Origin of the sequence: Geomonas agri, assembly GCF_020179605.1 — a bacterium.
Classification (GTDB): Bacteria; Desulfobacterota; Desulfuromonadia; order Geobacterales; family Geobacteraceae; genus Geomonas; species Geomonas agri.
Window position 1 is genome coordinate 747,563 of the sequence record NZ_JAINZO010000001.1, and the last position, 230,686, is coordinate 978,248.

General features: G+C 58.8%; 183 protein-coding genes, 1 tRNA gene, 2 pseudogenes and 4 riboswitches (2 of these 190 cut by a window edge). Of the genes and pseudogenes, 115 read left to right on the forward strand and 71 right to left on the reverse strand.

What is annotated here, in order from left to right:
• Nucleotides 1-1,784, forward strand: the 3' portion of a protein-coding gene (locus tag K7R21_RS03320; protein ID WP_224981873.1) for a DUF3426 domain-containing protein. Its footprint begins 247 nt before the window's first position; the window shows 1,784 of its 2,031 coding nt (coding positions 248-2,031); its start codon lies beyond the left edge, outside the window; its stop codon occupies nt 1,782-1,784.
• 202 nt (nt 1,785-1,986) lie between these two features.
• Here K7R21_RS03320 and K7R21_RS03325 read toward each other — a convergent pair whose 3' ends face one another.
• On the reverse strand, nt 1,987-3,252 hold the full coding sequence (locus tag K7R21_RS03325; RefSeq protein ID WP_224981874.1) for an N-acetylmuramoyl-L-alanine amidase: 1,266 nt from the start codon (nt 3,250-3,252) through the stop codon (nt 1,987-1,989).
• Nucleotides 3,253-3,278: 26 nt separating this feature from the next.
• Nucleotides 3,279-5,888, reverse strand: a complete 2,610-nt coding sequence (gene mutS, locus K7R21_RS03330; protein WP_224981875.1) for a DNA mismatch repair protein MutS — start codon at nt 5,886-5,888, stop codon at nt 3,279-3,281.
• Nucleotides 5,889-6,211: 323 nt separating this feature from the next.
• Here mutS and K7R21_RS03335 point away from each other — a divergent pair, with 323 nt between their 5' ends.
• The 3 genes from K7R21_RS03335 to K7R21_RS03345 are packed head-to-tail and all read left to right on the forward strand — an operon-like array spanning nt 6,212 to nt 10,051.
• On the forward strand, nt 6,212-7,498 hold the full coding sequence (locus tag K7R21_RS03335) for a nucleotide sugar dehydrogenase (protein WP_224981876.1): 1,287 nt from the start codon (nt 6,212-6,214) through the stop codon (nt 7,496-7,498).
• A gap of 16 nt (nt 7,499-7,514) precedes the next feature.
• Nucleotides 7,515-8,852, forward strand: coding sequence for a putative sensor domain DACNV-containing protein (locus tag K7R21_RS03340; RefSeq protein ID WP_224981877.1), 1,338 nt, complete (start codon nt 7,515-7,517; stop codon nt 8,850-8,852).
• 29 nt (nt 8,853-8,881) lie between these two features.
• A complete protein-coding gene (locus K7R21_RS03345; protein ID WP_224981878.1) occupies nt 8,882-10,051 on the forward strand; it encodes a glycosyltransferase family 4 protein in 1,170 nt (389 codons plus the stop codon).
• A 77-nt stretch (nt 10,052-10,128) separates the two neighbouring features.
• Here K7R21_RS03345 and dinB read toward each other — a convergent pair whose 3' ends face one another.
• From dinB to lexA, 3 genes are read right to left on the reverse strand one after another with little or no spacing between them, the layout of a single operon-like run.
• Nucleotides 10,129-11,358, reverse strand: coding sequence for a DNA polymerase IV (gene dinB, locus K7R21_RS03350; RefSeq protein ID WP_224981879.1), 1,230 nt, complete (start codon nt 11,356-11,358; stop codon nt 10,129-10,131).
• Between the two features lie 3 nt (nt 11,359-11,361).
• Nucleotides 11,362-11,607 carry a hypothetical protein gene (locus K7R21_RS03355; protein WP_224981880.1) on the reverse strand — a complete coding sequence of 82 codons (246 nt, stop codon included), beginning with the start codon at nt 11,605-11,607 and terminating at the stop codon, nt 11,362-11,364.
• Between the two features lie 4 nt (nt 11,608-11,611).
• Nucleotides 11,612-12,217, reverse strand: coding sequence for a transcriptional repressor LexA (gene lexA, locus K7R21_RS03360; protein ID WP_224981881.1), 606 nt, complete (start codon nt 12,215-12,217; stop codon nt 11,612-11,614).
• A gap of 311 nt (nt 12,218-12,528) precedes the next feature.
• Here lexA and K7R21_RS03365 point away from each other — a divergent pair, with 311 nt between their 5' ends.
• Nucleotides 12,529-13,758 (forward strand): porin, encoded by a 1,230-nt coding sequence (locus K7R21_RS03365; RefSeq protein WP_224981882.1) that lies wholly within the window; start codon nt 12,529-12,531, stop codon nt 13,756-13,758.
• Nucleotides 13,759-13,809: 51 nt separating this feature from the next.
• Here K7R21_RS03365 and K7R21_RS20915 read toward each other — a convergent pair whose 3' ends face one another.
• Entirely contained in the window at nt 13,810-13,902 is a 93-nt protein-coding gene (locus K7R21_RS20915; protein WP_404813620.1) for a hypothetical protein, read from the reverse strand.
• Between the two features lie 259 nt (nt 13,903-14,161).
• Between K7R21_RS20915 and K7R21_RS03375 the strand changes: the two genes are divergently transcribed.
• The 4 genes from K7R21_RS03375 (at nt 14,162) to K7R21_RS03390 (ending at nt 17,912) form a co-directional block, all read left to right on the forward strand.
• Nucleotides 14,162-16,192: a M1 family metallopeptidase gene (locus tag K7R21_RS03375; RefSeq protein WP_224981883.1), complete on the forward strand. Its 2,031-nt coding sequence runs from the start codon at nt 14,162-14,164 to the stop codon at nt 16,190-16,192.
• Between the two features lie 265 nt (nt 16,193-16,457).
• On the forward strand, nt 16,458-17,276 hold the full coding sequence (locus K7R21_RS03380; RefSeq protein WP_224981884.1) for a flagellin N-terminal helical domain-containing protein: 819 nt from the start codon (nt 16,458-16,460) through the stop codon (nt 17,274-17,276).
• A gap of 59 nt (nt 17,277-17,335) precedes the next feature.
• Nucleotides 17,336-17,569 carry a hypothetical protein gene (locus K7R21_RS03385; protein ID WP_224981885.1) on the forward strand — a complete coding sequence of 78 codons (234 nt, stop codon included), beginning with the start codon at nt 17,336-17,338 and terminating at the stop codon, nt 17,567-17,569.
• Nucleotides 17,570-17,705: 136 nt separating this feature from the next.
• Entirely contained in the window at nt 17,706-17,912 is a 207-nt protein-coding gene (locus K7R21_RS03390; protein WP_224981886.1) for a GSU3473 family protein, read from the forward strand.
• A gap of 170 nt (nt 17,913-18,082) precedes the next feature.
• Here the strand turns inward: K7R21_RS03390 and K7R21_RS03395 are convergent, their stop codons facing one another.
• From K7R21_RS03395 to K7R21_RS03410, 4 genes are all read right to left on the reverse strand, one after another.
• Nucleotides 18,083-18,208: a PEP-CTERM sorting domain-containing protein gene (locus K7R21_RS03395; RefSeq protein ID WP_224981887.1), complete on the reverse strand. Its 126-nt coding sequence runs from the start codon at nt 18,206-18,208 to the stop codon at nt 18,083-18,085.
• 264 nt (nt 18,209-18,472) lie between these two features.
• The gene (locus tag K7R21_RS03400) at nt 18,473-18,745 is read right to left on the reverse strand and encodes a hypothetical protein (RefSeq protein WP_224981888.1); all 273 of its coding nucleotides are present in this window, start codon (nt 18,743-18,745) and stop codon (nt 18,473-18,475) included.
• A 98-nt stretch (nt 18,746-18,843) separates the two neighbouring features.
• On the reverse strand, nt 18,844-19,374 hold the full coding sequence (locus K7R21_RS03405; RefSeq protein ID WP_224981889.1) for a PEP-CTERM sorting domain-containing protein: 531 nt from the start codon (nt 19,372-19,374) through the stop codon (nt 18,844-18,846).
• Nucleotides 19,375-19,862: 488 nt separating this feature from the next.
• Nucleotides 19,863-20,576 carry a CAAX prenyl protease-related protein gene (locus tag K7R21_RS03410; protein ID WP_224981890.1) on the reverse strand — a complete coding sequence of 238 codons (714 nt, stop codon included), beginning with the start codon at nt 20,574-20,576 and terminating at the stop codon, nt 19,863-19,865.
• Nucleotides 20,577-20,912: 336 nt separating this feature from the next.
• Between K7R21_RS03410 and K7R21_RS03415 the strand changes: the two genes are divergently transcribed.
• The 27 genes from K7R21_RS03415 to K7R21_RS03545 all read left to right on the forward strand — a co-directional run bounded on the left by K7R21_RS03415 (nt 20,913) and on the right by K7R21_RS03545 (nt 52,692).
• Nucleotides 20,913-21,995: a GNAT family N-acetyltransferase gene (locus K7R21_RS03415; RefSeq protein ID WP_224981891.1), complete on the forward strand. Its 1,083-nt coding sequence runs from the start codon at nt 20,913-20,915 to the stop codon at nt 21,993-21,995.
• 24 nt (nt 21,996-22,019) lie between these two features.
• Nucleotides 22,020-22,541, forward strand: coding sequence for a hypothetical protein (locus tag K7R21_RS03420; protein ID WP_224981892.1), 522 nt, complete (start codon nt 22,020-22,022; stop codon nt 22,539-22,541).
• A 3-nt stretch (nt 22,542-22,544) separates the two neighbouring features.
• A complete protein-coding gene (locus K7R21_RS03425) occupies nt 22,545-23,741 on the forward strand; it encodes a GNAT family N-acetyltransferase (RefSeq protein WP_224981893.1) in 1,197 nt (398 codons plus the stop codon).
• A 35-nt stretch (nt 23,742-23,776) separates the two neighbouring features.
• Nucleotides 23,777-24,898, forward strand: a complete 1,122-nt coding sequence (locus tag K7R21_RS03430) for a polysaccharide deacetylase family protein (RefSeq protein ID WP_224981894.1) — start codon at nt 23,777-23,779, stop codon at nt 24,896-24,898.
• Nucleotides 24,899-25,337: 439 nt separating this feature from the next.
• On the forward strand, nt 25,338-27,980 hold the full coding sequence (prsT, locus tag K7R21_RS03435) for an XrtA/PEP-CTERM system TPR-repeat protein PrsT (RefSeq protein ID WP_224981895.1): 2,643 nt from the start codon (nt 25,338-25,340) through the stop codon (nt 27,978-27,980).
• Between the two features lie 42 nt (nt 27,981-28,022).
• Nucleotides 28,023-29,402, forward strand: a complete 1,380-nt coding sequence (locus K7R21_RS03440; protein ID WP_224981896.1) for a TIGR03013 family XrtA/PEP-CTERM system glycosyltransferase — start codon at nt 28,023-28,025, stop codon at nt 29,400-29,402.
• A gap of 39 nt (nt 29,403-29,441) precedes the next feature.
• On the forward strand, nt 29,442-30,245 hold the full coding sequence (locus K7R21_RS03445; RefSeq protein WP_224981897.1) for a polysaccharide biosynthesis/export family protein: 804 nt from the start codon (nt 29,442-29,444) through the stop codon (nt 30,243-30,245).
• A 17-nt stretch (nt 30,246-30,262) separates the two neighbouring features.
• Nucleotides 30,263-31,753: an XrtA system polysaccharide chain length determinant gene (locus K7R21_RS03450; protein ID WP_224981898.1), complete on the forward strand. Its 1,491-nt coding sequence runs from the start codon at nt 30,263-30,265 to the stop codon at nt 31,751-31,753.
• Between the two features lie 36 nt (nt 31,754-31,789).
• Nucleotides 31,790-32,620 carry an XrtA-associated tyrosine autokinase gene (locus K7R21_RS03455; RefSeq protein ID WP_224981899.1) on the forward strand — a complete coding sequence of 277 codons (831 nt, stop codon included), beginning with the start codon at nt 31,790-31,792 and terminating at the stop codon, nt 32,618-32,620.
• A gap of 17 nt (nt 32,621-32,637) precedes the next feature.
• Complete coding sequence (locus K7R21_RS03460; protein WP_224981900.1) at nt 32,638-33,801, forward strand: XrtA/PEP-CTERM system-associated ATPase; 1,164 nt, start codon at nt 32,638-32,640, stop codon at nt 33,799-33,801.
• Complete coding sequence (locus tag K7R21_RS03465; RefSeq protein ID WP_224981901.1) at nt 33,798-35,039, forward strand: TIGR03016 family PEP-CTERM system-associated outer membrane protein; 1,242 nt, start codon at nt 33,798-33,800, stop codon at nt 35,037-35,039. The genes K7R21_RS03460 and K7R21_RS03465 overlap by 4 nt, the downstream gene beginning before the upstream one ends.
• 2 nt (nt 35,040-35,041) lie before the next feature.
• Nucleotides 35,042-35,932 carry an XrtA system polysaccharide deacetylase gene (locus tag K7R21_RS03470; RefSeq protein WP_224983401.1) on the forward strand — a complete coding sequence of 297 codons (891 nt, stop codon included), beginning with the start codon at nt 35,042-35,044 and terminating at the stop codon, nt 35,930-35,932.
• A complete protein-coding gene (locus tag K7R21_RS03475) occupies nt 35,929-36,963 on the forward strand; it encodes a FemAB family XrtA/PEP-CTERM system-associated protein (protein ID WP_224981902.1) in 1,035 nt (344 codons plus the stop codon). The genes K7R21_RS03470 and K7R21_RS03475 overlap by 4 nt, the downstream gene beginning before the upstream one ends.
• Before the next feature lie 35 nt (nt 36,964-36,998).
• The gene (locus K7R21_RS03480; RefSeq protein WP_224981903.1) at nt 36,999-38,054 is read left to right on the forward strand and encodes a glycosyltransferase family protein; all 1,056 of its coding nucleotides are present in this window, start codon (nt 36,999-37,001) and stop codon (nt 38,052-38,054) included.
• A gap of 30 nt (nt 38,055-38,084) precedes the next feature.
• On the forward strand, nt 38,085-39,290 hold the full coding sequence (locus K7R21_RS03485; protein WP_224981904.1) for a DegT/DnrJ/EryC1/StrS family aminotransferase: 1,206 nt from the start codon (nt 38,085-38,087) through the stop codon (nt 39,288-39,290).
• Between the two features lie 22 nt (nt 39,291-39,312).
• Nucleotides 39,313-40,143, forward strand: coding sequence for an exosortase A (gene xrtA / locus K7R21_RS03490; protein ID WP_224983402.1), 831 nt, complete (start codon nt 39,313-39,315; stop codon nt 40,141-40,143).
• Nucleotides 40,140-40,790 (forward strand): exosortase C-terminal domain/associated protein EpsI, encoded by a 651-nt coding sequence (locus K7R21_RS03495; protein ID WP_224981905.1) that lies wholly within the window; start codon nt 40,140-40,142, stop codon nt 40,788-40,790. Before xrtA ends, K7R21_RS03495 begins: the two co-directional genes overlap by 4 nt.
• A gap of 10 nt (nt 40,791-40,800) precedes the next feature.
• Nucleotides 40,801-42,597, forward strand: coding sequence for an ABC transporter ATP-binding protein (locus K7R21_RS03500; protein WP_224981906.1), 1,797 nt, complete (start codon nt 40,801-40,803; stop codon nt 42,595-42,597).
• Between the two features lie 253 nt (nt 42,598-42,850).
• Nucleotides 42,851-44,071, forward strand: a complete 1,221-nt coding sequence (locus K7R21_RS03505) for a glycosyltransferase family 4 protein (RefSeq protein ID WP_224981907.1) — start codon at nt 42,851-42,853, stop codon at nt 44,069-44,071.
• A gap of 8 nt (nt 44,072-44,079) precedes the next feature.
• Nucleotides 44,080-45,270 (forward strand): glycosyltransferase family 4 protein, encoded by a 1,191-nt coding sequence (locus K7R21_RS03510; protein WP_224983403.1) that lies wholly within the window; start codon nt 44,080-44,082, stop codon nt 45,268-45,270.
• Nucleotides 45,271-45,274: 4 nt separating this feature from the next.
• Complete coding sequence (locus K7R21_RS03515) at nt 45,275-46,468, forward strand: carboxylate--amine ligase (protein ID WP_224981908.1); 1,194 nt, start codon at nt 45,275-45,277, stop codon at nt 46,466-46,468.
• 38 nt (nt 46,469-46,506) lie between these two features.
• Nucleotides 46,507-47,673 (forward strand): glycosyltransferase, encoded by a 1,167-nt coding sequence (locus K7R21_RS03520; protein ID WP_224981909.1) that lies wholly within the window; start codon nt 46,507-46,509, stop codon nt 47,671-47,673.
• Nucleotides 47,618-48,985: an O-antigen ligase family protein gene (locus K7R21_RS03525; protein WP_224981910.1), complete on the forward strand. Its 1,368-nt coding sequence runs from the start codon at nt 47,618-47,620 to the stop codon at nt 48,983-48,985. The genes K7R21_RS03520 and K7R21_RS03525 overlap by 56 nt, the downstream gene beginning before the upstream one ends.
• On the forward strand, nt 48,982-49,527 hold the full coding sequence (locus K7R21_RS03530) for an arsenate reductase/protein-tyrosine-phosphatase family protein (RefSeq protein ID WP_224981911.1): 546 nt from the start codon (nt 48,982-48,984) through the stop codon (nt 49,525-49,527). The genes K7R21_RS03525 and K7R21_RS03530 overlap by 4 nt, the downstream gene beginning before the upstream one ends.
• Before the next feature lie 14 nt (nt 49,528-49,541).
• Entirely contained in the window at nt 49,542-50,522 is a 981-nt protein-coding gene (locus K7R21_RS03535) for a glycosyltransferase family protein (RefSeq protein ID WP_224981912.1), read from the forward strand.
• Between the two features lie 3 nt (nt 50,523-50,525).
• Nucleotides 50,526-51,578 (forward strand): polysaccharide deacetylase family protein, encoded by a 1,053-nt coding sequence (locus K7R21_RS03540; RefSeq protein ID WP_224981913.1) that lies wholly within the window; start codon nt 50,526-50,528, stop codon nt 51,576-51,578.
• Entirely contained in the window at nt 51,565-52,692 is a 1,128-nt protein-coding gene (locus K7R21_RS03545; RefSeq protein WP_224981914.1) for a glycosyltransferase family 4 protein, read from the forward strand. The genes K7R21_RS03540 and K7R21_RS03545 overlap by 14 nt, the downstream gene beginning before the upstream one ends.
• Before the next feature lie 57 nt (nt 52,693-52,749).
• On the opposite strand, the gene K7R21_RS03550 is transcribed toward K7R21_RS03545, so the two are convergent.
• Nucleotides 52,750-54,303 (reverse strand): right-handed parallel beta-helix repeat-containing protein, encoded by a 1,554-nt coding sequence (locus tag K7R21_RS03550; RefSeq protein ID WP_224981915.1) that lies wholly within the window; start codon nt 54,301-54,303, stop codon nt 52,750-52,752.
• A riboswitch (cyclic di-GMP riboswitch) is annotated at nt 54,296-54,370 on the reverse strand. It overlaps the preceding gene by 8 nt.
• Before the next feature lie 91 nt (nt 54,371-54,461).
• A complete protein-coding gene (locus K7R21_RS03555) occupies nt 54,462-57,071 on the reverse strand; it encodes an Ig-like domain-containing protein (RefSeq protein ID WP_224981916.1) in 2,610 nt (869 codons plus the stop codon).
• A 375-nt stretch (nt 57,072-57,446) separates the two neighbouring features.
• Between K7R21_RS03555 and K7R21_RS03560 the strand changes: the two genes are divergently transcribed.
• From K7R21_RS03560 to K7R21_RS20655, 6 genes are all read left to right on the forward strand, one after another.
• Nucleotides 57,447-58,499, forward strand: a complete 1,053-nt coding sequence (locus tag K7R21_RS03560) for a glycosyltransferase family 4 protein (protein ID WP_224981917.1) — start codon at nt 57,447-57,449, stop codon at nt 58,497-58,499.
• 4 nt (nt 58,500-58,503) lie between these two features.
• The gene (locus K7R21_RS03565) at nt 58,504-59,634 is read left to right on the forward strand and encodes a glycosyltransferase family 2 protein (RefSeq protein WP_224981918.1); all 1,131 of its coding nucleotides are present in this window, start codon (nt 58,504-58,506) and stop codon (nt 59,632-59,634) included.
• Nucleotides 59,635-59,640: 6 nt separating this feature from the next.
• Nucleotides 59,641-60,240 (forward strand): YdcF family protein, encoded by a 600-nt coding sequence (locus tag K7R21_RS03570; protein ID WP_224981919.1) that lies wholly within the window; start codon nt 59,641-59,643, stop codon nt 60,238-60,240.
• 162 nt (nt 60,241-60,402) lie between these two features.
• Nucleotides 60,403-60,479: riboswitch (cyclic di-GMP riboswitch) on the forward strand.
• A 76-nt stretch (nt 60,480-60,555) separates the two neighbouring features.
• A complete protein-coding gene (locus tag K7R21_RS03575; RefSeq protein ID WP_224981920.1) occupies nt 60,556-61,692 on the forward strand; it encodes an Ig-like domain-containing protein in 1,137 nt (378 codons plus the stop codon).
• 122 nt (nt 61,693-61,814) lie between these two features.
• Nucleotides 61,815-61,891, forward strand: a riboswitch (cyclic di-GMP riboswitch).
• Nucleotides 61,892-61,979: 88 nt separating this feature from the next.
• Complete coding sequence (locus K7R21_RS03580; protein ID WP_224981921.1) at nt 61,980-63,116, forward strand: Ig-like domain-containing protein; 1,137 nt, start codon at nt 61,980-61,982, stop codon at nt 63,114-63,116.
• A 59-nt stretch (nt 63,117-63,175) separates the two neighbouring features.
• Nucleotides 63,176-63,880: an Ig-like domain-containing protein gene (locus tag K7R21_RS20655; protein WP_263630513.1), complete on the forward strand. Its 705-nt coding sequence runs from the start codon at nt 63,176-63,178 to the stop codon at nt 63,878-63,880.
• A gap of 147 nt (nt 63,881-64,027) precedes the next feature.
• Here K7R21_RS20655 and K7R21_RS03590 read toward each other — a convergent pair whose 3' ends face one another.
• Entirely contained in the window at nt 64,028-64,753 is a 726-nt protein-coding gene (locus tag K7R21_RS03590) for a Crp/Fnr family transcriptional regulator (RefSeq protein ID WP_224981922.1), read from the reverse strand.
• 265 nt (nt 64,754-65,018) lie between these two features.
• Between K7R21_RS03590 and prsK the strand changes: the two genes are divergently transcribed.
• Both prsK and prsR read left to right on the forward strand, forming a co-directional pair.
• Nucleotides 65,019-67,088 (forward strand): XrtA/PEP-CTERM system histidine kinase PrsK, encoded by a 2,070-nt coding sequence (gene prsK, locus K7R21_RS03595; protein ID WP_224981923.1) that lies wholly within the window; start codon nt 65,019-65,021, stop codon nt 67,086-67,088.
• 9 nt (nt 67,089-67,097) lie between these two features.
• The gene (prsR, locus tag K7R21_RS03600) at nt 67,098-68,456 is read left to right on the forward strand and encodes a PEP-CTERM-box response regulator transcription factor (protein WP_224981924.1); all 1,359 of its coding nucleotides are present in this window, start codon (nt 67,098-67,100) and stop codon (nt 68,454-68,456) included.
• 21 nt (nt 68,457-68,477) lie between these two features.
• Here the strand turns inward: prsR and K7R21_RS03605 are convergent, their stop codons facing one another.
• The 11 genes from K7R21_RS03605 to K7R21_RS03655 form a co-directional block, all read right to left on the reverse strand.
• On the reverse strand, nt 68,478-70,010 hold the full coding sequence (locus K7R21_RS03605) for a class I adenylate-forming enzyme family protein (protein ID WP_224981925.1): 1,533 nt from the start codon (nt 70,008-70,010) through the stop codon (nt 68,478-68,480).
• A gap of 18 nt (nt 70,011-70,028) precedes the next feature.
• On the reverse strand, nt 70,029-70,277 hold the full coding sequence (locus tag K7R21_RS03610) for an acyl carrier protein (protein WP_224981926.1): 249 nt from the start codon (nt 70,275-70,277) through the stop codon (nt 70,029-70,031).
• Nucleotides 70,274-71,293, reverse strand: a complete 1,020-nt coding sequence (gene nadE / locus K7R21_RS03615) for an NAD(+) synthase (RefSeq protein ID WP_224981927.1) — start codon at nt 71,291-71,293, stop codon at nt 70,274-70,276. Before nadE ends, K7R21_RS03610 begins: the two co-directional genes overlap by 4 nt.
• Nucleotides 71,290-73,263, reverse strand: coding sequence for an asparagine synthase (glutamine-hydrolyzing) (gene asnB / locus K7R21_RS03620; protein WP_224981928.1), 1,974 nt, complete (start codon nt 73,261-73,263; stop codon nt 71,290-71,292). The genes nadE and asnB overlap by 4 nt, the downstream gene beginning before the upstream one ends.
• A 62-nt stretch (nt 73,264-73,325) precedes the next feature.
• Complete coding sequence (locus K7R21_RS03625; protein WP_224981929.1) at nt 73,326-73,976, reverse strand: GNAT family N-acetyltransferase; 651 nt, start codon at nt 73,974-73,976, stop codon at nt 73,326-73,328.
• A 626-nt stretch (nt 73,977-74,602) separates the two neighbouring features.
• A complete protein-coding gene (locus K7R21_RS03630) occupies nt 74,603-76,714 on the reverse strand; it encodes an HlyD family efflux transporter periplasmic adaptor subunit (RefSeq protein WP_224981930.1) in 2,112 nt (703 codons plus the stop codon).
• Nucleotides 76,708-78,036 (reverse strand): efflux RND transporter periplasmic adaptor subunit, encoded by a 1,329-nt coding sequence (locus K7R21_RS03635; protein ID WP_224981931.1) that lies wholly within the window; start codon nt 78,034-78,036, stop codon nt 76,708-76,710. Before K7R21_RS03635 ends, K7R21_RS03630 begins: the two co-directional genes overlap by 7 nt.
• Nucleotides 78,033-78,806, reverse strand: coding sequence for an efflux RND transporter periplasmic adaptor subunit (locus K7R21_RS03640; protein WP_224981932.1), 774 nt, complete (start codon nt 78,804-78,806; stop codon nt 78,033-78,035). The genes K7R21_RS03635 and K7R21_RS03640 overlap by 4 nt, the downstream gene beginning before the upstream one ends.
• Nucleotides 78,807-78,825: 19 nt before the next feature.
• The gene (locus K7R21_RS03645) at nt 78,826-80,397 is read right to left on the reverse strand and encodes a TolC family protein (protein WP_224981933.1); all 1,572 of its coding nucleotides are present in this window, start codon (nt 80,395-80,397) and stop codon (nt 78,826-78,828) included.
• A 40-nt stretch (nt 80,398-80,437) separates the two neighbouring features.
• A complete protein-coding gene (locus K7R21_RS03650) occupies nt 80,438-91,660 on the reverse strand; it encodes an Ig-like domain-containing protein (RefSeq protein ID WP_224981934.1) in 11,223 nt (3,740 codons plus the stop codon).
• A 333-nt stretch (nt 91,661-91,993) separates the two neighbouring features.
• A complete protein-coding gene (locus tag K7R21_RS03655) occupies nt 91,994-94,162 on the reverse strand; it encodes a hybrid sensor histidine kinase/response regulator (protein ID WP_224981935.1) in 2,169 nt (722 codons plus the stop codon).
• 785 nt (nt 94,163-94,947) lie between these two features.
• Between K7R21_RS03655 and K7R21_RS03660 the strand changes: the two genes are divergently transcribed.
• Nucleotides 94,948-95,190 carry a hypothetical protein gene (locus K7R21_RS03660; RefSeq protein ID WP_224981936.1) on the forward strand — a complete coding sequence of 81 codons (243 nt, stop codon included), beginning with the start codon at nt 94,948-94,950 and terminating at the stop codon, nt 95,188-95,190.
• A 618-nt stretch (nt 95,191-95,808) separates the two neighbouring features.
• On the opposite strand, the gene K7R21_RS03665 is transcribed toward K7R21_RS03660, so the two are convergent.
• Nucleotides 95,809-97,536 carry a choice-of-anchor D domain-containing protein gene (locus tag K7R21_RS03665; protein WP_224981937.1) on the reverse strand — a complete coding sequence of 576 codons (1,728 nt, stop codon included), beginning with the start codon at nt 97,534-97,536 and terminating at the stop codon, nt 95,809-95,811.
• A 612-nt stretch (nt 97,537-98,148) separates the two neighbouring features.
• Here K7R21_RS03665 and K7R21_RS03670 point away from each other — a divergent pair.
• A complete protein-coding gene (locus tag K7R21_RS03670; protein WP_224981938.1) occupies nt 98,149-99,417 on the forward strand; it encodes a M20 family metallopeptidase in 1,269 nt (422 codons plus the stop codon).
• Nucleotides 99,418-99,481: 64 nt separating this feature from the next.
• Nucleotides 99,482-100,150, forward strand: a complete 669-nt coding sequence (locus tag K7R21_RS03675) for a trimeric intracellular cation channel family protein (RefSeq protein WP_224981939.1) — start codon at nt 99,482-99,484, stop codon at nt 100,148-100,150.
• Between the two features lie 81 nt (nt 100,151-100,231).
• Here the strand turns inward: K7R21_RS03675 and K7R21_RS03680 are convergent, their stop codons facing one another.
• A complete protein-coding gene (locus tag K7R21_RS03680) occupies nt 100,232-100,906 on the reverse strand; it encodes a hypothetical protein (protein ID WP_224981940.1) in 675 nt (224 codons plus the stop codon).
• A gap of 146 nt (nt 100,907-101,052) precedes the next feature.
• Complete coding sequence (locus K7R21_RS03685) at nt 101,053-101,706, reverse strand: phospholipid scramblase-related protein (protein ID WP_224981941.1); 654 nt, start codon at nt 101,704-101,706, stop codon at nt 101,053-101,055.
• Between the two features lie 671 nt (nt 101,707-102,377).
• On the opposite strand from K7R21_RS03685, the gene K7R21_RS03690 reads away from it, so the two are divergent.
• The 3 genes from K7R21_RS03690 (at nt 102,378) to K7R21_RS03700 (ending at nt 105,712) form a co-directional block, all read left to right on the forward strand.
• Nucleotides 102,378-104,201, forward strand: coding sequence for a site-specific integrase (locus K7R21_RS03690; protein ID WP_224981942.1), 1,824 nt, complete (start codon nt 102,378-102,380; stop codon nt 104,199-104,201).
• 316 nt (nt 104,202-104,517) lie between these two features.
• A complete protein-coding gene (locus K7R21_RS20920; protein ID WP_224983404.1) occupies nt 104,518-104,679 on the forward strand; it encodes a helix-turn-helix transcriptional regulator in 162 nt (53 codons plus the stop codon).
• Nucleotides 104,680-104,827: 148 nt separating this feature from the next.
• Nucleotides 104,828-105,712 (forward strand): ParB/RepB/Spo0J family partition protein, encoded by an 885-nt coding sequence (locus K7R21_RS03700; RefSeq protein WP_224981943.1) that lies wholly within the window; start codon nt 104,828-104,830, stop codon nt 105,710-105,712.
• A gap of 100 nt (nt 105,713-105,812) precedes the next feature.
• Here K7R21_RS03700 and K7R21_RS03705 read toward each other — a convergent pair whose 3' ends face one another.
• The 3 genes from K7R21_RS03705 to K7R21_RS03715 form a co-directional block, all read right to left on the reverse strand.
• The gene (locus K7R21_RS03705; RefSeq protein ID WP_224981944.1) at nt 105,813-106,043 is read right to left on the reverse strand and encodes a helix-turn-helix domain-containing protein; all 231 of its coding nucleotides are present in this window, start codon (nt 106,041-106,043) and stop codon (nt 105,813-105,815) included.
• Nucleotides 106,044-106,498: 455 nt separating this feature from the next.
• Complete coding sequence (locus K7R21_RS03710; RefSeq protein WP_224981945.1) at nt 106,499-107,254, reverse strand: TVP38/TMEM64 family protein; 756 nt, start codon at nt 107,252-107,254, stop codon at nt 106,499-106,501.
• Nucleotides 107,251-107,463: a hypothetical protein gene (locus tag K7R21_RS03715; protein ID WP_224981946.1), complete on the reverse strand. Its 213-nt coding sequence runs from the start codon at nt 107,461-107,463 to the stop codon at nt 107,251-107,253. Before K7R21_RS03715 ends, K7R21_RS03710 begins: the two co-directional genes overlap by 4 nt.
• 95 nt (nt 107,464-107,558) lie before the next feature.
• Between K7R21_RS03715 and K7R21_RS03720 the strand changes: the two genes are divergently transcribed.
• The 4 genes and pseudogenes from K7R21_RS03720 (at nt 107,559) to K7R21_RS03735 (ending at nt 115,345) form a co-directional block, all read left to right on the forward strand.
• A complete protein-coding gene (locus K7R21_RS03720; protein WP_224981947.1) occupies nt 107,559-108,110 on the forward strand; it encodes a TolC family protein in 552 nt (183 codons plus the stop codon).
• 1,162 nt (nt 108,111-109,272) lie between these two features.
• Nucleotides 109,273-109,920 (forward strand): response regulator transcription factor, encoded by a 648-nt coding sequence (locus tag K7R21_RS03725; RefSeq protein WP_224981948.1) that lies wholly within the window; start codon nt 109,273-109,275, stop codon nt 109,918-109,920.
• Between the two features lie 126 nt (nt 109,921-110,046).
• Nucleotides 110,047-110,145: riboswitch (cyclic di-GMP riboswitch) on the forward strand.
• Between the two features lie 328 nt (nt 110,146-110,473).
• A pseudogene (locus K7R21_RS20925) lies at nt 110,474-111,394 on the forward strand (S8 family serine peptidase); the annotation flags it as partial.
• Between the two features lie 642 nt (nt 111,395-112,036).
• Nucleotides 112,037-115,345, forward strand: coding sequence for a beta strand repeat-containing protein (locus K7R21_RS03735; RefSeq protein ID WP_224983405.1), 3,309 nt, complete (start codon nt 112,037-112,039; stop codon nt 115,343-115,345).
• 802 nt (nt 115,346-116,147) lie between these two features.
• On the opposite strand, the gene K7R21_RS03740 is transcribed toward K7R21_RS03735, so the two are convergent.
• Nucleotides 116,148-116,609: a hypothetical protein gene (locus K7R21_RS03740; RefSeq protein WP_224981949.1), complete on the reverse strand. Its 462-nt coding sequence runs from the start codon at nt 116,607-116,609 to the stop codon at nt 116,148-116,150.
• A gap of 481 nt (nt 116,610-117,090) precedes the next feature.
• On the opposite strand from K7R21_RS03740, the pseudogene K7R21_RS03745 reads away from it, so the two are divergent.
• From K7R21_RS03745 to K7R21_RS03770, 6 genes and pseudogenes are all read left to right on the forward strand, one after another.
• A pseudogene (locus K7R21_RS03745) lies at nt 117,091-117,634 on the forward strand (MucR family transcriptional regulator).
• A 41-nt stretch (nt 117,635-117,675) separates the two neighbouring features.
• Nucleotides 117,676-118,128, forward strand: coding sequence for a putative molybdenum carrier protein (locus tag K7R21_RS03750; protein ID WP_224981950.1), 453 nt, complete (start codon nt 117,676-117,678; stop codon nt 118,126-118,128).
• 93 nt (nt 118,129-118,221) lie between these two features.
• Nucleotides 118,222-118,575, forward strand: coding sequence for a ComEA family DNA-binding protein (locus K7R21_RS03755; protein ID WP_224981951.1), 354 nt, complete (start codon nt 118,222-118,224; stop codon nt 118,573-118,575).
• Nucleotides 118,576-118,683: 108 nt separating this feature from the next.
• A complete protein-coding gene (locus tag K7R21_RS03760; protein WP_224981952.1) occupies nt 118,684-118,977 on the forward strand; it encodes a hypothetical protein in 294 nt (97 codons plus the stop codon).
• Between the two features lie 140 nt (nt 118,978-119,117).
• Nucleotides 119,118-119,438: a hypothetical protein gene (locus K7R21_RS03765; protein WP_224981953.1), complete on the forward strand. Its 321-nt coding sequence runs from the start codon at nt 119,118-119,120 to the stop codon at nt 119,436-119,438.
• Between the two features lie 559 nt (nt 119,439-119,997).
• On the forward strand, nt 119,998-120,228 hold the full coding sequence (locus tag K7R21_RS03770) for a hypothetical protein (protein ID WP_224981954.1): 231 nt from the start codon (nt 119,998-120,000) through the stop codon (nt 120,226-120,228).
• Between the two features lie 172 nt (nt 120,229-120,400).
• Here K7R21_RS03770 and K7R21_RS03775 read toward each other — a convergent pair whose 3' ends face one another.
• The 7 genes from K7R21_RS03775 to K7R21_RS03805 form a co-directional block, all read right to left on the reverse strand.
• Entirely contained in the window at nt 120,401-120,769 is a 369-nt protein-coding gene (locus K7R21_RS03775; RefSeq protein WP_224981955.1) for a response regulator, read from the reverse strand.
• Nucleotides 120,770-120,948: 179 nt separating this feature from the next.
• Nucleotides 120,949-121,320 carry an organomercurial lyase gene (gene merB, locus K7R21_RS20930; protein WP_404813621.1) on the reverse strand — a complete coding sequence of 124 codons (372 nt, stop codon included), beginning with the start codon at nt 121,318-121,320 and terminating at the stop codon, nt 120,949-120,951.
• A gap of 143 nt (nt 121,321-121,463) precedes the next feature.
• The gene (locus K7R21_RS03785; RefSeq protein ID WP_224981956.1) at nt 121,464-121,709 is read right to left on the reverse strand and encodes a hypothetical protein; all 246 of its coding nucleotides are present in this window, start codon (nt 121,707-121,709) and stop codon (nt 121,464-121,466) included.
• A gap of 54 nt (nt 121,710-121,763) precedes the next feature.
• A complete protein-coding gene (locus tag K7R21_RS03790) occupies nt 121,764-122,450 on the reverse strand; it encodes an OmpA family protein (RefSeq protein ID WP_224981957.1) in 687 nt (228 codons plus the stop codon).
• 86 nt (nt 122,451-122,536) lie between these two features.
• Nucleotides 122,537-122,941, reverse strand: coding sequence for a large-conductance mechanosensitive channel protein MscL (mscL, locus tag K7R21_RS03795; RefSeq protein WP_224981958.1), 405 nt, complete (start codon nt 122,939-122,941; stop codon nt 122,537-122,539).
• 145 nt (nt 122,942-123,086) lie between these two features.
• The gene (gene aqpZ, locus K7R21_RS03800) at nt 123,087-123,779 is read right to left on the reverse strand and encodes an aquaporin Z (RefSeq protein ID WP_224981959.1); all 693 of its coding nucleotides are present in this window, start codon (nt 123,777-123,779) and stop codon (nt 123,087-123,089) included.
• A gap of 113 nt (nt 123,780-123,892) precedes the next feature.
• A complete protein-coding gene (locus tag K7R21_RS03805; RefSeq protein ID WP_224981960.1) occupies nt 123,893-125,197 on the reverse strand; it encodes an OmpA family protein in 1,305 nt (434 codons plus the stop codon).
• 473 nt (nt 125,198-125,670) lie between these two features.
• On the opposite strand from K7R21_RS03805, the gene K7R21_RS03810 reads away from it, so the two are divergent.
• The 3 genes from K7R21_RS03810 to K7R21_RS03820 all read left to right on the forward strand — a co-directional run bounded on the left by K7R21_RS03810 (nt 125,671) and on the right by K7R21_RS03820 (nt 128,820).
• A complete protein-coding gene (locus K7R21_RS03810) occupies nt 125,671-127,599 on the forward strand; it encodes a hybrid sensor histidine kinase/response regulator (protein ID WP_224981961.1) in 1,929 nt (642 codons plus the stop codon).
• A 316-nt stretch (nt 127,600-127,915) separates the two neighbouring features.
• Nucleotides 127,916-128,428 carry a nucleotidyltransferase domain-containing protein gene (locus K7R21_RS03815; RefSeq protein ID WP_224981962.1) on the forward strand — a complete coding sequence of 171 codons (513 nt, stop codon included), beginning with the start codon at nt 127,916-127,918 and terminating at the stop codon, nt 128,426-128,428.
• The gene (locus K7R21_RS03820) at nt 128,425-128,820 is read left to right on the forward strand and encodes a HepT-like ribonuclease domain-containing protein (protein ID WP_224981963.1); all 396 of its coding nucleotides are present in this window, start codon (nt 128,425-128,427) and stop codon (nt 128,818-128,820) included. Before K7R21_RS03815 ends, K7R21_RS03820 begins: the two co-directional genes overlap by 4 nt.
• Before the next feature lie 51 nt (nt 128,821-128,871).
• Here K7R21_RS03820 and K7R21_RS03825 read toward each other — a convergent pair whose 3' ends face one another.
• From K7R21_RS03825 to K7R21_RS03845, 5 genes are all read right to left on the reverse strand, one after another.
• Nucleotides 128,872-129,417 (reverse strand): thermonuclease family protein, encoded by a 546-nt coding sequence (locus K7R21_RS03825; RefSeq protein WP_224981964.1) that lies wholly within the window; start codon nt 129,415-129,417, stop codon nt 128,872-128,874.
• A 48-nt stretch (nt 129,418-129,465) separates the two neighbouring features.
• Nucleotides 129,466-130,245, reverse strand: coding sequence for a DODA-type extradiol aromatic ring-opening family dioxygenase (locus K7R21_RS03830; RefSeq protein ID WP_224981965.1), 780 nt, complete (start codon nt 130,243-130,245; stop codon nt 129,466-129,468).
• A 27-nt stretch (nt 130,246-130,272) separates the two neighbouring features.
• The gene (locus tag K7R21_RS03835; protein ID WP_224981966.1) at nt 130,273-130,875 is read right to left on the reverse strand and encodes a nitroreductase family protein; all 603 of its coding nucleotides are present in this window, start codon (nt 130,873-130,875) and stop codon (nt 130,273-130,275) included.
• 188 nt (nt 130,876-131,063) lie between these two features.
• On the reverse strand, nt 131,064-131,738 hold the full coding sequence (locus K7R21_RS03840; RefSeq protein ID WP_224981967.1) for an SOS response-associated peptidase: 675 nt from the start codon (nt 131,736-131,738) through the stop codon (nt 131,064-131,066).
• A 427-nt stretch (nt 131,739-132,165) separates the two neighbouring features.
• Complete coding sequence (locus K7R21_RS03845; protein WP_224981968.1) at nt 132,166-133,839, reverse strand: methyl-accepting chemotaxis protein; 1,674 nt, start codon at nt 133,837-133,839, stop codon at nt 132,166-132,168.
• Nucleotides 133,840-135,130: 1,291 nt separating this feature from the next.
• Here K7R21_RS03845 and K7R21_RS03850 point away from each other — a divergent pair.
• A complete protein-coding gene (locus K7R21_RS03850) occupies nt 135,131-135,385 on the forward strand; it encodes a PilZ domain-containing protein (protein ID WP_224983407.1) in 255 nt (84 codons plus the stop codon).
• A 143-nt stretch (nt 135,386-135,528) separates the two neighbouring features.
• Here the strand turns inward: K7R21_RS03850 and K7R21_RS03855 are convergent, their stop codons facing one another.
• Nucleotides 135,529-135,888, reverse strand: a complete 360-nt coding sequence (locus K7R21_RS03855) for a sigma 54-interacting transcriptional regulator (protein ID WP_263630601.1) — start codon at nt 135,886-135,888, stop codon at nt 135,529-135,531.
• A 27-nt stretch (nt 135,889-135,915) separates the two neighbouring features.
• Nucleotides 135,916-136,077: a hypothetical protein gene (locus K7R21_RS03860; protein ID WP_224981969.1), complete on the reverse strand. Its 162-nt coding sequence runs from the start codon at nt 136,075-136,077 to the stop codon at nt 135,916-135,918.
• 81 nt (nt 136,078-136,158) lie between these two features.
• Here K7R21_RS03860 and K7R21_RS03865 point away from each other — a divergent pair, with 81 nt between their 5' ends.
• From K7R21_RS03865 to K7R21_RS03890, 6 genes are all read left to right on the forward strand, one after another.
• The gene (locus K7R21_RS03865; RefSeq protein ID WP_224981970.1) at nt 136,159-136,542 is read left to right on the forward strand and encodes a hypothetical protein; all 384 of its coding nucleotides are present in this window, start codon (nt 136,159-136,161) and stop codon (nt 136,540-136,542) included.
• Nucleotides 136,543-136,560: 18 nt separating this feature from the next.
• The gene (gene kdpA, locus K7R21_RS03870; RefSeq protein WP_224981971.1) at nt 136,561-138,345 is read left to right on the forward strand and encodes a potassium-transporting ATPase subunit KdpA; all 1,785 of its coding nucleotides are present in this window, start codon (nt 136,561-136,563) and stop codon (nt 138,343-138,345) included.
• Nucleotide 138,346: 1 nt separating this feature from the next.
• Nucleotides 138,347-140,416, forward strand: coding sequence for a potassium-transporting ATPase subunit KdpB (kdpB, locus tag K7R21_RS03875; protein ID WP_224981972.1), 2,070 nt, complete (start codon nt 138,347-138,349; stop codon nt 140,414-140,416).
• 43 nt (nt 140,417-140,459) lie between these two features.
• Nucleotides 140,460-141,032: a potassium-transporting ATPase subunit KdpC gene (gene kdpC, locus K7R21_RS03880; protein WP_224981973.1), complete on the forward strand. Its 573-nt coding sequence runs from the start codon at nt 140,460-140,462 to the stop codon at nt 141,030-141,032.
• A 2-nt stretch (nt 141,033-141,034) separates the two neighbouring features.
• The gene (locus K7R21_RS03885; RefSeq protein ID WP_224981974.1) at nt 141,035-143,722 is read left to right on the forward strand and encodes a sensor histidine kinase; all 2,688 of its coding nucleotides are present in this window, start codon (nt 141,035-141,037) and stop codon (nt 143,720-143,722) included.
• A gap of 79 nt (nt 143,723-143,801) precedes the next feature.
• Nucleotides 143,802-144,053, forward strand: a complete 252-nt coding sequence (locus tag K7R21_RS03890; RefSeq protein WP_224981975.1) for a response regulator — start codon at nt 143,802-143,804, stop codon at nt 144,051-144,053.
• Between the two features lie 28 nt (nt 144,054-144,081).
• On the opposite strand, the gene K7R21_RS03895 is transcribed toward K7R21_RS03890, so the two are convergent.
• From K7R21_RS03895 to K7R21_RS03905, 3 genes are all read right to left on the reverse strand, one after another.
• Entirely contained in the window at nt 144,082-146,697 is a 2,616-nt protein-coding gene (locus K7R21_RS03895; protein WP_224981976.1) for a cation-translocating P-type ATPase, read from the reverse strand.
• Between the two features lie 105 nt (nt 146,698-146,802).
• Nucleotides 146,803-147,084 (reverse strand): TFIIB-type zinc ribbon-containing protein, encoded by a 282-nt coding sequence (locus K7R21_RS03900; protein WP_224981977.1) that lies wholly within the window; start codon nt 147,082-147,084, stop codon nt 146,803-146,805.
• The gene (locus K7R21_RS03905; RefSeq protein ID WP_224981978.1) at nt 147,081-147,323 is read right to left on the reverse strand and encodes a PGPGW domain-containing protein; all 243 of its coding nucleotides are present in this window, start codon (nt 147,321-147,323) and stop codon (nt 147,081-147,083) included. The genes K7R21_RS03900 and K7R21_RS03905 overlap by 4 nt, the downstream gene beginning before the upstream one ends.
• 605 nt (nt 147,324-147,928) lie before the next feature.
• Here K7R21_RS03905 and K7R21_RS03910 point away from each other — a divergent pair.
• A complete protein-coding gene (locus K7R21_RS03910; RefSeq protein ID WP_224981979.1) occupies nt 147,929-150,805 on the forward strand; it encodes a PAS domain S-box protein in 2,877 nt (958 codons plus the stop codon).
• Between the two features lie 268 nt (nt 150,806-151,073).
• Here K7R21_RS03910 and K7R21_RS03915 read toward each other — a convergent pair whose 3' ends face one another.
• Nucleotides 151,074-151,346 (reverse strand): hypothetical protein, encoded by a 273-nt coding sequence (locus K7R21_RS03915; RefSeq protein ID WP_224981980.1) that lies wholly within the window; start codon nt 151,344-151,346, stop codon nt 151,074-151,076.
• 444 nt (nt 151,347-151,790) lie between these two features.
• Nucleotides 151,791-154,283 carry a LytS/YhcK type 5TM receptor domain-containing protein gene (locus K7R21_RS03920; protein ID WP_224981981.1) on the reverse strand — a complete coding sequence of 831 codons (2,493 nt, stop codon included), beginning with the start codon at nt 154,281-154,283 and terminating at the stop codon, nt 151,791-151,793.
• A 1,267-nt stretch (nt 154,284-155,550) separates the two neighbouring features.
• Between K7R21_RS03920 and K7R21_RS03925 the strand changes: the two genes are divergently transcribed.
• Both K7R21_RS03925 and K7R21_RS03930 read left to right on the forward strand, forming a co-directional pair.
• Nucleotides 155,551-155,826 (forward strand): STAS domain-containing protein, encoded by a 276-nt coding sequence (locus tag K7R21_RS03925; RefSeq protein WP_224981982.1) that lies wholly within the window; start codon nt 155,551-155,553, stop codon nt 155,824-155,826.
• A 538-nt stretch (nt 155,827-156,364) separates the two neighbouring features.
• On the forward strand, nt 156,365-157,204 hold the full coding sequence (locus K7R21_RS03930; RefSeq protein ID WP_224981983.1) for a GGDEF domain-containing protein: 840 nt from the start codon (nt 156,365-156,367) through the stop codon (nt 157,202-157,204).
• 339 nt (nt 157,205-157,543) lie between these two features.
• Here K7R21_RS03930 and K7R21_RS03935 read toward each other — a convergent pair whose 3' ends face one another.
• Nucleotides 157,544-160,468 (reverse strand): PAS domain S-box protein, encoded by a 2,925-nt coding sequence (locus K7R21_RS03935; protein WP_224981984.1) that lies wholly within the window; start codon nt 160,466-160,468, stop codon nt 157,544-157,546.
• A gap of 634 nt (nt 160,469-161,102) precedes the next feature.
• Between K7R21_RS03935 and K7R21_RS03940 the strand changes: the two genes are divergently transcribed.
• From K7R21_RS03940 to mobF, 3 genes are read left to right on the forward strand one after another with little or no spacing between them, the layout of a single operon-like run.
• Nucleotides 161,103-161,630 (forward strand): S26 family signal peptidase, encoded by a 528-nt coding sequence (locus K7R21_RS03940; RefSeq protein ID WP_224981985.1) that lies wholly within the window; start codon nt 161,103-161,105, stop codon nt 161,628-161,630.
• Nucleotides 161,631-161,642: 12 nt separating this feature from the next.
• The gene (locus tag K7R21_RS03945) at nt 161,643-162,260 is read left to right on the forward strand and encodes a lytic transglycosylase domain-containing protein (protein WP_224981986.1); all 618 of its coding nucleotides are present in this window, start codon (nt 161,643-161,645) and stop codon (nt 162,258-162,260) included.
• Nucleotides 162,261-162,262: 2 nt separating this feature from the next.
• Nucleotides 162,263-162,862, forward strand: a complete 600-nt coding sequence (gene mobF / locus K7R21_RS03950; protein ID WP_224981987.1) for a MobF family relaxase — start codon at nt 162,263-162,265, stop codon at nt 162,860-162,862.
• 186 nt (nt 162,863-163,048) lie between these two features.
• On the opposite strand, the gene K7R21_RS03955 is transcribed toward mobF, so the two are convergent.
• The 6 genes from K7R21_RS03955 to K7R21_RS03980 all read right to left on the reverse strand — a co-directional run bounded on the left by K7R21_RS03955 (nt 163,049) and on the right by K7R21_RS03980 (nt 167,583).
• Nucleotides 163,049-164,008: a hypothetical protein gene (locus K7R21_RS03955; RefSeq protein ID WP_224981988.1), complete on the reverse strand. Its 960-nt coding sequence runs from the start codon at nt 164,006-164,008 to the stop codon at nt 163,049-163,051.
• A gap of 124 nt (nt 164,009-164,132) precedes the next feature.
• Nucleotides 164,133-164,873, reverse strand: a complete 741-nt coding sequence (locus K7R21_RS03960; protein ID WP_224981989.1) for a hypothetical protein — start codon at nt 164,871-164,873, stop codon at nt 164,133-164,135.
• Between the two features lie 99 nt (nt 164,874-164,972).
• Complete coding sequence (locus tag K7R21_RS03965; protein WP_224981990.1) at nt 164,973-165,266, reverse strand: hypothetical protein; 294 nt, start codon at nt 165,264-165,266, stop codon at nt 164,973-164,975.
• 960 nt (nt 165,267-166,226) lie between these two features.
• Nucleotides 166,227-166,301: transfer RNA gene (locus tag K7R21_RS03970), tRNA-Cys, on the reverse strand.
• A gap of 61 nt (nt 166,302-166,362) precedes the next feature.
• Nucleotides 166,363-166,953 (reverse strand): CDP-diacylglycerol--glycerol-3-phosphate 3-phosphatidyltransferase, encoded by a 591-nt coding sequence (gene pgsA, locus K7R21_RS03975; RefSeq protein WP_224981991.1) that lies wholly within the window; start codon nt 166,951-166,953, stop codon nt 166,363-166,365.
• Between the two features lie 15 nt (nt 166,954-166,968).
• Nucleotides 166,969-167,583, reverse strand: coding sequence for a lytic transglycosylase domain-containing protein (locus K7R21_RS03980; protein ID WP_224981992.1), 615 nt, complete (start codon nt 167,581-167,583; stop codon nt 166,969-166,971).
• Between the two features lie 343 nt (nt 167,584-167,926).
• Between K7R21_RS03980 and nadB the strand changes: the two genes are divergently transcribed.
• From nadB to K7R21_RS04015, 7 genes are all read left to right on the forward strand, one after another.
• On the forward strand, nt 167,927-169,522 hold the full coding sequence (gene nadB / locus K7R21_RS03985; protein WP_224981993.1) for an L-aspartate oxidase: 1,596 nt from the start codon (nt 167,927-167,929) through the stop codon (nt 169,520-169,522).
• A 10-nt stretch (nt 169,523-169,532) separates the two neighbouring features.
• Nucleotides 169,533-169,808, forward strand: a complete 276-nt coding sequence (locus tag K7R21_RS03990) for a chorismate mutase (RefSeq protein ID WP_224981994.1) — start codon at nt 169,533-169,535, stop codon at nt 169,806-169,808.
• A gap of 15 nt (nt 169,809-169,823) precedes the next feature.
• A complete protein-coding gene (locus tag K7R21_RS03995; RefSeq protein WP_224981995.1) occupies nt 169,824-170,033 on the forward strand; it encodes a hypothetical protein in 210 nt (69 codons plus the stop codon).
• Nucleotides 170,033-172,717, forward strand: coding sequence for a [protein-PII] uridylyltransferase (gene glnD / locus K7R21_RS04000; RefSeq protein ID WP_224981996.1), 2,685 nt, complete (start codon nt 170,033-170,035; stop codon nt 172,715-172,717). The genes K7R21_RS03995 and glnD overlap by 1 nt, the downstream gene beginning before the upstream one ends.
• Nucleotides 172,717-173,595: a site-specific tyrosine recombinase XerD gene (gene xerD, locus K7R21_RS04005; RefSeq protein WP_224981997.1), complete on the forward strand. Its 879-nt coding sequence runs from the start codon at nt 172,717-172,719 to the stop codon at nt 173,593-173,595. The genes glnD and xerD overlap by 1 nt, the downstream gene beginning before the upstream one ends.
• 147 nt (nt 173,596-173,742) lie before the next feature.
• Nucleotides 173,743-174,942, forward strand: coding sequence for a cofactor-independent phosphoglycerate mutase (locus tag K7R21_RS04010; RefSeq protein ID WP_224981998.1), 1,200 nt, complete (start codon nt 173,743-173,745; stop codon nt 174,940-174,942).
• A gap of 266 nt (nt 174,943-175,208) precedes the next feature.
• Nucleotides 175,209-176,513 carry an aminotransferase class I/II-fold pyridoxal phosphate-dependent enzyme gene (locus K7R21_RS04015; protein WP_224981999.1) on the forward strand — a complete coding sequence of 435 codons (1,305 nt, stop codon included), beginning with the start codon at nt 175,209-175,211 and terminating at the stop codon, nt 176,511-176,513.
• Nucleotides 176,514-176,787: 274 nt separating this feature from the next.
• Here the strand turns inward: K7R21_RS04015 and lepB are convergent, their stop codons facing one another.
• Both lepB and lepA read right to left on the reverse strand, forming a co-directional pair.
• Nucleotides 176,788-177,459: a signal peptidase I gene (gene lepB, locus K7R21_RS04020; RefSeq protein ID WP_224982000.1), complete on the reverse strand. Its 672-nt coding sequence runs from the start codon at nt 177,457-177,459 to the stop codon at nt 176,788-176,790.
• Nucleotides 177,460-177,512: 53 nt separating this feature from the next.
• Entirely contained in the window at nt 177,513-179,312 is a 1,800-nt protein-coding gene (gene lepA / locus K7R21_RS04025; RefSeq protein ID WP_216798643.1) for a translation elongation factor 4, read from the reverse strand.
• A 371-nt stretch (nt 179,313-179,683) separates the two neighbouring features.
• On the opposite strand from lepA, the gene K7R21_RS04030 reads away from it, so the two are divergent.
• The 8 genes from K7R21_RS04030 to K7R21_RS04065 all read left to right on the forward strand — a co-directional run bounded on the left by K7R21_RS04030 (nt 179,684) and on the right by K7R21_RS04065 (nt 192,835).
• A complete protein-coding gene (locus tag K7R21_RS04030) occupies nt 179,684-181,498 on the forward strand; it encodes a two-component system sensor histidine kinase NtrB (protein ID WP_224982001.1) in 1,815 nt (604 codons plus the stop codon).
• Nucleotides 181,491-181,862 carry a response regulator gene (locus tag K7R21_RS04035; RefSeq protein ID WP_224982002.1) on the forward strand — a complete coding sequence of 124 codons (372 nt, stop codon included), beginning with the start codon at nt 181,491-181,493 and terminating at the stop codon, nt 181,860-181,862. The genes K7R21_RS04030 and K7R21_RS04035 overlap by 8 nt, the downstream gene beginning before the upstream one ends.
• 23 nt (nt 181,863-181,885) lie before the next feature.
• On the forward strand, nt 181,886-182,644 hold the full coding sequence (locus K7R21_RS04040; protein ID WP_224982003.1) for a substrate-binding periplasmic protein: 759 nt from the start codon (nt 181,886-181,888) through the stop codon (nt 182,642-182,644).
• Nucleotides 182,645-182,664: 20 nt separating this feature from the next.
• Nucleotides 182,665-184,086 (forward strand): sigma-54-dependent transcriptional regulator, encoded by a 1,422-nt coding sequence (locus K7R21_RS04045; protein ID WP_224982004.1) that lies wholly within the window; start codon nt 182,665-182,667, stop codon nt 184,084-184,086.
• Nucleotides 184,087-184,335: 249 nt separating this feature from the next.
• On the forward strand, nt 184,336-186,390 hold the full coding sequence (locus tag K7R21_RS04050; protein WP_224982005.1) for a methyl-accepting chemotaxis protein: 2,055 nt from the start codon (nt 184,336-184,338) through the stop codon (nt 186,388-186,390).
• A 35-nt stretch (nt 186,391-186,425) separates the two neighbouring features.
• Nucleotides 186,426-188,927 (forward strand): PAS domain S-box protein, encoded by a 2,502-nt coding sequence (locus tag K7R21_RS04055; protein ID WP_224982006.1) that lies wholly within the window; start codon nt 186,426-186,428, stop codon nt 188,925-188,927.
• A 3-nt stretch (nt 188,928-188,930) separates the two neighbouring features.
• A complete protein-coding gene (locus tag K7R21_RS04060; protein ID WP_224982007.1) occupies nt 188,931-191,396 on the forward strand; it encodes an EAL domain-containing protein in 2,466 nt (821 codons plus the stop codon).
• A gap of 146 nt (nt 191,397-191,542) precedes the next feature.
• Nucleotides 191,543-192,835, forward strand: coding sequence for an L-cysteine desulfidase family protein (locus K7R21_RS04065; protein ID WP_224982008.1), 1,293 nt, complete (start codon nt 191,543-191,545; stop codon nt 192,833-192,835).
• Nucleotides 192,836-193,064: 229 nt separating this feature from the next.
• Here the strand turns inward: K7R21_RS04065 and K7R21_RS04070 are convergent, their stop codons facing one another.
• A complete protein-coding gene (locus tag K7R21_RS04070) occupies nt 193,065-194,708 on the reverse strand; it encodes a methyl-accepting chemotaxis protein (protein ID WP_224982009.1) in 1,644 nt (547 codons plus the stop codon).
• A gap of 214 nt (nt 194,709-194,922) precedes the next feature.
• On the opposite strand from K7R21_RS04070, the gene K7R21_RS04075 reads away from it, so the two are divergent.
• Both K7R21_RS04075 and rocF read left to right on the forward strand, forming a co-directional pair.
• Nucleotides 194,923-196,032: an ornithine cyclodeaminase family domain gene (locus K7R21_RS04075; RefSeq protein WP_224982010.1), complete on the forward strand. Its 1,110-nt coding sequence runs from the start codon at nt 194,923-194,925 to the stop codon at nt 196,030-196,032.
• Between the two features lie 17 nt (nt 196,033-196,049).
• Nucleotides 196,050-196,940: an arginase gene (rocF, locus tag K7R21_RS04080; protein WP_224982011.1), complete on the forward strand. Its 891-nt coding sequence runs from the start codon at nt 196,050-196,052 to the stop codon at nt 196,938-196,940.
• A 243-nt stretch (nt 196,941-197,183) separates the two neighbouring features.
• Here rocF and K7R21_RS04085 read toward each other — a convergent pair whose 3' ends face one another.
• From K7R21_RS04085 to rsmD, 6 genes are all read right to left on the reverse strand, one after another.
• Nucleotides 197,184-197,726, reverse strand: coding sequence for a beta-class carbonic anhydrase (locus K7R21_RS04085; RefSeq protein ID WP_224982012.1), 543 nt, complete (start codon nt 197,724-197,726; stop codon nt 197,184-197,186).
• A gap of 112 nt (nt 197,727-197,838) precedes the next feature.
• Nucleotides 197,839-200,088, reverse strand: coding sequence for an NADP-dependent malic enzyme (locus tag K7R21_RS04090; RefSeq protein WP_224982013.1), 2,250 nt, complete (start codon nt 200,086-200,088; stop codon nt 197,839-197,841).
• A 64-nt stretch (nt 200,089-200,152) separates the two neighbouring features.
• Nucleotides 200,153-200,716, reverse strand: a complete 564-nt coding sequence (locus K7R21_RS04095) for a helix-turn-helix domain-containing protein (protein ID WP_224982014.1) — start codon at nt 200,714-200,716, stop codon at nt 200,153-200,155.
• A gap of 468 nt (nt 200,717-201,184) precedes the next feature.
• A complete protein-coding gene (locus K7R21_RS04100; protein ID WP_224982015.1) occupies nt 201,185-201,376 on the reverse strand; it encodes a DUF1858 domain-containing protein in 192 nt (63 codons plus the stop codon).
• Nucleotides 201,377-201,477: 101 nt separating this feature from the next.
• Complete coding sequence (coaD, locus tag K7R21_RS04105) at nt 201,478-201,969, reverse strand: pantetheine-phosphate adenylyltransferase (protein ID WP_224982016.1); 492 nt, start codon at nt 201,967-201,969, stop codon at nt 201,478-201,480.
• On the reverse strand, nt 201,960-202,541 hold the full coding sequence (gene rsmD, locus K7R21_RS04110) for a 16S rRNA (guanine(966)-N(2))-methyltransferase RsmD (RefSeq protein WP_224982017.1): 582 nt from the start codon (nt 202,539-202,541) through the stop codon (nt 201,960-201,962). Before rsmD ends, coaD begins: the two co-directional genes overlap by 10 nt.
• A 227-nt stretch (nt 202,542-202,768) precedes the next feature.
• Here rsmD and K7R21_RS04115 point away from each other — a divergent pair, with 227 nt between their 5' ends.
• Together K7R21_RS04115 and K7R21_RS04120 are read left to right on the forward strand one after the other, a co-directional pair.
• Nucleotides 202,769-203,917, forward strand: a complete 1,149-nt coding sequence (locus tag K7R21_RS04115; protein ID WP_224982018.1) for a deoxyguanosinetriphosphate triphosphohydrolase — start codon at nt 202,769-202,771, stop codon at nt 203,915-203,917.
• A gap of 118 nt (nt 203,918-204,035) precedes the next feature.
• Nucleotides 204,036-204,443: a bacteriohemerythrin gene (locus K7R21_RS04120; RefSeq protein ID WP_224982019.1), complete on the forward strand. Its 408-nt coding sequence runs from the start codon at nt 204,036-204,038 to the stop codon at nt 204,441-204,443.
• 214 nt (nt 204,444-204,657) lie between these two features.
• On the opposite strand, the gene yhbY is transcribed toward K7R21_RS04120, so the two are convergent.
• Nucleotides 204,658-204,954: a ribosome assembly RNA-binding protein YhbY gene (yhbY, locus tag K7R21_RS04125; RefSeq protein WP_224982020.1), complete on the reverse strand. Its 297-nt coding sequence runs from the start codon at nt 204,952-204,954 to the stop codon at nt 204,658-204,660.
• Nucleotides 204,955-205,445: 491 nt separating this feature from the next.
• Between yhbY and pyrR the strand changes: the two genes are divergently transcribed.
• The 9 genes from pyrR to recG all read left to right on the forward strand — a co-directional run bounded on the left by pyrR (nt 205,446) and on the right by recG (nt 217,354).
• Nucleotides 205,446-205,979 carry a bifunctional pyr operon transcriptional regulator/uracil phosphoribosyltransferase PyrR gene (pyrR, locus tag K7R21_RS04130; RefSeq protein WP_216499051.1) on the forward strand — a complete coding sequence of 178 codons (534 nt, stop codon included), beginning with the start codon at nt 205,446-205,448 and terminating at the stop codon, nt 205,977-205,979.
• Nucleotides 205,980-206,187: 208 nt separating this feature from the next.
• Complete coding sequence (locus K7R21_RS04135) at nt 206,188-207,120, forward strand: aspartate carbamoyltransferase catalytic subunit (RefSeq protein WP_224982021.1); 933 nt, start codon at nt 206,188-206,190, stop codon at nt 207,118-207,120.
• A gap of 68 nt (nt 207,121-207,188) precedes the next feature.
• A complete protein-coding gene (locus tag K7R21_RS04140) occupies nt 207,189-208,463 on the forward strand; it encodes a dihydroorotase (protein WP_224982022.1) in 1,275 nt (424 codons plus the stop codon).
• Between the two features lie 203 nt (nt 208,464-208,666).
• Entirely contained in the window at nt 208,667-209,791 is a 1,125-nt protein-coding gene (gene carA / locus K7R21_RS04145) for a glutamine-hydrolyzing carbamoyl-phosphate synthase small subunit (protein ID WP_224982023.1), read from the forward strand.
• 126 nt (nt 209,792-209,917) lie between these two features.
• The gene (locus K7R21_RS04150; RefSeq protein WP_224982024.1) at nt 209,918-210,835 is read left to right on the forward strand and encodes a radical SAM protein; all 918 of its coding nucleotides are present in this window, start codon (nt 209,918-209,920) and stop codon (nt 210,833-210,835) included.
• A gap of 71 nt (nt 210,836-210,906) precedes the next feature.
• Nucleotides 210,907-214,152 carry a carbamoyl-phosphate synthase large subunit gene (carB, locus tag K7R21_RS04155; RefSeq protein ID WP_224982025.1) on the forward strand — a complete coding sequence of 1,082 codons (3,246 nt, stop codon included), beginning with the start codon at nt 210,907-210,909 and terminating at the stop codon, nt 214,150-214,152.
• A 106-nt stretch (nt 214,153-214,258) separates the two neighbouring features.
• A complete protein-coding gene (gene greA, locus K7R21_RS04160; RefSeq protein ID WP_216499045.1) occupies nt 214,259-214,735 on the forward strand; it encodes a transcription elongation factor GreA in 477 nt (158 codons plus the stop codon).
• Nucleotides 214,736-214,801: 66 nt separating this feature from the next.
• Nucleotides 214,802-214,999 (forward strand): DUF1858 domain-containing protein, encoded by a 198-nt coding sequence (locus K7R21_RS04165; RefSeq protein ID WP_183346418.1) that lies wholly within the window; start codon nt 214,802-214,804, stop codon nt 214,997-214,999.
• A gap of 48 nt (nt 215,000-215,047) precedes the next feature.
• Nucleotides 215,048-217,354 (forward strand): ATP-dependent DNA helicase RecG, encoded by a 2,307-nt coding sequence (recG, locus tag K7R21_RS04170; RefSeq protein WP_224982026.1) that lies wholly within the window; start codon nt 215,048-215,050, stop codon nt 217,352-217,354.
• A 33-nt stretch (nt 217,355-217,387) separates the two neighbouring features.
• Here the strand turns inward: recG and K7R21_RS04175 are convergent, their stop codons facing one another.
• Both K7R21_RS04175 and yefM read right to left on the reverse strand, forming a co-directional pair.
• A complete protein-coding gene (locus tag K7R21_RS04175; RefSeq protein WP_224982027.1) occupies nt 217,388-217,642 on the reverse strand; it encodes a Txe/YoeB family addiction module toxin in 255 nt (84 codons plus the stop codon).
• On the reverse strand, nt 217,639-217,890 hold the full coding sequence (gene yefM / locus K7R21_RS04180) for a YoeB-YefM toxin-antitoxin system antitoxin YefM (RefSeq protein WP_224982028.1): 252 nt from the start codon (nt 217,888-217,890) through the stop codon (nt 217,639-217,641). Before yefM ends, K7R21_RS04175 begins: the two co-directional genes overlap by 4 nt.
• A gap of 162 nt (nt 217,891-218,052) precedes the next feature.
• Here yefM and K7R21_RS04185 point away from each other — a divergent pair, with 162 nt between their 5' ends.
• Together K7R21_RS04185 and K7R21_RS04190 are read left to right on the forward strand one after the other, a co-directional pair.
• The gene (locus K7R21_RS04185; RefSeq protein ID WP_224982029.1) at nt 218,053-218,799 is read left to right on the forward strand and encodes an ABC transporter ATP-binding protein; all 747 of its coding nucleotides are present in this window, start codon (nt 218,053-218,055) and stop codon (nt 218,797-218,799) included.
• Nucleotides 218,799-219,584, forward strand: a complete 786-nt coding sequence (locus K7R21_RS04190) for an ABC transporter permease (protein WP_224982030.1) — start codon at nt 218,799-218,801, stop codon at nt 219,582-219,584. Before K7R21_RS04185 ends, K7R21_RS04190 begins: the two co-directional genes overlap by 1 nt.
• 265 nt (nt 219,585-219,849) lie before the next feature.
• On the opposite strand, the gene K7R21_RS04195 is transcribed toward K7R21_RS04190, so the two are convergent.
• Together K7R21_RS04195 and K7R21_RS04200 are read right to left on the reverse strand one after the other, a co-directional pair.
• Nucleotides 219,850-220,902, reverse strand: coding sequence for a threonine aldolase family protein (locus K7R21_RS04195; RefSeq protein WP_224982031.1), 1,053 nt, complete (start codon nt 220,900-220,902; stop codon nt 219,850-219,852).
• A 107-nt stretch (nt 220,903-221,009) separates the two neighbouring features.
• Nucleotides 221,010-221,948, reverse strand: a complete 939-nt coding sequence (locus tag K7R21_RS04200; RefSeq protein ID WP_224983409.1) for a DMT family transporter — start codon at nt 221,946-221,948, stop codon at nt 221,010-221,012.
• Nucleotides 221,949-222,102: 154 nt separating this feature from the next.
• Here K7R21_RS04200 and K7R21_RS04205 point away from each other — a divergent pair, with 154 nt between their 5' ends.
• From K7R21_RS04205 to K7R21_RS04245, 9 genes are all read left to right on the forward strand, one after another.
• On the forward strand, nt 222,103-222,846 hold the full coding sequence (locus K7R21_RS04205) for a basic amino acid ABC transporter substrate-binding protein (protein WP_224982032.1): 744 nt from the start codon (nt 222,103-222,105) through the stop codon (nt 222,844-222,846).
• A gap of 144 nt (nt 222,847-222,990) precedes the next feature.
• Nucleotides 222,991-223,776, forward strand: coding sequence for an amino acid ABC transporter permease (locus K7R21_RS04210; RefSeq protein ID WP_224982033.1), 786 nt, complete (start codon nt 222,991-222,993; stop codon nt 223,774-223,776).
• On the forward strand, nt 223,763-224,509 hold the full coding sequence (locus tag K7R21_RS04215; protein ID WP_318248321.1) for an amino acid ABC transporter ATP-binding protein: 747 nt from the start codon (nt 223,763-223,765) through the stop codon (nt 224,507-224,509). Before K7R21_RS04210 ends, K7R21_RS04215 begins: the two co-directional genes overlap by 14 nt.
• 153 nt (nt 224,510-224,662) lie before the next feature.
• Nucleotides 224,663-225,970, forward strand: a complete 1,308-nt coding sequence (locus K7R21_RS04220) for a porin (protein ID WP_224982034.1) — start codon at nt 224,663-224,665, stop codon at nt 225,968-225,970.
• 145 nt (nt 225,971-226,115) lie between these two features.
• Nucleotides 226,116-227,309, forward strand: a complete 1,194-nt coding sequence (locus K7R21_RS04225; RefSeq protein WP_224982035.1) for an ABC transporter substrate-binding protein — start codon at nt 226,116-226,118, stop codon at nt 227,307-227,309.
• A gap of 498 nt (nt 227,310-227,807) precedes the next feature.
• The gene (htpX, locus tag K7R21_RS04230; RefSeq protein WP_224982036.1) at nt 227,808-228,665 is read left to right on the forward strand and encodes a zinc metalloprotease HtpX; all 858 of its coding nucleotides are present in this window, start codon (nt 227,808-227,810) and stop codon (nt 228,663-228,665) included.
• Between the two features lie 150 nt (nt 228,666-228,815).
• Nucleotides 228,816-229,568 carry a TerC family protein gene (locus K7R21_RS04235; protein ID WP_224982037.1) on the forward strand — a complete coding sequence of 251 codons (753 nt, stop codon included), beginning with the start codon at nt 228,816-228,818 and terminating at the stop codon, nt 229,566-229,568.
• Nucleotides 229,569-229,732: 164 nt separating this feature from the next.
• Nucleotides 229,733-229,990, forward strand: coding sequence for a hypothetical protein (locus K7R21_RS04240; protein ID WP_224982038.1), 258 nt, complete (start codon nt 229,733-229,735; stop codon nt 229,988-229,990).
• A gap of 114 nt (nt 229,991-230,104) precedes the next feature.
• Nucleotides 230,105-230,686, forward strand: partial view of a TolC family protein gene (locus K7R21_RS04245; RefSeq protein WP_224982039.1) — the 5' end (the start) only. 714 nt of this gene lie beyond the right edge of the window; the window shows 582 of its 1,296 coding nt (coding positions 1-582); its start codon is at nt 230,105-230,107; the stop codon falls past the right edge of the window.

The following is a 230,686-nucleotide window of genomic DNA, read 5'->3' on the forward strand; positions in this document are numbered from 1 at the left end:
AAGCGTCCCAGCCGGAGCAGGACGACCTTGCCGGTTTCAGCTTCGAGCCCGAAGCAGCAGCACCCGTGACCGCTGCCACCCCGACAGCCACCGAAGCTGCCGGCGCAGGGGATATTGATTTCGGTGACATTAACGTTGAGACCGGTATGCCCGCCGGGAAGGAGGCTCCGGCCGCCCCTGCGGACAGCGGGTTTGACGAGTTCGAGTTCAGCGAGGAGCCGGTGGCAAGCGCCCCGAAGGCTCCGGCCGCGGCAGGGGCTGATTTCGATTTCGGGGAATTTTCCTTCGACGAGTCCCCTGCGGCCAAAGAGGAACCGGCGCCGGCAGCCGCAGAGCCCGCACTGGATTTCGGCGAACTCTCCTTCGATGAGCCTGCCCCGGCAGCCAATAAGGAGGAGGCCGCTCCGGCAGCAACGGATACGCTAGAGTTCGGCGAATTTTCTTTCGAGGAAACCGCGTCTGCGCCCAAGCAGGAGGCAACTGCCTCCGCCGAGCCTGCGGCTGACGCCTTCGACTTCGGCGAGTTCTCCTTTGAGGAGAACTCTGCCGGGTCCGAGCCTTCTCCCCCGGAAGCGCCTGCCGCCGCAGTGGATTACGGCGAGTTGTCTTTTGACGAGGCACCTGCAGCCGCCAAGGAGGAAGTCGCACCTGCCGCGGAATCATCGGAGTTCGGGGACTTCTCCTTCGATGAGCCGGCTGCTGCTCCTGCGGAAGAGCCTGCCACTGCGGCTGGCGCAGATTCTTTTGACTTCGGCGATTTCTCGTTCGAGGAACCGGCGCTTTCCGCCCAGGAAGAGCCTGCCGGACCGGAGGCGGGGACCTTCTCCTTCGAAGACACCCTGGCAGAAGCGCCCAGCGAGGGTGCTGTGGAAAGCTCGGCTGTTGACAATGCAGCTGCTCAAGGGGAGGAAGCTGCCCCGGCCAAGGACGAAGATTTCAGCTTCGGTGATTTCTCCTTTTCCGACACGCCCAAGGCCGAACCCGAGAGCGAACGTTCTGTTCCTGTGGCAGTTGCCGCTGCGGGATTGGCAGGCGCTGTGGCTGCAGCCGCTGCCACAGGCGACAAAGAGGTAGCAGCCGTGTCTGGCGCAACCGCCGAAGCGAAGCCGGCCGCCAAGTCCTCTCTCGACTTTAGTTTTGGTGATAAGTCATTTGCTGCTGCCGTTCCGGAAGAAGGGTTCGAAGAGGAACTGCCGCCGCTGTCTATCTCCTCCAGGCGCAAGGGTCGTTCCGTGCTTACCATCGCCATTGTCGCCATCTGCGTGGTCGTGGTACTGGCCCTGAGCGGCGCCGGGCTGTATCTGCTGCAAAAAGGCCCCGAGGCGATGAAGAAGCTGGACCAGTACGGCATAGGTTTTGTCGCCAAGTGGTTCGGTATGGAGGTCCCGGAGGAGGGGCGCATCACGATCAAGAACGCCCTGGCTTCCTTCCACCAGAACAAGGAGGCCGGTGAACTCTTCGTGGTTAACGGCGAGGTGGTCAATTCTTACCGCAAGGCGCGCGCCTCGATCCAGATCAAGGTGAGCATCTTCGACAAGGCAGGCAAGGTGCTGCTGCAAAAGACCGCCTACTGCGGTAATCGCCTTTCGTCCGAGCAGTTGGGCACGCTCCCCATGGCCAAGATCGAGTCCATCATGAACAACCAGTTTGGTGACTCGCTCTCCAATCTCGGCGTCAAGCCGGACCAGTCCATCGGCTTCGTGGTGGCCATCGCCAACGTGCCCAAGGAGGCTGCCGATTTCGGCGTCGAGGTGGTCGGTTCCACGGTGGCCTCTGGGCAGTAGGGAAAACAATCTACCAGCGATAATAAAAAAGGCCGGCATTTGCCGGCCTTTTTGCATTTTGCTATATCCCCCAGATCTCGTCTGCACAAGGTTCATACGGGATATCTGGGGTCGCTACCTGCTGTCACGAAGCCGCAACACAAGAACTAGCGTCCTCCTTTGTGAAGGGAGACAGAGTGGATTTGCTGTCGGTACTAGGTGCTCACGCCTTATTGATGCTAGTGATGTACCCCTTGATCCCGGCTAGGATGCCGTCCGCTGTGAGAGCCTGGTAGTGCGGATCCTTGAGCTTTTGCTCGTCCCTTTCATTGCTTAAAAACGCGGTCTCCACCAGGATGCTGGGCATGGTGGCGCCTACCAGGACGTAGAAGGGACCCTGTTTTACCCCCAGGTTCTTCACGGTCGGGTAGCCGGTCTGCGCCTTCTTGTAAAGCGCCTTTTGCACCTCGTCGGCCAGGTGGGCCGAGTCGTTCAGCTTGTAGTTGGCCATCAGGTCGAACAGAATGGCCTGCAGGGTGCTGACTTTTTCCAGCGAAGTCCCGTTCTCCTTGGCGGCCAACTGTGCCACTTTCTCGGTCTTGGCAAGGTTCAGGTAGTAGGTCTCGATGCCGTTGGCGTTGCGGTTCAGCGAGGCGTTGGCGTGGATGGAGACGAAGAGGTCGGCTCCCACCTTGTTGGCGATGGCGGTGCGCTCCTGCAACTCGATGAAGACGTCGGTGGAACGGGTCATGACGACGTCGACGCCCAATTCCTCCCTTACCTTCTGCGCCAGGTCCAGGCCGATCTGGAGCACGATGTCTTTCTCCCTGGTCCCCGACGGGCTCACCGCGCCGGGGTCGTGACCGCCGTGCCCCGGGTCGATCACGATCCTGCGGATCCGTCCCGGCTTGAATTTCGCCTGTTTCCCTTTCTCCACTGCTTTGGGCTTCTCGGGCGGATTGACCCTTTCCACGCTCTTGGGCTCGGCAGGGGCGCTCTCGATCACCTCTTTGGAGGCGGAGATTTCCTGCCTGCGATCGCCCTTTACGTCCACGATGACGCGGTACGGCTCGGAAAAGGTGAAGACCTTGTATTCCTTGATGCTGTCCAGGTCGAGCACCACCCGCACCGTGGAGGCCGCGAACTGGGCGATGCGCACGCTCTTCAACAGGCCGTCACCGATGGTGAGATCCTTGACGCCAGGGTTGAGATGGGTCCCCTGCAGGTCGAGGTAGAGCCGGTTGGGGAGTTTGTGGTGCTCGAAGCGCACCTCCTGGTCCAGCGTGATGGAAACCCTGGTGTAATACGGGGTGGACCAGTGCTTCAAATCGGTGACCGGGACCAGGGGCGCGCCGGGGGCGGCTTGAGCGGAGCCATTCCAAAGCGGCGCGAGCAGCAACGAGCCCTGCGCCGCTACGGTCCGGCAGGCGAGCCAGCGGCAGTAGGGTGCGGCAAGCCCCAGGTATTTAACGAATTCCCTGCGCTTCATGCGCCTAGACCTCTCGACTGTGCCATTCAGATCATCCTCTTCAGTTCGTCCACCAGGTTCAGCGCCTCCAGCGGCGTCAACAGCGCCACTTCAACGCCTTTCAACCTCTCCCTGATCTGGTCGTCGCCCCCGCCGAAGAGCGAAAGCTGGGGGGAGGGGGGAGGGTTTTTCTTGCCTCGCGCAAGTCGCGGTACGCCACCCTCGCCGTACTCGCCCTTCTCAAGGTTGGTAAGGATTTCCTTGGCGCGGTCGATTACCGCCTGCGGGAGCCCGGCCAGTCGCGCCACCTGGATGCCGTAGGAGTGCGAGGCGCCACCGGGAACGATTTTCCTCAGGAAGATGATGCGCTCGTTCCACTCGCGGACCGCGATGTTGAAGTTCTTGATGCCGGGGCGGGTGACGGCGAGCTCGGTGAGTTCGTGGTAGTGCGTGGCGAACAGCGTCTTGGCCGCGTGCGCCTTGTTGTCGTGCAGGAACTCGGCGACGGCCCAGGCTATGGAGACGCCGTCGAAGGTCGAGGTGCCGCGCCCGATCTCGTCCAGGATGACCAGGCTCTTGGCCGTGGCCCCCCTCAGGATTGCGGCGCTCTCCATCATCTCGACCATAAAAGTGGAGTGGCCGCGGGCCAGGTTGTCCGACGCGCCGACGCGGGTGAAGATGCGGTCCACCAGCGGGATGCGGGCCTTCTCGGCCGGCACGAAGCTCCCCATCTGCGCCATGAGGGTTATCAGGGCTACCTGGCGCATGAAGGTCGACTTACCGGCCATGTTGGGGCCGGTGATGATAATGAGTTGGTTCTCGCCGTTATCGAGCAGCGTGTCGTTGGGGACGAAGCGCTCCGAGGAGTACATGTCCTCGATGACCGGGTGCCTTCCCTCGGTGATGGAGAGCTCGCTCCCCTCGTGCACCTCGGGGCGGCAGTACCCCTTGTCATGGGCGAGTTCGGCCAGGGAGGCTAGGACGTCCAGGCAGGCGAGCCGGTCGGCGCTCCGTGCGATACGCTCGCCCTGTGCCGCTGCCGCCTCGCGCACTTCCTGGAACAGGTTGAACTCGAGGTCCTTGATGCGGTCCTCGGCCCCGAGCACCTTCTCCTCGTATTCCTTCAGTTCCGGTGTGATGTAGCGCTCGGCGTTGGCCAGGGTCTGCCGCCTGATGTAGTCCTCGGGGATGGCGGAGACGTTGGCCTTGGTGACCTCGATGTAGTAGCCGAACACCTTGTTGTAGCGGATCTTGAGGGAGGAGATCCCGGTGCGCCCCTTTTCCTGGGCTTCCAGACGCGCGATGAATCCCTTTCCCTCGCGGCTGATGGCGCGCAGGTCGTCCAACTCCGCATTGTAGCCGTCGGCGATGATGCCGCCGTCGCGCAGCACGAAGGGGGGATCCTCCACGATGGCGCGGGTAATCAGGTCACAGATCTCGGAGAGGGGATCGATGCCGTTATTCAACTCCTGCAGCAGGGGCGCGGCCAACGTCCCTACCTGCTCCTTGATGGCGGGGAGCCGGGACAGCGACGACTTGAGCGCCGCCAGGTCCTTGGCCGACGCTGAGGCGAGGCTGATGCGCCCGTTCAGGCGCTCCAGATCGTAGACTCCGGAGAGAAGCGTCTTCAGTTCGGCGCGCACGCCGGGGAACTCGATCAGCTCCTGCAGCGCGTCCTGGCGTCCGCGGATCTTCTCCTGGTCCATGAGCGGGTAGTTGATCCACTGCTTGAGTTTTCTCCCCCCCATCGCGGTGACGGTACGGTCCATGAGCCCAAGGAGTGACCCCTTGCGCTTGCCGTCGGCGATGGTCTGGGTCAGCTCCAGGTTGCGCCGGGTCGACTCGTCCAGGAGCAGGTGCTGGTTTTGGTTGTAAGGGGTGATCCCGGTGACGTGCGGGGCGTTCCCCTTCTGGGTATCCACCAGGTAGTGCAGCACGGCACCCGCGGCAAGAAGCGCGACCGGGAGGGTATGGCAGCCAAGCGTCTCGGCGGTGGCCCCCTTGAACTGGTTGCCGATCAGGCGGTTGCAGTAATCGCTGTCGTAGACCCACTCCTCGAAGTAGGTGACGCTGCGGTCCGTCGCAGCCGGTGCCATCTCCTTGGCGCGTTGCGGTTCCCGGAAGGAGGAGGGAAGGATGATCTCGCGCGGCGCAATGCAGGCAACTTCAGCGAGCGCTGCCTGCAGCCCGGAAAGCTCGGTGACCCGGAACTCGCCGGTGGAGAGGTCCAGGTAGGAGAGCCCGTAGCAGTCGCCGTCGCTGCAAAGGGCCAAGAGGTAATTATTTTCCTTGGGAGAAAGTGAGGCGTCCTCGATCACGAGCCCCGGGGTGATCACCTTGACCACCTCGCGCTTCACGATCCCCTTGGCGAGCTTGGGGTCCTCCGCCTGTTCGCAGATGGCCACCTTCTCGCCCGCCTCAACCAACTTGGCAATGTAGGGAGCGCAGGAGTGGTAGGGGACTCCGCACAGGGGAACCTCCGAGCCATCCGCGTTTTTGTTGCGCGAAGTAAGGGTTATACCGAGGATGCGGGAAGCTTTTACCGCATCGTCAAGGAACATTTCGTAGAAGTCGCCGCATCTAAAGAAGAGGATGGCGTCGGGGTGTTCTGCCTTAATCTCGAGGAACTGCCGCATCATGGGCGTCATTTCAGACATTTGGAAAACCTTTTCGGGGGAAGAGAAACGCCGGCATCTTAACAAAATAGCGGGTCCATGTAAAGCTTCCGCGCCCTTGACCGGGGCGGAAGCGGTCAACGATGAGGGTAGCCGGGAAGTTTGTGGCCTTGACGCTAAAAAAAAGGTTTTTTTTACACTTCCTCTCTGGAGCTTTGCAGTAAATATCTTAAAAATGTCCAATGTTTTTTTCGGAGTGGCGCCTGCCCTGCGGCCGCGGATTATGGCCGCAGACTAAGGCATACGGTGACTCATGGTGAGAGCGGGCCGGCACCACCAGTGGTGCCGGCAAAGGGAGGTGCAGCATGGGGCATGGACGCAAGATTGCGGTGGTGGGCCTGGGGTACGTCGGGCTGCCCGTAGCGGTGGCCTTCGGCAAGGTGCGCAGCACCATCGGCTTTGACATCAGCACGAGAAGGATTGATGAGTTGCGAGCGGGGTGCGACCGGACCGGTGAGGTGGCTTCGGAGGAGCTGGTGAGCGCGGATATCTGTTACACCAACAGGATTGAGGACCTGCGCGAGGCCGACTTCCACGTGGTGGCCGTTCCTACGCCGGTTGACCCGGCCAACCAGCCTGACCTCACCCTGTTGTGCAGCGCATCGGAGACCGTAGGGAAGGCGCTCAAAAAGGGGGACATTGTGGTCTACGAGTCGACGGTGTACCCCGGCGTCACCGAGGAGATTTGCCTACCGATTCTGGAGCGGGTCTCGGGGATGAAGAGCCCGGACGACTTCACCGTGGGGTACAGCCCGGAGCGGATCAATCCCGGCGACAAGGAGCACACCTTTACCAGCATCCTGAAGGTGGTGTCGGGCCAGGACCCCCGCACCCTTGACGTGATCGCGTCGGTCTACTCGGAAGTGGTGGTCCCGGGGGTGCACCGCGCCCCCTCCATCAAGGTCGCGGAGGCGGCCAAGGTGATCGAGAACACCCAGCGCGACCTGAACATCGCCCTCATGAACGAGCTGGCCCTGATCTTCGACCGACTCGGCATCGACACCAGCGAGGTGCTCTCTGCCGCGGGGAGCAAGTGGAACTTCCTCAACTTCAAGCCGGGGCTCGTCGGCGGGCATTGCATCGGCGTCGACCCCTATTACCTGACCTATCAAGCGGAGAAGATCGGCTACATCCCCCAGGTGATCCTGGCAGGCCGGCGCATCAACGACGGTATGGGGAAATTTGTTGCCCAGCGCGCGGTCAAGGAGATCATCAGGGCCGGGCACCACGTGCTCGGCTCCTACGTCACGGTGCTCGGCCTCACCTTCAAGGAGAACTGCCCGGACCTCAGGAACTCCAAGGTGGTGGACATCCTGAACGAACTGGGGGACTACGGTCTGAAGGTACAGGTATGCGACCCGATGGCGGATCCCCAGGAGGCGAGGAGCGCCTACGGGGTATCGCTCAAGGATCCGGACCGTCTGCAACCGGCGGTCGCGGTGGTGGTTGCGGTGGCCCACGACGACTACCGGCAGTGGAGCCCGGCCAAGTTCGCGAGCCTCATGGTCGAGAACCCGGTCCTGATCGACGTCAAGGGTATCTACGACCCGCACCAGATGGCGAGCGCCGGAATCCGGGTGTGGTGCCTGTAACGATGCGGGGGAGGAGATGAGAGAGGGACACAGCTACCCAAGAGAACTGGTCGCCTTCATCTACGCCCGGTGGCGGGACGAGGCGTTTCTGGAGCGGGTCTGCCCAGAGCGGGAAGCGGGGAGCCTGCAGCTTCCCGAGCGCGCGGTGCTGGAGCAGGTGATCTCCACCTGCTACCAGGCGAGCCTCTTGCGCGAAGAGGAGCGCCCGGTCATGTTCCGGCTCATCATCCGGGACTCCTACCTCTTCGCCGCCCAGGAGGGCCCCCCGACCGGGATGCACCGCCTCATCTTCTCCAGGACGCGTCCCTTCAACGAATACGAGCTGCACCGCCTGGCGCCTGCCGCCGACTTCTACCGCACACTGATCGGCATCTTCATCGATCCCGCTCTCGGGGCCCAGATCTGGGGGCTACTCCACTCAGGAACCCGCTGGATGCATGCCGTCTACGGCGGCCGCAAGACCTCTCCCCCCATGCCGCCGAGCCTGGTGGTCTACGTCACCGGTCCGGGGCAGATCTCGGTCTGCATCGGGGACGAGATCATCGCCTCGCTGAACGGGGGGCAGATCAACTGCCCGACCCTGGACGTCTTTAACTCCGACTGGATGAGGAAGAGCCTTTCCCCCTTGAACGACGAGACCTTCGCCCTGCACCGCAAGGCGCGGCAGCGCGCGGAGCGCCCCTGGGCCGACCTCGACCCCGAATTCGGCAGCAAGATCGGACAGCAGGCAATCCGTCGCATAATCAGCGTGATCAGAAACTCCAACCACGGCGGGCTGTTGGTCTACCTGCCGGCCGAGATGGCTGACGAGATCATGGAGCAGAACCCCTACCTGACCCTGAAGTACCAGTTCCTGGAATTCGATTCGCGGCAGCGCTTCCTTTCGCTCACCTTGCGCATCATGAACACCCTGGCTGAGATCAACGGGAGCGCGGCTGCAGAAGGGAAAATGGTGGGGTGGCACGAGTACGTCAACAGCAAAAATGAGAACATCGCGCTGCTCGATGAGGCCATCTTCGACGTCGCCCACTTCATTGCGGCGCTCTCCGCCGTGGACGGCGCAGTGGTGATTACCAAGCGGCAGGAACTGCTCGGCTTCGGCGGGGTCATCTCCGGAGACCTGGATAGCGTGGGGATGGTGGCGCATGCCCTGGATACGGAGGGCGGGCAGTGCGAGTCGGTGCTGAGCGAGGGGGTGGGGACGAGGCACAGGGCGGCGTACCGCCTCTGCCAGCGGCTACACCAGGCCATAGCCATCGTCATCTCGCAGGACGAAAGCGTCCAGATCGTGCGTTGGCATAACGGCTCGGTCACCTACTGGGACCAGGTTCCGACCGGCGTTCCGGGATTCTAGCACGAAACGGCAGAGCGGGAGAATCAGTCATGGCAAACGACATCAACGTAGTCTTCTTGGGAAAATTCGGGTACCCCTCCGGGATGGCATCGACCAAACGGATCCAGCATTTCCTGGACTACTTGAACGGGCTGTCGACGACGACCAGGGTGCTGCAACTACGATCGACGGGCGAGAACGCGGGAACGGAGCAAGCGGGGAACTACCTCGGCACGGAGTACCGGCGCATCGGCGCCGATCTAAAGCTGGACCGTTTCCTGGTCTCGGGACTGTTCCGCTACCTTAGGGATGGGGTAGGGGCACTGAAGCGGTGGCGTATCTCGGGGGGAAGGAACGTACTGTACAGTTACGGCGGCGTCACCTTGGAAAGCGTAGCCTTCATACTGGCCGCCAAGCGCCTGGGGTACTTGGTCATCTTCGACATCGTCGAGGACAACACCTTCATTGACGACAAGTTGAGCCTGCCGGGTAAGATCAGGTGGCTGGCGGGGGAGCTATTGGACCGGTTTTTTCTTGGGCTTGCCGACGGCGTCGTGGTGATCTCCAACTACCTAAGAGCGCTCTACGGCAAGAAGGTGAATGCTTCGGTGCCCCTGGTGCTGATCCCGATCTCGGCCCGGTGCGGTACGAAGGTCCGCCCGGACAGGGAGCCAGGGCCGACGAGGATCGTCTACGCGGGGTCCTTTGCCAAGAAGGACGGCATCGAGCAGTTGCTGGATGCTTTTGAGAAGGTGCAGCAAAAGAAGGGGAACTGCACCCTGATGCTGTGCGGCACCGGGGCGAGCGTCAAGCTTTACCAGCCGCGCATCGCATCCAATCCCGCCATACAGTACATCGGCTACCTGGATGACAGCGCCTTCTACCGCTTCCTATCTGGGGCCGACGTCCTCTGCGTGACCAGAACCGGCTCGACCTACGCCAACGCCGGCTTCCCCTTCAAACTGGGCGAGTACCTGGCCACCGGCAACCCGGTCATCGTCTCGGACGTGGGGGACGTACGCCGCTACCTCAGCCACATGGAGGATGCGATCATCGTCGAGCCGGGCGACGTCTCCGCCATTGCCGGCGCACTCGAATACTGCCTCGACCATCCGGAAACGGCCGCCAGGATCGGCCAGAGCGGGGCGGACAAGTGCAGGCGCTACTTCGACCCTACAGCGAACGGCAACCTGCTCATGCAACTGATCCGGAGGCTGTGATCCGTCGCAGGGGGGCGGTGTTGCCTGGCCGCGGCTCCCTTCCTTCTTTACCTGCTTGCCCCGCGCGTGGGACGCGTTCAGTCCGCGTTCACGTTGCGCACCCCCTCCGGCTTCCAGGCCGGTGAGATGACCTTGGCGCCGCACTCCTTGCCGAGCAGGGTGCCGTAGGTGACCGAAAAGTCCCCGAACCTGTTGTTGAGGCAGTCCATGGCGCTCGCTACGAGCGCCTTTTTCCGTTCGTTCTCGAACAGGGGGAGCTGTTCCGCCTGGTGGGTCAGGTTGGTGATGCGCACCCCCAAAAGGCGCACCGGCTGGGCCAGTTCCAGCTGGTCCAGCAACTGCACGGCGTCGCGGTAAATCTCGTCGCTGTTGTTAGTGGGGGCGGCGCGGCTCATCTGGCGGGAGAAGGTGGTGAAATCAGGGTAGCGGATAGTAAGGGTGACTGTCTTGCCGGTGACGCGGTACTTCCTGGCGCGCCTGCCTACCATTTCGGAGAGCTGCAGCAGTACCGCCAGAATCTCGGATCGCTGGCAAAGATCGGCGTCGAGCGTGGTGCTGTGACCAACGCTCTTCACCTCCTCGGCCTCCTCCTCGGGGACCACCGGGGCGTCATCCACCCCGAGCCCCATGTAGTGCAGCCGCTCACCGGTGACGCCGAATTTCTTCCTGAGGATGTCGACCGGGAACCGCGCCAGCTCACCGCAGGTCCTGATGCCGAACGCTGCCAGTTGCTGCTGGGTCTTGGCGCCGATGCCACACAGCTGCTGGATCGGCAGCCTTTCCATGACCCGGGCCACCTGGTCCGGCGCGATCACGGTGAGCCCGTCGGGCTTTTGCATGTCAGAGGCGAGTTTGGCCAGGAGCTTGTTGGGAGCGATGCCCACCGAGCAAGTGAGGCCGAAGCGCTCCCTGATGCGCTCCTTGATCATCCGGGAGATCTCCTCAGCGGAGCCGAACAGGCTCAAGCTCCCCGTCACGTCGAGGAAGGCTTCGTCGATGGAGAAGACCTCCACCAGCGGGGTGTACTCGCGCATGATGGCGATGATCTGCTTGGAGGTGTAGCTGTACTTCTTGTTGTTGCCCACCACGAAGATCAGCTCCGGGCACTTCTGGCGCGCCTCCCAACTGTTCATCCCGGTCCTGACTCCGAAGGCGCGCGCCTCGTAGGAACAGGTGGTGATGATGGTGCGCTTGGCCGCACCGATCACCGCTACCGGTTTCCCCTGCAGGGCGGGGTTCGACTGTTGCTCGACCGACGCGAAAAAGGCATTCATGTCGATGTGCAGGATGATCCTGTTCTCGGCCAAGTGCTACTGCTCCTCGACCCCCATGAGGGTCCAGTTCTGGTCGGAGGTGTCGTACATCAGTTCATAGAGGTTACTGTCGTCGCAGACCGCGAAGTGCAAGCGGGTGGCTCCCCCCAGTGCGTCCTTCCAGCAGTAGGCAAGGCGGGTGACGCAGCACTTTTTCCTGCCCCACTCGAACCAGACCGGGCGGATCCCGGAGCCAGGGGCGAAGATGGCGGCTACCCTGACGCTGTCGCTCAGGCGCTGCATGAAATTACTCCATCTGCCGGTAGATGCCAACTACTTTCCCCACGATGGAGACCTCGCCGTCACTCTCGTGTACCAAGATGGGATCATAGTTGGGGTTTTCAGGTTGCAGCCGGATTCTGTTCGCCTCGCGGTAAAAGCGCTTGAGAGTCGCCTCGCCGGCCACCATGGCGACCACAATGTCCTTGTTGTTGGCGTCGGGCTGCGGGCGCACCAAGGCAAGATCTCCCTCCTTGATGTGGGCGTTGATCATGGAGTCCCCCTTAACGCGAAGGAAGAATGTGCCACCCTTGTCTAATTGGGAGCGGTCGATGGTGAAGTGCCCCTCGATGTCCTCGATGGCCGGGTGCAGCGCCCCGGCCCGCACTGTCCCCACGATGGGGAGACTTGCTCCCTGCCCCTGCCGGTTCAGCGTGATTCCTCGCGTGCTCCCCTCCTGACGGCGCAGGTACCCCTTCTTCTCAAGTGCCTCCAGATGCTTCAGTACCCCCAGTGTGCCGCTCACCCCGAGCTTTGCGCCGATCTCGCGCAAGGTGGGGGGGTAGCCGTAGGCCTCTACGTGCCGGGAAATAATCTCCAGCACCTCCTGTTGTCGTGGCGTCAGTTGCTCCATCTCAAGAACCTCCTGGTTACCTGATGGCAACCTTACCATCTGGTAACCATAGGCTGTCAACTGCAAAATGGCTTGTTGTGTGGCTCCTTGAGTATTAGTAATTTCCAATTATAGTGGAGCGTTGTTCCTGGATAGGCAGCGCCAGCACAACTCAAACGGAGGCAGCCATGGCCAGCGGAATAGGGCAGGCAAAGGGGGAAACGAGTTTGGGGCAGGGGGAGAATGCCGGAGCAGGGGCGGGAGGGGGTAGCGGTCGGAGCGGTCCGGGCGGCGCAACGATACAGGTGCGTCATCGATGGTGGAGGCTCCTATTGGGTCTTCTTGCGGCGTGGCTACTCGTGCAGCGGCCCCCGTTCTGCATAGCCGCGGAGGAGCCGGAATACCATACCCCCCTGGCCGGCGAGGCAAAACAGGTCACCTTCATGGGACAGCAGGCGAGCATACCGGCCGTTGACCGCACCAGGATGACCTCCATCACCGTGGGGGGCTCGCTGCTAGCACCGGCACAGGGGCAGAGTCCGGCCATTCCAGTGGCCGCCCTGTACCACCGGCGCATCACCGACCGCAGCTACCGGCGGGCTATGGTGGCGGTTTTCGTTAACGAGCTCGACTATCTGCGCGACGTCGGGGGATGGGACCTGGTGGCCCAGTTCGACAACGACACGCTCCCGGTGGCGGGACGGGAACTCCGTGACGACAAGGAGATCCGCGGCACCGCGCTCTACCACGGGGTGCTGCTTGGCTCGTTCGGCGTTGGCTGGCGCAAGCCGGTCTACCCCTTCCAAGTCGACAATGACCTCAGAGTGCAACTGGTGGGACGAGGAGGGTACTTTTACGCCCACCGGGAAAGTGACACCGCACCCGGTCTCTGGATCCCTCCCAACACGTCGCTCCTTGGCGCCCGGTTGCGTTGCCGCTACGACGGGCTGCGCCGCAACCTACTGGAACTGCCGCACCACGGGCTAGCTGCCGGGTTCGACATCGACCACCTGCACCGGGACAGGTGGCAAGGGGAGGGAGGACCGGGCGACCGGGGCAATCGCGATTACACCCAGGTGGAGGGGCACCTGGTCGGAGCGGCCGGGGTGCCGGGGCTCTCTGAGCGCAACAGGCTCCTGTTCAGCCTCTACGGCGGCATGACAGCGCAGGGTAGGGGGGATCGCTTCAACGCCTTCCGCTTGGACGGCGCACCTTTCCCGAGCGAGCAGTACGACCTTGCCTGGCCGCACTACAGCGGCGTGATCTACGACCGGGTGCTGGCGCGCGGCTATGTGACGGCCAGCGCCGGCTACCGTCGCGAACTTGCTTTTTTCCTCTACCTGAGCACGCTCGGCTCCTACATCTGGGCGGATCGCGCCACTGCGGTGGGGAACGACCGGGTCGCCTTCGACCGGATGCAGGGCGCCGCCGTCACGGTCGCCGTAGACAGCGCTTTTGTCTGGAATTCCTCGCTCTACCTTGCCTGGAGTTGGGAATCAGGGGCGATGCGCAACGGTCGTTCAGGTAACGGCGTCACGTTGATCTGGAACAAGCTTTTCTAAGGGATGACTTGCAATCAAGGGGAAATGGCCGTAATGTGGCACCGCTTTCTCTCACGAGGGGAGGCTGTCCAGGTGAACCTTGGTCACCAGGTCCTTGTTGACATTCAGGCCGACCACGGGAATCCGGTTCTCGCGCGCGGACATGAAGATGTCGCGGTACAGGCGCCAGTCGTAGGACCCCAGCTCCTGGCGAAAATGGGCTGGAAAGCACGTAGTTCGGTTGCGCGTCGTGCACCTCCCTGGTTAGGACCAGGTCTGCCGTCCCGGTTTTGGCGAGCACCTGCTGCAGCGTGACGTACTGACCGAGGCAAACATCACAACTTTGATCGCTTCTTGCCTTGCGGGCAGGAGCAACATAGCGCCGATGCGGCGTCGGTAGGAGGTGCCTGTGCGGGTGGTTTCGGTGCGGTTATTCCTTTTTTTCATGTTGCTTGTCACGGCGTCACCTTGCCGCGCCGCGGCGCCGGTGTCTCAGGTGGTGGTGAGCCAGGAACTGGCGGTTACCCTCGATCCTCCCCGCCATGAAATCTCCGGCGAAAGCCGCATTGTCTTCGCTCCCGGCAGTAGCAGCGTCCGGCTCCGGCTCGCGAGCCAGGCGCGGGTCGAGCGGGTGCGTTGCGGCGGCCGCGACCTTCCCTATACCTTCCGCTCCGGGGCCATCGACCTGGAGCTCCCGCTGGGGGAGAGCAGCGTGGTGGTGTCCTACCGGGCCAGCTTCAACGACCAAGTGTCCCGGCACCCCGCTGCGGGCGAGGATCCAAGCTACGGCGTCAACGCCGCCATCGGCAGCGAGGGGACCTTCCTCGGGGGGGGAGCCGATTGGTACCCAGTGCCGGAGCAGGTTCCCGCCAGCCGCAAGGTCACCATCTCGGCGCCGGCTGGCATGGAAGCCATCACCTTCGGGGCACGACTGGCCAGGGAAACTTCCGGGGGCGTCACCCGGTCGGTGTGGCAGGAGACCAGGCCGGTGGGGGCGGTGTCCCTGTGCGCCGGCCCGTACCTGGTGCAGGAGCGCAAGGCGGCTGGTATCACGCTCTACAGCTACTTCTACCGGGACAACGCCGAACTTGCGCCGCGCTACCTGGAGGCGGCTGCGAAATATCTCACCCTGTACCAGGAACTGTTCGGCCCCTATCCGTTCGAGAAGTTCGCGGTGGTGGAGAACTTCTTCCCGACCGGCTACGGGTTCCCGTCCTTCACCCTGCTTGGCGGCTCGGTGATCAGGCTTCCCTTCATCGTCGACACCAGTCTTCCGCACGAGATCGCCCATTCCTGGTGGGGCAACGGAATTGACGTGGAACTCGCAGAGGGAAACTGGTGCGAGGGGCTGGTTACCTACCTGGCCGACTACCTTTTGAAGGAACGTCGCTCGCAGTCTGAGGCGGCCGAATACCGCAAGCAGCTCCTCATCGATTACGCCTCCCTGGTCACCCCGGACAACGATTTCCCGCTCACCGCCTTCGTGAGCCGCAACGATCCCGCGTCCCGGGCCATCGGCTACGGCAAGGCCGCCATGGTGTTCCACATGATCCGGTCCCGGATCGGCGACAAGGCCTTCTTCGGGGCGTTGCGCGAGCTGGCGCGGCAGCGCATGTACCGCTCCGCCTCCTGGAGCGACCTGCTGCGCGTCTTCACGGAGGCCTCCGGCAGGGACCTGCCCCAGATCAGGCCGCTTATCGAGCGCCCCGGGGGCGCGCGGCTCGCCCTGAAGGGCACGCGGAGTCGACAGGAGGGGGCGGGATGGCAGGTGACGGGGACGCTGGCACAGACCCCGCCGTACTTCGCGCAGGAGGTCCCCTTGCGGTTGGAGAGCACCGCGGGGGCGCTCGCCCGGCTGGTGCCGGTGCCAGCCAAGGGAGCCACCTCCTTCGATCTTGCCGCGCCGGGACAGCCGCAGCGCCTGCTGCTCGACCCTGATGCGGAGGTCTTTCGTGTGCTCTCCCCCGGCGAGATACCGGCCACGGTCAACAGCATCAAGGGGTCCGGCAACCTAGTCGGGGTGACCACCAGGAACTGCCGGACCGACCTGGTGGGTTTCCGGACTTTTCTCGCCTCCCTCTCCCAAGGGAAGGCGGCAGTTGTCGACGAGGCGGAGTTGAAGCCCGCGCAGGTGGCGGGGCACGATCTTATCTTTTGCGGCCGGCCCCGCGACCTAGCGCTGCTGCCGACCGGTGCCGAGGCGGTCACCCCTGCCGGAGCCGGGGAGGAGGACGCGCTCACCCTCACGGTGCTACAGCGTATGGCGCCCGGGAAAGGCGTCGTCGCCCTCTTCGAACCGGGGTCACCTGCGGCTGCGGTCCAGTACGGTCCCAAGGTAACCCACTACGGCAAGTACGGCTTCCTCCTCTTCTCCGGTGGCGCCAACCGCCGCAAGGCGACTGCTCCCCCCGCCGACGGCGAGGCGGTGGTCCGCTTTCCCCAGCAGGCCCCCTAGTGCATTGCCGGCGCACTCCCGCGTAGGGAGGCGCCGGCACCCCGCATCCCTCTGCATCCCCGTTACCTGATTCTCCTCGAATAAAGTTTATATTTTTGAATTAAAAACTTCTTAAGTTATATTTCCCGACGTCGATAAGCATACTATTCGTGCGTGCGGAGGGGGCGCCGAACTGGCCACTCTGCGACCTTTTTCCGTGCGAGGCAGCGCAACGGTTGGAAAACCACCGGCAGAACGCCGGGTCGCCCAGAAAAGGAGTAACGCCATGACAGTAAGTGACATCTCTTTGACCGCCGGCATGAGGACCAACCTTTTGTACCTGCAGAACACCAGCCAGCTGTTGAACCGCACCCAACAGAGGCTGTCGTCGGGCAAGCAGGTCAACAGCGCCCTGGACAACCCGACCAACTATTTCGCGGCCCAAAATGCCAACCAGCGCGCCAGCGACCTCTCCGACCGCAAGGACGGCATGTCGGAAGCGGTCCAGACGGTCAAGGCGACCAACGCCGGGATCAGCGCCATCACCGGTCTGATCAACGCCGCCAAGGGCGTGGCCCAGTCCGCCCTCTCCACCAGCGATACCACCGTGCAGTCGAAGCTGGCCAACCAGTACAACACCATCCGCAGCCAGATCGACAACATCTCCTCCGACTCGGGGTACCGTGGCCTGGACCTGTTGAGCAGCATCAACACCTTGACCGTCAACTTCAACGAGGATGCCAGCTCGACCCTGGACGTGGTCGGTTTCCTGGCTAGCTCCGACGGCCTGAGCCTCACCGCGGCCAGCGGCAGCTGGCAGACTGTCTCTGATATCACCACCGACACGGCGAAGATGGATACCGCCATCTCGACCCTCAGGGTCAATACCCAGGCCCTGGCCGCCAACCTGAACATCATCACCACGCGCCAAAGCTTTACCGACGACATGATTAACACCCTGCAGACCGGCGCCGACAACCTGACCCTCGCCGACATGAACGAGGAAGGGGCCAACATGCTCATGCTGCAAACCCGCCAGTCCCTGGGCACCACCTCGCTGAGCCTCTCGTCAGCCGCGGCGCAGTCCATCCTTAAGCTGTTCTAGTCTCTTCAGGCGGGATGGCATCAAGCCATCCCGCACCCCAAGGGGGATAAGGAGCGGGTATGAAAAAAACACAGCTTACGCCGGTGTGCCGCCTGCTCGCGGATCGCGCGCCTGCCACGATTGAACGCGATTGGTCCTCTCAAGCAGTAGCGGCAGGGGGAGACAGTGACGCTCCGATTGACATCAGGGAGGAAGGGGCTAACATGATGCGCTTGGTGCAGGCCCAGCAGGATACGCAGACACCGTTGGCCGGCTCCTCAAGACAGGCCCGAGTGGTTTTGGGACAGTTCTAGGCGACAGCGCGGTACCACCAGGAGCATTCGCGTCGTCCATGCTGAGGGGGGTCTGAAAATTGCAGTCGCTTTAGTTTGAGAAGTCATAACAAGAAACTGGCTGAGGTAACTGAAGCCGCAGCACGAGGGGGCGGTTATGCTGGTTCAAGTGCATTGGACAAACAAGCGGTACGACTACGTGAAGGACTACATGCTGGACAGTTTGATCGAGGCCGGTGTCGTGGCGCGATTTCTGCGCTCCTCTGGTTGGGTAACCATCGGTGTCGATCCGATCCGTTCCGCAAAGAACAAGAAAAATTACGGCGGTCCGGAAAGACGGCACATGGGAAGTGCCGCAGCATGAGGTGCTGGCTGTCGGATTGCTTTACAGGGGGGCGCCGGCCTTTGTCGGGATGCTTGACAAGGTAACGGAAGAGGGGGCGCTAAGGCCCCCTTTTTATTTGAAGGGGAAAATCCAAAAAAGGCGATGCCCATGCGGGCATCGCCTTTTGTCGTTCCTTCTCGTTAACGAGTTTAGTTCCTGCGGCGTTTGCCGTAGATGGCCAGGCCAAGGAAACCGGCACCAAGAAGCACCATGGTGCCAGGCTCGGGGACCGGCGGGTTGTCGATGGAGGCGAGCCATACGCTGTTTCCCGGCACCGGCGGATCAGCTATGTTTCTCAGGTGCGAGCTGAAGAATTAACCTTCGATGTTTGCCACGACGAAATCCTGGGTGGTCAGGGTGCTGCTTCCCAGGTTGTAGTAGAAGGTGAGAGGGGTGTTGTCGATCGTCCTCCCCTGGTAGCTAGCGTCTTTGTTGAAGATGCCGAACGTGGAGACGTTGCCGCGCTGCCCGCGGACCAGGAGGTGCTGTGGCCATGCCGGTGAAATCGAAGCTGCTCAGGTTCAACGTGGTCTCGTCGGTCACTTTGAAGTAGAAGCTCCCCCAGGTAAGGGTCGGGGTGCCGCCGATGTTATTGCCGGTGCGGTTAAGAAGCGGTCGTTGGCGTCCACGACGAATTTGATCTTGCTGGCTTCGGTATCGTCGACCGTGACGGTGCCGTAGTTGCCGACGGTCGCGTCTTGGTTCCAGACGTTGAAGGTCTTGACGATGCTGCTGGCGTAGGCACTCCCGGCCATGGATCCCAGCAGGGCCAGCGCGGCTGCCGCGGTGAACTTTCCGAATCTCCTTTTCATGTCGGGACTGTAAAGGAATCCGACAGGATTGGGGAAGAAGGGCCCCAAAAAAAGAGGGTGCCGGAAGGCACCCTCTTTGGCCCTTGATTTATCAGAGCTTAGGCGTTTCTGCGCCGCTTGCCCCAGATTGCGAGACCGAGGAACCCGGTGCCCAGGAGGATCATGGTGCCAGGCTCGGGAACTGGCGGGGTGTGGGTGAGCCCTGCCTCGGTGAACGGGGTGGTGAAGGAGTGTATTCCTGGGTCTGGACCATTGCCAACATACGCCTGTCCGTAGGCCACCACGAAGGTCCCGTTTGCCAAGGGATCGGAGAAGGTGACGTCGATGGTTTCTCCGCCAGAGATGCCGGTACCGTTCAGGCTGTAGACGAAGATGGCGAAGAAACTCGCATCGATGCCGTTCACCGCCAGATCCGCGTCATGCCAGTTACCGAAGTTGTTCGAGGCGTTGCCAGACGGAACGAGCCCCATCCAACTGTAGAGGTCCACTTTCTCGGTATTGAACTTTCCGGCAAATCCGGTGGAGGTGTTCCAGGTCCCGCCGTAGAAATCGGTTCCCCCGAGGGCGCCCGTGCCGGTGGAGAGGGTTATGGAGGAGGGCGGGGCTGTTGGGATTGCATCCTTATCCACGTAGGGGACCCCTATGATCATGAGCAGCGGGTCGTTAAGGGGGGGTTGACCATCGCCGTTTTCCTGAATGCCGAGATGGGTATTGGAAATCGGCCTAACTTCAGGGTCTGTGTTTCCATAATAGAGGTAGGTTCCAGTGTTGGGTGGATCCCCGATGTGCATCACCGCAGGGTCAAGCGGGTCCGGAACCAAAGTAGCGAAAGCTGCTGAAGTGCCGAACATCATAAATAAACCAAAGATTACGAGAATACTCTTTTTCATGACAGCCTCCTATTCAGTTTATCTCAAACTTGGTCACGTGCCCATCCAGTAGCAAGTTGCGAGCCCAGTTTGCAAGGAGCTGATATCATTATCTTTATTTTTCAGATGGTTACCAGGTGTAAAGGCGGTCGACAAGGCTTGTGGTAAGGCGGCGAACGAATCGTCGTAAAATCAGTTATTTGCGGTTGGCGCTTTCAATGGGAGCTGTAATGGATCTCGACAGCCCCTTACCAGAGGTGCCAGTTTCCGGTGGCAAGGACGTAGCAGACCAGGGCGAGGTTGGTGACGGCGTGGGCGAGGACGCAGAGGGTGATGCTGCGGGTCCGGTAGCAGACGAAGTTATAGATTGCGCCTGCTGCCATACCGGCCCAGAAAAGGTGGTGCTCCAGCCCGAAAAGAACGGTGGTGAGCAGGAAAGAAGGCCAGGTGAAGGTGCCGATCCGCACCGAGCGGAAAGCGGGGTGGACAAGGTAACGCAGCAAAAAGGAACGCCAGAACAGTTCCTCCATGAGGGGCACTACGAGCACCGCTCCTGCCATGCGCACCCCGGTAATCGCGAGACGCACCGGTCCGGCGGGTAGAAGATGCGGCATGAAGCCGGCGGGTGCCGCGGAGAACGGAACGGCGTAGTCGATGGAGATCCAGAGGACGAAGGTGACCACTCCGACCAGGACAACCGTGACGTTTCTCGTGAGGTTACACAGTTCTTCGAGGTGCAGTTCGCGGTACTTCTTCCGGTAGGCCCACAGGAGGACTGCCACGGTCAACGCCTTGATCGGGTACAGGTAGAGATGGGCGGTTGGGGGGAGCTTGAGCCACCCGGCCCTTTCGGCGATCTGGAGAAGTTCCTGGAGCCCCACAAACGCCATGAAAACGGCGAAGGGGAGGACGCGGCAGACAGCTTCCCTGTACAGTCGTGCCTGGATTGCCGTTTTGGACATCGGTTCCCTGCTTCATGTGGGATGACTCAAACATGGGCAAAATTGTAGCAGCGATTGCATAAAAAGGAAATGTCACGGATAAGCAGGCGCACACTATCTATTGACAATAAAAATATTTAATTTAAAGCTTTGACGGTAGTTGTTAAGCAACAGTAACACTGGCGTTTTTGCCTCTCTCATTGCTTCGATTTGCATGAGGCATTTAGTTAGCTTGATCTCAGTAAACTTGGTTGTAGACTTAACATCCAACAAACCAGACCTGCTCTCAGAGAAAAGAACGGCTCCCTGTTTGAGCAGTATCCTCTTCGAGACTTTGGCCCGGCACTGTGAGGGGAAATGAGCAACCTGTCCGTCACCGTCATCGACTCCCCCGCCAAGCTTCAAGGGCTGGCTCTATCGTGGAACGAACTGCTCGAGGCTTCGGTTTCGGACAGCCCCTTTCTGCGCTGGGAGTGGCTGGCAACCTGGGTTGAGTGCTGCCTTGGCAAAAAGCGCAGCCTCTTCGTCCTCTCTTTCGAGGAGAAGGGAAGGGTGGCAGGCATCGCCCCCTTTTTCCTGGAGATGAGCGGTGGGGTGCTGCCAAGGCGCACCATCCGCTTTCTGGGGACACCCGAAGGGGGGAGCGATTACCTTGACGTCTTCTGCCGCAGGGGGCGCGAGACGGAGGTCGCCGACGCCCTGTACCACTACCTTGTGGGGGAGGGACGCGGCCGCTGGGACGTGCTGCACCTGCAGGATATCCCCGCCGAGTCTGTGTTCCTGCTGCGCTTTCTGAACCGGGTCGACGAAGTGGGCAAGTACTATGAAATCACCCCCGGTGCCTTCTGCCCCGTGCTCGACCTGGCGAGCGACCGGGAGGGGTGGCCCCTTGCTGCCACGCCAGGGTGCAAGAAGAAGTTTCACAAAGAGCTCGCCATTCTGGAGCGGGAAGGCGCGGTTAGCCACCGGGTGGAAGAAGAGGCCGACGCGGCCTCCCTTGAGCGTTTCTTCGCTTTTTACCGACAGGCGACCGGGAGAACCAGTGAGGTGTTGCATCGCCTGCTTGCGGGGTATCTGGAGCGCTGCGAGAAGGGGGGGGGGGTGAGCATAGACGCACTTGCCGTAGGCGGGCGCGACATCGCCAGCCTGCTCCATTTTCGCTGCCACGGCTCGCTCTTTCTCTACCTCGTGGCGGTGGACAAGGACTTTAACCCTAGGATCAGCGTGGGGCACCTCCTTTTGGGGCACTGCATCGTGAGCGCCCGGGAAGCGGGGTACCGGCGCTGCGATTTTCTGAAGGGGGACGAAGGTTACAAATTCTTCTGGGCGACGGGCGGCCGCCGCACACTGCAGTTAAGGCTCTGGCGCAAAAGTCCCCTCGCCCTGTCGGCGGGGTGTTGGAGGATGGCCCGCCACGCGGGGAAGCTGCTTCTCAGGTAGCAGGCGCGTGGGAAGGAGGAGGTCATGGAAAGGGGCAGGACATGTCAGCTGCAGGTGGTGTACCGCTCGGGCGGCCCTCTCACCGTCTTCGACAGGGCCAGGACCTTCGCGCTGCGCTTGAACAGCGCCCTCAAGCGGCGCCTGATCAGCCGCTTCAGCAGCATGGAGGAGGTGAGCGCAGCCGGCGCCTGCGCCATCAACAGGGGCGCTAACCTGCTCTTCTCGCCGCCCGGTTCCTGCCTGCAGCCGGGCGACCTGGTCGAGGTCCTCACCATGGAGGAGATCCGGCGGACCCTGAACGCCAACAACTGCTGCGGCAGGCTGCAGTTCATGCCCGGAATGGAGCGTTTTGCGGGGCAGCGCTACACCGTCCTAAAGCCGGTGAGGACCATGTTCGACGAGCGCGCCTGGAAGATGGTGCGGGTGAAAGACACGGTCGTTCTGCGGGACGTGATCTGCGACGGCACCGGGCTCTACGACAAGGAAGGGTGCGACCGCTGCTGTTTCTACTTCTGGAAAACCGACTGGCTGCGCAGGGTGCGCTAAGCCATGGGCCACGACTCGACACCCCTCACGGTGGAACTTGCCGGCGGATGGGAGGCGACCGCATACCGGGAGTGGTCTTTTCCCCGGGAGTTGCCGGGGAGCTGGGACGCCCTCGCCAAGGCCTACGGCGATCTCGGGGTCTTTCTCAGCTTCGAGAATTTCTCCTGCTGGTGGCGCTCCTTCGGCGCCGCCGCGCGCCCCTTGGTGACGGTACTCTCCAAGGGGGGGAAACCGATGGGGATCTTCCCGTGCCAGTTGGTGCAGGAGGGAACGCAGCAAAGGAGCATCCGATCTCTCACCAACAACGAGACCCACTGTTATGATTTTCTCGTGGCCGGGGAGGAGCGTCCAGCGGCGTTGTCCGGTTTTCTCCTCGCTGCGGCGCGCCTCTTCCCGGCAGAGAGCATCACCATCGAAAAGATGCCTGCCCAGGGGCCCAACACCGGCCCTTTGCTGGAACTTTTGGCCCGAAGGGGGGGGCGCTTCCATCAGAGCTTTCACCCCACGGCACCCTGGCTTGAGGTCCCCCAAAGCGAGGAGGAACTGCTGGGGCGCCTTTCGGGAAGGGTGCAGAAATCGCTGCGGCAAAGCCGCAAGCGTGGGGCGAGGGAAGGCAGGATCTGGCTGCAGGCCGTGACCGGGAACGACTCCCTCGAAGCCACCCTCTCCGAGGTGTTCGAGGTAGAGTACCGCGGCTGGAAAGGGGAGGCGGGGACGGCCATCAAGTGCCGGCACGACGCGGAGAGCTACTACCGGGGAGTGGCGCGCTGGGCGCTCGAAAGCGGCGCGCTGGTCCTGTTCCTGCTGAGGCTCGACCAGTGCGTCACCGCCGCCTGTTTCTGCCTAGTCCGGGGCAACACGCTATTCATCCTGAAGACGGGCTACGATGAAAAGTACCGGCACCTCACCCCGGGGCTGCTCCTTCTCGCCGAAGTGCTCACCTGGTGCCGGGAGACCGGAGGGTATTCGGTCTGCGACCTGTGCGGCGGCTGCGAACCCTGGAAGATGGAGTGGACCGGCCGCACCGGGGCCAGCGGGATGATCACCATCTACCCCGCCTCTTTTTCCGGCACCCTCGAATACTTCAGGAACTGCGGGTGGAAACTCTTCCTGAAAAAGTTCCGGCTGGTGCAGTACGGCCTTGACCTCCTCCGGCGTGACAGCGCGCCTTCCGCCCGGTCGCCGCAGGTTTTTCCCTAGTCCTCGACGCTGCGTCCCATAAGCGGAGGTGGGCCATGTTGCTCGTCATCACCATCGATACGGAAGAGGACAACTGGGGTGGATACACGGACCGGTGCTACTCGCTGGAGAACCTGAAGCAGATCCACAAACTCCAGACCCTTTTCGACCGCTACGGCATGCGGCCGACCTACCTCATCAACTACCCGGTCGCCACGGACCCGCTGGCCATCGAGCTCTTCTCCGACTTGCTCTCGCGCGGCAAGTGCGAGGTCGGCATGCACTGTCACCCCTGGAACACCCCTCCCTTCGAGGAGCAGCTCTGCTCGATCAACAGCATGCTGTGCAACCTCCCCGAGGAGTTGCAGTTCCGCAAGCTGGAAGCGCTCAAAAACGCGATCTGCGACAACCTTGGGATCATGCCCGCCTCCTTCCGCGCCGGTCGCTGGGCCTTCAGTAGCGCCACGGCACGCTCCATCCAGAGGCTCGGGGTCAAGATAGATACCTCGGTCACCTCCTATACCAGCTGGACCGATTACCACGGGGTCGACTACAGCAGGGTCCCGCCCCGCCCCTACCGCTTTTCCGCAGAGAACATCTTCGAGAGCGACGACGCAGGCGAGTTGCTGCAGTTCCCTGCCACGGTGGGCTTTCTGCAGCCTGGTTTCGACATCTGCTGCCGCGCCGATGAACTGCTCAAGAGAGCGCCGCTCAGGAAGATGAGGCTTTGCGGCATCCTCGACCGGCTGAGGCTTTTGAACAAGGTGGCGCTCTCCCCGGAAACTGCCACCGGCCCTTGCATGGTCATGCTCGCCAGGCGCTTGCGCGCGTTGAAAATCGGCTACCTGAACCTGTTCTTCCATTCGACCACGCTGGTGCCGGGGCTCTCCCCCTTCAACAGGAGCGCAGGCGATACGGAGCGCTTCTTTGCAAGCCTGGAAACATTCCTGCAGTATGCCAGGGAGACGGCGATCGAGTTCTGCACCCTCAGTGAGGTCCGCCTGGGCGATTTCTGCCCCTGCGGCAGGGAGCTCAATGAGTGCCGGGGCATTTCCCCGCTGCTGCCGGAGGGGAACAGGCCCGGGAGCTTGGACGGCGCCCCCCGGGCGGCCCGGGCACGGGGGGGGGGAAGGCTGCCGCCTGTCCCGCGGGAGAGGCCCCGCCACCGGGAGGGGTGAAGGAGCGCTCCGCGGCGCTGCCGGTGCAAGAGGCAATCCGCGGGCGGTGGGCCGCTCCCGGTGGGAGCGGGGTTGCCTCTTTCCCTCACGGCTGCCCTCAGCGCGGTTGGGTAAAAGCCTGCTTTGGGTGGTCCCCAAGCCATGCGGCCACTCCAGTGTGGATGCCGTGCTGTGTTGGCGGTAATTTATTTGTATTAACAAATCATTCCTTTCTCAAAAAATGTTTCCCCCAAGCTTTCAGGCCGATCCCCCATTTCATGTATCTGCACAAATGAGTGTCACACGGTAACTTTTTTCTCTGTACGAATCCTGCCCCCTTGCATAGTGACTGAATTATTTCACTTGCGCTTGCACCATTAAGTGTTAAATTTTTCGACATAATTAATGAATCAACAGATCACTGAATCACCGTACCTACTGCCTGAGTGGAGGTCTTACTGTGAGATTACTCCCCCTGCTTCTGATCGTGCTTTTGACCTGTGCTGCCTGCGGCAGCAAAACCAAAGAGACCCTTTATGACGAGGGGATGAAGCAGCTGGAAGCCAATCCCGGTGCCGCGGTAGTCTACTTCAAGAACGCGCTCGAGAAGGACGCCAACTTCTTCGAGGCGCGCTTCCAGCTCGGCAGGGCCTACGCGGCGCTGGGGAAAACGGAGCAGGCGGAGAAGGAATTCACCAAGGTGCTCACCCAGAACCCTTCCCGGGACGAGGCGGTACTCGAGCTTGCCAGGCTCGCGAGCAGGACCGGCAAGGGGGAGCGCGCCACCGAGCTAGCCCGTCAGTACCTCTCCCGGCACCCCGACAGCTCCGAGGGGCTCGAGGTGGCAGGCGAGGCGTGTGCCGTGAGCAAAAATTACGACGGGGCACTCTCCTACCTGACCCGGGCCCTCAGCGCCGATCCCCGGCGCGGGTCGGCCAGGCTCGCCCTCGCCGCGGCACATTTCTCCATGGGGCGACGCGAGGAGGCGGGCAAGGAGCTGAACCGGCTTTTATCCGCCGAGCCCGGCAACATCAAGGCCCTCTACCTGCAGGCGAACCTGGAGCTCTCCGCCGGGCACAGGGACCCTGCCCTCGCGGTCTACGAGAGGATCGTCAAACAGGACCCGAACCAGATCCCTGCCCGCTTCAGGCTGGGAGGGCTGTGGCTTGAGCGGGGCGAGGCCGGCAAAGCGGACAGCGCCGCTGACCAGCTGATCAAGGATTTCCCCACGCGGGGGGACGGCTACCTCCTGAAGGGTATGGTCGGCTACTACAGGAAGAACTACGCCGACGCCATCACGCAGCTCCAGCAGTCCATAAAGCTTGCCCCCACCCTCGAGGCCTACCACTTCCTGGGCCTTTGCTACTACAGCAAGGGAGAGCTCGAGACGGCGCTCTCCCAGTTCCGCGTCATCCTGGACCGCATGCCAGACTCAAGCCGCGCCCGGCTCATGGCCGCCCAGATCCTGCTCGTGCAAAAGCGTACCGACGACGCGATCGCCGAGGTGAAGAAGGTCCTCTCTACCGACGACGGCAACGCCACGGCGCACAACCTTTTGGGTAGCGCCTACGTGCTCCAAGGGGAGTTCGCGGAAGGGATGCGGGAGCTGGACCGGGCTACCAGGCTCGACCCCCGGCAGGCGAGTGCGCATCTAAGGAAGGGGGCGCTCTATTTCAGCAGGGGTAAGGAGGCCGAAGGGGAGAGCGAGCTTTTGAGCGCGGTGAAGGCTGCGCCCGACGCCCTCACCGGCAGGCTTATCCTTGCCTCCCACTACAGGGGGCAGGGAAAGAACGAGAAGGCCGTTGCGCTGCTCAAGGCGGGGCTAACCGGCGGCAGGGGGGACGCCCCCCTGTACAACGCGCTGGCCGCGCTGCAGCTTTCCGCCGGGAAAAAGGGGGAGGCTGTCGCGAGCCTCGAGGCGGCGAAGAAAGCGGACCCGCTCCTGCCGGCAAGCTACCACAACCTCGCCACCTGCTACGCGGCTTCCGCAGAGTACCCGAAGGCGCTTGCCGAGCTCGCGGCGCTGCAGGCGAGGGTCCCCGGCAACCTCCAGGCGCTGCTCGGGCTCGCGTCGCTGAACGAGATCTCCGGCAAGGAGGCCGAGGCGCTTGCCTGGTACCAGAAGGCGTCCGAGACCGGCAAGATGGAGGGGTACCTCGCCCTGGCAGCCTACTACCAGAAGAAGAAAACCCCGGAGAAGGCGCTTGCCACGCTGGATGAGGCGATCAGGCGCGAACCGCGCTCCCCGGTGCCACTGGAGGCGAAGGGGCGCCTGCTCCTGGCGCAGGGTCAAGCACAGCAGGCGCTCAGGGTGTTCGACGACCTCTTTGCCCTCGACGAGGACCGTGGGGGCTTTCTAAGGGTTGCCGCCTACCTCGCCATGAAGCAGGGGGGGAAGGCCGTGGAGCAGGCCAGGGGGGTCATCGCGCGCCACCCCACATCGGTGCGGGGGTATCTCCTGCTGGCCAACGTCTACCAGGGAAGCGGCGACACAGCCGCGGCCCTCGCCCAGGCCTCGCGGGCCGTGCAGGTCGATCCCAAGAGCGTGGAGGCACGCATCCTCCTGGGCGAGCTTTACCGGGCGAAAAAGGATTACCCGGCGGCGCTCGCCTCCCTCCAGGGGGCGCTCAAGGTGCAGCCCGACTCCGCATCGGCACAGTTTGCCCTGGCGGCGCTTCTGGAGGGAACCGGCAAAAAGCGCGAGGCGGCAGCAAGGTACCGCGACATCGTCGACGTAAACCCCAGGTACGTCCCGGCGCTCAACAACCTGGCCTACCTGAGCGCCGACGGTTACGGCAGCAAGGAGGAGGCCCTGCGCTACGCCATCAGCGCCTACCGGCTGGAACCAGGCAACCCGAGCGTCACCGACACGGTGGGGTACGCCCTGTACCGTAACGGCCGCAGCCAGGACGCGGTGAAGGTCCTGGAGCGGGCGGTTGCCCTGCTCCCGAAGGACCCCACGGTGCGCTACCACCTGGGGCTCGCCTACCACCAGGCCGGAGACCGGGGACGCTCCCAGAAGGCGCTGCAGGACTCCCTCTCCCTGGGGGAATGCCCGGACAGCGCGGCAGCGAGGACCCTTTTGGCCCAGTTGAAGCGGTAGCGGCCGCCGGGGGCAACCGGCGCCGAGCGACTTGGGGAAGCCATGGATCTGCGAGTTGCTTTTTACATCTGCACCGATGCGGTGCTGGCCCTGGCCTCGCTGATCCTTGCCGCCGGGGTCCGCTTCGGGGAGTTCAGGCTGCACGAGGAGGAGATGGCTGCCGGGGTGAAGGCTGCCGTACTCTTCGTGGTGGTCGCGCTCTTCTCCTCCTACCTGATGGAGGTCTACACCCTCCCGAGGGACAGCCGCAAGCGCGACATCTTCGTGACCTGCGTCCAGGGAGGGTGCGCCGCCTTCTTCTTCCTCTCCGTGGTGTACTACCTCGCCCCGGAGCTGATGCTCGGGCGGGGGGTGCTCTTTTTCGCGCTCGGTTTTTTCGTGCTGCTGCAGTTTTCCTGGTACGCCCTTTCGGGTATCGGCGCCCGGAGGGTCCCCTTCTCCAAGCGGGTCCTCATCCTTGGCACCGGCGACCTCGCCTGCCAGCTCGGGGAGCTGCTCACCTCGCAGGCGGCCCCCTTCACCCTGGCCGGCTACCTCGAGTGCGAGGGGGGGGAACGGCCGCTCCAGACGGTGCACCAGCAGGAACTCTTCAGCTCCCGGATCGTTCCTATGCACGGGGACCTGCTGCAGACCGCGCGCGAGCACAAGGCCTCGGCCATCGTGGTGGCGCTCAGCGAGAGGCGGGGGGTGCTGCCGCTGCAGGAGATGATGCGCTGCAAGCTGAACGGGGTCGAGGTGCTGGACGCCCCGGCCTTCTACGAGATGGTCCAGGGAAAGCTCCTCCTGGAGGAGATGACCCCCTCCTTCATCATCTTCTCGAGCGGCTTTCACAGGACCGCCTTCGCCAAGGTGTACAAGCCGGCGATGGACATCGTGCTGTCGCTTGCCGGGCTCTGCCTGACGGCGCCCCTCTTCCCGTTCATCGCCCTGGCCATCAAGCTCGACTCGCCGGGGCCGCTGCTGTTCAAGCAGGTAAGGGTGGGGAGGGGGGAAGAGCCCTTCATCCTTTACAAGTTCCGCTCCATGCGCGCGGATGCCGAGCGGGAGGGAGCGGTGTGGGCGGCAAAAAACGACGCGCGCATCACCCGGGTGGGAACGTTCTTGAGGAACTCCCGGATCGACGAGCTCCCCCAGCTCTACAACGTGCTCAAGGGGGACATGAGCTTCATCGGCCCCCGCCCGGAGCGCCCCGAGTTCGTGGAGAACCTGAAGCTGAGCATCTACTACTACTCGAAGCGCCACACCATAAAGCCCGGGCTGACCGGCTGGGCCCAAGTGCGCTACCCCTACGGCGCCACGGTGCAGGACGCCATAGAGAAGCTGCGTTACGACCTTTACTACATCAAGCACCTCTCCTTCCTCCTGGACATGGAGATCCTCTTCGAGACGGTGAAGGTGGTCCTGTTCGGGCGGGGCAGGTAGGTTGACAAGGCGGCCGTCGTGCCGCATCGGGAGGAAACCATGAGGCTTTCTGCTTTGTTGCTGGCGCTACTTCTACTGCTCGCCCCCCTGGGCGTCCGTGCGGGGGATTACGTGATCGGGGAGGGGGACAGCCTGGACATCTCGGTCTGGGGAGTGAAGGAACTCAATTTCCCGGTCAAGGTCCGCCCCGACGGAAAGATCACCGTCCCCGGGTTGGGGGAGGTGGTGGCGAGCGGGGCCACTCCGAGCCAGCTGCAGACCCTTTTGGGGGGGCGCCTGAAGGAGCTGGTAAAAAACCCCATCGTCACCGTGACGGTGCGCGAGATCACCAACTCCAAGGTCTACGTCTTCGGTTCCGGCGTTAAGGCCGCGGTCTACGACCTGTCGCGGCGCACCACCGTTTTGCAGCTTCTGTGCACCCTGCCCGAGGTGAAGACGGCGGACCTGAGAAACGCCTACCTGTTGCGCGACGGCAAGAAGGTGAAGACCGACCTGCACCGCCTCTTCATCCAGGGGGACACGGCCCAGGACCTCCTCCTTGAGTCCAACGACGCGCTCTTCATACCGCTGCTGCAGGACCGGAGCATCTACGTCATGGGGGCGGTCAACGCACCCAAGGCGATCGAGTACCGGGAGGGTATGAAGGTGATGGAGGCGATCCTTGAGGCGGGAGGATTCACGAGGTTTGCGGACCAAAACGACGTGGTCGTGCGGAGAAAGGAGGGGGACAAGGCACAGGCCCTGGAAGTGAAGGCGAAGAGGCTCTTCAAGGACGGGGATCTGTCCCAGAACATCGAGCTGAAGGCCGGCGATTACGTGATGGTAAAGGAAGCCTTCTTCTAGCGGACAGGAGGTAAACCGTGCAGGAATCGGAATACAAAAAGTACCTGCAGCTCATCGCGAGGCGCAAGGAGTTTTTCGTGGTGGGCGCCCTCGTCATCATGACCGTGGTCTTCCTGGTGAGCTACCTCTTGCCCAGGAAGTACGAGTCCTCGAGCACCGTCTTCATCGAGAAGAACGTGATCAGCGACCTGGTGAAGGGGCTCACCGTGACCCCCTCGATGGACGACACCATCAACGTGCTGACCTACGCTATTACGAGCCGCACCCTGCTTACCAGGGTTGTCGACAGCCTGGACATGAACCTTGGCAAAAAGGGAAACGAGGAACTCATAAAGGACCTGCAGAAGAACCTGACCGTCAAGGTGAAGGAGAAGAATAACCTCTTCACCATCGCCTTCGTGCACAACGACCCGCGCATCGCGCGCGACCTGGTGAACACGCTGGTGAGGTTCTACATCGAGGAGAACACCTCGTTCAAGCGGGGGGAGTCCTACGACGCCACCAAGTTCCTCTCCGAGCAGATCCAGGCCTTCAACCAGAAACTGCAGAAGGCCGAGGGTGAGGTAAACGCCTACAAGCGGGCCAGCGGGGGGGTGATCGCCATCGACGAGGGGAAGCTCTTCGAGGAGATCAACGTGGCCCAGCAAAAGCTCTACGATCTGGAGCTCAGGCGGCGCCAGCTCGAGGGGATGCGGCAGGTGACCAGGACGGCCAACGATCCCATGCAGGCAAGGCTCGTCGCCCTGCAGAAGAAACTGGACGACCTGCGGGTGCAGTACACGGACAGTTACCCGGACGTGATCACGGTAAAGGGTGACATCGAGTCGGTGAAGGAGCAGATGAGGACGCGCCGCGCCAGCGAAGCCCAGCCTCTGGACCCGCAGGAGATCGCGAGGATTGACTCCGAGATCTCCGCCCTCAGGGTGACCGAGGACGGGCTCAGGCGCCACATCGCCAGCAACCGGGAGCTGCTGCAGAGGATCCCGGAGGCCAAGGCGGGGCTCGCCAAGCTCGAGGTTGAGCGGGAAAACCAGAAGAAGATCTACGACGAGCTCTATTCCCGGCACGGACAGTCCGAAGTCTCCAAGCAGATGGAGGTGCAGGACAAGTCGACTACTTTCCGCGTCGTTGACCCGGCCGTGCTCCCTACCCACCCCTCGAGCCCGAACCGCCTGGCCATCATGCTGCTCGGCATCGTGGGCGGCGCGGTGGGGAGCCTTTTCCTGCTGGTCCTCCTTGACCAGATCGACACCTCGGCAAAGGACGTGGAGTTTGCCAAGTCCCTGGGCGTCCCGCTCCTTGCGGTGGTACCCCGCATGCAGGTCCCCGAGGAGGTGGCCAGGGCCCGCCGCAAGAGCAAGGGGATCTTCGCCCTCGCCGCGGTCTACTTCCTGCTCCTGCTGGTCTTCCCGGCCATGGAGCTCATGGGGCTTCCCTACATGGACAAGGCCCTGGACCGGGTGAGCGCCGCGGTGTTCAGCCAGGGGAGCAAGGGGCTTGTGCACTGACGTGACCTACTAAGGCTTGAATAAAGCGGGGGTACTATGAGCAGAATCGAGATGGCAATGGAGAAGGCGGCGCGTCTGAGAGAGGAGGGGGGAGGGCAGCCTGGGCAGGAGCCCCCTCCGGCCGAGAGCGCGGGGACGGCTCCGCCGGTGGTACCGCCGGCACAGGCGCTCACTCCGCAGAACCCCTTTCTCGTCACCATCCACGAGCCGCACAGCCAGGCCGCGGAGGAGTACCGGAAGCTCAAAAGCGTGCTGGTGAAGCTCACCGACGGCACCCCCTTCAAAAACGCCCTCATGGTGACGAGCGCGGTCCCCGGGGAGGGGAAGTCCCTTACCGCGCTGAACCTCGCGGTGAGCCTCGCCCAGGGGCTCGACCACACGGTGCTCCTTGTGGACGCGGACCTGCGCCGCCCCTCCTTGCACCGCTACCTCGAGATCAAGCAAGGCAAAGGGCTTGCCGACATCCTCAAGGGGGAGGCGGCCATCGCGGAGACTATCGTCCAGACGGGCATCGGCAAGCTCGCGGTGATCCGCAGCGGTACCCCGGTGGAGAACCCGGTGGAGCTCTTCTCCTCGCAGAAGATGCGGGCCCTGGTGGACGAGCTCAAGAAGCGCTACCCGGACCGCTACCTGATCTTCGACACCCCGCCGGTGCTCCCCTTCGCTGAGAGCCGCGCGCTCTCCTCGATCGTGGACGGGGTCGTCTTCGTGGTGATGGAGCGCTTCGCCACCCAAGCCCAGATCAAGGAGGCCTTCGACCACCTGAAGGGGGGGGTGCTCGGCGTGGTCTACAACGCGGCGCAATCGGCACTTGAGGACGAGAGCTACGGCTACTCGAAGTATTACCAGGCGCAGCCTCAGCCCTAGTCGGGGGACGCAGAGACATGTACGAAGAGTTCTTCAGATTCAAGAGAAAGCCGTTCGAGCTGGTGCCGGACCCGGATTTCATCTACCTTTCCCGCTCGCACAAAAAGGCGATCACCTACCTCGACTATGGCATCCGGGAGCGGGCCGGCTTCCTCCTTTTGACCGGAGACGTGGGAAGCGGCAAGACCACGCTGATCCGCGACCTGATCGGGAAGAAATACGAGCGGGCCGTGCTCGCCAAGGTGTTCAACACGCGGGTCTCCGTCGAGCAGCTCTTGTGCATGATCAACGACGACTTCGGCCTGGAGGTGGCCGGAAAGGACAAGATCGCCCTGATCCGCGACCTGAACGACTTCCTGCTGGAACAGTACGCCGCGGGGAACTACCCGATCCTGATCATCGACGAGGCCCAGAACCTCGAGGCGGGCCTCCTGGAAGAGGTGCGCCTCCTCTCCAACCTGGAGAGCTCGCACAACAAGCTCCTGCAGATCATCCTGGTGGGGCAGCCCGAACTGCGCGACACCATGGCAAGCTCCGCCCTCATGCAGCTGCGCCAGAGGATCAGCGTGAGCTGCCATCTGCACGCCCTCTCCAGGGAGGAGACCGCGGCCTACATCGCCCACCGCATGGAGGTGGCAGGCAACCGCGAGGCGGCCAGCTTCGCCGGTGAGGCGCTCGAGCTCATCTATCGCTTCAGCCGCGGCATCCCCCGCCTGGTGAACATCATCTGCGACTTCCTGATGCTCGCGGCCTTTGCCGACGAGACTCGAGTCATCACCGCCGAGATGACCCGCGAGGTGGCGCAGGACCTCGATTTCGAGAGGACCTACTGGGGGGACGGTCCCCCGCACGCCTCTCCTGGGGAGGGTGGGAGGGCGCCTGGTCGAGAGGGGGGGGACGCGCTCGAGCGCATCGAGCGGCGCCTCGACGCCCTCGACGATGAGCTCTCCGTGCGGCTTCCCGGCGCCCTCAAGGGGGTCGAGGAGACCGTGCAGGCGATGCAGGCGGAGTTTTCCGGCCGGATCGGAAGGAACGACCGGCAGGTTGCCGAGCTCGGGGAGAAGGTCGAGACGGTTTCCTGCGCCATAGAGAGCCTGGTGCTTTCCGGGCCGAACCATCCCGCCGCGGCCAATTTCGCGCGGCGCCTGATGGACGGCATCGGCATGGGGGGGAAGAAATGAAAGGTACCTTCGTGAAGGGCTTCCTTGCCGCTGCGGTGCTCCCCTTTCTCGTCCCGGTCCCGGCCCGCAGCGCCGAGTTCCGCCTCACCCCCTCCCTCGTGGTCGGGGAGGAGTACAACGATAACCTGTTCCAGAGCGCGACCCGGCCGGTTACCGAATACGTGACGCGGCTCCAGCCGAACCTTGCACTGAACGCAAGCGGGGGAGGGTTCAAGACCGACCTCGCCTATGGGCTCGACTACCGCTACTTCGCCAGGAACAGCCGCGCCGACCAGTTCGACCACCGCGCCTCCATGACGGGGAGCTTCTCGTTTCTGGACGATTTCCTGCACCTGGACCTCAGTGACACCTACAGCCGCGTCTCCGCCAACGTGGCCCGCGACGTGACCGCCGAAAGCCTCGTGGCGAGCCAGACCCTGCAGAACAACGCCCTCGTCTCCCCCTACCTCACCTGGCACCTCCCCGGCAGCTCGACGCTCCTCACCGGCTACCGCTACCGTGACGTCCGCTACTGGGGGGGGAGCGGGGTGGACAAGACCGAGCACGACGGCTACACCACCTGGAGCCGCGAACTGAGCCAGGGACTCGTACTGAGCGCCCAGTACAGTTACGCGAGGATCAAGTCCGCCGTGAACAGCCTCGACCGGCACGAGGCGTACCTGGGGCTGCGCTACGACCGGGCCGCTGGGAGCTTCGTCTACGGCAACCTGGGTTACGATTGGCAGCGCTTCGACAACGGCAGAAGTACCGCAGATCCCTTCTGGGACATCGGCGCAAGCCGCGACTTCGGCTTTCTGGTCGCCGCCCTGGGCACCAAGGTGCAGTACGCCGAGGATCCGGAAACCATCTCCACAAGGAACGTGAACCACTACGCCACCTTGAGCCGTAACTTCACCCGCGGCCTTGCGAGCTTCACTGCCTCGTACTCGAAGTACGACAAGCAGGCGCTGCCCGGGCGCGACGTGCAGAAGAAGGCCTTTTTCGGGCTTAACGGGCGCTACGACCTGCGCCCGGACCTGGGGTTAACCCTGAACCTCTCCGGGGACCACCTGACCCGCTCCCTGGGGGGCGACTTTCCCTATCACCTTTACGGCAACGTCGGGCTCGACTACACCCTGAGCCCCCACGTGGTGCTCGCGGCCAACTACAGCTACATAAGCTACCGAAACGACCTGGCGAGCGCGGCGGGCGGGACCAACGTGAACCGCGCCATCGTGGAGATGAGGCTCACCAGGTGAGTATGCTGAACGCCCTCACGGTGGACGTGGAGGACTACTTCCAGGTTTCCGCCTTCGAGCGCTACGTGGACCGTGACAGGTGGGACGACTATCCCCTGAGGGTGGAGGCGAACACGGATCGGGTGCTCGACCTCTTCGACACCTTCGGCGTCAGGGGTACCTTCTTCGTCCTCGGCTGGGTGGCCAGGCGCCGACCGGCGCTGGTGCGCGAGATCCGGGACCGGGGGCACGAGATCGCCTGCCACGGCTACGGGCACCAACTGGTCTACCGCCTGGGGAAGGAGAAGTTCCGCGAGGACGTGCGGGAGGCGAAGGCCCTTTTGGAGGACGTTACCGGCCACCGGGTGTTCGGCTACCGGGCCCCCAGCTATTCGATCACGAGGCAGTCGCTCTGGGCCCTGGACGTCCTCGTCGAGGAGGGGTTCGAGTTCGACTCGAGCGTCTTCCCGGTCTACCACGACATCTACGGCCTCCCCGGCGCGCCGCGCTTTCCGCACCTCATCACGCGCTCCGGCGGGGTGATCAGGGAGTTCCCGCTCAGCACCTACCCGCTCAGCCTGGCGGGGCGGCAGTTCCTGCTGCCGGTGGCGGGCGGGGGGTACCTGAGGCTCTTCCCCGCCTCCTTCCTCGGGCGCTGCATCAGGGAGATCAACGGCAGGGAAGGGGAGCCCGCGGTGCTCTACTTTCACCCCTGGGAGACCGACCCGGGGCAGCCCCACATCCAGGCCGGGCTCAGGTCACGCTTTCGGCACTACCTGAACCTGGAGAAGACCGAGGGAAAGCTGAGGGAGCTGCTCTCAGGCATCCGCTTCGGCACCATGAGTGAGGTCTTCGCGGCGCTTAACGGGGAGGGGAAGGGGCTTCCCGCCGCCCCCGACGGGGTGTACTCGTGAGCGGGCTCTTTATCGAGCGGTACGAGGGGGACGGGCAGGAGTGGGACAGCTACGTCGCCTCCCACCCTGGCGCGACCAGCTACCACCGCTACTTCTGGAGGAGGGTGGTGGAGGAGAGCTTCGGGCACCGGGGCTTTTACCTCTTGGCCCGCTCCGGGCGCCGCAGCGTGGGGGTGCTCCCGCTCATCCACATGAAAAGCAGGCTCTTTGGCAACTTCCTGGTCTCGGTTCCCTTCTTTAACTACGGCGGGGTGCTCTCAAGCGGCGCCGCCGCGACTGAGGCCCTTTTGAAGGAGGGGGAGAGGGTCATGGCCGCCTGTGGCGCGTCCCATCTGGAGCTTCGCCACCTGGGCGAGCCCCTCCCCGGGCTTGCCACCCGCAGCCATAAGGTTACCATGATTCTTGAGCTCGCTGCCGACCCCGAGGGGCAGTGGGGGCGCTTCAATCCGAAGCTGCGCAACCAGGTACGGAAAGCGCAGAAAAGCGGCCTCGAGGTGGCCGCCGGGGGGAAGGAACTCCTGGACGGCTTCTACCGTGTCTTCTGCCGCAACATGCGTGATTTGGGGACCCCGGTTTATGGCAGGGAGTTCTTCGAAAATGTCCTCGACGCGTCGGGAGCCGGGGCGCGGGTCGTCTCCGTCCTTTTTGAGGGCGAGGCCGTCGCCTCCGGCATCATGACCCGTTTCCGGGACCGCGTCGAGGTCCCTTGGGCCTCCTCGAACCGCGACTTCAGGGAGCGCTGCCCGAACAACATGCTCTACTGGGAGGCGATCAGGCTCGCCATCCGTGAAGGGGCGCGTCGCTTCGACTTCGGGCGCTCCACCCCGGGTGAGGGGACCTACAACTTCAAGAAGCAGTGGGGCGCCGAGCCGGTACCCCTTTACTGGCAGTACCTTTTGCGGCAGGGGACAAGCCTTCCCGAGCTGAACCCGTCCAACCCGAAGTACCGCATGGCGGTGAAGGGGTGGCAAAAGCTCCCGGTGGCGCTCACCCGACTTGTGGGACCTGCCATCGTCAGGAACATACCGTAAAGAACTTCCGCTAGAGAATGGCAAGAGGGGGCAATATGCGCGTTCTGTATTTAGTTTTAAACCCAAAAGCAGATGAGATGTTCAATAAAATATCTGCAGGAGAGTTACCATCAGATCGAATGTACGGTATCCCTGAGTTAAAAAAACTAGGGTACGATGTTAATTTCAAATGTATCCGTCCTCAAGGCTTCTTTAGAGACACAATAAAACTATTTAATAATTATTTATCTTTAAATTTAACAGATATTAAATCGATTAGAAATATTGTTAACTGTGATGTTGTTGTAGTTAATGGACCTTTTTGCAGCATGGTAACTCTTTGGTGCTTACTTATCAATAAAAAATTAGTTTACCTTGACTCAATAATGAGAATTCCTAAAAATATTTTACGGAGAATTATTTATAAGTTTAATATCTTATTCTCGTCTGGTGTTGTTGTTTACTCTAATCATCAAATTCAAAAATGTGCGTCTGACTTGAGGATACCTTCAAATAAATTTGAACTTATCCCCTTTACGATAGATGTAGCATTTTACAAAAAAATCACCGAGAAGGAGTCTGTCGGTACCCCCTTTGTCCTAGCTGTTGGGAGAGACTTGGGAAGGGATTATCGCACACTTATAAAGGCTATGGATGGCCTTGGTGTCAAGTTGAAGCTGGTCACCTTGCCTTACCTTCTCCACAATATTGATGTAGAAAAAGATTGGATAGAAGTACTAAAAGATATTTCTTATGAAGATCTCTGCCAATTGTACAAGAATTCACTTTTTGTGGTTATTCCATTGAAAAAATGGGGTACTGACTATTCTTCTGGAATAAGGGGATTGTTGGAAGCAGTGGCTCTGGGAAAAAAAGTAATAGCAACTCGATCTATACCTCTTATAGAGTATATTGATGATGTTGATTTGGTGACATATGTGGAATCAGAAAATGAATCCGGCTTAAGATGTAATATAATAAATTTTCTAAATAATAAAAATGAGTTGATGCACAGTAATACTGGAGTTGCAGTTGTTGAGAAAAAGTATGATGTAAATGTGTTTGCCACAGCTTTTGCTCGCTACCTACAACGTTTGTGCGATGGTACTTAATCGATGCCCAGATGATAGGGATTTCAGCCAATGCGTATTAAACGAATTTTGCCTCCTGCTGCAGTACCAATAAAAATACGTGAAATATTAATTGCAATAGTCCGAGTACTATTTGGCAAAAAAACTATAGAGAGTTTTGAATCTGAACTGAAAGAATATTATCAAGTGAGACACGTTTTCCTTCTGTCTTCTGGAAAAGCTGCTTTGACTGTCATTCTGTTAGCTTTGCGAGAGTTGATGCCGGAGCGTGATGAAGTACTGATCCCTGCATACACGTGTTACTCCGTGCCAGCTGCAGTTCAGAAAGCAGGGTTGAAGATCCGGGTATGTGACATTGACCCGCTTACTTTTGATTTCGACTGGACTCGGGTTGAAGAAGCTTTTGAGAGCCAGCGGCTTCTCTGTGCGGTTTCCATTCACCTTTTTGGGCTGCCTGCTGATGTCGAACGCCTTAAGAAAAAGGCCGCGCAGTGCGGAGTTGTCATCATCGAGGATGCTGCCCAAGCGATGGGGGGGGAGGTCGGCGGGAAGAAAATCGGCACCCTTGGCGACGTCGCCCTTTTTAGCCTTGGGCGCGGCAAGGCCCTCTCCACCGTTTCCGGTGGGATCATCCTGACAGGAAACGGGCGCCTGGGTGACGCGGTGGCGCGGGTGGTCCGGGAGTTGCCGCGCGAAGGGTGGACCGATTTTCTGGCGACCTTCTGCTACGCGCTCGCGCTCTCCCTGCTGGTTCGCCCCTGTCTCTTCTGGCTGCCCAGGGCGCTTCCCTTTCTGAGGCTGGGGGAGACCGTGTTCGACCCCGGCTTCGCGATTAAGCGGCTGGGCCCTTTCCAGGCGGGGCTCGCCCAGGGATGGCAGGAGAAGCTCGTTTGGCTGCGCGGGGCGCGCCTTAAACATGCCGCATACCTGGAGGGGGCGGGGGTGCCGGCGCCGGCAGCGCTCAAGGGGGCGCTGCCCAACCTGATCAGGTTCCCGGTGCTCGTCGATGGGGCAAGGAGGCAACGCTTGATCGAGAAAAGCGAGGAGAAGGGGCTGGGGGTGGCGTCGGTCTACCCCGAGGCGGTGATCGGGATTTCCGAACTTAAGGGGGCGCTTGCGGGAGGTCCGGCCCCCAAGGCCGAGCAGGTGGCGCAAAGCCTCGTCTCGTTCCCCGTGCACCCCTACGTGACGGAGCAGGACCTTGAGCGCCTCGCGGAGCTGTTCCGGTCATCGGGTGCAGACGGGGGCGGCAGGTGAGACTTACCGGGAGAAGGTGGTGATGGCACTAGTGCGCAACGACAAGATCAAGCTGGCTCTTTTGCTCGGCCTGTGGTTCCTCGTCTTCTATCCCATCGTGCCCGAGATGGTCAAGGACTGGTCCGACCATTCCGACAACAACCACGGTTTCCTGGTGCCGCTCATCGCCATCTACCTCATCTGGCAGAAAAAGGCCGAGCTTTCACCCGCAGAAATCGACTCCTCGAGGTGGGGTGCCGTGGTCCTCGTGGCCGGCCTGGCCTTATTCCTGCTGAGCTTTGCGGGCGGCGTCGCCTTCCCGGCGCGGGTCGCCATGGTGATCTCGCTTTTCGGCCTTCTCTGGTACTGCACTGGGAGCGCGTGGATCAGGCTTCTGGCCTTTCCCGTGCTGTTCCTGCTCTTCATGATCCCGGTGCCGATCTCCGTGATTGGCCTTGTTTCCATGCCTTTGCAGCTCATGGCCACTAAGCTGTCCGCGAAGATCATCGAGTACTGCTCCATCCCGGTGTACCGGGAGGGGAACATGCTCTACTTCGTCGGCACCCAGCTTGAGGTTGCCGAGGCTTGCAGCGGGGTGCGCTCCATCATGTCCCTCACCATGCTGGGGGCCATCTTCGCCTACATGTCGCAGGCGTCGTGGGGGCGGCGCGTCGTCCTTGTGCTGGCCGCGGTACCCATCGCCATGACCGCCAACATCATCAGGATCACTGGTACCGGCATCCTGGCCAACTTCTTCGGTGACCGGGTTGCCCGCGGCTTTCTGCACGAGTTCTCCGGGATCATGGTCTTCGTCTTCGGCCTTGCCGTTCTCGGGGGGCTTTATTCGCTTTTGAACAGGAAAAAGGTGGCATGATGCGCAACGCCAGCTTCATAACCGCACTGGTCCTGCTGGTTCTGACCGGAGCCGTCAGCAGCCTGCTGGCCTACCGTTCCGTTCCGATCGTGGTTGCCACCAACCTGGAGAAGCTCCCCATGGAGATCGACGGCTACCATGCCATCGAGGACACCTTCCCCGAGTCGGTCTACAAGGAGCTGAACGCGGACAAGCACCTCTACCGTCACTACTGGGACGCCGATGGCAGCGTCATCGACCTCTATATCGGCTACTACGGGACAGCCAAAGGGGGGCGGACCGGGCACAACCCCTACGCCTGCCTGCCCGGCGCGGGCATCGCGATCGTGGAGGCGAAGGACGCCTTCCTGCCGGCGAAGGGAGGAGCCGGGCGTGTGAAGGTCAATTACATTCTCGCGCGCAACGAGTACAACATCATGATGCTGCACTGGTACCAGACCGCTGGCAGTAAGGTGATGTCCTCTGGCCTTAAGCAGAACGTCGAGCGCTTTGTTGGCAGGGTGATCAACAACCGGAACGACGGGGCCTTTGTCAGGGTGAGTTCGACGGTTTCTGACAAGGATTTCCCGGGGGGGAAGCAGAAACTTGAGAGGTTTGCCGCTAAGGTTCTCGATCTCTTACCTCAGTACTGGCCGATAGAACGCTAAGGAGCCGTTCATGTTTAACATAGCAGCAAAGATACACGCCCTCTTGACCAAGGAGGAGCGCAGGAGATTTATCTTTCTGGTCCTCTTCATGATCGTAATGGGACTGATCGACGTCGCCGGAATAGCCTCGATCATGCCGTTCATGGCCGTGGTGGCCAACCCTAAGGTGATTGAGACCAACGTCTACCTTTCCTGGGCCTATCATGGCTTCGGTTTCACCTCGACTACCCGATTTCTCATCAGTCTCGGCTTCGTGGTCTTCTTCACCCTCTTGGCCAGCAACGCAATGAAGGCTTTCGTGCTGTACTTCGAACTGAACTTCGTTCACCTACGTCTGTACAGTCTTTCCCGCCGACTGCTCGAAAGTTACCTCAATCAGCCGTATGTGTATTTCCTTGGGCAGAATACAGCAGTGCTGAGCAAGAACATACTGCAGGAGGTCTCCAAGTTCTGCCATGAGGTCCTGAGGCCCTGTACCCAGATCTTCTCAAGGGCGGTGGCAGCAACCTTCATCATCTGCCTTTTGCTTGCGGTCGATCCGGTGCTGGCCCTCACCATCGTCTCCGTACTGGGGGGCGCCTACTCGGTCATCTACGTGATCATCCAGCGAAAGCTTGCCCGGATAGGGGCAGAGCGGTTCAGGGCGAATGAGGAGCGTTCTAAAATCGCCAGTGAGGCTTTTGGCGGCATCAAGGATGTCAAGATGCTTCACTGCGACGGGTTTTTTCTGGACCGCTTCTCCCTGCAAGCCCTTAAGGCTGAGACGAAGATGGTGGGCTACGGTTTGATGTCGCAGCTTCCCAGCTACATCATGGAGGTAACGGCTTTCGGCGGCATTCTCATCATTGTCTTATATTTCCTCTTTGTCAGGGACTTCGAAAGCACCTTGCCAGTGATAGCGCTCTATGCCTTCGCCGGTGTGCGGCTTATGCCGGCTCTGCAGGGGATTTTTTCAGCGCTTACTATCCTGCGCTTCAACCTGCCGATCGTGGACAGTCTGCATCGGGACCTAACAGCCACGCCTGTAGTTCCGATCGGCCCAAAGGGGGCCATTTCCGCCATGAAGTTTGAAAAGGCGATAACCTTGTCCTCTATAGTTTTCAGCTATCCCGGTGCTGGGATGCCCGTGATAAAAGGACTCGACCTAACCATAGAAAAGAATGCTTCCATTGGTCTCGTCGGGGGGACTGGTTCGGGCAAGACAACGCTGGTGGATGTTATCCTCGGTCTGCTCCTCCCTGCATCTGGTTCCCTCTTGGTCGATGGGGTGGCCGTAACTCCTGACAACGTTGAAAAATGGCACAGGAACTTAGGTTACGTTCCGCAGCACATCTACCTCTGTGACGACACTGTTGCAGCAAACATCGCTTTTGGCGTGCCACCCGATAAGATTGCCGTAGATGCGGTACAGCGAGCGGCTATGATCGCCAACTTGCACGACTTCGTCGTCAACGAACTCCCGCTAGGATACGAAACCGTGGTTGGTGAGAGGGGGGTTCGTCTGAGTGGAGGTCAGCGGCAGCGTATCGGGATAGCCCGTGCCCTCTATCAGGACCCCGAGGTCCTGATCATGGACGAAGCCACTAGTGCACTTGATGGCGCCACTGAAAACGCTGTTATGCAGGGGCTGCACAATCTTCTGGGAAAGAAGACCATAGTGACCATAGCCCATCGATTCACGACTTTGAAAGAGTGTGATGTGATCTACGTCATTGACAAAGGCCGGATCGTTGAGCAGGGAACATACGCGCAACTGTCTTCTTTCTCTCAGAGGTTTCAGGCTATGGCTAGGTCAGTTAAAAACTAATTAGAGCATTGTGGGGTAGTTAAGAAATGTCCTAACATGCGCATCTTGTATTCCCAAGTGGTTTAGATTTATAGAGTGATAATTTTACTTATGTATGCCGTGGAAATTTAGTGCAAACAAAGGATTACATTATCATAGTTATAGATATTTTGTAGACAAATTAAATTATCTATGAGCTGCTTGAAGTAAACAGTTGACATTGTTTCAAGTAATTATTTTACTCGACAAATTTTGATATCAAAGGTTCAAAGTAATGTTAATTTATATTTTTGCTGAACATTATCCGAATCCATATAAACCTCAATTTGACACTGAGTTTGCATTTTTATTGCGGCAGGGGCACGATATTAAGATATTTGTGACTGGCTCTTATATGAGCACAATACACCCACGAGTTCGGGAATATAAATTAGATGAGAAAATTTTGTTATTTCCTACTACGTTGAAGACCCTTCCAAAGTTTTCGAAACTCCTTGTTAAGGTTGTTTTGACTGCACCGAAAAGAAGTTTAAAGCGGGCTATATCTGTTTGGAAACCAAAGGATTCTGTGAAGTCCAATATGCTCAGGACAGCTCGAGCCATGCTTCTCCCTGGGCGCCATCCCCAGTTATGCTACATTCATAACATAGTAACGGCTGAATATGTTGATTTCCTGCGTAACGTTTATCCTGATGCCCGTCATGCAATGTACTTTCATGGTGGAGAGGTTGGTGGGGTGCGACGCGTAACCCGTGACGTAGAACTTTTCGGAGCCATGGACGTTGTCTTTACTAACACCCACTTCAGTATGGGGCAAGCCGTAGATCGGGGATGCCCTCCTGAGCGGGTTGTCCCGCTTCCGGTCGGCTTTGACATTTCGGATTATCCGGCACAAAGAGATAAGAAGTATCGACCGGAAGGAATTCTGCGGTTGATTTCTATCGGCCGCCTGAGCCACGAAAAAGGGATCATCTTTGCCCTAGAGGGAGTGGCCCTTCTTATCAACGAGGGACAAAAAAACATCAGGTATACCATCGTGGGGCGGGGACTTGAGGAGAGGATGCTCAAGGAGTACGTGAAAGCAAACTCCCTGGAAGATTACGTTACTTTCTCAGGAGAAAAGGACAAGGCCGGTGTTGTGAACCTGTTGAGTGAATCGGATGTGTTGCTTCTCCCCAGTGTGATGACGGATACTTGGGCAGAGACACAAGCTGCAGTTGTACAAGAGGCGATGTTCATGGAAGTAATCGTTGTGGGTACTAGAGCAGGAGGCGTCCCGGAATCCACTGCAGATGTCATGAAAGAATTCTCGGTGCCCGTGGGTAATGCTGATGCAATAGCCTCTGCCATAAAAATTATACTTGCGCTTCCAGAAGAGAAGATCCGTAGCATCTGCAAAGAGGCACGCGAATTTGCTGTCAAGAAGTTCGATATTAATCATATCGGCGTTATTTTTCTTGAGAAGTCAATGTCAAAACAGCGAACAGTGGAGTAGTAGGCTTGATGAATCCGATTCCTAAATCAAACATACTGCTTGTCGCCAATTACAAATCAGATGTCGGCTTTGCTTGGTGGCTGATGGAGAATTTCTGGGCCCAGATTGCTGATTCCTTTTCTGATGTAGCTTCTACGATACTCCTCTATCCTGAGATCGACATTGTTCCTGATGTAATAAAAAATGCTCCAATTAAATTGATGCAACATGATTTTTCCGACCGCAGTTTCAGTTCGATACGGTCTTTGGTGCGAATTATAAAGGACAATTCCATTGATTTTGTATATTTGACAGATAAGAAATATCTCGATTGGGTATATCTTTTGCTGCGGATATATGGAGTACATGTAATTGTTAATCATGACCATCTTCCTGGCGAACGAACAAAGGTTGGCTTGGTAAAGAAGTTGGCTAAAAAAGCCATTCACGTTTTAGGTTTATTTTCTTGTGATTGGTATATAGGTGTTTCCCGATTCGTCATGAATAGAATGATGGAAACTGCCTGCGTTCCCGCCAGTAAATGTACCTACATTCATAACGGTATAAGGTTATTTGATGATTCTAAAACATCTTATGCTTATGAGTGTTTCGGAATTGACAAAAGGGCTAAAATAATAGTTTCCACCGGTAGGGCTACCTACTACAAAGGCATCGATTTTCTGATCAAGTGTGCAAAACGGCTTAAAGAAGAACCTGGGACGGAGGAATTTTTTTTCCTCCATATCGGGGATGGACCGGATCTCGAGAAATTCAAACTGCTTGCGCTGGAGATGGAGGTTGCCGATCGTTTCCTCTTCGCCGGTTTTCGCACCGATATAACAAAGATATTGCCCTCGTGCGAAATAGGGATTCAGGCTTCCCTGGGAGAGGCTTTTTCTCTGTCAATCCTTGAGTACATGTGCGCAGGACTTGTCACGATCGTCCCGGATAACTGCGGCAACTCTGAAGCGGTGAAGGATGGCGAGAACGGTTTTCTTTTTGTACCAGGGGACATTGACTCAGCTGTCGAGAAGATTTTCAGAGCAATCACTGATAATGAGCTTGCAACAGCCTTAAAGAAGGCGGCAAGGGCAACTGTTGAGCGTCATTTCAATCTCGAGATTTGCAACAAATCTCTGATCGCGAATCTCCGGCGAGTGTGGGGTGCGCATTTACCATCATTACCGGAAGGCAGTGGCGTAGATGTAGAACGGACCTAAACAGATGAATGTCCTAGTTACTGATGGAGAAAACAGATCATCTCTTGCCGTCACCCGCTCCCTTGGCAGGGCTGGTTGTGCTGTTTTCGTGTCCGCCGCCCGACACAACACTATTTCTTCTTGTTCGAGGTTCTGTCGCAAAGCGTTCTGTGTCCCTGATCCCATATCAGCACCAGCTGAGTACGTTAAAGCCATCCTCCAATTGGTTAAAACAGAATACATAGACGTGCTCATTCCCATGACTGAGCAGTCTATTTACTGTCTGAACGATCATAGACGCGCGTTCCCTGAGAAGATGACATTAGCCTGCACTTCATCGGATCAAATGAAGTTGATCTCCAACAAGAAGAATCTCTTTGAACTAGCCTCGTCATTACAAGTTCCGATACCTGAAACCATTCATGTGGATTCTGCGGAAAGTTTCTTTGAGCAGGAACCTCATATCGAACAGTTCCCGGTGGTAGTGAAGCCAGCATACTCAAAACTGTACAGCGATAACAAGATCATTTCCTCAGGCGTCATGTATGCTTCTAATTTTCCTGAATTGAGGCAGTTGTATAAGACAAAGGAGATTCTGCATCATCCATCCTTAATTCAGGAAATGATTCCGGGGGAGGGAACCGGGCTTTTCACACTCTTTGATTCAGACCGACACTTAGCCCTTTTTTCGCACCGACGTCTTTTGGAAAAACCTCCATCCGGTGGCGTGAGCGTTCTCAGCGAGAGCGTAAAGTTGGATGAGAACATGGTGTTATATGCTCAAAAGCTATTGGGAGCCGTTGGCTGGAGGGGCGTTGCCATGGTCGAATTCAAAAGGGATAGTCGGGATGGCATTCCGAAACTTATGGAGATAAATGGCCGGTTCTGGGGATCACTTCAACTGGCGGTATCCTGCGGTGTCGACTTCCCGGCTCTTTGTTTGGACTACTATCTTGGGAAGAAGCCTCTGGAAACGGTGGCCCATTACGCTATCGGTCGCAAGTTGCGATGGTTCTTGGGGATGCTGGATCACGTGCTTATTCGTATTAAGAGGCACGATAGCATTGTTAATATACCTCCAGGAACTCTAGCCTTGAACGAAGTCATTGCCCAATTGCTGTTTGTGGGAGAAAATACCTATTCTGATGTATTTGACAAAAGAGACCTCGGGCCATTTTTTAATGAGCTGAAGTGCTATTTCGCCGACTTTGCCCGCTGACTTTCTGGATGACTAAAGAGATATACAATGGGAATTAGATGATTAACGTTCTTCACTTGACCAACTCCCTGAATTATGGTGGCCTCGAGCGCGTTGTAATCGATATTTGTCGGCACCTCGACAAGTCTCAGTTCAGGCCTATGGTAGCCTGTATCAGGTGGAAGGGGCCGCAAGCGGAACTACTTGCCGATCAGGGCATTCCCGTGGTGGTGTTGAAAAATAGATCTTCTTTCATGCCAAAGCACTCTACTTTCCTTGAATTAAAAAAAGTAATCAAGGAAAACCACATTGATATCATTCATAGTCATAATACTGGGCCGCTTCTTGACGCCATAGCGGCACGGTTTGTCTCTATTTCTTTTCCAAAAATCGTGCACACAGATCACAATAGAGTGAAATGGCCCGATAAATCCAAATATATGTTTTTTGAGCGCATCGCCTCGAGAGTCGTTTCCTCGTTTGTTGCTGTTTCCGAGGATGCCAAAAACAATCTTGTCTTTTTTGAGAAAATTCCTGCAGACGTTATAAAGGTTGTAGACAACGGTATTTCTGTCGAGGCCTTCCAGCAGTTTATTGGAACTGCTGATGTCACGAAGCGTGAACTCGACCTTCAAAGATTTAAGTATGTAATAGGGGGGTGTGCGGTACTTAGAAAGCAAAAAGGCATCACCTACCTGCTTCAGGCGATGCCCGAGATCATAAAGGAGGTACCAAGTGTTTGCTGCGTAATCGGTGGGCATGGCACCGAGCGTGAGGCTCTTGAGGCTCTGGTTTCAGAACTAGGAATAGAGGAACATGTTCGTTTCATAGGTCCTCGTGACGACGTTGAGAAGATTTTGCCGATCTATGATGTTTTTGTCCTGCCCTCTGAATCAGAAGGTCTCCCTCTTTCACTTTTGGAGGCAATGGCGGCAAAGAGATGTATCGTGGCAACCTCTGTAGGTGCTGTTCCTAAGGCCCTTGAAGATGGCAGATGTGGGATTCTCGTGCCACCTAAAGATTCTGAAGCAATATCTGCCGCTGTTGTTCATTTGCTGAAGTCGCCCGAAGACAGAAATAGGTTTTCCTTCAAAGCGTTTCGATGCGTCAATGAGAACTACAGCGCCTCAGCAATGGCAATGGCTTATGCAGAAATTTATAAGCGGTCACTTGGAGCAAACCTCTACGGCGGCTTTCCGTGCGGGAGAGGAAAAGTCGAAAGGTAAAGCTATGGAGTCAACTTATACTGACAGTGTGGGTTCTTTGGCACGTGCTGTATGGCAGGCATTCAGGCAAGAATCTATAGCTTTCTGGTTGTTGTGCATCTATCTTATTTTCGAGTACAACAAACCGCAGTCCATCTACCCGTTTCTTGCCTTCCTTCCCTGGGGCAAGGTACTGCTGGGGGCTTGCTTTTTTTTCAGTTTTACCGACCGTAAAGCCCTTGCTCCACACATCTCAGCGGTATTACCCATGGCCGCATTTTCTGTGGCAGTATTTTTATCCACCATGACAGCATATTCAAGAGCTATTTCTATTGATCACTGGGTGGACTTTTTCAGCTGGGTTTTTGTAGTTTTGCTCATTTCACGTTTGGTGACCACCAAGACCAGAATGATTTTGTTCATGATCGTCTACTTCCTCGTGAACCTCAAGATGGCCCAGCACGGCTTTTTTTCCTGGATGCTTCGTGGGTTCAGCTTTACAGGGTGGGGCGTCAGCGGTTCACCCGGGTGGTTCCAGAACTCGGGTGAATTCAGCATGGAGATGGCTGTTTTTATACCATTAGTCTTGTCATACATCGCGGCCTTTCGCGAGACGTGGTCGCGCCAGTTCAGGGTTCTTTTTTACTGCATCCTTGTGATGGCAGTCAGCTCAATCATGGCTTGCAACTCCCGAGGAGGCATTGTCGGTCTGGTTGCTGTTGGCTTGTGGGGTGGGATATACTCCAGGCAGCGAGTGAAAGCCATTATCTGCCTCGCTGTTGCTGGCTATATGATCTACACATTTCTGCCACCGCAATTCAAGGCACGCTTTGAAACAGCGGGTGAAGATAAGACTTCGGTTCTCAGGCTAACTTACTGGAGCTATGGTTTGCAAGCTGTTCGGGAGCACCCATTGACTGGTGTTGGATTCAAAAACTGGGTGGTCTGGGCGACTGCCAATCGTCCAGAGATAATCGGGCTTAGCGCCTCTGATAAACAGGCAGAGGTCATTCACAATACCTACCTTGAGGCTGCGACTGAGTTAGGGGGGGGCGGTGCAGCGGTGTATCTCTTGATTCAGTTGCAGATATTTCTAATGAACCGGTACGCCGCTCGAAAGGCTGCCATTGCCGGGCAGCGTTTTCTGGAGGTGACGGCAGTCGGTTTTACAGGGAGTTTGTTTGCCTACATGGTCTGTAGTTATTTTATGTCTGTTCTGTACTACCCCTACATTTGGATTCTTCTTGCGCTGACTGTTTGTCTGTCCCGAATATGTGATGCCTCGTCATTGCCTGAGGCGGTCAAACCTGACGTAGAGGTGGTTAAGTGTTGAAAAAGGTAATATCTAGATCAAGAAGCATAGTAAAAAAGCTGGCAGCCAGGATCCACCTCGCGTCAGCAAGAGTTGATACTCTAAAAAATATCGATGGGAGCCGTGTTGGCAGGCTCGTTTTCGTCTGTTTCGGCAATGTTTGCAGAAGCCCATACGCAGAGGTTGCTGCTCAGACTCAGGGAATTTCTGCAACCAGTTGCGGGGTCGCTGTCAGACGCAGCGCTCCTGCAGAATTGACGGCTGTTGAAGCGGCTTTGCTCAGAGGAATAGATCTCACAAAGCACAGATCTCGTAGTATCTATCAAGTGGAGCTTAACCCCTCCGACTGCTTGGTGGTGATGGCCCCTTCACAGCTTACTGTGGCTCTGGCTGTAGCTGCTGAAAATGGCTGTCAAGTGACTCTCATAGGCCTTTGGTGCGATCCTGCTATTGCTGAAATTGCAGATCCCTATGGAAGACCTTTGGAGGAATTCAGGCAATGCTTTGACGACATAGATAGAGCGTTGGCTGGCTTTTTGCGCGTGATCGGAAAACATATCTAATAATGAGGCAAAAATTGTCAAGACTTTGGATCACATGGGAGAGACAAAGGAGAAACCTTGAACTGTGCAGGGCACTGTCCTGTAAGTACAATGAGTTTAATTATGACAATCGAAACGGCTTCCTTCGATATTTTCTGTGCCTGTATCAGACAATATTGTTAATAAATAAAGAAAAACCTAAAGTTGTCTTCGGTCAAAATCCGTCCGTTTTACTCGCTCTTGTTCTGGTAATGTTAAAAAACATCTTTGGCTATTTCCTTGTAATAGATGCCCACAATGCAGGAATCTATCCTTTTGAAGGCAAGTACTCCTGCGTTAACAGCGTAATGAAGCGATTTCATTCTCTAGCTGATCTTGTCCTGGTAACAAACGATAAACTCAAAGGTGAATTAGAAAAAGCCGGGGGGAAGGTGTTCGTCCTTCCTGACAAAGTACCCATGATAGCGTCAGGCAAGAAGAAACATCTTGATGGCAAAATAAACGTACTATTCGTATGCAAGTTCCGCGATGATGAACCGTATCTCGAAGCATTTGAAGCTATGAGAGGGGTCCCGGGAGATTTTATACTCTATGTTACAGGAAAATATAATCGCGTCCCGGCAGAGGTGGTAGCTGCATTGCCACAGAATGTAAGGCTTATTGGGTTTGTGCCAGAACAGGAGTATGAAGCTATGCTGTGTTCGGTAGATGCTGTTATGGATCTGACAACTCGCGACAATTGCCTTCTTTGTGGCGCTTATGAGGCTGTGGGAGCAGAAAAACCAATGGTCCTCTCACGGAAAAAAGCTCTGCAAGAGTATTTTACCAAAGGTGTCATTTACGTAGATAACACCGCTGAGGCCATCAGGGATGGCTTGAAAACACTTAACGGTGATTATCCTGTTCTTGCCGTGGAGATCATATCATTGAAAAAAGAGTTAGAAACCAGCTGGATTACAACTTTACAACAACTTGAACGCAGCATACGCGAACTGCAGGTCGCCGAGGAGGTGTGATTGTTGTCCAGAGCAAAAAAGTCTCTTGCTGCCAGCATTGACAAACTCATCAATCTGGATGGAGTTATTAAAACTCGTCGCGACAGATACATTTTTTGCTATCACAGAGTTGTGACTGCAGAACAGGCCAGACAGGAAGGTATCCATCCTTCCCTGTGGATTTCACCGGAACGTTTTTCATCCCATATTGAATGGATGAAAAATATCGGTGAGATAACGGACTATCATCGTATTCTTGAAGACAACCAGACTAAGAAGCCTCTATTCGCCCTAACTTTTGATGATGGCTGGAAAGATAATTATACAAATGCATTTCCTATCATAAAAAAACAGGATGTCCCGGCTCTTATTTTTATTGCGACTGACGCCGTTGAAACAGGCAGTATTTTTTGGACAGAAGATATTGCTATAAAATCGAAACGCCAATTAATTGCTTTGGGGTTGGCCAAAGCCAGGAGTAGTCTCATTGCCTGTTTTTCAGAAGCAAAAAAGTGGCGAATCGCAAATGAGCAGTCATTTTTAGCTGCTACTCAGATGTGGATCGAGAAACTTAAGACAGTCGCCACGCACGAGAGAGACAATTTTATTGCCTCCTATTACTCTTTGCTGGGAGTAGAATCATCTCCCTTGCAAGGGTATATCCTGAACTGGTCAGAGATTGAAGATATGTCTTCGTTTAATATATCATTTGGGTCGCATACTCATAAGCATGTAATTCTCGAAAATGCACAACCGAACCAGATAGAAGAAGAATTAAAGCTTTCAAAAAAGGTGCTAGCCGAACGGCTTCAGTTTGATATTGATGCGTTCTGCTATCCAAATGGACGCTACAGCGGGAAAGAAGGTGAACTCTTGGCAGACTCTGGTTTCGAATATGGCTTTTGCCTTGATAACCAACCATTGTCATGTCGCAGAAACAATCACTACATACCAAGATTCCTCGTGAGTGAACAAAAAGTAAATGATGCTGCCTGTTTGAAGCTCTCCTTGCTGCAAGTGCCACTTTTTAAATCCAGACCTCACAGGTCAAGCGTGGAGCGCCATGAAGATAGATAAGATCATAGGTGTCGTAGACGAAAGCCCTTATGATGCACGGACATGGTCCGGTTCAAGCAGATATTTTTTCAATGCACTGGAAAACACCGGGGTTCTCGGGATGGCGGTAGCAGCTCAACCTGCTAAAGTAATCCGAAGGATCTTTCAAATACTTAGTTTTCAGTTTGGAATGCGGGAGTGGAAATTCAAGTATCACCTTAACACGCACTATTACCACCAAATGACGGCAACTGCAAAGAAAGCTCTTGATCAGATTGATCCTTCTTCTTACAATGTAATACTCCAAATTGGAGCATGGTATGATCTTACTGGTTACAAAGACAAAAAAGTAGTTTCATATCATGACGGTAACCTGGCCACACTCTTAGCAAGTCCATATGGCTATCCCAAAATAAATGAAACTGTTATCAATAAAAGCCTACAATGGGAGCAAAAACTTTATAATAAACTTGATCTCCTTTTCCCAATGAGCCGTTGGTTGGCTGATTCATTTATTCGTGATTTTGGTGTTGACCACCGAAAGATCTTCCCTGTCGGAGCCGGAGTTAATCTACCCCAGGTTCAGGAAATCAAGCAAAAAAATTATGATGAACCACGAATCCTGTTTGTCGGGAAAGATTTCAAACGTAAAGGCGGGGAAGATCTTCTCAAGGCATTTGAAATTGTCAGAGGGGAAATACCTAATGCAGAACTCACAGTTGTTGGTCCAGAGTTGGCTTCACCTCCCAAGGGTGTAAGGTGCATTGGATTTGTTTCAAAAACGACCTCTGAAGGTATGGAGGTGCTACTTCAGGAGTATCGGCGTGCCTCAATATTTGTTCTACCTTCTCTTTATGAGCCGTTTGGAATTGCCTTCGCGGAAGCTATGGCGCATAAGCTACCCTGCATTGGAACAAAAATTTGTGCCATGCCGGAGATAATAGAGGACGGGGAAATGGGGTATGTAGTTTCGCCTGGGGATTCAGTTGCGTTAGCCGACAAAATGATTACCCTCTTGAAGGAGCCGACTTTGTGCAGCGCCTTTGGCGAAGCAGGTTATGGCAGATACACGGAAAAATTTACATGGTCTGCTGTGACTTCACAAATCTGTGAAATTATCTCTTCGCAGTTATGACTTGTTTTACTGAGCTCCGGGGGCGCATAGGCTCCCGGAGCTTTTTTACCAATGCTTTTACTTGGTTATGTTGGTTGGTCTAACCCCTGAAGGAGGAATGACCGCTATACTGCCTGTCGCATTGTAACCTATCTGTTCATTACCTGTTTCGTAGGCTCCGGCTCGTGTTGAATATTTGCTAGATCCGAAGTTTTCGAAATACGAAGCACGCTTAAAGTCTCCAGGTTTGCTTCCTGTAGCATTCACGAAATTAGGTGATCCATTAATTGAAGCGGAATCCATTGAAGAGTAAGCCTGCCATGCAGATAGATTTGAGGCGGTAGTTGTGCTTGGAGATCCCCAAATTGCTGTATTATAGTAAACATTAAAGTTGGAACCAAGTAATTGATTTAGTGAGTAAACCCTAATAAAGGCTTGACCTGTGTTGCTATGATAAAATAGATTGTTGTATAATTCGAAAAAACTTCCAGTGATACTGCTGCTAGGTTGATTTACATCAGTTGCGCAATTTACAAAAGTGTTATTGTAAAATACATTATCAATTGCAGGTGCTCCAATTACATTGATGCCAATCGATAAATTTTGGAAAATGTTGTGGTGTATGTACTGATATGATGTTTGTTGTGCTTGGTTGAAACCTCTGACTCCGACAGTTGCTATAGGAGATATATTCGAAGGAGCAAAAAAGTTATATTTCACTTCTGTTGTTCTTCCTGTCTGCCCAGAACCATCCTTATCTTCGAAATAAGTTCCGTATCCATCGTAAAATGTGTTTTGTTCGAGAACAGCTGTAAAAGCATACCCTATGACTAGCGAACCGTCGTTGCTTTCAACTCTGCGGCAATTGTAATGGATGAGGTTGTTCTTTAGCAAGGCATTGTATACATAATTAAATCTTACAGTATTGCCCTGATCTGATGTAATTGTTCCTGAACCTCCACCTCCACCTAAGTCGCTATTTTGGATGGTGACGTCATGCCCACCGAGTATATAGACCTGCCCGTATGCCCTTACCCCGTCAATCACGACGTAGTTTGCATCGTATGTCATTATGGATGGGTTCGGGTAATACCCCCATGAGCCGGTTCCTGTTGAGTCTGACGGGTTACTATTGTATGTGGCGCCCCTTTGAGCTGTTCCGATTGTAACCTTTAATTCTTCACTGGGGTAGGCTTTAATGATGGTGGGCGAAGTCGCTGACCCTGATTTAGTGGAGGGGATATGCAGCGATCCTGACAGTTTGCTGCCACTATCGCGAAAGTATTTTCCCTCACGAATGTAGTTAGTTGCACTAGGGGTCAGATTCGTCACAAATGATGCGAGAGTGAGATAAACCGTGTCACTGCCACTGCCGCAAGAGCGCGTAGAGGGCGAGTAGCTGCGAGATCCATCGGTACAGCCCGTAGTGCTGCCATCTAGATAGGTCGCGCCGCTACACAAAGCGTAATTGCCTACGCCGTAGAGCAGCAAAAAAGCCAGTATTATGAATGCCCTTTTTCGGTAATTTCTATTCTGATACATGATTACCTCCGCGTGAGGGCTATCAGCGTCCGATTCTTTTTCGAAATAGAAAAAGCCGGGGCCGCAACCTTTTTCCTGGTCTTTCGGCATCCCGGCTGTCTCGGTGAGACCCTAGGCTTTCCGTCCCATCCTCACGGATGGTTTGGTTTTATCGATTACCTGATTTTGTTGTCAATACTGCGTCAAAACATGCCCAGGAAATGTGACTCCAAATACAGGAATCACATTTTTCTCCGCTCGCAAAGAGTTTACTTTTTGCGGTTTTTCACTGTCACATTCACGTTGGATGCCTGCTTTTGATTGCCCGCTGCATCGTAGGCTATCGCCGAGATGGCATAGGTGCTGTTCGACATTTTTGTCGTGTCCCACGCGTAACTGTAGGGCGCTCGGGTGAGGCTCGTAATGAACCTCCCCCCGATGTAGATCTCTACCTTCGTGACACCGACGTTGTCGCTGGCGCTCGCGCTGATCGTCACCGTTCCGCTCACAGTCGAGTTGTTGCCAGGGGAGGTTATGGCGACCGTCGGGGCTGTCGTATCCGGCACCACGTTCGATACGTTGACAGAACTGCTCTGGGAAACCCCCACGTTGCCGGACCCGTCGTATGCCTTCGCTGTCAAGGTGTAGCTCCCGTTGGCCACCTTCGTGGTATCCCAGCTGTAGGCATAGGGGGATGCTGTGCTGGTGGAGACGAGGACGCCGTTTCGGTAGAACTCCACCTTGCTAACTGAGACGTTGTCCGAGGCGCTGGCGGTCACCGAAACCGTCCCGCTCACGGTGGAGCCACTGCTGGGGGAGGTGACGGCCACGGTCGGGGCGGTCACGTCGTTGAAGACTTTGACGGTCGCGCTCGCCGACGTCCCCACGTTGCCCGCCGCGTCGTAGGCCTTGGCGGACAGGGTGTAGCTGCCGTTTACCAGGGTCCTCGTGTCCAGGCTGTAGCTGTAGGGGGAGGCGGTGCTCGTCGCAAACAGCACGCCGTTTCTGTAGAACTCGACCTTGCTGACCCCCACGTTGTCAGAGGCGCTCGCGCTCACCGTGATGGTGCCGCTTACGGTGCTCCCGTCCAGAGGAGAGGCCATGGCAACGGTCGGCGCGATGGTGTCGGCTACGGCGTTGGAAACGGTGACCACCGAGCCCTGTGCTTGGGTGACGTTCCCCGCGGCGTCGTAGGCCTTGGCGGTCAGCGTGTAGCTGCCGTTCGCCACGGTTTTGGTGTCCCAGTTGTAGCTATAGGGCGCGGTGGCGACGGTCGTCTGCAGCACGTTGTTCCTGTAGAACTCGACTTTGCTCACCCCCACGTTGTCGCTCGCGTTCGCCGTTACCGTGACGGTGCCGTTCACCGTGGAGCCGGAAAGCGGGGAGGCCATGCTGACGCTCGGGGCGATGAGGTCGTTCGACACGTTGACGGTGAGGATCTGCGACTGCCCCAGGTTGCCGGCAGCATCGTAGGCCTTCGCCGTCAGGGTGTAAACCCCGTTGGCGACGCTCTTGCTGTCCCAGGTATAGGCGTAGGGGGACATGTTGGTGGCGGAGAGAAGGGCGTTGTTCAGGTAGAACTCGACCCTGCTTACCCCTACGTTGTCGGTGGCGCTGGCTGCGATGTTCACCGACCCGCTCACGGTCATGTTGTTCCCCGGGGAGGTGAGCGAGACGCTAGGCGCGGTCAAATCATTGGCCACGTTCACCGTGACGCTCTGGGATTGTCCGATGTTCCCCGCGGCGTCGTACGCCTTGGTCATCAGGGTGTAGCTCCCGGGGGTAAGGGCACTGGTGTCCCAGGAGTAGACGTAGGGAGAGGAGGGGATGGTCGCCTGCAGGGCCCCGTTCACGTAGAACTCCACCTTGGTCACCCCGACGTTGTCGGCGGCGTCGGCCGTGACCGACACGGTCCCCGCCACCGTCGCCGAGCTGGAAGGGTAGGTGATGGCGGTCGTGGGGGCCTGCATCTCGGCGACGGTCACCACGTTCGAGTAGGCGCTCTCCTCGCCGGCCGAGTTGTAGGCGGTGACGGCGAAGCTGTAGGAGTGGGAGGGGTCCAGGTTGGCGATTGTTGCGGCGGTGAGGCTCTGCACGTCCACCGGCGCCGGCCCCTGAAAGGGCTGCGTCGTGGAGTCGGGCTGGTAGTGGACCTTGTAGCCCACCACGGTAGTGTCGGGGGAGGGGTCCCACTGCAGGGAAACGGAGGAGGCGGAGGCCGCGCTGCTCATGCCCATGGCCATGATGGCGGCAACGACGGCGTTGACACACATCTTCTGCAGGCGTACCGCGTGGTTTACCTCGCTTCTGCGCACGTACCCCTCGGCGACGAGGACGTCGCCAAGTTTCCTTCCCGTCTGGCCCTGCTTGGCAAGGGCCCGCTCCAACTGCTCGCGCGTGATGTGGCCGGTGGCAACGAGCAATTCGCCCAGTCTAAGGGGCGTGCCGGACGGGGCTCCCTGGTTCTGTTGCCAGTCGAGAAGGCCCTTAAGCTGAGGCTCGGTCAGTATGCCAAGCCGCGTGAAAACTTGGCCCAGGCGCTCTCCGCTTCTCTTTTGCTCGGCGATCGCCTCGTCGAGCTGCGCCCCGGTTATCTTCCCCGACTGCACCAAAAGTGCGCCGAGAAGCTGCCGGTCGCCGGCCGCCAATTTGGCCGCGTCTTCAATGTGGCTTAAGTGCTGCTGGATGAGCAGCGGCGCTGCGACGTCCTCTGGCTTCAGGACACCCATCCTGACCAGGACACCGCCCAGCAGTTCATGGGTTGTCTTTTGCTCAGCCAGGGCTCGGTTGAGGGTGTGCTTCGAGACGAATTTGCCGTCGAGCAGTATCTGGCCAAGCGCGCGTCTGGAAATCCGTTGGAGAAGGTTAGGGCTCTGCATGATCAGCTCCTTTCTGCAGGCAGACCTTCCGGTCTCGCTTTGCAGTGGCGTACGTCAGACATACGCCTAAGAGTGCTGCAACATCGCCATGTTCAGTCGGTGGGGGCGGGTGCCTTTTCGGGCTGGATAGTCGCGGGCTACCTGATAGTTTAAATGCTTTCTGCACGCATGGCAATGTCATCATGATTCGTTTTTTTTCTCTATTTGTCAACCGTTTAGCTGGATGACGGGCCTTTACGCACGTGCTGTGCCTATTTTGCCTAAACCCTCTGCGTGGTTGATTCAGATTGCATAAGCTCCAATGTCACTTATATTTTTGACATGATAAAGGTCTGTCACATAATCTCAGGCGACCTCTGGGCCGGGGCGGAGGTCATGGCATGCCACCTGCTCTCCACACTTGCCGGCGACCCGGAGCTTCAGCTTTGCGTGCTCCTGCTCAACGAGGGGAGGCTTGCCTCGGAATTGAGGGAGGTGGTGGGGTGCAGCGTGACCGTCCTGGACGAGGGAGGCCGCGGGTTCGTCACCCTGCTCCGTCTGGTGCGCGGTCACCTGGAGCAGACACGCCCCGACCTGATCCACTCGCACCGCTACAAGGAGAACCTGCTTGCCTTCCTGGCAAGCGCCGGGCTCCAGGCCCGTCTGGTTGCCACGCAGCACGGGCTTCCCGAGCCCTGCGGGAGCGAAAGCCTCGTGCGTTCCCTCAAGGCAAGTGCCAACTTCTTCCTGATGCGCCGCTTCTTCAGGACGGTTGCCGTCTCCGATGATATCCGCTCTCAGCTGATGACACGGTTCGGCTTTCGTGGTGACCGGGTTTCGGTGGTGCATAACGGTGTACCCGTCCCCCCCTGTGCGGGGCCGTCAAAAAAACGCGCTGCACCCTTCAGCATCGGCTCGTCCGGCCGGCTCTTTCACGTCAAGGACTACCCTCTCATGGTGGAGGTGGCGAACCTCGTCTGCCGGGAGCGCGATGTGACGTTCCGGCTCGCGGGGGAGGGACCTTGCCGGCAGGAGGTCCTCGCAGCAGTTAAACGGCACGGGCTGGAGGAGCGCTTCACCCTCACCGGGCATCTGGACCGAATGGAGCCTTTTTACCGGGGGCTCGATCTGTACCTCAACACGTCGCTGCACGAAGGTATCCCCATGACCATCCTCGAGGCGATGGCCTGCGGCGTCCCCGTCGTTGCCCCGGCCGTGGGGGGGGTCGGCGAGATCATTGCCGACGGCGTCGAGGGGTGCCTGGTGCAGGGCAGGGATCCCGCCTCCTTCGCCCGCCGCTGCATCGAGCTCATTGACGACGCGCCGTTGCGCGCAGCCCTGTCCCGCGCGGCGCACCAAAAGGCCCTCTCGATGTTTTCCGTAGAGAAGATGGCGCAGGACTACCAGCGGGTCTACCGGGATCTCCTGGCGGGCCCGGTAACGGAGTAAAGCTATGCCCTTTCTCCTTTTCACCTGCATCTTCCTGACCTTTTACGCCTATTTCGGTTACCCTCTTTCCTTGTTCCTGCTCTCGCTGTTTCGTTGTCGCGAGGTGCAAAAGTCGATGATCACCCCGGCCATTACCTTCATCATCACCGCCTTCAACGAGGAGAAGCGCATCAGGGAGAAGCTTGCCAACACGCTGGCGCTGGATTATCCCCCCGAACTGCTGCAGGTAGTAGTGGCCTCCGACGGCTCCACGGACCGCACCAACGAAATTGTGCGCGAGTATGCGGCACGGGGGGTCCTGCTCCTCGAGGTAACAGCGCGCGGCGGCAAGGAGAACGCCCAGAAGGAGGCGGTCGCCATTGCGCAGGGTGAAATCCTCGTCTTTTCGGACGTGGCGACCATGATCGAAGCGGGGAGTCTGCACCGGATGATGGCCAACTTTGCCGATCCTTCGATCGGGTGCGTGAGCAGCGTGGACCGGGTGATCGGGCGCGACGGGAAACCATGTGGCGAAGGGGCCTATGTGCGCTACGAGATGTGGCTTAGGGATCTTGAGGGCAGGGTGAACTCGCTGGTAGGGCTGAGCGGTTCTTTCTTTGCCGCACGAAAGGAGGTCTGCCGCGATTTCTCTCCGGACATGCAGAGCGACTTCAGGACCCTTTTGAACAGCATGCGGCTCGGGTGGCGCGGGGTGGGGGACCCGGAGGTGGTCGGTCTGTACCAGGACGTGGGGGACAGTGGCCGCGAATTCGACCGCAAGGTGAGGACGGTGCTCAGGGGGCTCACCGTCTTTTTTAAGAATCTGGAATTCTTGAATCCTTTCCGGTATGGCCTGTTCTCCTACCAGTTCTTCTGCCACAAGCTGCTACGCTGGCTGGTCCCCCTGTTTTTGGCCGGCGCCTTCCTTGCCAACGCAGCCTTGGCGTCCTCTTCCCTGTGCTACCTTTCTTTGTTCCTATTGCAGAGCGCCTTTTACCTCGTTGCCGGAGGAGGGTGGCGAAACCCTGCGCTGGGCCGGCGCACCCCCTTCAAGATCCCGCTCTACTTCATCACGGTCAATGTCGCCATAGCCGTCGCCTGGCTGCGCTACCTGCGCGGCAACCGCATGGTGATGTGGACCCCGTCCGAGAGGTAAGGCGAGATGCGCTCGAAAAATGCGGCCCTCCTCTTTTGTCTTCTCGCCCTGGTGCTGCTCCCCTCGTTTCCCGGGGTACGGGCAATCCTCGCGCACCCTCTGACCGTTACCGACCCCCAGGCACGCGGCGATGCCTGTTACGTGCTGGCGGGCGGGGAGACGGTCTGGGAGCGGCTGAACGCGGCAGCGGACCTGGTGCATCTCGGGAGAGTGCCGCGCATCTACCTGATGGACGATCCATCGCGGGACCAGTACAGCGCCCGTGCGGGGCGCTCCTTGACCAGGAGGGAGTGGTACCTCGACTACCTTGCCTGGCGGGGAGTGCCGGCGGAACGCGTCAGCTTCATCCCCAGAGCGCCTGGGTTCTTCGGTACGCGTGCCGAGGCGGGAGCATTGGCTGCCCATTTGCCCGTTGGGGTGCACCACGTGGTGATCGTGAGTTCCGCTCCGCACATGAGGCGGGCGCTGCTTGCCTTCCGGCGCGCCCTTCCCGCGCAGGTGGAGGTGGTCCCCTACGCGGCAACGGGACTCGCCGCGAGCGGTGAACTCTACCATCCCCTCTGGATCGAGTACCTCAAGCTTCTGGTTTATGGCGTGGTATCGTGACGGGAAAAGGCGGCACCGGGTCCCGCTTGAGCGGAAACCGCGGGGAGGAGCAGTGCCAGAGTGCGCGGCGGAGATGATGAACGGGCATGAATCTCCTAAAGTGTGATCCAAATCACTTTTTGGCGTCCCGCGATCTGTTAGAAAGGAGGCAAAATCAGAGGTACACGATAATACTAAACCATCCGCGAGGGTGGGACGGAAAGCCTACAGGGTCTCTCTGAGACAGCCGGGTCGCCGAAATGCCTGCACTACAGGTCGGTGCCCCGGTTTTTTTGCGTCTGCAATCCGGGTTTCCGCCTCTCGTGGAGGTCGCATTTGAAAATCAAGCATGTCCTGGTTGGTGCGTCGTTGCTGCTATCCTTTCCCTGCGCTGCCTTCCCTTCCACTGTGAGCCTCCAGTGGGACCCCTCCACCGACCCTGATCTTGCCGGCTACCGGGTCTATTATCAGGCCAACTCCTCAGCCCAGCCGTTTGCCGGCAGCGGAGCCGCCGAGGGCGCGGCTCCCGTCAATGTCTCCACCGGCACCACCGCTTCCATCAGCGGGCTAGACCCCGGCAGCTCCTACTATTTTGCGGTTACTGCCTACAACTCAAGCGGCGCCGAGAGCGTCTATTCCAACGTCGTCCAGGTTAAGGAGATGGTCCCCCCGGTCGTGGGGATCACCACCCCTTCCGCAAGCGCTACCCTGAGCGGCACGGTTTCCGTCGGGGTCAATGCCACCGACAACGTCGGGGTCTCCACGGTCGAGCTGTACGTGAACGGCGGGCTGGTGGGAAGCAGCAATGCCACCCCCTGTTCGTTTAACTGGCAGACCGCCTCCCTGGCCCCCGGCCAGTACACATTGACTGCCAAGGCGTACGATGCCGCGGGCAACGTCGGTTCTACCGAGGAGGTGGTCTACGTCACCGGGGATGCCGTGGCTCCCGGCGTCACCATAACGTCCCCGGCCAACAGCAATAATGTGAGCGGCACGGTTACCGTTAGCGCCAGCGCCACCGACAACGTCGGCGTGACCGGCTTTGCCCTGTACGACAATGCGACCCTCATCTTCGCCGCAAACCAGAGCCCCATCAGCTACAACTGGAACACGGTTGCCGCCGGCAACGGGAGCCACACCCTCGTCGCCATAGCATCCGACGCCGCAGGCAACGCGGGGTCTGCCAGCGTGACAGTGAACGTCGCCAACGACATCACCGCCCCGGTCGTCACTATCGTTTCGCCTTCATCACCCTATCTCAAAAACGCAAGCCTGAAGATCGCGGCTTCCGCTCAGGACAACGTGGCCGTTGTCCGGATGGAAGCCTACCTGGATGGTGCCCTCATCCTGGGAACCAACTCCGGATCCATCAGCGCTACGGCGAAGGTGGGCGTCGGGACTCACTCGGTGACCGTCATCGCATACGATGCCGCGGGAAACAAGGGGACCAGTGCGGTAAGCGTGTCCCGGTAGCCGGGGCCCGCACCAAAGGGGGAAGTTGCCGTACCTGCGCCGTTAAAAGAAAACAGTTGATTTTGTCTTATAAATCAAATACTATCCCCACCCGATGGTGGGAACAGCCATCACGAACAGGTACACGATAATACTAAACCACCCGCGAGGGTGGGACGGAAAGCCTATAGGGTCTCCCTGAGACAGCCGGGTCGCCGAAATGCCAAGAACTGGTGCTGCGGTCCCGGCTTTTCTATTTCCATCCCCCACAAAAGCCCAAGGCCCACGCCGATCCTTGGGGGTCAACGATGGAAGTGTTTGGAAGGACTGGATTGTTCTCCACGTCGGTACTGTTTTTGTTGTTGCTGTTGTCTACTCCTTGCACCTGCCTCGCCACCAGCGTCACGCTCGCCTGGGATCCCAGCCCGGACGCCGATCTCGCGGGATACCGCATCTACTACCAAGCCAACAGCAGTGCTGTACCGTTCCAAGGAACGGGAGCCCTCCAGGGAAGCGCTCCCGTCGACGGCGGCAACGTCACCGTGGCGAGTATCAGCGGCCTCGATCCTGCCAACTCCTACTACTTTGCGGTGACTGCCTATAACTCGAGCGGACAGGAGAGCGTTTACTCCAACGTTGTCCAGATCCCTGAAACACTGCCCCCCCTGGTCAGCATTACCTCGCCCGCTGACAACACCTCCGTAGCCAGCACCCTCGCCATCAGCGCGGCCGCAACCGACAACGTCGGTGTCGCCAAGGTTCAGTTCCTGGTCAACGACACACCGGTCTACGAGACCAGCGCCGCTCCCTATACCTATATTTGGAACGCGGCTTCTCTCCCTCCGGGGAGCTACGCCATCGCCGCCAGGGCCGTGGACCTCTCCGGCAATGCGGCGCTCTCAGCGCCTGTGCACGTTTCCGTGGCGGGCGACGTCACCTCGCCCACCGTTTCCCTGGCGGTGCCGCCCTCGGATGCCAAGGTAGCCGGAACCATCAACGTTTCGGCAAGCGCCAGCGACAACGTCGGCGTCACCAGGCTCGAACTCTCCATCGACGGCACCCTGCTGTTGAGCAGTAACCTGAGCCCGGTGAGCTATATCTGGAACACCGTCAACGTAGCCAACGGCAGCCACCTCGTCAGCGCGAGGGGCTACGATGCCGCCGGAAACAGCAGCGTCGCCTCGGCCACCGTCGTCGTCGACAATGGCACCAGCCAGACCGCCTCCACATCCCCTTCGACCACAACCTCAACCGGTGCGGTGCCGCTCACGCTGGCAGACGCGCAACTGGCACTGCAGATCGCCTCCGGTCAGCAGGCACCAACCGCCGAGCAGTTGCAGCGCCTGGACCTGGCGCCTTACCTAAATGGCCAGTCGGTGCCTAACGGCAAGGTTGACACCGGCGATGTAGTCGTCATCCTCGCCAAGTTGACCGGCAATCTGTAACGAGCCGACACCTCGCGGTCCCGGTGCCAGGCCGCAAGGGTCGTGCTGTAGGAGGAGCCATGTGGAGATTGAAAGGAGTGTTGTTGGGCTGGATCATGCTGCTGACTGCCGCCTGCGGAGGCGGAGGAGGGGGGACGCCGGCCGGCTCTCCCGATGTCACTGCCCCGAGCGTCGCCCTCACCGCTCCGGCAAACGGCACCACCATAGCCGGGGTGACTGCCGTCACGGCAGACGCCAGCGACGATGTCGGGGTGACCAAGGTCGAGTTCTACCTGAACGGCGTCCTGCAGGGAAGCGATAGCTCGGCACCCTACAGCTACAGCTGGGATCCGTCGACCCTGGCCAGGGGGAGCTACACCTGGACGGCGAAGGCGTACGATGCTGCCGGCAACCAGCGCCAATCCGCCGCCGTCACGGTGACCGTCCCGGTCTACGCCACCATGACCACGGTGGTGAACGGCACCGGTGCAGTCGGTACCGTATCTCTTGCGGGGATACCCGTCGCCGCCCCGTACGGAGTGAACTTCGTAGTCACCATGCCCGCCGGTGCCACCCTGTCCGCGGTCAGCACCTCCGGTCCCTATGCCGGCAGCGGCCTGGCCACCGTCTCCGGTGCCAACAGCCTCATCCTCGCCAGCAGCCCGGTGGCGTCAGGTGAGATCATGACCGTCACCTTTGCCAACGTACCGTCCGGAGCCCGATCCGCCGATTTCGGCATCACGGTGTCAGCCGTCTATGACGGAAACGGCAATTTGATCCAATAGGAAACGGATAATGCCCCCCTTGCAGAGTTCATTCAGAGCATGTCGGGGGAGCGTGAGTCTAGACTACCAGCAGTACACCTGGCGTGGAATCCCCCCTTTGCAAAAGGGGGGGATAGGGGGGGATTTGGTTTTGCTGCGAGGAGTTTTTTAGTGTCTTTTGCTGGTGCTCCGCGTATCGAAGAAGTTCTTGTTGAGTAGGATCGCCTTGCTGTCCAGGATGCTGATCACGTCCGACCTTTCCAGGCTGCGCAGCACGCGGCTCATGGTTTCGCGGGTCACCGAGGCATAGCTGGCCATCTGCTGGTGGGTCATCTTCACGTCGATGATGACACCGCGGTCGTCCCGGACCCCGTACAGTTCTCCCAGTCGATCCAGCAGGGACAGCACGCGGTCCTGGGCATTCTCGGCGTTGAAGCTCAGGATCTTGATCATCTCCCATGATTCGCGCAGCCGGCTGCACAAGAGCTCGATGATCTTCTTGCGGATGGCGTCGTTGCTCATCAGGTGCTGCTGGAAATCGTCCTTGTGCAACAGTCCGATCACGGAGTCCTCGTGGGCGATGATGGTGGCCGGGGAGGTCTTGTTGTCCAAAAGCGACATCTCGCCGAAGAAATCGTTCTTCTTGTGGATGGTGATGATCTGCTCTTTTCCCTCGTCGTTCATCTTCACTACCCGCACCTTGCCTGAATAGATCAGGTACATGTAGTTGGAGGTGTCCTCCTCGTAAAGCACTATCTGTTCTTTCTCGTAGTTCTTCTTTCTGAACAACTTCTCGACCTGGTCCACCTCGTCAGGTGTCAGGGACGAGAAGAAGGGAATGCTGCTGATGATGTTCGATTCGTGCTTATGTCTTTGCGACGTAGGGCAAGTCATCACAATGCCTCCGGCTCTATTTTACCTCAGCCATTCGATGGTTTAACACAAACAATTAGCACTTGTCAATTTATGCCTTAGGCTGTATAGGTATAGCAGGCACTGGCCTGTTTCTATGCCTGTGCAGCCGGAGGTTTGCAGTCACCGTCAGGTGCTTTGTGTGCACCAGATACATCGGCGCGGGCTTTGACTTGAATTTTTTATCCGGACTACTGCCGGTATGCGTGTTGGACGTTCTTATGGTTCTTGTGCCTAAGAGGTAACGATGGCGCTTATGGTGTTGTCCGTCTTCCTGCTACTGGTTTCCGTGCTGCGCATCGTACTGCTGGAGAGACGCAGCGGCACGTACAGCTGTCTTGCCCCGCCGTTTCTTGCCATCGCCGTCTTGCAGCTCTTCGATTTCTTTGCCCTGAGCGGCCTCTGGCCCGAAATAGACTGGAAACGAAGCGCCTTGTTCGTCGAGGCGCTTTTGCCCGCACTCTGGCTCCTCTTGAGCGTCACCTATGCACGGGAACTCCCGGAAACAGGGCTGCCGCTCAGAAGCCGCCTGCTGGTCCTGGGGAGTCTTTTCCTGGTACTGGTCCCCCTCCTGCTGCCGGCCGCCTCTTTCTACTATGCGCCTGACTTCCCTGCCGAGCCGGTGCTTTTCCTGGCAGACGCCGGTTACCGTTTCTATGTCGCTGTCCTTGTCCTCTTGGTGGCGGCTCTTATCAACTTCGAGTCTACTCTGGTAAATGCTTCAGCCGACGCCCTGTGGCGCGTGAAACTCGATATCGTCGCGCTGGGCTCCATGCTCGCCGTGCTCGCCTTTTACTACTCGAGCGCCCTCTTGTACCGCTCCCTCAACATGGAGCTTGTTCCGCTGCGTTCCCTGCTTTTTATCATTGCCTCGCTTATGATGCTCTATACCCGGTCGCACTGGCGTGGCGGTGCGCGGGTAAAGGTTTCCCAGGCGGTACTGCTGAAGTCGGCGGTAGTGGCGGTGGTCTCCGCCTATCTGATTGTGCTGGGGGTGTTGGGGGAGGGGATGCGGTACTTCGGGGCGCTGTTTCCCCGCGCGCTTACCCTGTCTCTGGGATTCATCGCGGGGATACTGTTGCTGCTGCTGATTCTCTCGGACCGGGCCAAGCGGGAATTAAAGGTCTTCCTGCACAAGCACTTCTACCAGAGCAAGTACGACTACCGGGCACAGTGGCTGGGGCTTACGGAAAGGCTTTCCACGTTTGAAGACGGGGACGACCTGGTAAAGAGGGTGCTCCTCGCTTACTGCGAGATCTTCGGGGTGCGGGGCGCGGCACTGTACCAGCACCAGCAGGGATGCGGCTGGTACTGCGTTGCGTCGACCCTTGAGCTTGAGCCGCTGCACGAGACCATCGAGGATGACAGCCCGATCCTTTCGTCGCTGCGGGAGCGGCGGTGGGTCTTTTGCAGCAGTGACGAGAACCGGGGGCTCACCGCCAAGGATTGGCAGTTTCTCGAACGCTATGGTGTTTCCTTCGTGGTGCCCCTGTTCGAGGCTGAAACCCTGTCCGGGTTCATCGTGCTGGGGGAGCAGGTGGTGCCCGACGAGCAGTACCGATATGAAGATTTCGACTTGATGAAGACTATCGCGCGGCAGGTGTCGGTAGCCATGCAGCACCAGCGCCTGTCCGAGCAGCTGACCCAGGCCAAGGCGATGCAGGCCGTGGGGGGGCTCGCCACCTTCGTCGTGCACGACCTGAAAAACCTCGCGGCCACCATCTCGCTTGTGCTGGAAAACGCGCGGGAGCACATCGAAAACCCGGAGTTTCAGCAGGACATGCTGAACAGCCTGGATAATACCACCAGGAAGATGCACCACCTGATCGGACGCCTACGCAACCTCGGGGAGAGCGAGCTTTTGCAGAAACGCCCCGTGGACCTGCTTGCGCTCACCGAAAATTGCGCCGGGATGGTGGGAAGGACGATTTCGGTGCAGGGGAGCCAGCAGGTCGTCCTGGGGGACAAGGAGGAGTTGCAGAAGGTCCTTTTGAACCTGCTCCTGAATGCGGTTGAGGCGTCGGGGCCCGAGGGCCCCGTTGCCGCCGAGGTGGGCTGCAACGGCACCCCCTTTGTCAGGGTGACCGACCAGGGGTGCGGCATGTCGCCCCGCTTCATAAGAAACGATCTCTTCGTGCCGTTTCACAGCTCGAAGAAAACCGGTCTGGGGATCGGACTGTACCAGTCGCGTCAGATCGTCGCGGCTCATGGCGGCAGGATAGAGGTGTCCAGCGTGGAGGGAGAGGGTACGGTTTTCACCGTCCACCTGCCGCACGCCGCGGAGGAGGCTGCCAGCGTTGGCACCGGTGCCGCTTAGGAGGATCAGGTGAGAAAGCTTTTGATTGTCGACGACAACGAGGATATCAGGCAGCAGCTGAAATGGGGGTTGAACCAGGAGTACCAGGTTCTTCTGGCTGGCGACGCCAGGGAGGCGCTGTCCCTTTTCAGAAACGAGCGTCCCGCCGTGGTGGTGCTCGACCTGGGGCTGCCTCCCTATCCAGATAGCTCCGTCGAGGGGTTCCGCTGCCTTGACGAGATGCTGGGGGTGAACCCGGTGACCAAGGTGATCATGCTTACCGGCAACAACGAACGGGAAAACGCGCTGAAGGCGATGCGAATGGGCGCTTTCGATTTCTACGCCAAACCCCCGGTGCTGGCCGAGTTGAAGGTGATGATCGGGCGTGCCTTCCACATAGCCAACATAGAGGAGCAAAACAGCACCCTTGCTGCGGGTGGCGAGGTGGATGATCAGTGGGGCATGGTTGGCAAATGCGCCGAGATGCAGGCGGTCTACACCACGATCAGGAAGGTCGCCACCTCCAATGCGCCGATCCTGATCGTAGGGGAGAGCGGGACCGGCAAGGAACTTGTGGCGGCGGCCATCCACGAGGCCAGCCAGCGCCGCAAGGGGCCGCTGGTGGCCATCAACTGCGGCGCCATACCGGAGAACCTTCTGGAGAGCGAACTCTTCGGGCACGAGAAGGGGGCCTTCACCGGCGCCCATACCGCGGTGCGCGGCAAGCTGCAGTATGCCCACAAGGGGACCCTTTTCCTCGACGAGATCGGCGAGCTCCCCGTGAACCTGCAGGTGAAGCTGCTGCGCTTTCTGCAGGAAGGGACCATCCAGCGGGTCGGGGGGAGGGAGGAGATTCCCATCGATGCGCGCACCACCTGCGCCACCAACATAGACATCCAGAAGGCGATCGAGGAGGGGCGCTTCCGCGAGGACCTCTACTATCGCATCGGCGTCGTCACCATCAAGCTCCCCCCTTTGAGGGAGCGCGGCGAAGATGTGCTCCTTCTGGCCGAGACCTTCCTGCGGCTTTACTGCAAGGAGAACAAGAAGAAGGTGCGCCTGTCGCCGGCGGCGGTCGCCTTCCTGAAAAGACACGACTGGCCAGGCAACGTGCGTGAATTGAGGAACCGGATCCAGCGGGCCGTTATCATGTGCGACGGCTCCAGCATCGGCCCCCTCGACCTTGGGTGCGATGTAGAGCCTCCGCCGGTGCCGGTCGCCAGCAATGACGTCTTGTCCCTCAGGGAAGCACGCGAGCGGATGGAACGGGAGATGATTCTGAACGCCATCGAGCGGCAGTCCGGCAACATCCTGAAGGCCGCAGAGGAGCTGGGCGTCAGCCGCCCCACGCTGTACGACCTGATGAAAAAGCTCTCCATCCACCAGTAGTCCCGGCGCGGCACGCTGGGGTCACCCGGCCCCCTCCTCCCGCAGCCTGGCAAAGGCCACCTTGCCGTTTTCGAGCTTGGGCAGCACCCGCACCAGCCTGAGCTCTCCCGGCATCTTGAACTTGGGAAGCCACTTCTGGCATCTCCCCAGTACCTCCTTCCCGGTGGTGCCCCCGTTTATGGGAACCCCTACCGCCACCAGCCGGTGCCCCGCGAGAGGGTCCTCGACACCGAAAACCGCCGCTTCGACCAATAGACCGGTCGCCATCAGGGCGTCCTCGACCTCCTGGGGGGCGATTCGGTGCCCCCCGACTTTAAGCTGTCGGTCACCCCGCCCTACGAGGTAGAAGTACCCGTCGCGGTCCCGGTACCCCATGTCTCCCGTCCGGTAGCCGTGTTCACCCAGAACCCTCCTGGTCCCTTCCGGGTCCCTCCAGTACCCAGTCATGATGTTATCGCCTGCCGCCACCAGTTCCCCTGTCTCTCCTTCGGAAAGCTCCCTTCCCGAAGCGTCCACTACCTTCATGGTGACTCCCGGGATGGGAATTCCTATGGAATCGATCTTTTCCCTGAGGCGTTCAGGCTCGACGTAGGAAAGCCGGGCGGAAGCCTCCGTGGCCCCGTACATGACGTAGAGCTTTGTGTGCGGCGGCAGGGCACGCAACAGCTCTTCCTTTACCTGGCGCGCCATGTGCCCCCCCGCCTGGGAGCAGTAGCGCAGGGCAGGGAGCCTGTCCCGGTATGCCTTGAGGGGAGAGCGGTGCAAAAGGTAGGCGTAGGTCGAGGGGACCCCGGAGAAGCCGGTTACTTCTTCCTCCTCCATCTGTGTGAGGACCGTCGCGGGATAGGCGAAGGTGTTGTTGATGACGAGGCTCGCGCCAACGGCAATGTGGGTGTTCAAAAGAGATTTCCCCATGACGTAGAAGAAAGGGAGCACCACCATCTGCCGGTCCGCTTCCGTCAGCCCGAGAAAGGCGACTATGGAGCAGGTGTTGGCCACCACGTTCGCGTGCGACAGCATGACACCTTTGGGTGGCCCGGAGGAGCCGGAGGTGAAGATGATGCTCGCGAGGGAGCCGGGGGCGAGGGAGAGCGGCGGGGGGGACGCCCCTGAACGGAGGAGTTCTTCAAAAGGCACGGCCGCCACGGGAAGCTGGAGCCGCTGAAAGGAGGGGGCTGTGAGAAGCACCGCGGCAAGCGGGCAGGGAGGGGCTTCCCCCAGGGCTTTCGCCCCCCTTGCCGAGGCGATGACCACTTGGGGCGTGGTGCGCTCCATGATGCGCCGCAGCGTGTCCGACCTGGTCTCCGGGCTCATCGGGACGGCGACCAGCCCCGCCTTGAGGATGGCGTAGTACGAGATGACGTACTCCTCGCTGTTTTCAACGAGCAGGAGCACCCGCCCTCCCGCTGTTGTCCCGCAGTGCGCCAGCCAGTTGGCCAGGGAGTTGGCGCTTTGCTCAAGTTGCGCATAGCTGACCCTTCTCTCCCCCAGGATGAGCGCCACCTTATCGGGCAAGCGTGCGGCAGAGCGTTCGAGAAACTGGTGGATGAGCATCTGGCATCTCCTCCCCGGTCATCCCTGTCGCTTCCGGGCCAAAAAGCCCACCAGGCGATGCACGGAGTCCAGGTTTTCCGGGACGAGTTCCTCGTCCTCCACCCTGATGCCGAAGCAGTTTTCCAGGAAGGACACCAGTTCGAGGATACCGGTCGAGTCGACGATGCCCGATTCGAGGAAGGAGGTGGTATCCTCGAGGTCCCTGTCGTCGCCGAAAAGGAAGTTGTCCACGATATAGGACCTGATCTGTTCGCGCTCCTCGCTCATATGCTGAACCTCTCTGATGGCACCCCCGGGCGGGCGGGGACCTCGGGGATCTCCACGACGGTCAGGCCTGCCAGGTGCAGGTACCTGGTCGTCGATCGCTTGATGTCTATGTCCTGGTAGACCTTGCGTACCTGGTCCGGCGTTAGCCCGCACGCGGCCGCGGCGTCCTCCGGTGACACCCCCCGGTTCTTGGCGCATAGGCAGAGGTCCATGGTCCGGTACGGCAAGGAGAAATAAAACTCTTCCTGCCCCTGGGGAAGCGAGTAGGTGTCGGTGGTCGGTGCCCGCGAGCGGATCTCCTCGGGGATGCCCAGGTACTCGGCCATCTGGAATACCTGACTCTTGTAAAGGTGGGCGATCGGCTTGAGGTCCGCCGCGCCGTCGCCAAGCTTGACGAAGAAGCCCTGGTCGTACTCGAGCCGGTTCGGGGTTCCGGCCACCGCGTAGTTGAGACGGTCGGCGTGGTAATACTCGAGCATCTTGCGGGTTCTCTGTTTGCAATTGGTGGCGGCCACTATCTCGAGGTAGGGGCCAAGAGGCAGGCGTTCTTTCAGGATGGTGCCGTCCGGGGCCCGGGCAACGATGTAGTGGAGGCGAAATCCCTTGCTGTCGAAGACCCCCGAAATGACGATTTTCGACCGCCACCCTTCCCCGTACCCGGGAATTACCTTCCTTAGCGCGGCGTCGTAGGCGGCATAGCAGCCGGCTGCTTCGAGGACCGGTGAGATGTCGATCCTCTGCGACCCGATGCCCAGGTGCCGGATCAGGGCAGCGCTTAGCTGCGGGGTTTCCTGCGCGGAATGGAGCTCCGGCATCTCCAGGCCATAGACCCGGTCCCTCCCTATGGCTCTGACCGCCAGCGCCGCGGTGACGCTGCTGTCGATCCCTCCGGAAAGGGCGACCAGAAGCCCCCTGCGCTTTAGGGTGTCCCGCAGGATTGTTCGTATCCCCGCCGTGATCCTCTGGGCCTCGCACTCGCAGTCGATGTCAAGCGCCGATGCGCTGAAACGGCTCATGTTCCCTCCTGGACGACCCGCTTGCCGAGCAGCAGTCGCTGCTGCGGCAGGCGGAATTTTTCGATGAACTGTTGGTGCAGGATTTGGGTGGTGAGTATGCCGACGATGGCCATATGGTGCACCTCGCTTGCTACCTGCCGGTCGGGTTCCCGGTACTTGGCCAGCAGGTTGCGGGTCTTCGCAACGTCAAAGTAGCCGGCGGCGGCCAGCCCTTTTTCGGACAGGAACTCCTCGCTGCAGTCGTCCTGTCCTGAAAGGAAAAGCTCCCGGATCGGGGCGCGGTAGGGGAGCTTAGGCCGCTGCACGATCTCCTTTGGCAGGCTGGATCCGAAGGCCTTCTTGAGGATGTACTTTTCGTGCAGCCCCCTGATCTTCCAGCGGGGCGGCAGCTTCATGCCCAGATCGATGATGCGGTAATCGAGAAAAGGGAGCCGCAACTCGACGGAGTTTGCCATGGCGACCCGGTCCCCCTGTGAACTGAGGAGGTAGCTGGAGAGGAAAAGCTCTATTTCCAGCAACTGGGAGCGTGCCAGGAGGTCGCGCGAAGCAAACCCCGCCGGAAGGAGGTGGGCAAGATCCTCCTCGGGGCACCACTGTGTCAGTTGCCGTGCCAGGGGTGCGGAAAAGAACATCGTGCTCCTCTGCGTATCGTTCCACCGGATCCGGTGGGAGAAGAACGGATCATCCGGGTCGGTGGGGGTGACTGCAAAGAACTTCTGCAGCATCATCCGGTACCGGGCCGGCTCCCTGAAAATGTAGGGGTGCAGCCTCTCCAGCAGGCGCGGCCTCCAGGCGGACCCGGGGGCCTTGCTCCAGAAGCTGCGTATCTTTGCCTCCTTGAAGATGTCATACCCGCCAAAAATCTCGTCCGCCCCCTCGCCGGTGACCACCACTTTGAAGCCGCTGTCGCGCACAAGCTTTGCCAGGAGGAACATCGGTACCGGAGCGGTGCGCAGAAGCGGCTTTTCGGCGTGCCAGACCACCTCGGAGAGCGAGTCCCTGATCTGCTCATTTGTGACGCGGATCTCGCTGTGTCTGGTCCCCAGCTGACGCGCCATGGTGCGCTGGTAGGGGGTTTCGTCGAAAGCAGCCTCGGAAAACCCTATGGAGAAGGTACGCAGCTCGTTTTTGCATCCCCCCGCGATGGTCGAGGCTATGATGGAGGAGTCCAGGCCGCCGCTCAGGTAGGCCGCCACCGGGACGTCGGCGCGCAGCCTGATCTTGATGGCATCGGCAAGAAGCGCCCTGGTTTCTTCCACCGCGTCATCAATGGAGCCCGCGAAACGCTCTTCGGGGGGGTAGTAGGGGAGCTGCCAGTAGGGCGCCTGCGCGACGATGCGCCCCCCCTTGACGACCTGGAAGTGGGCTGGAGGAAGTTCGTATATTTCCCCAAAGGGGGTAAAGGGGGGCAGGGTGCTCCAGTAGGTGAAAACCTGCCGGAGGGCGTGCGGAGAGATGCTGCGGGGAATGCTGGGGTCGGCAAAGAGTGCCTTGACCTCGGAGGCGAAGCTGTATTTTCCCCCCTGGTGGTAGTAGTACAGGGGGCGGATGCCCACCCGGTCCCTGGCAAGGAAGAGCTCCCGTTTGCGCGTATCCCAGAGGGCGAAAGCAAACTGGCCGTTTAGCAGTGGCAGGAATTCCCTGCCGTGCTCCTCGTACAGGTGCACCAGGATCTCTGTATCGGTGTGGGTGGCAAAGCGATGTCCCTGCCGTTCCAGTACTCCCTTCAGTTCCGGGTAATTGAAGATCTCGCCGTTGTAAACGACCCATATAGTGCCGTCCTCGTTGCCGATTGGCTGCGTGCCGTCGACAAGGCCGACGATGCTGAGCCGGCAATGGCCAAGGGCTACGCAGCGGTCGAGGTAGACCCCAGCTTCGTCCGGTCCGCGGTGCCTGATGGAGGACAGCATGTCAGTAACAAGCCGCTCCGGTCCGTTCCCCGTGTGGAAAAAACCCGCAATGCCGCACATATGACCTTCTCGTTCGACAGTGATGAGCACCAAGAGCCGGTATGACGCCGGATGCCTGCCGGTTATCCGGCTTGAAACGGGAACATCACGTCACGACGTTGCGCGGGACTGCAGGCAAGGAAGTGGTCAGAGGTAAAGCACCTGATCCAGAGAACGTTGCGCCGGATGGCATATCCGTAGCGAAGGTGCGTCTTGAGGGAAGCTGTGTTGGCATAGTCTACCATGGTGATGATTCTTTTACGCCCCAGCATCTTTGCCCGCTCAAACAGTCGTTTTTGAAAAAGCACCCATATCCCGCGCAATCTGTATGCCTGATGGATGAAGCAGTCATAGCTGTAGATCGAATCTTCCGGGATGTCTAGCCGGTAGTTGTAGCGCTGCTCCATGTGACTGTGCTTGTCAGAAAACCAGATGTAACCTACCACTTCCCGGTCATTCAGGGCGATAAGGCAGGATTCCCCCTTGTCAAAACGGTCCAGAAACAGCTCCTGTTTGTTTTCCAAAAGGCACATTCCCGGGACGTCGGCAGGGGTACCCGCGCGGACCGTGCCGTACTCCCGCAGGGGCTTTGAGGGATTTTCTGAAAGATCGAGTACTAAAAAACTCGAAATACGTAGCGGTTGCCCTGGGACCTTATCAAGCACATCCTTCAGGATAAGCAAAGGAGGTTGTTTGAACAGGTTTCTGAGTTTTTGCAACCATGCCGAAATCACAAGGGCTCCGTCTCATGCTGGCAATGCGAAGGGTTTTAGTTACAGATAAATTCCAGATTGTGACAGGCAGCAACATTGTGATAGTGCGCATTTCTTAATATAGCATCAAACAGTGACAAGTCACCCGTGTGAAGCGGAGGGACGGAATTTCAATCAGGGGGAAGGAAGATACACCAAAGAAGGAAAGCGGGAGATGGTGATAACCGCTGAAACGAAAGGACCGGCATAGGTGCCGGTCCTTTTGGGCGTGCTGACCGAAACTTTGTTATAGGCCAGGAGGAGCAGGGGGTGGGGTCCAGGCAGCAGGCGGTCGGTGGAGACGGTTGCCGAGGGGACTGATCTCGCACGTGGGACAGCTTACCGTGCCGCTGCCGAAACAGACGCTGCAATCCGATTCCCAGATATCCAGTACCGGCACGTAGTACCGGTTCCCGGTGCCGCCGCATTCGGGGCAGGTGACCATCTTCTTGCCTTTGCAGTCGCTGCAAGTTCCCATAATTACAACTCCTTTCGCGCTCGCGCGCGTTCTGGCTCATTGAGCAGGAGTTGTGCAGTATAGAATAAGATTTGTTGTTGTCAATTAAAATGAATAAATATTAGCACGTCGCCGCACTGCGCGGCAGTGGTCACAGGTTGCTCTCCCGCACCAGTAACGCTGCTGCGTTGCGCATGATTTCCCCGATCACGCTCTGCTTCTGTGCCTCGATGTGCACCACGCCGCGCAGCGGAACCAGCGGGACCGTCCGGGGCGCGCAGTTGTCCAGGCGCACCCTGAACACCGGCGCCAGGGGGATCTGGACCCCGCGGGCGTCGGGGCGTGTTGCGAGCGGCCCGCCTGAAGCTGAGGCCAGCATGGGGTCGGCTACTTCCGTGATGTTAACCTGGTCGATATCGGCCACCGTGCAACTCACGGAGCCGAACTCGCTGGCATCGGGGAGGAAACGGGCGCGGGCGCCCGGCTGCAGCCGCTTCAGGTCGCGCTCACCCACGTAGCTGTCGATACGGTTCCGGGTCGTGTCCGCGACGAGGAAGAGCGGTTCCCTGGCCGCCAGCCACACCCCCGGCCCGGCTTCGTCGTTGCGTGCCACGATGGTCCCGTCAAAAGGAGCCTGCAGTGTCAGGCGGTTGCGCTCGCTCACGAGCCCCGCCTGCTCGGTCCGGTCCTCCTCGTAGCGGCGCAGGGGGACCATCCCCTGGCTCAAGAGCTTGGGATCGAAACTCTGCCGTGCCGCCTGCCATGCCGAAACCGCGGCCGAAGTGCCGGCCCGCTTGATCTGCGCCTCGAGCTCCGGCACCTGGAGCCGCGTCAGGAGTTCTCCCCGGCGCACCGAGGTTGTCGCGTCATCGATGTCTTGCAGCACCATCCCCGCGCGTGGGGCAGCTACCTGCTGCTCGCGTGCCGCCATCAGGATGCCGGGTGCGGCGACGTCACCTTGCCAGGGCACCACCAGGAGGGCGATCGCCCCCGCGACCAGCAGCAGGGTCGTCAAAAGCGACACGTTAAAGCTGATGCGATCTCTCATTTTCCACCAGTCGGCTGCCTCGCGGTAGCAGGGGAGTAGTACAAACCATCCGATCTCGATCCCGAACAGGAAGATCCCCAGGGCCTTGAAGAAATAGTGGTACACCAAAAGGGCGATGCCGATGAAGACAGAGAACCGGTACGCCCAGACGGCGTAGGCGAATGCGACCAGGAAGTATCTCCTGCCACGCGAGGCCGGTTCCGGAGGCGGATCCTTGAGACCGAACATCCTTTCACGCAGCCACCAGCGTCCGAACGCGAAAGAGCGCGTGTGCAGGTTCGGGATGCCCAGGAGGTCCGACAGGAAGAAATAGCCGTCGAAGCGCATGAAGGGGCTTGCGTTCAGGGCGAGCGTCATGAACAAGGTGGTGGTCGCCAACATGAAGGCGGCGCCGCGCCACGGCCCGTCAGGAAGGAGCAGCCAGGCCCAGAGCGCGGCCAGGGCCAGGAGAAATTCCGCCAACACCCCGGCTGCTCCCACCGCGAGCCGCTGCCGGCGCGAGGTGAGCTTCCACACCTCGTTGGTGTCGGTAAACAGCATGGGGGTCATCACCACGAAGGCGATCCCCATGGCCGGGATGCGGCAGCCGAAGCGGTGCGCGGTGAAGGCGTGGCCGAACTCGTGGAACACCTTGGCCAGCGGGATGATGCACCACAGCGCGAAGAGCGCCTCGCCGCCACGATAGGACGTGAAGGCGTGGACGAAGAGATCCCACTGGCGTGACGTGAAGTACAGGCCCAAAGCCGCCGCCACGAGGACGACGAGCAGGAAGGCCCTGGTGTAGATCCACCCGATGAGAGGAGCGGTGGCGTCTAGGAAACGCTGCGGTCTGAACAGGGGTACCCGGAAGAAGAGGTAGTTGTGCAAAAGCCAGGTGGCACCCCGGACCTTTCGGGCCTGTGCCGCCGCGACTAGGTAATCGGTCCCGGCTGCTGAAGGAAGATCGAGCAGGAAATTGCGCTGCAGGAAGGTCAGCACCTCGGCGAGATCCGACTCGGTCGCCTCCAGGGTGGTCTCCCGGTTCACGGACTCGAGCAGCACCGCGACCGAGCCCAGGTGCCAGCGGGACAGCATCTCGAAAGCGGGCCAGGCGAGCAGGTAGTAGCGGTTGTTGGCCGGATCGTGGAGCGTCCATCCGGGCGAGCCGTCCCGGGCAACCGGTGCGGCAAGGAGGTCGAGCTCCTGGCGCAGAGGGGGAAGGGACAGGTTTACCATCCCAGCCTCTGGCGCAGCGCGGTGATGGGTCTGCGGAAGATGAGATGCCCCAGGGATACCTCGTCGCCGTAGATGCGCACCGTCCCGGTGAGGCCAAGCCGCGGCGGCACGGTGCCGGTAGCGAAGTCGGCCTTCAGGCGGTAGGCTGCGTACCCGGCCGGGTTCAACTCCGGCTTGAACGAGGCGTAGCGCAGGGTACCGTCGACGGGGTGCTGCGGGTCTGTCCCGAGGTAGAGCTTCACTTTGGAGCCGAGCTTCAGATCCATCGCGTCCGCGACCGGGAGGTGGATGAGCATCTCCGCGCGCGCAGGATCGGCGATTACCAGCACCCGTTCACCCACCGAAACATTTTTCCCCACCCAATCGTTCTGGTCCGCAAACACGGCGACACCGGACTTCGGCGCCCGCACCACGAGGCGGTGGAACATCTGCCGCGAATAGGAAAGCTCTGCCTCTTTCTCCTGCATCTTGCCCCGCCGCGGCTCCATCTCGCCGCGGCTCTTGTCGTCGGAGAGCGCCATCTGCACGGACTGGCGGTATTCCTCGCTTGCCACTTCGTACGCCTTGGAGGCCACCCCCATCTTGGCGCGCAGGGCGGAACTGTCGAACTCGAACAGGAGGTCCCCCTGGCGTACCGGCTGGTTCGGGTGCAGGTAGAAACGGTCGATGACACCTTCCAGCGGGGAGCGGACCACGAAAGCGTCCTTCGGCGTCACCTCGGCAGGGGCGAGGACCGAAAGCCGGACCGGGTAGAACAGTGCGGCGACGGCGAGGGCCATCGGGACCAGCTTCAGGACAGTTCCGGAGGTGCCACCCATCAGCATGCCGCGCCTTTTTCGGCAGGAAAGGGCCCACAATGCGTGTGCGTAGATGGCGGCGATTTCGTCGAGCAGGGTGAGTTCCCCCTCGCTCCACTCATCGTCGCGGGCAAGAAGCAGGAGGCCGATCAGGGAGCCGTCCCTGCCGCGCAGCGGGATGATGGCCGCGTGCTCCGGAAGCCAGTCTCCCCAGCGCTCACCCAGCGTTGCCGGTAGTTCGGCGGCAGATGCGGCGCGGCTCTTCTGCTCTTTGCGCCAGTTGGCAAAGACACGGTTCAGCCACTGCACGTAGGGTGCGCTCGGGTCGATCTCCGGCAGCCCCGAGACCGCGCCGACCCCTTTTCCCTGCAGCCACAGGGCCCCCTGCCGGTAGTTGACGATCTGCTTGGTTTCGTTGACGGCGATGAAGCTGACTTCCTGCGCAGTGGCGGCCTGGCGAGCCCGCCTCCCGATCTGCAACAGCAGCCCCATCCCGAGCAGTCGTTCGTCCTGCCCCCCCGTCATTTCTGCCCCTTGGCGAAGCTCGCGGTCCCACTCATGCCGGAGACCAGTTCCTCGTGGTTCCCCACGATCTCACCCATGACCGGGACTGTCTGGCTCAGGGGATCGATGCGGGCCCCGACCCGGACCACCCGCGCCTCGTAGTTTCTGCCCAGTTCATCGATGTGCACCAAGAAACGTCCCTTGGGGCGCAGCCAGGAAAGCCAGCGGGACGGCACGATCATGCGCACCTCGAGCCGGCTCGTATCGAGGAGGTCCATGATGGGCTTGCCGGGGGAGACATACTGGAAGCGGTCGGCCTGGAGCTTCGCCACCCGCCCGGAGAAAGGTGCCTTCATGATGCACTTGGAGACGGTGACCTCCATGGCGGCCACCTCGGCATCGGTTTCCTTGACCTTGGCGCGGGCCTGGTCCACCTCGAGGCTGCTGATCGAATTGAGTTGGGCCAAGCGCTCGCTGACTTTCAAGGTCTCGCGGGCCGCCTCGGCCGTTGCCTGCGTCTTGCGCAGCTGCGCCTGCAGCAGCGAGCAGTCGAACTCGACCAGAAGGTCCCCCTGACGGAAGGAGTCCCCCTCCTTGAAGGGGAGCTTGAGCACGTTGGCGGCGATTTCGGAAGAAAGCGTGGTTTGCTGCGCCGGTGCGAGCTGGATCCGGACCGGCCCTTCGGCGCTGGCGGTGCCGGCAAGGCAAACGCTGCCAGCGAGCGCGCCGGAGACAAGGGATGCCAGGACCTTCGCCCGGCACAACAGGATGAGGCGATGAGTGGAAGTCATGTCGGTTCCTTTTATCATCCTAGCGGAGTCCCTGGGGCAGGGGCGATCCCGTCGGTATTGCCGGTGTTGCCGGTGTTGCCGGCTGGCACACGGCGCGCTGGTAAAACCTCTCCGGAGCCGGGCACTTGGTTTCCAACTGGGTCCTGATCGACTGGGTGAGCTGTGGCAACTCGTGCGAAGCCACCGCCTGCGGCAGCGGGTCCTGGCCGAGGCTCGCATTGACCTGTCCGTAGGCGTTTTGTACCGCGGCGTAGTTCTGGTAATTGCGGTACTCGGCCATCAGGGTGGAGGTCGCCGAACGGATCTCGTTGATCTTGCTCTGCGAACCGCTCGCCGTTGCGTTCCTGGTCTGCTCGTAGATCTTCTTCTCCACGTCGCGAAGCTCGCCGGCGAGTTCAAACTGGTGCACCTGGGTCTGGTAGTTCTGGTAGGCAATATGGACCTGGGTCAGGATCGCCATGCTCAGCGCCATGCGTTGCGCCTTGATCAGTTCAGCCTGTCCCTTGGCCAGCTTGTACTGGCTCGGCCCCCCCAGCAGGGTCATGAGGTTCCAGGTCAGGCGCGCCCCGCCGTCCACCCAGCTGTTGTTGACCAAGAGTCCGTTGGAGTCGTAGTAGCCGCCGACGTTCAGCTCGAGGCCTGGGAGCATCCTGAGGATCGACTTGCGCACGTCGTCGGCGCTGATGCGCTCATTGTAATCCGCCTCGATCAGCTCAGGACGCTGCAGGAGTGCCTTTTCCTCCATTGCGGCCAGCGTGTCGCACAGCCCCGGCACTTCCATGCCGGGGGGGACGACCAGGGTGAAGGACTGCCCCGGGGGAAGGTTCATCAGTGCTGCCAGGCGCGGTTTGGCCTGCTGCAACTCGTCACGGAAGGTCTCCAACTGCTTCAGTATCTCGAGCAGCGTTTTGCGGTAATTGAGCGTCTCCAGCGGCGGCCGCAGTTTTTCCCCTTCGACGCATTCGATGTCGTTCAGAGCCTTGCGCACCTGGGCCAGCAGCGGCTCGAAGCGCCCCTCCATCTGCTGGGCTCCCAGCGCCTGCCAGTACGCCTGGCGTACCTGCTGGATGATGGTGTGCACCACCTTGCGGCGCCGCTCGTTCATGATGTGGATCCGGTCGGACTGCTGCTTGGCCTGCAGGTAGCTGACCCCGAAGTCGAGGATGTTCCAGCTCAAGGTGAGGTCCGAGGTGAAATGGTCCCGCGGCGAGGAGTAGGAGGGGACCAGGGACTGCTCATGGGTACTGTAGTTGATACTGGACGAGGCGTTGTAGCTGTCGCGCTGCGAGTAGCCCGCCGAAGCGACGAGGCGTGGCAGCATGTCGTAGGACATGACGTCCGCCTGCCTGAGAGCGAGGGCGTCCTCCATGATCTTGATACGGTGGTCCAGGTTGTACTTGAGAGATCGTGCCATGGCCTCTTCGAGCGTGATCGGCGCCTGTACCGCTTCCTGTCCCTGGAACATCGCCGAGCGGTCGGCTGCGACGCGGGACATGAGCTCGCTGGTGGTCAGCGGAGTGGTGTGCACGGCGCAACCGGTGCTCAAGAGGAATGAGAACATGATCAGCGCGTTTACCGGTGTTTTTTTCATGCTGGCTCCTGGCTTCATGGTTGAGACTGTTGGTCTGGCGTTAGGCTGCGCGGCCTTTCCTGTCCGGGGTTTTGTCGAAGATCTTCACGAGATCGAGGCTTCTCTGTCGGCTCGTTTCTCCCGCTATCTTCTCCGCGAGTGAACTGCGTCCCTTCATGGCGCGTTGTGGCGGCAGTTCCATTCCTTGGTCCTTCTGGGCGTGCGGTGCACCAGTTCGCTCCTGTGGCGGTTTTTCAGCTGGTGCTGCATCGTCCGTTGTCGGGGCATCGGGAGCCTGGTGGGAGCCTGCCGGGGCGACGGTCAATTTGAAAACGGCGGACGCCGCGTTCCCCTTGCTGTCGGTGGCTATGACCTTCACCTCGATGGCGCCTTCCGAGTTTTCCGGGGGATGGTTCGCGGTGAACCGGCCGGTTGCCGGGTCGAAACTGAGCCAGTCTGGCAGCGCCTGCCCGTCGGAGAGGGTCGCTTCCACCTTCACGTCCGCGCCCGGTTCTGAGTGCCTGAAGACACCGGTGGGGAGGTTGAAGGTGGTGACGTCGTTGATCTGGATCTCCTTGGGTGCGGGAGGATTCACCACGTAGAGCGCGGAGTCCCCCGGTGCTGGTTGGGTGGTTTCCGTCCCGAACATGACCAGCGGGTTACTTGCGGCAGACGGGGTTCCCGCCGGGGCCTGCGAGCCAAGAGGCTTGTCAAGGTTCCCCGCTGCAGAGTCCGGGGTGCCGGTATGGCTATCGGTGGAGGATGTCCTCCCCGTTCCCGTTCCCGTTCCCGTTGCGGTGCCGGTCACGTTGAGCTGGAATTGGACCGCCGCCGTGTTGCCGCTCGTGTCGTGGGCGGTGACCTTGATGTCCACGGCACCGGAGGTCCCCTCCGGGGGGTAGGCAGTAAAACGCCCGGTGCTGTCGTCGAACTTGATCCAGTCCGGCAGCGGCTTGCCATCGGCCAGCGTTGCTTCCAGGGTGACCTTGTCGCTCTTACCGCTCTGCACGAAGACGCCACTGGGCAGACTGAAGGCGGCTGTTTCCTGGGGCGATACTTCGTGGGACGACGGCGTCTGTCCTGCAAAGAGGCCTTCCTGCCCACCGGCCGCATCGGAGCGGGTATAGCTGACCACGCCGCTTTGTCCCGTCTCTGCTGGGGCGGGGGCGGGCTCGAAGATAGCAGGGGCCGAATCAGCGCCGGTCTGCGGTGAAGTCGTGTGCGAGTCCGTACCGGTGATGAGATCGGTCTGGGGCGCCGGTGAACTGGGCGGCGTTGACGGCGTAGGCGGGGGCAACGGTGCCGTTCCCGTATCGGTCGTGGTATTGGGCGTCGACGTATCTATCTTCACCGTGAAGACGCTCGGGGTCGCGTTGCTGTTGCCTGCCGCATCGGTCGCTACCGCGGTAAAGGTGTGGGCCCCGTCGGGAAGGGATGTCCCTGGCGTCATGGTCCAATGCCCGTTGCTGTCCGCGATGGCTGACCCGATGACCGTGGTTCCCTCGTAAATGGTGACGGTGCTGCCAGGCTCCGAGGTACCGACGAGGGTTGGTGTCGCGTCCTTTATCGTGCCGTTGTCGGCAACGGGCGGAAGGGCAGGGTTGGCGTCATCGATAGCTGCCTGTATGGCCGGTGCCGGTGCGGTGGTGTCTATGTGGACGGTGTAGCCGCCAGCGCTGGATGTGGTGTTGCCCGCGGCATCCGTGCTGGTAGCGGTGAAGGTGTGCGTGCTGCCGTCCGCCAGGGGCGTGCTGGTAAAGGCCCAGTGGCCGGCATCGTCTGCTACCACCGTCCCGACCAGTTGGCCGCCGTCGAATACCTTCACGGTGCTGCCGGCCTCGGCGTTGCCGGACACGGTAGGGGTGGTGTCATTGGTGTAGCCGTCATTGGGTACCGTTCCGGCCTGCGGCGCGACATCGTCGGTTACCGTGGTGATGACAGGGACAGTGGGGGGCGTGACGTCGAGGCTGTACCCCTTGGATGCAGTTGCAGTTGTTGAACCGCCGGCTGTGTTGGTCGTTGTCACGCTGGCGTTGATGGTCAAATCCGCATCTGCGGCAAGCTTGCTCCCCGGGATGTTGATGCTGAAGGTCCGGGATGCGTCGACAGTGCCGGTGTAGTTGGTGCCGTCGACGGTGATGGTGACGGTATCACCCGTCTGCACGTCACCACCCACGGTGCCGGTAATGGCCACGGTTCCTGCTGCTTCTGAGATGTTGAGGACGTTTTCCGAGGTGACAGCATTTACCGTTACAGACGCTGTCGGTGCCGCGACATCCTTGGTGTATGCCTTGGTGCTGGTCGACGTGGTGGTGTTCCCAGCTGCATCGGTGGTCGTCACGCTGGCATCGATGGTGAGGTCCGCATCGGCGGCGAGCTTAGTGCCGGGCACGTTGATGCTGAAGGTTCGGGATGCGTCGACAGTGCCGGTGTAGTTGGTACCGTCGACGGTGATGGTGACCGTATCGCCAGTCTGCACGTCACCGCCCACGGTGCCGGTAATGGCCACGGTTCCCGCTGCTTCAGAGATGTTGAGGACGTTGTCCGAGGTGACGGCATTGACCGTTACAGAGGCGGTCGGCGCCGCGACGTCCTTGGTGTATGCCTTGGTGCTGGTCGCCGTAGTGGCGTTTCCGGCCGCATCGGTGGTGGTCACGCTGGCATCAACGCTGAGATCCGCATCCGCTGCGAGCTTACTCCCCGCAACGTTGATGCTGAAGGTCTTGGACCCATCGACGGTGCCGGTGTACGCGGTCCCGTCCACGGTGATGGTGACGGTATCGCCGATCTGCACGTCCCCGCCCACACTGCCGGTGATTGCAACAGTCCCACCTGCTTCAGCGATATTGAGTACGTTATCCGAGGTGATGGCGTTGACCGTTACTGACGCAGCCGGTGCCGCGAGATCCTTGGTGTATGCCTTGGCGCTGGTCGCCGTAGTGGCGTTTCCGGCCGCATCGGTGGTGGTCACGCTGGCATCGACGCTGAGATCCGCATCCGCTGCGAGCTTGCTCCCCGGAACGTTGATGCTAAACGTCCTGGACCCATCGACGGTGCCGGTGTACGCGGTACCGTCTACCGTAATGGTCACGGTATCGCCAGTCTGCACGCCCCCGCCCACATTGCCGGTAATGGCAACAGTTCCTGCTGCTTCCGAGATATTGAGAACGTTATCCGATGTGATGGCGTTGACCGTTATTGAGGCGGCCGGTGCCGCGAGATCCTTGGTGTATGCCTTGGCGCTGGTCGCCGTAGTGGAGTTTCCGGCAGCATCGGTAGTGGTCACGCTGGCATCGACGCTGAGGTCCGCATCCGCTGCGAGCTTGCTCCCCGGAACGTTGATGCTGAAGTTCTTGGACGCATCGACGGTGCCGGTGTACGCGGTCCCGTCCACCGTGATGGTGACGGTATCGCCGGTCTGCACGTCCCCGCCCACACTGCCGGTAATCGCTACAGTTCCACCTGCTTCCGCAATATTAAGTACGTTATCCGAGGTCACGGCGTTGACCGTTACTGACGCGGCCGGTGCCGCGAGATCCTTGGTGTATGCCTTGGCGCTGGTCGCGGTGGTGGAGTTTCCGGCCGCATCGGTGGTGGTCACGCTGGCGTCGACGGTGAGGTCGGCATCGGCCGCGAGCTTGCTCCCCGGCACATTGATGCTGAAGGTCTTGGATGCGTCGACAGAGCCGGTGTACGCGGTGCCGTCTACCGTGATGGTGACGGTATCGCCAGTCTGCACGTCCCCGCCCACACTGCCGGTAATCGCTACAGTTCCACCTGCTTCCGCAATATTAAGTATGTTATCCGCAGTCACGGCGTTGACCGTTACTGACGCGGCCGGTGCCGCGAGATCCGTCGTATATGCCTTGGTGCTGGTCGCGGTGGTTGAGTTTCCGGCCGCATCGGTGGTGGTCACGCTGGCGTCGACGGTGAGGTCGGCGTCGGCCGTGAGCTTGCTTCCAGGCATGTTGATGCTGAAGGTGTTGGAAGCGTCGACGGTACCGGTGTACGCGGTCCCGTCGACGGTGATGGTGACGGTATCGCCGGTCTGCACGTCCCCGCCCACACTACCGGTAATCGCTACGGTCCCACCTGCTTCCGAGATGTTGAGGACGTTATCCGAGGTGACGGCGTTGAGCGAGATGGTGGCAGACGGTGCCTTGGTGTCGACGGCGAGGTCCTTGGTCGCTTCGACGGTGCTTGCGTTGCTGGAAAGATCGCTGAAGGTTCCCGCAGCTACGCTGACGCGCATCGCCGCATCTTCCGTGTTGGCAGCCGGAGTGTAGGTGGCCGTGTAATGTGTCGCATCCACCTTGTTGAAGTCGGACAGGGAGCCGCTTTCTACACTGATGTCGCCCACGGTAAAGGTCGCACCGACATCTTCGCTGAAAGTGAAGGTCAGGGTGGTTGTTTCGCCCACCTTCAAACTGTTCTGTCCTGCAGTAATGGTGACCGTCGGCGGGGTTGCGTCTCCCGGTGCCGGGGTGCTGTTGGTCACCGCCGCGTCGACGAGATTTGCCGCCGCGTTGCCCGCCACGTCCTGGATCCTGTCGGTCGCTGCGGTGTAGGAAACGGTCACCGTGTCGCCGTTGTCCACCGTACTTCCCAGGGTGAGCGTGACGGTCTTCGCGGTGGTGTCGACAGCGACGTTGGTGACGCTGACGGCGCCGCCGTTTTTCTCTACGGTAAAGTCGTCTGTTGCCGGAGTTGTCGAGGCAAAGCCTGATCCTGTCTCAGCGTAGTTGAGCACAAGAGTAGTGCCGTAGGCGGTCGCGCCGGAAAGGGCGGGGGCGGTGGTGTCGACCTTGACCGCGAGCGCGGAGGAGGGGAGGGAGGCGTTGCCGGCCGCGTCGGTGACCGTTGCGGAGAAGCTCTTGTTCCCCTGGGTAAGAGAAGACGAGGTGATGTCGACGTATCCGGCCGTGATGTCGGCGCCGGCCAGGGTAGCAGTCCCGACCACGGAGGACCCTTCATACAAGGTGACCACGTCGCCGGCAAGCGGCGCGCTGGCTCCTGCTCCGTTCAACGTGACGCGGATGGCCGGGGTGGTGGCGGAGGTAATGTCATCCGAGTTGCTGATGCCGCTGTCCGAGGATGCCAGCAGGTCGATGCCGGGCGCCGCCGGAGGTGTTATGTCGCCAACGAAAACGCTGGAGCGGGCCGCGGTGGCCGTGTTGCCGGCGGCATCGGTGGCCGAGATGTCGAAGGTCCTCGTCCCCGAGGTCGGGCTGCCGGCGCTGTTCTGGTATTGCAGATCCCGGACGACGGCTTGGGATTCGGCCGCGGTTAACGGCTCGTAGTTGGCCTTTTGGATCGTGAACATTCCCGATGCGTAGAAGATGTTGACTGAAACCCCGCCCACGGTCACCGCAGTTCTGGAACCGTCGCTGCCGGTTGCCGCCAGCGTGGTGGAGCCGAAGGTCAACTTCTCGCTGTTGCCGTCAAGCAGGCCGCCGACCGTGATCGTGATCCTGGTGAGTTGGTCGGACGCCTCGGTGACGGTCGCCGGGTCACTGTTGCTGTCGAGGCTGACGGCGGAGCCCGCGGTCATGGCAATGCTGTTGATCGTTCCCGCGTCGGCCGGAGCGAGGTCGATCACAGGCGCGGTGGCATCCTGAACGGTCAGTTCTTTGGTGGTCCCATCGCTGGTCTTGTTCCCTGCCGTGTCGGTGATGGTCGCCGTGACCTCGTACTTGCCATCGAAGCCGGATACGTCGGCATTCTTGGGAGCAAGGGCATCGCTGGACGGGATGGTGAGGCTCCAGGTATGGCCCGTGTTGTCGTAGCTCAGGTTGCCGTCGCCGGTGCGGTAGGTGACGCCGTTCACCGTGACGGAAAGGCTCTCTCCTGCACCAACCGTCGCGGTCCCGGTAATGGTGGGGGTGGTGTCGCTCGTGGACTGGCTGTTCACAGTGACCGGTCCGGCCGGCGCGGTGCTGTCCACCACGATGCTCTGGGCGACGGTCGTGCCGCTCACCGCCTGCAGCGTATAGGTGCCGTCGGCGAGCGTGGTGCCGCTGTAGTCATAGGTCCACACGCCGGAGCTGTTGGCGGTTACGGTGACTCCTGAGAAGGTGTGGCTCGGCCCGGAGAGGCTCAGGGTCACCGTGGCGCCGGCCGACGCCGAACCGGTGAACTTCAGCGTGTTGTCGCTGGTGACGAAATCGCCGAGCACGGCCGAGTCGGTGCTGATCGAGTCGATGGAGACGGTACCGGACTTGTCGTGCTGGACCGAGGCGTTGGCCAGGTAGCTGTTGCCCGCGTCGTCGTAGTACCTGGCCGTGACGGAAATGGTGCCGTTCAACAGCGGCGAGAGGTTCAGGGCGCTCATGCTCCAGGCGTTGCCGGTGACGGTAACGGTATCCATGATGGTGGAGGTGCCGTCGGTGATGGTGACGACGAGCGTACTGCCGTCGGCTATCCCGGTTGTGGTCCCTTTCACCACCACGGCATTGTCCTCACTGCTGCTCAAGGTGCCGTTGCTGTTGCCCTGCCAGTCGAGCGGTCCGGTAATGGCCACGGTCGGAGCACTGGCGTCGATGGTGAGGTTCTGGGATGCCGTAGTCGAATTTCCCGCGGCGTCGCTACCCGTGGCGCGCACCCCGACCGTGCAGGAAAGAGGCGTGGAGGCGACGATGGACCAGGTCCCCCCGGTCTGCACCGTCGTCGCGTAGCTCTGCTGATCGCTCCAGTCCCCGTCGTTGTTGGGGTCGATGGTTACCGTGATGCTGGTTCCCGCCGGGAGGTCGGTAGTCCCGGTGATGGTCGGCGTGCTGTTCGGCGTCCGGGTCCCTGAGCTGAAGCCGATTGCGGGCGCAGTTACGTCTACGGTCAGGGGCTGGGTGGCGATGGCCGTGCTGCCGTTCAGGTTGGTTCCGCTGGCGGTAACGCCCACCGTGCCAGCAAAGCCTCCGTCCGGGAACGTGCCGCTGTATGGCAGCGCGGTGCCGGTGTCGATGGCCCAGGTCCCTCCCGTAACTACTGCGTAGTACGTGACGCTGTTGGAGGTGCCCGGGTTGTTATCGGGATCGACGGAGAGGGTGATTACCGAGCCGTCCGGGAGGTTGGTGGTGCCGCTGATCACCGGAGTAGGATCGTTGGTCAGTGTCGCTGAACCGATGGCAACGCTGGGCGGCGCCGGTTCGTATCCCTGGGATCCGGTGGCGGCGAGTGAACCTTTACCCGAAATGGATCCCGTGGCGGCCTGTGCGTTGACGCTCACCGTGACGGAACCGGTCACCGCCAGGGTCGGAGTAACCACGAGGGTGTAGGTTTTGCCGTTTACCGCGGTAAACGTCCCTTTAGAGCCGTTGCTTGCCGTGATGTCGGTCGTGTCGAAACCGGTCACGCTCTCGCTGAAGGTGAAGGTGAAGGTAACGGGATCGGTCCCTCCCAGTGTGCCGGCAACGTTGTCGGTGATGGTCAGCGAGGGCTGGCTCAACACCAGCGTCGGGTGCGACACGGCGGTGACCGCCGAACTGGTCGCGGTGTCGGTCACCTGGGCGGTGACGTTGAGGACGCCGTTGTTCAGGCTCTTGATGTCGGCGTTGGTGAAGTGCGCGGTCCAGGTGCCCGAGGTGTTGGTGACGTTGGCGGTGAGGGCGGTGACACTGTGCCCGGCACCGTCGTCGATGGTAATGGTGAAGGATCCTGCCGCCGCGGTGGTGAGGCTCGTGGTGCCGGAGATGGTCAACCCGCCGCTCACCTCGTCCGGTGCCGAGGTGATGATGTTGTCGCCGGCGATGGTGCCGATGGTGATGGTGGCGGTCGAGGCTGTCTGTCCCTGTTTCACCTGCTGCGCGGACTTGATCGCCTGCTGCACGATGTTCCCCGCGCTATCCGTGTAGGTGGCGGTCGGCTTCACCTTGATGTCTATGGTTCCGCTGTTGCCTCCGCCGATCAAGCTGGTGCCATTGGGTGTGGTCACGGTCCAGTTGCCGGAGGCGTCGGTGGCCACCGTGGTGGAGGACCAGACCAGCGTCGATGTTCCGGCCGTATATACCTCTACGGTGAGGTTGGTGTTGTAGCACTCGCTGGTCCCGCTTATCACAGCCCCGGTCTTGTTGATAACCGACTGGGTCTGGATGGTGATGAGCGGCGGGGTCTTGTCGTGGGTCACCGCGGTGCTGGTCGCCTCGGCCGAAGTGCCGGAAACTGTTGCCTTGACAGTCAGAGTTCCGTCCGAGAGCGAGGAGAGGTTGAGGCCGGTTGCGCTCCACGTGGTGCCGGTGACCGTCGGGGTGGCATAGATGGTGTTGCCGTAGATGTCGGCGATGGTGAGGCTCACGCTGGAGCCTCCCTGCAACGTGCCGGTTATGGTGACGTTGTCGTCCTCGAGTGCGTTGAGTTTGGAGTCGCCGAGGATCCGGTTGGCGGTGGTGTTGCCTGCGGCGACGGCGGTCTCGATGGAGGATATCGCCACGGCCGGGTTCTGCTGCACCAGGGTCAGGGTCTGGTTGGTGACCGCGGAGTTCCCAGCGGTGCTCGCCGTCACTTTAACCCCTACCTGCCCGGTGTAGGCGCTCGGTTCGCTCCCCGACACCGGAGCGGCGGGGCCGGTATCGACCGACCAGGTTCCGCCCGAGACGGTGGCGTTGTAGGTGATCGCGTCGCTCCAGTTGCCGTCGTTGTTGGGATCGATGGTGACGGTGACCGAGGTGGCGTTGGTGGTGCCGGAGATGAGCGGCAGGGTCGTGGTTTGGGTGCTCGCGGAGGTAATGGCAACGTTGGGCGCACTGGTGTTGATCACCAACTCGCCGGTGGTGGGATCGCTCACGCTCACCCCGCTGCGGGTCACCGTCGCCGTCACCGCGTAGGTTCCGGAGGTAAGGGCGTTGGGGACCAGCGACCAGGTGTTGCCGCTCACGGTCAGCGCCGGGGAGGTGGCCGTGGTGTAGGTGGTGCCGTTCACTGTCACCGACAGGACATCCCCGCTGAGGTTGGTCCAGGTGCCGGTGATGGTCGGGGTGGTGGCGTTGGTGGTGAGCGGGGTGACGGTTGGTGCATTAAGTGCGGTGGTCGTGGTGACGTTGCCCGCGGCGTCGGTTCCGGAAGCCGAGATCTTGGCGTAAGGGAGTACCCCGGCCGCAGAGAGCGATCCGGTTACCGGGAGCACCGCCCCGGTGTCGACGCTCCACGCCCCGGCAGCTCCCACGATGGCGAGGTAGGTGACGCTGTCGCTGGTCGCTGCGTTGTTGTCGGGATCGATGGTGATCCGGATCGTCGAGCCCGCTGGTAGATCCGAGGTTCCCGATATGACGGGAGTTGAGTCGGTGGCCGAGGCCCCCTGGCTGACGGTGATCACCGGCGCCACCTTGTCGTGCAGCACCGTTGCCGTTGCCGCGGTGGATCCGGTGAGCCTGCTGCCGGTGCCGTCGCCGCTGCTCCAGAGCTCGGCGGTGACATTGAGGGTGCCGTCGTTAAGGCCGGAGAGATCGCGCCCGGACAGCGACCATGCCCCGCTGCTTACCTGTGTGTAGCCGATGCTGCTGGTGGTCCCGTCGCTCACCGTGACCCTGACCCAGGTGCTGTTGGCGACCGAGGCGGAGGTGGTGCCCGCAATGGTCACGCTTGCGTCTTCCGGGGAGCCGCTTGGGTAGTGAGACAGGTTACCGTCCCCGATGGGGGAGGTGATGCTGACCGAGAGGGCGGCGCTCACCGGCTGGCTGGCCGACATCGGGGCGGTGTAGGCTCCGAGGGACGAGAAGCTGGCGTTCTTGTCGTAGCTGGAGCCGACCCCGTTCAGGTCGCCGTTGATGGGGCCGGGCTGTGTCTGGGTGAAGTTGACGTACTGGACCACGGTGTCCTTGGTGAAACCCTGGATGCCGGTGGTGCCGCGCGGGCCAATGACGCCGTTTCTATCCACCGGGGAAGGCATGGCGAGTACCGTGGCCAGGTCGGCAACCGGGATGCGCCAGCTGACGAAGACGTCGGTCTTGCCGTCGTTGCCCAGGTCGGCGTCGCCGTTCCAGTTCGGGTCGGTGGCTGCAGAAACCGCCACCACGGAGTAGTTGCTGGAGGTAAAGGCGTACACGCCGTTGTTCGCCAGCCACCCCGTGGGTAACGGCGACGTGGAGGTGGTGCTGGGGGACGTGTTCAGACCCGTGCCCGGATCGAGGAGTTTCACCGCCTGGGCGTTGTTACGGCCATCGACCGACATGAAGAGATCGATCCGGCCGTCCAGGTTGGCGTCGATGCCGACGATGGCGACCCCGCCGAAGTTGGTGGAACTGGTCGGGTTGTCGATGCGCATGCGGTAGACGAGGGTGTCGTCGGAGGTGGTGGCTGTGCCGTTGTCGTCATAGGCCGCGTAGAGCGAGCCGTGGGTGGCGTCACCGACGATGTCGGTATCGGCGGCACCCGCCTGGCTGTCGCCGACCGGGTCCTTGTTGACGCCGTACATGACCGGCACCCAGGCCGAGGAACCTCCCAGCGAAACGAAAGAGAGCCGGTCCTGGTAAGCGGCGGCGCCTTCCTTGGTCAACAGGGTAGAGGCCTCGATGGGGCCGGTGGCTGACTCGAGTACCCAGTCGGCGCCGAGGACAGTTGCGCCGGTGGCGTTGGTGGAGGCGGCGACGTCTGCCCCGGTCACCTTTGCTAATCCCTGGACCAAGGCCTGCCCCTGGGGCCCCTGGGCGACGTTGCAGCCGTAGATCAGGATGTCGCCCCCCTTGTCGAGGTGAGAGCCCCAGGATGCCAGGTCGGCCGCATGAGCGGACAGGCTGTCGGTGGTAAGTTCGGTCGAGCCGAGCGTGATGTCGCCGGAACTGCCGTGGCCCACGATGTGGATGGCCGAGACGTTGCCGGTCTTTTGCAGGGTGTCGCTGATCTGCCGGATGCCGTCCTTGTTCGGGTCGAGGAGGACCACCTGGACACCCGGGCGGATTCCTGCAATGAGCGTTGCGGCGTCAGGTGTGGTTGGATCGACGAAGGCGATTTCTATCCCCTTGGTGGCGGGCACGGCTGTGCTGCCATCGGAGGCGACCGGCTTGACCAGGAGCGAGGCGAAGTGGGAGGTGTCGAGGTCCGCGACGGCGGTCTTGGCGGCGGGGAGTGTCGCGGCTGTATCGGCATGGTGATCGTCGGCGATGACCGCGACGGTTGGCGCTGCCGCGGCGTCGAACATGAAGCGCTGCTCCAGGGCAAGCAGGAGGTTACCGTTTCTCGACGCACCGTGCCTTTGCGTCAGCGTGGGGCCGCGGCTCCCTTTGCCCGCCACGTTCTCCGCAACAACCTGCCACGCTTCCTTTACTCTACTCCAGACAAGGCGATAGCACTTGTTCATCATCCTGCTCCTTGATCGTGACGACTGAAAAGCTACAACCTGCGAGGATACTGTCACAGATAGCCCCGCAGACAGAGAGAAGACGAAGGTGAAAGGAGCAGATAGCGGGCACTCTTCGTCTTGTGTCAGATACTTTTCGTCTGACTTTAGCTGCAGCATTAGCAATAAGTGAGCCTATGCAACCACGAGCATATATGGAGTCAGTAGTGGCTGGATTTATTACGACTTGTGAGTGGAGGGAGTTTGAAAAGTTTGGAGTGACAAGTCAAAATGTTGACTTGTGCGGGACGCAGTGTCCGTAGTCGGGACACCTCCTGCCATCATCGCCGCAACTTACTGCTCATCGCAACAGGTAGCCTGTTCCGTTGTCCGTACGTCGGACGTGACGGGAGCGTCAGGGCTGGGCGAAGAAACAGCTATCCTTCCGACTACCTTCAGCAGCTCCGCCGCCACATAGGGTTTAGGCAGGTAACCGGAAAAACCATGCTGTTGCCATTCCGACAAGGTCAGGTCGTTGGTATATCCGCTGGAGACGATGATCCGCGCCTGGTTGTCGATGCCGAGCAGCTGCTGTGCCGCTTCCTTCCCGCCGATCCCGCCCCGGATGGTCATGTCCAGGATGACTGCTGCATACGGGGTTCCTTTCAGGGCTGCGGCCTGGTACCGGGCGACGGCATCTTCCCCGTTGGTGCACGTATCCACCAGGTATCCGTATTCGCGTAGTACCTTTTGGATGTAATCGAGGATCATTTCCTCGTCGTCCATCACCAGGATACAGGCCCCGGAGGGGGTGACCGGAGCCTCTTCCTCCGCGGGGAGTTCGCTGGCAGTTTCGCTACAAGCTCGGAGCGTGATGGTGAAGGTTGTTCCGGCTCCCAGGCTCGAAGCAACCGAAATGTTTCCTCCGTGCCGGGTGATGATGGAGTGGGTGGAGGCAAGCCCGAGCCCGGTGCCCCCCTGCTTGGTGGTGAAGTAGGGGTCGAAGATGTACTTCAGGTCGTCTTCGGCAATCCCCGTCCCTTCATCGGTAAAGCTGATCGCCAGGTACTCTCCTGCAGGCAGATTGAGGTTGTTCGTAGCAGAAAGGGTAATGTTTGCCGCTGCAACAGTGAGCCTCCCGCCGTTAGGCATGGCCTGTGCCGCATTGATGATGATGTTGTTGAATACCTGGCTGAGTTGTCCCTCGTCAGCCTCGGTGAGGAGCAGGTTGGCAGCTATGTCGAGATCTGTAATCACCGGGGAGCCCCGGAGGGAAAGGGAGAGTGATTCTTCAAGCAAGCGCGCCACCTGGACCGGTTTTTTGATGGGTTCTCCCTTTTTGGCGAAGGTCAGCAACTGTTTGGATAGCTCGGCTGCCCGCTGGCACGCCTTTTCTGCCTGGTTCAGGCAACCTGAGGCCTGCTCGGCCGGGTCCAGGAGCAGTTGCGCCATGGTAACGTTGCCCACGATCGAGGTGAGTATGTTGTTGAAGTCGTGGGCGATACCCCCTGCCAGGAGCCCAAGCGATTCCAGCTTCTGTATCTTCAGCATCTGGTCGTGGATCTGCTCCCGTTCGGTGATGTCGGTCATTATTTCAACCGTCCGTTCAAGGATGGACTGCGTCCTTATGATGACATGGCGGACCCGGCCATCCTTGCAGGTGATCTTGGTTTCGTAGGGAGACAGTGTCGTTCCCTGCTCCTGCGCGAGCGCGAGCTGCTGGTTTCTTTCCTTGAGATAACTGTTCCGGTATCCGGGGTCAGGGTAGGCCCGCTCCAACCAGTGCGTCAGAGTGGGGATTTCTGTCAGTTCGTAGCCGAAAGTTTCCAGGAAGCAGTTGTTCTGGTACTTGATCGTGCCGTCCTCGTCGAACCAGCGCACCGCTGCCGGCATCGTGTCCATCAGGGTTCGCAGGGTTCTTTCCCCCTCTTTAATGGATGCTTCAGCTCGTTTGCGCTCCTCCAGTTCCCGTTCCAGGGTACTGATCACCGTCCAGAACACGAGAGCGCATGTGGTGGCGCTGAATATGGAACCGGTGATGAGGTCGATGAGCCGGTCGTTGGGGGTGTGAAAGGGGACGATCAGCCAGGGAGTGGTGTGCTCGATCAGTAGTAGGGTGCAACTGTCCGCCAACAGCAAAACGAAAAGGAGGTGTCTTTTCGCCTCCCTAAAAAAGATCAATGGATAGAGAACTGCGGCGGAGAAGTAATAGCCGATACTCCCCTGGGAGCCGGCGTTGAGGAACCAGGCGATGTTAAGCACCACGAGCGTTAACAGGTAGAACGTCGTGACTCTGTGTGTACCCTGGCGGGATTGAAAGAAACAAAAGAGCGACAGGAGCCCGTAGGCAAGGATGGTGGCATTCAAATACGGAGAAAGGTGTTGAATGATGTTGGTCGGGAAAATAACGAAAATGCAGAGCAGGGCCATGGTGAGGGTAATCAGTCGGAAGAGTGATACCTCGACCGGCACGTCCTGCCCTTTGGTGACATAGACCCAGATTTTTTTGAGCAACTCGTCCACTAAATCCCTCCCGCCGATTCGCTCTTAGACGAGCCGACATACAGTCGGATCACCATGCCAGCACTTTTAATTGCATTTACTCTGACATAAATAGGTGTCCAGTCAATCCATTTTGTGACTAGTTACCTGTAAAGGAATCTCATTTATGTAATAGAGACTTCCCACGTGTCATCTCGGAAACTCGTATAGTGTAATGCATCCAGTATATGCCACTTTTGTCGATTGTTGATAGCTAAACTCTTCTAGTTAGTCACTGCTACAACACGTAGGCGGTCGTCTTTTTCTGAGAAGTTCGGGAAATGTGGACAGTTGACCACCATTGCTGCGCGTAGTCTAGAGTCCCTCTTTGCGAAGGTTCCTCTAAAAGTTTGGTAGAGTGTGGCGTGCTGGTCACCAGCGGTTCACATGGCCCAACGTCCCCCCTTTGCGAAGTGGGACAGCGGGGATTTGCCTTTAGGTATTTCCCGATTTTTTCTTGCTGGAGAACCTTGCATTGCCAGCGCAACCCAGTAAGCTTGAGAAAATAAATATTAGCGATAATTAATCTTTACAACTGCTCGATGTTGCGAAGAAAGGAGGTCCACGTGACAACAGGTTCGTCTCCAAGATTAATGCGCAATTACCGGAATCTTCCAGCAAGCAGGTTCCATGAGTTCAACCAGAGGGCAAAAACATGTCTGTCCGACAAAACCAGATACCCTGACTCGCTGTGGGGCAACAATCTACCGATAGTCCAAGCCTACCTCACGGTATCGGACAAGCATCACGGGGTATACCACGAGTCGATGCTGGGCAGCAGACTGGTGATCGTTGAGCGCGAGGGACTCCAGGCTCAACTTGTCATGTACCTGGACCAGATCGCCGCTCTCCTGGAGATGCTGGCAGTGTGCAATCCGGGAATCCTTGTCGCCTGCGGATTCGACTTGGCCAAGGAAAGAAGAGGCCGCTCCAGGGCCAAGGCAACTGCCGCAACTCGCGCCGCAATGGGAGCCGAGTCGGCCGATGGAGACAGCGCCACGGAAGCATGATGCAGGCACCATCGTGGGGGATGCCCGCAGCATCCCCCATCTTCCCCCAGCTCGTTATCGCCCCCCAAAACCTTCCCAATGTTCCCGGTAAAACCTGGTCCACCTGCCCCTGAAATTCACCATCCTCCAACCTCTCGCCCCCCTTCTTCTGATCAACGGGTCATCAATCGCGATTCATGAGTCATCAAACGAGATCCACGAGTCATCACCTGCGATTAACGAGTCATCAACCGTGATAAACAAGTTATCGAACGCAATATATGAGTCATCAATCCTAATAAACAAGTTATCTAACGCGATAGATGAGTCATCAATCGTAATAAAAGAGTTATCTACCGCGATAGATGAGTCATCAATCTTGATAAACGAGTTATCGAACGCGATAGATGAATCATAAATCGTGATAAACGAATCATCAATCGTGATAAACGACTTATCAATCGCGATAGACGAGTCATCAGTCGCGATCAACGAGTCATCACCTGCGATTGACGAGTCATCATCTGCCATCAACGAGTCATCACACACGGTAGACGAGTTGTCGGGATAAGGAGGGGCGGGGATGGGGGGGCAGGGGCGCACAACGCCCCTGCCTCTTGAAGCGTGGTAAGCGCAGCATTATGGGATGATGACGGTAGCGGTATTGTTCGACTCGCTAATTTCCGTTATGGCGTTGGCAGGGTCTATGACGCCAATCAGGTAATGGTTGCCGGGGTTTGTCGTTCCCGTAGCGTAGCGGATTGAAATAGCCTTGTTCGCGCCGGCCACGATGCTGTTGATCCTGTACGTCCCGATCAGCGTGTCATCGTTGGAAAGTGTATCGTTCATGGAGAGATACACCTTCACCGTTATATTGCTGGCGCTTGCGGTCCCTGAATTGAAGGTAGTTAGCGTGCCGGAGACCGTGTAACTGCCGCGTTTTTGAGTCTTGGCCACCTTGGACCACGCTCCGTAAAGATCCGGGAGCAGGTTCGCTCCGCTGCCGCTGATGGAGACGTTGACTGTTCCATTAGGATCATCAGAGGGGATGGTCAAGATAGCGGATAGTGGTCCAACGGCGGTCGGGGTGAACGTTACCTGGACCGTGCAGTTCGCGGCAGGCGATACGGTTACCCCTGAACAGTTGTCGGTTGCAATCTTGAAGTCGGCGGCTCCCGAAAGCGATACTGTCCCCACGGTAAGGGGCCCCGTCCCGGTATTGGAAACAGTGAACGTCTGGGCAGTCGTAGTGTTCAGGTTCCGGGTGAAAAAATCGTACGAACTGGGCGAGACGGATATGTTCGGGGTGCCCGTCGTGGAGGCAAGATTCACGATACTCACCCCCCAAAGGGCCATGCCCGAGTAGCTTCCCCCCCACGTCATGCTGTGGGAGCTGTTATCCCAGGTGTCGTGGAGGTGTACCGTGTTTGGGTCCTCGTAGCCCACCCCGACGATGGAATGTCCTTTCAAGTTGAGCAGCACCGGGCGTCCGGCGTCGATCTCTGCCTTGTACTGGGCAAACGAGAATCCTCCTGCGTGCGCGTTGTCGGTCATTTGTGTGTAGCAGTCGGTGACCGTGTATCCCCGAGCCTCGTAAAAGAGTTTCCTTCCATAGGTGCCGTCCAGGTCTGCCTCGTGGTAGACCTCCATGGCGGCGCAGGTAAGCGGTGTTGCCGAGTTGATATAGTAGAACGAGGTGGAACCGTCGACGTTGTTGTAGGCGGACTGGCTGGTCTTCATGTAGTCACCGACCGAGTCCCCCCAGGAGTGTTCTGTCCAGCTCGAAACATAAGGATCACTCCGGTTGCTCAGGTATGAGATCCAGTAATCGTCGATGGAGCCCCGGGTGGTTCTGCCGTCGACCCCCATGTGGGACGCGATGAGCGGGTTGTTGGGATACTCGTCACCGATAGCGTCGGTCCATCGCCCCCAGCCGGGATCTTCTGCTAGTGGGATGACGCCGCTCCCGGTCGGGCCCGTGTACATGTTCGGGTATCCGGTACGGTCGTAGTACCCGGCGATCATTGAGCCGGAAACGGCTGAACAGCCGAAGACCCACCGGAAGGCCGGCACCGCCGCCAGCGAGTTCGTCCCCGCAGCCGGCATGGGTGCTGGTAGGGAACTCGCTGCGCGAACGTAATAGCCTGGGGGAGGTTTCGGAGGGCCGTTTATGTCGGCCCGATGCAGCACGCTGTCGTCGCTGTAGAGGGTGGCCTGAGTGCTGAAGTAGGGATTGATCCGTTTCAAGGGGCCTTGCGCTACGGGGACCTTGTCCGCGGGAGGCTGGGCGTAGACGGACAGAGGGGAGAGGGTGGCAAGGAGCGAGATCACTACCAAAGAGCAGAAGGCTGTTAACGGTCTTCTCATAGACGTTCCCTCCATTCGCGTTTATGGCAGTTGTGTGTGGTAGCCGGCGCTGTGCCGGCAGCAGGTCCTCTCTGGAGTCTAACAGCAATCTCAAAGGAAACAGGGGCGTTAGTAGATAACGTCGGGAGCTAAACGAAATGTCACATCGAGCAGTACAGCCGGAGGAGGCAGGAAGACAAAAGTAAAGCCCCCTACCAACCTTCGATAGGGGGCTTCTACTACACAAACCAAGGAGATTTCTTTCTAGCACAAGTTTATTCTAATGTAAATAAAAATTAACTGAGCTGTTGCCTTTTAACCACAGCTTCTTAAAGGCGAGATGTTCTCTGTGTGGTGATAGTGATACCCAGTAGCGGCCGTTATGGCATGTTCGTTTGATGCACTGGGGCTATTGATTTTGGCAACGGATCTGGGACTATCTGATTTTTCAAGGATTGTTGTGCAAAACATTTGTGGTTTACTTTACAAACCTGCGCTGCCGACAGAGACCGGCGACCGATTGCATGTGCAAGCGGCGAGGGTTCCAGGCGAGGACAAGAAGGGTGCCCGTGCCATGCGAGACGGCCGCCGGCATGACAAGGTAGCCACACCAGTGTTGCGAGGAAAACAGGTATGAACACAAAGACAGCAAGTCCCTCTGATCGTGTCCTGAACAATCTCGGCCAACTGATCCCCGACCTGGAAGCACTCTACAAGGAAGTGCATGCCCATCCCGAGTTGTCGATGCAAGAAACGCGAACGGCTGCGCTGGCGGCGGACTGGCTTGTCAGTGCAGGTTACGAGGTGACGACCGGTGTCGGCAAAACGGGAGTGGTAGGCCTGCTCCGCAACGGGGAAGGGCCGACGGTGATGCTGCGTGCCGACATGGATGCACTACCTATTAAAGAGGGAACCGATCTTTCCTACGCGAGCCAGGAGACCACGGCAGATACAGAAGGAAAAGTCGTGCCGGTCGGACACATGTGTGGCCATGATATGCATGTTGCCTGGCTCGCCGGCGCCGCCTCCTTGTTCGCCCAGGAACGCAATGCCTGGCAAGGGACGTTGATGGTGGTCTTCCAGCCTGGCGAGGAGACGGCGCAGGGAGCCCAGGCTATGATCGACGATGGCCTCCTCGCCCGTTTTCCCCGACCCGTTGTGGTGCTTGGGCAGCACGTCATGCTTGGAGCGGCCGGTGATGTCGCCGGAAGTGCCGGTCCCATAACCTCGGCGGCTGACAGCCTTCAAATCAAGCTGTTCGGCCGCGGTGCCCACGGATCGATGCCGCAAGCCAGCGTTGATCCCGTGGTCATGGCCGCGAGCATCGTCCTGCGGCTTCAGACTATCGTTTCTCGTGAGGTGGCCGCGACCGAGGCCGCGGTCGTCACGATCGGCGTCGTGCAAGCCGGCACGAAGGAGAACGTCATACCTGACGATGCGATCATAAAGCTGAACGTTCGGACATTCGATGCCGGTGTGCGCGAGCGAGTGCTGGCTGCCATCGAACGTATTGTCAACGCCGAAGCGGCAGCTTCAGGTGCCCCTCGGAGTCCGGAGATCACGCCCCTGGACCAGTATCCGCTCAATGTGAACGACGAGGCGGCAAGCCAACGGATCGCCGAAGCCTTCCGCACTCATTTCTCCCCGGAGCGCGTGCACCACACCGGGCCGGCGCCGGCAAGCGAGGACTTCGGCTGTTTCGGCACGGCCTGGCGCGTGCCGTCGGTCTTCTGGTTTGTCGGTGGCACCGACAGGGAAAACTATGCAAAGGCGAAAGAGGCCGGAACGCTGAATAAACTGCCGGTCAACCATAGTCCTCAATTCGCGCCTGTGCTCCATCCAACCTTGGAAACCGGTGTCGAGGCCATGGTCGTTGCGGCGCTGGCGTGGCTGGCGTCATAGGAGGTAGGGAAGCCGGACGACGGTGTGGTGGGGAGTAGCGGGGGGTGAGATGAGAGAGGGCGGGATGGCAACACTTCTCCTGGTGCTTGATCTCACGGGTACGTTTGTTTTCGCGCTGAGCGGAGCGACGGCTGGGATAAAACGCCGCCTCGACCTGTTCGGGGTCCTGGTCCTGTCGTTTGCGGCAGGCAATGCCGGAGGCATAGCCCGCGACTTGTTGATCGATGCTACGCCACCGGCAGCGATCAGCAACTGGTACTACCTGGCGGTGTCGCTGCTTGCAGGAATAGTGACCTTTTGGCGTCCTTCCGTCATCGACCGTTTGCGCAACCCGGTACTCCTGTTCGACGCCGCGGGACTGGGGCTCTTCGCTGTTGCCGGCACGCAGAAAGCTCTCGTATTCGGTCTCAACCCGGCCATGGCAGCGGTGCTCGGCATGCTGACCGGGATCGGGGGCGGCATGAGCCGCGACGTGCTCCTGACCGAGGTTCCCACCGTATTGCGTTCCGATATTTATGCAGTGGCGGCTCTGGCTGGTGCCGTCGTGGTTGTGATTGGCTCTGCGTTTCGGTTGCCTGCGCCGGCGGTGACGATTGCGGGTGCGGTTCTCTGTTTCGGGCTACGGCTCATGGCTATCCGCTGGGGCTGGCATCTACCGATCGCCAGCGAACCCAAGCAACCGGAACCGCCTGGGTCGAAGAAAAAGAAGGGTGACGACGCAACCAAGCGCTGAGGTGTAGATTCTTGGTAGACGCTTGCCATGCTGCGCACGACGGCGAGAGTGCCTGGCACCGACAACACTTAACTCAACACGTTATGCGCCGCCTACGCAACTGGGGTAGGGGGCAGGCTCGCCGGGTATGATGGGGCACAGCTTGATCGGCGTAAGCCTCTTGAGACGGTCCGCCCATACTGCATCGTCGAGCTTGAGGGGAGTCTGCGATGCAGCGCCTCTTTCTGCCCATTGAATGGTGTAGTAGTCGCTCTCGCCTTTGATGGCTATGAAGAGCATGGTTTCGCTATACAAATCGCCAGTTGGGTTTGCGACTCCACAACCGACAACAGCAGCGAATGCATCGAACTTGTCGATCTTGAATGCCCCTAATCCAGCTCCGGTGAATGAGGTAGGGCAGGCCTGCTTGAATCCGCCAGCAATGCGGTTAGCAAGCAGCTGCGGGGTAGCCTTAGGGTTGGAGGCAAGCCCCTTCGCTCCTGTAATGGTGATCATCTGCGACCACTTCTTCGTGGTTTCCCCGATCAGGACCGATTCTCGAATGTATTGAGTGCCGTTGGTATTCTCAAAAACCGGTGTGAAACCCTTAGGAGAAGAGAACATCACGAGTTGGCCGAAAACCGGGGAGATAGTCTTCACCGAATATCCCTGATCTCTCAGTGCCTCGACCTCATTCATCTTTGGCGCATGGTCATCTGCCGCGGCAAGGTGACAGGTAGCGAGCAATGAAAGCAATAGCAGTAAAACTTTGACCATGATTTCCTCTTTAAGAAATTAATTGTGATCAGAAGAGGGGACGTATCAATGTGACCTTTGGCGTCTCCAAATATCAAAATCTCAGCAACGTCCCCCGGATTTCGCGGATTTCTTGCGCACGATATCGGCCATTCAAATCTAAAATCTCAAGAACGTCCCCCTGGTACTGACAAGAAGTCGGTTATATCCACTCCCTGATTATTTTCGAAGTACAAAAGATCGATCATGATAGCAGCATTGAGCAACACAACTCGGTCCTCGCCGTTTAGATTGCGATCCATGAACTCTAGCAAAAAAGTATCCGAATCAAGGAAGACTTCAGTCATAGCTCCGCCCCACTTTTTTGTAATGCGTGCTATTTCGACCCCATTTCTCATAAATGGAAAGGTCCAAACCTTAAAAATGCTTGAACGCATTTCACATATATTTTTCCCCTTGCTATTTATCAAACGAAATGCTTTGTCAAATATGCTAAGTTCACGTTCTAAATGTCCAATTTCTCTTCCAAGAGCATCCCGAATCTCAAGGCGTTGAAAAAAAATACGAAATGGATGCGATGCCACAAATTTAAGAACGCGATCAACTCCATAGATGTTGATATCAAAACTGCGCCAATGCCCGACTATCTGGCGTAATAGCGTTCCCATCAAACCTTTTTGCTGTTCAGCAGCAAAACCAATTTGTGCTCCATGCACGGTTAATATTTCGTATTTATTACGGGATTCAAAAGACAGTAACTCTATCAGTTCTTTTCGTTGCTTAATGACAACTGATTGTTCTTGCAAAAGTAAGTCAAGCATATAGCCTCAGATATTTCGTATTTGATGTTGTGATAGACTGGAATCCTGAGGGGCAGGTTTAGTCTTTCGCCTAACGCGGTGAACCCGTCCTGTGGTTGGTCGAGACCTTCCGGCCATTCTCCTTTATCCAGTCCCTGGTCAGCTGAAGCACTTTAAATTAAGATATCCTTTGTATCAAGCTAATTTTGCTGGCAACGGGCGGAATGCCGGGGGCAAGTGCGGGGGACGTTGTGTGGGAGGAAGGCGTTGATCCTGGGAGACTGCCGCGTCATGTGTATGACTACAAACCGGCAGCGAAGCTGCGAGAATAATTGCAGAGGGAGGGTGATGCCGCGGTGGGTGTAGCAGAGTGGTGCTATCGGCTAACTGCGCCAGATACTACTGCATGAAGAGAAAGGGCCTACAGTATTCACTGTAGGCCCTTTCTATTTGGAGGCGGCAATCGGATTTGAACCGATGAATGAAGGATTTGCAGTCTGATTTTTGTGTGTTTCAGTTTGTGTCAATATGTTTCATGTTGCGCAGGTAACAATTTATTTTTATTGACCTTTTTGTCGACATTCGATAATTGTTGTTCGTGCCTGTTTAGTGCCGTTTCATACGTTGTAGCACGGTGTGAGGCCACGGATCGGCCACGGATTTTACATCTCACGACAAAGAGGGAAGATAACATGTCCGACTTTAATGGAAGGTTTAGTGACTTTTTCTTAAAAAGCTTGAAATCCCAGATCGCGAAGGAACCGCCTGCTAGCGAGTATGACCTCAGGGAGCGGGACGGTTTTGGCATACGTGTCCGTCGTTCGGGCATGATCATTTTTTTCTATATGTACACAGTGGACCGCAAGCGTAAGTTCATGCGTCTTGGAACCTACCCCCCGGGGGAGGCCTCTCCACAAGGGATATCATTGTCCACTGCTAGGCAGATGCACGCCGAAGCCTTTGCCAAGGTCATGGCAGGTTTCGACCCGTTGAAAAATTCGAACCCCGAGGGGGGGCAGAAAGGTGCCACTGACATCGTAACTGTTGCGCAGTTGAAGGCAAGTTACATCGAACACATCACGATTAATCTTGTTCCAAGGAGTGTGAAGCACCAGGATAGCACCCTCGAAAAACACCTGATTCCGGTACTCGGTTCACGGCCTCTTGATAATATTCGGCGCGCTGATGCAATTTCGCTTGTGGAGTCGATTGCAAAGTCGTCACGCGGTGCCGCTAATAACTGTATTAAAGCAGCCAGAGCCATGTTCGAGTTCGGAGTTCTAAGGGAGTATCTCCCGATCAACCCCTTTATCAAAGTCTCGCGGGCCGTTCCACAGGCACGACCACGGTCTAGGAAGCGCAATCTGTCCGTTGATGAAATTCGAGCTTTGTGGAACTATCTTACACTTGGCTACGGTTCTTCAGAGGTTAAGCGCATTTTGAAACTCACTCTTCTGCTAGGCCAACGTCCTGGGGAAGTGGCAGCAATGAGGTTTGAACACATTGATGGCGATTGGTGGATAATTCCTAAGGAGGAGACGAAAATCGGTAAAAATCCGAATATAAGGGAGGATTTGAAGTTTGACCAGAGCGTCTACCTTACCCCCTTGGCTAAAGAACTCATCGGAGAAGGCAAATCCGGTTTTGTTTTTGCCGCCAGAAAGGGGCGGCCGCTCACTGAAGGGGCGCTTTCAGGATATGTTCGTAAGGAAGTAGTTGGTGATGGCGGGACACTAAAAAAAGTCATGTTTATGGGCTTACCTCCCTGGGTCCCGCATGATTTGCGGCGCACCATGTCAACGAGAGTCGTTGATGACCTAGGCACAATTCACGAGCATGTCAACGCGATTCTTGGCCATCTGATTCCGGGAATCCTGGGGATATATGTTCGAAGCCGTTATGATGGTAAAAAGCAAGAGGTTGCGCTGGCGTGGGAAAAGAGATTGCTGGAGATTGTCGGTACTCCTGCAGCATCGCCAGTTTTAGTCCAAAATGTTGAACTGAGGCGGGTTCTGACAGACGAGGAAATTAGGACCGTCTGGAAGGGGCTGTCCTCACTCAATTCCGTCCACTCACCCAGAGCCCTTAAACTTATTCTCCTTAGCGGCCAATCTGTTGGCGCATGTGCTGGATTCTCAAGAGCCAACACTATTTGTGATACTACCGGAACATGGTGGCAGGTAGGAAATAATAGGATATATCTGACAGATTTTGCCTTGCAACTTGTCGGGAACAAACCTGGATATGCGTTTGCTCCCAGAAAGAACGGTCACATTAACATTGCTACTTTGTCCTACCACATCCTGAGCAATAAATGCTTTGGCATATCGAAATGGACTCCTGAAGACCTTTGTTCCACTGCGGCTTCAAAAATACGAGAATTAGGTGCACCGGTTGGTGTTGTTTCAGCCTTTCTTGAAAACTCGCCGGCCAATCCATGGGAGCTAAGGTATTGGTTGACATGCTGGGAGAAAGTGCTTCTCGGCATCATAGGGGCCTCGACAACGACAGCGTAGAAACGAGCAAAGATTTGGCTTGGAAACGCACCATCCGGACCTGCCACACGTAGCAGTTTTTCACTCCTTGAGCCTGGTCTCGATACGCCAGTTGTCCTTTCCAGTCTCGCTGGTTTCGCAGTGGTGAGCAACCCTGCCCAGCAGTGCGATCGTCATCTGAAGGTACCACGGGCGCTCGGAGGGATCCTCTTTCGTACTCTACTCTCCTTATTCAACCGCCACAGCATTTCTTGAATAACGCGATTTTGTCTTACCGTGTAGGCATCTCCCTTTAAATAACGCAGGAAAGGGAGGCAAAGTGGCTATTGATCGTGTGATGTCGGGCAAAGAGGTGTGCGCTGTATTGGGTTGCGGTAGGACAACCCTGTATAGGTTAAGGAAGAAAGGGGATATAGCGCCTAGAATACTGGGCGGCAGACTAGGATATCTCGAATCCGAGGTGAAAAAATTTCTGAAAAATCTGCCCCTAGCACCATAGCCCCGAAAACACTTTTGCCTCTGTGTCCCGAGTCCTACCTGGACGGTTCAGTTGATGTTGTGCCCCGCGGATAGCATCTGCTAATTGTATGGACATAAGGTAAGGAAAGTTACACTGAAATGGGCGTTTTTTCAAAAAGGTGCCGTCTATGGCTAAGGAGAGAGAGAATATGCATGCAGATGCACTTTGGACAGGCCTGGAAAAAGACAGGATACCTGCGCCGGGCATTGTTGGGGTAGGTAACGAAATTATCGATGTCGAAGTGGCTATGATTAAGCCACACCCAAACCAACCACGATTGGCTTGTGATGATGGCATCGATGCTCTAGCATCAGATATACGCCACCGCGGACTCCTGCATCCTATCATTGTCACCAATAACGGAAGAAATTACGCGCTTGTTTGCGGGCAAAGAAGACTGCTGGCAATGAAAAAAGCGGGATTTTCAACTATACGCGCTATGGTACTGTCAAATCCCACTGAAATTCTCGAAACAGCATTAGTAGAGAATACCTTGAGAAAAGATCTCGAGGCGTTTGATCTGGCGGAGGCGTTCCACGTCTTGCTCCATGGAAAAATGCTCTGTCTTAAAGACATCGCTAGGCTAGTTGGGAAATCAGTATCCTCGGTGTCTGAAATAGCCAACCTGATGCGAATTCCTGAGCAACTCCGACGCAATGAAAAGCTACGGAGAAAGCCGCTGCGTTTTCAGATAAAATTGAGTAAATATGGCTGTCCGGACGATATATGCGCTGCATTTGAAGCGTATGAAAAAACTGGCAATTTACCGCCTATGAAAGAGAAATCAAGAGAATCAGCATTGAGGCAGTTATCAAAAGAAATCACAAAAGTTACGATGCAACTCGCTGAAGTTGACTTTTTGGATCTTGATCTTGGCAGTGCTTTGCACAACCAACTTATAAAAGACGTGACCGCGTTACTGGCAACCGTACATGAGCGTAGGTGGTTTAGAATTGATTTGATACGGTTCAAACCTTACCAAGTAATTGAGGCAGTTTACGACGATAGATAGGGATGAAGGTGACGCCTGATCACCTGCGACTACATCACTTTCCACACACTGTACTGAGCTGAGGGCACTTTGCTTCGACGCGTCGAAACAACCGCGTAGATTACTTCTCTGGTTCCTGTATATGCTCCATTATGTTTTCGACGCGGCATCCGAAATATTCGCAAAGGCGATCAATGTTTATCGTCGTCGTGTTATACCCCCGTTGGCCACCTATCCGTGAAAGGGTAGTTCTCTGAATATTGGTAGCCCGCGCGATTTCTTCTAGCGTTATCCGCCTGTTTTCCTTGAATTCTTTCTCGATTATCAACTCTCGTAGTCTGAATCTGATCATCTGCGCTCACCTCCCAGTGCATAGAATACACGTAGACTCATAAAATGTCACGTAATACCCATTATTGCACGAGAATGTGCTTGACATGCACATTAGTGCGTGGTATGTTTGCTTTGTTGTCGATTTTAAACGGTAAGGGGGGCGTGAATGAAGAGTTTTTTTAGTTACTCTCAGCTGATTTTTACTATGGAGTTCCTGATGTCATATTGCCTTAATATCCTGCCAACACTCAACCTTCACCGAGTTGGAGTTGTCACTAGCCTTATTCTTTTTTTTGCTCATTCATTCGTCTCTATTCGTCATAACGTGTCCCAAAGATGAGAGTCGTTGCTTCTATTACAACTGGTTTCCAGGGGAGAGAGCTAGCTGGGCTAGTGGCATGTGATAGGTCTCGCAAGACGGACAGCGCTGTGACAAGTTATTGTGCTGGTTAACGAATAAAAAATTACTTTTTCTTAAAAACCACAAGCAACCACAAGCAACCACAAGCAACCACAAGGAACCACAAGCAACCACAAGAAACCACAAGAAACCACAAGAAAACCACAAGAAAACCACAAGAAAACCACAAGAAAACCACAAGAAAACCACAAGTAAACCACAAGTAAAATGCCCTCTAAGAGTGATGGTGAGATATTTCCCTTTAGAAGTTGCGGCAGTGAGCTTGAGAATACGATAACGGCTATGCACCCGGGCAGCATGAAGATGAAGCTGGCAGTCACGTAGTGCCAGAACGGTATCCTCGTCAGGCCGAAGGCGTAGTTCAGCAGGTTGAACGGGAAGAGGGGGACCAGTCGGGTGATGGCGACGATCTTCCCTCCCTGCTCACCCACCTTATGGTCGAGGTCCTGCCATATCTCCCCACTGAGTTTCCCCACCACCCAGTCCCGTGCCAGGTACCTTGCCACTAGGAAGGAGGCGGAGGCGCCCAAGGTGGCGCCGGTGATGGCATAGACCACTCCCCACACAGGTCCGAACAGCAAGCCGGCGGCAATGGCCATGGGAAGGCCGGGCAATAAGAGCACCGACGTGATCCCGTAGAGCAGCACGAAGATGACGGGGGCCAGTATCTCGTGCCCCTGGAGTACTTCCTTCAGGGCGGTGGGGTCGCAGAGGCTGCTTCCGCCCGCTAACCGGAACAGTACCGCCGCCGTGACTATCAAAAACAATATCGTGGCGGTCTTCATCCGCTTATTCGTCTCGGTAGTCATCTCTTTTCCTCCTCGTTCCCGCAGCACGGTGAATGCCCGCACTTGCGCAACCTGCGTTTCAGCGCCAGCTGGTTCAGGTAGGTGAAGGGAGCCCTGGATACCTTGGCTGTGCCGGCCATCGCTGCCTCCGGTGTCAGCCAGAGGTCGAGGACATGTACGGTGGCGGCCTTGCCCTGATACGTTTCCGCACATGCCGCGCAGTAGGTCACGATCGGTCTTCCCGCCGCTTCCGCCGCTCGTGACGCGGCCGCGCCGGCAAGCGCAAGCTCAAGGAGGACATCGCATCGGCCGAGGCTAAGGCTGGTTGCGTCGATACTTCACCGACAAGTCCCTCGGCATCATCGACAAGAACATCAAGATCCTGGACGACTTCATCACCCTTGCCCAGACTAAGTACTCGGTCGGGCAGGGGGCACAGCAGGATATCTACAAGGCACTTTTGGAGCGCTCCAAGATGCTGGACATGAAGATCTCCCTGGAGCAGCAGCGCAGAAGCCTCGAGGTGAGCCTCAACTCGCTGCTGAACCGCACCCAGAGTACCAAGGTCGGTGCCGTCCCCGATTTCAAACTGGCACCCTTTGCCTACACCCCGGAACAACTGGTGGATATGGCCGAGGAGAACCGGCCGCAACTCAAAGCGGTCAAGGCCCAGATCGAGAAGGGGAGGGCGGGTCACCTGCTGGCGCAGAAGGAATCTTACCCCGACTTCAACGTCTCCTTCGAATACATGCAGCGACAGAAGGCCATGGGGAGCGACGGTTCCGACATGTACCCGCTGGGCGTCACCTTCAACCTTCCCATTCAGAAGGAGCGGCGTGCCGCGATGCGGGCCGAGTCCTCCTCGGAGATAACATGAGCACCGTGGGCGCCTTCGTCTTGTCCCTGATGATGAAGGGACCGTGATCAAAAGCGTCCCCGAGGCCACCCGCTCGCCTTCACCAAGACCTTCTCCATGATGAGGTCGGCCTTCATCGCAATCACGCTGGTGCCGGTGCTGATGTACTTCCTGATGCGCGGCAAGTTGGGAGGGTGGCTCGCTTGATGGCGATCCCCAGGGGGGTGGATGTGATAGTTAAGGTCTAGTCAAATTCGGAATATGTGGTCAAGCTTTTAGAAAATAAATATCTGTATCGGATTTCTCTCTAGATTCAACCCGCCCGCGCATTCCATGGGAGAGGTTTGTATCTGGAGCTTCACTGGCAAGATGGTAGTGGTTGCCCATCAGCCCCCTGTACTGAAGGTGGTGCGTATGCACTGTTGCTGAGAGATGTGGGTACTAAAATGCCCATATTAAGTGTAATTTACTTATTGCTATTTCATAAACCGCCTGTATACTGTGTCACGCTTCAAGCCGATCCAGGTCTTTCTGCCTCTTTGAGTAGTAGTTCAACTGTCTGATCGGTAACGAAAGATGGTGTGCAGCTTCCGTGAATTCGGTTGGGAAGAATGAAAAGATTCCTAACCTGTTGGCTCTAACATAAACTCCCTCTTTTACAGGTGCCGAACTTCCTCTTCGGAGTCATAGTTTGAGACCTGCAAGTTGTCCATTTTTGCTTGTCAGTTGCTTCAGGCGCTTTGCTTCGGGCACATCCACAACTACCTACCTCTCTACTTCCAGCCCCAACAAGTGCAAGGTTGCGTCCAAGCTTGTTAAATTCTGATATTTTATATTCAGCGAAGGTATAAATGCAAACTTCAAATAATATCATATATTTGCCTCTTTGCACTCTTACATCTAAATTAGGAATTCAGGGGTGGGTGAAGCTGTTTATTGGCATCTTGCTAGCTGTGTTCTTAACAGTTGTGGATCGGCTTCGAATTTTAACCCGGTATCGACGTCCAATGGTGACCCCCCCCCTATGAAATATTGAGCCTTTACAGGTTGAGGGGGGGCTCAAGATGCCGATGGTGGGTTAACGTTGAATGCCGATTGACAGCATAGGAAGTGCTTAGTGATTTCTTCATCCAGAATGGTTGATAGAATAATTTAATAATTTGTAGCTTAGGTTTGGGTTGCTATGAACATAATTGTTGTGGAAGACACGAAGATAGTGCGATTAAGGCTTGTGGCGCTTCTGGAAGGGTTGGAGGGCGTCGATGTCGTTGCTGCCGTGGAGTGCGCCGAGGAGGCTCTGGAGTTTATGGCGGACAGTTGCATTGACCTGGTGATCCTCGACCTTTGCCTCCCGGGTCTCTCGGACGATCAGGCCGTTCAGGCCATAAAAAGGGCCAACCCTGATGTGGAAATATTGATCTACACGGTTTCCGAAAACGACGAAAAAGTCTTCCCAGCCCTGAAAGCCGGAGCAACCGGCTACTTGCTGAAAAGCGACCAAGAGTCGGAGATTACTGCTGCCATCGAAGAGATTATGGCTGGCGGTTCTCCCATGACTCCGTCCATCGCCAGAAAGGTAGTCCGCGAATTCCAGCGCGCGCTTAACCACGAAGCATTGAAAGAAACAACCGCCACCCTGTCAAGGCGTGAAATCCAGATTCTGGAACTCTTATACCGGGGACACGACACCATGGAGGTTGCTAACAGCTTGTGCATCAGCCGTCACACCGTGAAGGCACATATCAAGAAGATCTATGCGAAGCTCTACGTAAACTCACGTTCACAAGCCGTCTACGAAGCCTTAAACAAAAAATTGATCAAGCCTGAGTAGCTATGAAAATACCCCTTTTGGGTTATTGCATTTGATAATCATTGCTGTATAAACAAACAACATTAAAATTACTTGCACAACGCGAGGGGACCTGCCAAGCCAAAATAGCTGAAACATAAAGTCTAACTCCGATAATGGCAAAACCGGAGTAATCCGGTGACGCAAAGCTGCGGATCCATGCCGTATATATCTAAAACTACGGTCCTGGATAGTCGAGCCGACCGAAGAGCATGCGGAGTCAGGTACTTTGGGATGGCATGACTGTCCAGTGAATAAGCGCCCATCTCCGCGGTCGAGATGGGCGCTTATTTTTTTGAGGTGCATCATGAAGGAGGGATTTATGAGAAAGTTTTATGTATTGGCGTGTTTCACACTGTTGGTGACTGTTCTACTGATAGGCTGCATTGTATCGTCCGGTTTGGCCGCCGGCCAAAACGGTACCACAACCCTCGTTGTCAAGCTACTCAGCGGCCTATCCTTGCAGCAGCAGGCGGCGGTAGTGGCCCGGGGTGGCGGGACGGAGACTTCGTCGGTCCCGGCACTGCGCCTCCATATGATCACAGTTACCGACTCCAGTCTTGCCTCTGTCCAGCAAGCCTATCAGTCGGATCCTCAGGTGGAACGGGTCGAGGTAGATCAGGCACGCAAGGCCGAGGCGGCCCCCTCTGACACCAACTACGGTGTCCAGTGGAGCCTTCCCAAGATCGGTTGGAACAGCGTCTTTGGAACGGTGACGCCTACTGGTTCTGCCACAGTGGCGCTCCTCGACACCGGCGTCGATGGGACGCATCCCGACCTCGCCCCCGTTGTTGTTCCCGGCACCTCGATCCTGGACGGTTCCCGCGGCCTCACTGATCTGAACGGCCACGGCACCTTTTTGGCAGGCATCTTGGCAGCAGTGACCGACAACGGCATAGGGGTCGCCGGTGTAGCGTACCATGGGGTGAAGATCATGCCGGTCTCTGTTCTCGGTGCCGACGGCACCGGGCAGGACAGCAACATCATCGCCGGCATCGTCTGGGCCGCCGACCATGGTGCCGACGTCATCCTGATGGGGTTTAGCAACCCAAACTTCAGCCAGAACCTGCAGGACGCCATTGACTACGCCTGGGAGAAGGGTGCGGTCCTAGTGGCCGCCACCGGCAACGACAGCGCATCCACACCTACCTTTCCTGCTGGCGATCGGGGCGTCATTGGCGTTTCCGCCACGGATGAATTCGACCTCCTTTATGCCGGCAGTAACTATGGACTCGACACCTTCCTGGCCGCCCCCGGCACCAACATCTATACTACCAGTCTCAACAACACTTACACCTACATCACCGGCACCTCAGCCTCATCTGCGATCGTGGCCGGCGTTGCGGCGTTCATGAAGGCTAACGATACGAAGCTCACCAACGGAGTGATAGTCAACAGGCTAGCAAAATCGGCCGACGCCATAGGCCCGGCCGGCGATCCTAACAACGAGACGTCGTTCGGCAACGGGCGAGTCAACATGGCCAGTGCGGCTGCGGATACCTCGACGGACACCATACAACCGGCCGGCACAGCTCCGATGGGGAGCGGTGGGCCATATGTGGGACCTTATACAGCAGGGGCTAACTGCAGTACAATACAGTTCGATACTGGTTCTTTCACGTCCTTAGTTGGCCAGATCTCGGCTATTATAAAGATAAGTACTGGTCTAGCAAAATGCAATGCGAAGGGGAGCGCAACTATTACTCTTACGTCTGACAGTCCTGATGCAATATTTTATAGCGACAACAATGGAAACACCGCTATTACAACCGTAGACCTTAGTAGTTGGAGTAACAATAGTACTCACTCAGCAAGCTTTTATTATAAAGATATGCGCGCTGGTTCACCAAGCATAACTATTACACAGAGTGGACCTAATCCCCAGTATGCCTCAATAAGCCAAAAAGAAACCATCAAGGCAACACCGACGATCACCTTTGGCACAGCTCCTAGCCCCACGTACCTGGGCGGGAACTTTACCGTCAGTGCCACGACGACCAATACCGACAGCAATGCGCTGATCTATAGTGTCTCTAGCGGCCCTTGCACATTGGTGAGTGGCGCCATATTCAGTCCCACTGGGGCCGGTACCTGTGTCGTGCAAGCCTCTGGCGCCGAGACCAGCAATTTTAGTGCAGCATCGAATACGCAGAGCGTTACGATCGGGCAGGCAACGCCGACGATCACCTGGTCGAATCCGGCGGACATCTCCTACGGCACGGCGCTCGGGGCGACGCAGCTCAACGCCACGGCTACCCCGGCTGGCGGGTCGTTCTCCTTCACGCCGGCAAAGGGAGTGGCGCTTGGCGCCGGCACCGGCCAGACGCTGTCGGTGACCTACACGCCGGCCGACCCGAACTACGCACCGGCGACCAAGACGGTTACCATCAATGTGAGCAAGGCGACCCCATATATTACTGCCTGGCCGATAGCCTCGGCGATCATTGTTGGCCAGCCCCTTGCCTACTCCACGTTAAGTGGTGGGGCTGCCAATGTTGTGGGCAAATTTGACTGGACCACGCCGACCACGCAACTCACTAGTATTGGTACCGCCAACCAGAGCGTGACCTTCACGCCGACCGACACGAACAATTTTAATTCTGTTAACGGGTCTGCAAGTGTTACCGTAAGATCTTACGAAATATCAGCCAGCGTTTCCGGCGGGAACGGCACCATCACTCCGGCTTCAAAGGGCGTTATGCCAGGAGACAGCCAGACCCTGACCATCGCCCCCGCCGCCGGGTACCTGCCGCTGTCCTTGTTCGACACCAGCAGTGATGTTACCGGCAGCCTCGTAGCCCAGGCTAACGGCACTTATACTTACACCCTGACTAACGTCACTGCCGACCATAGCATTAGCGTAAGCTTCGGGGCCGTTATGTCAGTAACCGCCAAGGTGGCCGGCTCTAACGGCACCATCGCCCCGACCCAGGCCAACGTGCCTGCCAGCGGCAGCAGCACCATCATCCTCCGCCCTGCAACAGGGTATATGATCGACACCATCGTCGACAGCGCAGATTCCGGCACTTTGACGGACAATGGCGACGGCTCATTCACCTATACCCTTACGAACATCACCAGTAACCGAGCCGTCAAGGTAAAATTTAAGGCCGACCTGAGCCAGAGCGGCCAGTCTCTGACCACCGCAGAGGTAATGCCTGCATCCAATGTTGGCGTCACGATCGGCAACGACGCCAGCTTCGTCTTCGACACCATAACGAACGCCGGTAATGTCACGGTAAATGCCATCACTCCTGTGTCTCTGCCGGCCAACTTCTCGATCGGTTATCAACCAATCAGCAGCGCACTGTACGAAATCACCACCCCGCCCTTTACGGGCAACGCCACGGTCTGCCTGACCTACAACATCAATGACCTTACCATCCCGGCTAACGAGAGTCAGCTGCAACTCTTCCATTACAATACGGGCACGTCCACCTGGGAGAACCTCCACGCCATCGTCGACACCACCGCCAAGACGATCTGCGGCGTCACCACCAGCTTCTCGCCCTTTGTCGTGGCTGAAATCACCACCACAGGCCCCTCGACTGCCAGCTACACGGTAACCCCATTCGTGGCCGGCGGCAAGGGAGGGAGCATCACCCCCAACACGCCGCAGACCGTCACTGGCGGGGGCAGCATCAGCTTCCAATTCAATCCTGATCCCGGCTACAAGCTCGCCTTCATCACGGTCGGAGCCGTCACGGTCAGCCCAACGGCCACCAGCTACACCTTCGACAATATCAGCGCCGACGTGAACGTGACCGCCACCTTCGTCCCGGACTACCACGCGATCACCGCCATCGTCACCACCGTTCCCGGCACTAGCACCGGCGGCAAGGTGGGAACCACCTCAACCCTCGTCCTGGACGGTAACGACTACTTCCTCAACGTATGGCCGGCCCATGGCTATACTGTCACAGCGAACCTTGACGGAGCCGATGTCACGGCCCAGGTCATCGCCAACGGCGGCTACCAGTTCACCGGCGTCACCGCCGACCACAACCTCGCGGTCACCTTCACCGCCAACCCGACGTACACCATTACCACGTCGGCAGGGACAGGCGGCAGCATCAGCCCGTCCGGACCCGTGCAACTCCTGGGCAGCACGAGCCAGACCTTCAGCATCACGCCTGCCGCAGGGTATGCCATCCAGAACGTCACGGTCGGGGGCAATTCTATAGGTACGGCCTCTAACTACACGTTTGCCAACGTACAGGCAGACGGCAGCATCAGCGCCACCTTCACCGACCACTTCACCGTCACCACGAGCGCCACTAACGGCAGCATCACCCCTGGTGGGACTGTGGGAGTTGGCGGTTCATTCCCCATCAACCTCGCTACCAGCCGGCAATACAAGCTCAACCGCCTGCTGGTAAACGGCAACGACGTCACCACCAACGTCACTAACGGCAACTACACCATCAGCAACATCATGGCTGATCAGACTGTCCAGGCCAGCTTCACCCCGGTCTACTGGACCCTCAGCGCCAGTGCGGGCCCAGGCGGCAGCGTCGGCACCACCTCCACCTTGGTGATGGACGGCGGCAGCTACCTGGTCAGCGTCACCTCAAAGCCGGGATATATGGTGACAGGGGCGCTTCTTGACGGCACAACCGACGTCACGGCCCAAGTCAAGAACAACGCCGGCTATCAGTTCACCGACGTCACCGCCGACCACACCCTGACCGTGACCTTCGCCGCTATCCCCGCATATGCCGTAACCGCTGCTGTCACCGGTGGCAATGGCACCATCACCCCGGCCGGCACCACCGACGTGGTCAGCGGCAGCAACCAGACGTACAGCTTCACCCCGAACGCCGGCTATGCCATTGGCACGGTCTCGGTCGACGGAACTCCCGTGGGGGCTCCCGGCTTCTACACCTTCACGAACGTAACCGGACCCCACACAATCAGCGTTACCTTCGCGAACGCCGTTACCCTGACCACCAGCGCCTCCAACGGCTCTATCAGCGTCAATGGAACCCTGAGCACCGGCACTGTCTCGGTGGGTACCGGCACTTCCCCGGTCCTCACCGTCACGCCGAACGCCCACTACAAGCTCTACCGGCTGATGGTGGGAAGCTCCAACGTCACCACCAAGGTGGTGAGCGACAGCTACACCATCAATAACATAGCAGCCAACACCTCGGTAAGCGCCAGCTTCACGCCGATCTATTGGACCCTCACCGGATCGGCAGGCGCCAACGGCAAGATTGGTGTCAGTTCCACCCAGGTAATGGACGGCAACAACTACTTCGTTTCCATCACCCCGAACAGCGGCTACAAGATTGCCTCGGTCACCGACAACGGCACCGACGTGACCAGCCAACTCTCAGGTGGCGGCTTCACGGTGACGAACATGACCATGAGCCACGCCATCAGCGCCACGTTTGTGACGAAATAGGCTGGAAGGTTCTTGTTGCCCATCAAATGCGATTGCCCGGCAGGGATCCCTGCCGGGCAAAGTTTTTTAGTGAGTGAAGCCTACATGAGGCCCGAATGTTTACCACCAATCAGATATTAGCAGGCTGTTGAAATACTAAGTACTTAAAATAGCCATTATGTGGTAACCCGCACCGAGTAACACAGTGCAATGATCGAGTGTTCCAAGCCGAAGCGATGAACCTTTGACCAAACTTTGACCAAAGCCTTAGTAGATGGTGTTATCGGTTGAACGTTTGCAAACGAAAATCGGCCGAAAGGTTTAGGCTAAATTGTCAAAATTATGAATTTGAATTGGCTTTTCAGGGATTCGGGCCTGAGTGGGCGGGGTGGATTCGAATCCCGTTCCAAGCTCTGGGGAAATCAATGGCTTAGCCAGTTAAGGCTAATTCCTTTCTCGTTGTTGGGCGCGTTTTGTATCCGTTTTTGCTCCGCTTCCGTACGCTGTCACCTGGAAGCCCCCACTGTGTGAACTGGGCCTGCCATCTCCCCGCTCGTACCAGCCTTAGGATCTGGCACCGCAAGGTATAGGGGTTCAAGGCCCTTTTCCTTTATTAAAATGCCCTTTGCATCCTTTTTTGCATTCTTTTGGCGACACCCCATGCCACCTCCCCTCCCACATCAGATCCTGTTTTACGTGCTGCCCCTGTAAGGCGCACCAAAACACCGCATCACGGCCCTCACGCCCTTGAAACGCGAAAGGCTCCGACCGGCGCATGACGCGCCAACCGGAGCCTTGGTGATCCCACTCGGTTCAGCTTTTTTTATTTAGCTGCAGGCACCGTAGCGTTTTTGATTGCATCCACATCAGCCTTGGCCTTTTCCTTAGCGGCCTTTGCGTCAGCTTTCGCCTTGGTTTTTGCCTCTTTTGCTTCCTTAGCCTTAGCTTCCTTGGTTTCCTTGGCCTTTGCCGCCGCATCAGCCTTTGCTTTCGCCTTGGCCTCTTTGGCCTCCTTAGCCTTGGCAGCCGCATCAGCCTTCGCTTTTGCCTTAGCCTCCTTTGCTTCCTTGGCTTTGGCAGCGGCATCGGCCTTTGCCTGCGCCTTGGCTGCTTTTGCGTCATTAACTTTTGCCGCAGCAGCATCCGCACTTTTTTGTACGTCGCCTGCTGCGGTGGTTACCGCGGCGGGGACATAAGTCGGGGTGGCAGCATCAGCAGCAAACACAATTGCGGCAAAGGAGATGGCAGCCAGGCCGGCAACCAATGCGGACAGAACTTTCTTCATGTGTAATACCTCCGGATATTTTTGGATGACATCACAATGCCGGGCCAGAACGTATCTTATTTCAGAGAGTGGGATCAGTCTTGGCGCGTTAAAGATACTTAGGGAAGTTTGCCGGTGGCGCGCACATCGTGATGTCATTGAGGTATACCCATTTCACTCACAAGTCAATATAAGGTGAGTCGTTTTTAAGGCACATGCGTGGAATTTCTCCACATTCCATGGCGCTAAGCATCGAAAAAGACCTGAGTTAACGCGGCCTTTCTGGATATGGAGGGGCACCGGTCACAATAACCCCAGGATACGTGACTGTCTACAGAGACTAAAGCCGACTCTCGTTAAAGGTACTGAGTCCTGTACTGACTGATGCAATGGTTTTGGTAGTTGATGAAAGAAGATATTAAACTTTAAGTTGTGTGGTTAATTTGTTTGACGTATGTAGATGTTACCTGAACTGCTTCCATACAAACACCAGGAGGAAAACATGGTCACTCTTGTAGAAATCGCTGCCCAACTGGTATCCGCTCACGCATCCAGCACCCCGATGACCTCTGATGACCTCTGATGAACTTCTGGCCGAAATCGCCAAGGTCCATGCTGCCCTGAAGAAACTGGACGCAGGAGAAACCATAGCGCCGGAAGGGGAGGCTAAGCCGTCAGTCACGGTCAAGGACGCCTTCAAGAAAAACGAGGTAGTCTGCCTCATCTGTGGCAAAGGCGGCTTCGAGGCCTTGGCCCGCCACCTGACTACCGCGGATGACATGAAGCCAGCAGCCTACATGAAGCCAGCAACCTACAAGAAGCAGTTCGGCATCCCCTCGAAACAATCCCTCGCCTCCAAAAGCTACTCCGAGGCGCGCCGCAAGATGGCCAACGACCGGGGCCTTGCCGACAACTTGGCCAAAGCACGAGACGTGAGGATGGCCAACATTGAGGCTCAGAAAGCCCCGGCCAAGGCCGCAAAGACCGCGCCGAATGCCAAGGCCCCTGCCAAAGCCACCAGAAAGCGGGCCGCAGCCAGTAAGTAACCGGTTCGGACTGTAGCTGGTAGCCCCAAGGGTAAGAAACGATGATCAGTAAAATCATCTCCGGTGGCCAGACCGGAGTAGATCGCGCAGGGCTGGACGCGGCCCTGGAGGTAGGCATCGAAATCGGAGGCAGCTGCCCTAAAGGGCGCCTTGCCGAGGACGGCGTTGTGCCGGTCTGTTATCCGCTGATCGAACTCACGCGGGGCGGCTATCCGGCGCGTACTGAGCAGAACGTCATCGACTCCGACGGAACCCTTGTTCTCAACCTCGGCCGCGTGTCAGGGGGCACCCGCGCCACCGTCGACTTCGCGAATAAGCACGGCAAGCCTTGCCTGGTAGTGCAGATGGACCGGCAACCTGAAGTCGCCGCGGCCGCTGTCTGGATCACCGAGCACGGTATCAGCACGCTGAATGTTGCCGGGCCACGCGAGAGCAAGCACCCTGGCGTCTACCTGGCGGCGCTCACTTTTCTGCGGCAGCTTTGGTCTCCATGACAGTCTCTGAAGCGTGTTTTGCCTGCGTTATGCCTTGCACCCGACAATTTTTTCTGTATGATACTGCTCCATAAACCCTAAAGGAGGTCGTATATGAAAAAAGTCGTCACACTGGTTGCCGCAGCTTTTCTTTCGCTCTCTGTCTCCCTCACCGGCTTCGCCGCCGACAAGGCCCCGGCGGCAAAGCCCGCTAAAGCAGCCGAAGCGGCCAAACCCGCACCGGCAGAGAAGGCCGCCGCTGCCGCCCCCAAGGACGCCTTGGTTGACATCAACACCGCCTCCGAAGCCGACCTGAAAGCGCTTCCCGGTATTGGCGACGCCTACTCCAAGAAGATCATAGCCGGCCGTCCCTACGCCAAGAAAGACCAGCTTCTCAGCAAGAAGATCCTCCCCAAGGCGACCTACGACAAGGTCAAGGACAAGATCATCGCCAAGCAGGTGAAGTAATAAAAAATGCCCCGGCCAAAACCGGGGCATTTCCTTTTGGTTCCGCGCTGCTAGTGCGGGTGGTGCTGGTGATAAATTTACCCCTCCATTTTGAATGGGGACATAGCTATGGACGATCGGTATTTTGTGGTTAAGGCAGCGGCTTGTAGATTCAAAGAGCTTAATTTGCCACATACTTGGGACCTCAGGTTAGAAGTAAAATTTGTTTGTTTGCAGGGCGCCCTCCTTCGAAAGATGCCTGAGCCGAGCTCAAATGACTCAACCATGTATGACCATTTGACACTGCTTGTGGAGAATATGGCAACAGCAGAAGAGCCACGAATTTGGTACATCAAACTGTCCGAGCACCTGGACGAGATGATTGCTGCTGTTAAGGACAAAGACGGAGACACCGTAGTCTAGCAATAGTTGGGGCTGCAACTCAGGTGCAGCCCTTTTTTTGTGGCTCGTTAGATGGATTGTGGTTAATTGGTAACTTTATCAGACGTTTACAAAGGAAGGTTAGAGAGCTACGCTTTTCCTCTCAATGAGAGAGGAACCTTATGGATGAGCGTTATTGGATAACGAAGGACTGCATAGAGGCAGTAGGGCGGTCTCTGCTGTCTGAAACGAAAAAGGCTAAGCTTGAACTCAAGCTTCTTCAGCTTAGGAGAGAGCTGGCGAGGTGCAAGCGGCAGTTGGGCAATCAGGAAGGCTGCGAACCATATAGGAAACTTTTCTTTTTGGTGAGAGAGCTAGCAACAGCTAGTGATCTTGAAGAGGTGTATGTAGAAATATGGCAGCATGCCTACGCTCTACTTGTCGAAGTCGAGAAAGAGCAGGCAGACGGTGGTGATGAAGTAACCACAAGATACAATCACTGACTTCGCTTAAGGGCGGGTGAGAATCCCTGTCCGGCATGTATGGAGTCAAGGGCCCCAACGCAATGCCCAATGCGAGTGCCGCTGCAGTTTTGTCTGAACCCCCAACAAGCCTCGCATACGTTGCCATGCCTGGAGTTTTCGCCCTCAAAAACAATCGTCAGGGCCCCGCTAACTGATCGACCTTGTCTGGCAACGATCATTTCCCCGGTCGTGGACCTAAAGCCTATCCCTCCGCGAGGCGCTGCACTTTCAAAAGCTTCCTCAAAAGTGTTTGATGTTTTGAATCGCTGCCCTCGACCTCCATCTGGATGTGCCATTCCCTCCCCCGTATGAGACGTTCGTTCAATTTCGACATAGAGTACTGGAAGAAACAGTGGCTGGCAACATGTGGGAGTTTTAGTTGGATTGGCGACAAATTAGAACCGTTTACATTACCGTGAAGTGGGGGTAATTTGCCTTTGCCCGGAGCACTCGGGGCATCAAGCATGCTGGTGAGGGGCAAGTGGCCAATAGGTACCTTATAATCAAAAAATGCGAGAGGATGATAGAAGGTGCGCCATTGCCTCACCTGAGACGGCTGGAACTCGAAGCCAAGCTCCTGGAACTAAGGGTGGCACTGTTAGAATCGGGCCGGTTGACCGTTGGCCACGACGAGGCTTCTCCTTTCGCCTGCCTTGCGCTGCTCATGCATGGACTTATCATGGATGCCAAGTCCTTGCCCATTTACGAAGAAACACTCCGGCACTGTGACAAGCTCTTGTCCCTGGTTCAAAACGAACTGGATGGATAACCGAAGGCGAGCAGTACACCCCATGACGAGGACAAACAGGTCTGCTCAGAGTGCGAGGAGGGGTAGTCTGATTCGAGCGGCCGGAAGATGCGCTGCCGAGATTCTGCGACGGAGAGGATGGGGGGCAAGGTTCAGGACTTTTGACGACGCATCGAGAGGACGACCAAGGAGCCTAAATTTTGTTGTCCAACAGCTTTCTGATCATTTCGAGTAGTTGCGGCGGGGCGAAAGGTTTCAGGATGATGTGAACGTGAGGTGGTAAGGAGTCTGGGAAGCCGGACATATAGATGACCTTGAGAGCAGGGTCGATCCTCTTCATCTCTTTGACGCTACTTACACCGTCCATGCCAGGCATGACGATGTCTGTGACCACTAGGTCAACGCCCTCAGGATTTTGCTTGAATTTGTCGAGGGCTTCCTGGCCGTTGGCTGCCGTGGTCACCTTATAGCCGTTACTTACGAGGAGGTGACGAATTAGGTCCCTTATTTGCGGTTCGTCCTCAGCAAGTAGGATCGTTTCGCCTGTTTTTGAACAACTCATACGAGCCTCGCTGTAAGTTGCTAAGCCTAATCAACCCGTAGCGGGTATAGCAGTAAAGCTGACAAAAAGCTAGTGACAACTGACCTCCCCGAGGGTGACGCACTCGCGACTTCACCTTCCAAGTCGGCAATGGGTCCCCCTGCCGCCACAGCGGCCCATCTCTCCCTCTGCTGGGGGACTCATACCATCTCGTGTTGCAGTGGTTGCTGCATTACTGCATATCCGAGCTGCCATGCTTCCTTCAGCCGTATGATGGTTGTTTCGGGGTGCCGTGACAGCCAGGAAGCGGCAGCTTCCGCGGAGGTTATGAAGTGCACGCCGCTGCAAAAAACTGTTGCGGACGGAGGGCCGCTCCAAGTACTGCCGGTAAGCCCAGGCAAACCCATCTCCCGCACCATCTCCTGGTTGCTATCCCGCCCGGCAAACTGCACCACCGCCCCCGCGCGTCGGTACCGGTCGATGTCCCGTCCGAACGAAATAACGGGGTTTTTACTCTCAATAGGTGGGGCACACCAATTCCGATGATGGGTTAAAATTGCAATCCGATTCATACACTAGTCCTACGCCATTTTTACTCGCAGATTCTGTTGTAAATCCTTTTGTTTAGGAACTTAAGGTCGTTCCAATTGTAAAAAAAGCCGCTCCAGTAACGGAGCGGCTTTCTCGGAGTTGAAAATGTACGCGGTCAGCTTCGTTATTTGCCGTGCCCTTTATGTTTTTTATGCTTTTTGTGGCCCTTATGCTTGCCATTATCGTGGTGCCCAGAAACAACTCTTTCCTTCACAATGACACGCTCTTTCTCAACGACTCTCACTGGCTGAGGTTGAGGGCTACCTACCTGTACTTGCACGTCTGGAGTACTGACACCAACATTGACACCAGCAAACGCAAAGCTTGAGCTTATTGCAACAAGAGCAAGGCTGCCAATTATTTTTCCCATAAATATATCTCCTCGTGACAGTTGTTATTAATACATGCATGCCTGCAGCGTGTCTTAATTGTTACCGCTTCCCTCTACCCGAGCCTTTTCATTGGGGCTTATCTCTAGTTGCACCCGACGATTTAATGCCCGATTGGCTTCCGTGTCGTTGGGCACGGCGGGACGGCTGGAACCATATCCAATCGCCGTCATGCGAGAACTTGACACTCCATTGGCTGCTAAGAAGTCTCGAACGTGATCTGCCCGCCTTTGACTCAAGGGCTGGTTGATGGCGTCGGTTCCGCTGGAATCCGTATGTCCTTGAATAATTATGTTGGTTTCCGATTTGGCCAGCGTCGCTGCCGCCTTGGCCAGGGCGTCTTTAGCCGCAGGTTTGAGGTCGTCCTTGCCGGTGTCAAACAGGATGCCTGCCGGCAGTGCGACAAACACCTTGTCTCCGTCCCTTACCACCTCAGCTTCAGGCATACTTTTTTTCAAGGCCGCGGCTTGGCGGTCCATGTAATTGCCAATGCCACCTCCCACGACTGCGCCGGTCAATCCACCGATAGCTGCATTCCGTCCACGATGAGACTTCCCGCCAACCAGTGCCCCTACGCCGGCACCAAGAGCGGCACCCCCCAGGGAGCCGATAGCGGTTTTCTGCCACTCGGTGCTGCCGTCAGGGTTTGTCGCGCAACCACTGGCCAACATGGCAACGAGCATGCATCCTATGATAATTTTGCCTGCCCACGTTTTTTTCATGTCCATCCTCCTTTGGCTTACAAAGTTCGCCAGGGCTTGAATATTCACTCCCAGCGCCTAAGCACCCATAGCCTTATCCAACCCAACTACCTGCCACTTTTTAGTAAGTCTCTGATCTCACTAAGGAGTACTTCTTCCCGTGTGGGGGCAGGTGGCACCTCTGGTGCCGCAGCTTCTTTTTTCTTGAGAGAATTTATTGCTTTAACTGCGGCGAAAATTGCAAACGCAATGATAGTAAAGTCTATGATGGTTTGAATAAACTTGCCATAACTGATCACTACAGGCGGTTTATTGCCAACCCCTTCTTTGACAAGGATAGAAAGCTGGGAAAAATCAACACCGCCCAGCAGGACTCCGATTGGCGGCATAATAACGTCACCGACAAATGACGATACTATTTTGGCGAATGCAGCACCAATGATAATGCCCACTGCCATATCAACTACGTTGCCTTTTACTGCAAACTCCTTGAATTCCTTGGCGATGCTCATAGCCGTACCCTCCGAAAGAATTGTGAGTGAGAATCCTTCCATAACCGCAACCTGGCGAATGCTGGTGCGAGACATGTCGTGAGATGCAGGGCACTGAAAAATTTGTCGAACCCTCGGATCAGGGGGGCTTTTCGTCGTTGATTTCCTATTCCTTGCCGGAACCAAGGAACCGGTAAATACCGCCCCCGGCTATGGCGCCGATAATGGGAGCAACCCAAAAGAGCCACAGCTGTGACATGGCCCATCCTCCGACGAATATGGCGACCGCCGTACTGCGTGCTGGGTTTACCGACGTGTTGGTGGCCGGGATGCTGATGAGGTGGATCAGGGTGAGTCCCAAACCGATGGCAACCGGTGCGAATCCCTGGGGGGCACGCTTGTCGGTTGCCCCCATGATGATAAACAGGAACATCATGGTCATGACGATCTCTGTAACGAGTCCCGCGACGAGGGTATACCCCCCTGGGGAATGTTCGCCATAGCCATTGGCAGCGAAGCCAGCAGCAACATCGAACCCCATTTTACCACTTGCTATCAGGAGCAAAACAGCTGCCCCCGCGATGCCTCCGAACACCTGAGCTAAGATATACGGGACAACTTCTTTTGCGGGGAAACGCCCCCCAACAAAGAGACCGATGGAAACTGCGGGGTTGAGATGGCACCCGGAGATGTGCCCAATGGCGAAGGCCATAGTGAGGACGGTCAACCCGAAAGCCAGAGCCACGCCATGTAACCCGATTCCCACATTCGGGAAAGCCGCCGCAAGTACCGCACTGCCACAACCACCTAGAACCAGCCAGAATGTACCGATGAACTCAGCGCAGAATCGCTTTGACATTGTAATTCTCCTTTCAGGTGAGGGTGCCATGAAACCTGGGCAGTCATAGCAAAACACCCTCCTAGAAAAATTCCAAAAGGGTGTCTGCCTGTTAATAACCGTAGTTGCCGTTCCTAGTTGTTGCAGGTGAAATTGGATTCAATACGGCGATTCTTTGCTTTTCCTGCTTTGGTCTTGTTGCTGGCGATGGGCTTGTTAGGGCCATAGCCAACAGCTTTTATCCGTTCAGGGGCTATACCTAACTCTTTGACAAGATAATTACGTATGGTGTCTGCACGCCGCTGGGACAGTTTCATGTTGAGAGCCTTAGAACCAACATTGTCGGTATGCCCCTCAATGACACCCGTGGCGTTGGGGAACTCGTTCAGGAAGGCAGCCACAGTTTTCAGTTCATCGCGATATTGGGGCTTGATGTCGGCTTTATTGGTATCGAACTGGATATTTATGACTGCAGGACTGCACAGCTTGGGGGCTGGAGCAGGAGGCGCTACCGGAGTAGGAGCCACTACCGGGGCAGGAGCAAGTACTGCAACCCGCGCAGCGCTCTTGGCAGCGCCACCAGCACCATTACAAGTTAGGGTGTATGCGGTGTTGTCAGCAGGGGCAATCGTCATAGTCCCCTGAGGTTGCACAGCGCCAATTTCCGGCTGTATTTCACAGTTGGCAGAGTTGCTCGAACTCCACGCCAAGGTCGCTGTTTCGCCTTTGGTGATCGAACTCGGGGTAACCGTCAGGTTTACAGACGGGGCTGGAGGAACCGGGGCCGGTGCAGGAACGACAGCAGGAGCTGGAACGGGTTTTGGCACAGGAACAGGTTCGGCAACCGGTTCTGGAGCAGGGGCCGGAACCGCCACAGGTGCAGCAGTCTTGCCCCCAAGCAGGAAGGTCAGGCCCGCGGTGTATTCCCAGTTGTATTTGGGGCTGTCGGGCTTCTCCAGCACAAACAACTGGCGAGCATCAGCCCTCAACGCGACCGAATCGGTCACGAAGTACTTAACGCCTCCGCCGGCATTGATGGTCGCGTCGGTAGTTCTGTCGCTGATTTTAAGGCCATCGTGGCCATGTCCATAGGTAATCCCGCCACCACCCGCGGCAAGGTACGGCACCAGTGGCCCTTCAGGCAGGAAGTTGTAGAGGACGTCCAAGCGATAGGACAAGGCGTTGACACTTCTATCGTTACGTGTCCCCTCCGTTGCCAGATAGTCAGTCACGGCTTCGATTGCCCAGTTCTTGGTCAGGTCGTAGCCCAGGCGCAGCCCGAAGACGGGAGCAGTTTCCAGATGTTGTTCACCATCGAATGTATAACCACCGGCAAAAGGAGATATTGAAAATGCCCCTTCTCTTTCTCCAGCGAAAGAGGCCGTCGCCATTGTGAGTACAGCTGCACACGTAAGTAATGATGAAACAGTCTTTTTCATACGTTCTCCTTTGAACTTAATTTTAATGCCAGTGCCGTGAGGATAAAATACAGCACTGTACGGCATGCTAGAACTATTGGAAACGTATCATACATTCAGGTGGGGTTCAATGCTGTTTTAGATTAAATTAATGTAATATTCTGACAATTATTTAATGTCAAACTGATTTAAATAAGACTTGCTAGAACGTTTATGACGCATGTTCCTGTTCCTAAAATGGTTGTAGTGATGGGACCTTACGGCACCCTCAGAGTCTTTTTTCATAGAATCATGTCCGTGTGGCGCTGACGTCACTTTAAAAAGAAGCGGCCTTCCTGCAAGTAGACTGTGGTTAATTGTCCTCGTGTGTCCTACCAATGTTTCTGATACAAGGTACAATCAGATAGCGCGTGATGTTTAAGCGGGAACATGCTGATTTACCGTTACTTCCAAAAAAGAACATTATTGCCGAGGATGGTCCTAGAGGAGGTGACATGGTTGATATGACTGAACAAAGGTGCACTGAGCCCTTGTTGAATCAGAAACATATTGCCACCTGCCATTTTTTCGATAACAGCCCGTTTGCAGTGTTTAGATCTACGCTTGACGGGGCCGAAATCATAAATGCGAATGGAAAATTTTTCGAACTTTTCGGGCTTACCCGTGAGGAGGTTTTAGGCAAGCCGTTCCTTGGCCACTATGCAGCCCCCACCCAGCGAGACTCGATTCTTCGTACTGTCAACGAAAACGGGCATATCGTTGACGCTGAAGTCCAGTTCATCCACAAAAATGGCGAGGTCCGCGATTGCCTGGCCTCGGTATCCGTGTTCAAGGAAGAAGGCATTTTAGAAGGGATGCTGCTTGATATAACAGAACGAAAGCGGACGGAAGCTGCTCTTTTGGGGACTATGGCTCTGTATCGGGATTTTGTGGAGGGCACGAGCGATCTCGTGACCCAGGTAGACGCCAGGGGACGCTTCCTCTTCGTTAACCGGAATGCGGAAAGATATTTCGGGTGGTCACCTGCGGAGTGTGTCGGAAAGTTCGCCTTCGACTTTGTGCACCCGGATGACCGGCAAAAAACGTTGGCAGCATTCCAGGAATGGGTTGGCTCCTGCACGGAATCGGTGACTTTTGAAAACAGGCAAATAAGCAGGACCGGTGAGGTCTACGACATGCTCTGGACCATCAACCTCTCCTATGATGACGAAGAGCTGAAACAGGTGAATTCAATTGCTCGCGACGTCACCCTCCAGCGACGGTTGCTGAACGAGCAGATAAAAAACCAGAAACTGGAATCACTGGGGGTGCTGGCAGGCGGAATAGCCCACGACTTCAACAACATCATGACCGGGATCGTAGGGAGCATATCCTTGGCACGGGTATCCCTGGACAGTCACGAACGGGTATCTGAACTTTTGGCCCGAGCGGAAGGCGCCTGCCAACGCGCCACAACCTTATCCAACCAACTCCTGACGTTTGCCAAGGGGAATAGGCCGGTAAAGAAGTTGGTGGCGGCCAAAGCACTTATCACATCATCAATTTCACATGCGTTGAAAGGTTCCAAAACCAGGACCATGATAAACAGTGCCGATGGCTTGTGGGACCTGGAGGCCGATGAAGGGCTCATGGTTCAGGTTCTGTGCAATATTATGATAAATGCCTCTCAGGCAATGCAGGGGGAAGGTGTCGTCTCGATAGCGCTGGAGAATACAGTTCTTGATAAATCCAACGAATACTCCCTGCAACCTGGCCCTTATGTACGTTTCAGTTTTAGTGATACCGGATGCGGAATCCCAAAAGACAGCCTCAGAAGAGTTTTCGATCCGTACTATACAACCAAGGCCACGGGAAGCGGGCTGGGGTTGGCCTCAGCCTATTCCATTGTCTGCAAGCACGACGGCCATATAAGCGTTGACTCCGAAGAAGGCGTTGGCACGACCTTTATCGTCCTATTGCCCGCAAGCAGTTGTCAGGTTCACGCTGAGCCAAGCCTGGTGCAGAGACAGGCCCCTGCTAAACAGATCGATGGCCCGATCTTGGTGGTCGATGACGAAGAGATCATCAGAAATCTTGCAAAAGAGGCGTTACAAAAACTTGGATACGAGGTGCAGACCTGCAGCAGTGGTGAGCAGGCCATTGCGCTCTACCATGCCGCAATGGCGGCCGAAACCCCCTTCGCGGTTGTTGTCATGGACCTTACTATACCCGGGGGCATGGGCGGAGGGGAGGCTGCCAGGCGCATCCTGGAACTGGACCCATCGGCCGTCCTCGTAGTATCGAGCGGGTATTCCAACGATCCCATTCTCGCTGAGTACGCCAGATTCGGTTTCAGCGCAGTTTTGCCTAAACCCTACAGTCCGACTGATCTGGAGGAAGTACTGGCCGAACTTACCCAAAAAAGCTCCTTGGATGAGGTGTAAAGCGGGGCGGAGATTCCACGGCTTTGGCGTATCCCTCGCTGTCTGGTGCTGTCATCTAGCTCTCCTTTTGATCGGAATCCAAGCCAAGGATACTTCCGGCAAACTTCTGCGTCACTTCCAATTCCCCGAATCCGCGGCTCATGATGACTTTCACCTGCGGATTCGGCGCGCGTAACTCCAACCTATAAGATCACGTTTGTCCGGTCGCATCTTCTCCTACCAACTACCAGGCAGCACCTGTTTTGTTGATCTGACCTCCTTGTCATCCTCTTGATTTATGTGTATATTATGTACATATCTATGGGGGGTGGTTAAGGTGAAAACTGCACGTCTGAACATCGTCATCGAACCGGAAGAGAAGGAACTGGCCGAACAGCTTGCCGCTGAATTCAGTCGCCGGACAGGAATGGAAACTACACTGTCGTCCTTTGTCCGTCACCTGATCCGGCAGGCGGCGTTGGACAGCAATGATGAAAGCGGAATGAAACAGCAGGGATTGCCACTCACCCCCGCAAGGTCCAAGCGCCGCCCACGCCCTAGGCCAAGCGAACAGGTGGCTATCTACCGGGAGCAGATTAAGGCCATAGCCTTGGCACATCATGTCACCAACGTCAGAATCTTCGGATCGACCGCACGCGGGGAAGATACCAGCAAGAGCGATTTGGATCTGCTTGTGTCGCCGATCCAGGGGAAAACGGGGCTGATGGAGCTGGTTGAGATTGCGGCGGAAATCAAGAAGCTTATCAAGGTTCCCGTCGATGTGGTCCTGGACACCACCATACCAGAAAAGTACAGGGACAAGATCAACAAGGAGGCAATCACGATATGACCGACAACCGGAAACCGCGAACATTAGAGGAATACCTAGAGGATATGCAAAAGTCCGTTAATCGTCTTATGGAAATTTCTCGCGTCGATGGATCGGTTTTCAAGGATAACGAGGACAAGCAGGACGCCGCCATCAGGCATATCCAAATACTTGGTGAAATTTCCAGTAAACTTTTAAAACATTACCCCGCTTTCACCGCCGACAACAAAGACATACCCTTCAGGAAAATCAGTGACATGAGAAAACAGCTGATTCACGGCTACTTTGGGGTGAGCCTTGATGCAGTGTGGGAGGTCTTAAAAATCAATATCCCGGCCCTCGACAGCCAGCTTTCCACCGTTGTGGTAACCAGTAAGAACTCCATACAGAAAGGAAGGGGTGTTAAAATATGACTTCCCACTGGCCGGTTTGAACGGGTCCTTAGGACCTTTGCGTGGTTGTAATTATCGAATACCATCTTTCTTCTGCATCCTTCTGAACTCCCAAGGAGGCTGCGGGTTCTCCTGCCGCCACAGCCCCCGTCGCTGCCGCCTAGCCTCTTCCTCCGTCTGGATGTAATTAGAAGCATAGGGCCGCTCCAGGTACTGCCGGTACGCCCAGGCAACCCCCTCCCGCACCATCTCCTGGTTGATGTCCCGCCGGCCAAGGCGCACCACAGACACCGCGCGCCGGTATCGGTCGATGTCCCGCACCTCGACCGTCACCCTCTGCCCGCCGATCTTCCCCTTGAGCGCCTGAAAGGCCTCCTCCCCATAGGGTTGCCCTGGCTTGGACACCCGGCCCGTCTTTCGGTTTCGCTTCTCCGTCTCCGGCGCGTCGATACCGTACAACCGCACCTTCACCCTGGTCCCCAGGGCATCCTGCACCTGCACCGTGTCCCCATCGCTGACCTTTGAGACGGTTCCCTCGATGATCCTGGTCGGTCCCTTTGCCCAGGCCCAACCGGCACTCAACGCGAAAAACAGCGCCAAGATGAAAATCCTTCTCATATGCCCTCCATAACTAACAAGGCCATCCTGCTCTCTAGCCGTCTTTGATCAGTCCCAGGCAAAAGCCGCCATGGAAATCGCCCCATAGGTAAAGCCGTCATGGAGAACTCGTCCACCCGCCCGTCCGGCCCCCATGGCAACGAACAGCGGCAGGAAGTGTTCCGGCGTGGGATGGTTTCTTGGTGCAGCCGGCCCCAGGCGGCGGTAGTCAGTGAGCGCTTCGACACGGTTTGCAGTCACTGACTCCGCAACCCACTCCGCAAATGCACTGGCATAAGGGAGGGGAGGTGCCCCCAAGTCTCTCCCGAAGAAATCGGCAAGATTGTGGGTTACGGCACCACTTCCCATGATCAGGACGCCTTGTTCACGAAGTGGAGCCAAGGCCCGCCCTATGGCGAGATGGTGACCAGGATCCAGGTGAGGTTGCACGGAAAGCTGAATCACCGGGATGTCCGTCTCGGGGTACATCAGCATCAGCGGGACCCAGGTCCCGTGGTCGAGCCCCCTGGAGCTGTCCTTGCCGCCGGGGATCCCCTGCTCCTTCAGCAGCGAAAGCACCTTCTGCCCCAATACCGGGTCACCCGGCGCCTGATACGCAAGCGAATACAGCTCCTCCGCGAAGCCGCCGAAGTCGTACATGGTCTCCGGCCGCGGGCTGATGCTCACTCTCGGTTCCGCCGTGGTCCAGTGGGCCGAAACCGATACAATGGCGCGAGGCCTCCCGAGTTGCTGCCCCAGTAGCTTAAGAAAGTCACGGGTCGGGCACTCGTCGATGATCAGGCTTGGTGCCCCGTGTGACACAAAAATGGCAGGCATGGTAGTCGACATGGTTTCCTCCTTCGTGCGCCGCTGGCGCTATCTGAAGAGACTCACCCGCTGTGCCAGGGGGAGATACTCTTTTGGCGCCGGCTCCGCGATCGGCTTCCCGAACGGCATCTGGGCGATGAGCTTCCAGGAACGGTCTATCCCCCAGGCGGTCCTGACGGCGCTATCGATCACCGGGTTGTAATGCTGCAGCGATGCACCCCAACCCTCGGACTCCAGGGCGGTCCAGATCGCAAACTGTAGCATACCTGACGATTGCTGGGACCAGATCGGAAAGTTTTCCCGATACGGGGGGAACTTCGCTTGCAGATCTTCGATGGTGGCCTGGTCCTCGAAAAAGAGGATGGAGCCGTAGCCGCTGCGGAAGGCTTTGTCGATTTTTTCTTCCGTTGCTGCAAAGTTTTCTGGCGGCACTAGCCGGCGCAGCTCATCTTTGGTCAAGTCCCACAGGCGTTCGTGTTGCTCCCCAAGGAGTATCACAACCCGTGCGCTTTGCGAGTTGAATGAAGAGGGAACGTGCTGGACTGCAGTGTTCACGATCTCCTCAATTACCCGATCATCGGTAACTTTTTGGTTGTTGATCGCATAGTGGGTTCTTCTGCTCTTTATGGCGTCCCAGTAAAGTGTGGTCATTGCAATAGCCTCCGTTGAATTTTTTTGCTGTTTAAGCTCCCCCTGGCCAATTTGCGTGGGTGTCGAGTCACGGTGGAAGGAGCTAGCTTCGAGCGACCATCAATTTTAAATCATACAATTTAACATTAAACTATCAGGTTGCTGATTTTGGTGTCAATCACTTTTTGAGGTCGGAATGCGCAAGGTGGCTAGGCCGGCGCGATCAACTCGCAGCTGTCATATTTCGGCGTGTTGACCAGCGGCGACACCTGCCACATCTCCAAAAGGTCGGCAGGGTAAGGCTGAAAAAAAACGGAGAGGGGCGTCGGATCGGTAAGGTGCCGGTCGAGCCAGCGCCCGCACTCGTCCGGGTGCAGGATCACCGGCATGCGCTCGTGGATGGACTCCAACAGCCTGTTGGCGCCCGTGGTCAGGATGGTGAAGGACTCAACCTGCTCCCCCTCGGGCGACTTCCAGGTCTCCCAGAGCCCCGCGAACAGCATGGGGAGCCCCTCACGGATGCGGATATAGTGGGGGATCTTCGCCTTCCCTTCATGCCGCCACCCGTAAAAGCCCGAAGCGGGGATCACGCAGCGGCGGTATTTGAAGGCCTGGCGGAAGGAAGGCTTCTCCTGGAGCGTCTCCGACCGCGCGTTGATCATCTTGTAGCCGATCGACCTTTCCTTGGCCCACGCGGGAATCAGCCCCCAGTACAAAAGGTCGAGCCTATTGTCCCCGTCCGCACCTTCCCTGACCACCGCTACCTCCTGGGTCGGGGCCACGTTGTATCGTGGCGCTAGATTGGGTACCTCTGCCAACCCCAAAGATTCCGAAAGTACCTTGGCAGGAACATCAACTGCGAATCGACCACACACGCTGCACATTCTCCTTTGAGAGAGGTGAGAGTCTTGAAGAGCGGCCTGCTGTTTTTTGAGGTACGTCCTGGTGCCGTCGGTTGATGAAGCATAGCCGTCGGCTATAAAAAATCTTAGCATCTGCTTGAACCGTTTTGTGGAGCTGGGCAGGGCGAGCGCATACTCCTCTTTAGTGGTCCCTTTTAGTTCCGGTCCTTCTCCGCCCCCCCAAAAAGAGTACCTACGTTCGCTCATCAGTTTCGCGTCCCCCCCTCACCCCGTCGGCGTGGCAGAAGCGGTTGTCGGCACAGTGCGTGCCAACAACCGCGGCCGTGGGGGTGGGCCGCGATCCGCTCCGCTCCAGCATTCCAGTACTTGATGGCGCGGTGGACGTCAACGAAGTAGACTCATTCGAACAGGCTCTCCAGGATGAGGTCGGAGGAGACGGATTCCATGGTCAGTATGCCTCGAAGCCTTGGTCAAAGGTGTCATGGCGAATGTCAATATCGACCCCGTGCCTTTCCTTGGGCTGCTGTGATACACCAGCCTTACGCAAGGTATGTGAACTAGGAATCGCTTTACGTGCCTTAGCTTGCGGGGTGCAGGGCCGAGGCGCGGTGCTGCCACCATCTATCTTGAAGAAGCTGATACTCGACTGCAACACCTCGGCCTGCGAGCTTAGCTCCTCTGCGGTTGAGGCCATCTCTTCGCTGGCAGATGCGTTCTGCTGGATGACCTGGTCGAGTTGCTGTACTGCCTTGTTGATTTGCTCAGCCCCAGTACCCTGCTCCCGACTCGCAGCACTGATCTCCTGAACCAGTTCGGCAGTCTTCAGGATGTCCGGCACCATCTGCACGAGCATCCCTCCCGCCTTCTCCGCAACATCCAAGCTATTAGCCGAGAGTTCAGAGATTTCTACCGCAGCCTTATGGCTTCGCTCGGCAAGCTTCCGGACCTCCGCGGCCACCACAGCGAACCCTTTACCATGCTCTCCGGCACGCGCCGCCTCGATCGCAGCATTCAGCGCAAGAAGGTTGGTTTGTCGAGCGATCTCTTCGATAATGGTGATCTTCCCCGTTATCTCCCGCATGGCGTGTACAGTCTGCTCCACAGCCTTGCCGCTCTCCTTGGCACTCTCGGCACTATGCACCGCGATCTTCTCGGTCTGGGATGCATTGTCCGAATTGTGGCTGATGTTCGAGCTCATCTGCTCCATGCTACTGGAAACCTCTTCGGCCGCAGCAGCCTGCTCGCTCGCCCCCTGACTCATCTCAGTCGCGCTCGAAGAGAGCTCCACACTACCTGCAGCGACATTGCTTGAGGCGCTCTGCACTGAGGCTACGACCTCCTTAAGGTTACCGACCATCTCGTTCAGCGCTTGGGCAAGTTGTCCAACCTCGTCCTTGCTGCCAACTTCGAGGTTCTTGGTCAGATCTCCCTTCGAAATGGCATGGGCAAAATCTACCCCTTTGCGCAACGGGGCTGTGATCATCCGTGAAATAAAGAATCCCAGCAGAAGTGCGACGACCATCCCCCCCGCCGCGGCCCCAATCATGGCCGAGGTTGCTTCACTGGCCACCTTCTCGTTCTTTTCCGCAGTCAGCTTTGCCTGGCTTACCTTTGAGTCTACCAGCCGGTCCAACACCTCCTGGTAATGCATAGCAGCCTTCTTCCCGTCCCCCTGGAGGATGCTCTTGGCCTCGGCATCACGGTCGACCTTGGCAAGGTCCATAACCTTCTCTATGTACTGCCCGTACTCCACTCTGACCTGCTTGTAGTCATCCAGTAGCTTACGTCCCTCTTCGGTCATGATAGTCTTCTCGACGGCGGCGACCTTCTCCCCAATACCGGTGCGCAAGTCCTTGATGGTTCCCAGAATCTTCTCCCTCTCGGCATTGTCGTTTGTCTCCACCAAATCGCGCAGATTGATTCTGACCCTCTGAAAAGCAACTGCAATGGCACCTATCTCCTCCAAGGGAATCGTGACCTTTTCGTACATGAGCTGGTCGGCTGCCTTGATCGTATGGAGCTTCACGGTCCCGATCCACCCTACTCCGCCAGCAATCAATGCAAGCATCATGAAGCTCACCATCAGTTTCTTTCCGATACCCAGATTGAAGAACCAACCCATTCTTACCTCCACCCTCCGCTGGATTTGCCCCTGCATGTCACGGAACTGCGTCGCGATGAAGGAGCACACAAGATCTTCTAACTATCGGCGCACTAGATAAGAACTTAAGCCAGGATCTCTGGCTGCTTCCAACACAGGTCGCGCCAGTTCCACGAAGGGCTGGAAGCTTGTGGGACTGGTTCGTCGTCAGGCTGACGGCGCCTCTGCTTGCTTCCAATACTTGCTTACGGGGACCATAGTGCCGCCCAAAGTAAAGGTCTCCGAGGAAATTGCCCTCGACCTGGAGGAGTGGAGGGCCTGGCAAATTACCTGCTTCTACTCCACGCTTTTATTGCCCCGTAGCGGAATCTACCTCTCATGCCTCGCCCACCTCCAACTATTTCATTAATCGTTGTACAGTCTGGTTAGATTCGACACCTTTCCACTGCCTCTGTGGATAAGACCTCAAATCCTGTGGATAAGTGCACTGGTTGTGACGCAAAAATAGGCACTTTTACGGTTTGCACATTTTCTGCACAATCACGTAAGTAGCTGTAATTACGTGTCAATATCTATTTAATGTGTCTTGTGACTGGTAGAGAGCATGCAGTTTTTTGCAATGTATCGGCAACGAATGAACAAAGGTGGATAAGTAACTAAAATCACGAGGTGAAAGGCAGGTGCTTGTAGCAGTAATTATTTGCTGTGACCTTCAATCATTAGAACAAACGGAGGAACGATAAGGCAATTAAGACTCCTTCTCCATTCTCGCCGACGATACCAGATTCGGTTTCAGCGCAGTTTTCCCAAAAATTAAAGTCGCTACTGACCTTGAGGACGCACTGGCCATACAACTGCACGGCTCGGAACGGCGCGCCCTGGAGGGCTTGGAGCAGAACCGTCTGAAGCTCCTTGCCGACTTCGGGAGGGCCTGCGGAAAGGGAAGATAAGCGAAAGACCCGGATGCATGCGAAAGTTCATGCGAAAACCGGGGCTGCCTTGGAGAATCGGTAACGATTTTTATTAGATAGATGGAGCGGTAAACCTTGTAATATCTCCTAGCCGCCGTACAGTTATCTTTGATAAATTAGGCCTTTGGAGTCTTGGGTTAGCCCCAACGCCTCGGAACAGGACCGCCTATTGACGTCACCCGGGTATCACCTTAACAGAGGTACCTGCCAACAGCCTTGCAGTCACCTACCTCGGTGGTTACTAGACAGAGTTCAATGTAGATGCACAGTGGGAAAGTTGGTGGGGATCAGACAGCATCACAACAACTCAAAGTGATCTAAAGGGGGGGGCGGCCGTGGACATGGAGAAACGAATTTCAGCCAGACTTACCTTTCGTGCGAAGGCATACATCCATTGGAATAATCACGACATTGAGGGGCAAGTGGAGAATGTCAGCGTTGATGGTGCCTTTGTGACGGCGGCTTCCAAGGTGCAAATAAACGACGTGGTCTCACTCACCATCAATGACACTCCCACCGTCGGCATAAATGCGAAGGTGGTTAGGTTGACGAACACGGGGATGGGATTGAGGTTTGAAAAGGCGCTGCATTTTTAAGAAGAGGCACAGAATCGTTCTTGACGCTGTTAACCATCTGCGACTCCGGCCACCTCTCCATGAGATCAGCAGGGTAATGCTGGAATTGATGTAACAGACCCGCCGTATTGCTCACTTGCCGATCCAAACACACCGGACACTCATCAGGAGATAGGATGCCCGGCAGCCTTTCCTGAGGCTGTACGAGTCGATTTGGGGCGGTTGTGTGTGGATCGAACTTCATGGGCAAACAGTTCACTGTCGATCAGCGGTTGAAGGATGGCACCGTAGGTGACCTTGATGTAAGGGCCATTCTTGCGCGGGGAGCCGAAATTGATCGCGTTGGCGATTAGCTCCTTTCCCGTACCAGTTTTTTCCAAAGGTAGCACCGTGTTAGAAAGCTTAGTAAGCGGCCATACCATCTTCATGACGTTTCTGACCCCGGAATTCCCGCCGATAATGTCCTCTCCCGTCTGGGGAAAGAGCTCCCTTAGTTCGCTAGCGCAGGAACCTGTGCCCCCCAGGTGGCGGTGGCTCCGACTGCATGAACGTTAGCGCGAATCTCCTGCCGTACCAGGATAACGGCTATTGCCTTGACGGCTTCTTAATGCCTTTACGGGACATTTTAACACCGTCTTTAGATGTTCAGAGATATGGTGATACCAAGGTGTAGAAAAACCAACTGGAGCATCGCCTTGAAGATCTTTCTTCATGTCCTGAAGCACCTCATCTCTACAATAGAGAACCGGTAAAGAGGGTGCCGCTGGCACGGTCTGATGTTGAAGGAGTGTGAGATGAAAAAGTTGTCACTGCTGTTGACGTTGTCGGTATTCCTGGCCTCTCCCCTGTTCGCCGTTTCCTACCCCCCTTCCGTTCAGGAGCCTGTCTACCTGAAAGAGGACGATGTGATGACGACAGGGACCAAAGTGCATATGTTTCACAGTGGCACCCAGGATGTGCGTAACGCCAGCAAGACGGGTGACATCCTGACCATTTACCGCGAGTACCCCCCCGATTTGGGGGTGGTAACCAAGCAGACCGGCAAGATCAAGGTAATCGGTACGATCGGTGATTACTACTTCGAAGGGCACGTTATCGAGGGGTTTGCGCAACCGGGGAGTCTGGCAATGAAAGGCACAACGGCCTGCATCATTACCACTCGGCTCAAGCAGAAGTAAAAAGACACGGAGAACACCATGAACATGTACGAATGGCTTCAGACCATCCTCTTTTTCGTACTCCTGCTGCTGGCGGTAAAGCCGCTGGGGAGCTATCTTGCCAAGGTCTTCCAGGGACAGCGCACGTTCCTCTCGCCGGTCCTAGTCCCTTGCGAGAGCTTCCTCTACCGCATCTGCGGCGTGGACAAGGATGAGGAAATGCAGTGGCAGCGCTACGCGTGGGCGCTGATCCTTTTCAACTTCATCTGCGGGGTAGCCCTGTTGGCAATCCTGCTGCTCCAGGGAATCCTGCCTCTGAACCCGCAGAAGTTCCCGGCTTTTTCATGGCACCTCGCGCTCAACACGGCGGTCAGCTTCATGACCAACACCAACTGGCAGAACTACGGCGGCGAGTCTACCGCGAGCTACTTCACCCAGATGGCCGGCTTTGCGGTGCACAACTTCCTCTCCGCCGCTACCGGCATCGTGGTCGCCATCGCCACCATTCGCGGCTTCGTCCGGCGCAGGGTCTCGGAGATCGGCAACTTCTACGTCGACCTCGCCAGGTGCACCCTGTACGTCCTGCTGCCTATCTCGCTGGCCTTCGCGGTATTCCTGGTGTCCCAAGGGGTGATCCAGAACTTCAGCGGCTATAAGACGGTGCCGCTGGTCCAGGCGACCAGCTACGACAAGCCCAAACTCGATGCGCAAGGGAACGCCCTAAAGGACGCCAAGGGGAACGCGGTGACCGAAACGGTCACGGTGAAAGAGGTGACCCTTCCCATGGGGCCGGTCGCTTCCCAAGAGGCGATCAAGGAGCTGGGCACCAACGGCGGCGGTTTCTTCAACGCGAACTCGGCGCACCCTTACGAGAATCCAACCCCGCTCTCCAACATCGCGGAGGTCTTCCTGATCCTTCTCATCGGCGGCAGCCTCACCTACACCTTCGGGGTGATGGCGGGGAACACCCGCCAGGGATGGGCGCTGCTGGCGGTGATGCTTGCAATCCTGGTTACCGCGACCGCCGTCCTCTACTGTGCGGAAACGAGCGGCAACCCCTTGGTGGCAAAGCTCGGCGTGCACGGCGTCAACATGGAGGGGAAAGAGACACGCTTTGGTCTCGTTGGCACCTCACTGTTCGCAACGGCGACCACCGGCACCTCCTGCGGTGCGGTCAACGCCATGCACGATTCCATGACGCCCTTGGGCGGGATGGTTCCGCTGTCCTTGATCCTCCTTTCGGAGGTGGTCTTCGGAGGGGTCGGGACCGGGCTTTACACAATGATCGCCTTCGTTGTGATCGCGGTCTTCATCGCGGGGCTGATGATCGGACGTACGCCGGAGTTGCTGGGGAAAAAGATCGAGGTGCGCGAGATGTGGATGTCCATCATCACCGTCCTCACCTCGGGGGTGCTGGTGCTGATCTTCTCCGGAGTTGCCCTGCTGCTGCCGTCGGCCATCTCCTCGATGGCCAACCCCGGCGCACACGGGCTCTCGGAGGTGCTGTACGCCTTCGCCTCCATGTCCAACAACAACGGCAGCGCCTTCGCAGGACTAAACGGCAACACCGTCTTCTACAACCTCTCCGGCGCAGTTGCCATGTTCCTCGGGCGCTTTGCCCCCATCGTAGCCTCGCTGGCCATGGCCGGCTCCCTCGCCGGCAAGAAATACGTCCCCCCTAGCCTGGGAACACTCCCCACGGACAAGGCTCCCTTCGCGCTCTGGCTGACCCTGGTGATACTCATCGTCGGTGCGCTCACCTTCTTCCCCGCTCTGTCCCTGGGGCCGATCGTCGAACACCTGATCATGCTGGGAGGTAAGTGACATGTCGAAACACGCACCCGAACCGATATCCATGTTCGATCTGCGCATCATGAAGCCTGCGCTGCTGGAATCAATAAAAAAACTTGACCCGAGGGGGTTGTGGCGTAACCCGGTGATGTTCTGCGTCGAGATCGCAAGCGTCATCACCCTGGTCACCTTCGTCATGTCGCTCACCGGCGCCAACAAGGAGCCGGCGTGGTTCACGGGCCTCGTCTCCATCTGGCTCTGGCTCACGGTGCTCTTTTCCACCTTCGCCGAGGCGCTTGCGGAAGGGCGCGGCAAGGCGCGCGCCGCGTCTCTCAGGAAAAGTCGCACCGAGGTGACGGCGAAGCGGCTGAAAATACCCGAATTCGGGACGCCCCACGAGACGGTTCCGGCGCAATCGCTCAGAAAAGACGATTACATACTCGTCGAGGCCCACGAGATGATTGCCGGGGACGGCGACGTCGTGGCCGGAGCGGCACTGGTCAACGAGGCGGCGGTCACCGGCGAGTCGGCTCCGGTGGTGCGGGAGTCCGGCGGCGACCGCAGCGCTGTCACCGGCGGCACCGAGGTCATCGCCAACTCCATCATCGTCAGAATCACCGCCAACCCGGGCGAAACCTTCCTGGACCGCATGATCTCCCTCATCGAGGGGGCCAAACGGAGAAAGACCCCCAACGAGATCGCCCTGGAAGTGCTGCTCATCGCGCTCACCTTGGTGTTCCTTCTGGTCTGCGCCAACATAAGTCCGCTTTCCGTCTACTCTGTCAAGGCAGCGGGACAGGGAACGCCGGTGTCGCTCACCGTGCTGGTCGCCCTGTTCGTCTGCCTGGCGCCGACCACCATCGCCGCGCTGCTGCCGGCCATCGGCATCGCCGGCATGGACCGGCTCTTCCAGAAAAACGTGATCGCTCTCTCCGGGCGCGCCATCGAAGCGGCGGGTGACGTCAACGTGCTCCTGCTTGACAAGACCGGCACCATCACGCTGGGCAACCGCGAAGCGGTGGAGTTCGTACCGGTGGCTGGGCACACCGAGATGGAACTGGCCGAGGCGGCGCTCTTCGCGTCGCTCACCGACGAGACCCCGGAGGGGAGAAGCATCGTCGTACTGGCCAGGAAGAAGTTCGACCTGAAAATGGAATCCCTCCCCCCCGATGCCCGTACCATCGCCTTCAGCGCCGAGACGCGCCTGTCGGGTGTCGACACCCTCGGCAGGAAATACCGCAAGGGGGCCTCTGACTCCGCCATCTCCTTCGTCAGGAGCATGGGCGCCAGCACCATTCCCTCCAACCTTGTGGACGTGGTGGACAGGATCGCCCGTGCCGGGGCGACGCCGCTCGTGGTTTGCAGCGATGCGGAGATCATGGGCGTCATCAACCTCAAGGACATCATAAAGGGAGGGATCCAGGAGCGCTTCCAGCAGTTGCGCAGCATGGGCATCAAGACGGTGATGATCACCGGCGATAACCCGCTCACCGCCGCGGCCATAGCGGCTGAAGCGCAAGTGGACGACTTCCTGGCCCAGGCGAAACCCGAGGACAAACTGCGCCTGATCAAGGAGAACCAGGAGCAAGGTTACATGGTGGCCATGACCGGCGACGGCACCAACGACGCCCCGGCGCTTGCCCAGGCGGACGTCGCGGTCGCCATGAACACCGGCACCCAGCCCGCTCGCGAGGCGGCCAACATCATCGACCTCGACTCGAACCCGACCAAGCTCCTGGATATCGTCGAGGTGGGCAAGCAGATCCTGATGACCAGGGGGAACCTGACCACCTTCAGCATCTCCAACGACGTGGCCAAGTACTTCGCCATCATCCCGGCCATGATGCTGTCGATCTACCCGCAGTTGAACGTACTGAACGTGATGCACCTGTCCAGCCCCTTCAGCGCCATACTGTCGGCCGTGATCTTCAACGCGATCATCATACCGATCCTGGTGCCGCTGGCGCTCAAAGGGACCAAGTTCCGTCCCATGCCTGCCGAGAAGCTATTGATCCACAACCTGCTCATCTACGGCCTGGGCGGAATCATAGCGCCGTTTATCGGCATCAAGGCCATAGACATGGCAGTGTCACTGTTTGCGTGAAGCGACCGACTCAGATAGAGTAAGACATACCGAGGATACCTCTATGAAAGAATTGCGACCAGCGTTACTGATGTTCCTACTGTTCACCGTCATCTGCGGCGGGATCTATCCGGCCCTAGTCACCGGCATTGCCTATGCGCTCTTCCCACGACAGGCGCAGGGAAGCATCATCACGGACCAGAACCACCGCGAGATAGGCTCCGCACTGATCGGCCAACCCTTCTCCAACGCCAGGTATGTCTGGCCCCGCCCTTCTGCCACGGCGGACTTCGGCTACAACCCGATGGCGTCGGGCGGATCCAACTCCGGTCCCACCAACCCCGACTACCTGAAGACGGTTTCCGAGAGGGTCAAGACCTTGCACGATGCGGGTGCCGCGGGGGGCATCCCGTCCGGGTTGGTGCAGGCCTCGGGCAGCGGGCTGGACCCGGACCTCGCTCCGGAGGCGGCCATGGTGCAGGTGGCGCGCATCGCGAAAGCGCGCGGCATGGCGACGCACCTGGTCGAGAGGCTCGTCACCGACCACACCAAGGGCCGTCAGCTCGGTTTCCTGGGAGAGCCGCGGGTGAACGTACTGGAACTGAACCTGGCGCTGGATAACCAAGAGAGCAGGTAACGATGCGAGACGACGAGACCAGACCGTCGCCGGAAACGCTCCTCAAGGTTGCCCGGGCCGAGGAGGAGGCGCACAGCGGGCGGGGAAAGCTGAAGATCTTCCTGGGTTACGCGCCAGGCGTGGGGAAGACCTACGCGATGCTCGAAGCAGCGCATGTGAGAAAGCGCGAGGGGCGCGACGTGGTCGCGGCCTATGTGGAATCCCACGGCAGGAGCGAGACGGATCTACTCCTTGAAGGGCTGGAGCTGGTCGCCAAGCTGCAGATCGAGTATCAGGGGGTGCGGCTCCCTGAGATGGACGTCGATGCGGTGCTGGCCCGCAAGCCGCAGATCGCGCTGGTGGACGAGCTGGCCCATACGAACGCCCGGGGAGCGCGCCACGAGAAGCGCTGGCAGGATGTCGAGGAACTCATCTGCGCCGGCATCGACGTCTATACCACTGTCAACGTTCAGCACTTCGAGAGCCTCAACGACGTGGTGGCCCAGATCACCGGCGTCATCGTGCGCGAAACGGTTCCCGACAAGCTGCTCGACCAGGCGGTGGAGATCAGGCTGGTGGATATACCGCCAGAAGACCTCCTGGAAAGGCTGCGTGAGGGGAAGGTCTACATTCCTGAAAAGGCGATGCTGGCCACAGAGAAGTTCTTCAAGCCGGGCAACCTGATGGCACTGCGTGAACTTTCCCTGCGGCGCGCCGCATCCCGGGTCGACGACCAGATGCGCGCCTACATGGAGGCTCGATCGATCACCGGACCCTGGCCGGCTGCGGAAAAGCTTCTGGTATGCGTGAGCGGCAGTCCCTACAGCGAGAAACTGATCCGGACCACGAGGCGGCTCGCCGACGAGATGAAGGCACGATGGCATACCGTGTACATCGAGACGCCAGGCTTGAGCAGGCATGCCCGCGAGAACCGGGAGCGGGTATGGCGCGACCTGCGCCTGGCGGAGAGCCTCGGGGCGGATGTGGCGACGCTGACTGCAACCTCGGTACCCCAGGCCCTGATTCAATTCGCCGTGCAGAACAATGTGACCAAGGTCGTGGTGGGCAAGCCGATGAAGCCGCGCTGGCGCGAGTTCCTGCGCCAGCCCCTGGTAGACGAGATTATCAGGCTCTCCGGGCCCATCGACGTCTACGTCGTCAGCATCGACGTTGCCGTAGGAAAAGCCAAACCGGCGACAGCTCCGAAAAAGCCGGCCCCGTGGGCAGGGTATCTGAAGGGTGCGGTCCTGGTTGTCGGGATCACCCTGCTCTGCCAGGTGCTGCGGGGGGCGCTGGCACCCACCAACCTGATGATGATCTACCTCCTGGGGCTCGTGCTTGCCGCGACCAAACTGGGGCGCCGTGCGGCGGTGCTCACCGCATTCTTCAGCGTTCTCGCCTTCGACTTCTTCTTCGTGCCGCCGTACCTGACCTTCGCCGTCGCCGATACGGAATACGTGATTACCTTTATCGCGCTCTTCACCGTCTGCGTCGTCATCAGCACCCTGGTTTCGCAGTCGGGGGAGCGGGCCGACTCGGTTCGGGAGCGTGAAGAGCAGACATCGAGTCTCTACTACTTGAGCCGCGATCTGGCCGTAGCTTCCAACTTAGACGGCATCGTGTCCGCCACGGTGAGGAATATCGAGCGCAGCGTTGGGGGCGAGGTGGCGGTACTGATACCGGAAGGAGAACGGCTGGTCTTGCGCGCGGCAAGCGCGGGACTGATCCTGGAGACCAAGGAGCATGCGGTGGCGGACTGGTCCTTCAGAAACAACTCCCCGGCCGGACGCGGCACCGATACGCTCATTTCAGCGCAACTTTTGTATCTGCCGCTGCAGACCTCGGGGGAGGTGCTGGGCGTGCTGGGTATTCGGCTCAAAGCCGAGACCGATTACGCCTCGCCCCTTACCAGGCGCCTGTTGCATGCTTTCGCCACACAGGCGGCGTTTGCCGTGGAAAGGGTGCTCTTGGCCAAGCAAGCAGAGCAGGCCCAAATTCTACAGGCGCGCGAGAGCCTGGAACGGGCGCTGTTGAATTCCATTTCCCACGACCTGCGCACCCCTCTGGTCACCATCAGCGGAGCCTTGGGCGCTCTCCGCGACCGAAACATGGCCCTGGAGGAGGCGACCCGACATGACCTGCTCGACGCGGCCTGGGAGGAGGCTGCGCGTTTGAACAGGTTTGTCGCCAACCTCCTCGACATGACCCGGCTCGAGGCAGGGGCGCTGAAGCTGAAACCGGAACCGTCGGACCTGCAGGACCTGATAGGGTGCGCCCTCGCAGCACTGGCCCCCCAACTGGCCATGTCCAGATTGGAGACCCGGGTGGAACCGGGGCTGCCGCTGGTTAGCATCGATATGGTCCTCATGACCCAGGTGCTGGTAAACCTGATCGACAACGCCACGAAATATGCCCCGCGGGACCGGCCCGTGGAGTTGAACGCGCGGGCGACAGGCGGCAGCGTGATCATCGAGGTCGCCGACCGGGGCCCCGGTGTCCCGCCGCAGGACCTGGACCGGATCTTCGACAAGTTCTACCGGGTTACGGTCCCGGATGGGGCTGGTGGCACCGGGATGGAGCTTTCCATCTGCAAGGGCATAGTGGAGGCGCATGGGGGAGAAATTCGCGCCGAGAATCGGGAAGGGGGCGGCTTGAGGATGATCGTAACGCTCCCCGTAGAACCGGTGCGGGAAGGAGAACAAGGTGTGTAGTGTGACTAAGACTTGCGGTGTAGCGGCAGTGGAAAACACAGGGGGAAACCTGCCGCGCGTGCTCATGGTGTAAGACGAAGTGTCGGTACGGCGTTTCCTGCGCGCCGCGCTGGGCGCCTCCGAGTTCGCGCTCTTCGAGGCGGACAACGGTCATGCCGCCTTCGCGGCCGCCGCCGTCCATCCGGACATCAATTTTCTTAGCGCTACCGTAGCTCCCCCGCAATCTGTAAAGGCACAACATTTCTTAGAGGGCGGGGCACCGTTGGAAGCCGATACCGGGTTAAAATTCGAAGCCGATCCACAGCTTGGAAAGCTATGTGGCTGCAAGTGACGATTTACGGCTTGCACACCTGCCGCAACTACCTAGTTTGACGATTCAGATACCCTTTGAAGATCTCAAACCAGACAATACTCAAAACACCCGCTGATAATGAAATGGCCACGTCCAGTGGGTGAACAGCACCAAAGCGGAATACCTCTCTGGTAATGGGGACATTAAGCACAACAGCCAGGAACGCCACCGCGCCTCCGGTCACCCACCATTGGGCGGAATTAGGCGTTTTCAGGATGGTTCCCATCGTTGCAGACCAGGAGCGGTTGGTCATCATCAAGCCGAGATTCGCGATGATCAACGTCATGAACGCCAACGTGCGTGCTTCGTATTCTCCCTGCCCACGGTCGAGACATATTCCAAAGACCGCAAGTAATACCATCAAAACTCCGACACCCTGGAGTGTGCTTAACAGCAGAACGTTCCTGCTGAAGAGCGGTTCATTCGAGTCGCGCGGCGGGCGGTCCATTGCTGCAGCCTCGGCCGGTTCAACTTCGTAGACGATGGAACAGGCCGGGTCTATGATCAGGTGGAGAAAAGCGATATGGATCGGCATAAACAGAAGCGGCCAGTTGAAGAATACGGGGATGAGCGACATGCCTGCGATAGGCACGTGGATGGCCAGCAGGTAGGCCATCGCCTTCTTCAGGTTGTCGAAGATCCGCCGTCCTGTTTTCACCGCCCTCACGATAGACGCAAAATCATCATCAAGAAGAACGAGATCTGATGCCTCCCGCGCAACGTCCGTACCGCGACCTCCCATGGCTATACCAATGTGGGCGGCTTTCAGTGCCGGGGCATCGTTGACGCCGTCACCGGTCATGGCAACGATCTCGCCGTTCGCTTTGAGGGCCTGCACCAAGCGTAGTTTCTGCTCTGGTACTACCCTTGCGAAAACATTGACCGTTTTGATTCGCTCACGTAATTCAGTCTCATTCATCAGGTCCAGTTCCGGTCCGGTAATGACCTGATCCAGCTCTCTAAGGCCTATCTGCCGGGCAATACTTCCGGCAGTGCCCGGATAATCGCCGGTTATCATCATCATCCGTATACCCGCGCGGTAACAGTCGGCAAGGGCGGGTGCCACCGTGGGGCGCACCGGGTCGGCCATGCCAACCAGCCCCAGAAACTCGAACGTGAAATCATGCTGCTCTCCCGGCAACCCTTTTTCCTGAAAGCTCGACCGGGCCACGCCCAATACGCGCAACCCGTCATTGGACATCCGGGTAACTGCGTTCATCATTTCGGCTTGCTGCCCCTCGTTGAAATGGCACAGATCAGCCACGGCCTCCGGTGCCCCCTTGGCGGCAATGACGTAATCTGCTCCTGCCGGTGCTCGCCAGACATGTGACATAGCCAAAAGTTCCGGAGAAAGCGGATATTCCTTCTCGAGAAACCAGTCACCGTGCAGATGTTCGGTGTTGGCAAGGTATGCCTCACCGAATTCCTTGATTGCCCGCTCCATGGGATCGAACGGGTCCCGTTGGCTGGCAAGAATGCTGAACTCGACGAGGTCATGGAAGATCTCCAGCGGAGGTGTGTTACGAAAATCCCCGATCGGGCAAAGGATACCGTCGGCGTGCAAAGCGGTGACGGTCATCCGGTTCTGGGTCAGGGTCCCGGTCTTGTCCACACAGAGTACCGTTGCCGAACCAAGGGTCTCGACCACCGGAGCGCGCCTGGTCAGTACCCGGGTGCGCGAAAGCCGCCAAGCCCCCAGGGCGAGAAAAATAGTCAGAACAACCGGCAGTTCGTTGGGCATGATGGCCATGGCAAGGGTGAGCCCGGCCAGCACTCCCTCGAGCCAGGCGCCACGAGTGAGGCCATAGGTGACGATCAAGACGGCGCAGAGACCCAATACCACCGTGGCAAGAATCCGGACCAGACGGCCGGTTTCCTTCTGCAGCAAACTCTCTTCGCCGGACACTCCCTGGAGAGCGATACCGATCCTGCCGATAGCACTCCGTTGGCCGATGGCGACAACTCGAGCGATCCCTTGGCCGCTCACCACCATGGAGCCCGAAAATACGTAGGGGATATCGTCGCCGCCAGGCTTGGCCGGAAGTGATGACGCATCCCCCGGGCGTTTTCGGACTGCAACCGATTCCCCCGTCAGCAGCGATTCATCAGTAGAAAGGTTGGTGCAGTCAAGCACCAGGGCATCGGCAGGTACCCGGTCACCTTCAGCAAGAATGATGATATCGCCGCGTACCACCTCGCGTCCGGCAATCCTTTTCTTGGTTCCATCGCGGATTACCAATGCACGCGGGCTGGAAAGGTCCCGTAGGGCATCCAGGGCACGCTCCGTTTTTCGCTCCTGATAGAGCGTAATCCCCATGACGAAAAAGATGAATGCCAGGAGCATGAGCGCTTCCTGCATGTCTCCTACCAGCAGGTAGATGGCGCCGCAGGCAACCAGCAACAAAAACATGGGCTCCCGCATGACATCGATGGCTATCCTGAGATTGCCCCGCTGTCCGGAAGACGGGAGTTCGTTAGGGCCTTCTTCCGCAAGGATCTGTGCCGCCTCTCCTGAGGTGAGTCCGGCTAGCTTATGTTGTTCTGTTGTCACGGCCACCTGGCCTCCGGGGGTGATTGAGTCGCGGATCTTCTGCCATTGTGGTGCCGCATAAACAATGGTCACCTGCCCGTCAGATCATCATTCCAACGACCGCAACCTGGACCGCCTTGTCCCCAACATTCTTTGTAGTTACAGCTGGTTAGGTTGCGTAACCAGTTTCGTTCTGGGTCAGTCGAATAACTCGGACAACCAGGATTTTTTCTTGTGGTAGCCATGCGAGTCATGTCCGTGACCATCATGCTGTCTGTCATGGAATTGCGGCCGGTAACTATCGTTGTGCGGCTGCTGGCTTTGGTTATACGGCACAGATTGCGTCTGGGAGCGCTCGATGATCTTGTCCAGTTCCCCCCGATCAAGCCACACGCCGCGGCATTCGGGGCAGTAGTCGATTTCCACGCCCTGCCGTTCGGCGATTTTGAGGTCTATTCCAGTACATATGGGGCATTTCATGGTGTTCTCCTTGATTGGTTGTGGTTGATATTGTTCCTTAAACGTTCAATTCGTTCCCGAAATCTATGCAAAAGATACCGTGCCCAGGCGAACTCGCTCGCCAGTATGCCAAGGGCAAGGGGGATCATGACGATTGCCGGACCGGGTAGTACGATCATGGCAATGCCGATGGCGAGCAATGTCAGGCCAATGATAGCGACGAAGAGCCGCTTCAGTATGGTGAGCGACTTTTCCGACATGATTGGTTCCTAAGAGTTCTGGACTAAGTTGACGTTACGCGGAGTGGTAGCGGTTTTGCGGGGGGACGTATATTTTGTCGGGCACCTTGGGAAGATATATGCTACGCGGGGGAATATGGCTACGGGTGCTATCTGAGGAGTATGCCACTCCCAAGAATAATGCAGGCCGAACATAGTCAGCACAGCAGCAACTCGTTTCACAAAAATCTGCCTCATGCTGGACTGGGCACTGCTCGGAAGAGGCAAGTTGCAGTTGTGTCTCCGTGTTGGACACAACATGATTGGGTGTGCATGGATGAGCAAAACATGCAACAGGCGAAAGCAGAATTATGGTGACAAGCACTATGGCTGTGAAACTCTTGCGCATGTGTAAAATATACGAGAGGTTTTCAAATTAGCAACGACACCCGGGCGATGGCAAGCTGTTCCAGGCAGGAGCATTTTGGGAAATGGTACAAAGTAGCTGACAACGCCCGGCGAACACCGTGCTCTCCGTTCCGTTTTGGCAGGATCCACCACGTTTTCGATATCGGTGGTATAGTGACCTCCTGCTATGGTAAAAGGTGTCCAGGCGCTGTCATAGATACATGGAGGCCTGAGTCGGCATGAAGGCACACACTCGCTACACCATTCTTAATGCGGCAATCGTCACCGTCGCACTCATCTCCGCCACTCTCTTCTTCCTTGCCCAACTGCGCAACCACGCCGTCCAGGATGCCGGGAGCGCACAGCAGGAACGTCTCCGGGCTTTCTGGACCTTGCTCAAGCAGAAGGGCTCCCACTTTGCCGTCAAAAACGGCAAGCTGTTCGTGGACGATTACCAACTGAGCGGCAACAACGAACTTCCTGACCAGGTCAAGGAGATTTTCGGCGGCACCGCCACCATCTTCCAGGGCGATGTACGAGTCGCAACCAACGTCCTCACCCCAGACGGCAAGCGAGCCACCGGCACCCGACTGGTCGGCCCGGCCTTCGACGCCCTCTTCCAAAAAGGGACCTTCTACCGGGGCGAGGCACCCATCCTCGGTACTGACTATTTCACCGCCTACGATCCGATCAAGGATGACCGGGGCCAGGTGATCGGCGCCTTATACGTCGGCATAAAGAAGAGCGAGTTCTTCCAACTCTACGATGACATCAAAACAAAGGTAGTCGTCGGGGGGGGCATGTTGAACCTCCTTTTCCTCGGCTTCGCCCTGCTCAACCTGCGCTCACGGCGGGAAGCGGACCGGGCCCTGGAACTTCGCGACCGGAAGATGAAGGCGATCCTGAACAGCATTCCCGACATGGCCTGGATCAAGGATCAGGAAGGCAGGTTCGTCGCCGTGAACGAACCGTTCGGGCAAGCCTGCGGCCACTCCCCGGACTCCCTCGTGGGCAAGAGCGATCTCGACATCTGGCCTCCGGAACTGGCACAGGTCTATCGCGCCGGGGATCGTGAAGTCATGGAGAGCGGGACCAGCATGCGGGTCGAAGAGCAACTGGTCGGTAGCGACGGCATGCCCCGCTGGATTGAAACCATCAAGAACCCTTTTTTCAACGCCCAAGGAGAGATCGCGGGGAGCACAGGGATAGCCCGGGACGTCACCGAACGGCACCAGGCCGAGGAGGAACTTCGCTTCACCCGCTACAGCGTCGAGCATACCCGCGACGGTGTGGCCTGGGTCGATGAGGAGGGGCGCATCCTCTTCGCCAACGAGAGTCTCTGCCGCATATTCGCCGTCTCCCCTGCTGAGGTACCAACTCTCACGGTATTCAAGCTGGTGCCACAGTACACGCCGGAACACTGGTCCGAACGTTGGCGGCACCTGGAACGGGACGGGTCCCAAATCGTCGAACTCATGGCGCAGGCCGGGGACGGGCACTCTGTCCCCATCGAAGTCAGCTCCAACTTCCTGGTCCACCAGGGCAGGGGGCGCATCTGTTCCTTCATCAGGGACATCTCCGAGCGTAAACGCCTCGAGGAGAAGAACAAGGAAGCTCTGTCTCTCCTCTCGGCGACGCTGGAATCTATCGCCGACGGCATTGTCGTGCTCGATCTGAACGGGGGGGTGGTCCTGCATAACCGTAAGTATCCCCTTACCGTGGGACTGCCGGACGAGGTCATGGCGGAGAGGAATTACCAGAGTATGCTGGCCTGCGTGCTGAACCAGCTCAAGGATCCGGAACTGTTTCGAAAACGTCTGGCCGAGCAGATGGCACACCCTGAGCGGGAAAGCACCCTGGTGATGGAGTTCGTCGATGGACGCATCGTCGAGCGCGTGTCGACTCCTTACCTAGTGGGCGACCGGCTGTCCGGAGTGGTGCTCAACATGCGGGACATCACCGCACAGCACCGGGTTGAGACCCACCTCCGAAACGCCCAAAAAGTAGAGGCCCTGGGAACCCTTACCGGCGGCATAGCTCACGACTTCAACAACCGGCTCACTGCCATCATTGGCTACGGCACCCTGGTGAGGGACCAGGCCGATCTTTCCGAGGAGGCTCGGAGGTATCTGGACCTGCTGCTCACCTCGGCAGACAGGGCGGCTGAACTGACCCAGGGGCTTCTGGCCTACAGCCGAAAACAACCCCATAACCCGGCCCCCCTGCGCCTGAACGAACTGGTTGCTGGCGTCACCAAATTTCTCCCCCCCATCCTCGGCAAGGGGATCACCCTGAGCCTGGAGATGCCCCAGGTCTCCCCGGTCGTCCACGCCGACCGCGGCCAGATGGAACAGGTGCTTTTCAACCTGGTGGGTAACGCCCGGGACGCGATGGATGGGCGCGGCCGGCTCACCATTGCGGTAGGTTCGGCCCAGGTCGATGCCGCCTTTGTGGCAGCCCAAGGGTACGGCCTTGAAGGCGACTACGCCATCCTTTCGGTTACCGATACCGGAACCGGAATGGATGCAGTAACGCTTGAGAAGGTGTTCGAACCGTTTTTCACCACAAAGGATGTTGGCAAGGGAACCGGGCTCGGGCTCTCCATCGTGTACGGCATCGTGAAGCAACACGACGGATTCATCAACGTAGTAAGCGAACCGGGCAGCGGCACCACCTTCTGGGTCTATCTCCCGCTAACCCATGAGCGCGTCGTGGAAGCGCATCGGGACGGGGTGAGAGTCCGGTTAGGTGCGGGCGAGACCATCCTCCTGGTAGAGGACGACGCCGAGGTCCGGTCGCTGTTCCGTGAAGTGCTGGTGCGTAACGGCTACCAAGTCATCGAGGCAGTGGATGGTGCGGATGGTGTGAGAAAATTCCGGGAGAGAGGGGCCTGCATCGATCTGCTGTTTCTGGACGTCATCATGCCGCTCAAGAACGGCTGGGAAGCCTTCACCGAGATCAGGAAGCTCAGAGGCGACGTCAAGGTCCTCTTCATGAGCGGCTATACCAGAGATATCATCAATAAGGCCGGGCTGGAAAACCAGGGGCTGCACCTGATGTCCAAACCGATTCAGCCTGCCGCGCTTTTGCGTAAGATTCGGGAGTTGTTGGACTGAGGTGTAAACTTCTTTACTGCTCCTACACCGGCGTCCTGAGGGGAGTCTGGTGTAGGATTGGAGCGCGGGGGACAGTGCGACCTCGCTCAACCTTGAAAAAACTGAGACTCATTTGCGAAGCCTCAGCCTGCAGACTGAGTCACTCTGCGGTTGAAGCAATCCCACCGCTGGCAGACGCATTTTGCTGAACGACTTAATGACAAGGCGAAGGCCACCGCTCAAAACGACGCAGCGGCCTTCGGTGGGGTGGGAAGAAAGCCCAGCTCGGCTATTTCCCAGGCCTTTCCAGGTCCTCGAGGACCTGGTTCGCCTCTTTCAGCTTGGCGTGAAGCTTCTTCAACTCGTCTGCTGTGTAGACTTTGCCCCCCTTTTTGATCTCTTTCTGAATTCTCCTGATCTTCTGCTGGATGCTGTCTACTTCGTCTTTGCAGTTTTTGGAGATAAGCAAGCACTCATCCTTACCTCCTGCGTCAGCAGCAAAAGCGGGTACGCTGCCCATCGCTACTAAACCTGCCAGGACCAAAAGAGCGAATCTCTTCATCGTATGCCTCCTTTTAATGTGACGTCTCCGGCAAGTAGTATCATTAATCGGGTTCATGTCAACTGATCCGAGTACCGGTGGATAGGGCTTTTGGGGGGCGCGGGCTATAGCCATACCGCCGCTGGCATGAAAAAATTGAAAAAAGGTAAGGGACGCAAAACCGAGCCGGCCCCTTTTTCTAACTCATTGGACAAGATCCAAGCGGCATAACCTGCCGCTTTAGTGCCTCAAGGCAGTTGCACAATGAAAGGGCGTCGATCCCATTCTCGCCGAGTACGCCAGGTTCGGTTTCAGCGCAGTTTTGCCTAAACCATACAGTCCGGCTGGTCTGGAGGAAGTACTGGCTGAACTTACCCGGGCAAGCTCCTTTGATGAGGTGTAAAACGGGGCGGCTGCTCCATGACTCCAGAGGGGCTTCCCCCCCCTGTTGCCTAGTGCTGGTCTCTAACTGTCCTTTTGATCGAGTCCCAAGCTAAGGATGCTCTCACGCAGAGCCACGAATTTGTACGGCTTCTGGATGAAACCGGACAGCCCCTTCCCGGCAAACGCCTCCGTCACCTCCAATTCACCGAACCCGCTGCTCATGATCACTTTCACGTTCGGGTTTAGAGCACGTAGCTCCCTGAAGCATTGTTCGCCCCCCATGCGCGGCATGGTGAGATCGAGGATGACAAACCTGATATCCGGACGTGACCGGTAATTGTCTATCGCTTCCCGGCCATCAGTGGCGGTCACGACGTCAAAACCCATCTCTTTGAGCATTTCGGATCCAATCCCACGAACGGACTCCTCGTCGTCAACCAGGAGCACTGTGCCGCTCCCCTTCCAATCGTCGCATTCGGTGTCGTGATCGAAGGTATCGGCGGGTTTGCTGCTGGCAGGGAGAAGTATCTTGAATGTGCTCCCTTTACCCGGTTCGCTGTAAACCTTGACCGCGCCCTTATGCCCGCGGACGATGCCGAGGACAGCGGCCATGCCGAGCCCCCTACCGGTGAATTTCGTGGTGAAGAAGGGGTCGAACAGCTTGGCGAGCGTTTCTTTGCTCATGCCGCACCCGGTGTCGGCAACTTCAATGAAGACATAAAGCCCGTCCGTTATGTTCTCGTCGAGCCAGACGTCCTTCAAATAGCTGCGGTCGCACTGCATGCTGCCGGTGGTAATCGTAATCATGCCGCTTTCGTCGCCCATGGCCTCCGAGGCGTTGATCACCAGGTTCATGATGATCTGGCGAATCTGGGTGGCATCCGCCTCGATCGGGGGCAGGGGGTGGGTGAGGTTGAGGCGCAGCATCGCCTTTTTCGAAATGGAAACCTTGAGGATGTGGAGCATCTCTTCCAGCAGATCGTTGATGTCGTGATTGCCTATAACGAACTTCCCCTTACCGGAATATGCCAGCATCTGCTTGGCCAGATCGGCGGCCCGGGCCGATGCTTTTACGATGTTGTACAGGTTATCGATGGCGGGAGATTCAGGGTTGATGCGCATGAGAGCCAGATCGGCGTTGCCCAGTATCGAAGTGAGTATGTTATTGAAGTCGTGAGCAATACCGCCGGCCAGCACGCCAAGGCTTTCGAGCTTCTGAGCATGGAGAAGCTGTTGTTCCAGTTTCAGCCGTTCTTCCATGGCACGCTTACGCTCTGTAATGTCCCGGGCAAAGGCAAAATTGAATTCGTGGCAGCCGAAATGTACGTAGTTTGCGTTGACTTCGATGGGGAAAATCCGTCCATCTTTGGCGCAGTGGCGGGTTTCGAAGATGATGTGTCCCCGCAGCCTAAGGTTCTCGAAGTGCTCGTTCCACACGGTCGCTGGGAAATCCGGATCGATATCGAAAATGCTCATGCGCAGCAGTTCTTCTCGGGAATAGCCAAGCCCTGCGCAAGTCGCATCGTTGACGTAGAGGATACGCCCCTCGTTGTCTATCCAGAACATGCTGTCCCCCGCATGATCGACGCAAAAACGCATCATCTGCAGCGATTCGGCCGCTTTTCTCTGCTCGGTGATGTCATGAAATGACCAGAACCGCCCCACGATCTCTTTGCCGACCTTTTGGGGCTGCGTGTAGCGCTCGAAGATTCGCCCATCGGCGAGATAGAGGGTGTCGGTGCACGATTTTTCCGGATGCTGGTACAGTTCGGTGACCCGAGCGATAAATTCCTCAGGGTTGGCTACTAGGGAGGAGGCATGGGCAAGCAGCGGCTTGTTGTCGCTCATGTCGAGCAGATGGCCTGGTATCTTCCAGAGTTCGACAAATCGCCGGTTCCAGCGCGTTGCAGTGCCATCCCGGTTCACAATGAGGATACCGTTAGGGGTTGATTCCAGGGCTGCAGTGGCTAGCGCGGTTGAGTAAAGGAGTTTATTGTCGGCTGTGCGGCGGTCTTCCTGTTTTTTCAAGATGAGGCCGATAATGGTGGTGAGGACCGGATATATGAGGAGGATGGGAAGGACCGTATTCTTGAGGATGATGTCGCGCATTGCCGCAGGGAAGAGGAACATGCAGGAGATCATGGCAATGTGGACGACAACGCCGAAGGCGTACAACTGCATCCAGTTGGGAGGCTTGCCGCGCTTATCCTTCCAATATGCTCCAAGTAGCCCCACCGATGCGGTGACTACGATGACGACCGTTCCGATTACCCCTCCCGGACCACCTTGGTAGAGTCGGAACGCACCGGCTATGGCGACTGCTATCATCGTGGGAATTACGCCGAAAAAAAGTCCGCAAAGGCTCAGGAGGACCGACCTGGTGTCGAAATACAATCCCTTTTCCAAGGGCCAGGGGGTGAGCATGACCGCGATGCAGATACACCCTACCAGGACGCCGGTAAGTATCACCCGCAGCTTTTTGTTCGAGATCGCATAAATGCTGAACGTATCGTAAACGATGCAGAGGATGAGCATCAATGCTGCATTGTTAAAAAGACTTGAGAACGTGTTCACAGTCTCCCCCGCCCAGCAGCTTGATGTTCTACCTTCGAAGAACGGCCCGCGACTACCATCGCAGCGAGCTACAGTACTTAGAGCATGCAGCTTGGTAACTCTTATACTTAGCGCTGTTATAAGTGCTTGTCAACGCCCCGACGTTGTGTGAGAACAGATGGACCGTTGAAGACGGTCGGGTTGGTAAACATAAAAGGGCGGGGTGTACGGCATGGTAATAGGCGGGGGCGGAATTTTGCCCCCAGTGGCGCCCAAGCTCTACCCACACCGGAAATATGGAACGGATACGCCTTCCAATAAGGTCAAATTGAACATAAGGCCGGTTGGAACCTGCATCTTGCGATACGAGCGGGATTTCTGGTACTCCTGTTGGGGAAAAGCCCCATATGTGTGGCGGAATGGGTCCTCAATTTTGAATTTTTCTTGTTGATAGGCTCTGAATACCGAGGAACTCAGTCCCGACGATAAAATGGAAATTTGGCACCAGTCCGCAGTGGAACTAAAATTGACCGATGAGGCGTTTGAAAAATTCTAGAGATTAGGTGCGTAACCGGCCGTTAAAAGTGCCTGAGCAAGAGGTGCTGCTGTGCTAGTGTTCAACAGCGGTGCTGTTTGCGTTCTAAAAGTGAACACGTGCCTAACTACTTATTTGTTGACACTTTGGCGTGTTAGCGGTAGTTAAGCATTAGTTGATTCGCCAGATCTTAGCCGCAAAAGAAACCCACCATAAAGGCAGTGATAAGCTCTTGCGTCTGTCACCCAGAGTTGTACGGATTTGTGTCTTGCAGTGTACAGAACAGGGGAACATGTCATGGATTGCCCAGCTTTGAATGATCGCAGGAGGGTGGGGGCCGAGTCTATCGTCAGGCGGACCAGGGAGATCGCCGTTGCGGTTGGAGTAGATGTCTCTTGGGTGGGGATAGACTATGGATTGCCTATTGAGTCTCGTTCATACCATACTCTGGGCATAGTTGCAGGTGGCAGGTCTATCCAATTAACCTTGGACGATTGCTTCTTGATTCATGGGAAAGGTGTTGAAATGTTTAAATTGGAAAAGAAAATAAGCAGTTGCATGGGCATTCGAACTTTAAAACAGGGGTGATTGCGAGTTCCGCGCGTCGGCACCCAGATCGACGCGGAGTCCCTGGAGGCATGGGCGCTTTTCCTAGATTTTCGATAACGACAGACTGTTAAGCTAGAGCGATCTGGAATAGGTGAAAGAACCCCCACAGGGGCCACGAGCGGTCCAGCGAGGCGGAGGTGTGACGTGCCACTGCAAAATCTTGAGGTCACAGCCAACAAGGTCAGCACCCTCGTGACAATCAGGGGGGCGATGACGGTCGTGCAGGTCAATGATGTCGCGGAAGTGCTATTAAATGTCTTTGCCATTGAGAAGAAGGTTGAACTCTGCCTCGCAAATGTAACCGAGGTCGACCTCGCTGGCCTGCAGCTTCTTTGCACTGCCCACCGCACCAGCCGCAAGAAAGGGGTTCCGATCTCGATTGTAGGGCGGAAACCTGCGGCGCTTGCCTGGGCTGTATAGCTTATGCGTGCGTTAGCGGGGCTGCCGCCACAGGGCGGTTGTCCGCGTATAAACGGCGTCTCCACTTTATCGGATTGATTCAAATCCTGCCCCGCAACAAACAGTTTCAATGCCGATTTGCACCCTCCTGCACTGTGTTCCCGTCGCGGACCTTAGAGCCGATCATTTCCAGTCCCCTGATGGAACCATGGGGCGGTGTGTTAACCCGCGGATGGTCCTTCCCTTGGCCCAGCTCGGTCAAAAGTTTTCGACAGTCATACAAGAGCCTTTGCCGGCGGAGAACTCCGGGAGCCGGCCAGGCGATCAATGTGGCTGTAGTGTGGCATGCATCATATTTTGTGGAAGTCGGTTTATGAATCGACAGTTGGGCCGAAACGCTTTCTAAACAGTCGAGACGCTGCCGGCCTACCTGGTTCTCGGCGCCCGCTCCGCTGCTCCGGGGGGCTGAAACGGGCCTCACCAAGGTCGCAAACCAGTCCAATGGTGTGCGCATGCCGTCTGCTTCTCGACGGCCGTTGCATTTATGGAGGCGTAAAGGATGTTTGCATTGATGGGACGCTATTTCCGCTTTTTGGAGGCGCTGGAGGCTAAGTGGATACGGCTCATCGCACTGCTGTCAACGAGCGCTGTGTTCCTCCTCGACATCTGCCTTCCTGACCAGTACCTGTTCACTTTCGTGTACCTGTTTCCGGTGTCGTTCGTCGCCTGGTTCGTGGGCGCTCGATGCGCTCTCGGTCTTTCGCTCATGGCCTGCATCCTGATTGCCAGCCACTACAGAACCTTTTCCGCTCCCGCCATGGTCTTCGACGTCCTCTCCAACCTCGGCGTTTTTCTCGCGGCAGTGGCGGCGCTGGCCAGGATCCGCGTGCTGCTGGACGCATCGGCTGCCCTTTGCAGGACCGACCCTCTTACCGGTGCCTACAACCGCAGGGCTTTCCTTGAAATGGTCGAATATGAACTTGCCAGACAACAGCGGGGATGCTGCGTATCTTCCCTGGCATATCTCGATCTGGATAACTTCAAAGCGGTGAACGACACGATGGGACATGCTGCTGGAGACGAACTTCTCAAGGCGGTTGTCGACTGTATCAGGGCCAACTTGCGGGCGACGGACATTTTCGCGCGCATGGGCGGGGACGAGTTCTGTATTTTATTGCCGAGATGCAATGAAGATGGTGCCCGAAATGCCATGGCCAAGCTCAGGGCGCAGGTCATGGCAGTGGTTGAAGAAAATCGGTGGGCAGTGTCCTTAAGCATCGGGGTGATCACGATTGGCGACCCCGCTTGCGGTGCGGAGGATATCATCAGGAAGGCTGACGAACTTATGTATCAGGTGAAAGGAAAGGGCAAGGATGACATCGTCTTCGCGTCGCTTTGATCGAGTTGAAAACTATTTTTTTTTAGATACCTATACACAGCGGCGGGGAGCATGACAAGTGGGCCAAAGCAGCCCTGCGGCAAGCCTCCAGGCAGCTTTCCCGGCCCCACCCCGTTTGCATGATCCAGGCTCCGCCTCCGCCTAAGCTCCGGCTCCGTCTTCCTCCCGCAAACCGGTTTCCTCACCACACCGTCTTCCCGCTCGCCTGACCGGCAAGCAGGCATCCGGAAAATCAAAGGCGCCGGACGGAGCGCCCACAGCCGCACCGTCCGGCTACGTCTACCCCCCTCAAATCCCCTTTTTTTCTTGAGAGATTCCCTTAGCAACGGGGGCGGTGTGTTAGCTATCCAGCAGTTCGCGCACCCTCCTGGCGAGTTCGGCTGGCCGTACCGGCTTCATGACCAGATCGGCCACGGCCTCGGAAACGCCGCGGTTCTTGATGAAGTCCGCTGTGTAGCCGCTCAGGTAGAGTACCTTGGCCCCGGGCCTCACCGCGCGTATCGCATCGTAGGCGGCCTTGCCGTTCATACCCGGCATGATCATGTCCAAGATGACCAGGTCGACCTCGTCGCGGTGGCTGCGGAATCTCTCGACCGCTTCCTTGCCGTCGCTGCTCTGTATCACGCGGTACCCGTACCTTTCGAGTACCTTAGCCACGAGGCTTCGCACACTTGCCTCGTCCTCTGCGATGAGGATGGTCTCCTTCCCTCTTAGTGTTTCCTCAGGCGCCTGAGCGGCGTCCTCTACCGGCACCACTGCGTCTACCTGCGCAGCGGGAAGTAAAATCCTGAACGTGGTCCCCTTGCCTGGCTCGCTGGTGACATCGATGGTGCCGTTATGCTGCTCCACGATGCCGTAGACAATGGACATCCCGAGTCCCGTCCCCTTTCCTACCTCCTTGGTGGTGAAAAAGGGTTCGAAGATCCTGCGGCGAGTGCCCTCGTCCATGCCGCAGCCGGTGTCGGCTACCGAGACGAAGGCGTAGCGCCCGGGAGGGGGACTGCCGGCGGTACCGGCGTCGATCTGCACGACGCCGGTTGCCAAGGTCAGCACTCCCCCCTGGGGCATGGCGTCGCGGGCGTTGGCGGCCAGATTGATCAGTACCTGCTCTATCTGCCCACCGTCAACATGCACAGGGATAGCTGCTTCGTTACTCAGCACTCTGAGTCGGATGTCCTCCCCGATGATCCTCGTCAGGAAGGTCTGCACGTGCCGCACGATCTCGTTTAAGTCATTGTTCCTGACGTTCAACACCTGTTTGCGGCTGAACGCCAGGAGCCCTCTGGTCAACTGCGCGGCCTTCTCGGACGCGTTAATGATGTGGCTCGCGGCTTCGCGCTGCCCTGCGCTGAGTGTTCCCTCGAAGCTGAGCAGGTTCGCGTAACCTGCGATGACGGTGAGGATGTTGTTGAAGTCGTGGGCGACGCCGCCCGCCAGTTGGCCGATCGCCTCCATCTTCTGCGACTGGAGCAGTTGATGCTCCAAGAGTTTACGCTGGGTGACATCGCGGACGAAAACCGGGAAAACCCTTTCGCCCGGCAGGTACCCGGCGGACAGTTCGACCTCGATCTCGCTGCCGTCCTTGCGGCGGTGGCGGGATTCGAAGAAACAGCTCCCGTTCGTGGTCAGCTCCCGAAGGCGCTGCAGGACCGTATTCTGGTCGAGCAGCGCGTCTATGTCGGCGACGCGCAGGGTAAGCATCTCCTCCTGCGAGTACCCCAGCATGGCGCAGGCCGTGTCGTTGACCTCCTTCAGCCCACCAGTCTCGTCGAGGAGCCAGAAGCCGTCCATGGCGGACTTGAGGATCTGTTCGTCTCGGTCGGCGGCCTGCTTGCGTCTGGTGATGTCGACGCCGAGTCCGCCTAAAAGCCGTGTGCCGTCCTTTTCGTCAAAGATGAACTTGTGTGCCAGCCACCAGGATACGGTACCGTCGGGTTCAAGCCCCTGCTCGATGAACTCCATCGAACGGCCGTTTTTGAGGATCTCGTCCTGGTTGCGGCGGTAGGTGTCGGCGACCTCCTGTGGCCAGATCTCGTAGTCGGTTTTTCCGATGACCTGCTCCGCGGCAAGCTTCATCCTGTTAAGGAAGTTGTCGCTCACGAACACATACCTTCCCTCGCCGTCCTTGAGCCAGGCGATGACGTCGCTGTTGTTCAGGAAGGCCCGCAACTGGGCGTCTTGGCGCGCCATGGAGTCCAGCATGGCATTGAACTCCCGCGCCACGGTGGCGACTTCTGCCGGGCCGGCCACCGCCGCCCTGACCCAGAGCACGTCATTGTGGACAGCGTTGGCCACCTTGGCGAGTCCCGCTATGGGTCTGGTAATGCTGCGCGCAATGTAGAATGCGAGCAGGGTGAGGACCGCCACCACTGACACAGCCAGCGACCCGCCGCGCAGGGCGACCTTCCGGGCTCCCGCATGAATGGTCTTGACCGGGACTCCGACGAAGGCGATCCAGTCGGTACCCGGCACCGGCTTGACGGAATAAAAGCGGGGGATGCCGTCGGATGGCGTGCTCTCCAGTTCGCCGTCCCTGGTCCGGACAATTGCCTTGCCGACAGCGGACTTCGGCGGACGCCCAATGGCGCCGTCGGGATCCTCGTTGCGCCAGACCAGGGTCCCGTCACGGTCGATGAAGCCGTAGCGGCTTTCCTTGGGGAGGTACTGGGCCGGGATGCCTGGGTCGAACGCATCGAGGTCGAGGGGGAGATGGAGGGCACCCACGAGCTTGCCGCTGTCGTCGTGGATCGGTGCGCTCAGTACCGAGACCCATTTCCCGGTTATGGGGCCGAAGTGCGGTGCCCCCACCACGAAGCTTTTTTGTTTCAGGAAGTTGCGGAACCACGGGGTCGCGCCTACGTTTACCGGCTTGCCGCCCGGTTGCGGTACGGCGGAGCAGACGGCCGTCCCGTTCAGGTCGGTGTACACGACGTTGGAGTAGTCAGGGCTCAAGTAGTGGAAATAGGCCAGTGCGGGATCGCAGCTGTCGGCAGAGAGCCGCTTGACCTGCGGGCGGTTGGAGAGGAGTTCCAGACTTCTGCGGGTCCGGGCGATCTTGCCACCGGTGTTGCTGACCATCATCTGGACCAGGGTGCGCAGCGACGTCTTCGTGTGGGCGACCGTCTCCTGCATCTCCCGGTAGATGTCGTACCAGACCATGCAGCTGAGTGGAATTGACAGGGCGAGGACCAACAGCAGCAATCTGGTGCGGATCGAAGTGGTGGCGACTCTTTCCCGCCAGCGTCGATTATCGGCACTTGTCATTTCGTTCCTCGAAGGCGCTTCGGCGGTGGGACAACCCGGACCGGGTGATGCGCTTCTCCGTCAGCACCTTTACCCTGTGCTGCATGATGATCTGCTGCAACTTATCGGGATAAAACTCTTATTATTTAATCCAATCTGAAAATCACCAAAACCACCGCCGGCCTGGCCCCCAATATCTCCATCAGCTCAATAGGCCAGGTTTGCAAACAGTAATCGTCCTTTGAAGCGCCCATATAGTAAGACTCTGAGAAGCCAATGTCACGGATTACTCGCCCCCATGGAAAAGTATTCCCATCCCGACCGGACCGATCCGTTTCTGCCCCAGCTGCACCGCTCCCACGAAAACCGGCTTCCCTCGCAACACCATATCCCCGCCTGTCGTCCCGTCAGGTCGGCAGGCGGAAACCCGCAAACGCGCCAGCAGGAGCAACCGCGCGCGGCCGCACCTGCTGGCCAACATCCAAACCACACAGCGTAAATACCATCCGTTTTCTTGCGAATTAAAAAAGTCTAAATATACTCCATCGGAGGATACCGCTTAGGTCGATTGCTGAACCCCTTAAGCCGGAGGAAGACGGGGCAGGAATGGCTGCCAAAGCCCCACATTCGCCCTGCAGACGGAGATCGTGACGGCATGGCTATACAGATACGTCATGAGAGGGTGTTAAGGCGGATGGTGCTGGTGTTGCTTCTCTTGGCTGTGCTGCACGCCCTCGCTACCCGGTCGCAACGGGTGTTCTGGATTAACCTGACCGACAGCGAGCCGATCGGCCTGTATCGCCTCCATCCACTGCAGGGGGGCGTCAGACGCGGGAACATGGTCATCATGGAGGTCCCGGAAGGGTTCCGGCAGTACGTCTACGGACGAGGCTGGCTACCCGAAGGATGGTCGCTCCTTAAGCACGTCGGAGCCGTCGCAGGGGACTCCTACTGCGTCGAAAACGAGCGCTTCATCGTCAACGGGACCTTCATTGGTCCGGTCTACCGCTCCGACCAGGAGGGGAAGCCGCTGCCGAAGCTGGAAGGGTGCCGCGAGGTCCCCGCCGGGTACTTCCTCCCGGTCGCCACTCACATCCCGCGTTCCTTCGACGGCCGCTACATGGGTGCTATCAGGCTTTCCGTGATCAAGGGAGTGGCGACGCCGATTGTGACCTTTCAGTAGGGGAGGGGAGCCATGTTCATGATCGGCGTCGCGCTCTACACCTCAACCATGCTCGCCGAGTGCGGCCCGGCCGTCTCCCCCGAGACCACCCAGGCCATCATTCAGGTCGAGAGTGGCGGCAATCCCTTCGCCATCGGCGACAACACCCTCAAAAAGAGCTTCGCTACCAAAAACGCCGCGGAGGCGGTGCAGCTAGCCACCCGTCTCTTGCGCCAGGGACACAACATCGACATCGGCCTCATGCAGGTGAACAGCTGCCACATCCGCCCCATGAGACTCACCCTCGCGGATCTCTTCGATCCCTGCCAAAACATCCGCATCGGCACCACCATCCTGGCCGAATTCTACGCCCAACACAAAAGCTACGATGCCACCCAGTCCCTTTTCCGGGCACTCTCCGCTTACAACACCGGCCAAGCTTGGAAGGGAACCGGCTACATCAACCGGATCCTCCAGGCGGCCGGCGCCGGCTACCGCGTATCGGCCCCAGCGGTGCAGTTTCCCGTACAGGCCAGCGCTGTCTCTCCCGCTAAACCTCGAACTAAGCCCAAAACGGCGCGCGGGTCCGCGGCAACCTCTCCGCTTTTCTTCGACAACCTGACGGGCACCATGACGGCAGGGGAGCTCTAGCCATGCTCTCCCTCTCCCACGGCGGCATGACTGCGAGCCAAGCGGGGAAGTACTTCGCCACCGAGGACTACTACCTCAAAGGTGGCGAGTCGAGCCTGTGGCTCGGCAAAATGGCGAAGGACCTGAAGCTCATCGGGAGGGTGGACGAACAGGCTTTCCGGAATGTGGCTGCAGGCAAGACCCCGGACGGAATAGAGCAACTGGTGGCGCCGAAAACGATCATGAAGCAGTGGGAGAAGGAGGAGGTGCACCGTGCCGGCAACGACCTCACCTTTTCCGCCCCCAAATCACTTTCCGTGGCCTACGCCGCCGGCAACCATCAGGTGAAGGAAATCTGGGACCTAGCCGTTGTCAACACCATGAAGTACGTGGAGGAGCACTACAGGCATTACCGCACCCCCGACGGGACACGAGTCGCCGGGAATATCGTGGCCGCAAAATTCGATCACGTCACCTCCCGCGCCCTCGACCCGGACGTGCACAGCCACGTCTTCCTGGTCAACATGGTGCACACCCCGGAGTGGAAGTGGCTCGCCAACGAACCCAAGGCCATCTACCAGGACAAGATTTCCATCGGCATGCTGGCCCCGGCAGGAGGCTAACGGAGGTGCCACTCTTGGGACTAGTAGGGAGAAACCGGTCTACTCGACCGCCGATCGACCTACAGTTTGCGGCTTGAGCAGTTGTCGCTTCTCGCCTGCCCATTGATTCCTCATTCACTGCTGTGGCTTCATATAGGAAGGAAATATGGTCGATACTTGCTGGGCGGACCGCATCATGCGGAGACTTTAATCTACGGAGTCGAGCATGATTTCTGGAATTTCTAAATCTATTGAATAGTCTTCGAATACTTCCTTAACCCACCACAATTTGTAAAATATTTGTGAAAGACTGGCTTTGTGACCATCTTTCGAGCCACTGCGGTCGGCAGAATATGCAATCAACCTCGCTGAGGTCCCTGGGCCAAGCACGATATCTATCTTGTCTGAAGGCAATTCGCCCTGTATATGCTGGAAAGCGCGCATAGCGGCTGTTTTTAAAATGTTGGTTCGTTCATCGACGGTGAAAGGGTAATTATTACCGATTTCATCGAGTTTTGCCCCAATTGTCCTACTGTTATATGTCTTAGCTGTGGACAGAGCTGCAATAAAATCGAAATCATCTCCAAATAATTTCGTACTTGAAATCGTGATGACTAACTGCTCTCTCAGCCAGTCCAGCTTTCTATGCTGTCCCGACTTTTTCCTATTTCTGTTCTCAATGAGTTGTAATTTATTTTTAATTTTTTTAATAACTTTGATAAGCATGGCGTCATCAGTGTTTTTTGAAAGTTTTATGTAGGGACCGCAGCTTCTGAGATCGGCAATTACCATTTCCAATCTCAATGTTTTTTGGCCTTGCTGCAATTTCAGGAACCTTGAGCGGATGTAGTCATGGAAAGGGCTATCTTCACGCAGCGAATCCACGAACTTAAGTTGCGCTTCATGCCCTCCGATTTTGGAGAGGGTAGCTTTAAGGAAAATTCGATTTTTTAGAAGTGTTGGCAGGACGAAATCCCGCATATGTATATCGCATTCCGAATTGAGATCCGGCGACAACGCCCCCTTAACCATAAGATCTACGATGCAGTACCTAGGGAAGCGCGTCCGCTCTGAGAACTCCCGTATTCTGTTTGCGATCACAGGGTCACCTTGGTCGATTTTTCTGTATTTGGGCTTTGGTGTTTTGGAACTGTCTGTTCGTTTCATGTATGGCTCCATGGCTGTGAGTTTGCTTTCGATTTTCCCTTTTAATAACCAAAGGTATTAGGAATATGTCGTTTGAACTTTGATTATCTTTGCTTTCGATTTTCCTGATTAACAGTATGTCGTTTCATTCTGGATGTCCGTAGCATGTGTCATCATTCCGATGCACGGACGCGATTAAATTATCGAAGTCGAACTGGCTTTCCTTGCCGCGTGCCATCCGATCGCATACAACGACAGCAATGGCGATCTGCTGTCGAGATCGTTCCAAAGTGCGTATGAGTCGGTGGTGGTTTAAGACGGCATTTACTAGTTTTTCCTTGATGTTTGCAGGTAATCTGCCGCCGATGATTCCGTCCAACTCAATTGCTCCAAGAATCGGGTGCTGTTCGCTCTTATACCTGCTAGGCCGGAGTCTGCGCAACTTCCCGATATCATGGGCCACGATAGGGATCAGGTATGCCCAAATTCTTGAAGTCGAGACAGTCTTGTCGTTTTCCACTGTTTTTATGAATTGATAACCAGTCTCAACGGCGTGTTGCCACAATGGCGTTGCCAAGAGCGCCATTAGTGGACTGTGCAAACAGTTTTTGCCTATAATTGTATTTTTTGGACCCGCAATTGAGGGGGTTAATGGTTCTGCATCGTATGCGTACAGGACGTCACGTAGAATCTCCCGATACGGCAACGTCCTTTGTTCGGTCTGAACCAACCCTTGCATCCCAGCCAGCTTCCACTGAAATTCATTTGGGACTCGAACTTTAGAGTGCAAATCATCCCAGAATGCCTGAATTCCTGCTACTTTGAACAGTATTGATCCCACAGGATCCACATCATGTATACTAGAGTGCTTTCCCTCGTTGGACATGGTCTTCCCCCTTTTTAAAAAAGATACAAAGCAATGCCTTTACGGGCAGACTTTTCTGAAGGTATTCTTGTGAGCCCTTTGGGGGCAAAGAAGCAAGGTTCACTGCTTGGGAGGTGAAGGGCGAAGGTTCCGCCGTCCGCGGGAAGCGCCACTAACTAGCAGTTCCTGGTTTCGGCTCCGTAAGGCCGTGCGATTCACCTTCTCTCTATCATGGAAGACAGCGAGGTCGTCCCCCGGTTCCAACAGGGGAAAGTCCCCGCCGCAGTCGGCGATGGCGTCGAAGCTTACTTTGAGGATGCTGGTGTGGGCGGCCTCGATGACGGTCAGCATCGCCGACTTGGCCGCCCCCTCCGATGCTTGCTGCACCTTTTGCTCGTTCTCGAATCCAATCATGTTTACTCCTGCGTTCATGTTGGTCCCGGTCAGGTACGGGCCGGAGCGGTACCGCCAAAAAGGTGATATCTGCAGGAAAATAGGAGATATTCGGGAAAGCGGAAAGAACATGGTATTGTTGGGGAAGTCGGGGAACCGGTGTCCCGAGAAAACGAAAAGGAGGTGTTCCGGTATGGGAGTATTCAGGCTACAGGCGAAGAAAATAGCAGGAGGCACACGCCTCCCCCCGCGCCGTTGGCGAGGATTGAGCCGCTGTGGCGAAGGTGAAGGTTGTGATCGAGGAAGAACAGCCTGTCGTGCCGGAAAAGCCTGCCCCCCGGCGAAGCCCTTGTCGTTGGCCGCAGTGGGATGACGTACTAGGGGGGCAACCCATTGGCGCCTCTAGAAGGCAATGTCGGGGAAGAATTAGGTGGAGCGGAGGAGTTTTGCGCTGTCGTGTGTCCTGCGGAAAGATCTGGGGCGGGTGGTAGAGAAGCTAGAGGAGAAGAGGAAATATTTTCGCGGAAGGGAGGAAGACCGGAGCGACAACGAAAAGGCCCTTGGATTTCTCCATGGGCCTTTTCAATAGATGGCCGGAATGAGAGGAACCGCTGGGCGGAAGTCGTGGCGAGGCAGGAGGTTGACCAGTCGAGTCGGTGGCTAGAAGGCTGATGCGAGAGAGACTAGGCTTGGAGATGAATCTTCTTCGCGAATTGGACCGGTGCGCCAACGCAAAAGGCCCCCGGCTATTACCGAGGGCCTTTGTTTTAAACGGTCGGAATGAGAGAACTGGAACCTCCGCCCCCCCTGCTCCGGAAGCAGGGGTGCTAAGGCTAATTCTTTGACAATTTCGTTGCCGTAATAAATGGTATGCCAGAAGGTGTATTTGACGAGGAGATGGCCCCGCCAGTAGAGGCCACGGATAAGGCCACGACAAACAAAACAAGGGGTTAGCTTGCTTAGCTAACCCCTTGTTTTTATTGGAGGCGGCAATCGGATTTGAACCGATGAATGAAGGATTTGCAGTCCTTTGCCTTACCACTTGGCCATGCCGCCTTGTACATCAAATGAGTCCCGTTTATAACCTGATTCCCTCGCCGGTGTCAATATGAAATTTTTATTTGGCTATCACCCTGACGAATTTACTCAGGTAGTCGACGCCGCTCCAGATGGTAATCACGGTCGCGATCCAGAGATAGAACATGCCGACGTTATGCATGTTGACTACCAGCAGGGGATGGTCGATGCCGAAGAACCAGTGGTAGTCGTAGTGCAGCAACAATCCGATGATGGCGACCAGTTGGAAGATGGTCTTGAACTTGCCCAGGTTGCTGGCCGGAATGACGATACCCTCGGTGGAGGCGATGCCGCGCAGACCGGTGATGATCATCTCGCGCCCGAGTATCACCAGTACCATCCAGGCCGGCACGCGGTCGAAGGGGAGAATCATGATCAGCGCGGCCATGACGATCAGCTTGTCGGCGATCGGGTCCAGGAACTTGCCGAACACGGTGACGATCCCCATCTTCCTGGCGAGATACCCGTCCAGCCAGTCGGTGACCGATGCTGCGGCGAAGAGCGCCGCGGCCCAGAAGCCGGGTTCGCGCTCGGGCGACAGCAACAGGACGCACAGAAGCGGTATGGCCGCTATGCGCAGCATGGTCAGGATGTTCGGGAGATTCATGATCTGGGATCGGGTGGAGGGCATGCTTGGCCTTTTACGCTATCGGTAGCTGTTCCGGTAACTGAGTACCTTGGACACGTAGGTCTGGGTTTCGGGATAGGGGGGGATGCCGCCGTACTTGGCAACGGCGTTCAACCCGCAGTTGTAGGCGGCGACCGCCAGCGACTCGTTCCCCTTGAAGGTGTCCAACAAAAACCTCAGGTAACGCACGCCGCCGCGGATATTGTCGGACGGATTGAAGGAGTCGGTGACCTTGAGCCCCTGGGCGGTCTTGGGCATGAGCTGCATCAGCCCCTGTGCCCCCTTGGGCGATACCGCGCTCGGGTTGTAGCCGCTCTCGGCGTGGATCACCGCTTTCACCAGCGAACTGTCGACGCCGAACTCGCGCGAGCAGGAGCTGATGATGGGCTCGAACTCGGCGGGGTTGCGGGCATAGCCGGAAAGCTTGAAGGCGGTCCTGAGACGCTTGTCCTTCTTTATGTCGCGCATGAAGATCTTGAAACGCTTGTCGGTGGGGGCGTCGGTGAAGTGAACGGTTCCGTCGGGATCTTCGTATTTATATATGTCGGCGCGCGCAGGTGCCGGGATACACCACGACAGTGCGGCCACGGTCAGGATGGCTGCCAGGGAAAGTCGGTGTGACGTTAAGCGCATGAGCTTCCTTTTTTAATGGGACAGGGAATTCCGCCACGAAAATATATAGACTAATAAGCATGATAATTCAAGGTCTAATGTAACGTTGGCGGGCTATAACCTGTCAAAAGTCTTGACAAAAATCTCGCTGGGATCAATAATTTGCGGGTTTTCCCGAGCCGGTTACGCGAAGAACGCAAGGTACCCGCGACGCACACCAAGAAATCTCCTTTGAGGGCACAGGCCCAACGTTGCCGCCATGACCCCCTGAGCCTTTCCTGAAGTACTCGCGACTGCTGCACGGCTTCGTCTCATACTTTCGGTCTCAAGAAACGCCTAATCCAGCTTATCGGGGGGTAGTTTGATGAAGGAGAAAACTGATTTTCTGGTGATCGGCAGCGGTATCGCGGGGCTTTCCTTCGCGCTGCAGGCTGCGGCCCACGGCAAGGTCGCGGTGGTCACCAAACGGGACATCTCGGAGTCGGCCACGAACTACGCGCAGGGGGGAATCGCCACGGTCTCGTCGGAAGAGGACACCTTCGACGCGCACGTGCAGGACACCCTGGTCGCCGGCGCCGGTATCTGCCACGAGGACGTGGTGCGCATGGTGGTCGAGGAAGGGCCGCAGGTGATCCGCAACCTGATCGACTGGGGGGTGCAGTTCACCAAGAGCGGCGACGCCTACGACCTGACCCGCGAAGGGGGGCACAGCGCGCGGCGCATCTTGCACGCCGAGGACATCACCGGCCGCGAGATTGAGCGCGCCCTGGTGGAGGCGGCCAAGAAGCACGAGAACATCACCATCTACGAGAACCACATCGCCATCGACCTGGTCACCGAGTCGAAGGTGCTGAAGCAGAAGTTGGAGCAGAACCGCTGCCTGGGCGCCCACGTGCTGGACAAGGAGTCCGGCGTGGTGCGGACCTTCGCGGCGCGCATTACGCTGCTGGCCTCGGGCGGCGCCGGCAAGGTCTATCTTTATACCTGCAACCCGGATGTTGCCACCGGTGACGGCGTTGCCATGGCCTACCGCGCCGGCGCGACTATCGCCAACATGGAATTCATGCAGTTCCACCCGACCACGCTGTACCACCCCAACGCCCGCTCGTTCCTGATCTCCGAGGCGGTACGCGGCGAGGGGGCCATCCTCAAGCGCCGCGACGGCACTGCCTTCATGGAGAAGTACCATCACCTGAAGGACCTGGCCCCGCGCGACATCGTGGCTCGCGCCATCGACAACGAGATGAAAACCTACGGCGACGACTGCGTCTACCTGGACATCAGGCACCGCGGCGCCGAGTACATCACCTCGCGCTTCCCCAACATCTACCAGACCTGCCTCGAGTACGGCATCGACATGACGAAGGAGATGCTCCCGGTCGTTCCCGCGGCGCATTATCTCTGCGGCGGCGTGCAGGTGGACTTCAACGCCGAGACCGACATCAAGCACCTCTACGCCATCGGCGAGGTCGCCTTCACCGGCCTGCACGGCGGCAACCGTCTCGCCAGCAACTCGCTTCTTGAGGCGGCAGTCTACGCCGGGCGCGCCTACGAGCACGCGGTGCAGATACTCAAGGACGAGACCTTCTCCTTCCCGCAGATCCCCGAGTGGGACGCCGGCACCGCGACCAACTCGGACGAGATGGTGGTGGTGTCCCAGAACTGGGACGAGATCCGCCGCTTCATGTGGAACTACGTCGGCATCGTGAGAAGCGACAAGCGCCTCGCGCGCGCCATGCGCCGCATCGAGCTGATCCAGGACGAGATCGAGGAGTACTACTGGAACTTCATAGTCACCTCGGACCTTATCGAGCTGAGAAACATCGCCACCGTGGCGCAGTTGATCGTCGCCTGTGCACAGATGCGCAAGGAATCGCGCGGGCTCAACTACAATATCGATTACCCGGGCGTCGACGACGTGAACTGGAAACGCGACACCCACATCAAGAAGAAGTTCTGAGGACGCCGCCATGGGCATTGACGACATCAGGGACGAAATCGACCGGCTGGACAGCGAACTGCTGCGCATCTTCAACGAACGCGCCTCGCTCGCCCTCAAAATAGGCGAGATAAAGAAGGGGCTCGACCTGCCGGTCTACGACCCGACCCGGGAGAAGCGCATCTTCGCCCGGATGACGTCGGAGAACCATGGGCCCCTGGACGACCAGGCCATCGTGCGGCTCTTCGAGAGGGTGATCGACGAATCGCGCCGCCTTGAGCGCATCATGACCCGCGGCGAACACTAAAGGGAGGATTGGCAGGTGCTGATCGTTATGCGTAAGACGGCCGACGAAAAGGCCCAGGAAGAGATCAAGTCGTTCCTCATCGAGCGTGGCTTCGACATCCACCAGTCCACCGGCGCGAACCGGGTCATCATCGGCGTCATCGGCGACACCGAAACCCTCCCCGAGGCCGACATCAAGGCCTTCCCGGGCGTCCTGCAGGTAGTGCGTATCGCCAAGGAAGAGTGATGCGCCTGAACATAAACGCATACCTCTCCGAGGCGATGAAGGGGGACGGCAAGAGCTTCGAGGAGAAGCGCGGCGCCTACCTCGCCGCTGCGCGCGAGTTCCTGGAGCACTTCCGCGAGGAGTCCAAGCGCTCGCACCGTGAAGGGGAGGACGGCATTGCCGTGGTGCAGTCCATCACCGCCATGACCGACGCCCTGGTGACCAGGCTGTTCACGGCGCTCTCGGACGACCTGCAGATGCACAAGACCGGTCAGCTTGCCCTGATCGCGGTGGGGGGCTACGGGCGGCGAGAGCTGAACCCGTACTCCGACCTTGATCTCCTTTTCCTGTATTCCGGCAAGGACTCCAAGGTGGTGGAGGAGGCGGCCAACCGCTTGCTCTACTTCCTGTGGGACCTGCGCCTGGACGTCGGCTACTCGGTGCGCACCATCGCCGACTGCGTCGAGATGGCGGGCAACGACATCACCGTCAAGACGGCGCTTCTGGACGCGCGCCTGCTCACAGGGAGCGAACACCTCTTTACCGAACTGAAGAAGATGATGGTGACCCAGGTGCTCGCCAAGAGAAGCGACGCCTTCATCAACGAGAAGCTGGAGGAGTTGCGCAAACGGCGCGAGAAGTACGGCTCCAGCGTCTACATCCTGGAACCTAACATCAAGGAAGGGGAGGGGTGCCTCCGGGACCTGCACACTGCGATGTGGGTCGCCAAGATCAAGTACAAGGTGGATGAGCCGCGCGAACTGGTAATCAAGGGGGTCCTCTCGGAAGAGGAGCTCGGCATGTACTACAGCTCGCTCTCCTACCTCTGGCGCATCCGCAACGAACTGCACTACCTGGCCGGTAGGAAGAACGACCAGCTCACCTTCGAGGCCCAGACTTCCATCGCCCGCTTCTTCGGCTACGAGGACAAGGGGAAGACCCTCGCCGTAGAGCAGTTCATGCAGGACTTCTACCTGCACGCCAACCGCGTCGAGCACTTCAGTTCGCTCCTCATCACCAAGTGCAGCCAGCGCGAGGACTCCACCCGCAAGATCCTGGGCTACTTCACCCGCCGCCCGGTGGGAGACGGCTTCTACGTCATGAAGGGTGAACTGGTGGTCCCGGATGAGGCCGTGGTCGCCAAGGACCCGGTGCGGCTCATCAAGATCTTCGAACATGCCCAGAAGCAGGGGGTGGCGCTCTCCCTGGCCACCAAGACCCTGATCCGCAACAACCTGGACCTGGTCAACGACAAGTTCCGCCGTTCCAAGGAGGCCAATGCCTCCTTCATCAACATCCTGCAGTCCGAGAAGAAGGTCTACGATACCCTGCAGCAGATGCACCACCTGGGCTTTTTGATCCGCTTCATCCCGGAGTTCGAGCGCATCTACTGCAAGGTGCAGCACGACGTCTACCACATCTACACGGTCGATACCCATACCCTGTTCGCCGTCGAGGAACTGGCCAAGCTGTGGCGCGGTGAGCACAAGGACACGCTGCCGCTCTTGACCCAGCTCGCCATGGAGATCGACAAGCGCTGGTTGCTGCTCCTGGCCGTCTTGTTCCACGACATCGGCAAAGGTGGGGGGGGCGGTCACGCCGAGGTGGGTGCCGAGTTGACCAAGACCATCGCCCGCCGCATGGGGCTCATCAAGGAAGATTCGGAGCGGCTGCAGTTTTTGGTGCGCCAGCACCTCCTGTTGGCCCACATCGCCCAGCGCCGCGACCTGCACGACGAGCGCATGATCATCCAGTTCGCGCGCCAGATGGAGAAAAGCGAGAACCTGAAGATGCTCTACCTGTTGACCTACGCCGACATCAAGGCGGTGGGGCCGGAGGTGTGGACCGAGTGGAAGGCGCTTTTGCTGCAGGAGCTCTACGAGAAGGCCTTCACCGTGCTGGAACGCGGCGACTTCAAGCTGGAGGCGTCCGGGGACCGGGTGCGCCGGGTCAAGAGGACCGTGTTCGACCTCTTGGCGGACGACTACCCGGGGCAGCTCATCAAGGACGAGTTGCAGGCACTCACCACCAGGCATCTGCTCTCTTATGCCCCCGAGGTTCTCTCGGGGCACGTGCGCACGCTGCTCGAGATGCCCAAGAAACTGCTGGTGCTGCAGCTGTCCCACGAGGTGGACCGCGGCTATACCAACTGCACCATCTGCACCTATGACGTCCCGGGGCTCTTCTCCATGATCACCGGCGTTATGGCGGCCAACGGCATGAACATCCTGGGCGCGCAGATCCACACCAACACCAACGAGAAGGTGCTGGATATCCTCCAGGTGAATTCGCCGCAAGGCTTCGTGATCACCGAGGAAAGCCGCTGGACCCGTTTCGAGACCGATCTGAGGCAGGTGCTGGAAGGAAAGATCCGGGTGGGGCAGTTGGTGGCTAAGCGCAACCGTCCCAGCATCCTCACTGAGAAGGCGAAGCCGACCGTGCCGGCGCGGGTGGAGATCGACAACGAGGTTTCCTCCGACTACACGGTCATCGACATCTACGCCCACGACAAGGTCGGGCTTTTGTACAGCATCACCAGCACGCTCACCAGGCTCGGGCTCTACATCGGCGTGTCCAAGATTTCCACCAAGGTGGACCAGGTCGCCGACGTGTTCTACGTGAAGAACATCTTCGGGCAGAAGATCACCGAGCCGAGTAAGCTCGAGGAGATCCGCAAGGACCTCCTCGCTGCCGTGGACGGCTAGTGGACCGCTACCTCGACCTGTTCCTGAACTACCTGGTGGTCGAAAAGGGGGCCGCCGACAACACCGTGGCCGCCTACAGCAGGGACCTGACCCGCTACCTCGCGTACCTGGGGGACCGGGAGCCCGGGCAGGTGCGGGCGAGCGACGTCACCGGGTATCTCGCCAAGCTCAAAGGGGAGGGGATCTCACCCCGGAGCCGGGCGAGGGCGCTTTCGGCGCTTCGGATGCTGCACCGCTTCCTGGTGCGCGAGGGGTACTGCGAGGTCAATCCGACCGCCATCGTCGAGGCGCCCAAGGGGCTCCAGAAGCTGCCGAGCGTACTCAGTTCACGCGAGGTGGAAGCGCTGCTGGCCTCGCCGCTCGACACCGGCGCCATCGAGTTGCGCGACAAGGCGATGCTGGAACTGCTCTACGCCACGGGGCTGCGCGTTTCCGAGCTGGTGGGACTGAAGATAGGCGACGTCAACATCGACGCCGGGTACCTGATGACCATCGGCAAGGGGGACAAGGAGCGCTTGATCCCGATGGGAGGCGCTGCGTGTCACGCGGTGGGGGAGTACCTGGAGCAGGCGCGCCAGGAGCTCTTGAAGCAGAAGAGTTCGCCGCTGCTTTTTTTGAGTCGGCTCGGTGAGGGGATGACGCGGCAGGCCTTCTGGAACATCATCAAGAAGAGGGCGCTGCAGGCGGGAGTGAGGAGCGGCATCTCGCCGCACACCTTGCGGCATTCCTTCGCGACGCACCTGTTGGAAAACGGCGCGGACTTGAGGAGCGTGCAGATCATGCTCGGCCACGCTGACCTCTCGACCACGCAGATCTATACTCACGTGACGCGCGAGCGGCTGAAGCGGCTGCACGAAAAGGCGCACCCGAGGGGATAAACAAAGCGCCTCACGCAAAGCCGCAAAGGCGCGAAGACACTAAGCAAAGCTGGTGATTCTGAACGTTTCACCCTTTGCGTCTTGGCGGCTTGGCGTGACAGATTGAGTTTCACTCTAACCACAGATTACTGATAAAGGATGGATGCTATGAAGTATGTTGTGTTGCTCGGAGACGGGATGTCGGACCAGCCGGTCGGGGCTTTGGAAGGAAAAACACCCCTGCAGGCGGCTAAGACGCCTAACATGGATTTCATGGCCAAACGCGGAACACTGGGGCTCGCACACACGGTGCCGCAAGGCTACGCTCCGGGGTCGGACGTTGCCAACCTCTCCATATTCGGCTACAACCCGGTCGACTGCTACACCGGCCGCTCGCCGCTGGAAGCGGCCAGCATGGGTGTCTCCCTTGGCCCCGACGACGTCGCCTTCCGCCTCAACCTGGTACACCTGGAGGCACGCGGCGGCAAGCTGATCATGGAAGACTACTCCGCCGGCCACATCTCCAGCGCTGACGGGCGTGAACTGGTCGAAGAACTGCAGCGCCAGCTCGGCAACGAGGAATTTTCCTTCCACCCCGGCGTCAGCTACCGCCACCTTATGGTATGGCACGGCGGCAGGACCCAGATTAAGATGACCCCGCCCCACGACATCTCCGGGCAGTCCATCACCGAGCACATGCCGTCTGGCGAGGGCGCAGACAAGCTCATCTATCTGATGAACGCTTCGCAGATGATCTTCCACAACCACCCCCAGTACAAGCGCCGCGCCGCCGCAGGCGAGGTGCCGGCCAACTCCATCTGGCTCTGGGGACACGGCAAGGCCCCGGCCATGGACACCTTTGACGCACGCTTCGGCCTCACCGGCGCCGTCATCTCGGCCGTCGACCTGATCAAGGGGATCGGCGTCTACGCGGGGCTCGACATCATCAATGTCCCCGGCGCCACCGGCTACCTCGACACCAACTTCGACGGCAAGGCCCAGGCCGCCATCGACGCGCTCAAGACCCACGACTTCGTGTTCGTGCACGTGGAAGCGCCGGACGAGGCGTCGCACTCCGGCAAGCTCGCCGACAAGATCAAGGCCATCGAGCTCTTCGACGAGAAGGTGGTGGGACCGGTGCTGCAGGGGGTGAAGCAGTTCGGCGATTACCGCATCCTGTGCGCGCCCGACCATCCCACGCCGATTGTCATGATGACCCACAGCTCCGATCCGGTTCCCTTCGTTATCTATGCCGGCGAGGAAAAGGAGAAGACGGGCGTGGCCGGGTACGACGAGATCGCCGCTGCCGCGACCGGGATCAAGGTGGAGCCGGGATACAAGCTGATGGAGATGCTGCTCAACCGCTAGTTGGAACTGTTCCTTACCTTCGATCTCCGCCCCTCCCCCTGGAGGGGGGAGGTCGGGAGGGGGGCGTTTCCAGATGACGACTGTTTCCCCCTCCCTAGCCCTCCCCCTCCGGGGGAGGGGATAATCAAAATGAACATCATCCCGCATCGCCTCACATTAAGCGTTGACAACTGCTTGGCCACGGGTTTTAATGGCCAGTCTACGATTACTTAACCTCATCGGTCCTGCCCTCGGGCATATCACATTAAAGCTTCAGGAGGAATTTGATGAATCCATTAGCCGCGGAGTTAAACGAGTCTCTGGCCCAGCACAGCCCTCATGTACTGGAGATGCTGTCTGATCTCGGCAAGAACCTCTTCTTCCCCAAAGGGATCCTCACCCAGTCGGCTGAAGCAAAAGAAAAAGCCCACAAGTTCAACGCCACCATCGGCATCGCCACCGAGAACGGCGGCCCGATGTACCTTTCCTGCATCCAGGACAAGCTGACCGGCTTTGATCCGAAGGATATCTACCCGTATGCACCGCCGGCAGGCAAACCGGAACTGCGCGCCCTGTGGCGCGAGAAGATGCTGCGTGAAAACCCGAGCCAGGTCGGCAAGCACTTCAGCAGCCCGATCGTCACCAACGCGCTGACCCACGGCCTCTCCATCGTTGCCGACATGTTCGTCGACAAGGGCGATCACCTGATCCTGCCGGACATGCTCTGGGGCAACTACAACCTCACCTTCGGCACCTGCAGTGGCGCCATCGTGAAAAAGTACCCAACCTTCACCGCCAACGGCGGCTACGACGTCGACGCCTTCAAGGCCGCCCTGCAGAACTCCGCCGAGGAGAAGGGCAAGGTCATCGTGCTGCTGAACTTCCCGAACAACCCGAGCGGCTACACCCCGACCGTTGCCGAGGGTGACGCCCTGGTCGCCGCCATCAAGGAAGTCGCCGAGGCTGGCTGCAACGTGGTCGCCATCACCGACGACGCCTACTTCGGTCTCTTCTACGAGGACAGCCTGAAGGAGTCCCTCTTCGGCAAGCTGGCCAACCTCCACCCGCGCATCCTGGCGGTCAAGCTGGACGGCGCCACCAAGGAAGAATTCGTCTGGGGCTTCCGCACCGGTTTCATCACCTTCGCCGACGGCCACGACTACGAGAACGCGCCGGTGATGAACGCCCTGGAGAAAAAGGCAATGGGCATCATCCGTGCCCGCATCTCCAACTGCCCGCACCCCTCCCAGACCTTCGTTATCGAGGCGCTGCGCTCCCCGGACTTCCTCAAGCAGAAGGAGGAGAAGTTCCAGATCATGAAGGGGCGCGCCCTGAAGACCAAGGAAGTGCTCAACAGTGGCAAGTACGAAAAGGCCTGGGATTACTACCCGTTCAACTCCGGCTACTTCATGTGCCTCAAGCTGAAGAACGTGGACGCCGAGAAGCTGCGCGTGCACCTGCTGGAGAAGTACGGCGTCGGCGCCATCTCCACCACCAAGACCGACCTCCGTATCGCCTTCTCCTGCATCGCCGAGCAGGACATCCCGGAGCTGTTCGACATCATCTACAAGGGTGTGCAGGACCTGGCGTAACGGCTGCCTGTTTTACCTTTTAGCTGAATGAAAGAAGCCCCTGACCGCGCATGTGCGGCAGGGGCTTCTTTTTATTGTGATGTCTCACGCAAAGTCGCAAAGGCGCAAAGAAAGAAAATACATACAGGGATAAAGGGGATAAAAGGGATACGTCAAAACCCGCCTTAGGTTTTGATCACTGTTACCCCTTTTATCCCTGTTAAAACGCCAGTGCTGTGCAAAAGAAAAGGGCTCTCCGATGTGGAGAGCCCTTCGCGTACCAGAGGCTTTTGCGTTAGTCTATCAGCTTCCCGATAGATCCGAAGCGGGGGCGCATCTTGTCTTTGTCCCAGGACCAGTACTTGATGAAAGCCAATCCCTTGATCTTGTCCATCTTCACGAAGCCCCAGAAGCGGCTGTCGTAGGAACGGTCGCGGTTGTCGCCCATGACGAAGTAGGAGTCGGCAGGCACAGTGACCGGATCCTTGAAGTCCCTCGGGTTGAACTCCTTGGGAACGGTGTCGGGCTCCTTGTGCACCTCGTGCGGGTTGGCATACAGCTTCCCGTTCACGTAGACTCGCTTGTTCTTCACCTCGACCACGTCGCCGGGGGTGCCGATGATGCGCTTGATGAAGTCCTTGCTGGGATCCTCGGGGTACTCGAACACGATGACATCGCCCTGCCTGGGGGAGCGGATCTTGAGGATGCGCCCGTCCAACCCGGGGATCTTGGTGCCGTAGATGAACTTGTTGACCAGCAGGTGGTCCCCGATGAGCAGGGTGTCTTCCATGGAGCCCGAGGGAATCTTGAATGCCTGTACCACGAAGGTGCGGATGACCATGGCCAACAGCACCGCGATGATGATCGATTCGAGGTACTCGCGGACGATGTGTTTGCCCTGGGCTGGCTTCACTTCTTTGGCCGGTTCAGCGGGTTTATCTTCGACAACGTTCTTGTAATCTTCCATGTGCTGTTGCTTCCTTTTGAGGGTATGGGAGGGTCAAGCCTTCCTAAATTAGGCTAACCTTCGACTTTGAGGATGGCCAAAAAGGCCTCTTGCGGCAGTTCCACGTTGCCCACGTTCTTCATGCGCTTCTTCCCTTCCTTCTGCTTCTCCAGGAGTTTGCGCTTCCTGGTGATGTCGCCACCGTAGCACTTGGCGAGAACGTCCTTCCTCATCGCCTTCACGGTCTCGCGCGCGATGACCTTGGTGCCGACCGCTGCCTGGATGGCGATTTCGAACATCTGGCGCGGGATCAACTCTTTCATCTTGGAGACCAGCTCGCGGCCTCTGTAGTAGGCTTTGTCCTTGTGGATGATCAGCGACAGGGCGTCGACCACTTCGCCGTTGATCATGATGTTGAGGCGCACCAGTTCGCTTTGGCGGTAGTCCAAAAGCTCGTAGTCGAGCGACGCGTACCCCTTGGTGATCGACTTCAGGCGGTCGTAGAAGTCGAGGACCACCTCGTTCAGCGGCAGCTCGTAGACCACCATGACGCGGGTCGGGGTCAGGTACTTGATCTCGCGCTGCACGCCGCGCTTCTCCTCGCAAAGCGCCAGGATCCCTCCCACGAACTCGTTGGGGACGTGGATGGAGGCGAGGATGAACGGCTCCTCGACGTAGGCGATCTCCTGGGTCGGGGGGAGCTGGTTCGCGCTCTGGATGTGGACCATGTTGCCGTCGGTGCCGTGCACGCGGTAGACGACGGTGGGGGCGGTGGTGATGAGCTCGAGGTTGAACTCGCGCTCCAGCCGCTCCTGGATGATCTCCATGTGCAACAGACCCAGGAAGCCGCAGCGGAAGCCGAAGCCGAGCGCGAGCGAGGTTTCCGGGTCGTAGGAGAAGGAGGAGTCGTTCAGCTTGAGCTTCGCCAGCGCGTCGCGCAGGCTCTCATACTGGGAGGTGTCGATCGGGTAGAGCCCGGAGAACACCATCGGCTTCACTTCCTTGTAGCCGGGAAGCGCCGCGTCGCAGGGGTTGTGCACCAGCGTGACGGTGTCGCCTACCTTGGCGTCGGCCACTTCCCTGATGCCGGCAATGATGAAGCCGACCTCGCCGGCGGTGAGTGCCGCGACCTCGCGCATGTCGGGGGAGAAGACGCCGGCCTTCAGCACCTCGTAGTTCTTCCGGTTCGACATGAGCTGGATCTTGTCGCCCTTTTTCACCGTGCCGTCCACGATGCGCACCAGGATGATGACGCCCTGGTACTGGTCGTACCACGAGTCGAACAACAGCGCCTTGAGCGGCTTGTTGGGGTCGCCCTGCGGCGGCGGGATCTTCTTGACGATCTCTTCCAGGATCTCCTTGGTGCCGATCCCTTCTTTGGCACTGGCCAGCACGGCGTCATGGGTATCGAGACCGATGATCTCCTCGATCTCGGCCTTGACCCGCTCCGGCTCGGCGGCGGGGAGGTCGATCTTGTTCAGCACGACGAAGACCTCGAGGTTCGCGTCCAGGGCCAGGTACACGTTGGCCAGGGTCTGCGCCTCGACCCCTTGGGAGGCGTCCACCACCAGCAGGCCGCCCTCGCAGGCGGTCAGCGAACGGGAGACCTCGTAGGTGAAGTCGACGTGGCCCGGGGTATCGATCAGGTTGAGTACGTAGTCCTTGCCGTCTTCGGCCCGGTAGTTGAGGCGGACGGTCTGGGCCTTGATGGTGATGCCGCGTTCCCGTTCCAGGTCCATCTTGTCGAGGAACTGGTCCTGCTTCTCGCGTGCGGAGAGGGTGCCGGTGAATTCGAGAAGGCGGTCGGCAAGGGTGGATTTGCCGTGATCGATGTGGGCGATGATGGAAAAATTGCGGATATGCTCGAGTACCATATTGTCCTTTATCGGGCGGAGATTAACTCATGAAATATATAGATTCGACCTCTGATTGTAAAGGAATTTCTCCCCTCAGAAACAGCCGTGGGCTCTCTTGTTCCGGCTGCCTACCAACCGGCATCCACTTTCAGTTTTTGGGTCCCATGCCGATAAGAAAATGCGGGCACTGTTATAGGAGATTGCGAAACAGTTGCAAGGAAATCCTTAGCTGCTTCCAGATTGCGCGAATGAGTATACGTCTTACAATGATGGTGGATGCATTCATCCTTTTTCTATCCGTGCATTCTTAAATTCAAACAACGGCGGTCTCCATGTCTGGCAGGAAAAAGTCTATTCTTCAACTGGTAGTAGTTACCCTGGTAACTCTGATGACTGTGTTTCTTGCCGCTCTGGGTACCGCCAATTACCTGAAGGAAAGCAGCGAGCAGTGGGCGAAGCTCGAATACGACCTTCAGGCGGACGTGGACCATTATGCCGCGGCCCTGGCCGCGCCGCTTTGGAACATCGACCGCACCCAGGTCGACCTCATCCTGCACAGCATCATGCGCCACAGAAGGGTCTACGCCATCCTGGTCACCAGCGACGGGCAGACCCACGGCCTGGTGCGCGACGCCAACTGGCGCCCGGTGCCGGTTTCCGGACCGGTGGACCGCAAGGGACTGCGCAGCGCCATGCGTCCCGTCACCTTCGGCGGGCTGGTCATCGGCGGTGTCGAGGAACTGGCGACGCCGAAGTTCGTGCAGCAGGAACTGCAGCAAACGCTCTACACGACCGTGCTGGTGATCTTGTTCTGCGACATCCTGATGATACTGGCGCTGTACCTCCTTTTGTGGCGCATCGTCCTGCAGCCGGTGCTCTCCCTGGAAAAGTACGCGGTCGCGGTGAGCGAGGGGAAGGCGGTGCGGGTGCCGCAACGCCCGTACTTCGGAGAGCTCGAGGTACTCAGGCAGTCGATCGAGAAGATGGTCGACCTCTTGGGCAACCGCTACCGCGCGATCTTGAAATCGGAAGGCGAGCTGCAAAAGCTCAAAAACTACCTCGCCAACATCATCGACTCGATGCCCTCCATCCTGATAGGAATCGACAGCACGCACGCGGTGACCCAGTGGAGCCTGCAGGCGACCAGGGTGACCGGGATACCGGCTGCGCAGGCGCTTGGGTGCAGCATAGACAGCGTGCTCCCCGAGTTTGCCAGCCAGGTGCACGGACTGATCGCCGAGGTACAGGGGCGGCAGAGCGCGACCATGGAAAAGGTGCCGCTGGAACGTGACGGGGAGCGGCACTACTACGACCTCATGCTCTACCCGCTGGTGACCAACTGCGTGGAAGGGGCCGTGCTACGTATCGAGGACGTCACCCAGCGCGCCCGCATGGACGACCTCATCATCCAGACCGAGAAGATGATGACCGTGGGGGGACTTGCCGCCGGTATGGCGCACGAGATCAATAACCCGCTTGGCATCATCGCCCAGTCCGCGCAGAACATCGAGCGCAGGGTGCTGGCCGACCTCCCCGCCAACCGCGGCGTCGCTGCGGAACTGGGCATCGAACTCGCGCTGCTGCAGGAGTACTTCCAGCGTCGGGAGATCCCCCAGTTCATCGCCGACGTCAGGAACGCCTGTGCCCGGGCGGCGCGCATCGTGGCCAACATGCTCCAGTTCAGCCGCAGAAGCGACGTGGCGATGCAGCCGGCCCGCCTCGATGAGCTCCTGGAGCGCACGGTGGAGCTCGCCGCCAACGACTACGACCTGAAGAAGAAGTACGACTTCAGGGGGATCGACATTGTCAGGGAGTACGACGGGGGGCTGGGCCCGGTGCCCCTGATCATGGTAGAGCTGGAGCAGGTGGTGCTGAACCTTTTGAAGAACTCGGCCCAGGCCATGGCGGAGCATCCCTCCGGGGAGAGGCCGCGCATCACGCTGCGGCTGCGCGGTGAGGCGGGCTTCGCCGTGGTGGAGGTCGAGGACAACGGCCCGGGCATGACCGAGGAGGTGCGCCGGCGCGTGTTCGAGCCCTTTTTCACCACCAAGGGACCGGGGGTGGGGACCGGCCTGGGGCTGTCGGTGTCCTACATGATCGTGACGCAGAACCACAAGGGGGAGATGAGCGTGACGTCGACGGTCGGCCGCGGCACCTGTTTCCAGATCCGGCTTCCCCTGGGCGGCGAGGTGGATCGTGGCTGAGGCGGCACGCGTCCTGTTGGTGGACGACGAGCCTATGTTCAGGCGCTCCCTGGCCGGGTACCTCGAGGACTGCGGCTACTGTCTCGCCGAGGCCGAGGACGGGCAGGAGGCCCAGCAGCGCCTGCTGCAGGAGCAGTTTGACCTGGTACTCACCGACATGCGCATGCCGGTACTGGATGGCATGGACCTTCTGGCCTGGATTCGGGAGCGCCAACCCGAAACCCCGGTCATCGTCATCACCGGCACCGGAGCTGAGCAGGTCGAAGCCGCGGTGCTTTCCCTGGGGGCCGCGGCCTTCCTGACCAAGCCGATCATGGACCTGAGGGAATTGGAATGCGTCATGGAACGCGTGCTCAAGGGGTAGCCACCGTGGCGGCTGGAGGATGTATGCGCAGATGGGTTCTTCTTTTCATGGTACTGCTGATCACCATGCAGGCCGTACCCGCGGCCGGCGCGGAACGGTACCGGATCGTGGTGGACGACTGGGTCCCGTACTCCTTTTTGAAGGGCGGCAAGCCCGCCGGCACCGACATCGACCTGTTGAACGCGGTCGGCAAGAGTATCGGCATCGGCTTCGAGTTCGTCTTCGTCCCCTGGTCGCGTGCCATCCAGATGGTGAAGCAGGGCGAGGCGGACGGCATCATCTCGCTCTACGACACCCCGGAGCGCAGGGAATTCCTCACCTACACCACGACCCCCCTGAGCAGCGAGACCATTGTCCTGATCGTGGCGGCCCGGAAGAAACTGAAGCCGATCACCACGGTGGCGGACCTCGCAGGGCTCTCGGTCGGCGTGACGCCGGACACCTCCTACGGCAGGGAATTCGACGCGGCCACCGGCTTTGCCAGGGAGCCCTGCATGAGCACCGACCTGAAGATATCCAAGCTGCTGGCGGGGCGCATGGACGTGGCGGTCATCAACCGCAACTCGTTGGGGGCGCGGCTCAAGCAGTCGCCGGAATTAAAGAAAAAGATCAGGGTGCTCCCCCTGGTGATCAACGAGCAGAACCTCTACCTGGCTTTTTCCAAGAAGGCGCTGGAGCAGCACAGGGCCCCGGTCGAGCAGATTTCCAAGAGCCTGGCCCGGCTGCGCGGTGATGGGACCGCGGCGCGCATCAACCGGGCCTACCTGTCCGCCATCAAGTGATCCCGCTGCAAGGAGTTGAGATGTTTCTTCCCGACAAGGTAAAGCTTTTGATCATCGAGGATGAGGAGGCGGTGCTCAGGGGACTGGCCACCTACTTCAGCGACTCCGGTTACCAGGTGGAGACCGCTGCCGACGGCGCCGCCGGCCTGGAGGCGTTCCGCAGGGAGTGCCCCGACATCATCTTCACAGACCTGCGCATGCCGGTCCTCTCCGGGCACGAGGTGATCAGGGAGGTGAAGCAGCACTGCCCCGACACCCCGGTGGTGGTGATCTCGGGAACCGGCGTGGTCAAGGACGCCGTGGAGGCGCTGCGCCTGGGGGCATGGGACTACGTGGAGAAACCCGTGCACGACCTCGAGGCGCTGGAGCACATCGTCAAGAAGGCGCTGGAGCACAGCATGCTGCGCAACCAGGTGGCGGGGCTCAAGCAGAAGCTCCTTTCCGGTTCGGTGCGCCGCCCGGAGGTGTTCGCCTCCATCGTAACCCGTTCTTCGGTCCTCGGGGGGATCTTCCAGTACATCGAGGTGATCGCACCCACGCCGCAGCCGGTCCTCATCTGCGGCGAGACCGGCACCGGCAAGGAACTCTTCGCGCGCGCGGTGCACGATGCCAGCGGCAGGAAGGGGCGCTTCGTGGCCCTGAACGTGGCGGGGCTGGATGACCAGATGCTTTCCGATACCCTGTTCGGGCACGCGCGCGGGGCCTTCACCGGCGCCGACAAGCAGCGCGACGGGGTGATCGCCCAGGCGGCGGGGGGGACCCTGTTCCTGGACGAGATCGGCGACCTGAACGAGGCCTCGCAGATCAAGCTCTTGCGCCTCTTGCAGGAGGGGGAGTATTTCCCCCTCGGCGCGGACCACCCCAAAAAGAGCGACGCCCGCATGGTGCTCGCCACGCACCGGAACCTCCTGGAGCGGGTGGGGCAGGGGAGCTTCCGCCAGGACCTCTACTACCGCCTGTTCGCCCACCAGGTCTGCATCCCTCCCTTGCGGGAACGCCCGGACGACATCCCGCTGCTGCTGGAGCACTTTCTTGCCGAGGCGGCCGCCATGCTGGGCAAGAACAAGCCCACCCCGCCGCGGGAACTCTGCAGCTACCTTGCCGCCTACGCTTTCCCCGGCAACGTGCGCGAACTGAAGGCCGTGGTCTACGAGGCGGTGACGCGCCACACCCAGGGGGTCCTGTCCATGGCGTGCTTTCTCAAGGCGATGGGGAGTGCGCCGGCGCCCGCTCCCGCCGCCAGCGCCCAGGCCGGGACCGAGGTGGTGCTGCGCGAAGGCCAGCTGGAGCGCATGCCTACCCTGGACGAGGCGGAGGACGTCCTTATCGAGCAGGCCATGCGCCGCGCCGGCAACAACCAGGGGATCGCCGCCGGGTATCTCGGTATCAACCGCTCGGCGTTGAATAAGAAGCTGATCAAGCGCCGCGAGCGGAGCGTGTGAAGCTGCCGGCCGGACCGGTCGGAAAAATTTCCCAGCGCCGAACATTTTCCCATCCTGGCAACTGACTGAAATGAAAGGGGGCTTTGCCGGGAAGACCATCCCCTTGGGAATATTTTCCTACCCCCCCTCGTCCCCGCTTTACGGCGTAACCCATCGATCTTGCAGCGTTATTAATGTTGGCAACCTCCTTGCTATTACCATGGTGGCTCCCGCGGCACGGGGCTCCAATCCAGCCAGGAGGAAGAAACGATGCTCAACCTGAATAACCTGTCCATGCGGAACAAACTGCTGGTGACCCTTTTGCCCCTGCTCGTGTTGCTGATCCTGGGCACGGTCTTTTTTGCGTACAAGGTCTCCAGCGGCATTGTGCGTGAAAACGCCTACCAGGAGGCGGCCCTTCTGTCGCGCAACTACGGCAGCCAGATGGCGGTGGACCTCGAGAACGCGATGACGACGGTTCGGGTCATGTCCCAGCAGTTCGCCGGGATGGACCGTTACCCAGCCGGGGCGCGGCGCGACATGATCGACGCCATGATGAAGCAGGCCACCGCCAAGAACGACTGGGCGCTCTCGTTCTGGTGCATCTACGAGCCCAACGCACTGGACGGCCTCGATGCGCACAACGTCAACAAGGTGGGGAGTAACGACAAGGGGAGGTTTACGCCGGGGTACTTCAAGTCCAACGGCAAGCTGGAGCCTTCGACCACCACCGAGGCCGACGCGGGAAGCAAGGACTACTACCTGCTCCCCAAGAAGCGGCAGACGGAAACGGTGCTGAACCCGTACTGGGACGTCTATTCCGGCGACACCAGCAAGCGCAAGATCCTCATGACCAGCTGCATCGTGCCGATCTTCCACGGCACCACCTTCGTCGGCGTGGTCGGGGTCGACATCGAGCTGGGCGGGTTGAGCTCCAAACTGGCCCAGTTCAAGCCGCTGGGTTCTGGGTACGCCTTCCTGGCCGGCAACAACGGCGAACTGCTCGCCTACCCGACCAAGGAGCTTTTGGGCAAGAACGTCGCGGAGGCGCTCCCGGCCGAGCATAAGCAGCCCGTGCAACAGGCCATCGCCACCGGTAAGGAATACCTGATCGAGAGCTGCCGGCTCCCCGGCTCGCCCGCCGACTCGCTGGTAGTGTTTGCACCGCTCACCATAGGGAAAGCCACCGACCTCCCCTGGTCCTTCGCTGTCAGCGTCCCGGTCTCCTCGGTGCTTGCCAAGACCCGCACCATGGCCGGTTCGCTCACCCTGGTCGGCTGCCTGGCGCTATGCTGCCTGGCCGCGGTGATCGTCCTGGTGGCCGCCACCATCAGCAAGCCGCTGCGCGAACTCTACCAGCGCGTCTCCGACATCGCCGAAGGGGAGGGCGACCTGACCCGGCGCATCGACCTGGGCGAGCGCAGCGACGAGGTGGGGCTGCTGGCGGGCAAATTCAACCTCTTCGTGGACAAGATGCGCTTGATGATCCTCGATATCGCCGAGGCATCACGCAGCCTGGCCGCCGACTCGCTATCGCTCAACGGCACCTCCTCGAGTATTTCGGTGGGGGCCGAGGAAGTGGCCTCGCAGACGGTTACCGTGGCCACCGCCAGCGAGGAGATGGCCGCCACCGCCGCCGACATCGCCTCCAACTGCCACCTCGCAGCGGACGGCGCCAAAGAGGCGGCCGACGCCACCCAGGCCGGATTCCGGGTAGTCTCCAGCACCGTGGCCGGGATCAGGGAGAGGGGCGAGATGACCCGCGCCAGCGCCAAGGCCGTCACCACCCTGGGTGAGCGCTCCGAGCAGATCGGTGCCATCGTGGCGACCATCGAGGACATCGCGGACCAGACCAACCTGCTGGCCTTGAACGCCGCCATCGAGGCGGCCCGGGCCGGCGAGCAGGGGCGCGGCTTCGCGGTGGTGGCCGACGAGGTGCGGGCTCTGGCCGAGCGTACCACCCGCGCCACCAAGGAAATCGGCGACATGATCAAGGCGATCCAGCAGGAAACCAGGAGTGCCATCACCGCCATGGAAGAGGGGGTGCACGCCACCGAACGCGGCGCCGCCGAGGCAGCCCAACTGGAGAGCGCCCTGTCGCGGATTTTGGAGCAGGTCAACGCGGTCAGCATGCAGGTGAGCCAGATCGCCACCGCCGCCGAGGAACAGACGGCGACCACCAGCGAGATAACCAGTAACATCCAGAGCGTGACCAGCGCGGTGCAGCTGACCGCCCAGGGGGCGCACCAGACGGCCACCACGGCCTCCCAGCTCGCCGAGGTCTCCGGCACGCTGCAGGGGATCGTAGCCAAGTTCAAGCTCTAGGGGCCGTAACCGGGGCGCCGTACCGGAAGGTAGCCATGATGAAACTGCGACTGAAATACCTGTTGGCCTCACTGTTCCTGGCGCTGCTGCTGGTCGGGAGGGTGGAGGCGGACCCTCCTGACTGGAAGCCCACCGCGCTCCCCCTCAGCACCCAGGAGCGCGCCTGGCTCGCGTCCCACCCGGTGGTGCGCGTCCGGGTCAGTCGCAACTACCCCCCCTTCGAATTCTTCGCCGAGGGGCGCTTCCAGGGCATGGCCTGGGATTACCTGGAGATCCTGGGGCGGGAGCTGGGAGTAACGTTCCAGCCCGCGCCGGACATGCCCTGGGGGCAGGCGCTCTCCTCGCTGGAACAAAAGACAGGGGTCGACATGGTGCTCATGATCACGCCCGATCCCTCGCGCCGCAGCTTCGTGGAATTCACCGCCGAATACCTCAGCTTCCCGCAGGTCATCTTCACCAGGAAGGACTTCCGGTTCATCGCATCGCTGGCCGATCTCAACGACGGGAGCGTAGCCACCGAGAAGGGGTTCATCGAGGCGGAACGCCTGCGCCGCGACCTACCCCACCTGAAGGTCGTCGAGGCTCCCTCCACCGCGCGGGCACTCGAGCTGGTCGCCACCGGTGCGGCCGACGCGTGCGTGGCGAACCTTGCGGTCGGCAGCTACCTGATGGCGCAAAAGGGGCTGGCAGACCTCAAGGTGGCGGCGCCGTCGATCTACCCCGAGGAGACGTACGCGGTCGGGGTGCGCAAGGACTGGGCCCCGCTGGCGCGCATCCTGGACAAGGGACTGGCTGCTATCCCCCAGTCGCAGAGGCAGCAGATCCAGCAGCGCTGGCTCTCCATCCGCTACGAGCACGGCCTGCGCCCGATCGACATCCTGGCGTGGGTGCTGGGCGTCGCCGTGGTGGCGCTTGCCTTCATCCTGCAGTTGCGCCGTATGGTTCAGCACCGCACCGCGGAACTGGAGCGGGTGATCGAGGAGCAGGGTCGCACCGAGTCGGCGCTGCGGCAGCGCGAGACCGAGCTGCAGTCGCTGTACATGGCGGCCCCCATCGGCATCGCCTACGTCAAGGACCGGGTCATGTTGCGGGTTAACGATGCGCTCTGCAGGCAGTCCGGGTTCAGCCGCGAGGAACTGGTCGGCAACAGCACCCGCATCTTCTACCCCTCGGATGCGGCCTGGGAGGCCGCCGCTGAGAAGCTCTACCAGGAGTCGGTCATCGAAAACGGCGCAGCCGCAGAAATGCCGCTCTTCACCAAGAACGGCGACGCAACCGATGTGCTGGTCAGCGTCGCCCCCCTCGCGCGGGGCGACCTGTCCGCCGGTTACGTCGCCATGGTGCTGGACATCACGGAGAGGAAAAAGGCTGTGCTTGCGCTGAAAGAGAGCGAGGAACGTTTCCAGACCATCTTCAACGAGAGCCCGATCCGCATCGTCTTGAACGAACTGGAGCGGGGCACCTACGTCGACGTGAACAAGACCTTCTGCGAGGTGGCGGGGATCTCCCGCGAAGAGGCCGTCGGCAAGACCCCGGAGCAGTTGGGGCTGATCACGCACGAAGACCACGAACGGCTGGTGGGACTTCTCACTCGCAACGGCAGTATCGAGCAGGAAGAGATCGTTTCGGTCATGGAAGGGGTGGAGACCGTCGCCCTGCTTTCCACGCGGATCATCGAGATAGGGAACGTGCCGGTCGCGCTTTCCATGCTGCAGGACATCACCGCGCGCAAGCGGGCCGAGGAGGCCCTGATCCAGAACGAGAAGATGACCATGATCGCGGGGATGGCGGCCGGCGTGGCGCACGAGGTGAACAACCCGCTGGGCATCATCGCTCAGGACCTGCAGAACCTGGAACGGCGCCTGTCTCCGGCCCTGCCCGGCAACAATGCGGCGGCCGCCAAGCTCGGGCTCGACCTCGGACTGGTGGAACGCTACCTCGAAGCCAGGGAGATCACCGGCTATCTCTCCAGCATGCGCAAGGCGGTGAAGAGGGCTTCCCTCATCATCTCGGGCATGCTCCAGTTCAGCCGGGCCAGCGGAGCCAAGCAGCAGCTGGTGACCCTGGAAGAGGTGATGGAGCAGTCGCTGCAGCTTGCCCTGAGCGACTTCGACTTGCGCACTCGCTACGATTTCAGGAACCTCAGCCTCGCCAAGGAGTACGATGCCGCAGCACCCAAGGCGTCGTTGTGCGTCCCGGAGATGGAACAGGTCTTCATCAACCTCCTGAAGAACGCGGCCCAGGCCCTGCTGCACGAGGGGGCCAAGGGGGCGCAAATCCGGATCAGGACCTGGCACGACGCCGAACGCGTCTTCGTCTCCATCGCGGACAACGGCCCGGGCATGAGCGAGAGCGTGCGTCGGCGCATCTTCGATCCCTTCTTCACCACCAAGGAGATCGGTTCCGGCACCGGCCTCGGGCTTTCCATTTCCTACGCCATCGTGACCAAGAACCACCGGGGCGAAATATCTGTCGAGTCGGCGGAAGGGCAGGGAAGCTGCTTCACCGTCTCCCTGCCGCGCACCGCAAAGGAGTAAGCCATGTTCCCCCAGCATAGAAACCTGACCGTCCTCACCATCGACGACGACGCCGACATGCGGCGCAGTATCGTCTCCTACCTGGAGGACGTAGGCTTCACCGTGTACCAGGCCTCGGGCGGCAGGCAGGGACTGGAGATGTTCGAGGTGAACCGGCCGGACCTGGTGTTCACCGACCTGATGATGCCGGAGGTGGACGGGTTGGCCGTGGTCAAGGAGATTACGCGGGTGAGCCGGGAAACCCCGGTGGTGGTCATCTCCGGCAACGGCTCGGTGAGCTACGCCATCGAGGCGGTGCGGCAGGGCGCATGGGACTACATCACCAAGCCCATCCTCGAATTCTCGGTGATCGACGAGGTAATACGGCAGGTGCTCGAGCGGGCCGAGTCGATGCGGGTCGAGCGGAGCTACCAGGAGAGCCTCAAGAAGGCGGTGCTGAGCCAACAGCGCCAGATCACGGTCATCGAGACTACCGACCCGCTGACCAGGCTCCCCGTGCGTCCCCAGATGCAGGAGAAGTTCAGCCAGGTGATCCTCAACTCCGGCTTCAGCGGCGACCTGTTCGTGCTGCTCCTGGAACTGGAGAACTTCAAGACGGTCACCGAACTGTTTGGCCACGACGCGAGGCAGGCGCTTCTAACCGAAGTGGCGGCGAGGCTCAAGACGCTGGTGCGGCGGGATGTGTGGGTGTACCGCTCGGGGGCGGACCAGTTTGCCGTCCTCGCGGCCAACGATCCCGACGTGCAAAGCTGCATCAAGGCGACCCTCTCCCTCCTGGATGAGCCGGTCAAGGTGCAGGGGCAGGAAGTGGATGCCTCCTACAGCATGGGCATCGCCACCTTCCCCTACGACGGTGAGTCGATGGAAACCCTGCTGCAGCACGCCGACATCGCCCGCGCCAACGCGCGGATCTCCGGGCGCAACCGTTACTTCTTCTACTCCCGCGAGCTGTGGGACCAGGTGCAGGACCGGGTGGCGCTGGAGGTGGGGCTGCGCAGGGCACTGGCTCGGCGCGAGTACGAACTGCACTACCAGCCCAAGGTCGATGCCGCGAGCGGCACGATGCTGGGGGTGGAGGCGCTGCTGCGCTGGCGCCCATCCCGGAGTGAAAAGCTGGTCTCGCCGGCGGTGTTCATCCCGGTACTGGAGCAAAGCGGTCTCATCGTCGAGGTCGGGGCCTGGGCGCTGTCGGCCGCCTGTCGGCAGCACGCCGAGTGGCGCAAAAGGGGGATGGGACCTGTCACCCTCGCCGTCAACGTCGCCGCCGCCCACTTCGAGACCGGCGAGTTGCCGCGGCTGGTCGAGCGGGTGTTGCACGAAACGGGGATGGAGCCGGGACTGCTCTGCCTGGAACTGACCGAGAGCACCCTGGTCCAGGAGACCGAGACAGTGGTCGCCACGCTGCACGAGCTGCGCAGGCTGGGGGTGAAACTCGCCATCGACGACTTCGGCACCGGCTACTCCTCGCTTGCCTATCTGAAGGACCTCCCCATCGACGAGCTGAAGATAGACCGCTCCTTCGTCGAGCACCTTCCCGGAGACCAGTCCACCCTCACCATCGTGTCGTCGCTTCTGGAACTGGCGGCCAAGATGAGGTTGGGCGTGGTGGCCGAAGGGGTGGAGAACGCGGAACAGGCGGAAGTGCTGGCCAGCCTGGGATGCCGCGAACTGCAGGGCTTTCTTTTCTCGCCGCCGCTGCCGCACGAGGAGCTCATGCTCTGGTGGCGCGCCCGGGAGGCCGAACCGGCGCGGGGGGCGGCCTGGGGGGAGGAAAAGATCGGCGAACTCGCCGGCGGCATCGCGCACGACTTCAAGAACATCATCACCGGCATCGTGGGGAACCTCACCCTGGCGCAGATCCACCTGGAGGAGAACCACGAGTCGGCGGAGCCGCTCAGGAGGGTGGCCCAGGCGAGCCTCAGGGCGACGGAGCTGGCCCAGAAGCTGATGGAACTTTCCAAGCCGGGGGCGGTGCGGCGCAAGGCGGTGCCGGTGCGCGCCGCTGTCGAAGAGTGCATCGCCCTGACCCTGGCCGGTTCCGATACCCGGTGCGAGGTCGACGTGGCCGGCGACGTGGCGGACTTGTACATGGACCAGGGTGAGTTCTTCCAGATACTGAACAACCTGGTCCTCAATGCGGCACAGGCGCTTTCCCCGCAGGGAAATATCACCGTAGCGGCCGAGAACGAGGCGGCCGGTGCTGTGAGTGCGGGGACACCACGGGTGCGGCTCACGGTGCGCGACGACGGCTGCGGCATGAGCGCGGAGGTGCTCGAGAAGGCGCTGCTCCCGTATTTCACTACCAAGCCTGCCGGCAACGGCCTCGGGCTCGCCTCGACTAAAACGCTGGTGGACCGAAACGGCGGTGTGCTGAACATCGAATCGGCACCAGGCCGCGGCACCTGCGTGGAACTTCTGCTGCCGGCGTGCCCTGGAGGAGAAACAGCTTCCACTGCAGTCAATCGGTAACGCGGCAAAATATTGTCCGGTGACTTATGTGGAAATGTTTTGCTTTTGCCCAGGCAATCGCGCTATAAGAGGTGGCCGAGAGGGGCGGGGCTGTGCGACAGGCCTCCTGGTCCGTTCTGCAAAGCAATGAATAAAAGTGAGGCAGCATGAGCATGTACCATGAGGTTATCAAGCACGAAGTTTTCCCGGCCCTTGGCTGTACCGAGCCGATCGCCGTTGCCTATGCCGCGAGCCTTGCCGCGGCGCAGTTGGACGGCGAGTTGGAGCAGGTCACGGTGAGCGCCGATGCCGGGGTGTTCAAGAACGGCTTCGCCGTCACGGTCCCCGAAACCGGCGGGGTGAAAGGAAACGTGATCGCGGCCGCCTTGGGAGCGCTGATCGCCCGCCCGGAGCTGAAGATGGAAATCCTGTCCGGTACGCGGCCGGAGCTTTTGCAACAGGCCAAGCTCATGGTATCCGGAGGACAGGCCGCGGTATCCCTGGCGGAGGCACAGCGAGGGTTCTATATCGACGCGACCGTGGTGAAGGGAGGCAGGGTAGCGCGTGCGGTGTTAGCCGGCGGCCACACCAACCTAGTGCGGCTGGAGCGCGACGGTGAAGTCCTGCTGCGCAACGAGCAGGAAGAGGGGGGAGAGGACAGCCACCAGTACCGTGCGGCCCTGAAGCAGATGACGCTGGCCCAGCTGGTGGACCTGCTGGAGGACGTGAACCGGGAGGACCTGGTCTACCTGAAGCGGGGCGTGGAGATGAACCTGCGGGTTGCCGAGGCGGGGAAGGAGCTCACCAAGGTGGGCTACTACGTGGAAGAACTGGTCCGCAAGGGCTTTCTCCTTTCCGACGTGGTATCCTCCAGCAAGATCCTGACTGCCTCCGCCTCGGACGCGCGCATGGCCGGGCTTTCCTATCCGGTCATGTCCAGCGGCGGCAGCGGCAACCAGGGCATCGTGGCCATCCTGGTCCCCTACAACGTGGGGCTGTTCTTCCGTATCCCCGAAGAGACCATTTTGAAGAGCATTGCCCTGTCGCACCTGGTGAACGCCTACATCAAGTGCCATACCGGCGACCTGGCCCCCATCTGCGGCTGCGCCATCGCGGCGGGAGTCGGCGCCGCGGTCGCTATCGTGTACCAGCAGGCGGGCAAGGACATCGCCAAGATGAACCTCGCCGTGAACACCATCATCTCCGACATCGGCGGTATGCTCTGCGACGGCGCCAAGGGCGGCTGCGCCCTCAAGGTGGTAAGCTCGACCGATGCCTCCATCCGCGCCGCCTACATGGCGCTGTCCGGTCACGGCATCACCGAGGAAGAGGGGTTCGTGGGGAGGAGCGCGGAGGAAACCATCCGCAACCTGAGCCGGATCACCGACCGCGGTATGTCGCTTGCCGACGAAACCATGCTGCACATCATGCTGGAAAAGCAGGGGGGTGCTACCTCTTAGCTCTGCTCCCTGCTGATAGTTCCCCCCTTGGGCTGCACTGCCATCATCTGAACCGTCAAGCGCTGCACGTGACCAAGCGTCCCCGCCCTTTGCGAAGGGGGGACAGGGGGATTTGCCTCTTACCAAAAACAGCGGCCGGATGAGGATCGACTCCTCGCCCGGCCGCTGTACTTTTGTCTGCTTCGCCGCTGCCCCCGCACCTGGGTGAGGACTGCGGTCTGGAGTGTGATCAGGCCAGCCTGAACTGGCCCACCAGGCGCTGCAGGTCTTTCGAGAGTGAAGCGAGGTTGCTGGCGGCGTTGGCGCAGGTGTGGGCGCCGCGCGAGGTATCCTGCACCACCTCGGTGATCTGCATGATGTTGTTGGTGATCTCGCCGGTGGTCGCGGTCTGCTCCTCGGCCGCGGTGGCGATCTGGTTCACCTGCTCGGTGACCTCGCTGATCTGCCTCAGGATTTCCTGCAGCGACTCGCCCGACTTGGCTGCCTCGCGGGTGCCGTTCTCCACCTCGCGCACCCCTTCTTCCATGGCGCCCACGGCTTCGCGGGTCTCGTTCTGGATCGACTTGATCATCTCGCCGATCTCGCGGGTGGCGCGGGTGGTGCGCTCGGCCAGCGCGCGCACTTCGTCGGCGACGACGGCGAAGCCGCGTCCCTGCTCGCCGGCGCGCGCCGCCTCGATGGCCGCATTCAGGGCCAACAGGTTAGTCTGGTCGGCGATGTCCTCGATGGTGCCGATGATGGCGCCGATCTGGTCGCTGCGCTCGCCCAGCCCCGCCACGGTCGCCGCCGAGGTCTGCACCTGTGCCGCGATCCGGTTCATTACCTGCACGGTCTGCTCCACGACCGCACGGCCGGCCTGGGCGCGCCCGGTTGCCTGCTCGCCACCTTCTGCCGCCCTGTGGCAACTTTGGGCGATGTCGGCGGACGTGGCGGCCATTTCCTCGCTCGCGGTCGCCACGGTGCTGGTCTGGGAGGCAACCTCCTCGGCGCCGGTGGCGATCTGCTCGGAGGTGCTGTGCAGGTCGTTGGCCGCCGCGGCCACCTGGAGGCTGTTGGACACGACCTGGTTCATGGTGTCGTTCAGCTTCTGCGCCATCTCGTTCACTTCAGCAGCCAGCATCCCCATCTCGTCGCGGGTCCTGATGCTGGAGCGGGCGGTCAGGTCGCCTGCTGCCACCTCGGCGAGGGTGTCGAACACCATCTTGAGCGGTCGGCTGATGGAGTTGGCGATGAGGAGCCCGATCAATGCCAGGAGCACGGCGGCGAGGGCGGTGAGTCCAATCATGAAGATCTGCGAGGAGTGGTACGCTGCGAGGTCCTGCTGGTACAGGTCAGCGGCGCTCTTTTCGTTGTCGGCCACCAACTCGCTGATTGCGTCCGCAGGTTTCTTGTACAGCGGCGCCACCGAGCTCGTTGCGAAGTTCACCGTGTCCCTACGGGCCTCAGGGTTCCCGGCACTCTGCTGGGTCAGCTGTTGCAGCTTGGTTCCTTGTACCAGGTACTCGTCGTAGCCCTGCTTGAACACGGCGATCAGGCTCTTCTCCTTGGCGTCGAGCTCGTACTTCATGAACTTGGCCTGCATCTCGTCGATATGCTGCTTCTTCTTTTCCAGGTCGTCCGCACGCTCCTTGATCTTGACCGGGTCTTCCAGCAGCATCATGTACACCAGGTCCAGCCTGATGGCCAGCAGGTCGTTCTTCATGTCGTTGAGCATGGCCACGTGGATGACCGAGGTGTTCATTTCGGCCTGGTCCGCAGACATGACCCGCATCTTATGCAGGCTGGCACCTGCTATGACAACCAGCGTGACAACGGCTATCGCCACGAGACACAACGACTTCGTTTTTACCTTCAGGTTCATCCAAAAACTCATAGCATACCCCCTTGTTCTGCGTATCTGGTTCGGAAGTTTGGCAGATATTGTGTACTATCGGCCATATTCATACAAACTTGAGAAGGTAATCGGTAAACGTGATTACTAGAGGGGCGGCACAGTGTAAGTCGACCGTTGTAACCGGTTGGATGCGTGCTAAAGTTTCCTCTCGTCCAGCCAGCCCTGCCCACACCCGTTGCCAAGGAGCTATCGCATGTCTCATCACAGCGACGTCATCCCTTCCTATACGCCACCGGACTTCCGCCGCCCCAAGCTGGCGGCCGCTCCCGCGGCAACGTTCGCGCCTGCCCCGGCGGACGGCGTGCTGCCAGAGAACTTCCACGCCACCTCGAACCACCCCGAATACGTGCACCTGGGGGGAGGGGAGTGGCTGCTCGCACCCCAGAGCCGGATGGACTGCGTCATGGTCCTGCGCGGCAAAGAGCTTGACGTGGTCGAGCCGCGCCGGGTGCGCCGGGGGGACATGGTGGCCCTCGGGCGCACCGAGAGCGGCGAGGAGGGGATCTACCTCCACATCGGCGGGTTTTTGAACCTGGCCGAGCCGTTTGCCGACAAGTTCTCCTTTAGAAGTCGCGGCACCAGGGAGACCCCCTTTTCCCGCTCCTATGACGAGCTGTACCAGGTGCTGCGGCACGACCGCGATCACGGCTGCATCGTGTGGGTGCTCGGGCCGGCGGTGGCCTTCGACATGGACTGCAGAAACGCCATGCAGGGGCTCATCGAGGCCGGCTACTGCCATGCCCTCCTGGCCGGCAACGCGCTGGCGACCCACGACCTAGAGGCGGCGCGCTTCCGCACCGGGCTGGGGCAGAACATCTACACCCAGGCCATCATGCCCATGGGGCACTACAACCACCTGGACATCATCAACCAGGCGCGCATGGCGGGAGGGATCCCGCAGACCATCGAGAAGCTGGGGCTGGACGACGGCATCATGTATGCCTGCAACAGGAAGAAGATCCCGATGGTGCTGGCAGGCTCGATACGCGACGACGGGCCGCTGCCGGAGGTGATCCCCGATGCGTACCAGGCCCAGGACGCGATGCGGGTCCACGCGCGCCGGGCGACCACGGTGCTGGCCATCGCCACCCAGCTGCACTCTATCGCCTTCGGCAACATGGTGCCCAGCTACCGCGTCGAGCCTGACGGGCGGGTCCGGCCGGTCTACTTCTACGTGGTGGACATGGCGGAGTTTTCGGTGGACAAGCTGGCCAACCGCGGCTCTGCCCAGGCGGTGGGGCTTTTGACCAACGCGCAGGACTTCGTGGTGAATCTCTGGAACCACCTCAAGCAGTTTGATTGATCCGGAAAGGTAACGTCATGGAAAACGGCATCAGGATGATAGGGGTACCGCTTGATCTGGGGCAGGAACAGCGCGGCGTGGATCTGGGGCCCGGCGCCCTGCGCTACGCTGGGCTTTCGGCGCGGTTGTCGGGGCTTGGCTACATAGTGGAGGACATCGGCAACCTCCCTGTGCCGGTGCGCGACGTGCTGGGCGCGGAGCGGGAGGTGCGCTACCTCCCCTCGATACGGCAGGTGTGCGAGACGGTGTACCAGGCCGGGCGCAGCGCGGTCACCCAGGGATTCATGCCCATCTTCATGGGGGGGGACCACTCCATGGCGATTGGCTCGATCGGTGGGGTGACCGACGAGCAACCGTCAGCGGTGATCTGGGTGGACGCGCACGGCGACTACAACACCCCGCAAACCAGCCCCAGTGGCAACATTCACGGCATGGCGCTGGCGGCGCTTTTGGGGGAAGGGGTCCCTGAACTGGTCAACGTTGGGCGCCCGGGGGCGAAGTTGCACGTCTCGGATATCATCCTGATCGGGCTGCGCGAACTGGACCCGGAGGAGAAACTGCGCCTGCGCGCCTCTGGCATCAAGGCCTATACCATGCGCGACATCGACGAGCGGGGCATGGCCGCCATCGCGCACGAAGCGCTGGGGCGGCTTGCCCACCGCACCCGCCTGCACGTGAGCCTCGACCTGGACGGGCTGGACCCGCTCGAGGTGCCGGGAGTGGGGACTACCGCACCCGGTGGCATCACCTACCGGGAGGCGCAACTGCTCATGGAGATCATCGCCGATTCCGGACTGCTGCGGTCAATGGACATCGTGGAGATCAACCCGATCCTGGACAACAGCAACCGCACCGCCAAGATCGCTGTTGAGTTGACGGCGTCCGCGTTCGGGGCCTCCATCCTGTAGAGAGGGCGGTTCCGCGGCAACAAAAAAAGCCTGTCCGGATACCGGACAGGCTTTTTGGTTCTTAGGAACATGCCGCCACCGCGCAGCAGGCGAGCGGTCAGCTTTTGATGTCGTGGTACGTGACCACCTTGAGCTTCTCGGTGATGAACAGGTAGTGGCGGGTTACCTGGTGAACTTGCCGGTCGCCTCATCCCCATAGAGGGGCAGGCCTGTCAAACAGTTACGGTAGACGGACCGGAAGGATCAGTAACCTGCCACCACGACTTCGAGGTGGCCGTCGTTGGGGCAGAAGATGAGGCCGTGCACCGGAACGTCCTTGGGGATCAACGGGCTGTTGCGGATGATGCCGGTGACCCGCTCCACGTTCTCCTCCGGGCAGTTGAAGGCGCCAACCCACTGACCGAGGTCCGGGTCGAGGGCCTCGATGGCCGCGGGATCTACGCCGCGCTCCATCATCTTCGCCTTGAGCTGCTCCACGTCCACGGACCCCATGCCGCAGTCCTTGTGGCCGATCACGAAGATTTCTTCGACGCCAAGCAGGAACACGGCCGCCACAAGACTGCGGATCACGCCGCCGTTGGGATCAACCAGGGTGTTGCCGGCGTTCTTGATCACCTTGGCGTCGCCGCGTTTGATCCCCATGGCGGGCTCGAGGAAATCGACCAGCCTGGTGTCCATGCAGGTGAAGATGGCAAGCTGCTTTTTGGGATCCTTGGGAAGGGGAGGGAAGGCCCCCGGACGGACGAACTTTTTATTGTGCGACAGGACTTTATCGAGAAGAGTCATTGTTCTCCGTTTCCTTGTGGTTAGATGTGCAAAACGGTTTTTTTAAGCCGAAACTCCGCTCAAGTCAAGGAAAAGAGGCCTCCGCACGGTATACGTGCGGAGGCCTCTTTGGCTAGGCGTTCTGCACGTCAACGACCGCGATGGCGGCCATGTTGACCACGTCGTGCACGTCGTCGCCGCGCTGCAGCACGTGCACCGGCTTGTTCATTCCCATGAGGATGGGGCCGATGGCCTCGGCGCCACCAAGGCGACGCAGCAGCTTATAGCAGATGTTGCCGGAGTTGAGGTCCGGGAAGATGAGCACGTTGGCCGGGGTCTTCAGCTTGGAGAAGGTGAAGCCGTCCAACAGCTCCGGCACCACGGCGGTGTCCGCCTGCATCTCGCCCTCGACGATCAGGCTGGGCGCGCGCTCCTTGACCAGCTCCACGGCGCGCTTCACCTTGCGGGTCTGCGGGTGGTCCACCGAGCCGAAGTTGGAGAAGGAGAGCATGGCGATGCGCGGTTCGATGCCGAGCATGGCGACCTTCTCGGCGGCGAGGATGGCGGTCTCGGCCAGTTCCTCCGCGGTCGGATCGATGGTCACCGTGGTGTCGGCGAGGAAGTAGACCTCCTTCTTGAACACCATCATGTAGAGGCCGTGCACGCTGGAGAGACCCGCCTGTTTGCCGAGCACCTGCAGCGCCGGACGGATGGTCTCCGGGTAGTGGGTGTCGATGCCGCCCAAAAGGGTGTCGGCGTGCCCCTGGGCCACCATCATGGTGGAGAACTGCACGCGTGATTTACGGCGCATGATGCGCTGGCACTCGGACAGGGTGAGGCCTTTTCTCTGGCGCCGGCGATACAGCTCCTGCGCGTACTCGTCGGTGTGCTCGCTCTCGGTCGGGTCGACGATGGGCACCTCCAGGTCGAGGTTCAGGTCGTCCATCTTCTGCTGGATCTTCTTGCGGTCGCCGACCAGGATCGGCTGGGCGATCCCTTCTTCGACCAGGGTCTGGGCTGCGCGCAGGATCTTCTCGTTGTCACCCTCGGGGAAGACCACCTTTTTCGGGTCGCTCTTCGCCTTGTTGATGATCATGCGCATTACTTCCTTGGAGCGCCCCTGCGAGCTCTCCAATTGCTCGATGTACTTCGCCATGTCCTCGATGGGCTGGCGCGCCACGCCGGTATCCATTGCCGCCTGGGCGATGGCCGGCGCCACGTGCAAGAGGACGCGCGGGTCGAACGGCTTGGGGATGATGTAGTTCGGCCCGAAGGTGAACTTCTCGTTGCCGTAGGCCTTGGATACCGAGTCCGGCACCTCCTCCTGGGCGAGTTTCGCCAGCGCGTGTACCGCGGCAAGTTTCATCTCCTCGTTGATGGCGGTCGCGCGCACGTCCAGCGCCCCGCGGAAGATGAAGGGGAAGCCGAGCACGTTGTTCACCTGGTTGGGATAGTCGCTCCTGCCCGTGGCGATGATGACGTCGCCGCGCACCGCGTGCGCCTCCTCAGGTGTGATCTCCGGATCGGGGTTCGCCATGGCGAAGATGATCGGGTTGGGGGCCATGCTCCGGATCATCTCCGGGGTGAATGCACCCTTCGCGGAAAGGCCGAAGAGGACGTCGGCGCCCTTGGCCGCCTCCTCCAGGGTCCGGAAATGGGTGTCGGCGGCGAAGAGTTCCTTGTAGGGGTTCATCCCCTCGACCCTGCCCTTGTAGATGACACCCTTGGTGTCGCACATGATCATGTTGTTGGGCTTGACGCCGAGGGCAATGGCGAGCTTGGCGCAGGAGTTGGCCGAGGCGCCGGCGCCGTTAACCACGATCCGGATGTCCTCGATCTTCTTGCCCACGAGCTGCAGTGCGTTTAAAAGAGCAGCCGAGGAGATGATGGCGGTGCCGTGCTGGTCGTCGTGGAAGACCGGGATGTTCATGGTCTTTTTCAGCTCTTCCTCGATGTAGAAGCACTCGGGGGCCTTGATGTCCTCCAGGTTGATGCCGCCGAAGGTCGGCTCCAGGAGCTGACAGGCCTTGATGATCTCGTCCGGGTTCTCGGTGTTCAACTCGATGTCGAAGACGTCGATGTCGGCGAAGCGCTTGAAAAGGACCCCTTTACCCTCCATGACCGGTTTGCCGGCCAGCGCGCCCAGGTTGCCAAGGCCCAAAACGGCGGTGCCGTTGGAGACGACGGCGACTAGGTTCCCCTTGGCGGTGTACTTGTAGGCGTCGTCGGGGTTCTGCTGGATGGCGAGGCAGGGCTCGGCGACACCCGGCGAATAGGCAAGCGACAGGTCTGCCGCGGTCTGGCACGGTTTTGTGGCAATGACTTCTATCTTCCCTTTTCTACCAGTGGAGTGGTAGTCGAGTGCTCCCAGTTTCTTGCTCATGTACGTCCTCCTTTGACCCATAGGATGAGCGGCTGCCCGCCATTGAATCCGTACTGCTTGTGATTTATTTCGTCACGACCACCAGAACCTTTACCTCTTTGCCGTCGTGGCTCAGAAGCCGGTGCCCGATGCTCGATTCGAAATAGAGGGAATCCCCTTCGTGCAGGGTGATCTTCTTGTCGTCCAACAGGAAATCGGCGTTGCCTTTCATGACGTAGACGAACTCCTCGCCGTCATGGCTGTAGGTGTTGGCCTCCGGCGCCTTCTCGGTCAGGGTGACCATGAACGCGTCCATCTTCTTGTTCTGCTTGTAGAAGGAGAGTGACTCGTAGAAGTACCCCTGCTTGGTCCCCTCCTTGGAGATGACCCGGGGCACGATGCGCCGTTCGTGCGCGCGCACCACCTCGAACTTGCGGTCGTCTTCGTCCTCGCTGAACAGTTGGGCCAGCTTGATGTCGAAGAACTTGGCGATCTTGGAAAGGGTGGCTATCGGGGGGGAAACGTTGTCGTTTTCGATCTGCGAGATCAGGGCCGGCGAGAAACCGGTCTCGTTGGCCACCGCCTGCAAGGTCAGCTTTCGGGCCTGACGCAGTTTCTTCAGTCTGGACCCGATGTTGTACTCTGACATGCCGCTGCTCCTGTGGTGAATAATCCACCGTTTTACTTCGGCTAAAATTATTCAGTTTTGGTAAAAAGTCAATTTAAATAGTGAATACAAGAAAAAATTAATTTTAACGGTAAGATCGCGAGGTGACTGAGGGTAACACGTTCCGCGACCTTCAGGCAAGGGTGCTTTGGGGTGTGGGTGACATGTTTTACCCTGTTTTAAAATCACGTTTACTGATATCGAACCCCTGGCGGTTCAGGTGATGTTTTTTGTGGTGCCAATGCGGTAGTGAGGCCGGGTCCGCAGCAGCGACTTGTTGTGGCAGTGATGAAAATACGGAGGCTCGGGGAAGAGAGCGGGGTGACATCCCCTCTCCCTCCGGGAGAGGGCTAGGACGAGGGAGTTTGAAGCAGACGTCAGGCCCTCACCCGCCCGTCGGGCACCCTCTCCCTTAAGAAGAGGGGATCAGAGGTCGGTGCGCCGGATCGTCTAAGAGATGCTTTTGTTCAGTTCCTTGAGCAGGGCCTCGAGGTCGGCCTTGTGCACGGTGGCGCCGTGTTCCAGCTGCTCGAAATCGGCGATCTGGCAGTCGTAGCAGTCCAGGCCGTAACGTTCGAAGACGGGGAGGGTTTGCGGGTAACGCCTGAGGATTTCACTGATGGTCATGTCCTTGCTGATCATACGGCCTCCTGTGACAGTCCTGCGTGAATAAAAAAAAGGCGCTGCTATCCGCAAACGCCTTTCGTTGTTGTTAAAGGTTGTCTTCCCGGCAGCCGGCCATGTCAGAATCCCGGCCTGAACTTCGCGTCCAGAGCGCTCTTCACCAGCGGTGGCACCAGCTTGTCCACCGGGCCGTTCAGGTGGCTCACCTCTTTCACGATGGAGGAGGAGAGGTAGCTGTAGGGGACCGAGGTCATCATGAACAGCGTCTCCACCTCGCGGGTGATGTTGCGGTTCATTTGCGCCAATTGGAATTCGAACTCGAAGTCCGAAACCGCCCGCAGTCCGCGGATGACCACGGTGGCGCCGGCGCGGCGCACGTAGTCGACCAGGAGCCCATCGAAGGTCTCCACCCTGGCCTGGGGGCGGTCCTTCAGGATCTCCGTGAGCATGTCGATCCGCTCCTGCACGGTGAACAGGGCGTTCTTCTCTGAGTTTCTTGCAACGGCAACGATCACACCGTCGAAGATCTTGAGGGCACGGTCGATGATGTCCAGATGGCCGTAGGTTACGGGGTCGAAGGAGCCGGGATAGACAGCGACTCTCAAGGGCACGGTTCACCTCTGTCTGAAAGGGTCAGGAAGGAGAGGGCGGTGTCGCCGTAGACGCGGCGCTCGCTTTCAGCCAGCCTGCCGAAACGGGTTGGTATATCCTCTTTGGCGGAGAACTCGGCGACCACGGTGGTGCCGGCATCGATGAGCGGCGAGGTCGACAGCAACTCCAGCAGCCGTTGCGTGTGCCCCTCGGCGTAGGGAGGGTCGAGGAACACCAGGTGGAATGCGGCTTCGCCGCGGGAGAGCCATCGTACCGCCGCGGCGGCTTCCTGTACCACGACCTTGGCCCGGTCCGAGAGCCTGGTCACTTCCAGGTTCTTGCGGATCAGTTCCGCGGAGTCCCGGTGTGAGTCGATGAAAACTGCGCTTTCCGCGCCGCGGCTGAGTGCCTCGATGCCGAGGTTGCCGGTGCCGGCGAAGATGTCCAGCACCCGCATCCCGGAAAAATCGCCCAGGCGGCTCACCAGCATGCTGAAGAGCGCCTCCTTGACGCGATCCGCGGTTGGGCGTACCCGCATGTTTTTCGGGGCCAGCAGCTGCCGGCCGCGGGCGCTTCCCGCGATCACCCGCATGAAGAGCATCTCCGGTGTAGGTACGTCATAAAAAGAACAACTCCCTCTTCTGCTCAGGATTTAAAGCCTGTGGCAGAGTGTCGGGCGGCAGGGTGTGTATGACATTGCGCCGCAGGGTGCTCTATTAGCACGATGTATGGATAAGGTCAATCAAGTTTGCTGTTGACGACAGCGTTGGCGGCCAGTATATAAATTACCTACTTTTAACTGACTGAGCAGGGGGGCGGATGAAAGAGGGCAATGCCTTGGAACGCAGCGACCTGGCCGGCTACGCGGCCACCAGCGCCACATCCCGCGGGCGCCGGTACCACGAGGAATTCAGGGATCACCGTCCCGCTTTCGAAAGGGATCGCGACCGCATCATTCACTGTGCAGCGTTCAGGCGCCTCGAGTACAAGACCCAGGTCTTCGTCAACCACGAGGGGGATTACTACCGCACCCGCCTCACCCATTCGCTGGAAGTGGCCCAGATAGGGAAGGGGATCGCGCGGAGGCTCGGGCTGAACGAAGAACTGACCGAGGCCCTGGCGCTGGCCCACGATCTCGGGCACACCCCTTTCGGTCACACCGGCGAGGAGGTGCTGAACCGCCTCATGGAGGGGTGCGGCGGCTTCGAGCACAACCTGCAGTCGCTCCGCGTGGTGGACGAGCTGGAGGAACGCTACCCCGGCTTCAATGGTCTCAACCTTTCCTGGGAGGTGCGCGAAGGCATAGCCAAGCATTCCTCTCCCTATGACTCCCCCGCACCCATCTATGCCGAATTTCTCCCCGGGACCGTCCCCACCATCGAGGCGCAGCTGATCAATTTCGCCGACGAGATCGCCTACAACAACCACGACATCGACGACGGCCTGAAATCCGGATACATCAACCTGGGCCAGCTCAAGAAGGCCGAGCTCTGGAACGAGGTACACGAGGGGATCGTGTCGCGCTACCCGGACATGGACGTGGATCGCGCCGTCTGTCAGACCGTGAGTGCCCTGATCGGGGTCTTGATCAACGACTTGGTGCAGACCACGGCGGACAACATTGCCAAGCTGAAGATAAAGACCCAGGAGGACCTGAGGCGGGTGAACGTCCCTGTGGTTTCCTTCAGCCCAGCGATGACCGAGCGCAACGCGCAGCTCAAGCGCTTCTTGTTCCAGAACCTGTACCGCCACTACAAGGTGGAGCGGATGCGGGTCAAGGCGGAGCGCTACTTGGCCGAGCTGTTCGAGGTCTACCTGAAACACCCGACGCTGCTCCCCATGAAGCACCAGATGAAGATGGAGCGCGAAGGGCGCGAGCGGGTCATCTGCGACTACATAGCCGGCATGACCGACCGTTTCGCCCTGGACGAGTTCAAGAGACTGTTCGAACCGTACGAAAGGGTCTAGCAGTGGCGCTGGCTGAACCGGTTCTGTAAACAAAAAAGAACCATAGCTTGACTTGATCCTTAGCCTAAAGGTGTGATAATTACGCGCTCAGGGAAGACAATACTGTTGAGGTGATGGGATGGCTTATCTTGAATGGAGTGATGCACTGAGCGTCAAGGTCAAGGAAATCGACGATCAACACAAGAACCTGGTGGACATGCTGAACTCACTGCACGACGCGCACATGGCGCGGGCGGGGAAGGAGGCGCAGAGGGAAATCATCGCTTCGATGGTGTCCTATGTGGGCAGCCATTTCCGGATGGAAGAGGCCTACATGCAGAAGTACCAGTACCCCGAATTCCTGGTGCACAAAAAAGAGCACGACGAGTTTGCCGCCAAGGCCCTGGACCTGCAGAACCGGGTCGACAACCAGGGGCTCATCTTCACCGCCGAGATACTGGAATTCCTCAAGCGTTGGTTGCAGGAGCACATCCTGGGTACCGACATGAAGTACTCGGCCCTGTTCAACGCGTCCGGTCTGCGCTAGGCTCAAACCTCTTTAAGAAACTGTCTTCCCCGTCCCTCTCCCTCCGGGAGAGGGTGCCCGAAGGGCGGGTGAGGGCGCTGCCGTTTGCAATAGTGTCGCCCTTGGCAACTCCCTCAACCTGACCCTCTCCCGGGGGGAGAGGGGACGTGAAGGTAAAATAAAAAAGCCTCCCTGGTTTGTGCGGGGAGGCTTTTTACGTTAGCTGCGGCTCGGCTTATTTCCCTTTGGGGAGCTCCAGCTTGGGCTCCTTGGCCTGCTTGTAGAGCAGCATGGTACGTCCGAGCACCTGTGCCAGTTCCGCTTCGCAGGCGGTGCAGAGCTCTTCCGCCACGCTGTGGCGGTCCATGAGGCAGCTTTCCAGCACCTTCACCTTGATCAGTTCGTGGCTGGCCAGTGCCTCCACGGTTTCCTTGATCAGCGCCTCGCTGACGTCACTCTTGCCCACCTGGATTACCGGCTTCAGGCCGTGGCCGAGCGCGCGGAGAAATCTTTTTTGCTTTCCAGTCAACATCACTTCTTCCTTTGTGCTCCATGCAGGGTGGCGAGAGGAGCCTGCCACGCTCTGCAAAAAGTCTTCATTATTCCGAGAACGGTGCGAGCTTTATAGCATTTTGGTCCCGCTATGGCAAGGACGGCGAAGGTGATGCGGTGGAGAGCGTGACAGAGCCGAAACCGGGCCTGCTTTGTTATCTGATCAGGGACCTTTAGGGTGGCTGAAATTGCCGGCCAGTTATGAATGAAACTTAATCGTATTCTGCCTGTTCCAGCCTTCCTTTTCCTTGACTCTGCCGGGGCTCGATGCTACTTTGTCACAAATTTATTCGTTGCCTTTTAAATTAGCCCCGTGAGGTTAGCAAAGGTGAAGCATAAAGCACTCTTTTACTATCTAAAGAAAGAGCCTTTTCGCCCACTTGCGCGGAAAGGCTCTTTTTAATTACGCGCCCCGGCGCGACACGAAAACCGATTCATGACAGGCGCTTACGCCGATGACAGGGGGTTATTATGGCTGAAAACACTGTGATACTGGATGGCACCGGCGTTAAAAGGGCCCTGACCAGGATAGCCCACGAGGTGCTCGAGAAGAACAAGGGGGTCGAGGGGCTCGTGCTGGTCGGCATCAGGACCGGCGGCGTGCACTTGGCCCAGGAACTGGGCGCCCGCCTGAGCGAGATCGAAGGGGTCGAGGTTCCCGTCGGCGCCGTGGACATCACCATGTACCGCGACGACATCAAGGGGCACCACGAGCACCTGCCGGTCGGCAAGACTGAGCTTCCTTTCTCCGTGGAAGGAAAGAAGGTGGTGCTCGTCGACGACGTCCTCTTCACCGGTCGCACCATCCGTGCCGCCATGGACGCCATCTTCGACCAGGGGCGTCCCTCGTGCATCCAGCTTGCAGTGTTGGTGGACCGCGGGCACCGCGACCTTCCCATTCGTGCCGACTTCGTGGGGCGCAACGTACCGACCAGCCGCAGCGAGAACATCATGGTCGCCTTCGACGCCGACAACAAGCCGACCGAGGTTATCCTGCAGAAGTAGAAGGCGCTACACAGTTTGGCTGCACCCTCATCCGCCCCTTCGGGGCACCTTCTCCCGGAGGGAGAAGGGATGGTGAGCCCTCGCCCCTGCGGGAGAGGGCGGCCGCAGACCGGGTGAGGGAAGGTTTTGATGCACTTGCAATCTGTCTGATCGTTTTCAACGCGCCACGTACGGTGCGTGGCGTAAAACTAGTTTCTGGGGGGGGACCATGGGTTTCAGGCACAAAGACATCATCGCCCTGAAGGATCTGACCAAGGAGGAGATCGAACTGCTCCTCGATACGGCGGACAACCTAAGCGAGATCAACCAGCGGGACATCAAGAAGGTGCCGACTCTGCGCGGCAAGACGGTGATCAACCTTTTCTACGAGGCCTCCACCAGGACCCGTACCTCCTTCGAGATCGCGGCGAAACGTTTATCCGCCGACGCCGTCAACATCACCGCGTCGACCAGTTCCGTGGTCAAGGGCGAAACCCTCTCCGACACCGCCGCCAACATCCTCGCCATGAAACCCGACATCATCGTCATGCGCCACTCGGTTTCCGGCGCCCACGAATACCTCGCCAAGCGCGTTTCCTGCTCCGTGATCAACGCCGGTGACGGTGCGCACGAGCACCCCTCGCAGGGGCTTTTGGACATGCTCACCATGCGCCAGAAGTTCGGCAAGCTGGCCGGTTTGAAGGTCGCCATCGTTGGCGACATCACCCACAGCCGCGTGGCCCGCTCCAACATCTACGGACTCACTACCATGGGCGCCAAGGTCTTTCTGGCCGGGCCGCCGACCATGATGCCCCCCGGCATCGAGCGGTTGGGCAACGTGACCGTCTGCAAGGACATGCGCGAGGCGGTGGACCAGGCCGACGTGGTCATGATGCTCAGGATCCAGTTGGAACGCCAGGGCAAGACCCTGCTTCCCAGCATGCGTGAATACTCCCGCTACTTCGGCCTCAACCCCACGGTCCTCGCCCTGGCTAAGAAAGACGCCATCGTCATGCACCCCGGCCCGATCAACCGCGGCGTGGAGCTCGCTTCTTCGGTCGCCGATTGCGACCAGTCCGCGATCATGAAACAGGTCGAGAACGGCGTGGCGGTCAGGATGGCCATGCTGTACCACGTCTGTGGCGGAGAGCCGGTCGAGTAGTCAGAGGTCGTTGCGCTTCTTGTCTTTGTGGAACCTAAAACAGTTTCTGTTTTTTGGAGGGTATAGAGATGAATCTTCTGATAAAAGGTGGGCGCGTGATCGATCCTTCCCAAGGGATCGACGAAACCATGGATGTGCTGATTGCCGACGGTGTAGTCCTCGAGCTGGGGCAGGGCATCGCGGCACCGGAGGGGACCCAGACCATCGACGCCTCCGGGCTCCTGGTCACCCCGGGCCTGATCGATATGCACGTGCACCTGCGCGATCCGGGCCTCGAGTACAAAGAGGACATCGCCACCGGCAGCCGCGCAGCTGCCGCCGGCGGCTTCACGTCCGTTGCTTGCATGCCCAATACCTCGCCGGTGATCGACAACAAGGCGGTCGCCTGCTACGTGGTCAACAAGGCCAAGAGCGAGGCGCTGGTCAACGTCTTCCCGATCGGCTCCATCACCAAGGGGAGCAAGGGAGACAGCCTGGCCGAGATGGGCGACCTCAAAGAGGCTGGCTGCGTGGCAGTCTCCGATGACGGCAAGCCGGTGTGCAACTCCGAACTGATGCGCCGCGCGCTCGAGTACGCCAAGGGGATCGGCATCACCGTCATCTCCCACTCCGAGGACCTCGCCTTGGTAGGCGAGGGGGTGATGAACGAAGGGTTCGTCTCCACCGAGCTCGGGCTCAAGGGGATCCCGTGGGCGGCCGAAGATATCGCGGTGGCCCGCGAGGTGTACCTCGCCGAGTTCGCGTGTGCACCGGTGCATATCGCCCACATCTCCACCGCCGGTTCCGCACGTATCATCCGTAATGCCAAGGCACGCGGCGTGAAGGTGACCTGCGAGACCGCGCCGCACTACTTCACCCTGACCGACGATGCGGTGCGCGGCTACAACACAAACGCCAAGATGAACCCGCCGCTCAGAGGCGAGTCCGACGTGGCGGCCATGAAGGCGGCGCTTGCCGACGGCACCATTGACGCCATCGCCACCGACCACGCTCCGCACCACCCGGACGAGAAGGACGTCGAGTTTAACGTGGCCCTCAACGGCATCGTCGGCCTGGAAACCTCCCTGCCGCTCTCGCTGAAGCTGGTCGAAGAAGGGGTGCTGGATCTTAAAGGGCTGGTTTCGGTGATGTCCTGCAACCCGGCGAAAATCCTCGGGCTCGATCGCGGCACCCTGAGGGTCGGTGCGGTCGGCGACGTCACCGTCATCGACCCGGCCAAGGAGTGGCAGGTAGACGCGGCCAAGCTGGAGTCTAAGTCGAAGAACTCGCCCTTCCTGGGCTGGCAGATGAAAGGGAAGGCGGTGTACACCGTGGTCAAGGGACAGGTGGTGCACCAGGCATAGCAGTCGCTTTCTCCGGAAGGAGACGCCGTGCTGATGGCAACGCCCTCATCCGCCCCTCCGGGGCACCTTCTCCCGGCGGGAGAAGGAACCTGATACCCTCGCCCTCCGGGAGAGGGTGGCCGAAGGCCGGGTGAGGGGCTTTTCGAGATTTAATTACGCGCCCTGCGGCGCGGCAGAAATATAACGGATTCGGGAGAAGATACATGAAAGCAGTGCTGGCTCTGGCGGACGGCCGGATTTTTAAAGGGAAGGCCTTCGGCGCAACGGGCGAAACCAGCGGCGAGGTGGTGTTCAACACCGCCATGTCGGGATACCAGGAAGTGCTCACCGACCCCTCGTACAAGGGGCAGATGGTCACCATGACCTATACCCAGATCGGTAACACGGGGATCAACCCGGAGGATGTCGAGAGCAACCAGCTCTACCTCTCCGGCTTCATCGTGCGCGAGTACCTCGACTGCTACTCCAACTACCGCGCCACCATGAGCCTGGACGCCTACCTGAAGGAGAACGGCGTGGTCGGTATCCAAGGGATCGACACCCGCGCCCTGACCCGGCACCTGCGCGACAAGGGCGCCCAGAACGGCATTATCTCCACCATCGACTTCGATCCGGAGAGCCTGGTGAAAAAGGCCCGCGCCATCCCGTCCATGAGTGGCCTGGACCTCGCCACCGGCGTCACCTGCTCCGCCCCCTACCACTGGACCCAGGGGCTGTGGGACCTGCAGACCGGCTACCCGGAAGTCGACAAGAGGGATCTCAAGTACAAGGTGGTCGCCTACGACTTCGGCATCAAGCTGAACATCCTGCGCTGCCTGGTCTCCGCCGGTTGCGACGTAACAGTTGTACCGGCAACCTTCCCGGCTGAGTCGGCGCTGGCCATGAACCCGGACGGCATCTTCCTCTCCAACGGCCCGGGCGACCCGGAGCCGATGAAGGAAGTCATCGAGAACATCAAGAAGTTCGTGGGCAAGAAGCCGATCTTCGGCATCTGCCTCGGGCACCAGCTCCTTGGTCTTGCCCTCGGTGGCCGCACCATCAAGCTGAAGTTCGGCAACCACGGCTCCAACCTGCCGGTCATGGACATCGCCACCAAGAAGGTCGAGATCACTGCCCAGAACCACGGCTTCTCCGTCGACATCCTGTCGCTCGCAAACGTCGCCGGTCTCGCCCATGAGAACCTGAACGACCAGACCGTCGAGGGGATGGCGCACAAGACGCTCCCCATCTTCTCGGTGCAGCACCACCCCGAGGCGTCCCCCGGGCCGCACGACTCGCACTACCTGTTCAACAGGTTCGTGGAGATGATGGAGAAGCATAAAGGGTAATGGACCTTCCCCCCTCCCAGCCTCCCCCCTCCAGGGGGAGGTGCTAAGAGTCCCCGCCCCCGGAGGGGGAGGGTTAGGGAGGGGGAAGCTGTTCAGTGAGAAGTTGAAGGAAGTGATAGTAGGTTGATGAAATACAAAGAGCTTTATGAAAATGGCGAGCTGTCCCGGCGCATCAAATTGGCCTACGCCCGCCTCGCTGCCTGCGACCTTTGCCCCCACGCCTGCGGCGTCAACCGCCTGAAAGGGGAGACGGGGCTGTGCGAAAGCGGTAAGGAAGTCCGGATCGCCTCCGCCAACGTGCACCGCGGCGAGGAACCGCCCATCTCCGGCACCAAGGGCTCCGGCACCATCTTCCTGTCGGGATGCACCCTGAACTGCAAGTTCTGCCAGAACTTCCCGATCAGCCAGTTGAGAAACGGAACCGACCTGACGGTGGGACAGTTGGCGGACAAGATGGTGGGGTTGCAGAAGAAGGGCGTGCACAACATAAACTTCGTCACGCCGACCCACTTCACGCCGCAGATCCTTGCCGCGCTCTACCTCGCCATCCGCAAGGGATTCCGGATCCCGATCGTGTGGAATACGAGTGGTTACGAGAAGCTCGACACGCTGGCCCTGCTGGACGGCGTGGTGGATATCTACCTGCCGGACATGAAGTACTGCTGCAACGATGTTGCCGTAAAGCTGTCCGGTGCCAAGGGATATGCCGAGGTTAATCGGCTGGCCCTGCCCGAGATGCTGCGACAGGTGGGGCACCTGGAATGTGACGACGACGGCATCGCCGTGCGCGGCTTGATCGTGCGGCACCTGGTGTTGCCGCTCGGGCAGGCGGGGAGCCCGGAGACGCTGGCCTGGATCGCAGAGAACCTGGGCACTGAGACGCACATCGCCCTGATGAGCCAGTTTTTCCCTGCCCACGCCGCGGCACAGACGCCGGGGATAGAGAGAAGGATCACCAGCGAAGAGTACGCCGAGGCGGTCGAGGCGCTGGAAGAGCTGGAGCTGGAAAACGGGTGGGTGCAGGACGAACCGCTGGGCGAATAATCGTTCGCCCGCCTTTAAAGATTCGCTTTCACGGAACGTGTTTAATAAAGAGAGTAATGGAGTGATTTACAATGCCTAAACGCACAGACATCAAGAAGATCCTCATCATCGGCGCGGGCCCGATCGTCATCGGCCAGGCGTGCGAGTTCGACTACTCCGGCACCCAGGCCTGCAAGGCCCTCAAGGAGGAGGGATACCAGGTAGTCCTCCTCAACTCAAACCCGGCGACCATCATGACCGACCCGGACTTCGCCGACGCCACCTACATCGAGCCGGTGACCCCGGAGGTCCTGGCCAGGATCATCGAGAAGGAGCGCCCGGACGCGGTGCTGCCTACCCTTGGCGGACAGACCGCGCTGAACACCGCTGTGGCGGTGGCCGAGAACGGAACCCTGGAGAAGTTCGGGGTGGAACTGATCGGCGCGAAGCTCCCGGCCATCAAGAAGGCCGAGGACCGCACCCTGTTCAAGGAGGCGATGGTCAGAATCGGCCTCGATATCCCGAGGTCGGGTCTGGCGCACAACTACCAGGAGTCGATGGAGGTGATCAAGCACGTCGGCTTCCCGGCCATCATCCGCCCCTCCTTCACCCTGGGCGGCACCGGCGGCGGCATCGCCTACAACATGGAAGAGTACGAGCGCATGTCCATGGCCGGCATCGAGGCGTCCCCGACCGACGAGATCCTGGTCGAGGAGTCCCTTATCGGCTGGAAGGAGTATGAGCTCGAGGTGATGCGCGACACTGCCGACAACGTCGTCATCATCTGCTCCATCGAGAACTTCGACGCCATGGGTGTCCACACCGGCGACTCCATCACCGTAGCCCCGGCGCAGACCCTGACCGACAAGGAATACCAGATCCTGCGCGACGCCTCGCTCAAGATCATCCGCGAGATCGGCGTCGACACCGGCGGGTCGAACATCCAGTTCGGCATCAACCCGAAAAACGGCCGCCTCATCGTCATCGAGATGAACCCGCGCGTCTCCCGCTCTTCGGCGCTCGCCTCCAAGGCGACCGGCTTCCCGATCGCCAAGATCGCCGCCAAGCTCGCCGTCGGCTATACCCTGGACGAGATCACCAACGACATCACCAAGGAAACACCGGCCTGCTTCGAGCCGACCATCGACTACGTGGTGACCAAGATCCCGCGCTTCACCTTTGAGAAGTTCCCGGCAGCCGACGCGACCCTCACTACCCAGATGAAGTCGGTAGGCGAGGTCATGTCCATCGGCCGTACCTTCAAGGAGAGCTTCCAGAAGGCGCTCCGCTCGCTGGAGATCGGCTCCTGCGGCTTCGAGTCCCGCTTCTTTGGCGTGGGCGGCGATACCCGTCGTGCTCTCACCGAGAAAGAACGCACCCTGCTGCTGGACAAGCTCAGGACCCCCAACTGCGACCGTCTCTGGTACGTGGGCGACGCTTTCCGCTGCGGCATGACCGTGGAGGAGATCTACGCGCTCACCGCCATTGATCCCTGGTTCCTGCACAACATCCGCCAGATCATCGAGATGGAGGAGTGCCTGAAAGAGGCCGACCTCAAGGCCAGCGGCGATGTGCTGCGCGATACCCTCTGGGACGCCAAGCGCTACGGCTTCTCCGACAAGTACCTGGCACAGCTCTGGAAGATCACCGAGGGTGAGGTACGCGAACTGCGTCTCGCCAACGGCATCAAGCCGGTCTTCAAGCGGGTCGACACCTGCGCCGCCGAGTTCGTGGCCCACACCCCGTACCTCTACTCGACCTACGAGGAGGAGTGCGAGGCTGAGCCGACCGACCGTAAGAAGATCATCATCCTGGGCGGCGGACCCAACCGCATCGGCCAGGGGATCGAGTTCGACTACTGCTGCGTGCACGGCGTGTTTGCCCTCTCCGAGGACGGCTACGAGACCATCATGGTCAACTGCAACCCGGAGACCGTCTCCACCGACTACGACACCTCCGATCGTCTCTATTTCGAGCCGCTCACCCTGGAGGACGTGCTCAACATCGTCGACGTTGAGAAGCCGACCGGCGTCATCGTGCAGTTCGGCGGACAGACGCCGCTCAAACTGGCGGTGGCACTGGAGAAGGCGGGCGTGCCCATCATCGGCACCTCGCCGGACGCCATCGACCGCGCCGAGGACCGTGAGCGCTTCCAGGAGATGCTGCAGAAGCTGAACCTGCGCCAACCCGAGAACGGCACCGCCCGTTCCTTCGAAGAGGCCGAGGCCGTCGCCGACCGCATCGGCTACCCGGTTGTGGTCCGTCCCTCCTACGTCCTGGGCGGCCGCGCCATGGAGATCGTGTACGACGTGGACAACCTGCGCCGCTACATGCACACCGCGGTGCAGGCTTCCCCGGAACACCCGATCCTGATCGACAAGTTCCTGGACGAGGCGATCGAGATCGACGTGGACGCCCTGTGCGACGGCACCATCGCCGTCATCGGCGGTATCATGGAGCACATCGAGGAAGCGGGTATCCATTCCGGTGACTCGGCCTGCTCGCTGCCGCCGTACTCCATCTCCCCGGAGATCGTCGAGGAGATCAGGCGCCAGACCAAGGTGATGGCGCTGGAGCTGAACGTTAAGGGCCTGATGAACGTCCAGTACGCCGTCAAGAACGACGACATCTATATCATCGAGGTCAACCCGCGGGCCTCCCGCACCTCGCCGTTCGTGTCAAAGGCGACCGGCAGGCCGCTGGCGAAGATCGCGGCCCGTATCATGGCCGGCAAGTCCCTCACCGAACTGGGTGTCACCGAGGAGATCATCCCCGAGCACATCTCGGTGAAAGAGTCAGTGTTCCCGTTTGCCAAGTTCCCCGGCGTCGACACCATCCTCGGGCCGGAAATGAAGTCGACCGGCGAGGTCATGGGCATCGGCGAGACCTTCGCCAAGGCTTTCGCGAAGGCCCAGATGGGTGCCAACGTGAAGCTGCCGACCACAGGTAAAGTCTTCATATCAGTGAAGGACGCCGACAAAAAACATATTGTCACCGCAGCAAAAAGACTGTATGATCAGGGCTTCGAACTGGTCGCCACGCGCGGTACGGCAACCTACCTGCAGGAAAAGGGAATCCCCGTCCAGGTGATCAACAAGGTGCTCGAAGGGCGCCCCCACATCGTGGATGCGATCAAGAACAACGAGATCTGCATGGTGATCAACACCACCCACGGTGCACAAGCGGTGGCAGACTCCTACTCGATCCGCAGGAACACCCTGATCAACAACGTCGCCTACTACACGACGGCATCGGGGGCACGGGCAGCGGTCGACGGCATCATCGCGACGGCGCAGGCCAAGCTGGAAGTGAAGTCCATCCAGGAATATCTGAAGTAACCGACCAGGGAGCGCCGCACTAGGCGCTCCCTTTCCAAATCCAGCACATGCAGCACAGCGGGGGGCCTCCAGGCCCCCCTATAAGTTCATCAAGGAGCAAAATACGATGTCTCAGACAGTTCCATTGACCAAGGAGAGTTACGAGGCCCTGCAGGAGGACCTCAAACGCCTGATTAAGGAAGAGCGCCCCAAGGTAATCCAGGATATCGCAGAGGCCAGGGCACACGGCGATCTCTCTGAAAATGCGGAGTACGATGCGGCCAAGAACCGTCAGGGTTTCATCGAGGGGCGCATATTGGAGCTGCAGGACAAACTGGCGCGGGCCTACGTGGTCGACCTCTCCAACCTGAAGCCGGACAAGGTGGTCTTTGGCGCCACGGTCACCGTGTACGACACCGCGACCGAAGAAGAGATCACCTACAAGATCGTCGGCGAGGACGAGGCCGACATCAAGCTGGGCAAGATCTCCTGTACTTCGCCGGTAGGCAAGGCGCTGATCGGGCACAAGCTGGATGACACCGTCCGCGTCAGCGTTCCCTCCGGGATGAAGGAATACGAGATCATCGAGATCCGCTACGAATAAAAGCAGCACTCACCCGTTTCGCACCACAACCAACATGCGCGCCAGCGCGTGACCAGGAGGATTTACATGGCTCAGGTAACCAAGGACATGACTTTTGCCGCAGTGATGAGGATGCACCCGGACGTCGTCAAGGTGCTCGCTAAATACAACCTCGGCTGCATCGGCTGCATGGGCGCTCAGAACGAGTCCCTCGAGCAGGGCTGCGCCGCTCACGGCATCAGCGTCGACGACATCGTCGCCGACCTCAACAAGATCTTCGAATAACAACGACCGGCGCCCGGAGCTTGCTTCGGGCGCCTTTCTTTTCCTTCCATGCCAATCATAACGCTCGCACCAGACGGGTCGCTCAAGCTTCCGGAACAGCTCAGGGATTCCCTGAAGCTCGGTCCCGGCGACCAGGTCTGCGTCGAGATCGCCGACGGCGCCCTCCGCATTACCCGTCACGTTCCGGCCCCCAAGCCTGCTAAACCCGTCAACTCTGCACCAACCACCGTCATTTCCGTCCCCGAACAACTGAAGACCCCGATGACCGCCATCAAGGGAGTGGGGCCCAAGCTCGCCGATCTTCTGGCCAAAAAGGGGATCGCGACGGTCGAGGATGCCCTGTTCCTTCTCCCCAACCGTTACGAGGACCGGCGCCAGCTCAAGCGGATCTCCGAACTGCGTCCCGGCAACTCCGAGGCGTTCTTTGCCACGGTTGTTTCCGCTGAGGCGCAGGTCACCAAGGGGGGGCGGCGCTACTTCGAGACCATCGTCAGGGACGAGACCGGCAGCCTCTCGCTCAAGTGGTTCAACTTCCATTCGCAGTTCCTCAAGAAGCAGTTCGTTGCCGGTAGGCGCGGCATCTTCATCGGGGACGTGTCCCAGTTCGGATTCCAGCGCGAGATGCACCACCCCGAGGTGGAGTGGGCCGGCGAGGGGGAGGAGATCGAGCAGGTCATGGCGCGCGACCCGGAGAACTTCGGGCGGATCCTCCCCGTGTACCCGCTCACCGAGGGGGTGAGTCAGAAGGTGATGCGCCGCATTATGCGCGACACCGTGCCCCGCTACAGCCGCTACGTGAAGGAGGCACTACCGGAAGACCTCCTGCGCCGGCATCGCCTTTTAAGCCTGCCGGTGTCGCTCAGGGAAGCGCACCAGCCAGATCCTTCCAATTCGCTTGCCGATCTCAACAGCGGGCGCTCGGCAGCACATCGCTCGCTCGCCTTTGACGAACTGTTTTTCCTGCAGCTTGGGCTTGCCATGAAGAAGCGCGGCATCGCGCTCGAGGATGGCATCAGCTTCCAGGTTAGCCACCGCTACACCAAGGAACTGCTGAAGCTGCTACCTTTCAATCTGACCGGCGCGCAGAAGCGGGTTCTCTCGGAAATCAAGGAGGACATGATCGCGCCGCATCCGATGCACCGCCTGGTGCAGGGGGACGTCGGCTGCGGCAAGACGCTGGTGGCCCTCATGGCCGCGCTGATCTGCGTTGAGAACGACTACCAGGTCGCCATCATGGCTCCGACGGAACTTCTGGCCGAGCAGCACTACCTGAACATCCACAGCTACTGCGAGAAACTTGGCATCTCCGTTTCCCTTTTGACTGCGAGCATCAAGGGGAAGAACGACACGCTTGAGAAAATCGCCTCCGGCGAGACCCGCATCGTGGTAGGGACGCATGCCATGATCCAGGATAAGGTCGAGTTCCACCGACTGGGTCTGGGCATCATCGACGAGCAGCACCGTTTCGGCGTGGTGCAGCGCGCGTTGTTGAAGAAGAAGGGGAGCAACCCGGACATCCTGGTGATGACCGCGACGCCGATCCCGCGCACCCTGTCTATGACCGTTTTCGGCGACCTCTCCCTTTCCGTGATCGACGAGTTGCCGCCTGGCCGCACCCCGATCGAGACCCGCATGGTGCGCGAGTCGCGCCGGCGTGAGGTCTATTCCCTGGTGCGCGAGGAGGTTGGGAAGGGGAGGCAGGCCTACGTCATCTACCCGTTGGTAGAGGAGTCGGAGAAGATCGACCTGAAGGCCGCGGTGCAGATGGCCGAGCACCTGGCCCAGGAGGTATTCCCTGACCTGCGCGTCGCCGTGCTGCATGGCCGGATGAGCGCCGTCGAAAAGGAAGCGGTGATGAAGGGATTCAAGGCTGGGGAGACCGACATCCTGGTGTCCACCACCGTCATCGAGGTGGGCATCGACGTTCCCAACGCGACCGTCATGGTGATCGAGCACGCCGAGCGCTTCGGGCTCTCGCAGTTGCACCAGTTGCGCGGCAGGGTAGGGCGCGGTAGCGAGCGTTCCCGCTGCATCCTCTTGGCGGGCGACAAGCTCTCCGAGGACGGCCAGAAGCGGTTGGAGGTGATGGTGAAAAGCTCCGACGGCTTCGTCATCGCCGAAGCCGATCTGCAGATCCGTGGTCCCGGCGACTTCCTCGGCACCAGGCAGGCAGGTCTTCCGGAGTTGCGGGTTGCCGACATACTGCGTGACGGCGGAGTGCTGGAACAGGCGCGCAAGGATGCCTTCGCGCTGGTTGAGAAGGATCCTGAACTGGAGCAGACGGGGCATGAGAGGCTGCGTGGAGAGCTGATGCTACGTTGGGGTGGGCGGCTGGAGTTGGCGTCGATCGGATGAGGCTCTACTTTCAGCTCTCGTGGTAGCGGTCGCTCAGTAGTGATAGCGGAGTTGTGCAATCGTCACGGTGTCATCTTCAACCTTGTAGATAATGCGGTGCTCCTCGTTTATTCTGCGGGACCAATAGCCTGAGAGGGCGTGCTTCAGCGGTTCCGGTTTCCCGATCCCCTCGTGTGGTGTTCTTTGGATCTCTCTGATAAGAGTGTTGATTCTCTTGGCAACTTTCTTGTCGACACCTTGCCAATAGAGATAATCCTCCCAAGCAATTTCCGAGAAGATCAGTTTCACTCGATCAACTCTCTTTCGACACCCTTGCCCGTTTCAAGCTGCGCGATAGACTCCAGCAGGCGTCGTACGTTCTTCGGACTTCTCAGGAGATAAGCGGTTTCTTCAAGGGCTTCGTAGTCATCCAGAGACATCATCACCACCGGCTTCGCCGCCTTTCGGGTAATGATTATGGGGGCATGGTCATCGCAAACCTTTTCCATTGTTTCTGCGAGGTTACTGCGGGCTGAGCTGTAAGTAATCGTATTCATATGCTTCCTCTTTTGTTGGTTGTACTACTAATGGTACAATACGATATGTTGCGCCTCAAGTCAAATGCTGTGCGGTAGCCAAGCGGAGAAGGTATAGGGAAGGGTGGGGGACTGCTGGGTTTTTGAGTAGAGAGAGGTGTTTGGGGAGGAACTGATACAGGTATGGTTACAGTTGATGATGTTTCCTTTTTAGGACGCAGCGCCGATGGCGCCAGCGTGACGTTGCTGGATGGCATCTCCTTTTCCGCCAAGGCGGGTGAGATAACCGCCATCATCGGGCCTTCGGGAGGCGGCAAGAGTACGCTGATCCGGCTGATCAACCGACTCACGGAGCCGAGCGGGGGACGCATATCGGTCGGCCGGGCGGACATTGCCACCATGGACCCGCTTCAGTTGCGGCGGCTGGTGGCGCTGGTGCCGCAGAAGCCATTCATGTTCGAGGGGACGGTCCTCGACAACCTGCAGATGCCCTTTTGCTACCGGCACGAGGCTCTACCTGCTGCGCAAAGCGCCGAGGTTGCCGAGGTGCTAACGCTGGCGCGGCTGGACCGGGAACTGCTGGAACGCGACGCGCGCTCTCTGTCACTGGGACAGCAGCAGCGCGTCGGGGTGGCCCGGGCTTTGATCACGAAGCCCAAGGTGCTCCTGCTGGACGAGCCGACGAGCGCGCTGGACCGCAGGACTTCGGATGAACTGGCCGTCACCCTGCGCGAGATCTGCCACGGCAGGAACCTCACCATGATCATGGTGACTCACGATCTGCGCCTGACCGAAAAGGTGGCAGACTACTGCTTCTACCTCGAGGCAGGACAGATCCTGGAGCAGGGGAGGGCGGCCGAGTTCCTGGTGCACCCGGCCACCGTGGAACTGCAAAGGTTCCTGTCCGAACCTTCGGACCAGGAGGGATAATGGATAATCAGGGCTTGGTTAATCTCGGCATCCTGGATCTCGTGGTCGCCTATGGCCTAGTGCTTGTCGCCATCGGGCTCGCCAGGCTGAAGCGGATCGGCCAGGAAGGGCAGATGTTCTGGGCATCGCTGCGGATGGTGTTCCAGTTGCTGGCGGTCGGTTACCTGCTTCATTTCATCTTCGCCGTGCAGCACCCGCTGCCCGTGCTGGCGATCCTGCTGGTCATGGGAGGCTTTTCGCTGCAGGTGATCGGCTCGCGCATCAAACGCAAGATGCCACGTTTCTACCAGGTGGTGGGGACGGCACTCTTGATCGGCTGCGGGGGCGTCACCTTCGTCTTCTGCTCGCTGGTGGTGCACTATTCCCCCTGGTACGATCCGCGCTACCTGATTCCCCTGGCCGGGATGATCATCGGCAACTCTATGAACAGTGCAAGCCTCGCGGCCGAGCGCCTGGGGGCCGAGATGCGAGAGCGGCGCGAGGAGATAGAGACCGCACTTTGCCTGGGAGCGAGTGCGCGCCAGGCTGCGAAACCGGCGTTACGAAACGCCTTCCGCGCCGCCATCATGCCGACCGCCAACACCATGGCTGCCATGGGGATCGTATCGCTTCCCGGCATGATGACCGGCCAGATCCTCTCCGGGACGGAGCCGATGGTGGCGGTCCGCTACCAAGTGGCCATCATGTGTGCCATCACCGGTGCCGTCGCCATCACTGCGTATCTCATCGTGTTGCAAGGCTACCGGAGCTACTTCACCAAGGCTCAGCAGTTGGAGATGTTGTAGGATTAAACGAAAAACAATATCAGGAATTTTCTGATGCAATTAGAAAGGGACGCCAACACTAGTTCGGCGTCCCTTCATCTTTTACAGCAAATAAATTTTTTGGTGAGGTTGATCTTCTGCGTCCCTCTTCCTCCGGGAGAGGGTGCCCGAAGGGTGGGTGAGGGAGGTTTGGAGTGGCAATACCCTCACCCTAGCCCTCTCCCAGAGGGAGAGGGGAGTGTGAACGCCTGTAGTAGATGGCAAGGCCTAACCAGGTTGTGGAGGGTTAAACACACGCCTTGATGTCTGCCACCAGGTTGGCGACCTCATCCACCTTGGTGTCCCAGGAGCACATGAAGCGGGCGCCGCCGGAGCCGATGAAGGTGTAGAAGTGCCAACCGCGAGCCCTGAGGGCTTCCAGCGCTTCCGGCGCCATCTCAAGGAAGACGGAGTTGGCCTGGCTTTCGAACATGATGCGCACTTGCGGTATCTTCTTGATCTCGTTTGCCAAAAGGCGCGCGCAGCTGTTGGCGTGCGCGGCGTTTCTGAGCCAGGCGCCGCTTTCCAACATGCCGATCCAGGGTGCCGTCAGGAAACGCATTTTGGAGGCCAGTTGCCCGGCTTGCTTGCAGCGGTAGTCGAACTCGTAGGCGAGTTCCTTGTTGAAGAAGACGACCGCCTCGCCCACGGCAAACCCGTTCTTGGTCCCGCCGAAGGTGAGAACGTCGACACCGGCCTGCCAGCTGATCTCCTTAGGGGCGACGTTGAGGGCGGCAACCGCGTTAGCGAAACGCGCACCGTCCATGTGCACCCGCAGGTCGAACCTCTTCGCCAGTTCCCCGATCGCCTGCAGTTCCGCCACGGAGTAGAGCGTGCCCAGTTCGGTCGCCTGGGTGATGCTCAAGGCGCGCGCCTTGGGGTAGTGGATGTCGCTGCGCTTGGTGATGGTGTGCTCGACGGCATCGAGGTTGATCTTGCCGTTGTCGCCCGGCACCAAAAGCACCTTGGTGCCGTTGGAAAAGAACTCGGAGGCGCCGCACTCGTCGGTTTCGATGTGCGCCATCTCGTGGCAGACAATAGAGTGGTAGGACTGGCACAGCGATGCCAGCGCAAGCGAGTTGGCCGCGGTGCCGTTGAAAACGAAGAAGACCTCGCAGTCGGTTTCGAAAAGCTCGCGGATCTTCTCGCACGCCTGGGCCGTCCAGCGGTCGTCGCCGTAGGAACTCGCCAGTCCGCTGTTGGCCTCCGCCATCGCCTGCCATGCCTCCGCGCAGATCCCTGCGTAGTTGTCGCTGGCGAAATGGTGCTTAAGCTCGCTGTGGTCTCCTGTGTTTATCATCGCGTCCCCTTTTTGGTGCGGCATTGCGCCCAGTGTGCGTGTGTCGGTATGGCTAGATCGAAAAAATTATTATAAGGAGAAACCGGTGTCAACCGATAACTTGCCGGTCACCCTTCGGCGGCGACACTGACGCTCGCGTCGCTGTCGGCGCCATCCGGGAGCAATTCGGAAACGATCATGCCCGCCAGGATCAGAACGGCCCCGAGCAACCCCAGGACGCCAAGCCGCTCGCCGGCCGCATAGTATGCGTAGGCCGCGGCAAAGACGGGCTCGGTGCAGAAGATGAGCGCAGTATGGGCGGGGCTGATCCACTTCTGCATGGTGGTCTGCACCAGGAAGGCAAAGATAGTGGCGATCAGCACGCAGACCACCAGGGTCCAGAGCAGTTCAGGGTGCCAGACGAAGACTTCCTGGCCACGCGCCTGTGCTGATGCGAGGCTCAACAGGCCTACCACGGACAGTTGCAAGGTGGTGAGCAAGTAGACGTCGCTGTCGGCGTGGCGGGTGAAATGGCTGGTATAGAGCAGGTGCAGTGCGACGCAGGCCCCGCAAATGGCCCCCAGGATGTCCCCGATATTGAAGCTCAGGCTGCCGTCGGTGCAGAGCAGGAACAACCCCGGTGTCGCGAGACCGACACCCCACCTGATTCCGGCGCCCACGGCATGTCGGAAAATGGCGGCTCCGAACAGCGGTACCAACAGGACGCTGAGTCCGGTGAGAAAGCCGGTGTTCGATGCGCTGGTGTACTTCAGGGCGACGGTCTGGAAGGCGTAGGAAGCAAATAAGAGGATTCCAAGAATGGTCCCGTGTGTGAGCAGTCTGGCTTTTACTCTATTAGTGCGCGTTAAAGCGATGGGAAGCATGATTGCAGCAGCAATTAGAAATCTTTGAGATAGGAAAACGAATACGTCAACCTTGCTGATGGCGTCCTTCACCACAGTGAAAGTTACGCCCCAGAAGAACGTTGTTATCAAAAGAAGTATACCCGCACGAATTTTTTTCACAGATCCCAAAGTAATTTTGACCTCATAAAACCTTGAATTCACTAAATTGTGGTAAGACAAGTTAACATGGGCTTAAACCGAGCGCAATGTCTAATTAATAAGTGGTTGACAAGAGGGTGAATTAGCTTTAAAAGTATGCGGCGAAAACGTAAATGGTGTATGCCGTTTAATATTAAAGACATTTTATGGAGGAAGCATGAAAGCACTTCGTACTCTGACTGCAGTTTTGGCTTTGGGACTTTGTTTTGTGTCCGCGGCTTTCGCCGCACCGAAAGCGATCACCGTCGCGTCTGACGCAACCTGGCCGCCGATGGAGTTTGTTGACGCCAACAAGAAGATTGTCGGCTTCGACATCGATTTCATGACTGCTGTCGCCAAAGAGGCCGGTCTGCAGGTCACCTTCAAGAACACCGCTTGGGACGGCATCTTTGCCGGCGTGGAAGCCGGTCAGTACGACGCCATCATCTCCTCGGTCACCATCACCCCGGAGCGCCAGGCCAAGTACGATTTCACCACTCCTTACGTCCAGATCGGCCAGATCCTGGTAGTGCCCAAGGCTGAGAAGGGCACCAAGATCGCAGACCTCAAAGGCAAGAAGGTTGGCGCGCAGATCGGCACCACCGGCGCCATGGAAGTCAAGAAGGTTGCCGGTGTCGAGCTGAAGACCTACGACGAAGTCGGCCTGGCTTTCGAAGACATGGCTGCCGGTCGCATCGCCGGTGTCGTCTGCGACGAGCCGACCGCCATTACCTACGCCCTGCAGAAGAAGGAGTACAGCTCCAAGTTCAAGATCGTGGGCAAGTCCTTCACCAAAGAGGCTTACGGCATCGTGGTCAAGAAAGGCAACAAGGAGCTGGTGGCCCAGTTGAATAAGGGAATCGCAGCGGTTCAGAAAAAGAAGATCGACGCACAGCTCAAGAAGAAGTGGCAGCTTAAGTAACGGCACAAAAAGCTCCTGCAGAACGGATCGCTACCCGACAGTAGCAACCGCTTCTGCAGGAGCTTTCTTTAAAAGAAAGACGCAGCACAGCAGCGCATCAATAAGAGCCGGCACACCGCCGGCGCGGGACGGTCACAAGAAAGCATGAGTACTGAAGCAAAAAAGCAGATTATCGATGTAGGGGACGGCGCCGCCATTCCCCGTAAAAGCGACCGCGGCCTGTTCACCGCCTGGCGCATAGCGTTCTTTGGCGCCATCGGCACCATTGCCTACCTGGTCTGGAGCAGACCGGACCCGTACCTCAACATTATCAAGTTCGTTCCCGACGGCATCGCGGTGACCTTCCAGGTGACCCTCGGGGCGATACTCCTGGCAATCGTCATTGGCCTCATCACCGGCCTGGGCCGGATCTCCAAGAACCGGTTCTTCAACGGCGTCGCCTCCCTGTACGTCGAAGTCATTCGCGGTATCCCGCTGCTGGTGCAGATCTTCTACATCTACTATGCACTGGGTACCATCGTGAAGGTTCCGGCCATCCTTTCCGCCATCATCGCCATGGCCGTCTGCTATGGCGCCTACATGGGCGAGGTGGTACGCGCCGGGATCGAGTCCATCGCCAAGGGACAGCGCGAGGCTGCCCTCTCCCTGGGGATGAACGGCCGTCAGACCATGATTCACGTCATCCTGCCGCAAGCGGTGAAGGTTATCCTGCCGCCGGTAGGCAACGAGTTCATCGCTCTTTTGAAGGACTCCTCGCTGGTCTCCATCATCGCGGTCGCCGACCTTTTGCGCCGCGGCCGCGAGTACGCCTCCGAGTCCTTCACCTATTTTGAGACCTACACGGTCATCGCGCTGATCTACCTGATCATCACCTTGTTCTTCTCGAAGATCATCGGCGTAATGGAGGAGCGTGTCAGTGTCAACAAATAGCCGCAGGAAAATGGTAGAGGCAAAGGAAATCATCAAGGTCTACGGTTCTTTCCGTGCGCTGGATCGCGTTTCCATGGACATCTACGACGGTGAAAAGGTCGTTATCATAGGTCCTTCCGGTTCCGGCAAATCGACCCTGCTGCGCTCCATCAACAGGCTCGAGGAGATCGACCGCGGCACCATCGTCGTGGACGGCATGGATCTTTACGACCCGAAGACCGACATCACCAAGGTGCGCGAGGAAGTGGGCATGGTGTTCCAGTCCTTCAACCTGTTCCCGCACAAGACCGTGCTGGAGAACCTGACGCTGGCCCAGATCGTGGTGCGCAAGCGTTCGAAGCAGGAGGCCGAAGAGAAGGCCATGATGCTTCTGGAGCGCGTGGGTCTCGCCGCGAAGGCAAGATCGTATCCGGGCAAGCTGTCGGGCGGACAGCAGCAGCGCGTTGCCATCGCGCGTTCGCTGGCCATGGACCCGAAGCTCATGCTGTTCGACGAGCCGACCTCCGCGCTCGACCCCGAGATGATCGGCGAAGTGCTCGACGTCATGAAGGATTTGGCAAGGGACGGCATGACCATGGCCGTGGTCACGCACGAGATGGGCTTCGCGCGTGAAGTGGCCGACCGCGTCATTTTCATGGACGCGGGTCGCATCGTGGAGGAGGGCACTCCAGAGCACTTCTTCACCGCGCCCACGCACGAGCGCGCCAAGTTGTTTTTGAGCCAGATATTGTAATTTATCCCTGGCCCCTGCGTCAGTAGGGGCCAGTTCTGTATCCGGGTTTTTTTAATTCAATCGATGAAAGGGGGGATAGGGTTCTTCTCAGTTTTACCGGGCAACACAGTTTAAAAATGCTGTAATGCAATTACTACACAACGAGGAGGCAGTATGAAAAAAAGCAACAAGAAGCTCTTAGTAGTAGCCATCGCAACCGCACTGACCGCAGCATCCGCAGGCTCCGCACTCGCTCTCGAGAACCAGTTCAGCGGCGCATTCACCACGTTCTTCGACGTATCCAACTACAACAACACCGGCGTCATTGCCAACAGCCCGAAGACCGCTAACTATTTCGTTGAGCGCGTTCGTCTCGGCTACACCGCCAAGGCTGACGACCATGTCAAACTCGTTACTAAGTTCGAGTTCGACTACAACAACTGGGGTAACAGCTCCTATAACACAAGCTCCGCCGATGGCTCTCTTGCCACTCGTGGTGGCGGCGGCGCCCTCGGTGCCGACACGACCAACATTGAGACCAAGCACCTTTACCTCGACCTCAACTATCCGGCTCTCAACACCAAGATCGGTATGATGCCTTACAACGATGCCTTCAAAGGTATTGTGTTCGACGCAGATATGGCAGGTGTGCTCCTCTCGCACGACTACTCCAATGCAAGCATCGCAGCTGGCTTCTTCCGTTTCGCCGATTCCAACAATACCTTTACCGAGACCCTCGGCCGCAAGACCCATGACATGTTCTCTCTGGACGGTAGCTACAAGGTGTCCAAGGACCTGACCCTCGGCGCCGGCTACTACTTCATCAAGGACAACAGCGAAACTAATGGCACCCCGGATCTCACCGTCCACACCTTGGGCGTGAACGCAGCCGGCAACGTCGGCCCGGTGGCACTGAGCGGCTTCGCAGTTAAGCAGTTCGGCGACCTTGCCGCTAACGTAGATGCAAAAGGTTACGCCTTCAACCTCGGCGCGAAAATGCCGGCGGGCGGTGGTACCGCACGTGCCAACTTCCTCTACGTTTCCGGCGGCAAAGATGCCTTCTACGTAGCAACCGGCAATGGCGGCACCGAAGGCGGCCAGTTCTACGATTCCGAGATGACCATTCTCGGTCGTGACAAGTGGGCAACCACCATCGATAACGCCATCATCTACGACGTGAACAACAACGGCGAAGGCGTCATCATGGGCACCCTGGGCTACGACTACAACTTCACCGACAAGCTCTCTGGTGCCGCTAACGTTGGTTTCGCTTCCATCGCTAAGGATGGCGTTGTTCGTCCCGCGAGGAACTCCGGTGAGAGCAACTACCTCGGCACCGAGATCAACGCTGAAGCTTACTACAAGCTCAGCGCCAACGTTACCCTGGGCGCTCGTGCAGGTTACGTCATCCTCGGCGACTACTTCGCCAACGGTTCCGACAACCCGTACGACCTGAAGCTCATTGCTAACTACAGCTTCTAAGACAGCATGCTCTCTCCGGCACTACCTGTGCCGGAGAGAGATTCAATGCCACTGTCTTGACAAACAAGTAGTGACAATTAGAATCTGTTGACGTGTTGGAGCTGTACCTGACAATGTGACTCATCAACCCAAGGAGGTAGTCTGCATGAGCTTTAAGAAGATCAGCGCGTTGCTGCTGGTAGCAATGCTGGCAGTCGGTGCATTCGGCTGCAAGAAGAAAGAAGAGGCCAAAGAGGGCGCAGCTCCGGCTGCAGCACCGGCTGGTAACACCATCAAGATCGGCTTCCTCGGCGCCCTCACCGGCGACGTGGCCATGTTCGGCAAACCGACCCTCGAAGGCATGAAGATGGCTGCCGACGAGATCAACGCTGCCGGCGGCATCCAGGGCAAGAAGATCGAGATCGTTGAAGCCGATAACCGTGGCGACAAGCAGGAAGGCGCTTCCGTAACCCAGAAGTTCATCTCCCGTGACAACGTCACCGCCATCGTTGGCGACCCGACCACCGGCATCACCAAGGTTGCCGCTCCGATCGCGCAGAAAGCAGGCGTTGTGCTCCTCTCCGCAGGCGCAACCGGCCCGGGCGTCGTCGAAGTGGGCGACTTCATCTTCCGCGACACCCTGCTCGACTCCATCGCCATCCCGGCCTGCATCGAGTACTTCGCGAAAGACCTCGGCTTCAAGAAAGTAGCCATCGTGACTTCCGACAACAACGACTACTCCGTCGGTCTGTCCCAGACCTTCCGCGATGCTGCCGCCAAGGTTCCGTCCATCAAGATCGTTGCTGACGAGAAAGTGAAAGACGGCGACAAGGACTTCTCCGCTCAGATCACCAACATCAAGAGCAAGAAGCCGGACGTCATCCTGTTCTCCGGTTACTACACCGAAGGCGCTCTCATCATGAAAGAGGCCCGCAAGCAGGGTCTGAAGGCTCCGATGTTCGGCGGCGACGGCCTGTTCTCCCCGAAATTCATCGAGCTGGGCGGCCCGGCCGTCGAGGGCTCCATGTCCGCTCTGGGCTTCTCCACCGAGCAGGCAGCTCCTGCTACCGCCAAGTTCATCGAGGCGTTCAAAGCCAAGCACAACGGCGAACTCCCGGGCCTGTTCGACGCCCAGGGCTACGACGCTGTAATGCTGCTGGCCGACGCCATGAAGCGCGCTAACAGCGTTGACCCGAAAGTCTTCAAAGGCACCCTGGCACAGACCAAGAAATTCGAAGGCGTTTCCGGCACCATCAGCATGCAGGCTAACCGCGAGCCGATCAAGAGCCCGCTGAGCCTCCTCGCAGTCAAGGACGGCAAGTTCGTCCTCAAGGCAAAAGTACCCGTCAAGATGGACTAATGCCTGACCTCGCAGTACCGACGGCCCCTGCTTCGGCAGGGGCCGTTTTTTTTTGCCCTCAAAGCTTCACGCACTGGCGCACGCCGCAGGGGGCAAAGATAAACCTTCAAACCGTTTAACAGGGATGAAAGTGATAAAAAGGATAAAGGCTTGAATTTTAACTTCATTGGCTTCAAAACCTAGAGTCTTTTGGTTTTATCCCCTTTATCCCTGTTCGTTTATGTCTTTTGGGTTTTCCCCCAGTATTTGCTGTTACCGATTACCCTTGACAACTTGCATAGGAAAAATTATATTTCAAATCGTTAAAGGGGAGTAGTTATCGGCCAGAGAAATGGTCGACCCGAGCTTCGTCAATACGGTCGCAAGACCCGGAGCCGGGACAGTAAACCTGTCAACAAGACCTTTATCCTGGTAACTAATGCCGAGGGTAAAGGTCTTTTTATTTACCCTCGGCCGAACCGAGTCCTTCGGGACATAACACTCGTAGAGGTAAATGTTATGCAAAGACTGAAAACGACTTTCCTGTTAGCTCTTCTCACCGTGCTCATGGTGACCATGGGGCAGGCCCTCGGCGGCCGCTCCGGGATGATGATGGCCTTCGTCCTTGCCCTGGGCATGAACTTCTTTTCCTACTGGTTCTCCGACAAGATCGTCCTGAGCATGTACGGCGCCCAGGAGATCGGCCCGCAGGACCACCCCATGTTCTACAACCTGGTGAGCAACCTGGCTGCGCGGGCCGGGCTCCCCATGCCCAAGGTGTACATCATTCCTTCCGACAGCCCCAACGCCTTTGCTACCGGGCGCAACCCTGAACACGCCGCGGTTGCCGCGACGGAAGGGATCCTGCGCATCCTTTCGCCTGAGGAACTTGAAGGTGTGATGGCGCACGAACTGGCCCACGTGCAAAACCGCGACATCCTTGTCGGTACCATCGCGGCCACCTTCGCTGGCGCCATTTCCATGATCGGCAACATGCTGCAGTGGGGCGCCATGTTCGCCGGCGGACGCGACGACGAGGAGGGGGGCGGCATCGGCGGCCTGGTCGGCTCGCTCGCCATGGCGATCATCGCTCCCATCGCCGCCATGCTGATCCAGATGGCTGTCTCCCGCTCGCGGGAATACCTGGCCGACGCCACCGGCGCCGAGATCTGCGGACGGCCGCTGGCGCTCGCCTCGGCACTAAGGAAACTGCACATGGGCTCGCAGGCGTTGCCCATGCAGGAGGCGCGTCCGGCAACGGCGCACATGTTCATCGTGAACCCGCTCACCGGCGGCGGCGTAATGCAGCTCTTCTCCACGCACCCGCCGATGGAAGATCGCATCGCGCGGCTTGAGCAGATGGCGGTGCGGCGGTAGAAGGTCGCTCCTCTCCGTCAATTACTCCTCCCCCTGGAGGGAGGAGGCTGGGAGGGGGGCTCACCTGCATTCCCCCTCCCTGTCCCTCCCCCTCCGGGGGAGGGGACCCAAGTGGCGAGGCTTACTTATTTCTTGAAGGAGAACCTATAAATGGACTGGCTTACCGACCCGCAGGTCTGGATGGCCCTGGTTACTTTGAGCGCGCTGGAGATCGTGCTCGGCATCGACAACATCATCTTCATCTCCATCCAGGCGAGTAAACTTCCGGCAGCACAGCAGGAGAGGGCGAGATTGACCGGCCTGGGGCTGGCCATGTTCATCCGCATTGCGCTGCTGTTCTCGCTCACCTGGCTCATGGGTCTCACAACGCCTCTGTTCAGCCTCCTCGGCAACGAGATCTCGGGCCGCGACCTGATCCTCCTCAGCGGCGGTCTCTTCCTGATCTGGAAAAGCACCCTCGAGATTCACGAAAAGCTTGAAGGGGAAGAGGTAGTGCATGCCGCCAATGTCGGCGCCACCTTCGGTGCGGTGATCGTGCAGATCCTGCTGCTCGACATCGTCTTCTCGCTCGACTCCATCATCACCGCGATCGGCATGGCCAGTCAGCTCTTCATCATGGTGGCCGCTGTGGTTATCTCCGTCGGCTTCATGATGCTCTTCTCCGGCAAGATCAGCGCCTTCGTGGAAAGGCACCCAACCATCAAGATGCTGGCACTGAGCTTCCTGCTCTTGATCGGCGTTTCCCTGATTGGCGAGGGCTTCGGGATGCACATCCCCAAAGGGTACATCTACTTCGCCATGGCGTTCTCGGTCATGGTGGAGATGCTGAACTTGAGGATGAGGCGGGGTAAGCCAGTCAAACTGCACGAGCCGCACCTTGACACCGAGACGAGGGGCGAATAGTATTCGCCCTTTTTGTCTTGACACTTTCTGCACTCATTCGTTATCTTCGCCGGCGCATGCGTAAGTTATTCCCTCTCAAATTTTTCTCTTTCCTGCTACTCGCAGTGATCGTTTGCACCTTTCTCAGCGGAGCCTGTGACAATGCGCACGCCCTGGAGCGCTGCGTGTCGGTCGCTGATTGCGTGCAAGCTGATTCCCATGTGGACCGTGGCTGCGACACCCCCGATTGCCCGTTGCAGGGGGAAGGCGACCATGATGACTGTGACTTCTGCTGTGACTGCGCCTGCCACATCTCAATGAGCGTCGGTCATTTCTCCCTCGACTACTATCCTGTTTTCACCACACTTCAGAGTTTCGACCGCTTTACCTTCTTACCCGAAGTATTCCTCTCCAAGTTCGTACCCCCGCAGTTACGCGCCTAGCACCCCTTTTACGGCCGTAGTACGTCCTTTGCCGGAGCCCGTTCTCCCGGCATGGTTGTGCCGTGGTCTGTCCTGTTTTCTTCACTTTTCCAACATGCATTCAGGAGGTTTTTCTTGGCAACAAACGCCTTCAGGGGCGCGCGCCTAGCCGTGGCCGTCGCTTTGTCTTTATTGTCAGCCGTACCCGTATTTGCCGAGCCTCAGCCGCTTTCGCTACAGCACGCAGTGGCAGCTGCGCTCACCAACAATCCGGAGCTCGCCTCTTTGCGCACAGAGGCCGGTGTCTTCGACGCCGCCTCGGTGCGTGCCGGCGTAATCCCCAATCCTACGCTGGAAGTGGAAGCCGCCACCGGCGCTCTCACCGGCAGCAGCGATGACAGCACCCTCTCCCTTGGTATCTCCCAGGAGTTCCTGCTGGGCGATAAGCGCCTCAAGCGCCGCACCGTCGCGGAGCGCGACCTTGCCGCCTACCGCTGGCAGGTAGCGGACCGCGAACGTTCTCTCAAGGAGCAGGTGCAGGCCGCATTCTTCGATGCGCTGCTCGCCCAGGAGCGGGTCGGCCTGGCCCGGCATTCCATAGAGCTCAATAAGCAACTGCTCCAGGTGGCGGTGGATCGCTTGGCGGCGGGGGATATCCCCGAACTTGAGATGTACCTGGTCAGGGTCGAGCTGGTTCGTAGCGAGGGCAACCTGATC

Excerpts from the sequence above, each read along its gene's own strand:
- K7R21_RS04140 (WP_224982022.1), top strand. The coding sequence starts at position 207,189 with ATGAATCTTCTGATAAAAGGTGGGCGCGTGATCGATCCTTCCCAAGGG.
- K7R21_RS03400 (WP_224981888.1), bottom strand. The coding sequence starts at position 18,745 with ATGAAAAGGAGATTCGGAAAGTTCACCGCGGCAGCCGCGCTGGCCCTG.
- K7R21_RS03430 (WP_224981894.1), top strand. The coding sequence starts at position 23,777 with ATGTTGCTCGTCATCACCATCGATACGGAAGAGGACAACTGGGGTGGA.
- K7R21_RS03390 (WP_224981886.1), top strand. The coding sequence starts at position 17,706 with ATGCTGGTTCAAGTGCATTGGACAAACAAGCGGTACGACTACGTGAAG.
- K7R21_RS03465 (WP_224981901.1), top strand. The coding sequence starts at position 33,798 with ATGAAAGGTACCTTCGTGAAGGGCTTCCTTGCCGCTGCGGTGCTCCCC.
- recG (WP_224982026.1), top strand. The coding sequence starts at position 215,048 with ATGCCAATCATAACGCTCGCACCAGACGGGTCGCTCAAGCTTCCGGAA.
- K7R21_RS04115 (WP_224982018.1), top strand. The coding sequence starts at position 202,769 with ATGAAAGAGGGCAATGCCTTGGAACGCAGCGACCTGGCCGGCTACGCG.
- merB (WP_404813621.1), bottom strand. The coding sequence starts at position 121,320 with ATGAATCGGATTGCAATTTTAACCCATCATCGGAATTGGTGTGCCCCA.
- K7R21_RS03470 (WP_224983401.1), top strand. The coding sequence starts at position 35,042 with ATGCTGAACGCCCTCACGGTGGACGTGGAGGACTACTTCCAGGTTTCC.
- K7R21_RS03830 (WP_224981965.1), bottom strand. The coding sequence starts at position 130,245 with ATGTCGACTACCATGCCTGCCATTTTTGTGTCACACGGGGCACCAAGC.
- K7R21_RS03740 (WP_224981949.1), bottom strand. The coding sequence starts at position 116,609 with ATGAAGAAAGTTCTGTCCGCATTGGTTGCCGGCCTGGCTGCCATCTCC.
- K7R21_RS03990 (WP_224981994.1), top strand. The coding sequence starts at position 169,533 with ATGGGCATTGACGACATCAGGGACGAAATCGACCGGCTGGACAGCGAA.
- K7R21_RS03885 (WP_224981974.1), top strand. The coding sequence starts at position 141,035 with ATGCGAGACGACGAGACCAGACCGTCGCCGGAAACGCTCCTCAAGGTT.
- K7R21_RS03930 (WP_224981983.1), top strand. The coding sequence starts at position 156,365 with ATGTTTGCATTGATGGGACGCTATTTCCGCTTTTTGGAGGCGCTGGAG.
- K7R21_RS03960 (WP_224981989.1), bottom strand. The coding sequence starts at position 164,873 with ATGTCCAACGAGGGAAAGCACTCTAGTATACATGATGTGGATCCTGTG.
- K7R21_RS04090 (WP_224982013.1), bottom strand. The coding sequence starts at position 200,088 with ATGAGCAAGAAACTGGGAGCACTCGACTACCACTCCACTGGTAGAAAA.
- K7R21_RS04100 (WP_224982015.1), bottom strand. The coding sequence starts at position 201,376 with ATGATCAGCAAGGACATGACCATCAGTGAAATCCTCAGGCGTTACCCG.
- K7R21_RS03480 (WP_224981903.1), top strand. The coding sequence starts at position 36,999 with ATGCGCGTTCTGTATTTAGTTTTAAACCCAAAAGCAGATGAGATGTTC.
- rsmD (WP_224982017.1), bottom strand. The coding sequence starts at position 202,541 with ATGCGGGTGATCGCGGGAAGCGCCCGCGGCCGGCAGCTGCTGGCCCCG.
- K7R21_RS03765 (WP_224981953.1), top strand. The coding sequence starts at position 119,118 with ATGGATGAGCGTTATTGGATAACGAAGGACTGCATAGAGGCAGTAGGG.
- K7R21_RS03355 (WP_224981880.1), bottom strand. The coding sequence starts at position 11,607 with ATGCAGCGCCTGAGCGACAGCGTCAGGGTAGCCGCCATCTTCGCCCCT.
- K7R21_RS03635 (WP_224981931.1), bottom strand. The coding sequence starts at position 78,036 with ATGACGGGGGGGCAGGACGAACGACTGCTCGGGATGGGGCTGCTGTTG.
- K7R21_RS03690 (WP_224981942.1), top strand. The coding sequence starts at position 102,378 with ATGTCCGACTTTAATGGAAGGTTTAGTGACTTTTTCTTAAAAAGCTTG.
- K7R21_RS03810 (WP_224981961.1), top strand. The coding sequence starts at position 125,671 with ATGGTTGATATGACTGAACAAAGGTGCACTGAGCCCTTGTTGAATCAG.
- K7R21_RS04045 (WP_224982004.1), top strand. The coding sequence starts at position 182,665 with ATGTTTCTTCCCGACAAGGTAAAGCTTTTGATCATCGAGGATGAGGAG.
- K7R21_RS04195 (WP_224982031.1), bottom strand. The coding sequence starts at position 220,902 with ATGATAAACACAGGAGACCACAGCGAGCTTAAGCACCATTTCGCCAGC.
- K7R21_RS04055 (WP_224982006.1), top strand. The coding sequence starts at position 186,426 with ATGATGAAACTGCGACTGAAATACCTGTTGGCCTCACTGTTCCTGGCG.
- K7R21_RS04165 (WP_183346418.1), top strand. The coding sequence starts at position 214,802 with ATGGCTCAGGTAACCAAGGACATGACTTTTGCCGCAGTGATGAGGATG.
- K7R21_RS03755 (WP_224981951.1), top strand. The coding sequence starts at position 118,222 with ATGAAAAAAGTCGTCACACTGGTTGCCGCAGCTTTTCTTTCGCTCTCT.
- K7R21_RS03940 (WP_224981985.1), top strand. The coding sequence starts at position 161,103 with ATGGCTATACAGATACGTCATGAGAGGGTGTTAAGGCGGATGGTGCTG.
- K7R21_RS03865 (WP_224981970.1), top strand. The coding sequence starts at position 136,159 with ATGAAAAAGTTGTCACTGCTGTTGACGTTGTCGGTATTCCTGGCCTCT.
- K7R21_RS03415 (WP_224981891.1), top strand. The coding sequence starts at position 20,913 with ATGAGCAACCTGTCCGTCACCGTCATCGACTCCCCCGCCAAGCTTCAA.
- K7R21_RS03420 (WP_224981892.1), top strand. The coding sequence starts at position 22,020 with ATGGAAAGGGGCAGGACATGTCAGCTGCAGGTGGTGTACCGCTCGGGC.
- K7R21_RS04120 (WP_224982019.1), top strand. The coding sequence starts at position 204,036 with ATGGCTTATCTTGAATGGAGTGATGCACTGAGCGTCAAGGTCAAGGAA.
- K7R21_RS04225 (WP_224982035.1), top strand. The coding sequence starts at position 226,116 with ATGAGCTTTAAGAAGATCAGCGCGTTGCTGCTGGTAGCAATGCTGGCA.
- K7R21_RS03380 (WP_224981884.1), top strand. The coding sequence starts at position 16,458 with ATGACAGTAAGTGACATCTCTTTGACCGCCGGCATGAGGACCAACCTT.
- K7R21_RS03760 (WP_224981952.1), top strand. The coding sequence starts at position 118,684 with ATGGACGATCGGTATTTTGTGGTTAAGGCAGCGGCTTGTAGATTCAAA.
- kdpC (WP_224981973.1), top strand. The coding sequence starts at position 140,460 with ATGAAAGAATTGCGACCAGCGTTACTGATGTTCCTACTGTTCACCGTC.
- K7R21_RS03410 (WP_224981890.1), bottom strand. The coding sequence starts at position 20,576 with ATGTCCAAAACGGCAATCCAGGCACGACTGTACAGGGAAGCTGTCTGC.
- xrtA (WP_224983402.1), top strand. The coding sequence starts at position 39,313 with ATGGCACTAGTGCGCAACGACAAGATCAAGCTGGCTCTTTTGCTCGGC.
- kdpB (WP_224981972.1), top strand. The coding sequence starts at position 138,347 with ATGTCGAAACACGCACCCGAACCGATATCCATGTTCGATCTGCGCATC.
- rocF (WP_224982011.1), top strand. The coding sequence starts at position 196,050 with ATGGAAAACGGCATCAGGATGATAGGGGTACCGCTTGATCTGGGGCAG.
- K7R21_RS03915 (WP_224981980.1), bottom strand. The coding sequence starts at position 151,346 with ATGAAGAGATTCGCTCTTTTGGTCCTGGCAGGTTTAGTAGCGATGGGC.
- kdpA (WP_224981971.1), top strand. The coding sequence starts at position 136,561 with ATGAACATGTACGAATGGCTTCAGACCATCCTCTTTTTCGTACTCCTG.
- K7R21_RS03520 (WP_224981909.1), top strand. The coding sequence starts at position 46,507 with ATGATTAACGTTCTTCACTTGACCAACTCCCTGAATTATGGTGGCCTC.
- K7R21_RS03385 (WP_224981885.1), top strand. The coding sequence starts at position 17,336 with ATGAAAAAAACACAGCTTACGCCGGTGTGCCGCCTGCTCGCGGATCGC.
- nadE (WP_224981927.1), bottom strand. The coding sequence starts at position 71,293 with ATGAGCCGTTTCAGCGCATCGGCGCTTGACATCGACTGCGAGTGCGAG.
- pyrR (WP_216499051.1), top strand. The coding sequence starts at position 205,446 with ATGGCTGAAAACACTGTGATACTGGATGGCACCGGCGTTAAAAGGGCC.
- K7R21_RS03675 (WP_224981939.1), top strand. The coding sequence starts at position 99,482 with ATGGCAACACTTCTCCTGGTGCTTGATCTCACGGGTACGTTTGTTTTC.
- carA (WP_224982023.1), top strand. The coding sequence starts at position 208,667 with ATGAAAGCAGTGCTGGCTCTGGCGGACGGCCGGATTTTTAAAGGGAAG.
- K7R21_RS03645 (WP_224981933.1), bottom strand. The coding sequence starts at position 80,397 with ATGAAAAAAACACCGGTAAACGCGCTGATCATGTTCTCATTCCTCTTG.
- K7R21_RS03680 (WP_224981940.1), bottom strand. The coding sequence starts at position 100,906 with ATGGTCAAAGTTTTACTGCTATTGCTTTCATTGCTCGCTACCTGTCAC.
- K7R21_RS04070 (WP_224982009.1), bottom strand. The coding sequence starts at position 194,708 with ATGAGTTTTTGGATGAACCTGAAGGTAAAAACGAAGTCGTTGTGTCTC.
- K7R21_RS03340 (WP_224981877.1), top strand. The coding sequence starts at position 7,515 with ATGAGAGAGGGACACAGCTACCCAAGAGAACTGGTCGCCTTCATCTAC.
- K7R21_RS03570 (WP_224981919.1), top strand. The coding sequence starts at position 59,641 with ATGCGCTCGAAAAATGCGGCCCTCCTCTTTTGTCTTCTCGCCCTGGTG.
- K7R21_RS03510 (WP_224983403.1), top strand. The coding sequence starts at position 44,080 with ATGAATCCGATTCCTAAATCAAACATACTGCTTGTCGCCAATTACAAA.
- K7R21_RS04050 (WP_224982005.1), top strand. The coding sequence starts at position 184,336 with ATGCTCAACCTGAATAACCTGTCCATGCGGAACAAACTGCTGGTGACC.
- K7R21_RS03590 (WP_224981922.1), bottom strand. The coding sequence starts at position 64,753 with ATGACTTGCCCTACGTCGCAAAGACATAAGCACGAATCGAACATCATC.
- K7R21_RS03560 (WP_224981917.1), top strand. The coding sequence starts at position 57,447 with ATGGCATGCCACCTGCTCTCCACACTTGCCGGCGACCCGGAGCTTCAG.
- K7R21_RS03835 (WP_224981966.1), bottom strand. The coding sequence starts at position 130,875 with ATGACCACACTTTACTGGGACGCCATAAAGAGCAGAAGAACCCACTAT.
- K7R21_RS03425 (WP_224981893.1), top strand. The coding sequence starts at position 22,545 with ATGGGCCACGACTCGACACCCCTCACGGTGGAACTTGCCGGCGGATGG.
- K7R21_RS03445 (WP_224981897.1), top strand. The coding sequence starts at position 29,442 with ATGAGGCTTTCTGCTTTGTTGCTGGCGCTACTTCTACTGCTCGCCCCC.
- K7R21_RS03660 (WP_224981936.1), top strand. The coding sequence starts at position 94,948 with ATGCTGGGCAGCAGACTGGTGATCGTTGAGCGCGAGGGACTCCAGGCT.
- K7R21_RS04040 (WP_224982003.1), top strand. The coding sequence starts at position 181,886 with ATGCGCAGATGGGTTCTTCTTTTCATGGTACTGCTGATCACCATGCAG.
- K7R21_RS03630 (WP_224981930.1), bottom strand. The coding sequence starts at position 76,714 with ATGGTAAACCTGTCCCTTCCCCCTCTGCGCCAGGAGCTCGACCTCCTT.
- greA (WP_216499045.1), top strand. The coding sequence starts at position 214,259 with ATGTCTCAGACAGTTCCATTGACCAAGGAGAGTTACGAGGCCCTGCAG.
- K7R21_RS03980 (WP_224981992.1), bottom strand. The coding sequence starts at position 167,583 with ATGCGCTTAACGTCACACCGACTTTCCCTGGCAGCCATCCTGACCGTG.
- K7R21_RS03640 (WP_224981932.1), bottom strand. The coding sequence starts at position 78,806 with ATGACTTCCACTCATCGCCTCATCCTGTTGTGCCGGGCGAAGGTCCTG.
- K7R21_RS20655 (WP_263630513.1), top strand. The coding sequence starts at position 63,176 with ATGTGGAGATTGAAAGGAGTGTTGTTGGGCTGGATCATGCTGCTGACT.
- K7R21_RS04015 (WP_224981999.1), top strand. The coding sequence starts at position 175,209 with ATGAATCCATTAGCCGCGGAGTTAAACGAGTCTCTGGCCCAGCACAGC.
- K7R21_RS03335 (WP_224981876.1), top strand. The coding sequence starts at position 6,212 with ATGGGGCATGGACGCAAGATTGCGGTGGTGGGCCTGGGGTACGTCGGG.
- K7R21_RS03325 (WP_224981874.1), bottom strand. The coding sequence starts at position 3,252 with ATGAAGCGCAGGGAATTCGTTAAATACCTGGGGCTTGCCGCACCCTAC.
- K7R21_RS03345 (WP_224981878.1), top strand. The coding sequence starts at position 8,882 with ATGGCAAACGACATCAACGTAGTCTTCTTGGGAAAATTCGGGTACCCC.
- K7R21_RS04135 (WP_224982021.1), top strand. The coding sequence starts at position 206,188 with ATGGGTTTCAGGCACAAAGACATCATCGCCCTGAAGGATCTGACCAAG.
- K7R21_RS03505 (WP_224981907.1), top strand. The coding sequence starts at position 42,851 with ATGTTAATTTATATTTTTGCTGAACATTATCCGAATCCATATAAACCT.
- K7R21_RS04220 (WP_224982034.1), top strand. The coding sequence starts at position 224,663 with ATGAAAAAAAGCAACAAGAAGCTCTTAGTAGTAGCCATCGCAACCGCA.
- K7R21_RS03650 (WP_224981934.1), bottom strand. The coding sequence starts at position 91,660 with ATGAACAAGTGCTATCGCCTTGTCTGGAGTAGAGTAAAGGAAGCGTGG.
- K7R21_RS03700 (WP_224981943.1), top strand. The coding sequence starts at position 104,828 with ATGGCTAAGGAGAGAGAGAATATGCATGCAGATGCACTTTGGACAGGC.
- K7R21_RS03485 (WP_224981904.1), top strand. The coding sequence starts at position 38,085 with ATGCGTATTAAACGAATTTTGCCTCCTGCTGCAGTACCAATAAAAATA.
- nadB (WP_224981993.1), top strand. The coding sequence starts at position 167,927 with ATGAAGGAGAAAACTGATTTTCTGGTGATCGGCAGCGGTATCGCGGGG.
- K7R21_RS03935 (WP_224981984.1), bottom strand. The coding sequence starts at position 160,468 with ATGACAAGTGCCGATAATCGACGCTGGCGGGAAAGAGTCGCCACCACT.
- K7R21_RS03790 (WP_224981957.1), bottom strand. The coding sequence starts at position 122,450 with ATGAAAAAAACGTGGGCAGGCAAAATTATCATAGGATGCATGCTCGTT.
- K7R21_RS04030 (WP_224982001.1), top strand. The coding sequence starts at position 179,684 with ATGACTGTGTTTCTTGCCGCTCTGGGTACCGCCAATTACCTGAAGGAA.
- K7R21_RS20915 (WP_404813620.1), bottom strand. The coding sequence starts at position 13,902 with ATGTCCGCGCGCGAGAACCGGATTCCCGTGGTCGGCCTGAATGTCAAC.
- K7R21_RS03850 (WP_224983407.1), top strand. The coding sequence starts at position 135,131 with ATGGAGAAACGAATTTCAGCCAGACTTACCTTTCGTGCGAAGGCATAC.
- K7R21_RS04095 (WP_224982014.1), bottom strand. The coding sequence starts at position 200,716 with ATGTCAGAGTACAACATCGGGTCCAGACTGAAGAAACTGCGTCAGGCC.
- K7R21_RS03440 (WP_224981896.1), top strand. The coding sequence starts at position 28,023 with ATGGATCTGCGAGTTGCTTTTTACATCTGCACCGATGCGGTGCTGGCC.
- prsK (WP_224981923.1), top strand. The coding sequence starts at position 65,019 with ATGGCGCTTATGGTGTTGTCCGTCTTCCTGCTACTGGTTTCCGTGCTG.
- K7R21_RS04065 (WP_224982008.1), top strand. The coding sequence starts at position 191,543 with ATGAGCATGTACCATGAGGTTATCAAGCACGAAGTTTTCCCGGCCCTT.
- K7R21_RS03460 (WP_224981900.1), top strand. The coding sequence starts at position 32,638 with ATGTACGAAGAGTTCTTCAGATTCAAGAGAAAGCCGTTCGAGCTGGTG.
- K7R21_RS03515 (WP_224981908.1), top strand. The coding sequence starts at position 45,275 with ATGAATGTCCTAGTTACTGATGGAGAAAACAGATCATCTCTTGCCGTC.
- K7R21_RS03900 (WP_224981977.1), bottom strand. The coding sequence starts at position 147,084 with ATGAAATGCCCCATATGTACTGGAATAGACCTCAAAATCGCCGAACGG.
- K7R21_RS03545 (WP_224981914.1), top strand. The coding sequence starts at position 51,565 with ATGAAGATAGATAAGATCATAGGTGTCGTAGACGAAAGCCCTTATGAT.
- K7R21_RS04150 (WP_224982024.1), top strand. The coding sequence starts at position 209,918 with ATGAAATACAAAGAGCTTTATGAAAATGGCGAGCTGTCCCGGCGCATC.
- K7R21_RS03610 (WP_224981926.1), bottom strand. The coding sequence starts at position 70,277 with ATGAGCGAGGAGCGCGAACAGATCAGGTCCTATATCGTGGACAACTTC.
- K7R21_RS03665 (WP_224981937.1), bottom strand. The coding sequence starts at position 97,536 with ATGAGAAGACCGTTAACAGCCTTCTGCTCTTTGGTAGTGATCTCGCTC.
- K7R21_RS03955 (WP_224981988.1), bottom strand. The coding sequence starts at position 164,008 with ATGAAACGAACAGACAGTTCCAAAACACCAAAGCCCAAATACAGAAAA.
- K7R21_RS03910 (WP_224981979.1), top strand. The coding sequence starts at position 147,929 with ATGAAGGCACACACTCGCTACACCATTCTTAATGCGGCAATCGTCACC.
- K7R21_RS03500 (WP_224981906.1), top strand. The coding sequence starts at position 40,801 with ATGTTTAACATAGCAGCAAAGATACACGCCCTCTTGACCAAGGAGGAG.
- K7R21_RS03845 (WP_224981968.1), bottom strand. The coding sequence starts at position 133,839 with ATGGGTTGGTTCTTCAATCTGGGTATCGGAAAGAAACTGATGGTGAGC.
- lepB (WP_224982000.1), bottom strand. The coding sequence starts at position 177,459 with ATGGAAGATTACAAGAACGTTGTCGAAGATAAACCCGCTGAACCGGCC.
- pgsA (WP_224981991.1), bottom strand. The coding sequence starts at position 166,953 with ATGCCCTCCACCCGATCCCAGATCATGAATCTCCCGAACATCCTGACC.
- K7R21_RS04205 (WP_224982032.1), top strand. The coding sequence starts at position 222,103 with ATGAAAGCACTTCGTACTCTGACTGCAGTTTTGGCTTTGGGACTTTGT.
- K7R21_RS03605 (WP_224981925.1), bottom strand. The coding sequence starts at position 70,010 with ATGCTCATCCACCAGTTTCTCGAACGCTCTGCCGCACGCTTGCCCGAT.
- yefM (WP_224982028.1), bottom strand. The coding sequence starts at position 217,890 with ATGAATACGATTACTTACAGCTCAGCCCGCAGTAACCTCGCAGAAACA.
- K7R21_RS03805 (WP_224981960.1), bottom strand. The coding sequence starts at position 125,197 with ATGAAAAAGACTGTTTCATCATTACTTACGTGTGCAGCTGTACTCACA.
- K7R21_RS03495 (WP_224981905.1), top strand. The coding sequence starts at position 40,140 with ATGATGCGCAACGCCAGCTTCATAACCGCACTGGTCCTGCTGGTTCTG.
- K7R21_RS03785 (WP_224981956.1), bottom strand. The coding sequence starts at position 121,709 with ATGGGAAAAATAATTGGCAGCCTTGCTCTTGTTGCAATAAGCTCAAGC.
- lexA (WP_224981881.1), bottom strand. The coding sequence starts at position 12,217 with ATGGAGCAACTGACGCCACGACAACAGGAGGTGCTGGAGATTATTTCC.
- K7R21_RS03705 (WP_224981944.1), bottom strand. The coding sequence starts at position 106,043 with ATGATCAGATTCAGACTACGAGAGTTGATAATCGAGAAAGAATTCAAG.
- K7R21_RS04190 (WP_224982030.1), top strand. The coding sequence starts at position 218,799 with ATGGATAATCAGGGCTTGGTTAATCTCGGCATCCTGGATCTCGTGGTC.
- K7R21_RS03565 (WP_224981918.1), top strand. The coding sequence starts at position 58,504 with ATGCCCTTTCTCCTTTTCACCTGCATCTTCCTGACCTTTTACGCCTAT.
- K7R21_RS03710 (WP_224981945.1), bottom strand. The coding sequence starts at position 107,254 with ATGACTACCGAGACGAATAAGCGGATGAAGACCGCCACGATATTGTTT.
- K7R21_RS03455 (WP_224981899.1), top strand. The coding sequence starts at position 31,790 with ATGAGCAGAATCGAGATGGCAATGGAGAAGGCGGCGCGTCTGAGAGAG.
- K7R21_RS04085 (WP_224982012.1), bottom strand. The coding sequence starts at position 197,726 with ATGACTCTTCTCGATAAAGTCCTGTCGCACAATAAAAAGTTCGTCCGT.
- K7R21_RS03670 (WP_224981938.1), top strand. The coding sequence starts at position 98,149 with ATGAACACAAAGACAGCAAGTCCCTCTGATCGTGTCCTGAACAATCTC.
- K7R21_RS04075 (WP_224982010.1), top strand. The coding sequence starts at position 194,923 with ATGTCTCATCACAGCGACGTCATCCCTTCCTATACGCCACCGGACTTC.
- K7R21_RS03555 (WP_224981916.1), bottom strand. The coding sequence starts at position 57,071 with ATGCAGAGCCCTAACCTTCTCCAACGGATTTCCAGACGCGCGCTTGGC.
- K7R21_RS03820 (WP_224981963.1), top strand. The coding sequence starts at position 128,425 with ATGACCGACAACCGGAAACCGCGAACATTAGAGGAATACCTAGAGGAT.
- mutS (WP_224981875.1), bottom strand. The coding sequence starts at position 5,888 with ATGTCTGAAATGACGCCCATGATGCGGCAGTTCCTCGAGATTAAGGCA.
- K7R21_RS03945 (WP_224981986.1), top strand. The coding sequence starts at position 161,643 with ATGTTCATGATCGGCGTCGCGCTCTACACCTCAACCATGCTCGCCGAG.
- K7R21_RS20920 (WP_224983404.1), top strand. The coding sequence starts at position 104,518 with ATGTCGGGCAAAGAGGTGTGCGCTGTATTGGGTTGCGGTAGGACAACC.
- K7R21_RS04010 (WP_224981998.1), top strand. The coding sequence starts at position 173,743 with ATGAAGTATGTTGTGTTGCTCGGAGACGGGATGTCGGACCAGCCGGTC.
- K7R21_RS03685 (WP_224981941.1), bottom strand. The coding sequence starts at position 101,706 with ATGCTTGACTTACTTTTGCAAGAACAATCAGTTGTCATTAAGCAACGA.
- K7R21_RS04210 (WP_224982033.1), top strand. The coding sequence starts at position 222,991 with ATGAGTACTGAAGCAAAAAAGCAGATTATCGATGTAGGGGACGGCGCC.
- K7R21_RS03840 (WP_224981967.1), bottom strand. The coding sequence starts at position 131,738 with ATGTGCAGCGTGTGTGGTCGATTCGCAGTTGATGTTCCTGCCAAGGTA.
- lepA (WP_216798643.1), bottom strand. The coding sequence starts at position 179,312 with ATGGTACTCGAGCATATCCGCAATTTTTCCATCATCGCCCACATCGAT.
- htpX (WP_224982036.1), top strand. The coding sequence starts at position 227,808 with ATGCAAAGACTGAAAACGACTTTCCTGTTAGCTCTTCTCACCGTGCTC.
- K7R21_RS04060 (WP_224982007.1), top strand. The coding sequence starts at position 188,931 with ATGTTCCCCCAGCATAGAAACCTGACCGTCCTCACCATCGACGACGAC.
- K7R21_RS03725 (WP_224981948.1), top strand. The coding sequence starts at position 109,273 with ATGAACATAATTGTTGTGGAAGACACGAAGATAGTGCGATTAAGGCTT.
- mscL (WP_224981958.1), bottom strand. The coding sequence starts at position 122,941 with ATGAGCATCGCCAAGGAATTCAAGGAGTTTGCAGTAAAAGGCAACGTA.
- K7R21_RS03825 (WP_224981964.1), bottom strand. The coding sequence starts at position 129,417 with ATGAGAAGGATTTTCATCTTGGCGCTGTTTTTCGCGTTGAGTGCCGGT.
- K7R21_RS04185 (WP_224982029.1), top strand. The coding sequence starts at position 218,053 with ATGGTTACAGTTGATGATGTTTCCTTTTTAGGACGCAGCGCCGATGGC.
- K7R21_RS03550 (WP_224981915.1), bottom strand. The coding sequence starts at position 54,303 with ATGCCGAAAGACCAGGAAAAAGGTTGCGGCCCCGGCTTTTTCTATTTC.
- K7R21_RS04235 (WP_224982037.1), top strand. The coding sequence starts at position 228,816 with ATGGACTGGCTTACCGACCCGCAGGTCTGGATGGCCCTGGTTACTTTG.
- K7R21_RS03905 (WP_224981978.1), bottom strand. The coding sequence starts at position 147,323 with ATGTCGGAAAAGTCGCTCACCATACTGAAGCGGCTCTTCGTCGCTATC.
- carB (WP_224982025.1), top strand. The coding sequence starts at position 210,907 with ATGCCTAAACGCACAGACATCAAGAAGATCCTCATCATCGGCGCGGGC.
- mobF (WP_224981987.1), top strand. The coding sequence starts at position 162,263 with ATGCTCTCCCTCTCCCACGGCGGCATGACTGCGAGCCAAGCGGGGAAG.
- K7R21_RS03580 (WP_224981921.1), top strand. The coding sequence starts at position 61,980 with ATGGAAGTGTTTGGAAGGACTGGATTGTTCTCCACGTCGGTACTGTTT.
- K7R21_RS03775 (WP_224981955.1), bottom strand. The coding sequence starts at position 120,769 with ATGAGTTGTTCAAAAACAGGCGAAACGATCCTACTTGCTGAGGACGAA.
- K7R21_RS03750 (WP_224981950.1), top strand. The coding sequence starts at position 117,676 with ATGATCAGTAAAATCATCTCCGGTGGCCAGACCGGAGTAGATCGCGCA.
- aqpZ (WP_224981959.1), bottom strand. The coding sequence starts at position 123,779 with ATGTCAAAGCGATTCTGCGCTGAGTTCATCGGTACATTCTGGCTGGTT.
- glnD (WP_224981996.1), top strand. The coding sequence starts at position 170,033 with ATGCGCCTGAACATAAACGCATACCTCTCCGAGGCGATGAAGGGGGAC.
- K7R21_RS03965 (WP_224981990.1), bottom strand. The coding sequence starts at position 165,266 with ATGATTGGATTCGAGAACGAGCAAAAGGTGCAGCAAGCATCGGAGGGG.
- yhbY (WP_224982020.1), bottom strand. The coding sequence starts at position 204,954 with ATGTTGACTGGAAAGCAAAAAAGATTTCTCCGCGCGCTCGGCCACGGC.
- K7R21_RS03860 (WP_224981969.1), bottom strand. The coding sequence starts at position 136,077 with ATGAAGAAAGATCTTCAAGGCGATGCTCCAGTTGGTTTTTCTACACCT.
- asnB (WP_224981928.1), bottom strand. The coding sequence starts at position 73,263 with ATGTGCGGCATTGCGGGTTTTTTCCACACGGGGAACGGACCGGAGCGG.